This is a genomic window from Sphingobacteriaceae bacterium (assembly GCA_016715905.1).
Lineage (GTDB): Bacteria > Bacteroidota > Bacteroidia > B-17B0 > Aurantibacillaceae > Aurantibacillus.
On the sequence record JADJXI010000004.1, the window covers coordinates 115,344 to 346,029 of the forward strand.

A 230,686-nucleotide genomic window follows, 5' to 3' on the forward strand; every position below is an offset into this window, starting at 1 on the left:
TGTTCGGCCCAACAAATTTATGCTAACGTTACTATTGATGTAAAACATGGGGGACAAACACAGTGGACCATTAAGTATAATAATTTAAGACCCTTAAATAAGTTTATTTTTAAGATGGATACATCATTTCAAACTCGGAATATAATTAATAGTTTAACCAAAGAAAAATTAATTTGGTATAAAGAAGTAGGTAGTTTTAACTCATCAAAATATCAGTATTCGCTTCCGGCCTTTAATTTTGAATCGAATCAATTTGCATATAACATCACTTTAGTTTTTCAAGCCGGATTTTTAACTTTTCAAAATTTTAATTCAAAAGACAACGAAATTAGTTACGAAGACCATGTGAATTTAGAAAATTTACTGCCTCAAATTTGTGATAAAACGGGTTATCCTATTCTTCGCTCAATAAAGTACTATGTTACGATTAATTACTTGAACGAGGAGGCGGCGAACACAGAATATACAAATGACGAATTATTAACTGAAGTTAAGCACAATCGACGTAGTTTTGTTTTAAACAGGTTTTAAAATTAAATAGTGGCCAAAATATCCTTAGTTAGTGGTTTGTTAATAAACAGAATGTCTCCGGATATACTTTCTGCTTTTAATCGATCTTCAGGGTGAACCGAGGAGGTAAGAATAACTCTTCTGCATTTTTTTACTCTATCACTTTCAATCTCATTTAATGCTTCAATGAATTGAAATCCATCTATAATTGGCATATTTAAGTCAATAAAAATAATATCAGGGAAAACATTGGTATTTTCAAGATCTATAAGGTCGATATTTTTAAGAAATTCTAATGCGCTTTGACTACTGGTATTAATATATATTTTTTCCGCAAATTCTGAAGATTCAATAATTTTTTCATTAATGAAATTATCTAATTCATTATCATCAACAAGCATAACTTGTTTGTGTTTGTAATTAATTTTTTTACGTAGTTTCATGTGCTTTTAATTTGGTATTCAAAATAAATGATAATGAATTAAAAACCGAATACCTACCTGAATTTCTAGCTTCAAACAAAGTAAATTCATCTAATAACTTAGAAAGATTGTTGCTTTTTTTGTTATTAATGAACCCTGTAAATATTTTTATAAGATGGTTTACGTGAGAATAATTTACTTTTTCTGCTTTAATTTTTCTTTGTATTTGACTTATAATGTTTAGGGCCATTTCAAAATCTTCCAATTCAATTTGATAAAAAACATCTAATAGTTTTAACTCAATAATCAAGTGAGTGTGATCTTTCAAAATCTTCAAATTTAAAATATCGTGGATAATTAAATGAGCCTCTTTTGCATTTCCTAAAACAAAATTAATTAGAGACTTATAAATTTTTAGGTTAATTTCTGTAAAAGAATCGAAGGGGTCTGTTAAAAACTTTGAATTAAGCTCAATATTTAATTTATCATATTCTTTATGCAATTGAAAATATTTAAATCGATTTTCCAAATGTAGTGAAGTTAAACTAATAGCACTACTTAATAAAATTCTGTTTTTATCTATTTCTATTTTATCCAAATACTCTGTTGCTTTACTGTTTTCTTTTTTTCTGAAATAATATTCAAAACTGAAAATATCTATGATATAATCGATTTCATGTAAAAAACAATTTTTAGGAATATGATTCATTAAATCATAGCAAGAAGTAATGGTTTCCAGCAATTCTGAAGTAAGTTTATCAGTATGATTACAAAATAATTTAAATTGAACATCAATAATATTTTTAATTAATTGCATTTTTTTAGCAGGATTTAATTTTACCTGATTTTCAATTTCTTTTTGAAGGAAGATTAATTTTTCTAAATTATCCTGAGATCGGGTAAAATGGTATTCCCCTAAATATCGATTAAATTCACCCAGTATTTCTTCACATTTGGCACCGGATATTCCTAACGCAATTTGTTTATTGTGTAAACTCGAATAGTAATAGTATTTATCAGAATAAAGATGTAACTTTTTTAATGCAGAGTACACATAAATAAGCTCTACATGCATATCAAAATTGAGAAGATCCTCAGCCAGTTTAGTTAAAAAAGCAATGGCAACAGATCGTGGAGAATTGAAACATTTTTCATTTATTAAAGCAATCTGATTTAAAAGTGCATTACTATCATGTTCTGATTCGCCTGTTATGGATATTTGTATTTTATCGTGTAACCTTGATTTTAAAACATAAAATGAGTTTTTATTAATTTGTAATTTTTCCATAATTGAAGAATCGTCATGTTCACCAGTCCGATAGGATTCCAATAATAATAAGAAGTTGTTCGCCTTATTTTTATGAAGATTTTCTCTCAAATTTTGATAAAAATCCGTTTCCAAATCATTTATAATTTTTTTTAATTCAATCATAACTCTTCAGTTCTCCAAATTTAATATATTTTATGCTCATTTATTATAAACGGTATATTTTAGTTTGATGTAAGTATTTTATAGATTCCGGTAATTATTGACCGAATTTGACACCTCACAAAAAGCAAATAGAAGTTTTATCGTTTATTTATTTTAATTCGAAGTTTAAATAGAGTAATTCAGCTATTAGATTTAAAATATCTAGTAAGATTCATTTCATTCGATCATTAATCCACAAATAATCACATGTAAGATTTTTTTTAGATTCGGAACGTTTTTGGATTTTTAATCAAATAATAAAGTTAATAACTAAATAATTTTCTAATACTTCTCAAAATAATCTAATTCCATTTAAAGGATTACTTATTTTTATTAAATAGTTAAATTGACATATGATAAATCAGGTTAATGAATACTTGCCTTTTAACATGCAAATAAATTTGGATGAAGCTTATAAGAATGCTCCTTTTCTTATTGCATTAATTAATAAAGATAATTACATCATTTCTATTAATAGAGCTGTTTTTCTGAAGGGAATAAACGCTAAAGATTATATAGGTAAAATGATAAACGAAGTGGATTTGCCTTTTGAGATAGAACGGAATATTACTTTGTTGGATATAACCAAAGATTTTTTTATAAATAATAGGATACACCGACCTATTGAGGTATCATTTAAACTAAAACAGCGAACTAAATATTTTGAATTAATATTTTGTGAAGTTTTAAGCAGTACAAGAGAGAGATTGTTGCAAATTTATATAAATAACGTTACCAAATATAGATTAATACAAAAGCAAGTTTACCGAAGTAATGATTTACTTATTAAATTGTTTGATACAACACCTGTTGGCATCTCTATCAATGATTCTATTACCGGTAAATATTTAAAGTGTAATCGTAAATACCTCGATATTTTAGGCTATACTGAATTTGAGCTATTAAGCAAAAGTTTTTTGGATGTGTCTTTTCCCGATGACCTTCCAAATGACCTTCTGAATTTAGCTAAATTAAAAAATAAGGAGATAAATCAATATGAGTTAAAAAAAAGATATATAACAAAAAATGGTGAACTAATTTGGGTTAAATTGTTTGTAGCACCTTTATCATATAATACTGCCGGTGAATTGGAGTCTCATATCGCAACAATAATCGATTTTACATCCGAAGTTACTAATAATAATTTATTATCAACCATTGATGAGATTGTTTCGGTTAAAACAGGTGATGGATATTTTAGCGAACTATCTCAATTTTTATTGAATTATTTGAATGTAAAATATGTTTTTTTTGGTAATTATAATCAAGTAAGTCATTCAATGAATTTTATATCATTCCGTAATAATAAATCTGAACTAGTAGACTACAGTTATTCCTTACCTGGTACTCCTTGCGAACAAGTATTAAAAAGCAATGAATATAAGTACTATGAAAATGTTCAAAGCATTTTTCCGGAGGATAAAGATTTAACCAAGTTAAATGTATATAGTTATTTGGGTATTCGACTTATTAATGAAAAAAAAGAAGTAAAGGGTATAATTACTTTAATGGATGACAAGCCCATGCAGCAAATTGAAAACAAAGTAAAGATACTTATGCTTATTTCTGATAGAAGTGCCAATGAAATTGAAAGAAAGAACAATTTAGTGAATCTGTTAGACAGAGAAAGATTTAATTTGGGTATACTCAATTCATTGGACTCTAATATTTGTGTGTTGGATAATGAAGGTTTTATAATTATGACAAATGACTCTTGGAATAAATATTCATTGGAAAATGGCGAACCTAATTTAGCAAATACGGGTATTGGTAGAAATTATTTTGAAGTGTGTAAAACTAGTTTCAATTTGGGTGATAAAATGGCGTTAGAGATATATAATGGAATCTTATCCGTATTGAAAAAGAATATTAAAAAGTATGTCGCTGAATATCCCTGTAATTCTAAATCAACTATAAGGTGGTTTGAAATTAATGTTACTTTGCTTTCAAATAGTAATCATAAATTGGTAATTCGCCACACCGATATTACTGTAAATAAACTGGCACAATTACATCTGTTAAACTCAATTGATGATTTACTTACAATAGATAAATTAAATAATTTATCAATGAAAGGTTGTAATAAAGCAGAATTAATCAAATATTATATGAATGTTTATCATTCTGCTTTTAATTCTAAGTTAACTTGTTATTTAAATTATCAAAGGCATAAAAATGAAATTAATGTTGAAATTCAAATTTCAGAAAATGACTTGAATCAAAGTTTTAGGGAACATACCGGATTTTCACTTGCTGCCTTAAAATCAAATTTGAGAGAAAATAATCATTTAGTTAAAATTATAAATACGAATGAAGGTGTTTTTTTAAAAAGGACGGAGGATATTGCAGATTTTTATGCTGATTGTTTTGGGTTAAAACTACCTAATATCATGACCGTATTAAAATTATATAATATTAATTCAATGTACATTACTCCTGTTATTTGTAGTAATGAAATATTAGGTATTATCATATTATCATACATAGATAATATTTCAAACGATATTTATGAACGAATTAGATTGTATAATAATCATTTTATTTTGGCTTTAGAAAAGTCTGAGGTAGTGAATAATAATAAAATATTAAATGAAGACTTAAAAAACAAATACAATTCTTTATTACAGTTTAATTACATAGTATCTCATAATTTAAGAGCACCTGTGGCACATATTAAAGGTTTATGCAATTTAATTAATTCGAATAACGTAGATATGGCAACAAAGAAAAAGTCTTTAAACTTTTTAAAACTCGCAGCAAATAATATGGATGAGACATTAATTGATTTAAATAATATATTAAGCACAACAAAATCCAAAAGCCAAATAAAGGAATTACTAGATTTAGAATTATTATTTAATTCAATTAAAATATCATTACAAGGAAATTGGCCAAAAGAAAACCTTGATTTAAAATTAGAAATCGATCCAGAAATAAAAAATGTTTATTTAAATAAAAATTACCTACAAAGTATTATTTATAATTTATTAAGTAATGCAATCAAGTACAGACAAGAGCAAAGAAAGCTAATAGTAAATATAAAATTTAATATGATTGATTATAATTTATGCATTGAGATTAATGATAATGGGAGGGGGATTGATTTGGAAAAACACAAGAATTCAATTTTTGGCCTTTATAAACGTTTTGATTTGAGTACTACAGGTAAAGGATTAGGATTGTATATGACCAAGTTACAAATTGAGGCTTTAAGCGGAAAAATTGAGGTTGATAGTATCCCCGGCGTAGGAACAACATTCAAAATAAGTGTACCTTTAGATTAAAATATTACTAATGATTCTTTCAGTTATTTTGATTCTACTAAATTACTAAGGTATATTGAGTAGATAGATTGTAGGAATTTATTTTATAGATTTAACTTAGGGAATGATTCGGTATTATAACATCAAAAGTGGTGCCTTTAGTTGAATTGGCAATCGCATAAATCTTACCATTTAGTTTTTCAATAGTTTCTTTAACAATATATAAACCTATACCTGTTCCTTCTACATTTCTTTTATCATTGGCCCTAAAGAATAGTTTGAAAATATCCTTCAGAAAGGCCGGATTTATTCCTATACCATTATCTTTAACTTTAATTTCCACTTGTTTTTCATTTATAACAATATCTACGTCTACAGTTGGGTTCTTTTCATTGGGATCGCTGTATTTAATTGCATTAGAAATAAGATTGTTTAATATTACTTCAATTCTTGATTCATCACTAATAAATACGGTTTCTTGTTTTTGATTGATATTAATTTTAATATGATTGATTTCATTCTCATGTAAATGTTCAATTTTACGAATTAATTTATCCAAATTAATTTCCTCAAGTGTAACTTCCGACCTGGCATTTCGATACTAATCCAATATATTTTTAATAAAATCGTCCAAATGATGTATTCGACCTTCAATCATTTCTATAATCGGTAAAGCCCCATTACATTCAGGTTTGAGTTTGGCCACTTGTGCTAATCCAAGTATGGAAGTTAAGGGAGAACGTAAATCATGTGAAACACAATAAACAAATTTGTTCAGTTCTTCATTTGATTTGGATAACTGCGAGTTTAATAGTTTAATTTCATTTTTTGAATTATAAATATTAACGCAATTTTCTATGGCTAATGATAACTTATCCCAATCCCAGGGTTTATGTAAGTATTTGCTAATCTGCCCTTGATTAATAGCATCTATTACAATTTCAATATCTATATAACTGGTAATTAATAATCGCATGGAATCCGGATAAAGAATTTTTGTTTTTTCAAAAAACTCAATTCCGGTCATACCCGGCATTCTTTGATCGGCGATAAGAATTTCTATATGTTTTGTTTCCAGTAATTTTAAGGCATCGTATCCGTTTAAAGCTGTGTGAACTTCATACATCTTTCTAAAATAGCTATAAAAAGAAGCAAGATTTTGATGTTCGTCATCTATATATAGTATTTTAATTTTTTCGTTATTCACTTATATTAAGTTTTATATGAAATAATATTGTGATGGTTGTTCCTTTTCCTTCAAAGCTACGAATATTTATTTCAGCATCATGACTTTTTAAAATAGAATATACAATAGACATGCCTAAACCGGTTCCTTCTCCCACATCTTTAGTAGTAAAAAAGGGTTCAAAAACTTTTGAAATGGTAGAAGCTGACATCCCAATACCTGTATCTTCAATCGAAAACAGAACTTGATCGTTAGTCAAACTTGTGTTAATTGTAATAAAATTGGTTTGGTTTTTGGTATTTTTTTTCACCGCAAAAATCGAATTGGCAATTAAATTCATAAAAACTTGATTTAATTTTCCGGGAAAACATTCAATGGCCGGAATATTTCCGTAATTGGTAATAATTTTTAAGTTGTCTGGTATTGAGCTATTGAGTAAAGTAAGGGTAGATTTGATGCCCTCATTGATATTCACGGTTTTTATATCAATTTCATCAAGCCTTGAAAAATTCCTTAACCCTGACACAATTTCAGTGGTTCTCTTCGCGCCTTCCTCAATACCATTAAGCAAAGTGAAAATTTCGGATTTAACGTATTCAAAATCTATTTTTTGCTTAAATGCTTCAATGTCCTGTTTATTAACTTGCTGTAAGTCCTTTAGTATTAATTCATATTTATTAATTAATTCTAATACGTCTTTAATGTCAAGTTTCAGCGGTTTAATATTAGCGCTCACAAAATTTATAGGATTATTTATTTCATGCGCAATTCCGGCTGTTAGTTGGCCGAGTGAGGCCATTTTTTCGGCGTTTACCAATTGAGATTGGGTTTGTTTTAGATTAGCAATTGCATTATTTAACTCTTGAGTTCTTGCTGTTACTTTTTCTTCTAACAACACGTTTTGTTCACGCACCAGTTTTTCTTTTTCTTGCACGGCCTCTAAACTTTCTTTTTTATAAATATTTATTTTGGACGCTAAGGCAAAAGAAAGTAAAATTGTTTCAATACCTGAGCCAATCTGCATGGTGTATCTGGTGAAATTGTTGAAGGGTAGTACACCCACATCTTTTAAAACAAACACAATTACTCCAATTAGAAAAATACTCCAACCGAATAAGAAGTATTTAGCGGGCGGATAACCACTTTTTACAACCAAAATAGAAACAATTAACATGTAAATGGAAACAACCATGGCATTTAGCTCCATGATTTTTTGACTTAATTCATATTTATCTATGTAAGCTAGTATAAGAGATATTAGGTAGATGCTTAAAAACAGATAGGTTAAATTGAATAATGTTTTATTAAAACTTTTAATTTTTAGAAAAACATTCATAAATATTAAGGCGGCAATTCCAACAAAGCTCGGCAATGTAAATAAACTGTATTTTGCTAGTGAATGTGAATTGGGCCATAAATATTTTAAAGTATAGCCTTGTAAATTAGTTTGCGTTAGTAATACCAGAATAATATAAATGACGTAATAAATATAGTTAGAATCACGAACCGAGAAGTAAACAAATAAATTATATAAAATCATAACCAGCATGATGCCACAATAAATTCCGGAAAGAAAATTTCGATGACTAATTTTGGATTGTATAATTGAAAATTCGCCAATTTGTAATGGTACCTGAATTCCTTCTGAACCTTTAATCTTAATAAAGTAAGTTCGAGTGCTATCTTTTGGTATGTTGCATTCAAATAAATAGTTAGGGTCATCAAATTTTCTTTGGTAAAACGGAAAAGCTTCGCCATAAGTAATTACTTGATAAGGAGATTTAGCATCTGTTTTTTTGTAAAATTGTACTTCATCAAGAACCGGATTTGAAACTTCAACTAAAAATCTCTCTGATTTGGAAGTATTTTTGATAATAATTTTCAACCAAAATTGTGAACTGGAGAATCCAAAATTTGGTATTTGTTGAGTTTGTGAAGTGAAAGTAAAATTTGAAATATTTTCTATGGTTGCGGTGTCAAATTTATCCTCAAATATCCAAATTCCTGAATTGACATTAATGATTTGATCACTTTGTTTTATTGTTATTTGAGCACAGGTTACAAAATGTAATGACAAATTAAAAATAATAAAGTAAATATAATAATATATTTTATTCATATTATTTTTTACAAATTTTTTTTATTTCTTCCAGGTTGTAATTTGTGTTAGTCAAATTAGGTCCTTCGGTTATATTTGTATAACGTGTATTAAATTGAATCACTAAATTAAAATTATTGTGAGTTTCAGTTATTGTTTGCTTTAAATTATTTCTTAATAATATCATGTTATCGAAATCTTTTTTAGCAGAATTTTTTAATGAAACTGCATCTAAAATTCCGATTACATTAGCAATATGTTCTTTTGTTGGATATAAAAAATCACCGTTATTACCTAGTGATTTGTCAATTACAAAACCTATTTCACTAAAAAGTTGAAGGGTATGCCAACCACAAATGCCCAGCATTTTGGTAAATTTTAATTGATTGGCAGAAGAAACGGATGCCCACATTAAATAGCGAGCAATTCCAAAGCCTTTAACTGATTTAGCCGTCCACAATCCGCAAGACTCACTAATTCCTCCTTGTACAGCATGTTCCATTACACGCTGGTGGATGCGCTCATCCATATATCCGACAGCTGCTTCAACTGGTAATGGGATTTTGCCGTCTGCAATTTGAATTCTGACTCCACCAATATATTCATCGGTTTCTGTAAATTTGGCGAGTGTGCAATAGATAAAAGGATTGTATAACCAATCTGTATTATTTGTTGTTACATTTTGAATTCCATAGTCAGCTAATACTTTTCTATGCCCCGCTAAATATGCTTGGCATAAGTCAGGCTCATCTATAGCCCTGAACACAAAAAGTTCAATTTTACTTTTACCAAAATTATTCATATATCAATACATCCTCAATAGGTAAGCGTAAAGATTTAGCGGTAACTTTTTCCGTTTTATAAAGTCTAAAAATAAATAAGGCATGTACGTTTTCTTGTAACTGAAATATATTCCTAAGTCTGTTAGTTTCTACTTTTAAATCATTATAAATATCTTCTATTCCTTCTTTTTGATTATCATTAATTCGTAATGATAAAAATGTTGATATAGATATAGGTTGTAAGCTAATATTATATAAAGTAGCATTTAACCAAATACGCTGAAGTGTTTTTCCAGCTTCAATAAATGAATAACCTGTGGTTTCGTATGCAGTTAATACGCCAATGGCCGAACAGGAATCGATTGATTTGTGAATTAATTTAGATAATCCGTTGCCTAAATTCCACTTGTTTAAATAATTCATCACTTCCCAATCTTTTGAAACATAAAGCCCCGCCTGCTCGGTAGGAGTAAGGTCAATCGTTTTTAATTCTACGCCATCTCTAGTTAGCATGGCAGTATCTTCTGACCATCTGATTTCATTATTGAATTGTGCGTGCCCATTTTTGGTGAGTAAAAAAAGTCGATTAATTGATCCTAAAGTTTCCTTAACGGAATTTAATGCTTGTTTATCCGATATAATTTTAAACTTTATTTTGTTAAAGTTAAGTCCCATTTTTAAATTGGAAATTTCTTCAGGAACTAAATTTTGATTAAAATCTATTATTCGGTTAGTGATTCTTTTTGGTATAGCTTCAAATAAAGATTGCTCTGTTTCACTTAATTTATTACTACTTTTTGTAAGATAAGTTGACGCAATTAAATTTGATTGTTGACCAATAGGAAAAATATTACAATTTAAATGGTAACCTAATTTTAGTGAAGCTAGTAATAAATTATACAGAGCTGCTCCATAAGAAATTAAATTTGCCGAATTATTATAATTAAGTATTGTTTTACTACGTCTTGGATCATTAAAAAGCAGAATGTGTTTATTAGTATAATGCCATTTCCAAGGCTGAATATTACCGCCGGAAGGAGCCGTAATGGCTAAACTTACCAACTCCTCAATTTCCTTTTTACTTAAATCAACACAATCGTTTACCTGATTTTTGGACAGTTGAGCTTTAATTTCTTTTAAGTCGTTTTCAAATTCCTTTAATTCAGTTTTTGGAATTTGTTCTGTTTGTTTAGGTTTTATTCTTTTAGCGTATGTGATAAAATCTTCTTTCTCATTATTGATGTTATCTTCAATGTCCAAAAAATATCTTCCCGAATTTTTAAAAGTATTTAATAAAATTCTTCGACAAACATCAGCGCATATGGCTCCTCCTAATACCACGCCGCTCGCTAATTGAGGCCAGGTAGTAATGGTTTGTTCTATCTCCAGCATCGATGCTTTAAGTCGGGGAGAGGAGGTTTCAACACCCAGCATGGGCAGCAAATACGGAACCTTTTCTTCATTGGTTTTTGCATTTTTAAGTTTCTCCAAATCCAGATGATCAATTAATCCATGCAATATGGGTAACTTAGGATTTAAGTCGTATCGTTCAATATCTGTTGTACCCCGGTCGCTTGAATTCATTACCACGGCAACGCCCAATTGTTTGGCTTTTTGTCTGGCTCTGATTTTGGCAAGTAAACCGTCACAAACTTCAATGCAAATGTCCAGCTTTCCGTCTTTGCTAAAAAAATCATCGATGTTTTCTTCACTCAATCCTTCGTGATAACAAGTCACTTTTAAATAAGGATCAATCTCGGCTATTTCGCGCGCTACAACTATTGTTTTCTTTATTCCGAAATTTTGGACACCGGTTTGTATTCTGTTTAAATTGGATAATTCTATTTCATCAAAATCTGCCAATACCAATTCTCCGCAAATTCTTTCAGTGGCAATAGTCATGGCAATTGCTTTACCCACCGATAATCCTATAATACCGATTTTCTTTTTAAATAATAACTGTTCTTCATCCGGCGTTATTTTGTAATGATTTCTATTTGTTCTAACCGAAATATATTCATCACGATCAAGTATGTGAATTAATTTATTGTTCCAGGGATAATACACCCAAACTCCATATTCTGTTAAACTGGTTTTGCCAAGATGTTCTTTGACTTTTAAATCAATTTCATCTACTGTTAGTTTAACCGATGGATGTTTTAGTTTAATGTATTCCTTTAGCTGTCCGTATATAAAATCCACCACTTCTAATCCGGGTGTGTTTAATACTTCAAGCAGCTGCGATTTTTGTACCGAATCACGAATGTTAAAAAAAAGAGGACGAAACGAATCTGTTTTTAACATTCCGATTTCTTTTAATTCTTTGATTTTTTTGTCAAATTCTTCCAAAATCTTACATTTAAATGATTAATAAGTTAAAATGCACCCCATTTATCGTTAATAACGACGTATTCGGTTAAATTTAATTTATTAATAAATAAATTGCAAAAAAAAAAGTGGATAATTAATTTTTAATTGTGAGTTCTTTTTAAATAAGCATTAAATTCAATTCTAATTATGCAAGAGGAAATAAATGTTTTGTACGTTGATGATGAGGAAAATAACCTCATTGCTTTTAAAGCATCTTTCCGCCGTGATTTTAATATTTTTACGGCATTATCTGCTAAAGAGGCTGAAACTATTTTAGATAATAATTTAATTCATGTGCTCATTACGGATCAACGAATGCCCGAAGCATTGGGAACAGAATTGCTTGCTAAGTACGCAATGAAATTTCCGGATCAGGTGCGCATTTTATTAACCGGCTTTGCTGATATTGAAGCTTTAAAAGATGCTGTGAATACCGGAAGAATTTTCAGGTACGTTGAAAAACCATGGAATGAGGGGGAGTTAAAAAAAACAATCCAGGATTCCTTTCAGGTTTACCAAATTAAAAAAGCTCAGGATGATTTTAATAAAAAAGTATTGCTAACTAACGAACAGTTAGAATTTATGCTCCGTCAGAAATTATTGGATTAAATACGAATAACCGGGATTTAATAATTTACAGCTAACTTAAATAATTGCGTTCGTCCGCCGTGATGTAAATGCAAATAATAAATTCCATGCTCATAATTACTTAAATTAATATTAAGCTCTACTTTACCACTTGCACTTAATTGATTGTTTAAAATTAATCTGCCCAAACCGTCTCTTACTTCATAATTAATATCGTTCGTTCCGCTTAATTCCGCTTTTAAAATAAATGTTTTGTTTTTGTGAGATTCTAACTTCCAATTTTCAGCTATGGTGTTATTTGAATGAAGCCCTACATCAATACTTTGTATAGTAATATTTTTTATAATGGTATCAATACATCCGGTTGGACTGGTACTGATTAACTTCACAGCATAGATGCCTGTATTTGTGAAAGTATGCGTGGGTGAAAATACCGTACTTTGCGGACTATTATCTCCAAAATTCCAGGTATTATTTAAAGTATACATGGTTTGGTTGCTGAAGAAAACAGGTTCTCCGGCTTTTTTACCCTCCGGACAAATAAATTCAGATTGAATTGGAATAACACTTTGTATTACATGACTGGAATAATTATTATCACATTGACCAACTGTATTCACTTCCAATGAATAAGTACCGTAACTTATACCGCTTAAGGTATCGGCTGATTCTTTATTTAAACTGGTTTTAATAATTTGTCCCGATTGATTTTTCCAAAAATAATTCCAAGGACCGCTGTTTGTTCCAACTCCCGTAATATTTGCAACTGACAAATTATTACACTGAGGTTGTGTTACGTTTGTATTTACTTGTAAGGAATTGATGGTAATGGATAAAATAAATCTGGAAACACTGGTAGTATCGGCCAATTGAAAAACATAATCATTTTGCTTTAAATCTATATTGTTTGCTGTGAATTTATCGTACAAGTTAACACAAGCTCCGGAAGGAAATGAACTAAATCCATCAGAGCTAATGGTATAAGTGCCATTATACCCGGTTAAGGTTTTTAATTCTGTAGTGAAAGTACCTACAATTGGAGCAATACCATTTACTTGTAATAATTTGTTAGCCGCAGGTAGTGAAATAGTTGGTGCATTGTAATCTTGTCCGGGTAATTTATAAGCGTCATACATGTTTTCAAAAGCATTGCTTGCACCGTTTTGCTCATAAAGCACACATTCATCTTTAAAATTAGAAGGACCGTTTAAAAACAAGCGCACTAAAGATGTAGGTGTATTTTGCGCAGCTGCTTTTAAAAAAGTAGGATTTCCAGCTACTTTCATCGCTTCTGTTGCAGCTAAAGTAGTTGAACCGGTTAAGTGAATCATAAATCCTTGTCCGATTGGAATTGCGTCGCCAATTCCACCGGAACCAACAGCAGGCGAACTTATTCCATTAATAAAAGTGGCACTTCCGCCGGTTCCTCCATTTAAGTCAGCATTAAAAGCATATAATGCATTTTCAATATTCGGATTTGCATTTCGTAAGGCGGTCCAGCTAATCGGCGAAGGCATGGGGTTACAAATCAAATTCCATCCGTCGTCATCCTGCGAACCGTAACTATTATAAGTGATAGGGATATTCACATTAAACTTATTGAGTGATCCGGTTACATCCAGAATGAGATTATTGGTGTTTATTAAACCATCTCCTAAATACACCCAATAACCTTTTGTATTCACAATTGGATCTGTAATGCCTGAAAGCGGAATATAGGCCGCAAAATTATCATAGGTGCCGTTTACACTTTCATCATAGGAATAAACAGAAAGAAATCCCCCAGGAGGTTCACCATCCGGACAAGTAGGGCAGGAGATGACAATATCATCATCCCAATCTTGTAAAGTTAATCCACCGGAAATGGGTGTGCCCAGCAAGGCCCAGCCTGTAAATCCCCCCGGTGCAAATCGTTGTACAGTTACATTGCCAATAATATTTCCTGAGCCGGCTAAAGAAGCTAACCTTGCGCTATTATTAGCTGATGATAGAAAGGTAAATTGCTGACCGTTAGTGTTAAGTGTTCCGTTTAAAATAGTTAAGGTATTGATTAAATTTTCAGCTGACTGAAGTGTGATTCCATTTGTATTATTGCAAGTAAGATTATTAAAATTAGTGACGGCACTTCCTCCAATAATAGGGGAAGGGCCATTCATAAATACGGTACCGTTTTGCGCGTTAAATGAACCACTATTGATGAAATTGCCATTAATGGTTAGTGATTGGTTTAATACAGTTACGTCTACATTAGCACCTGTATTAATGGAAAAATTTGTATTTGCCAATATTGCCGTTGAAAATGATTTAACACCGGAGTTTGAAAATTCTAAAGTGTTAAACGTTTCGGTTACTGTTGCAAAAATAGATTGAGGTGCTGTTCCATTAAAATGAACTTTTCCGTTTCCGGTTATAAAAAATCCAAGTGTTCTATTCCAGTTTCCACCTAACGAAATATCCAAATTATTGGCGTTTAAAGTCCCGGTGAAAATATTGATATCCTGCACTACTGGCAGTGAATTGCTTACTAATTTAGCAACTACATTTGCGCTGCTAATATTTAAATTAGGCACACTGTAAGTAGAATTAATGCTAATGGTTTGATTGGATGGGGAACTGCTGTTGCCCAGCTGCAAGGTGCCGCCCGTTATACTACCCGAAGTACTTCCGGTATTGGTAAATCCCAAATCCTGAGCTCCGCTTCCTCCTTCACGGGGAATTAAAAATAATCCACCCGACATATTAAATTGAAATCCGCTGGTAGTAATATTTACTGGGGCAATGCTGGTATTTGTTGAATTTATAAAAGGTACTGTTAAAGTGCCTCCGCTTTGACTGAAAATTCCGGGAATAGAACCCGTTGATAAATGACCTGCTATATTTAATGCGCCGTTTGTAATACTCAAAGTACCCGCACTTAATTCTAAATTTTCATCCGCAGCATTACCAATATTTAAAACACCATTAGTGGAAACTAATCTGCCCTGCACGGTCATGCTGTTACCGGCTGTAATGGTTGAAGTAGCCGAATTATTCCACAAGCCGGCATTGCCCGGAATATTAGATGTACCGGAGTAAGGATTTAAACTGAAATTTCCTGCGGAAGAAAATCTGAACGTACCGCTGTTTAACTGCAGAAAATTATTGGGAACCGTAAATACCGTACAGGTTACATCTAAAATATTCGCTGCATTATTTCCCATTTCCAAAATAATTACGCTAAATTCAGTTATTGCTCCTATTCCGCTTAATGTTTGAGAACCGTTACGAATAAAACGAGCTCGCACCCAACTATTATTGTCGGCAACTAAATCCAAGCGATTATTATTAGTGATATTTCCTACTGCAACAAGTGTGTGAATTGCGTTGGAGTTATTTCTGGTTTGAAATCTTCCGGTTGAATTAATACTTATATTGCCATTAACTGTAAATGATCTGGCTGTATTTCCGGTATATCTCAAACGAGCCATTGATCCGGTAGCGCCACCAATAGTTAAATTATTACATGCGGCATTGGTGTTTATATTAATTCTTCTACCGCTGGGAATCACCACATCATTAGTTGCTGTTGGCACACCTGTAGGGCTCCATCTGCTTGGATTATTCCAATTACCATTGGCAATGGCTGTTTTAGTTTGCCCTATTAGTAAATTGGAGATAAAAATTGAAAGGAGTATAAAAAATCGCATATATTGAAAATCAAATAAATCTTACATCTGTAAGAAATACTAATTTAATTACTACAGGTGTAATTGGCGAAATAATTAGATGAATGGTAATTTATAAGGAATAAGCGGTTATAATCTATCGATGATTTAGTTTTTATAAATGTAAGATACTGAAAAAGTGAGTGTTAGGGGAAAATGTAAGAATTGAACAACTTATTATTTATGGTGATAAAATTTTAGAGACACCTGTCTCGTATTTTCTGTACTTTAAATAAATAAAATACAAATTCGATTTTATGGAACCCTTAACTTAAAACAAAAAAAGTTTTACAGTAGTTCAGAATAAGCAAAAATTTGAAACAATTTTAAATGGTTTTGTCTTGATTCAAAGGATGGTGGCAGGAGTTTAGGAAACCAAATTGAATAAATAATAAAGAATAATGATTCACTAATTTATTTTTAAAAAAACATATCATGAAAAAACTAGTTCTAATCTCATTCGCATTCTTTTTAGTAAGTCGAGTTTTTGGGCAAGCGGATATAAAACTTTACGCTAAATACGATTTTATACCCGGTGATAAAATTATTTTTGAAGATAATATTCATGATGAAACTGTTGGTGAATTTCCTTCCCGCTGGAAATTGATTTATGGATCGGCCGAAGTGATGAAAAAGGACAGCAATTATGTAATTGCTTATCTGGCGAATGCGGAAATTATGCCTAACATGAAAACGCCGGCATTTTTACCCGTGCAATTTACCATTGAGTTTGATTTATTTTTTTATAATAAGTATAACGAAGCCTTTTATGTGGTTTTTGATAAAATCGGCAAACTGGATATCAGAAGACAAAAAATAAGTATTAAATCATTTTCCGGTGAAAACAATCCGCAAAAAGCAGATGGTTGGCATCATGTAGCCATTGCTTTTAATAATAAAAAAATGAAAGTTTATTTTGATGAAAAAAAAGTATTAAACATACCGGATATGGGAGATTTGCCTACTAAATTTTCTATTTCCGCTTTAAGTTTTGGGGTGAAAGACGGAAATCCGGCCATCATAAAAAATATTCGTCTGGCCGAAGGAGGCATGCCTTTGTACAAAAGATTAATGGCCGACGGAAAAATAATTACCCGCGGCATTTTATTTGATACCGGTAAAAGTTCCATCAAACCCGAATCCATGGGTGTGATAAATGAAGTGGCCAAAATGTTGCAGGAAAATGCCACGCTAAAACTCAGCATTGAAGGACACACGGATAGTGATGGAGAAGCAAAAGCCAATCAAACCCTTTCAGAAAAAAGAAGCGCGGAAGTCAAAAGAATTTTAGTAGAATTGGGCATTGATGCAGCTCGTTTAGAAACCAAAGGATTTGGAGCATCCAAACCAATTAACCCAAACAAATCCGTCGAAGATAAAGCCAACAATCGCAGAGTAGAGTTTATTAAGTTGTAAGTTTTGAAGTCACGACCAGTACTTTAATTCGCTATAAACAATAAAAAAACAATTGTCATATGCTAAGCCTATTTAAGGTTCCTGACAAAGAAAAAAACTTTCAGAGTTTTTTTATATTTTTCTTCTCAGGATTGGAAGGTTCTGCGAAAAGAGCTGTATAATTATATTAGTTTATTGACTTGAGTTAAATTATAGTGAATATTCAATGTTATTTAACTCTGTAAAACTTCTTATATTGTTCACGCAATTGGCTTTGGAAACAGGTCAACACACCCAAATGAGAGAAAAACCCATCACTATATCGTGTCACGTGCCAATGCTCTTGTGCCTTTGGTTTGTAATTGGCTTACAGGCATGGGCTCAGGATCCTGTAATCGATTCATTGAAAAAGCAGTTAAAAAGTGCTACGCATGATACGGTTAGAGGTATAATATTAAATAGCTTAACCGAATTAGCATCAGAAGAAGAGTGGCCGTTTTACAATGATGAATTAAAAAAGTTAGCGGAAAATAATTTGCCATTGGCGAAGAGCGCCAGAGAAAGAAAAATATATTTAACTTTTCAGGCCATCGCATTGTCTAATTTAGGTTTACTGGCCTCCGGGAAAAATGAAATTGAAGCGGCAAAAAAATTTCATGAACAAAGCATTGAAATCTGTGAGCAAATCAATTATCAAAAGGGTATAGGTTTTTGTTTAGGTGAATTGGGTACATTGGAACTGAAACAATTTAATATGAAGGAGGCTCTTGATTATTATCAGCAAAGTATAGCCATTAAAAATGATTTGAAAGATTATAAAGGAACAGCACTTACCTTAAATAACATGGGTTATATTTATAAAAGTTTGGGCAATACAGCTCGTGCATTGGATTGTTATTTTCAAGCTTTGAATTTGCAGGAAAAAACAAATGATTTGATCGGTATGGCTTATGCGAATAGCAATATAGGAGGTATTCATCATAGCCAAGGAGATTTAAACACAGCGCTTGCGTATTTTTTGAAAAGTTTAAAGCTGAATGAAGAAATTAATAATGGAATAGGAGTTCGCGCTACCTATTTAAACTTAGGTACTATCTATTTACAATTAGCAGATTATGAAAAGGCCGAAGAATGTTATAAAAAGAGTTTGTTATTGGCGGAAATGTTAAACGATAAAAAAGGACAGGCCTTGTTTTATTCACACGTAGGTTCTATTTATAAAATAAAAAAAGAGCCGAATAAGGCTATTGAGTTTTATCAAAAAGGAGTGAAAATGCTGGAAGAGTTGAAAATGTACGATGATTTAAGCAGTGCATTAAATAATATGGCCGTAAGTTATATGGATTTAGGAAATTACGATAAGGCAGAGCAACTTGCGGATAAGAGTATGAAGTACGCTTTGCAAATCGGATTTCCAAAAACAATTGGGGCTGTAGCTCGCATACAAAAGCTTGTAAATGAAAAAAGTGGCAATTATAAAAAAGCCCTAGAAATGTATGAGTTGGAGATAAAGATGCGGGATAGCGTAAATAATGAAACCAGCAGAAAAGCCAATATGCGTTCAGAACTTAAATATGAATTCGAAAAAAAATCAGCCGCCGATTCAGTAGCTCATTCTAAGGAAAGTGAAATTAAAAATGCAGAATTGGCAAAACAGAAAGCGGAAATTTCTGCCAAAAATAATCAGCAGTACGCCTTGTTTGGCGGTTTAGGTCTGGTCATGATTTTTGCAGGCTTTATGTATAACCGCTTTAAAGTTACCCAAAAACAAAAGAGCATCATTGAAAGTCAAAAAACAGAAGTGGAATGTCAAAAGTATTTAGTGGAAGAGAAGCAAAAGGAGATTTTAGATTCGATTCAATATGCGCGTAGAATACAGATGGCGCAAATTCCTAGTGAAAAACAGGTAGCCAAAAGTTTGGAAAAATTAAGAATAAATTGAGATTAAAGGAGAAAAGGGGAGTTTTAGTTTAATTCGGGATTAAAGCTTTTTTAACCCGCTCGCTTATTTCTCGTGCTATGGCGGAATAATGTTTATCGATTATTTTTTTAAAACCTATAAGCACATTCCGACCTTATATCTGGTATGTTCTAATTTACATCTGGTCGCAACATAATGACCTAAGATATATACGTTTGTGTTGTGAGTTCTTTAAGCGTATATAGCAAAAAAACAACTTTACATCTTGTGTTGTTAGTTGGGGCATTGCTTATTGCATATACAAAAATATTGCAAGCTGACTTCATCAGTTGGGATGATTTAGATTACGTGTTTAATATTAGAGACTGCCAGAGAGGCCTGCATTTAAAAATGTTACCGTTGTGGTTTAGTAGACATTATCTGGGAAATTATCAGCCTTTACCTATTTTAACTTACGCGTTGGATCATGTACTTGGGGGCACGGCTCCCTTTGTATATCATTTACAAAGTTTACTGTGGCATGCGGGGACTGTTGTGCTTGTGTTTCTTTTTTTTTCTCGCATACAGGAAAATAAATGGCTTGCTTTTTTTATTGCGTTATTTTTTGCTATTCATCCGGTTCAAACGGAAAGTGTTGCATGGATTTCAGCTCGCAATAAAAGTATGAATGCTTTTTTTTGCTTTTTATCAATGCATGTTTATCTTACTTATGTATTTACCAATAAAAATTCATTGCTTATATGGGTAACTGTGTTTGGTCTAATGGCTTATCTGTGTAAAGCTACCGCCTTATCTTTGCCTTTTACACTTTTTGCGGTAGATATTTGGTTAAAACGTCCGCTTAATAAAATTAAAATTTACTTAGAGAAAATTCCTTTAATATTAGTAGGAATTCCTATTGCTCTGGTCACTTTATTAGCGCAAAAGGAAGTTCATTTTTTGCAACACCACAATAGTTTTGGATGGGATAATATTGTTTTTGCATCATTGGCTCTGGTAAAATACGTGTACCATCTTTTATTACCCCTTCAGCTTTCTGTTATATATCCTTTTCCTCCAGAACTTTCGATTATACATTGGTTATGTTTATTACCTGCCATTGCTTTTATCATGCTTATATTATTTTCATTCAAAAATGATTGGCATGTTTTGTGCGGTGGCCTATTGTTCTTTCTGGTAAACCTGTTACCTGTTTTGCAATTAGTTCAATTTGGAGAACAGTTAATGGCTGACCGTTACTTATATATTGCAGGAATAGGGATATGGTTTCCATTCTTTTATTTTTTGTTTCAAAAGTTTGAGAGAATAGGAAATCATATTGTTATTGGCATTAGTACCACTGTTGCTTTATTTTTTATTTTTCTTAGTATTCAACGTAATAATATTTGGTTAAATAATATTCAATTCTGGACCTCGGTGGTTGAGGATTATCCAAAATCAGCGATTGCGCATTACAGTTTAGGAGCCGCATACATGAATGAGAAACAATATGAGAAGGCTAATGAACATATGATTTGGGCGATATTTGTAGAACCCGGAAATTTCAAGGCATGGAGAAATAAAAGTGTTTTGCATTTGCGCCAAGGTGAAACGCGAGAAGCATTACAAGCTATTCAAAAAAGCATACAATTGCGTTCATCGGCTAAATCATATTTTACCAGAGCTCTTATTTATTATCGAATCAAAAAATTTGATTTGGCTTTAATGGATTTAAATCAAGTAATTACCAGACAAAAATGCAATGCAAGAGCCTATTGTTTAAGAGCTGAATGCGAGGAGCATTTAAAAGATACACTTACGGCATTAAACGATTTTAATTTAGCAATTCGATACGATTCTAAGGAAGCCCTTTATTTACAGAAACGGGGAATATTATTGGCAAAGCAAGGTAAAAGTGAATTGGCATTAAAGGATTTGAACGCCGCGTTAGCTAGAAATCCTAACAATGGAGAGTTATATTATTTAAAGGCTTTGTTATTATTTCAAATGGGAAAAAGTCCATGTAGCGATTTAACTATGGCCACTCAATATGGATGCGTTGAAGCCGATGTTGCCAGAAGTAAAATATGTAAATAAAATTAACCGAAATTGATGAGTGTAATTTTAAACATTGTGAATCCCTGTTATAATCCCAAACAAGGTTGGGAAAAGAATTTGTTAGAGAATTACAAAAGTTTAATTCTACAATTACCCGCTGAAGTGAAAGTACATTTATTTTTGGTTAACGATGGCTCTTGCGAAGGTATCTCTAATCAAAGTATTATATATTTGGATGAACAACTGCATCATTTTACTTATATTCATCATTCTGAAAATTCAGGTAAGGGATTTGCAATACGATCAGCTATGCAAAGAATAAAGGAGGGTTATGTGATGTATACAGATATAGACTATCCTTTTAAAACGGAAAGCATGGTGGAAATTTTTCACCTGCTACATAGCAGTAAATATGATGTGGTGCTTGGTGTAAGAACAAGAGAGTATTTTCGTAAACTCCCTTTAACACGTAAAATATTTTCTTTTTTATTAAGAACGGCTAATCATTTGTTTTTCCCCGGGTTGTTGGTGAAAGATACTCAATCCGGATTAAAAGCCTGTAATCAAAAGGGAAGAGCTGCTTTTTTGAATACCCGAATAAATGGATTTTTATTTGAGCCTGAATTTATTCGACTCTGCACACGAGAAAATTTAAGAATAAAAGGCATAGCTCTTAAAGCGAAAGATAATATTTATTTTTCTTTTTTGGATTGGAAGGTATTACGAAAAGAGTTATGCAACTACATTCGTTTGATGGTTTGAGTCCAAGTTTTTATACTTTTTTTTCAATTCAGTGTAAATTTCAAATTTGATTCAAGTAATTAACAATGAATTCCGGTTTTAATATGCAATTTGTGTTAATGATCCTGAGCGGATGAAGTAGTAGATGCTTTTGGAAGCAAAGCTTTTTTAACCCGCTCGCTTATTTCTCGCGCAATCGCTGAAAAATGTTTATCGATTATTTTTTTAGGCGTATTTAAATTAAAAGCAAACTCCGTTTCGGCAATTCCGGAATTTATTTCTTTTAGTTCGTTATTATAAACCGTGTAATGCAAAATTATTTTCCGGTTTCCATTGGGATTCACCAGTTCGCCTGGATTTTTAGCTCCTGCCGCTTTTATTTCCAATTGATTGACAAATAAAAATAAATCACAACGGTATTTGGAACCTAAAGAAGTTAACACTTTGCCCTGACTAACCTTGGCATTCATGAAACGATTTTCTACATCGGTTTCTACATTCAATTGTCCTTTTTCAATTTTTTTCTCTTGTTTTTCACGCACAGGCGCTTTGTAATTGGCTTGATCGGGAACTTTTAAATACTCGTATTGCAAATATTGATAAATGCTTTCCAAATCTTTTTTATACTTCACGGTGTCTTCCACCAAATCTACAACGGCATACTTATTATTTTTAAAAGCTTTGTACAATTGCTCATTAATTCCGTTTCTGAAAGAATTTTTAATTTGTCTGGCGCTTAATTTGGTTTCCTGGTTAATGTGATGATCAATTTCACTTAAATACATTCGGGGTTCAAAGGGAATAAGCAAAATTTTATGCGCGGCAGTGGTATTTGTTTTTTCCTTTGTATTAATTGTGGTTTGGGCAACCAAATGAATGCTGCAAAGGCAAGTTAATATGGAAGCCCAAATTCTCATCTTTTAATTTCTTAGCCAATCGGTGTTGGCATAAATCATTAATGCCAAAACAATAATCAAACCAACATTATTGGCATAATAAATAAATTTATCACTTACTTTTTTGCGGGTAATCATTTCCCATAGAATAAACATGATATATCCTCCGTCCAACATAGGAATGGGTAAAAAATTCATGAAAGCCAGAGCAAGAGAAAGAAATGCAGTGAAGGTCCAGAATGAATGCCAGTCCCACACCGGAGCCATTTGTTGTACCATGGTATAAAAACCACCCACTTGCTTATGGGCTTCTTTCACTGTAAAAATTACAACTAATTGTTTGGCCTGCATAATTATCATTTCCATGCCATCCTTCACACCTTGTACAAAAGCTCCGGCAAATGAATATTTGGTTTCTACAAATTTGGTGGGTTCGGTTTCTTCGGGTACAAAACCAATAATTCCTTTTTCAGAAACACTGCAAGAAGTTTGAATCGTATCTGTTCCTCGTAGTAAAGTTAATTTCACTTTGGTGGATTTATTTAAATTCAATTGTGTTTTTAATTCGTCATAATATTTAACCGGAATATCATTCACCGCAAGAAACAAATCACCGGGTTTCATGTTGGCATTAGAAGCAAAACTGGTGCTGTCTACTTCCTTTACTTTGGCAATAAATCTTTCGTTTACAAATAAAGATTTTTTTAAACGTTTTAAAATTAAGGCTCTGTGATCATCACTCACGGGAATAGAAAATTTAGTTCCGTCGGCATGTACGCCTTCAATTTTTTCTACTCTGTTCATGATAATTTCAACGGGAATGCGGTGAACAGATTTCACCGGGTTACCATCCAATGAAGTAATATAATCCCCGTTTCTTAATCCCATGGAAATAGCAGTACTATCTACCATTAAGCCGTGACTTAAGTTGGTAATGGGTAAAGTAGTTTTACCCCAAATGAATAACACCATCCAGAAAATTAAAATTCCTACCACAAAATTCACAATAATTCCTCCCATCATCACCAGTAATCTCTGCCAGGCCGGTTTTGATCTTAATTCCCAGGGCTGTGGTTCGCTATTGATAATACTCTTATCCATTTGCTCATCTACCATACCCGCTATTTGAACGTAACCTCCAAAAGGAAACCAACCTATACCATATTCGGTATCACCAATTTTCTTTTTGAAAAGTGGAAAGTTCATCACATTGGCAAAGGGGAATAAAAAGTCGAAGAACAGATAAAATTTATCTACGCGGCACTTGAATTTTTTGGCAAACCAAAAATGTCCGAATTCGTGAAGGGTTACCAAAATGGTTAAACTGAGAAATAATTGAGCTATTTTAATGAACATAAAGAATTTTTTACAAAGTCTGAATACCTGTGAGTTAAGAGTATAAAAATACGCTAAATAAAAGCATTATTAAAGAAAAAAAAGCTAAAATAACCTAATGAACTCAGAGCAAATTACGGGAAATTGCTCTGGCTTCTGTGTCCGTTTGCTGATATTCGCTTAAACCCGGATTTTTTATTAACGCAATTTTTTGCAAGGTTTTATCAATGAGTTCACTCATTTTTAAAAATGAAATTTTATCTTCTAAAAAGGCCTGAACGGCAATTTCATTAGCGGCATTTAATGCGCAAGGCATGTTTCCTCCTGTTTTTAAAGCCTGAAAAGCTAATTGTAAATTAGGAAAAGTTTCTAAATCGGGTTTTTCAAAAGTGAGTGAAGGATAATCGGTAAAATTAAATCGAGGGAAATCATTTTTTATTCGGAATGGATATGCCATCGCATACTGAATCGGTAATTTCATATCAGGCAAACCCATTTGTGCTTTTATACTTCCATCTTCAAATTGCACTAAACTATGAATGATGCTTTGCGGATGAATGATTACTTCTATTTGTTCGGGCTTTAAATTAAATAACCATTTGGCTTCAATTACCTCTAATCCCTTGTTCATTAAACTGGCTGAATCTATCGTCACTTTGGCTCCCATGCTCCAGTTTGGATGCTTTAAGGCTTGTTCTTTTTTGATCTGAGTTAATTCATCTCTTTTTTTGCCTCTGAACGGACCTCCGCTCGCAGTGAGTATAATTTTTTCAATTTTATTTTCCCACTCACCGGCTAAGCATTGAAAAATGGCGGAATGCTCGCTATCTACCGGATAAATATTTACTGCATTTTCCTGCGCTAGCCTAGTTACTAATTCACCGGCCACCACCAAGGTTTCCTTGTTAGCTAAAGCAATATTTTTTTTGTTTTCAATGGCTTTGATGGTACTGGCTAATCCGGCATATCCAACAATACTGGCCAGCACCACGTCAATACTTTCCATTTCCACAATTTGCTCAACGGATTTTTGTCCGGCAAAAACTTTTATATCATACGACTCGAGCGCTTTTTTTACTGTAAGATATTTTTGTTCGTCGGCAATCACCACGGCATTGGGATTTAATTCTATGGCTTGTTGAATGAGTAATTCTGCATTTCCGTTGGCTACCAATACTTCAGCTGTGAAAATATCAGGATTTGCCTTAATCACTTCTATGGCCTGCGTACCAATGCTGCCTGTTGAACCTAAGATTGCAATTTTTTTTGTTGACATGAGATATAAGGGACGAATTTAATTAAAATAAATTCAATCGTTTTAAAAATGTAAACAATTCAAATTCATTTTTTTTAAATCAAGTATAATGTATTGATTCATTAAAGGATTCAAATTAAGAATAAGCTTTAAAGCTTCATTGGCTAATAGCGTACCCATTACTCCGGGAACGGTAGCCAATACGCCATTTTCAGAACAATCCGGAACATCTTCTTTGGCAGGAGGAACCGGAAAAATAGCTCTTAAATCTTTACTTCCCCTGTAATTAAAAACAGAAAGCTGACCTTCAAATCCTAATATACTTCCATAAACCAAGGGTTTATTGAGTTTCACGCAGGCATCGTTTACGGTATAGCGGGTTTCAAAATTATCGCAACCATCAATTATTAAATCGTAATCTTTTAATAGTTCAGCCGCATTTTCATCATTAATTAAAACATCGTGAGCTATAATATTTATTTCCGGATGCATGAGGTTTAATTTTGTTTTTGCGACATCCACTTTTTTTAAGTTAACATCTTTTTGTCCGAATAATATTTGACGATGGAGATTGGTAATATGTACGGTATCAAAATCAATTATCCCTATTGTTCCAACGCCGGCTGCACACAAATACAAGAGGGTAGGGCAACCCAAACCTCCGCAACCTACTATGGCCACTTTTGCTTCCTTTATTTTTTCTTGTCCCGAAACACCAATTTCGGAGAGCATAATTTGTTTGATGTATTTTCTTTTCTCGTTGTTACTTAGCATAAGAATCAGAATAAACACGGTCCCAATCTTTTAAAACAGGTTCATAACCTTGTTTTTTTATAATTTCCTTAAATTCTGATAAGGTGCGGTTATCATCTATTGTAAATTGTTCTAAACTTTCTTTGGCTACAGCATAACCGCCCGGATTGGTTTTAGATTCTGCACTCATACTGGTTGCGCCCAAGCGAATTACGTTATTTCTGAAATGAGGTGTTTCTCTTGTAGAAATTGAAATTTCTAAATCGGGATTAAACAAACGATAAGCGCAAATCAATTGTAATAATTCCTTTTCATGAATGGGATTTTGTACTTCATGAACGCCTTCAGCCGGACGAATGCGAGGAAAGGAAATGGAGTATTTACTTTTCCAATAAACCTTCTGTAAATAATCCAAATGCAAAGCACAAAAGAAGGAATCAATTCTCCAATCATTTAATCCTAATAAAACACCTAAGCCAATTTTATGAATTTCACTCTTACAAGCCCGATCCGGTGTTTCCAATCGGTAATCAAAATTTGATTTTTTTCCTTTAGGGTGAAAAGTGCCGTAATTCTGTTTATTGTATGTTTCCTGATAAACCAATACCGAATAAACACCGGCTTTTTGTAAAGAAAGGTATTCTTCTTCATCAAGGGGTTGCACTTCTATAGAAATATTGGCAAAAAAAGGTTTAATTAATTCTATGGCGTGCAAGAAATATTTTAAATGAACTGTTGCGTTAGCTTCTCCGGTTACTAATAAAACGTGATCAAAGCCCAAGGCTTTAACGGCTTTAGCTTCCTCAATTATTTCCTGATCGTTTAATGTTTTTCTTTTTATTTTATTATCAAAACTGTAACCGCAATACGTACAAATATTATTGCATTCATTACTTAAATACAAAGGAGCATACAACTGAATAATTTTACCAAATCTCTGTTTGGTTAAGGCTTGACTCTTTACCGCCATTTGTTCGAGATAGGAGGAAGCAGCAGGAGAAATTAAAGCTTTAAAATCTTCGGTACTCAACTTATTTTTATTTAAAGCAATTTGAACTTCGGAGGAAGTTTTTTCTGAAATTTCTTTTTCGATCTGCTCGTAATTATAGGTATTGAAGATTTCTTTAAATGTCATTTTTAAAGTTCTTTTAGGAATTCGGTTAAGGGACTAGTAGCCATGCCTGCTTTTTGTATTCCTGCCGGGCTTGCTTCAAAGGCCGTTCGTCCGGCATGAACAGCATCTTTAAATGCTATAGCCATGTTTATTGTATCTTTTGCAGTTGCAATGGCCGTGTTCACCAAAACAGCATCAGCCCCAATTTCCATTGCGTGGCAGGCATGAGAAGGTAAACCAATTCCTGCATCAACAATTACAGGAACGCGACTTTGTTCAATAATAATTTCCAAAAAATCTTTGGTCATTAATCCTTTGTTACTTCCAATGGGTGAACCCAAAGGCATTACAGCAGATGTGCCTGCTTCTTCCAGTAATTTACACAATACAGGATCGGCGTGAATATAAGGCAACACAATAAATCCTTGCTTAGCTAATTCTTCAGTGGCCTTTAAAGTTTCGATTGGGTCGGGTAGTAAATATCTGGGGTCGGGATGAATTTCCAATTTGATCCAATTGGTTTCTAAGGCTTCACGTGCCAGTTGCGCAGCAAAAATGGCTTCTTTTGCATTTCGTGCTCCTGAAGTATTGGGCCAAAGGTTAACGTTTGCTTTTTTTATGGCATCTAACAAATGATCCGATGGTGCATTTATTTCCACACGTTTTAAGGCAACGGTTACCATTTCTGTACCGGATGCGAGAATAGATTGCAACATTTCTTCATCCGATGCATATTTTCCGCTTCCTAAAAATAAACGTGAATTAAACTCTTTGTTTCCTATCGTAAGCATGATCTAATAATGAATTAATTTGATTTATTATTTCTTTTTTATGGGTTGCGTTTGTAATTAAACCGGACACAGCAATACCATATACACCAGCTTGCATTAATCCTTCAATGTCTTTTAGTTCAATTCCTCCAATAGCAAATACCGGAATATTAATTTGTTCGGATTTTAATTGATTCATGATTTTGGTAAAACCTTCTATTCCTAATATCGGACTCAAATTTTCTTTAGTAGAGGTGAAACGCAAAGGACCTAAACCAACGTAATCTGCTTTATTTTGCACATGATTTTTTATTTGATGAAATTCATTAGCGGTTGCTCCAATTTTACCTTTAAATATTTTTTGCGCCTCGAGTAGTGGCATGTCTTTTAGTCCCAAATGTAAACCGTTTGCCCTAACTTGTTGAGCAATTTGTGGAGAATCGTTTAGTGTAAAAAAGGCGTTGTATTTTTCACATTTATTTTTTATTTCATGAGCACAATTTAGAATTTCCTTTTCGCTGCAATTTTTTAAACGCAACTGCACGTGTTTTACTCCGGCTTGCAATGCAGATTCAATATTCCGAAGATGTTCATTCGGATTATGGCCCTGAGATATATAAATTAATTTATGCATGATATCCTAAGGCTGTAGAATTACTATTTAAAAAATGTTCAGTATATATTTTTGCCTTTTCACAGGCTGTTTTAATGTCAATTCCCTTAGCGAGTTCTGCGGTGATGGCCGATGAAAGTACGCAGCCTGATCCGTGCTTAGCATAAATATTTTTTTCAGAAGAAAGAATTTCTATCGTTTCATTTTTGGTAAATAAGGTGTCAATTCCTTTTTTCTCGTTACGATGACCTCCTTTAAGTAATACAGTACAATCATTTAAAACAGACCAATCCAAATTATTTTTTTCCGAACCAAATAATTGTTCAAATTCAATTGCGTTTGGTGTAATCAAGGTAAGCGAAGGCATAATTTTGTACAATAATTTTTTATTACCGTAATCCGCAAAGGAAAAACCGGTAGAAGATTGAATAACCGGATCAACCACTATTTTAATCTTAGAATCGTGCGTCTTAATCATATCGCAGAGTATTTTGAGCCAATGGATATCGGGTATGATTCCGAATTTTACAGCTTTTATGGGATATGCGTTGAGTAGGATATTCAAATCCGATTGAACTTCTTCCACTGTTCTCCACTTCACTGTAATAAATTTTTTTTCAGTTTGTGTTGTAATACCGGTACAAATGCTCAAACCATACACTTTGTTTTGCTCAAAAGTTTTTAAGTCGGCACTTAATCCGGCGCCTGAACTGGGATCTAAACCCGCAATAGTTATCACAAAGGGACGTGCAGTTTGCATATTTCATTTAATGCGGTAAAATTTTCAATTATGGATCCGGGTAAAGACCAAATGGCTCCTAAAGCTGCTACACCTGAAAAACCCATCGCTATTGCGTCAGCAACATGGTGTTGAGTGATGCCGCCAAGCGCATAAATATTTTTATTCGGATTATTTATTTTAAAATTATTCCCGAATTCACTGGTGTAATCTTTTTTTGAAATGCTATTAAAAACCGGACTTAAAAAACAATGATGCCATTGCTTGGATTCTTTTTCAATAAGTTCAGCCTGATGAAATGAAGTACTGAGCTTATAATTTGAAAACTGGCGTGCTTCAAAATCTGCCCTTGCCTTTTCTTTAACGTGAATATAGGAAAGGTTAAATTCTTGGGCAGACGCATAATGTTGGTGAATTGAAATTTTATTTAAGTATTCCGGATTAATTTGACTTAAATATTTAATCTGATCTGAAGAAGACCATCCGGGTTTTCTCAAATGAAAAAATTCCATACCATGATTAAACAATTCGTTCACCAACTTTGTTTCATCATCAATGTCATTTTCATGACTAAATATAATTAAAGCAGGAAGCATTAACTGTATATTTCTGAACCTTTATTTTTAAACTCTTCACTCATTTCATGCATTCCGTTTTCAGCATAATCGCGAATTTCTTGTGTAATTTTCATAGAACAGAATTTGGGCCCACACATGGAACAGAAATGTGCAATTTTTGCTCCATCAGCCGGTAAAGTTTCATCGTGATATTCTCGCGCAGTATCCGGATCGAGTGATAAATTAAATTGATCTTCCCATCTGAATTCAAATCGTGCTTTGCTTAAGGCATTGTCTCTATATTGTGCTCCCGGATGTCCTTTAGCCAAATCAGCAGCGTGTGCCGCCAATTTGTAAGTGATTACGCCATCTTTCACGTCTTTTTTGTTGGGTAATCCCAAATGTTCTTTTGGAGTTACATAGCATAACATAGCTGTTCCGTACCATCCAATCATAGCAGCTCCAATTGCAGAAGTAATATGATCGTATCCGGGCGCAATGTCTGTGGTTAATGGTCCGAGCGTATAAAACGGAGCTTCACTACAACATTCCAATTGTTTTTCCATGTTTTCTTTGATGAGATGCATAGGTACATGTCCCGGACCTTCAATCATAGTTTGAATATCATGTTTCCAAGCAATTTTAGTTAACTCACCTAAAGTTTCTAATTCTCCGAATTGAGCTTCATCATTTGCATCTGCAATGCAACCGGGTCTTAAGCCGTCGCCAAGTGAAAATGCAACATCGTAAGCTTTCATAATTTCGCAAATTTCTTCGAAATGCGTGTACAGAAAATTTTCTTTATGATGCGCTAAACACCACTTGGCCATAATGGAACCACCTCTGGAAACGATGCCGGTGATTCTTTTAGCAGTGAGATGAATATATTTTAGGCGAACTCCGGCATGAATGGTGAAATAATCTACGCCCTGTTCAGCTTGCTCAATCAAAGTATCTTTAAATATTTCCCAGGTTAGGTCTTCCGCTTTACCGTTTACTTTTTCCAAAGCCTGATAAATGGGAACTGTTCCAATTGGTACCGGTGAATTTCTTAAAATCCATTCCCTTGTTTCATGAATATTTTTTCCGGTTGATAAATCCATTATGGTATCAGCACCCCATCGACAAGCCCATACTGCTTTTTCCACTTCCTCTTCAATACTGGAAGTAACGGCGCTATTACCGATGTTGGCATTTATTTTTACTAGAAAATTTCTTCCGATAATCATAGGCTCACTTTCCGGGTGATTGATGTTGTTGGGAATAATGGCTCTGCCTTCAGCAATTTCTTTTCGAACAAATTCAGCGGTAATTATTCCCTTAGGTGTATTCGCACCAAAAGAATTACCTGCATGTTGCTGACTCAATAATTTATATTGCCCGTTTAATTCTTTTTCCAGCAAATCATATTTTTGATTTTCGCGAATAGCAATGTATTCCATTTCCGGAGTAATGATTCCCATTTTGGCGTAATGCATTTGGCTTACATTTTTTCCCTTTTTCGCTTTTAAAGGTTTTTTTAAATGTTCAAAACGAAGATGATTTAATGAAGTATCTTTCAAACGTTCTTCTCCATAAGAAGAAGAAACTGAATTTAATTCTTCAACGTCGTTTCTGTCTAATATCCATTTTTCACGAATACGTTCAATGCCTTTTTTAATATCAATTTTAATATTTGGGTCGGTGTAGGGTCCGCTGGTATCATAAACGGTTACCGGTTTGTTTTCTTCTATTTTACCATTGGCGTGTTTTGTGGGAGAAAGTGTAATTTCACGCATAGCCACCTGAATAGGGTGGATGTTACCTTTTACAAAAACTTTTTTTGAACCGCTGATGGGTTTACAACTGATTACGTTTTGTTCCGGTGTTTTGTCTGATTTACTCATTTTATTCGATTTAAAATTTTATGTTTTAATGTGTAATTTTTATCCACCCTGCGTGGCTTTAATAAATAATACGTGATCGTTTTCTTTTAACTGAAAGGTATTCCATTCCGATTTTTTAATCACCTGTTGATTAACGGCTACCGCCATTCCATTGATTTTATCGCCCACAACCTGTTGCAATAAATAAATTAATTCGGGTTGAGTGATAAGTAGTTTTTCGTTATTTAAGCTAATTTCCATTTCGTATAAATAAACAACTTTAGAAATGGTATGCAGAGTATATTCTGTAACTTTTTCCTACGTCGGTATTACCCGTATCAGGTACTAGGGTATAATCTCAGTCTGTTCGACACCCCTAAAGTTGTAATACAAAATTAAAAAATTAGCGTTGATAAATGGATTTAATAATCTAAAGTAATAAACCATTTCAGATAACTTATTAACTAAAAAAGCCCGAATTATCGGGCTTTGAGATTAAAATTTTTGAAAATCATTAATCGATTACAATTACCAGATATTTGGAAACACTCCAAAACTCACTCGGATTTGTAATTTCAATTTTCTCCACCGGGTTTTCACCTACAATTTTAAATGAACTTTTTGGGTGATTGGTAAGTAGTTTAATTTTTTTAGAACCAATGTTTATTGTTTTTGTTTCTTCAATGTTCACTTTAGTAAAGTATTCTTTATTGAAATCTTCTTTAACCTTGGTAGTTTTTCCAATTCCTATAAAACCACCTTCTTTGGTTACTACATTTTTTTCTTTTAACTCTTTTAAAGTACCGATTGCGAAATATGCTGTATTAATTACTTCTGTTTTTTGTTCGCTTTCAGTTTCAACATTTTGATAATTGGTATTTAAATTAGCCAATTCAATGTGTAAAGCTTCCATCTGACTTTTTAAATCTGCAATTTCTCCGTCTTTTTGATCAATGGCTCTCTGCAAATTTTCAATCATCTGTTCCATACCTTCCATTTTTAAATTCGCATTTTTTAATTTTTTTGATAGGGAAGCAATGCGTGATTTGTTTTTAGACATTAAATCATAAATGGCCTGAATATCTTCTTTAATTTGATTTTGTTTGCTGGTAACATCACCTTGTTTGGCTGCAGAGTTTACAATTTTTTCTTTTTCTTTAATGGAATTTAAATTCTCTTGAATTTCATTAAACGCGCCAACAAATTCTTGTAAGGCAGCTTCCTTCTCTCCTAATTTACCGCCCAATTCATTATTCACAACCTTTAAACTGTCTGCTAAAGGATTAGGTTCTTTCTCTCCGGATCCGCATGAAGTCAGGAATATCATTCCCAAGCTCACCATCATTACTATTGCATGTGATTTTAATCTATTCATACCTCTTTTTATTTTAATACTTTTTGGAACGTAAATGTAACCCTTTCAGGCACAAAAAAAGACGCAAAAAATGCGTCTTTCATCAATTCTTTTGAACCATTTAACAAAATTCGTTATAAACTGCTTTTAAATGTTCTGCAATGGCATTGGCCGACTGACCTTCAATATGGTGTCTTTCAACAAAATGTACTAATTCACCGTTTTTAAACAAGGCAATAGCCGGACTACTTGGCGGATATGGATTAAAGTGTTTTCTGGCTTCAGCAACTGCATCAGTATCAAATCCTGCAAAAACAGTACTTAATACATTAGGCACCTTGGCATTATCAAGGCTCTTTTTAACTCCCGGTCTGCAGGCTCCGGCCGCACAACCGCAAACGGAGTTTACAACCATTAAAACAGTTCCCTGTTCCTTTAAAATATTATTAACTTCTTCCGGGCTCGATAAATCTTTAAATCCTGCCGATGTTAATTCGGCTTTCATGGGTTTTACTATGGCTTCAGGATACATGTGTGAGTTTTTTAGTTTCTACAAATTTACGTACAAAATTAATAGGACTTTTAAGGAAAGAAGTTAAATAGTGTGATATTTTCACTTATTACGGGGGATAGTCAAAGTTTTAGGTTTATCTTATATTTGTTTAATAACAATTAATTATACGTATTAAAAATTTAAGTTTATCGGTATTTGTTCTTATTGGATTTCTATCAAAAGCACAGATAAAAAATCCTGAAAAAATACCCGGAAAAAACACCACGTTTCCACTACCTGTTTTTATTGAAGAAGTAACCCAAACGGACAATGAAATTTGCATTCCTTATAAACGTTATCAATTGGATAACGGATTAAATTTAATCATACACGAAGATCATAGTGATCCGGTTGTTTATGTGGATGTTACTTATCATGTTGGATCTTCAAGAGAACAGCAGGGTAGAAGCGGATTTGCGCATTTTTTTGAGCATATGATGTTTCAGGGTTCAAAAAATGTGGGTGATGATCAACATTTTAAAATTGTGAGCGAAGCCGGCGGAAATATGAACGGAACTACCAATACCGACCGAACAAATTATTTTCAGGTAGTGCCCAGTAATTATTTGGAAACCATGCTTTGGTTAGAATCAGATCGCATGGGATTTTTATTGGATTCTGTTACGCAAAAGAAATTTGAAATTCAACGAGCAACAGTAAAAAATGAAAGAGGTCAGCGTTATGATAATGCACCTTATGGTTTAGAAAGAGAAAAAATAGGTGAAGCTTTGTATCCACAAGGTCATCCTTACAGTTGGTTAACGATTGGTTATATTGATGATTTGAATAGAGTTGATGTAAATGATTTAAAAAGATTTTATATGCGATGGTATGGTCCGAATAATGCGGCCTTAACCATTTCAGGAGATGTAAATACAGATGAGGTGTTATTGTTAGTTCAAAAATATTTTGGAAGTATTGAAAGAGGTCCCGCTGTTTCTCCCATGAAAGTAGCTCCGGTTAAATTAACGGCAAACCGATTTATTTCCTATGAAGATAATATTAAATTTCCCATGGTAACCTTAGTGTTTCCAACGGTAAAGGATGGAGAAAAGGATGATGTGGCTTTGAGTATATTGGGAGATATTTTATCCGGACATGAGAGTTCACCGTTAAGAAAAGCATTTATCAATTCTAAAAAAGCCAGTGCGGCATATGCCTTTCAAATGTCACGCGAACTTGCAGGGCAATTTCAGATTTCCGTTCGTGCTAATCCGGGCACATCTCTGTCAGCCACCTATGCTGAAATTAAAACCGCATTGGATACCTGGGAAAAAAGTGGCATAAGCGATGAGGATTTATTGAAGTTTAAAGCACAGTATAAAAGTCATTTGTATGATCGCTTGCAAACTGTACAGGGAAAAGGAGCAACCTTAGCTTCTAATTTTGTTTTAATGGGCGATGCAAACGATATTAAAAAACAGATAAAGCTATTTGAAACGGTTACAAAAGAAGATATCAAAAGAGTGTACAATACCTATATCAAAAACAAAGCTTGTGTAATAAGCAGTTTTGTTCCGAAAGGACAAAGTAACTTAAAGGCCGGACCTGATAATTGGAAAATGTATGAAAGAAAAATTGAAGCCGAAAGTGCAGAGTACAAAAATTTATCTTACCAAGCACCGGTAGAAGATTTTGACCGTTCAAAAAAACCTACAGCCGGACCCGCACATCATGCACGTATACCTTCATTTTACACCGCAACTTTGGTGAATAATATTCCTTTAATAGGTGTAGTAGAGAATGAAATTCCTAAAATTGATATTGTGGTGAGTTTTAAAGCGGGTCATGATTATGAATCTCTTGATAAAGCAGGGATAGCCGGTTTAACTGCAGCTATGTTGATGAAAAGTACACTCAAAACCAGTGTTTCAGATTTTGAAGATAAATTAGATTTATTAGGCGCTAATGTTCATATTCATGCCGGAGCAGAAGAATTTCAAATGAGTATTACCTCTCCAAAAGAAAATATTTCTGCCGTAATTAAACTAGCTGAAGAAGCCTTATTGCAACCTAAATTCGACCCGTCGGAATTTGAATTGGTAAAGAAGCAGTTGTTGGATCGTATCTCGCAATCAAAAAGTAACGCATCGCAAATTGCAAATCTTGCTTTGGATGAGTTGTTATACGGTAAAACAAATCGTAAAGGTTTGCCTGCTAATGGAACTACCGAAACCGTTCAATCCATAACCATTGATGATATTAAAAATTACTACAATCAATTAAATGCTTCTATGTTATCGGTTGCGGTAAGTGGTGATATTACAAAAGAAGAGGCGATAAAGAATTTAGAATTTATAAAAAAGGTAAAGACCGGAAATCCAATTGTATTGTCGCCTCAAAATGTGCCTGCAATTGAAAAAACTAAAATTTATTTTATTGAAAAGAAAAATGCACCTCAAAGTGAAATCCGAATGGCTTATGTAGCCTTACCTTATGATTGCTGTGGAGAATATTTTAAGGCCAATGTGATGAATTTTAGTTTTAGCGGCGCCTTTAATTCAAGAGTAAATTATTTATTGCGTGAAATAAAAGGGTGGACTTATGGCACAAGAGGAGCTTTTCATGGAGGAAGAACGGATGGTAATTATGTGATTAGTGGCGGTTTCAAAGGAAATGCCACGGATAGTACGTTAATTGAATTGTTCAGAGAAATTAAAAATTATGCCGATAATGGAATAACTGAAAGTGAATTGGAATTTACTCGTCACGCCATTGCACAATCCGATGCCTTAAGATACGAATCTTCTTTGCAAAAACTTTATTTTGTAAAAAGAATCATGGATTATGGTTTAAGCGCCGACTACGTTAAAGATCAGGTGAAAGTACTTGATGCCTTAACGGTTAATGATGTAAATCAAATAGCCAAAAAATACCTGCCTTATAATAATATGATAGTTTTAGTGGTTGGAGATAAAACGCAAAATTTGGAAAAAATAAAACAATTGGGTTATGAAGTGATTGAAATTCAGAATGAAAGTAAAAAAGACTAAAAAAAATTGCTTTTTTATGCCATAAATTGATGCTAAATTAGAAACCTGAATTAACAAGTATGAATTACGATATTATTATTATAGGAAGTGGTCCGGGTGGTTACGTAACTGCCATTCGCGCATCGCAATTGGGATATAAAGTAGCTGTGGTAGAAAAAGAAAGTTTAGGCGGCATTTGTTTAAACTGGGGCTGTATTCCAACCAAAGCATTATTAAAAAGTGCTCAGGTATATGAGTATTTAAATCATGCCAAAGATTATGGCATCAGCGCTGAAAACATTAAAGCTGATTTTAGCGGAGTGGTAAAAAGAAGTAGAGATGTGGCCGAAGGTATGAGTAAGGGAGTTCAATTTTTAATGAAAAAAAATAAAATTGAAGTGATTGTTGGAACAGCCAAAGTTAAACCCGGTAAAAAAGTGGATGTAACCGGTGATGATGGAAAAATAAATACGTATTCAGCCAATCATATCATTATTGCAACGGGTGCACGTTCACGCAAGCTTCCAAATTTACCGCAGGACGGGAAAAAGATTATTGGTTACAGAGAAGCGATGGTTCTTCCAAAACTACCTAAAACAATGATTGTTGTAGGAAGTGGTGCAATTGGAGTGGAATTTGCTTACTTCTATGCAACCATGGGAACTAAAGTAACTATTGTTGAATTTTTACCAAACATTGTTCCGGTTGAAGACGAAGATGTAAGTAAACAATTAGAAAAGTCACTTAAAAAAATCGGAATTGAAGTAATGACCGATGCGTCGGTAGAATCTGTTGATACCAAATCAGACACTTGCAAAGCTACGGTTAAAACAAAAAACGGTAATGTAACCTTGGAAGCAGAAATTGTATTATCTGCTGTGGGTATTGAAGCGAATATTCAGGGAATTGGATTGGAAGAAACCGGAATAAAAACAGATAAAGGAAAAATTGTAGTAGATAAATTTTATGCCACCAATGTTCCGGGTTATTATGCAATAGGAGATTGTGTTCCGGGTCAGGCTTTAGCACATGTGGCCAGCGCCGAAGGAATTACTTGCGTTGAAAAAATTAAAGGCCTGCATGTGGATCCAATAGATTATAATAATATTCCGGGTTGTACCTATTCTCAACCTGAAATTGCCTCCGTTGGTTTCACCGAGAAAAAAGCTAAAGAGGCAGGTTATCAAATAAAAGTTGGTAAATTTCCTTTTACTGCATCCGGTAAAGCTAAAGCAGCCGGTGCAAGCGATGGTTTTATAAAATTAATTTTTGATGCAAAATACGGGGAGTTATTGGGCGCTCATATGATTGGGGCCAATGTTACCGAAATGATTGCAGAATGTGTTGCTTTAAGAAAATTAGAGACAACAGGTCATGAATTAATTAAGACCGTGCATCCACATCCAACCATGAGCGAGGCTATTATGGAAGCGGCCGCTGCAGCATACGGTGAGGTGATTCATTTGTAGGGTAATTCGATTAGGTTAACCTAACATTCTTGTAATTAGTCTAATATTCATCAAAAATTGACTATTGTCAATTCTTTTATTTTGAGTCTGTCCAATTTGGAACTACATTTAGTGTAGAATTTTATAACAGATGAAAAAATCAAACCTTAAAAGTATCCTTCTGATATTTTTTATTTCGTTTTTTTCAATTCCACTAAATGCAATCACTGTAACAGTAAATAATACCAATGATGCCGGCGTGGGTTCATTGCGGGAAGCGATTGCCATTACAAATACAACTGTAGGTAACGATTATATTAATTTTAATTTAGGAGTTGGTGGTCCATTCACTATTACACTCTTATCCGCTTTGCCTGCCTTAACCGATAACGCAGGTGTTTTTATTAATGGTTGGGATAATGCCGGAAACCCCGGAACGCCAAATAGTATTGCAATCTTTAGTACAAGCATAGCTACACCATTGAATCCGGTTTATAAAATTATACTGGGTAACGGAAATAATATTCCCGTTGGTTTAACGATTTCAAGTTCTAATAATTTAATTCAGGGTTTGGTATTAAATGATTTTGGTGATGGAACTCCAAGTGCGAATGATATGTGTATTAGTTTGGCGGGCTCAAGTAATACCATAATTGGTTGTTATTTAGGTATGGCTGATGATGGGTCAACAATGGGGGCCAAACCATATTACGGCATCTATTGTACACGAGCTAATAATTTAATTGGTGATGGTACAAATGCAGGCGTAAACTTAATTTCGGGAATGGGAGGAAGTGGAGGTGTGAAAATTTATTTTGCCGGTGCAACTGCAACGGCCAATATTGTAAGAGGAAATATTATCGGCTTGCAATCAAACGGAACAAGTGCATTAACGGCTTCCTCAACGGGTATATACCTATTAAATCCTGCAAACTCCAACACCATTGGCGGAACAGGAGCTTTTGATGGAAATTTAATTTCAGGAAACAGAGGGACGGGAATTGTGATCAGTTCTTACTCCAATGTCATTCAAGGTAATTTTATTGGGCCATTGTCTGATGGTATTACAGGTTTGGTAGGTACGCAACAAAGTAATGGTATGAGTAATAGCGGTTGGTATAATCTTATTGGTGGTTCTGCCGCCGGGGCTCGAAATGTGATTGCCGGAAATCCGAATTTAGGGATGGATATGAGTGGTAGAAATAATATTATTCAAGGGAATTACTGGGGCACAAATAAGTTAGGTACAGGAAGATTAATTGGTGTTGGCGGTTCTGGAATGGCTGTAAATACAGGTACAGGTAATTTAATAGGGGGGCCCGGCCCCGGAGAAGGAAATCTAATTTCCGGAGCGAGTAATATGGGAATTTGGGTTTTAAATCAGGCAACTAATGTTGGCAACACTATTCAACAAAACACCATTGGATTAGCTGTGGGAGCAACTGCCTCACTTACCGGTGGAGGAAATAGTACAGGAATATTGATGTCTCCCGGTGCCAGAGGTAATATTATTGGTGGAAATTCAGCAAATACGCGTAATATAATTTCAGGGAATACAACCGGAATTTCAATGGGTGGCGCTTATGTGAACACCATTACGGGAAATTATATAGGTCCTTCCGGAGATGGTCTTACTCGTGTGATTGGTACCAATCAAACATATGGAATCAGCATGTCAAATGGTTCATTAAACGCAATCGGAAATACCGGTGCGGGAGATGGGAATGTGATTTCAGGTAACACATCTTATGGTATTTATATGTCGGCAGTATCTGCATCTTTAAACACCATTGTTCAAAATACCATTGGCCCTAATCCTGCAGCAAGCGGAACCTTAACAAATGCTACTAACCAAACCGGTGTTTACATGAGCAATGCTAAAGATAATGTTGTAGGTGGATCGGGTGGTGCATCAACAAGAAACATAATTTCTGCAAACAGTAATGGTGTAGTGATAACCGGTGCAACCGCTACTAATAACGTGGTTCGTGGAAATTACATTGGTTTGGCCGGAGATGGAATAAATAGAATTATAGGTAGTACGCAATCGTTTGGTGTGCAATTAAATCCTCCTGCATTTAGTAATACCATTGGTGGATTACAAGCCGGTGAAGGTAATGTAATGTCGGGGAATTCTGTTGGTGGTTATTATGGAATCGGAAATACAGTTGGGAATGCGTATTTAGGAAACATTATTGGCTTACAAGCTAATGGATTAAACGTAGTTACAGGAGCCACACAATCAAGAGGGATGGATATACATGGATCGGGTTTATTGATTGGCGATATTGGCGGGTATGGTAATATTATTTCCGGAAACACAAATATCGGAATTTATAATGCCTTGGCTACGGGTTCAAATAATATTATTCGTGCTAATCATATCGGACCCGGAATTAACGGTTTGCAGGTTGCCGGCGCTGTACAGGCAACAGGAATTCAATTGCAACAAAGTGTGAGTAATTATACGGTTGGCGGTTATTTGGGAGCTGTGGGTCAAAATCCCCAAGGTAACCGCATTGCTTTTAATACCGGAAATGGCGTAAATGTTACTTCAACTCCTGCAGTGGGGCACATGATTTCAAGAAATTTAATTTATTCCAACGGCGTAGGCGCAACTCAATTTCCAATCAATTTAAATTATGGAGTTAATCAAGGCAATAATGGTAAACCTGCTCCCGATATTGTTACGTATACAACCTCCATTGTTACAGGCAGTGGTGCTGTTACTGCAGGTGTTGGTGATACGGTAGAAGTGTTTGCCAATACAAGCGGAAATTGTAAAGACATGTCTATTTATAAGGGAAGTACATTAGCGGATGCGGTTGGAAACTGGACATTAACGGGTATCACTATTAATCCGGGCGAAAGTGTTTTGGCTACTGCACGCTCTCTAGCAAATAACAATACTTCTCAAACAAGTACTTGCACGGTGCCTTTGCCAGTAGAAGTGGTAGCTTTTTCCGCTTTTTGTATGGGAAATAAGGTGAATGTTTATTGGACCACCATCACTGAATTAAATAGTAAAATATTTAGAATAGAAAGATCAGTTGATGGAGTAAATTTTGAAAGAATAGGGGAGCTTGCTGCCGCCGGACACAGTACTCAAAAATTGAATTATACTTTAGTTGATGAGCATCCGCTTAAAGAAACCGTGTACTACAAATTAATTCAAGAGGATATTTCAGGTTTAATTCAGGAGTTTATTTTGGTTTATACCAATGATTGCGATGCTAAATCTTTAACAAATTTTCTTTTTCCTAATCCGGCTAACTCAAATGTGAATTTGGTTTTACCCGGGTTTTTTGGAAGAGAAGTTAAAATTGAAATAATTAGTGTGTTAGGTAAAGTTGAAAAATCAATAATATTATTTGTTGAAACTCCACTGAATGAAATTGATATTGCTGATTTGAGTAAGGGTGTTTATTTTGTTCGTCTGCTTTCTGCAGACCGAAATGAAGTTTTGCGCTTAACTATTGATTAACTACTCAACACCTCAATCAATTTTTCTAAATCCGGATTTAATTTTTCAATGTGCTTCACCGCTTTTTCAAATGGCGTAAAGGTCACCGTTTTATCGATTAATCCAACCATTACATTTTTTCGTCCGGCCTGAATGGCTAAAACAGCTTGATGTCCCACTACCGAAGCGTTTACTCTTTCCATGCAGGTAGGATTTCCCCCTCTTTGAATGTGGCCTAAAATACTCACACGCATATCAAATTCCGGAAAATTATTTTTAATGAGGTTGGCAATTTTATAAGCTCCTCCGTGATCATCCCCTTCAGCTACTATAATTATTTTACTGCTTTTTGATTTTCTCCATTCCTTCATTTTTAAAATGAGTGTTTCTAAATCTCCTTTTATTTCGGGCACAAGCAACGCGTCAGCTCCACAGGCAATCGCACTTCTTAATGCAATTAGCCCTGCATCTTTTCCCATTACTTCCACCACAAAAACCCGGTCATGACTCTCAGCTGTATCTCTCAATCTGTCCACTGCTTCCACAACGGTGTTAATTGCCGTGTCATATCCAATGGTAAAATCAGTACCTATTAAATCATTATCTATAGTTCCGGCACATCCAACAATGGGTATATTCAAATGTTTGTTCAATTCAATGGCGCCTTTAAAACTTCCGTCACCTCCTATAATTACTAATCCATCTACTTGATGTTGTTTTACCGTAGCAACAGCTTTTTGCAAGCCTTCGGTAGTCATAAATCTTGCACTGCGTGCGGTTTTTAAAATAGTTCCTCCACGGTGTATAATTCCGGATACGCTTTCCTGGTCATCACTTTAAAATCATTGTCAATTAATCCTTCGTATCCTCTTATAAAACCAACTACTTCAATTTGTTGAAATAATGCAGTTCGCACAATAGCCCTAATACAAGCATTCATTCCCGGAGAATCTCCGCCTGATGTTAAAATTCCAATCTTTTTTACCATGATACTAATTTAAGTAAAAATAATTTTGTTTGAATTGACAGGAATCATTTCCCCCTCGCTATAAATAATTTTAAAGCCATTAAGCAATTTGGCACTTTATCTTAACTTTACGGCATGGGACGAATTTTAGCCATAGATTACGGAAGTAAAAGAGTGGGTTTGGCCGTAAGTGATCCCTTGCGATTAATTGCGGGTGGTTTAACTACCATACATAGTAAAGATGTGGTGGAATACCTCAGTGCTTATTTTTTAAAGGAACAAGTGGATGTGATTGTGGTGGGTGAACCTAAAACCTTAATGAATAAAAAAAGTGATAGCGCCCGTTTTATAGATCCCTTTGTTCGCCATCTCGAAAAAAAATTCCCCGATAAAAAAATTGTGCGTTACGATGAGCGTTTTACTTCGGCTATTGCACAACAAACTATGTTAATGGGCGGGGTGAAGAAAAAAGATAGGCAAGTAAAAGAAAGTGTAGATTTAATTAGTGCAATAATTATTTTGCAGGATTATATGAGTTTCACGAAAGAGTAATGATTTTTTTTGGGCGCCTGTTCGCGCTTTCGCTGCAAGCCGGTTAAAATTTTGTAGTATTTGTTTGGCTGCGGTGGCTTCCGTTGGTCGCCTCCCTGCCTACCGCAGGCAGGCTCGCTCAATAAATACTAAACAAAATTTTGCACCGGGCTTTTCGCTCAATCGCTGGCGCAATATATTCTCACTTTTATAGTTGAGTAAATAATATAATTGCCTTAATTAGTGCAATAATTATTTTGCAGGATTATATGAGTTTCACGAAAGAGAAATGATTTTTTTTACGATTTATTGTGCCAGCCTGCGGTGGGCGGGCTTAACGCAATTTGAATAAACTTTAAAGTTACTCCACCCACAAAACCATTCCTTTTAAATATTCTCCTTCGGAGAAAAAGAGCATGCCTAAAATATTAAAAATAATAAAAACATTTAAGGTTGTTTAATAATGGTCTTATTGAAATTATTTGAACCATTGTTGGATTTTAATATATATACACCAGGAGTCAAATCAGAAAGATTAATGTAGTGATCTCCATTTTCAAATTGTTTGCTCCATATTTTATGTCCCATTAAATCAAAACACTCAAAGTTTTCAGCCTTCATGCTATTATTCAGAAGATGAATATGATCAAAAGCGGGATTTGGATAGATTAAAAATGTTTTATTAATATCATTATAGTTATTTATCGAATTACAAATCAGCACAGTCAAAGTAAAACTTTTTTCGCTACTACAACCATAAAATGAAGTTCCGGTTACCGTGTAGTTTGTAGTTAATGTTGGATTCACAACTTGAAGATTGCCTATTGTACCTGGACTCCAAGAATAATTATCAGCACCAATTGCTGATAATGTAGCTGTTTCTCCTAAACAAATTTGTGAATGACTACTCAAAATATTAATAGTGGGTAACGAGTAAACGATAATGGTAGAAACACCTGTTCCAGAACAATTATTTAAACTCGTGCCAATAACTGAATAAGTTCCGCTGACGCTAGGAGTAATAATTACGTTTTGGGAATTGCTGCCATTAAACCAAGTATAAGAATTTGCACCTAAAGCGTTTAATGTATAAGATTGAAATAAGCATAACGATCCGCTATTTACAGAAATTGTCGGAATAGGGTTAACAACAATCACAGTTGAACCTGTTGATGTACATCCTAATGAACTACTGCCAACAACAAAGAATGTAGAAGTAAATATTGGACTTACTACAGGATTGCCTCCAGGATAGGTATACGATTGAGCACCTGAAGCTGATAAAGTAAAATTTGATCCGCTGCAAATCGTTCCTGAATTAATAGAAAGAGTAGGTGAAGAGGCCACAATCACATTTACCGTTGCAATATTTGACGAAAGACAACCGGATAAGCTAGCACCGATTACTGTGTAAGTTGCATTGCTTGTTGGTGAAACCACCGCGCTTCCTCCTTCATAGGTATAGCTATTTGCTCCTGTCGGCAATATTGTAAAATTAGTTGCAGGACATATAGTCCCATTGTTAACCGAAATAGTAGGTAGTATATTTACTAGAACGGATATAGAATTGCTTGATGCCAAACACCCAACTGAATTTGAGACAATAACAAGATAATTGCCCGTCTGATTAGTTGAAATGCTTTGTGTAGTAGCTCCGTTGCTCCAAGAATAGCTGTTGGCGGGAGAACTTGATAAAGTTACACTTCCTCCCTGACAAAAAGTTGTTGTTCCGCTTGCTGTGATGGTAGGTGTATTCATTGAACAAAGTTTCATGATGAAATTTTTTCCGGGCGAAGTATATGAAAGGGTGTATGTACCTGCGCCGGGGTCAAAGTCACAGATCTTATCAAATGATCCTGTTATACAAGTATTTCCCCCTCCGTCTAAACAAAGAGAATATCCGGTGTCCACACCTATTGAACCCATTTTTCCTGAGTTGATCAGGTTCCCCGTTGGTGACAATTTATTTATGAAAATATCTGTAGATCCCATTGAAGTTAGATATAAGAATCCTGGACCAGGATCAAAATCACAAGTACCAGAAAACCTTCCGGTAGTATAGATATTACCAGAAACATCGCACTTTATCGAATATCCGGCATCACCACTGTTGCCACCTAATTGCCTTGCCATAATAAAATTGCCATTAGGATCCAGCTTACTGACAAAAGCATCTGTTTGCCCAGAACTGGTAAGCCAATATTGTGAGAAAGGGTTAGGGTCAAAGTCGCAAATGGTGCTGAAAACACCTGTTGTGAAAATGTTACCCACGTTATCAACGAAAATTGATAATGCTTCATCCCAGGAACTGCCGCCTAATTGTCGTGCAAATTGCAAAGCGCCAGAACTATTGTATTTGCAAATAAAAATGTCGGCAAGACCAGAAGCTGTTAATGATGTTACACCTAATCCAAAATCAAAATCGGTTACTCCCTGATGTGAGCCGCAAATATATACGTTACCACTGATATCGTTGGTTAAGGCATAAGCAACATCATTATTAACAGAGCCGGAAACGCCGGCCCAAACAAAATTTCCTGAAGCATCAAGCTTGTGCAGAAATAAATCGGACATCCCTCCATTACTGGATAGTGTGAAGGTACCGGGCCCTGTATCAAAGTCATAAGTACCTCCAAACTCCCCGCAAGTATAGATATTACCGCTCATGTCAGTGCTAATACCATAACCATAACCTGATCCAGCTCCTGAAAAAGTTCTAACCCAAACAAAATTGCCGGAGGGATCTAGCTTATGAATAAATACGTTAAGACTTGGGCTAAATACGCTGAATATTCCGGGTCCTGTGTCGAAATCGCAATTCCCCTGGAATGTTCCAGTAGTGAAAATATTTCCTGATGCGTCAATTGTGATGTCATATCCTTTATTCAGAACAGAGCCGCCGAACTGGCGTGCCCAGATCAAATTACCATTGACATCCAATTTGCTGATAAAAACTGCATCAATACCGTTCGCAGTTAATGTGAAAATTCCCGGACCGGGATCGAAATCTGCGGTACCACTAAATGTACCAGTAGTGTATATGTTTCCAAGAATATCAATTTTTACTGATCTACTTTCTGCGCTAAAAGTATCTGCAAAATTCTTAGCCCATTGAAAACCGATACCCTGTCCAATTAATGTTGAAACAAATAAACAAAATATAGCCAAGATCTTAATTCTGATCACAACCAAATATAACTATAAAAAGCACAATAGTCAATACTGATTGTACATGATGAATTTTTGGCAACTAAGTAAATTATATTACAAAAGCTAAATTATCAATTACAGTGATATGTATTTTTTTTGCGCAAATCATTCTCACTCCACCCACAAAACCATTCCTTTTAAATATTCTCCTTCGGGGAAAAAGGGAATTACCGGATGATCGGCCGGTTGGTTGAGGTAATGCAATATTTTTACATTTCTTCCAGACTCAATGGCTGAAGCAGTAATGGTATTGTAAAATAAAAATTTATCAACTACACCACTGCAACTAAAGGTAAATAGTAAACCGTTAGTTTTAATTAATTTTAATGCGGTTGCATTCAGGCGTTTGTAAGCCTGCACGGCGTTGTGCTTACTGTCTCGGTTTTTTGCAAATGCCGGCGGATCTAAAACTATAATATCGTACAAATCTTTTTTATCTTTTAAAAACTCAAAAGTATCAATGGCATAACTGCTGTGGTTTTTACAGTTGTTTAATTCAATATTTTTATTGCATAGGTCAATGGCCGTTTTACTAATGTCAATCGATTCAACTTGCGTGGCTCCGTTTTTGGCTGCGTAAACCGAAAAACCTCCGGTATAAGAAAAAGTATTTAATACAGTTTTTCCCTGACTGTATTTAGCGAGCAACTTTCTGTTTTCTCTTTGATCGATAAAAAATCCGGTTTTTTGCCCGTTTACAAAATCAATTTTAAAAATATGTCCGTTTTCTTTCACCAGCACTTCTTCTTGCGCGCCCACAATAAAACCATTTACGGCTTCCGGTGCAAATTGTTTGGGTAAGGTTTCGGCACTTTTATCGTAAATACTTTTTAGGGATGAGCCGAATACTTCTTGTAAGGCTTCGGCAATGGTTTGCCTTTGTAAATAAATTCCGTAGGAATGTGCTTGAATAACCAAATGACCGTTGTAATTATCAATAATTAAGCCCGGGGCGCCATCGCCTTCACCAAAAAATAAACGATACACATTGGTGTTTTCATTTTGAATAGGTAATAACGCTCTGTATAATTTGGCCTTACTTATTTTTTCAATCCAAAAAGTTTTATCAATCTCCACTTGCTTAAACGATAAAATGCGAATGGCAATGCTTCCGTTAGCAAAATAACCGGTAGCTAAATAAGCATTTTGTGCAGAATAAATTTCAACAATACTACCTTCGTTTATTTCTCCTTCTTTTTTATGCATAGCTCCTGAAAAAATCCAAGGATGCCTGCGCAAGGGTGAAGTTTCTTTGCCTTTATGTAATGTAATTTTTGGGTAAGTCATATTAATGTCATCTCAATGCTATTAAACCTATAATTATCAAATTTCGGAAGAAAATAATGAACTTAAATTTTTGAAAACAAAAAATTAGTTTTAATTTAATTCCCTAAAATCATCAATAATGTTAGAACTTAATTCAACCTTTGTACATGAATTCTCTTTTTCGCAGGAAGAGGTAAATCAATTTGCTAAAGTAACCGGTGATAATAATCCGGTGCACACGGATGCGGCATTTGCTGCAAATACTATGTTTAAACGACCAATTATGCATGGTATGTTGGGTGCAGCTTTGTTTAGTAAAGTATTTGGAACTTTATTTCCGGGTGAAGGAACAATTTATTTGAAGCAATCTTTAAGTTTTTTAAAACCCATGTATGTGGATGTAGTTTATGAAGCTGTATTTACTGTGAAGGAAGTGATAAAGGAAAGAAACCGGGCAACTGTAGAAACATTGATTAAAGATAAGTCAACAGGAATTGTTTGTACCAGCGGAGAAGCCACGGTTATGAATATGTCAAAAATAAAATAGCATGGATAAAAAATCGAATAAGCGTGTTGTTTTGGTTACCGGTGCCACCGGTGGTTTAGGAACTGCCATGTGTAAAAAATTACATAAGGATGGTTATAAAGTAATCGGTAATTATCACACTAAAACAAAAGCAGATGAGTGGTTGATAAAAATGAATAAAGAAGGGATTCACGTTGATTTGTTTTTTGGTGATGTTTCGGATTGGAATAGCACAGTAGACATGATTAAAGAAATTGAAGAAAAAGTTGGTCCGGTTGATATTTTGGTGAACAATGCCGGTATTACACGCGATAGTCGGTTAATTAATATGAAACCGGAAGATTGGAAAGCGGTAATTTCCACTAATCTGGATTCGGTTTTTAATTGCACTAAAAATGTAATTCAGGGAATGATTGATAGACAGTTCGGAAGAATTATCAATATTTCATCGGTGAATGGGCAACGCGGACAGTTTGGACAAACCAATTACAGTGCCGCAAAGGCAGGAATGCACGGATTTACCAAATCATTAGCTATGGAAGTTGCAAAATATGGTGTAACCGTAAATACCATTTCACCCGGCTATATTGGCACGGATATGGTAATGGCTGTACCCGAAAAAGTATTAAATCAAATTGTTGCACAGGTTCCTTTAGGCCGATTAGGCGGAACGCAAGAAGTAGCTCACCTGGTAAGTTTTTTAGCCAGTGATGAAACGAGTTTTATTACCGGAGCTAATTACAGCATAAACGGCGGACAGCACGTTTATTAAAAATAATTTTTAAAGTCTATTTTTCATTGACTTTTCGAAAGAATTATTTTGTAGAGATAAAAAATTTTCAATTATTAATGGAGGCTTAGCGCAAGGGATAGTAGTGTAAATCCTTTTGTGAGAAACGAACAAAAGATTGAAACGTCCGACACTCCGCCGAGGCGGAGGAAGCCCGACCCCCCAACAGGAAAATGATTACGTGAAGATGAAATGATTATTTTTCTGTTGGGGGGCACGCCCATACTATTCTACATTATTAAAAGAAAATGGAAAATTAGACGATGTTATTTAGACCAAATTGCAAATTTACCCCTTAATTAGGGGTTGTTATACTTAATTAAAAAAGCTATTTTAGCCGACATTAATTTTTATTATGGCAGACACACAAGCTCAAAAAGGTCACCCGAAAGGACTCTATGTTTTATTTGTGACAGAAATGTGGGAACGTTTCAGTTACTATGGCATGCGTGCCATTTTTGTATTATTTCTTACCAAAGCCTTATTGTACGATAAAGCCTTTGGAAGTGATATATATGGAAGTTATACCGGATTAGTTTATTTAACGCCGCTTTTGGGCGGTTATATGGCCGACCGTTATTGGGGAAATCGTAAATCAATTATTGTGGGTGGAGTAATGATGGCCATTGGCCAATTCATAATGTTTATGGCCGGCTCGTTTTATGAAAATGTAGATATGGCCAGAATTTTAATGATGGGCGGATTAACGGCGCTTATTTTAGGGAATGGATTTTTTAAACCCAATATATCTACCATGGTAGGGCAATTATATCCGCAGGGAGATAAGCGGGTAGATTCGGCCTTTACTATTTTTTATATGGGAATTAACTTAGGTGCTTTTTTTGCGCCATTAGTTTGTGGTTATTTAGGTGATACCGGAAATCCCGGAGATTTTAAGTGGGGCTTTTTAGCGGCTTGCTTTGGTATGATACTGAGTTTAATTTTATTTATTTGGTTAAAAGATAAATATATTGTTACACCCGATGGTAAACCCATTGGTTCGGGACCCAATAACAAAAGAGATACTACAGATATTGATACAGTACAAGAAGCCAAATCGGAATTTTCATCCGGGCAAATATTAACCTGGTTATTGATTGAAGCCGGTTTATTTACTTTATTTTTCTTTTTAGGACAGGGAGTAATTGGTTCATTTATATTTTCACTTTCTATTGCTGCGCCCGGATTTATAATTTCGGACAAATCATTAACCAAAGTAGAGAAACAAAGAATTTCGGTTATTTATATAGTTGCATTTTTTGTGATTTTCTTTTGGGCAGCCTTTGAACAAGCCGGTGCATCACTTACCTTTTTTGCCGAAGAGCAAACCGATAGAACATTGATGGGAACAGTTATACCGGCCAGTTACTTTCAATCCATTAACGCGGTAGCTATTGTAATTTTTGCTTCGGTGTTTGTAGCCATTTGGGGCTTTTTAGGTAAAAGAAATATGGAACCGGCTTCGCCTTACAAACAATCCATAGGTTTATTTTTATTGGCCTTGGGTTATTTGGTTATTGCTATTGGTGTAAAAGGAATTGATCCTTCAACTAAAGTGAGTATGATGTGGTTAATTAGTTTATATACCATACACACCTTTGGTGAATTGTGTTTATCGCCAATAGGCTTATCGATGGTAAATAAATTAGCGCCAATAAAATTTGCTTCCTTATTAATGGGCGTTTGGTTTTTATCAACTGCAGCTGCAAATAAATTTGCCGGCACCTTAAGTTCTTATTATCCGGAAACCATGATTTTAGCTTCTTCTATTGAAAGTCAGCAAACGGAAAAAGGAGTAAGTTTAACTACTAAATTGGATAAGGCTGAAGATATTAACGGGAAAAAATATTTGAGTATTGATTTGGTTTCTTTTGCTGAAGTGAAAGATGTTGAAGTGAAAACTGCTATTCAGAAAGAAGTATTTAAAGATTCTTTGATTAAAGAAAAATCGTTTATGGGTTATAACATAAATAGTTTATATGCATTTTTTATGTTGTTTGTGGTGATGGCCGGAATTGCTTCTGTAATTTTATTCTTCTTAAGCAAACTCTTGCTGAAGATGATGCACGGGGTCAGATAAATTTTTTAAAATAAGAATAAAAGCCCGAAAAACTATTCGGGCTTTTTTATTTTGAAGCGTATTCCAATATACAACATTCTACCATAAATGGGTCCCCAGGTCATGGCCGCATCAAAGTATTTAGAGTAGGGTGCCGCAGAAGCCACTATGGGTTGGAGTTGTTTAAAATCCAATGCATTTTCAACGCCCAAGTACGCATTAAATTCGCTGTTGTTGAATTTGTGCAAATAAGTTATTTGTCCTAATACATTATAAAATTCAGGTGAGTTGGATGCCAATTGGTATTCGGGTGGATTTTGATCGGTAAAAGGTAAACGCTTACTTCCGTTGTATTGCGCGGTGGCATCAAACATCCAATGTTCATTCTTAGTTTCGTAAGAAAAATTAATAAAGGCTCTGTCGCGGGCAACCAAATATTTCTGACGCATTTCGGTTTTATATTTTTGTTGGTTATCTACATAACGGTAAGCTGTTTTTACAAAAAGTCTTTTTCTGATTTCCCATCCAAATTCAATTTGCGCGGTGTTGGAAAAAGAATAACCGTCTAAGTTATAAATGTATAGGGCTTGTGGATTTTCATCCGCATCAATAATTACTTGTGAGGTAAATTCAGTTCTGTATAAATCAATGGTTACATAAGCTTCTTTATAATTTAATTTAAACTTTTGCGTGAAGTTGATTCCGTAGTTCCAGGCTCTTTCCGGATTTAAGCCAAAGGGTAAAGTGCTGTCTTTCATTTCCACTATCCAATTGCGTGAGGTGGCCATAAAATTTACATTGTCCGCAAAAATATTAGCGGTGCGCAAAGCTCTTCCGGCGCTGATGCGTGCAACCGAATTTTCACTGAATGCAAATCGGGCATGTACACGGGGAGTAAAAAATAAACCATAGTAATTATTATAATCCATTCGGTTTCCAACAATCACATTAAATTTCTTATTGTAATCGTACACAAATTCACCAAATACCCCGGCTGTTTTTTCTTCTCGTTTAAATTTAAGTTGACTAAACTGTTCGTCAAAAAAATCATTCACATAACTCGCACCTAATTTATATTTGTAATTGGTGTTTAAAATATAACTTTCAAAAATTAAATTGGCATAGGCTGTTTTTTGTGTGGCATCGTATTTTCTAAATCCATAATTACTGCGCACATCGTGACTGGTATAGTTTAATTGCAGGCCCATACTGGTGGCAGGTTTTCTGAATACGTATCCGCTTTTTGAATAGGCATCCCATTTATAATTCGAAATACCGAGTTTATACTTGGGAGTTGAATCGTTAATGGCTTTTACTTGTCCGCCCACGCGTTCATCATCTAAAAAGGAGCCTCCAAATTGCCATTCAAATCCTTTACTGGTATTTAGCGCATATTTATTGGTGAAATTGTATTGTCTACCGGTAGGTATATCCATAAACTTATCCTGATTTTTATCTTCCGCCAATGGATTATAACTCACATGCGATAAAAGAATGGTGCTGAAGGAGGGAACAATTTGGGAGGCTAAATTTAAATTATATTCATTTCTTGCATTTTCATTCGCATATGCGTTGAAGTGTACAATTTCTTCTTCAATGGGTTGTTTTAATTCGGTATTAATTTGTCCGGTAAAACTTTCGTATCCGTTAATTACCGAGCCTGCTCCTTTTCCCAATTGAATGGATTCTATCCAGGTGCCGGGAATAAAAGTTAATCCATAAGAATTAGATAATCCGCGCATGTAGGGTAAATTTTCTTTGGTTATCTGCGCATATTGACCGGCTAATCCTAACATTTGAATTTGTTTGGAACCCGATATGGCATCGGCAAAATTGACATCTACACTGGGATTGGTTTCAAAACTCTCGCTTAAATTGCAACAAGCTGCTTTCATTAAACTTCGTTCACCTAAAGTTTCGAGTTTGAGCGTGTTTAACATGGCAATTTCGGTTCCGCTCCCAATGTATTTCACTTCAACCTCTTTTAAATTAACCGCATTGTTTAAAATAATTTCAACCTGGGTGTCTGATGGAAATACTAAACTGGTATCATTTTTAAATGAAGTTAAATAAGTGACCAAGGTATCAAATCCTTCTTTTATCTGAATGCTAAAATAACCGTCTATATCGCTTATGGCACTTGTTTTGCTGTGCAATGATTTTACGATTGCGCTGGGAAGTCCTGTATGCTGAGCCTTACTAAATTCGGTAACTCTTCCTTTGAGCAATTTTGAATCTGTTTGACAAAACAAACTAAATTGAAAAAACAATAAAACGGTTAAAACAATGCACCGAATTATTGTTAGTCTTTTTCGCATTTTTCAGTTCTGTATTTACAGCATTTAGGTAATTTATTATAGGCTTTATCATGGCCTTTGGCATTTTCGGTATCATATCCGCTTTTAGCAATGGCTTCTTCAATTTCAATTAAACTGGTTTTATCACTGCTATAAGTAACGGTTGCTATTTTTGTTTTTTTGTCCCATATAAAATCCTTTACGCCTTTGATATCTGCCGCATTTTCAATCCGTTTTTTACAATCATCGCAATTTCCTTTAACGCTAAGGGTGGAAGTGATTACTTGAGATTTTATTTTGAGGCCTGTAAATATTAAGGCAATTAAAATTAATTTTTTCATTTTTTGATGTTATTAAATTAGTGGTAAATAAAATTTAGCCTGAACAAGCATGTCAGGTAATGCGTACTAAAATTTACTTAATCAAATAATTAACACCGATTTTTGATGCAGAATTGCGCGCCCGGGTTCGGGTAATTTTAAAGGTAAAAATTTACTTAAATGCGAATTTAAATTTGTTGTGGGTAAGATTGTTGTATGAAAAAAGGAATTATCACATAAAACTTTAAATGGACTGGCGATTTCAATATTTTCCGTTTTTGAATAGGAGTCGTTGAACTGAGCAATGATTTTTACTTCATTTTGACAACAATCTGAATCTTCTTCCTCTTCTTCATCTCCACAACATCCTTGTGCTTTTACTAATGTACTCACGCTCTCTAATTCTCCTCCGCAATAATGATAATATACCGGTATGCCCACATTCGTCAGCACATAAACTCCGACCAACAAGGCAAAGAAGTATTTGTATACATTATTCATTCATATCAAAAATAAGGAAACTTACTGCTGAATGAAAGGAATTTATATAATTTAACTAAACTTTGGCCAGAAAAAGCGGTTATAACAATCAAAAAGCAAATGTTAAAAACATTGTTACAAGCAGTAAAACGCAATTTTGAATAAGCTTAATTTTAGAAGGATGAAAAGAACTCTTTTTACGGTATTGTCTTTGTATTTATTTACCGGATTTTATAATCCCGACGGAAAAAAGATTTTAAATTTTAAAGACGAAAAGGAAAAAGGAATGCATCAATGGGTGGATTCCGTTTTCAATTCACTAAGCCCGAATCAACGCCTGGCCCAGTTGTTTATGGTAGCCGCGTATAGCAATAAGGATGCAAAGCATATTAAGTCAATCAGTGATTTGATCACTAAACAGAACATTGGTGGTTTAATTTGGATGCAGGGCGGTCCGGTTAAACAAGGTAAGCTTGCCAATTATTATCAATCTTTGGCTAAAACTCCGCTACTCTACAGTATTGATGGGGAATGGGGATTAGCCATGCGCTTGGATAGTACGCCACGTTATCCAAAACAAATGACTTTAGGTGCTATTCAAAACGATTCGTTGATTTATCAAATGGGTGCACAAATTGCAGTCGAGTGTAAGCGAATGGGTTTGCATGTGAATTTTGCGCCGGTTATTGATGTAAATAATAATCCCGATAATCCGGTAATTGGTGTGAGAAGTTTTGGCGAGAATAAATATAAGGTTGCGCAAAAAGCCTATATGTATATGGCCGGTATGCAGGATAATCAGGTGATGGCTAATGGAAAACATTTTCCCGGCCATGGAGATACCGATAGTGATTCACATAAAACCCTCCCTCTAATTAAGCAAAGTCGTGAGCGTTTAGATTCATTGGAGTTATATCCGTTTCGTTATTTATTTGAGAGAGGATTAGGAAGTATTATGGTGGCACATTTAAATATCCCAAGTTTAGATACCACTAAAAATCTGGCATCAACTTTATCCCCAAAAGTGGTAACCGATTTGCTTAAAAAGGAAATGGGTTTTAAAGGTTTAATTTTTACAGATGCTTTAAACATGAAAGGAGTGGCTAAATATTTTCCTCCGGGAATTGTAGATGTAAAAGCATTAATTGCCGGCAACGATGTTTTGTTATTCAGCGAAAATGTTCCTAAAGCTATTGCTGAAATAAATAGGGCAATTGATTCGGGATTGGTAAGTAGGGCTGAAGCAGATGAACATTGTAAAAAAATATTGCGGGCCAAATATCAACTGGGGTTGAATAAGAAACAAGAAATTGTAACCCGTAATTTAACTAAAGATTTAAACAGTAAGGAGAGTGAAATTTTAAATAAAAAATTGGCCATTGCAGCGGTAACCTTACTAAAAAATGAAAATAATTTTATTCCACTTAAAAATTTAGACAGTAGCCGCATTGTGGAAGTTTCGTTTGGTGAAACAGAAGAAAATGCTTTAGGTGCTGCCATGAAAAGACATGCTTACGTGGAGCATGTAGGGTTGAAACATAATGCTAGCCAATCTGAAATAACAGCTGCATTCGAAAAAATAAAGGAGGCAGATAAGGTAATTATACAAATAAACAAGGCCAGTTTAAGGGCAACAAATTATTATGGAGTTGGTGCTCAATCTATCCGGTTAATGGATTCAATTGCACAATTAAAACCCAGTGTTCTCGTTTTATTTACCAATCCCTATATTTTAAACAGCATTCAAAATTTAAATCATTACAAAGCCATTGTGATGGCTTATGAATATATTCCTTCTTTATTGGTTGCGGGGGCCGAAGCTTTAGTTGGAATAAATAAAGTGAATGGAAAATTGCCTGTGTCTACTAAATTTTTCCCTGCCAATTTCGGCTTGGAATTAGATGCTATAGATTCTCACATTATCACGAAAGAACAAAAAGATTTTTATAAAATGAAATTTGGTGCTGTAGATAGTATTGCGCTTTGGGGAATTCAGGAAAAAGCCTATCCGGGTTGCCAGATCATAGCGTTAAAAGACGGGGAAGTGGTGTATCAAAAAAGTTTTGGTAAGTATACCTATAATTCTGACTCTAAAGATGTGGATAATGGTACAATTTATGATTTAGCGAGTTTAACTAAAATAACGTCCTCGGCTTTGGCATTAATGAAATTAAAGGGAGAGGGTAAGTTTGATTATAGCTTAACACTGGCGGATTATTTAGAACAAGTTAAAAATACCAATAAAGAAAGTTTAAAATTAGAAGATATCCTCGCGCATCAATCGGGTTTAGAGGCTTGGATTCCATTTTACTTAAAAACATTGACTAAAAAAGATGATTATAAACCCGGCTATTATTCTTCCAAAGCCAGTGAATTATTTCCTACGCGCGTGGCTAAAAAATTATATGTGATTAAAGGATTTAACGATTCTATTTATAAAAGAATTTTAGAATCTAAATTACATAAACCCGGAAAATATTTATACAGCGATTTGGGCTATTACTTTATACAACAAATCATTGAAAAGCAAAGCGGAAAAACATTGGATGAATATGTGAAAGATATTTATTTTAAAATGGGTTTAACTTTAACCTATAATCCGTTAAAGTATTTTTCAATTCTTCAAATTGCTCCAACGGAAAATGATTCCAAGTTTAGAAAACAAATTGTGCAAGGCCATGTGCATGACCCCGGCGCAGCATTAATGGGTGGTGTTGCGGGACATGCCGGTTTGTTTGGTAATGCGCAGGATGTGGCTAAACTCATGCAATTGTATTTGAATAAAGGGGAGTGGAATGGAAAAAGAATTTTAGATAGCAATGTGGTGATTGATTTTACCGGATGCCATTTTTGTCCGGATAATCGCCGTGGCTTGTGTTTTGAAAAACCCGAAACCAATGCTAAAAAGGATAGTCCCGTTGTTTCTGATTGTAGTCCCATGAGTTTTGGGCACAGTGGATTTACCGGAACATTTGCCTGGGCTGATCCTACCAATAAACTCGTATATGTATTTTTAAGCAATCGTGTTTACCCCGATGTGGAACCCAATAAATTAGCCAAATTAGGTATACGAGGAAAAATTCATAAGGCATTTTATGATGCGCTTAAGTAAACGCTGAAATGAAATTATTAATACTTACTCAATATTTTCAGCCCGAAATTGGAGCTCCTCAAAACAGGTTGTTTGAACTGGCTCTGCGTTTAAAGGCCAAAGGGGTTGATATTACTGTTTTAACAGCCATGCCCAATTATCCGCAGATGGAAATTTATCCGGCTTACCGGGGTAAAAATTATTTTTACGAAGAAATAGGGGGATTAAAAGTGCATCGTGCTTCCATCTTTGTTTCTCAAAAAAAATCCATACTTAATCGCCTAAAAAATTATTTCAGCTTTGTTATTTCCAGTAAAAAGTGGGTAGGGAAAAATTGGGAGTTTTTGATTTTATCCTGTGCGAATCTCCGCCTTTATTTTTGGCTTATTCAGCTATGTATTTAGCACGAATTAAAAAAGCAAAATTAATTTTTAACGTGAGTGATTTGTGGCCGGAGAGCGCAGAAAAGCTTGGGGTAATTACCAATAAGTGGTTATTAAAACCGGCCTATCGACTAGAGGAGAAAGTATATCGAAAATCTATTTTGGTTACCGGACAAACACAAGGTATTTGCTCGGATATAGAAAAAAGATTTCCAAACGTAAATACGTATTGGTTACCGAATGGGGTGGATTTGGATTATTACAATCCGGATAAATACAACGAACCGGATTGGAGAATTAAAAATGGGTTTAATCAGGAAGATTGTATTTTTTTATATGCCGGTATTTTAGGCTTGGCCCAAAATTTGGAAATTATTCTTTCAGCAGCAATGTTGAATCAGCAAAATAAAAAAATAAAATTTGTTTTAATGGGTTCTGGTCCGGAAGAAAATAAGCTAAAGCAAATAAAAAAAGAAAAAAATATTGAAAATGTATTTTTTTTAAACGCAGTAAGTAAAAAGGAAATGCCTGTTATTTTAAAATCAATAAATGCGGCTATAATTCCACTTCGGAAACTAGATTTATTCAAAGGGGCTATTCCTTCTAAAATATTTGAAAATTTGGCGATGCGTGTTCCAATTATACTTGGTGTTGATGGTGAAGCCAGAAACCTATTTATAACTCAGGGAAACTGCGGATTATATTTTGAACCGGACAATATTCAGGAATTGGCAAAATGTGTACTAAAAATGTATGAAGAGGAGGAGATGAGAAAAGAATGGGGTAAAAATGGACGAACATTTGCCGAAAAAAATTTTAACCGGGATATCATTGCTAAAAACTTTTACGATAAATTGAAAGCATTGCCGTGAGCAACGAAAAAATCATACAGGAGCAGTATCAGAAACGATTAAATACGGAACAGTTGTATTCATCTGTTTATGCAAATTTAGCCGGGGAAGAACGATTTGAAAAGACAAAAAAATTATTGCAGCAGTTTTTTTCTGATTTAAGCAACAAAACCGTTCTTGAAATAGGAGCCGGGCAAGGGCATAATGTAGAGATGCTAATGAAATGCGGATTTGCAAGAAAGAATATCTCCTTAAATGAACTTTTACCGGAGCGAATCAGTGCCATTAAAGAAAATTACTCAGATTTAACGCTTTATGAAGGCGATGCTTTAAAAATTGAAACTGAAGCTAAATTTGATTGTGTATTTCAGTCTACTGTGTTTACTTCCGTATTAAAACAGGAAGATAGAGTAAAACTGGCCAAAAAAATGTGGGATTTATTAAATCCCGGCGGTATAATATTGTGGTACGATTTTATTTATAACAATCCGGCCAATAAAAATGTGCGTAAGGTAAGTGTAAGTAATCTACTAAAGTTATTTCCGAATTCTAAAGAAAAAAAAATTAGTAAGGTCACGCTTGCTCCTCCAATTGGGAGAAGAGTGGGAGAGTGGTACCCTATTTTTAATTTACCTTTCCTAAGGACCCACGCAATCGGCATTTTAAAGAAAGAATAAGCTTCACAAACTACTGTTCGTAAGTTGAGGAACTAATTGCAGTATTAAATTTCCGGTTTTTATAACTTAGTAAGGATGATGGAAAATGGAATTTTATCCTTTAAACAGCGTTTGTTTTATTTTTTTCCGGTGCTTTTTTGTTTTGCGCTCCCTTACGGTACTTTGTTTTTATCCGGATTAATTTTGGTTTGGTCACTTTCTTCGTTTTTTGTGATAAAAAAGGATTTACTGATACAGGGATTCAAAAACAAATATTTTCTGATACTTAGTTCATTTTTTTTGTTTACCGCTTTAAGTGCATTGTTTTCGGATAATAAATCGGAGGCTTTATTTAATGTAGAGAACAAGCTTAGTTTTATTGTTTTCCCTTATTTATTGTTTTGTTTTAAATGGCCAACACAAATTTTAAAAAAATGTGTGGTGGCATTTATTTCAGGATGTTTTTTTGCTTGTGTGTTATTAATCGGAAGGGCATTTGTTTATTATTTTCAGGGTGATGCCGCCTATTTTTTTTATAATGCATTTTCTTTTTTCATACACCCCTCCAGTTTTACGATGTATTTGATTTTTGCGGTTTGTCTTTCCGTAATCTATTATCCCTCCTGGTTTAAGGAAATAAAAATGTACAGGTATGTTACGTATTTATTTAATATAATTTTTATCGTTACAATTTTTCTAAATTCTTCTAAAATCGGAATTATCAGTTCGGTATTCTGTTTTATAATTTTATTTCTGCATAAAAATAAGCACCGTTTGAATTTTAAATTTGTTGGTGTTGTAGTTTTGACGATTATTGTTTTATCCTTTGTATTATTTCAAATATTTCCAACAACATTTGAAAGATTGCAAGCTATTACGGAGTTTAATCCCGAATTAATTGATAAAGCATCAACGGAAAGTACAGGCGTAAGGTATTTAATTTGGGAACAAAGTTTGCTCATTATTAAAGAAAATTTTTTATGGGGTGTTACGGTGGGAGATGCAAATGACGCCTTGTTAAATGCTTATCAGAACAACGGAATGACCGGGGCCTTTGAGCACCAACTGAATGCACACAATCAATTCCTACAAACTTTTATTGGATTAGGAATAATTGGTTTTTTGTTATTGAGTTCATTTACTTTTGGCGCTTTATTAAAAGCCATTCTGAGGAAAAATATAGTTTTGATTTTGTTTCTCATTTTCATTGTTCTTAATTTTTTAGTGGAATGTATGTTACAACGATCAGACGGGACTTTATTTTTTGTATTTTTTTATTGTTTTTTAAATCGTAGAAATATAGATGAAGAACTTGCTTAAATATTTTATTATTTTATTGTTTACAGGTAATTTATGGGGTCAAACTTCCCAATTTAATTGGCCCTTAGATTCTCCAAGAACAATTACCGGAAATTACGGTGAATTAAGACCTAATCACTTTCATGCCGGTTTGGATTTTAGTACCGGAGGACGAGTAAACAAAGCCGTGTTTGCTGCAGCAGATGGATTTGTATCTCGGGTTAAAGTAAGTGCCGGTGGATATGGAAATAATCTGTACATCACACATCCGAATGGTAAAGTGAGTGTTTATGCACATTTAAATTCTTTTTATGGAGAATTAGCTGCGTTTGTAAAGAAAATGCAGTATAAAAAAGAAAGTTTTGAGATTGACGAATATCTTTCGCCGGAGCAGTTTCCGGTTAATAAAAGAAAGTTAATCGGTTTATCCGGAAATTCAGGATCTTCCACTGCTCCTCATTTACATTTCGAAATCAGAGATGAAAAATCGGAAGTGCCTTTAAATCCTTTAAAGTATTACCTTGTTCAAGATAATCAACATCCGGTTTTAGAACGCGTAGCTTTTTATAATCTGGCAGATACCAGTTCGCCAAAATTTTTACAATCGCTCAAAATAAAAAATATTGGTAATCATCAATATCAAGTAATCAAAGATAGTGTAGTGCTTACGCAGGGAATTTTAGGATTAGCTTTTTCCGGCTACGATAAAAGTTATGTGAATGGCAATCATAATAATATTTATTCGGCTAAAGTTTATTTTGATAACATGTTAATTCATGCACATAAACTGGAAGAAATATCCTTCGATGATAGCCGCTTTGTGAATGAATTCAGTGAGCTGGCAGAGAAACATAAATTTCAAAAATGTTTTGTTCCTACATTATATCCTCCCGGTATATATGAACGCAGGCCCACCAAAGGAAGAATATTACTTTCGGATACTAATTTCCACACTTTAAAATTAGTGGTGATGGATGAATTCAATAATGAAACAAGTTTAACTTTCACCTTCAAAACCCGAAAATTAAATTACTATGCCAAACCTTCCATCAACAGTGATGTGTATGTTGATTGCACCGAAGATTTAATGATTAGTAAAAAGAAGTTACAAATATTTATTCCGGCACACACATTTTATTATTCAACCGGTTTAATCTTTGAAAATACCTTAGAAACCAGCGGTAAAATTATTATTCTGCCCAGAGAATCTAATTTAAAATCAACTTGTATTATTGGTTTTGAAGTTCCTAATAAATATAAAAAGGTAAAAGATAAATTATTGCTGAACAGTGGCTCTTATCACATTCCGCCCATTGTAAAAAGAGATTCGGTTTTTTATTCAGTTAAAAATTTAGGCAGTTTTTTAATAGAAGTAGATACAGTTAATCCAAAAATTAAAACTAAAATACCCTTAGCTAAACTTAAATCACTTAAAACTGCAAAACATCTCGATTTTTCCATTTCGGATAACTTAAGTGGCATCTATAAATATCGGTTAACCATAAATAATAAATGGGTGTTAGCAGAATACGATGCTAAATCTCATAAATTAGTTTATTTATTTGACGAACAAACGCCAAGAGGGAAATTAATAATTCATTTAGAAGTAGAAGATCGGGTAGGGAACAAAGAAGTTTTAAAATTTGAATCGGTTAGGTGATATAATAATAGAGGAAATTTAATTCTTAATTATTCTATAAATAACTGTATTAGATTCAGAACTTGCTTTTAGAAAATAAATCCCGGTACTTAAATAAGGAACCTCAATTTTATTTTCTCCTTCTTTTAGAACTCCATTTTTTACAACTACTCTACCTGTGATATCAGAAATGGAATAAAACATTTTTTGATTAGAAATAATATTGAATTGATCGGTAAAAGGATTTGGATATAAAGCGATTTGTATTGAACTGTTTTGTTCTCCAATATTAGTACAAGGACTCACATTTTGTTGCACCGTGGTGGTATTTATGCATCCATAAACATTGGAGCCGGTGATGGTATATATAGTAGTAACCGAAGGGGTGACAAAAACCGTTGCGCCAGTAGCAGCAGGATTCCAATTGTAATTTGCTGCGCCGCTGGCATACAAGGTGGCTGTTTCTCCGGCACAAATTAAAGAAGATTCAGCACTTGCAGAAAGAGTTGGAATAGGATGTACTAAAACGGTGCGGTTGATTATTGCTACACAACTATTCACAGCTGTTGCCGTTAAATTGTAAACGGTGGTTATTGTTGGTGTTATCGCAATACTGGCATTAGTAGTTCCTGTGCTCCATGAAAAACTTGGGGCTCCACTGGCAGTTAAAGTTAAACTACCACCTGCGCAAACAGAACTGGTGAATGGGGTAACCGTAACTTGTGGACCCGGAATAATGGTAACACTTAAAGTTTGTACAGGTCCGGTACCACAAGAGTTGGTCGCAGCAACCGTAATATTTCCACTTAAACCCACACCCACACAACTGATTGAATTAGTTGTACTATTTCCGAACCATCCACCGGGTAATGTCCAGGTGTAGGAAGTAGCTCCCACTACAGGAGCAACACTGTATATAAAAGGTGTTTGTGTTGAGCATTGATTGGTGGGACCGCTAATGGCACCGGGTTGAGCGGGTGTACAGGTAGTGACAGCATGTGTTTCGGAAGATTTATATATTACAAGACTATTTCCTTCATGAATAGAAGGTAAACGGCATTTCCATTGGGAAAAAAGAGAAACTGAGATAAAAAGGTATAAGAGCGAAAAGTAGATTTTTTTCATGAAATTGTGTTTTGCAGATTAAATGTAAGAAAATTTATTTGGGATGGCAAACTACATCTATATAGGATTATTAAATTTAAAACAATTGAATTAAGCATATTACTTATTTTCGCTAAGGAGAATTTGCAATCCGCTACGCAGGATTTGTAATCCTGCGATCTAATAAATTGCAAGGATTTACAATCCACTTATTTGAAGTTAAACATTATTGTATTCGTTTCAGGTATGGCTGTCCAACGCTCAAATGCTGAAACATTCTTCGCGGCAAATCAGCAGTTCCCTTTATTTAGCAAAAAAAAAAAACGCCCCATTTCTGAGACGTTCAATTCTAATTTAGTATAGAGAACAGATTCCTCCATCCTTCACTTCGTTTCGGGTGGCAGGCGCTCTCGCTTGGCATGACACTCTATTTCGCGTAACCTGTAGCTCTGGTTTCTCGAATCACTGTAACTTTAACTTGTCCGGGATAAGTCATTTCCGTTTGGATTTTTTGAGAAATATTAAAAGCCAATTCTTCGGTTTGCTTATCGTTTACTTTATCACTTGATACAATTACACGCACTTCACGTCCGGCTTGAATGGCATAAGTTTTTTCTACCCCTTCATAACCCATAGCTAAAGCTTCCAGGTCTTTCAAACGTTTCATGTATTGTTCGGCAATTTCTCTTCTGGCGCCTGGCCTTGCTCCGCTAATAGCATCGCAAACCTGAATGATAGGCGAGTAGAGTGTAGTCATTTCCACTTCATCATGATGTGCTCCAATAGCATTACAAACTTCGGGTTTCTCTTTGTATTGCTCTGCTAATTTCATGCCCAATAAAGCGTGTGGTAATTCCGGTTCGTTATCCGGCACTTTTCCAATATCATGTAATAAACCGGCACGTTTGGCCACCTTGGGATTTAAGCCCATTTCACTGGCCATGATACCGCAAAGATTTGCCACTTCGCGACTATGTTGTAATAAATTTTGTCCGTAAGAAGAACGATACTTCATTCTTCCCACCATACGAATTAATTCGGGATGTAAACCATGAATACCTAAATCAATACATGTTCTTTTACCGGTTTCAATAATTTCCTCATCCAGCATCTTTTTGGTTTTCTCCACCACTTCTTCAATACGAGCCGGGTGAATACGACCATCTGTTACTAATTGATGCAAGGCCAAACGACAAATTTCTCTTCGGATGGAATCAAAACAACTTAAAGTAATGGCGTCGGGAGTATCATCCACAATAATTTCTACACCGGTTGCAGCTTCCAAAGCGCGGATATTTCTTCCTTCTCTTCCAATAATTCTTCCTTTCGTTTCATCTCCTTCAATATGAAAAACAGAGATTGAATTTTCAATCGCAGTTTCAGTGGCTACCCGTTGTATGGTTTGAATAACAATTTTTTTAGCCTCTTTGTTTGCCGATATTTTGGCCTCCTCCATAATATCTTTGATATAAGCCATGGCATTGGTTTTGGCTTCCGCTTTGATGGATTCTACCAATTGCGCTTTAGCATCTTCTGCTTTTAATCCGCTTATTTTTTCCAACATCTCCACTTGTTTGCGATGTCCCTTTTCAACTTCTTCCTGTCTTTGTCTGTAAATTTCAATTTGTTGTTGTGCTTGTGATTTAAAATCTTCTGCCTCTTTGTTTTTGCGATTCAAATCTTCCAATTTTTTATTTAAATCGCTCTCTTTTTGTTTAATTCTATTTTCAGATTGTGCAATGTGTTGATTTTTTTCCTGAACGGTTTTATCATGTTCGGATTTTAATTGCAGAAATTTTTCTTTGGCCTGAAGGATTTTTTCTTGTTTTACGGCTTCTGCTTTTACCTGAGCCTCTTTAATAGCCGCTTCTTTTTCCTTACGGGTGGCACTGTTTAATTTACTGCCTCCTAAAATAAAGCCAAGTATTATACCTAAAATTAAGGCGCCTGCTCCGGCTATGATGGTTATTATTATTGGGTCCATTTTAATTTTGTTATACCGGTTTTAGCCGGTGGATTAATAAAAAAACGCACAAATTTTAAGAATTGGTTCTTAAAAATTGTGCGTGTACTGTACAGATAAACGATGTTTATTCTGTTATGTTGTTGATGTTTTGAATATGCTGTTGAAGCATTTCTTCTACATCGCTAAATAATTGTTTAAAATGACTAAGCTCTTTCTCCGCGGTGTCGGCTTGCTTATAATACTGAGATACAAGCTGTAACATAACCATCGCCAACAGATCTTTCTTATCCTTCACTGCATAAGCTTTTTCAAACTCATACAGTTTATTATTTATCATTTGTACGACCTCTTTAATGCTCTCTTCATCTGAAGCACTTACTTTTAGCGGAAAAATACTTCCGGCAATTTCAACTTTTATGTTTACTTCGCTCATTAAAGTAGGGCGTTACAATTAAGCACTTAACAACGCAATGCACTTATCAATTTCACGCACCAATTCGTTAATTTGTTTCTTCATGTGCGACTTTTCATCGGTTGCACCTGAATTAGATGCTAATATAACATTCTTCCTGTGATTATTCAAACCCGTAACGTTTATATCTTGACTATCAACCTGTTGAGTTAGTTCACCAATTACATCATTCATTTTAAGTAATTGTGTGGCCATTTGCTCTTTTTCGTTTAACAAGGCCATTTTTTCATCATTTAAACTATCAATTTGCTTAAATAATTTGTCTACAAAGGCATCTTGTTCTGCTGAAGTTCCGGTGTTTGCTTTTAATTCCTGTAAATCAGATTCGTAATTAGAAATTTTAGTGTTTAGGTCTTCGGTTGATTGATTTAATTCAAGAATGGTATTTTGTAAAGTGTTGATTTCACTTAATAGAGAAGTGTTTTTCTCACTTAAGCTATCAAAATTATGTTGTAAAGAAGTTAATTGCTCATTGACTAAACCGGAAGTTTCCAAATCCGACATCAATTTACTTACTTCATCTTTTAATTGTACAACTTGTTGTTCTAAAGCCGCATTATTACCCTGAAGATTGACCATTTCAAAGTTCTTAGTATTCAATACTTCATTCAATTCTTCAGCACGGGCTGCACTATGCGTTTTTAACTCTTCAATTTCAGCCTTCAAAAGATTGATTTCGGTTTCCTGGGCTTCTAATTTATCTTGCGCAGCATCAATATCTGAAATTAAACTTGTGTTTTCAGCAAGTAATTTATTGTATTCAACTTCAGTAGTGCTTAATTTTTCGTTAACAAATTGATCTTTCTCCGATAAACTGGCGTTTAATATATTTATCTGCTCATTTAAAGAACGAATGGATTCATGTGCAACTTCCAATTCGTTTGTTTTTGAATCTAACTCACTTTCTGTTTCTGAAAGTTTATTGTTGGTAGATTCCACAACAATACCCAAATTTTGCAATTCTAAATGTAAACTTTCAATTTGCGCATTTAATTCGCTTACTTGTTCAGTAACTGTTAATTCTGAACTATTCTTAAATCCTTCAAATTCTTCACTTACTTTATTAAATGAAACTTCCATTTCACTTAATTTAGAAGTAACATCGTTTAAATTGGCTGATAAAGATTCATTTTCAACTTTAAGATCACTTAATTTAGATTTAAAGGTTTCGTTTTCACTTTGCGATCTGGCCAATTCCTCATTTAATTTTGAACTTTGATTATTAGCATGAATTAATGTAGTGGAAATTTTTTCTTCATAAGATTCTTGCAACTCCTTTAACATTAAATCGTGATTGCTCTTTAATTGAGCAATTTCGGTTTCAAAGCCTGAAGTAATGGTTTCGGAACTGCTTACCGCATTTAATTTCAGTTCTGAAATAGTGTTTTCATATTCTGAAATTAATTTTTGCTCTTTGTTCGAATATTCTTGCGTAATGGCATCAACATAAGTGCTTAATTCATTCGTTAATTTATTTCTTTGCTCTTCTAATTCTAATTTTAAGGTTGAGATTTCGGTTTTGTAACCAAATTCAAGAGCTTCAATCTTTTGGGTATAAGAATCATTTAAAGTGTTGATTTCATTTTCATGTACTTGCTTTAAATAAGCTAATTCTTTGGCGTTTGAAGTTGTTAATTCAGAAACCGTACTTTCATTTTCGCTAGTTAATTTCTGAATTTGAGCATGATGTTCGTTTTTCAGAAAAGTAATTTCTTCCTGCCAGTTACTTTTTAAAGTGTTCACCTCTTCTTGATGAGATAATAAAATTGATTCTTCTTTATCAGCCCAACCTGCACTTAATTCATTTACTCGATTTTCAAACTCTTCTTTCAAACCCATCTCTTTATAATGTGCGGTGGATTTTAATTCGCTGATTTGATTTGAATAATCGCTATGTAAACTTTCTATCTTAGCTGCTGATTCACTGCTTAATGAATTTATTTTTTCCTCGTAATCGGCATTTAAAAGCATTAAATCATTTTTTAAACCTTCAATTTCCGCTAAACGATTCTCAATTTCTTCCTGCTTGGCGTGTAACTGATCTTTAATAGATCCGCGCAATTCTTTAAACGCAGCTAACTCACCTTTGTAATTGGTGTTGTCGCGTTCCATCACCGTAAGTTTGGTGTTTAACACATCGATGGTTACTTCCAGACGCTTACAATCTTCGTCGCGCATGATTAACTGATTGCGGTAATCACTCAATGATCTTTTTAATTCGTTAAACTCTTTACGAAGAGTTATATCATTATTTAATACCTGTTCAAGGTCGGATTTAAGGGTTTGGGTATTCATTTGAATGTTTGGTTTTGATTTTCATAAAAGTACTTACTCATTGGGAAGCAAATACTTGCATCATTCATGAACAGTAAACATTGCAGTGTTAATTAGAAGAGGGGTTATGAATACAGGTGTGTTAATTCAAGTAATTGTATTTAAGTAGTTGATTACTATAATGTTAATTTTACAAAATTTATCATATTCGGCTCATTTATAATAAATTGCAAGTGTTTATTTCGAACTTTTAAAGAGGTTTAATGAATTATGAAGTAAAAATAAAGCAGCAAATTTTTCCTAAAGTTTAGGTTAACTGTAAAAAGTGTTAAACTAATTCGAATTGCAAAAATACTTTGATTGAAATTGAAACTTTTTGACTTTGCATTCGTTATACCTGCAGTGTTACACTTGTTTATATTGCGTTTTTTTATATATTTGCATTCTAACACACACCACTTAACTCACACTTAACACACACCTAAAACAGCATGAGACAACTTAAAATTACCAAGTCGATTACCAATCGCGAAAGTGCCTCTTTAGATAAATATCTGCAAGAAATTGGAAGAGAGGAATTAATCACCGCTGAAGAAGAAGTAGTATTAGCCAAAAAAATTAAAGACGGTGATCAGTCGGCTTTAGAAAAATTAACCCGCGCCAACCTGCGTTTTGTGGTTTCGGTGGCTAAGCAATATCAAAACCAAGGATTAAGTTTACCCGATTTAATTAATGAAGGGAATTTAGGTTTAATAAAAGCGGCTCGTCGTTTTGATGAAACCCGTGGTTTTAAATTTATATCCTATGCCGTTTGGTGGATTCGTCAATCTATTTTACAAGCTTTGGCTGAACAAAGTCGTATTGTACGTTTACCCTTAAATCAGGTAGGTTCATTAAATAAAATTAATAAAGCCTATAGTAAGTTAGAGCAGGAATTTGAACGCGAACCTAGCGCCGAAGAATTAGCTGACCTTTTAGACTTACCTATTGATAAAGTATCTGATACCATGAAAGTGAGTGGCAGACACGTAAGTATGGATGCTCCTTTTGCCAATGGCGAAGAAAGTTCATTATTGGATGTTTTAGTGAATGCCGATTCACCTAAAGCCGACACCGGTTTAATGAATGAAAGTTTAAGTAAGGAAATTGATCGCGCTTTAAGTACTTTAACGGAAAGAGAGAGAGATGTAGTTAAATTGTTTTTTGGTATAGGTTTAAACCACGGTTTAACTTTAGAAGAGATAGGTGATAAATTTGACTTAACCCGTGAGCGTGTACGTCAAATTAAAGAAAAAGCGATACGTCGTTTAAGACACAGTAGCAGAAGTAAATTACTGCAGCAGTATTTAGGATAATAATTACAAATCCCTTGCGTTTGCAAGGGTTTTTTTTTGGTTAAAAATTCCGCAATTATCGTTTAGTGTTATCAGATTAATCCTTTAAATTTGGAATCGCATGATGAAGTGGTTAAAAATAATTTTTGCATCGATAATATCAATCGGACTCGGACTTATTTTTTTATATAGCGGTTACACTAAATTATATCCTGTTATTGAAACCTTTGAATTTACTTTTGTAGATATAGGCATTGGCAATTGGTACACGGCTCCTGTTATTGCCAGGGCGTTAATTGGTTTAGAGTTTTTTATTGGCGCCTTACTAATCATAAATTATAATCTTAAAAAGTTTACTCTACCTTTTACCGTAGGCCTATTACTCTTTTTTATTATTTATCTGGCCATACAAATCGGAATAAGTGGAAACAAGGGTAACTGTGGTTGTTTTGGCGAGCATTTAAAAATGACTCCTTTAGAAGCTATTATAAAAAATGTGGTGATGATTGCCGGAGCTGTGCTTGTTTATTTTTTATGGGATGGATGGAAGTTAAAATTCAATAAACTATTCTTGCTGTTATTTGCCTTGCCTCCATTTTTAATTCCTTTTATTATTAATCCCATTGATTATTCTTATTCCAGTAATAATTTGCAAGAAAAAGTAGGCTATAAATTAGATTTGGAATTATTGTATCAACCGGAAGACACCGTAAAAGTAAAAGTACCGAATTATGAATTAAGAAAAGGAAAACATGTTTTGGCTTTTTTGAGTTTATCTTGTCCGCATTGCCGCATTGCCGCCAAAAAATTCCGCTTAATAAAAAAGAATAATCCTCAACTTTCGATTTATTTTGTTTTGAATGGAGATAAAGAAAAATATCAACCTTTTATTGATGATACCAAAGCGGATAACATTCCTTATTCTTATTGCAATGGAAAAACCTTTGTGCAATTAGCCTCAACCAGTTTGCCGCAAATTTATTATATTGATAATAGTATAGTGGTAAAGAAAGTGGACTATTATGAGCTCAATCAATATAAAATTGAGGATTGGGTGAATAAGGGTATTTTGAAATAGCGAGTTTAAATCATTAATTCATTTAAATTCTCTTTGCATCAAGTCAAAAAGCGCCTAAATAATTTGCTTTATCAAAAAATTGTTTTAATTTCGTTATACATTGGTCATTTGCTATAAGTACTATGCATAAAATTAAATCCTTCTTTTTAAAAAGGAATAAAATGCTTTTACTTTTTTTAAGTTTGAATTGGGAATTAAAAAAAATTCTAATAACTTAAAATGAATTTAGAGATTAGTGATCTGAAGCAAAAAATTAAGAACAAAAAGGAAAAATGAAGCCTATTATATCAATATTAACTATGTTGTTAATGTTGTTTTTATCCTGTGCAAAAAGTGATGTAGAGCAACAAAGAGCAGATGATTCCATTAACCAATTGCTCGAAAATGGTGGTAAATGGCTAATCGTTAAATACAAAGTAAATGACGCTGACTGCACGCAGTATATTACAAATAAATATGCAGATAGTATCCCTCTTTCAAAGGTGTATTTTAGGGCCACACTTACAGATGAAAATCTGGAAATAAGAAATGGAACCCGGATTTTTTACTCTAAATACAAAAACCAACAAATTTCAGTAGTACATTCAGAAGAAAAATGTGATTGCATAGGCAACGGCTGCCTTCAATTAGTTTTTATGCCGGAATCAATATCAAGCAATTGGGTTGTGGAATCTTTAAATAAAACAGAGTTGAGAATTAATTGTTCATTAAAAAGAAAATACGAAATGGTTTTAAAGCCTGCATTATGAGTTGCCGCTCAATTATATCAATTGTGCTTATCCTGTTTTTAGGGTCTTCTTGCAAAAAGCAAACTAAATACGAGGAGGATCCTAAAAAATCAAGGAAGTCACCTAAGTTGAGGTTGAAAGGGACTTGGAATATTAAAGATTATACTTTTAATTGTGTTTCTATCGTACCACAGTTAAATGCATTAAGTTCAAATAGTAACTTGAGTGATATTTCTATACAATATGGTGAAAATTCGGAAAAACAATGGTATACATATATTTATGTCTCAAATAAATTATTGTATCACTCATATGATCTTTTTAATGATGATACTCAGTTTTATTTTGACCCAAATAGAGTTTACGATTCCTTATGCAATAAATGGTTTTTTACACCATTTCGTTTAGTTAAAAATGTGGGTTCTAATTGGAAAGTGTTCAAGTTGTATGAAAATGATCTTAATATAGTCTTGAACACAGATACGGGTGAATATAAAATATTTTTAAAAAACAGTAAATGATAATTCTTAAATTAAATTTTTTTGTGTCTCGTGTTCAAATAACATTACTTTTCTGTTTTTGTGTATTGAATTCTATTGGGCAAAATGAATTAAAATTGGGGATTAAAAAAAAATCTAATTACTCAAAATGAAAATTAGAATTATAATATCACTTACTTTTTTATTATTTATTTTAGGGGACTGTAAAAAATACCCTGAAGATAAGTTCATTTCATTAAGAACTCCAAAAGCAAGATTGGAATCAGGTAGATGGTACATTACCAAAATTCTATATGATGGAAATGACATAACCTATCTATACAATGATTCTATTGCACCACGCAAATGCGATGATATCACTTTCCTCTTCGATTTTTGTGTTGAAAAAGCTGAACACGACCCATATAGATTAGTTTATTTAGGATTAAAAACGCCTACTACAGGAAATAAAGCAAGTGACATCGCAATTTGGAATATTTCAATTTCAAAAGATAAAGAAAGGTTATCTTTTACTTATGGTAATGTATATAATAAGATAACAGACTCACTAACACATTATAAGTTATTTAAATTAATGCATGGAATTTGGAATATTGACAACTTATTCTCAAAATCTCTTAAAATTAGTAAGCTAGATGCACTAAACAACTCAAGAAAGCATGAAATATACTTCAAAAAATAAGTTAATAGTTCTTTTTATTTTATTTTTTAAGTTGTTAATATCTCAACAAGATATCGATTTACACAAAAAATATTGGTATTATAAAAACCGATTAAACAATGATTTTTTAAAAGTTGGATTGAAGTCTGGTGAAAGTATCCCTTTTGGACAAAGAGGATTTAATGAAACCATTTTTGACGGATATGCTTAATTTCAAACCAAAGTGTACTGATTTAATACAAAAGAATAGAGACATTTTCTTTTTACTATTTGATTAATCAATTCGCATCCGGTTTTGTTTTTTCTTTTCCTTTTATTTTTTTGAGGTATCGGGAGAAAAGTTCATTAAAAGATTCAAATTCTTCCCGGTAAAATAAGCCAATGCCTTGGGTGTACGGTCCGCCCGTTGTTGTAATTTGGGTATTATCATTACTTCGGTTAAATCCTTTCACTCGATAACGTCCGTCATCAGTCAGTTTGTATTCAATATTTACGTCTATGATACCACTGGAGTTTCGGTTTGTTTGATTGTTGTTAACCCCAAAATTACCATCAATAGAAACTTTATTATTAAATAATTGTTTACTTAAAGCTAAATCAACGGCTTCGCTGTTATTATCGGAGCCTGGTCGATAATTGAGTCCTAAATTTAAATCGTCCATGCCGGTTAAATTCCCTACATAATTATTTAAAAAGGAACTAACCTGGTTACTCAGTAATTCACTTCCGGTATTGGCCGCAGCGCCACCGGCTGATACACCGCCACCGTTAGCATTGTAAATTTGGGGAGTCACAAATGTTCGGAATAATAAAAAAGAAAATACCTGCCGGTTCAATTCCATTTCATCGCTCAATAAATTATTTATTCTTGCTTTGGCAGTAGCATCAATTGTAGGGAAATTCAACATAAATTTAATATTGGGAGAAAATAATTTTTCGCTTATTTTCAATTTGCAATCTACCGGTACTCTGCTTTTATACATCCCGCTGGTATCGTTTAACAATGCAGCCACGGAGGCGCGTTGTCGGTAACTGGTTATAATGTCTATCTCCGCGCCAAGTGGATCTCCGCTCCAGGAAATACTGCTTCCGGCATCAATATCAAATTTTTTATTAATTACATTTTCTAAAGTAAAACGGTAATCACCATCCGTCATAATATAATCTCCCAGCATTTCAAATTTACCCAAGGTGTTTATTTTTAATGTTAAATCGCCCATGCCTTGTACATTTAAAATATCACCGGTTCTTTTATCTAAAATTATTTGTGCCTGCAAATCGGGTGTAATATTTAATTGCATATCTAAATTAAACCCGGTGAGTAATTCGTCTTTTTTGGTTTTAACAGAATCTTTTCTCACAAAATGTATAAAATCACTTTCTTCCACTTCAGCGGGACCATCCAGAGGCATAAAAAATTTGGAGTTTTTATTGGTTGTATCTCTTACCTGCATGTGTAAATCGGTTAAGAATCCCCAAATACCGATATTCCCACTTCCGTACATTTTACCGTAATAAGTTTTATTTTCTTTTTCAGTGGTATTTAATACCATCATGTTTCTATATGTAACGTCATAGTCCAACTGCATTCTGTTAAAGTTTGAATGAAATATATTTCCGTTTATTGTACCTTGTGCTACTGATTTTGAACCCTTTTCTTTCATCCGGAGTTCACTAAATCTGATTTGATCGGGCATTATATCTATTTCTCCGGTGATGTTATACGTTACATTGGTGTAATCAATTTTTATTTCACTGCTATACAATTTTAATTTTCCGTCAATCATCACATTTTTCGCGCTACCATGAATTTTACCTCCACCTACTACTAAAGCATTATTAATGGTCATAATTCCTTCCAACATGGGGTTTAATAATTTTAAATTCGCCGGAGAAGCTTTAAAATCTATATCAATGGTTTCATCGCGATCATCCATGTAATAAAAACCGTTAAAGGAAATATTTTTGGTTTCGTACCCAAATATGTCCGGTATGCCCAATGAAGTGTAACCATTTAATTCAATATTTTTTTGTTGTGCGTTGTATTTAGTTTTGAGCACCATTTGACCCAAGAAATTTTTATTTACATCTAATTTTGCAAATTCAAGATCGCTACCAAATGCAAATCCATCAGCGTTGTAAAGAGAAAGGTTCCCGCTCATGTCACCTTTTAGGTTGAGTCCAATTGACTGAAGTAAGGGATTAAATTGTTCTAAGGCTACATTTTTGGAAGTCATAACCAAACTATCGGAAGTATTTTTAGCTAAAGCTCCGACCAACGAAATACTTTGCTGATTATTTATAAAGGTTAAGGGATTAACCATTAAACGAGAAACTGTATCTAAAGTAATTGGACTGGTTTGGGTTAAATTCCAGGTACTGTCTTTTGCGGTTATAAAAAACTTCTCCAAATTAAAACTGGTAAGTTCTTTTTCAAAAAACACTTTTCCGAATATTTTACCTGCATTTTTGGGTGTTAATTTATTATCCCATTCAAAATTAAATTTAGTTTCTTTATCCTGCGACACAAAATAGCTGAAATAGTTTTCGAGTTTTACGCTATCCGTTAATTCTATGTCGGTGGCTTTGATTACAATATTTATTTTATTGTTTTTCGAAAAAGATTCAATTTTACTGTTATTAAAAGCAATATTACCCACTTGTACGGAATCGGAATTTAAGTTGATGTTGAATAAGTTTTTGGTAATATCAAAATCTCCTTTAATAATTGTATTCGGACTAATCATTAAACTTTTCACTACTAATTCTTTTATGGTTTCAAATTTTTTAACCTTGATTGTGAAGGTAAATGCGTCGGTACACAGCTGTTTTGGGTTTTGTTTTTTGATAAATGCAGGATAATATGAACTTAAAAAGTGATTAAAAGCTAGTGGCAAGTTGCTCAAATTAAATTTGCCTTGCATGTCGTAGTTAAAATAATTGGAAGTTAATTTTATCTTTTTTTCGGAGAATTCCTGCTCCAGGTTGAGGTCAAAGGTGCTGAGTTTAAATTCTTTTTCCGGATTAGTAAAAATCGTGTTATCCAGGTTTATATTGCCGGTTAAGTTATCCAGGTTATCACCTTTTAAAACAATTAAAATTTGAGACGAAATTATTGCTTTTTCGGTAGAGAAGTGAAGTTCTTTTAAATTAACATGATTAAGAGTTGAAATAAAATCCATTTCAGGTATTTTATTTTTAAAATTCACGGTTCCGTCAAAAGTAAAGTCTGCATTTGGGTCCTTGCTAGTAAGCTCTCCATTAAAAACTTTTTCCTTGAATAAACCGGTAATATCAATGTTTTTATATCCGTATTTATTATAATTGATATTTGCGATATGACCGGTAATGCTTGTGTTGATGGCGTTCATAGAGAGTCCCTTGCCTTTGATGTGTCCGTTAAATGTCAATCCATTTATTCCTTTCAATTTACCCAGTGCACCCGCATCAAAATTTACTGTTTCTACAAAGCCGTCGTATTGCGTATCATCAGCTTCATCACCAACGGTAATTCGCACATCCGTTTTTATTTTACCTTGCGCAGTACTAATTATACCTTTGGCGGCAAAGTCGCTCAAAAATCCATCAAATCTACCTTGATAAGAAATGAGGCCCATAGTTTGAACAATTTCGGGTAATTCCATTTTTTTGCCTTCATTAAATGGATACATGGGAATATTTTTTAAATCTTCATAACTTGTACTTAATCTTTTGGCATTTAAACTTAAAAATCCGGTGGTTAGTTTTGGTATACCGGTTAAAACTAAATCACCATTAAATCTTGTATTACTACCATAGGCCAAATTAAAATCCTTTAAATTTAAGTCAGTGATATAACCTTTTATTTTTCCGTCCAGATAAACGCTCTCATTTAGGCCATTTAAAGCTGAAGTAAAAAAGGCAATATCTCCAAAATTGCAAATCGATTTTTCCAATTGGCAATCCATCCGGATTCTATTCATGAAATCGGAATAATCTTCCCAATCGGTGTATTTGAAAATTATTTTCCCTTTGATTAGGGAATGATTGGTTTGTAAGGTTAATCGTTTTAAACTTAAGTTTTTAAAACTGACTTGCGCATTGGTTGTTAAGTTAATTAGTTTAAATCCACTTTGTTCTTCGGTTTTTAAATTTCGAATGTCGGCTCCGAAGGACTCGTCGCCAATTTTTATATTACTAATTTTACCTGATGTATTTTTAAAGGATAGAAAATCGAAATTTAAATTGCGTGTAACGGCATTCGAATAATTTTCATTTTTTAAAATAAAAGAAACATTCTCTAAAAATAATTCTCCCGGGTTTACCTCCCATTTTTTTCCGCTACTGGTATCAATTCCGGAATCTCCGCTAAAGTAATCAGCCAAATACTGAAAGTTAAAAGTGGAATCGTTTTTGTATTGAATTATTTTTGTTACTGAATTTTTCAAGTAAATTTTATCAATAGTGAGCTCCTTATTTTTATAGTTTAATTTCTTTACATAAAGGTCAATATCCCCGCCAAAGAGGGTGTCGCTTTTTTGATCTTTTACCAAAACACCTTTAAGAATAAATTTTTTAAAAAAATCCAGTTCAATCTTATCAATTTTAAGCGTAGCATTTAGCTCTGAACTTAAGTAAGTACTCACTTTTTTACCTAACCAGGTTTGAAAGGTGTGTGATTGTATGGCAAAATATCCGATAATGGCCAATAAGATTGTGGCAGAAAAGAAAACAACAACAGTTTTAAATAATATTCTTGTAATTTTACGCAACATGCCTTAGCTATAAAGGTATGATTTATATTGAATTTGATTCTTTAAAAAAATGCAAAATAATAGGGTGTATATACTTGCGATAGAGAGTAGTTGTGACGATACATCAGTGGCGGTTTTATGCAACGATGTTGTTTTATCCAACATTGTTGCAAGCCAAAAAATTCATGAGCAATACGGGGGTGTTGTACCTGAATTAGCCAGCCGAGATCATGAGAAAAACTTAGTTCCCGTGGTAATGGAAGCTTTAAAAGTTGCTAATATTAAACTGGTTGAAATAAATGCAATTGCTGTTACTTATGGGCCCGGATTGATGGGTAGTTTGCTTGTTGGATTGAGTTTTGCCAAATCACTTGCTCTTGCTTTAAACATTCCGCTCATTGCGGTAAATCACATGCAGGCTCATGTATTAGCTCATTTCATTCGTAATCCTGCAGAGCAACAAGCAAAACTTGATTTCCCTTTTTTGTGTTTAACCGTTTCGGGCGGACACACGCAATTAATAATGGTAAAAGATTATTTTGATTTTAATTTGATAGGAGAAACGACAGATGATGCAGTAGGAGAAGCTTTTGACAAAGCTGCAAAAATTTTAGGCTTAGCTTATCCGGGAGGACCGCTGATTGATCGGTTCGCGAAGAATGGAAACGCAAATAAATATAGCTTTCCAAAAGCTAAAGTCGGGGGATATGATTTTAGTTTTAGTGGCATTAAAACATCCTTTTTGTATTTTATCAGAGATCAAGTAAAAGTTGATAATGATTTTGTAGAAAAAAATATAGAAGATATTTGCGCTTCTTATCAAAATCACTTGATCAATACTTTATTAGAGAATACCGCAAAAGCGATGGAAGAATATGGTATTCGCACTTTGGCATTGGCAGGCGGAGTTTCCGCTAACTCTTGTCTTCGATCTAAAGTGAATGAATTGTGTGAGTCAAAAAATTGGAGTGCAAAAATCCCGCCATTTGAATATTGTACGGATAATGCCGCTATGATTGGCATAGCCGCTTATTTTAAATTTCTTAAAAAAGAATTTGAAAATCTTTCTATAATACCAAATGTAAATATTCATATATAAAAAAAACCGCCCAATTCATTGAGCGGTTTTTAAATTTGAATGCTATTTCTTTCTTATTGAATAATTAATTTTTTGCGAACAATTTCGCTTCCTGCTTCAATTTGAATAGTATAAACTCCTTTTGCTAATTCTTCTAATTGTATCATGGCAAAATGAGAATTATTTTTTCTATCGTAGATTAATTGACCAATGGTATTGTAAAGTTTAACATCAAAAATATTTCCATTAAAATCAATCATTACAATATTGTTTGCCGGATTAGGGAAAATATTCAACCCTTTGAATGTATTAATATTTCCGTTTTGAAGTCCGGTATTAAAGCCAATACATAAGGTGTGAAGGTTTGCGCAACCGTTAGCGCTTGTTACATTTACTGAATAACAATCCGGCGCAAATCCGCTTACAAAACTTTGAGTTCCTCCAACCGGTAACCATTGATAAGTGTAAGGACTCACACCGGAAGTAACCGTAATTACAGCTTCACCATCCGGACATCCGCCACAAGTAGCATCTGTTGTAGTTACTACACCCATAGGTAAAGGTTTTACTGTAACGTTTACAATACTACTCGTATTACAACCTCCTGTTCCTGCACCGTATACCGTGTAGGTTGTATTAGAGCTCGGGCTAACGGTTATGGAATTGGCCACAATGGTAGGTGTAACCCAGGTAAATGAAGTATAGCTTCCGCTGGCACCTAAAGTGGCTGTATCACCTGCGCAAATAGAAGAGGAAGGTGTAATGTTTAAATTAATGCTAGGGGTTGGAATCACGGTCATTGTCATTATGGTTGTTCCAGTACATGCTCCGTTTGAACCTATAATAGAATAAGTAGTGTTTGTAGTTGGAGTTACCACAATAGCTGTTGCGTTTGATCCCGTACTCCAAGTGTAATTGACCGCGCCACTAGCTGTTAAAGTACTGGTACCGGAAGCACAAACTGTTGGCGTGCTTGGTGTAATAAACACAGATAATTGCGATCCAATAGTTACACTCACTGTAGTAGATGATGATAAACAAGACATAGAATTACCAATTACAGAATACACGGTGTTACCACCTGGCGCTACTAACAATGGATTTCCAACAAAACCGGTACTCCAAGTATAAGTTTGTGCGCCTGTTGCATTTAAGGTGGCAGTACCACCGGCACAAATAGTTTGATTATTTACAGCAACAGTCGGAATTCCATTTATACTAATTGTTTTGGTAAGTATTGTGGCTGTAGTTCCATTATAGGCTGCAAGTGTAGCATTAAATACACCTCCTGCAGAATAAGTAACTGTTGGATTAACTAAGGTGGAGGTAGCAGGAGATCCGCCCTGGAATGTCCACAAATAACTACCGGCACCCACAGAATTATTTGTATAGGTAACAGGTGTGCCTGCACAAACCGGCGGTGGAACTGCAAATGTTGTTGTTGGAGCAGGGAAAAATAAATTAATATTATCTAAATAAATCCCCTGACCATAATGTCCATGATTAACAAAGTTGAACATGACGTTGGATTGTCCGGCAACCAAACCAGTTACATTAATGCTATCTGTTCTCCATTGTGTGGAGGTTGGAATCCATAGTGGGTATGCTGTTGGTGTGAGCGGCGCTGTGGCAAGCACAGTTCCACCTTTAATATAGAGGTTAGACCAACTTGCACCACAATTGGTACTGCCATTAACTCGCAAAGTGTCTGATTCAATATTGTTTAATACTTTATAAGCCACATCAAATCTTAATTTGGCGGACACGACATTAGAGCAATTATATTTAGGCGTTCGCATTTCATCTCGATCTCCGGCTGCATCTAATCCGGCGTTATCAAAAAGCGCAGAGGCGGTACTTGTTCCGAATCCACCGGCAGCGGTTGATCTCGACCAATAAACATTATCGTTTCCAATGTTTACCGGTGTCCAGTTTGCCGGTAAAAACGGTAAAGTTTGGAAGCCTTCATTTAAAGGCAAAGAAATCGGATTACTAACTGTGATGTATGAAATTTTAGTAATTGAGTTACTTCCATTTGGTGTACTTAAAGTCATACCCACAGAGTAGGTACCCGGTGCGGCCCATTGTACTGTAGGCATAGAAGATGTTGAAGTTGCAGGAGTTCCAGCTTGAAAGGTCCAACTCCAGGTTGCCGGATTATAAATATAAAGCGAACTATCCTGAAAGGTAATTGGAGTATTTGGACAAGTATTTTTTACCAAACTGAAAAAGTTGGCTACAGGCGGAGCATTTAACCAACCGGTTGCACAATTCATAGCGGCAGTAGCATTAATCAATCCGGCTCCTAATCTCATCCCTGTTGAAAAATTTATAGGAGATATATTTCCTGATAAAGTATAAATATTTTGAGCAGTAGTATTGATGCAATTAATAACATTTTGCTGTGTCATTTGTGGCACATAAGCTAACATGAGTCCGCATAAACCGGCAACAATAGGAGTGGCCATCGATGTACCATCAGAATTTCCATAAGCCGGAGTTCCGGTATATGCAAGTGTACTGTAAATACTAACACCTGGGGCAGAAATATCTACCCACTGATTGCCAGTTTGTCCGTAATTTGAAAAACTTGCTTTTACTCCTGCGCTTCCACCTGTGGTTTGCAAAGCTGCAACACAATATGAGTTTTGATAAGCACCGGGATAATGTGGTGTTGAAGATCCGGCATTACCGGCAGCACAAACAATAATACAACCTTTATTCCAGGCATAATTAATTACATCTTGTGCAGCCTGGCTACTTCCGGTGCCTCCCCATGAACAAGAAATAACTCGGGCTTTAGCTTTTACTGCGTAAATAATTCCGCCGTAACCATTATCAATACTAGTGTTACCTGGACCATTTGCTGTACACTTAACCGGAATAATTTTAATATTCCATCCAATGGAACCAATTCCAACACCATTGTTGTTTCTTGCCCCAACCGATCCGGCGCAATGGGTACCGTGCCACATAGTGGAATAAGTAGGCACAGCATTATTATCATTATCTGCAACATCATAACCGTTAATATCATCAATATATCCATTACCATCGTCATCAACTCCGGTTGTTCCTGCAGCTTCAATAGCATTCGTATATGTATTTTGTACTAAGTCTGCGTGAGTCCACATTACAGCATTATCTACAACCGCAACCGGAACATTCGAATTTAAATTAAAAATATCCCAGGCAGTTGGGGCCAATATCTGATTCATTTCAGGTAATTGTTGGCTATATAACGGATCGTTAGGTGTAGTATAAGTGTACATGGCCGGAACTTTTTCGGCATACTCAACACCATTGATAGCATACAAATCTTCAATCAGTTGATCAACTTTTGTACTCTTATCAAAATTAATCTGTAATACATAAGGCAACTTGGCATCATCATCCGCTTGAAAAAATGGTTTTGAAACGTTGGTGATGGAAAATTTACCCACCAAATTATTTATCTCAGGTAATTTGTTCAGTGGTAAATGAAAAGGGTCATCTTTTGCCACTTTTTTTATAGCATATGGATTAAATTTAACCCAAACTTTTCCGTCTACATATTCTTTTTGTGCGGTTTGCGCCGTAGAAATTCCAAAAAAGAAAATTCCGGTTAAAGCAAGTAATAGTTTTTTCATGTTTGATTTTGATTATTAGTTACATAAATTTATGCTAAATACAGCCTTAACCCAAATAATTTCGTCGAATTTTAATGTATATTTATCAAGTGAGACTAGCTGTTATAGATTGCGGTACCAATACCTTTAATATTTTAATTGTTGAGTGTATTGAACAAAAATTTAACAAGCTTTTTAATACGAGGTCAGCCGTTAAACTAGGAGAATTTGCCATTAATCAGGGTTTTATTGCAGAGGTGCCTTTTCAAAGAGGCATACAAACATTAATTGAGTTTAATGAGATTATTAAAAGCTATAAAGTTGATCATGCATTGGTTTACGCTACCTCCGCCATTCGTGATGCCGCTAATGGAAAAGATTTTGTTAAACTTGTTAAAAAGCAAACCGGATTACAGGTTCAAACTATAGATGGTGAAAAAGAAGCCGAACTAATTTATTATGGCTGCCGGGAAGCTGCCTGTTTGGAAGATACAGTTTCATTGATTATGGATATTGGAGGAGGAAGTACGGAATTTATTCTGGCTGATAAAAAGAATATTTTTTGGAAAAAAAGTTATAATCTGGGGGCGTCTCGCCTTTTACAAAAGTTTAATCCAGGGGATCCAATCCAAAAAGAAGAGGCGAATAATATTATTAATTATTTAAATGCTGAAACTACTGAGCTTTTGGATGCCATTAAAAAACATACTCCAATAAGATTAATCGGATCTTCCGGTGCCTTTGATTCGGTTATAGAAATGATACATGGTGAATTGAATGGAGAAGAATTGCTTGAGGAAAAATGCTGTTATGATGTAGATGTAATGAATTATAAAAAAATTAGCGAGCTGGTTATATCATCAAATTTAACTGAGCGAAAAAAAATTAAAGGGCTTGTACCCATGCGATTTGATATGATTGTAATTTCATGTTTATTAATTAATTTTATTTTAATGAATATCCCATTAACTAAATTCAGAGTTTCCACATACTCTTTAAAAGAAGGTGCATTGTTTGATTATTTAAATAAATTAAAAAACAAGTAAAGTTTCATGGCAAAAATATTAGTAATTGATGACGAAAAGGCTATCAGAAGGTCTATCAAAGAAATTCTAGAGTTTGAAAATCACAAAGTAGAAGAGGCAGAGGAGGGATTAATGGGGTTGAATATGTCGCTTAAAAATGAATACGATATTATATTAAGTGATATAAAAATGCCTAAGTTGGATGGTATTGAATTGCTTCAAAAATTAATGGAAGCAAATATCCAAAGTACAGTTATTATCATGAGCGGACACGGCAATATTGATACAGCTGTTGACGCAGTTAAAAAAGGGGCCTACGATTACTTGGCTAAACCTATTGATTTAAACAGATTGTTGGTTTGCGTAAGAAATGCATTGGAGAAAGGCGAACTTGTTACAGAAACAAAAAGTTTAAAAAAGAAAATAACTAAAACGGTGGATATGATTGGGGAAGCTTCGGCAATTCAGGCTATTAAAGATATAATCGATAAGGTTGCACCTACCGATGCTAAGGTTTTAATTACCGGTTCGAATGGAAGTGGAAAAGAACTAGTTGCCAAATGGCTGCATGAAAAAAGTAACAGAGCCAACGGACCACTAATTGAGGTGAATTGTGCGGCAATACCTTCGGAGTTAATTGAAAGTGAGTTATTCGGACATGAAAAAGGTTCTTTTACAAGTGCTGTAGCACAACGTAAAGGTAAATTTGAATTGGCTGAAGGTGGTACATTGTTTTTGGATGAGATTGGTGATATGAGTTTAAGTGCACAGGCCAAGGTGTTGCGTGCATTACAGGAAAGCAAAATTACGAGGGTAGGAGGGGATAAGGAAATCAAAGTGAATGTAAGAGTTATTGCGGCAACCAATAAAGATCTGGAAAAAGAAATTGCAAAAGAAACCTTCAGGCAAGATTTGTATCACCGTTTAAATGTAATACCCATTCATGTTCCTTCTTTAGATGATCGGAAAGAGGATATTCCATTATTAGCCAATTATTTTATTGAGCAAATTTGTGAAGAGATGGGAGTAGCAAAAAAAGTAATTACTGATAATGCTATAAAAGCATTAAAAAACAAGAACTGGCCAGGTAACATAAGGGAATTTAGAAACGTAATTGAAAGATTATTAATTCTTGGTGGTAATGAAATTTCTGAACAGGACGTTAAACAGTTCGGCTAAACTTTAATTAAAAATCAATAAAATACTTGTTCTTCCTTTCTTAAAAATTTTAGTCTCTCTTTTTTTGAAAGAATCTGATGTTACCGAAAAAGTCCAATACCTTCTTAAATACATCAAAATACAAGGTTACTATTAAAGAGAAACTCATAATCCAAATTACACAGAGATTAAACCAAAATGTAGAATAATACTTTCCAAACAAGTTCTTTCTTGGTGCAAAGAAATGCGCGCGGCCAATTTTTGAATCTGTAGGGTCATGGAAAACAGGATCGGATAACTGAATAAGTCTACCGTCTTTTTCAATACATTTATTAATCATTTCACTGGCATTCTTTACTAAATTATTTAAATTTTCATTATCATAATCTGCCTGTAATTTCAAGAATTTTTGATGTTCTTCTTCATTTTTCTGTAAAGAGCGATTGAGATCTTCTTTTTTATTGTAAGCCGCATTATTTAAATTAATGTAATAATCTTTTAAGTTTTTTAAATAAATATTGCGAAGAGATGTGGCTACTGCCATGTTAAAGTCATTTACATTAATCTGCCCCAAAACTTCACACGATACTTTTTTATTTTGTTTACACTCTTGCCCAATTTCATGTTGTAGCAATTCAATATCAGAAGCCAAATCTTTATTAGTCAGATTGTCTTTATATCCTAATTCAATTTTGGTAATTTTTTGATCTAGTTTAGGCATCCAATAATCTTTTTTATACTGAGCAACGCTAATCGTTTTATCGTATTTATAAAATCTCTTTTCAAATTTATTTTCTTTGAATTGATTTACGGCTAAAGCTTCAAAAGCCCATCTGCTGGCCATCATTTCTCCAACCACCGGAACGCCTCCTTGTTTAGCAAGCGTAGGGTTTAATTTGTCAAATTTCACTACCACGCCGGCTAAAAGTAATTGTGGAATTATTAAAAAAGGAATAAGTATATAAATGGTTACAGCTGAATTAAAAGCAGAAGATATATTTAAACCTAACATATTGGCAAAGCAAGAAGTTGTAAATAATACCATCCAATAGTCTAAAAACATTCCATTAATACCTAGCACCAAATTTCCTACAGCAACAAAAGTTACGGTTTGGATAGCTGATAAAACAAACATGATGATGATTTTACTCCACAAGTAACTTCCTTTACTTAAGTTGAGAAACGATTCTCTTTTTCTTATTTTACGATCACGAATAATTTCCTCGGCACTTACGGTAAGTCCAATAAACAAGGCAACTACCACCGACATAAACATGTAAGCAGGGATGTTTTCATTTTCACTAAAAACGTATCCTTTACTCGTATCTACATCTGTATTGAAAAAACGAACCAAGTAAGCGAGTATAAAAGCAAGCAATGGAGCTTCCAGAAAGTTAATGAGTAAATATTGCGTATTGGTTAGTTTGCTTTTAACGTCACGGGTTATAAATACTTTAAATTGCTTAAGAATATTCGGGATTTTAAAAATACTTTCCGGTATTTCGGTGTGCTTCTTTTCTGAATGTATATTACTTTCAATAATTTCTTTATAATGGGCGTTCCATTCTGCCGGTGTTACCTTACGGGTATAAGTTAAATGTCCGTATTCATCCAACACCTTACTTTCAATGATATTGAAAATTTGTTCCGGATTTACATTTCCACAGTGTACGCATTCTGATTCTTCGGCATTTACGTGATTTACCAATCGTTTGAAATAACTAACGGCATCAACCGGATTTCCATAGTAAATCGGGAAACCACCAACATCGAGTATCATTAGTTTATCAAACATTTTATAAATATCACTCGAAGGTTGATGAATAACCACAAATATTAATTTCCCTTTTAAAGCCAATTCTTTTAAAAGATCCATAATATTTTCTGAGTCTCGTGAAGATAATCCGGAAGTTGGTTCATCTACAAACAACACACTGGGTTCACGAACTAATTCTAAGGCAATATTTAAACGTTTTCTTTGTCCGCCGGAAATCGTTTTTTCAAGCGGAGAGCCCACTTTTAAATTACTGGTTTCGCTTAGGCCTAATTCTGCTAATAAATGAACACAACGCTTACTTATTTCATCATCGCTTAAGTTACCAAAGCATAGTTTAGCGTTGTAAAATAAATTTTGATATACAGTTAACTCTTCAATCAACAAGTCATCCTGACTTACATGACCAATTACGCCTTCCAGATCACCGCTTTCGGTATGAATATTTTTACCATTAATTTTCACTGATCCGCCACTTGGCGTTTCCATGCTATTTAGAACATTCAATAAAGTAGATTTACCTGCACCTGATCCACCCATAATGCCAATCAACTTGCCGCTCTCTTCATTGATGTTTACATCTCTTAAACCAAGCTTGCCTCCCTTAAATTTGTACTCCAAATTTTTAACTTCAAACGTTACCTTTAATTGAGATTCATCACTTAAGAATCTGCTAATAACATCCGAATAATATATTGGTTTAATTTTGCTTGAACGAATGGAAGATCCCGGGGTGAAGATGTGAACCCTTTCTTTTGAAATACCTTGACCATTTAAAACCAATTCCAGATTTCCATAGATACGTAAGGCATACATACCCACGCTCTGGATATTAATTATACGGATATCCGTATACACTGAATCGCTATACAAATGCTTGCTTTGATTTCCATAGCCACCTTCCGTATTATTAATAACCAAAATATGTGGGTTATTCGGAATAATTTCAACTTTATCTTCAATAAATGATTTGAGTAAAGTAAACTCATCATTTGGAATATTAAATGTATCGGCCACCGTAACGACAAATTCATATTCTTGTTCTGAAATTTCATTACTAGAGTAAATAAATTCCAGCAAACGAAGTAACACAATCACTTTTTGAGTTTGCTCAAGTTCCTGATTAATTTGCGTACATATTTTTAAAACTTTTACCGAGTTTAATGAAGTACGTTTTGCTGCGCCTTCTTTTTTCTTACTGGCAACGGTGTTCGACTCAAGGTATTCATCAAATATTTTTAAATAAGTGGCAACTTGTATTGCACTCAATTGTTGTTTAAGAAAAGATTCAACAATTTGTCTGCCGGTGTTGTTAATGCCATCGACTTTCGCAATAATCGAAAACATTTGCATTAAGGCTCTTAATATTCGTTCACTCATAAATTATTTTTTTTCACTAATGCTTTCATAAAAGCATTTGGCTATTGATTTAATATGATTACAATCGGACTTAGAAAAAGAAGTATGTACCTTGCCAAATTCTATTGCAGTAATTCCATCATCCTTCAATGTGCCAATATAATTCTGAAATATTTCGAAACAATAATATCCTCTGTGCTTATCAAATTGATGATGTTTGGTATCTTTTACATAAAAACTTTTTTTACCGGAAATAACTTCCAATAAAGCGACTTTGTCAAAATACAAATTCTCAGTTACAATCATTCTCAGATAATATTTTTTGTTATCTGCTTTAACCAGTTGTACCAAACTTTTGTTTTTAAGTTCAACTTCGAGGTAATCTGATTGATAGGTTTTATTTTCCTTAGGTATAAAAACAGTATCGCTCAAAAAAGTGCAATCTTGAGCATAAGAGCAGGAAATGTATAAAAATGACAAGAATATTAGAACAATGTTCTTCACTTCAAATATTTAATAATAATAGAAAACTAATATACGAAAAAAGGATAAAGTACTACTTTATCCTTGAAATAATTTGATAATAAATTGTTGCTAATTACTTCTGTTTAAATCCAATAAGAATAACAGCACAGCCTGATCCCGGATTTCGATTAGCATCCAATTGGCCTTCTATGGTAACTTCTATGGTACTTTTCACTTTAAAATCCCAATAAGGAGCATTTTTTTGATTTTTATTACTAAATAACAAGTTACGCTCTTGGTCAAAAATATTAAAAATGAGATTGCCGTCTCCTGTGCCGCTACAAGCAGCTAAACGGTATGTAGTTTCCCCAAAAAAGGTAGAACGGAATTCAGCAGTTTCTTCAGAATTCAACAATAAAGCTCTATACAATTGACCATCAGAAATAAATTGAGATGTAATGTGCTTGTAACATACATTGGCGATTGTATCGCATTGAGCATTCATTTTGTTAATGAACGAGCCTGCTATTACAAATGAAAGTACTATAATTAATTTTTTCATATTCTGATTACTGAATGATTATGATTGAGTAGCGTTGATTATTTTATCTCTGATTGATTTTATTTTTTCGCTGATTTTTACAATTTGCTCATCGCTTACAGTAACTTCTGTTGTGCTGTTAATGTAAGTTACTTTTTTGATAGAATCGTCAACGGATGGTTCAAACTTATAGGCGAAAGAGATGCCATCATAAATAACAGATAATTCTTTCAGTTGATTTGTTAGTTCGCTAACTTCAGCAGCCGAATTAGATCCTAAAATATTGATTAAACTATTTAAGGCTAATTTTTGTTCTGCAATTCTGTATTTGATATCTTCAGTAGGTTTAGACTTATACGCACTAATTGAAAAATGCATACTTTCCAACCATCCACCGGTTAAAATTAAGCTTGATATGTCAGATCTTTGATTGGTCTTTAAATAATTATCACTTCCGCGATAAGCAATTCCAACCAAAACCATCATACTATCCTTATTGGTCACGTTTTTTTGAATTCTTTCCATCGTAGAGGCATCAAAGGCAGCCGAAATACCAAGTTTATCGGCTAACTGTTTTACTGCTGCTAGATAACCCAGGGCATCCTGAGTTTGACTATAAAGTGAAACATAGCCTAAATCAGCTCCATATATGCCCAAATTTAAGGATCTGGTAAAATCAGTTGATAAGGTGTTTACTTTATTTGAAGCCGCAAGAATGGACTTATCATAGTTAATTCCACTTTTCTGAATCAATAATGCAGTTTGAATTGGAGATGGTACGCTAAAAAGTTGACCTCCAATATTCAATACAGAAGTTTTTACTGTATCTGAAGTTTCAACAATTTCATCTTTGTTGCCATCGTCTTTTTTTCCATCACCGCATGAGTTTAGGGTAAAAAGACTTAGCATTGCAATTACTGCCGGGGTTATGAATTGATTTTTCATTAAATTTTTTTTGATATTCATCGACAAAATACTGTTTTTGAAGGATTAAATCGGTGCAAGTAAATAAAAAATACTGAAATCAACAAAAAAAGATGTTAATCAACATCAGCTTGATTTGTTAAAATCAATACAGGCAATTCACTGATTTACACGATTGAGAATTGACTAATTATTATCGCCGCCAAAGTACGTTTCTTCAATGATATCTGCATTATAAGCCACGTCGTATATCACTTCATTTAAGATGGTTTCATTGGTTAATTCTACGGGCTGAACGGCTTGTACAATTATTGTTTCGCATGGTTCACCATTTGCTCTTTTATCTGTAGTAACGGTAACTTGTGCGTAAGTTCCATACCCGCCTTCTTTTAATAGTTTGTAGTGGTTTAAGTTAGGATTATATTCTCCACATCGGCTATTCATGTAAACTACATCTTTACCGAAATGTCTGCCGGCAATGATCCATGCATAAACCATCTGATATCTCCATGAACCATCCTTCATTTTAATGGCCACATCCATCCTGAATACACCCGGACTTATTTCGTCGAGCTTGTATTTCCATTTGTTTGCAATATTTGTTATTGCAGTTTTTAAATCAAACATAATTATTGGTTTTTTTAGTAATTCAAATTTATCAAATAAATGGAAAAAGCAATAACAATTAGAAATTTATTTGTAACCTAACATTTAATTGACGATTGGTCAAATAATTAGGTACAGCGTAACGGTTTCCTGTTACATCTTGAATCCAAGTATAGGAAATAGTGTTTTGCACCTGTAACAGATTAAATACTTCCAGATAAATCCACATTTCCCGTAATTTATTAAAGGCATTTTTTGTTTTCAGTTCTCTTCCTTTTTTCAAAACGTTATACGCAAATCCTGCATCTACTCTCCGGTAGGGCGGCATACGTAATACCTGTTGCCAGCGAATGTGTGTAGGTGGACCGAAAGGAAGTCCGCTCCCGAATTGCAGATTCATGTTAAATTTAAATGCCGGTGCTTTTGGTAAATAATCCTGAAAAAATAAACCGAATGTTACTAACTGATCGGTAGGTCTTGGAATTTCACCCGGATCAATTTGAACACTGTCGGCTTTCACCTGATCAAAAGTATAACCCTTAATAATTTCTTCATTGCGGCTATTGTAATAAACATAATGAATATTGTCTTTAGAGTATTCATAGGTTCTCATCAATCCAATGCTTGCCCAACTTTCAACCCCCTTTACAAATTCACCATTAATTCTTAAATCCAATCCGGTAGCGTAACCTTTTGAGTTGTTATTTGCAAAATATCTAATCCGAACATTGTCAATTTCATAAGTATTTAGTTGACTTAAATTTTTGTAATAGATAGCGCTGATTAATTTAAACGGTCGTTCCCATAATTTAAAAATATAATCACCGCTCAGTACCAAGTGGATGGATTGTTGTGCTTTAACATTGGTATTAATTGTACCATTTAACGTTCTTAACTCGCGGTAAAATGGAGGTTGATAGTAAAGTCCGGAACTTATTTTAAATAACCAATCGGCTTTCCAATTGGGTTTATAAGCAAGAGTGATTCGTGGTGAAATTAATAATTGCTCATTTATAGTCCAGTAATTCGCTCTAATTCCTGCTGTAAAAATGATATCTGAAGAGTCTTTTAATTTTTGATTAAAGTTGTATTGGGTATAACACTGCAACCTTTGGCTTGGTAATGATATTTTCGTTTTATACACATCAATTAAATCGATAGAATTAACGCTATAAGGAACTAAATAACCGGCTGAGTCAACAGACCTCCATTCACTTAATTTATCATCTATATTTTCCAACTGATATCTAGCGCCCCAAAGTAATTGTTGTTTTTCTTTCACATTAAAAATCCCTTTGTGTTCAAAATTAATTACACTTGCTTTTAAATAATTTCTTCCGTTATTGATAAAGGTGCCCACGCCCCTGTTAAAGGCAACTTGTCCGAATGTTGTTTTGCCGAGGTCAGCCTCCAATTGATCAATATAATATTGCCCCTGTACTGTGTATATTTCTTCCTCATTGGCTTGGTAAGCAGATGAAATAAATTTCAATTTTGTTCTGCCGTTTGGTTTGTATGTTGCTGCTATACCGGCCATGCTGGTATTGTATTGCATCAATTCACGACCATCAAAATAAACGGTAAGTTTTAAAGCGTCATTTACAGTCCCGAATGTAGTTTCTCTGTTCGTGGGAATCACCAAATATTTATTACTATTTATATTTCCTAAAAATTCCACTTTAAATTTTGGGTTTACATCAAAAGTTAAAAAGCTTTGAAAATCAAGTGCGGTTGGACGATATTCTCCTCGGGTGTCTAAACTTTTCAATAAATAAACATTACTTCTATAACGCGTACCGATGTTCCAGGCCACCAATCTGTTTTTACTGATACCTTGAAGTTGCACATTTCCTCCCAGTAAACTCGCCGATGCATTACCTTCAAATTTCAACGGCTTTTTATAAGTAATATCTAAAACACTGCTCATTTTATCGCCGTATCTGGCTTCAAATCCTCCTGCTGAAAAATTAATATTTTGCACCATAAATGGGTTGGCAAAACTTAATCCTTCTTGCTGTCCGCTTCTGACTAAGAAAGGACGATACACTTCAATGTCATTCACGTAAACCAGGTTTTCATCAAAGTTACCACCTCGTACACTATACCCGCTACTTAATTCATTGTTGCTGCTAACTCCTAATTGCGTTTTGATGATGTCTTCAATATTTCCGGTTGGACTGGGTAATTGGTTAAAAATTAAAGGATCAATGCGAATTGCTTCTTCACTTCTGCTTTTTAGGTCTCGCACTTCAATTTCAGTTAAGTTATTTTTAAATTTTAATTGAGGTGAAAAAGTTATTTTTTCTCCTGGCTTAGCAATTAAGGTATGCGTAATAGTTTGGTAACTCGGACTAAAAAATAAAACAGTAATCAAAACATTTGCGTCAATTTTCAGCGTATAAAAACCATTTTCTTTACTGTAAGTGTATTGTGACTGATTTTCTTTAACTCCAATAGTAACACCTTCCAGTGCATCATCATCACCTCCTTTTACAAATCCGCTCAGTTCTGCTGTTTGAGCCGAGAGCAATGCTGAGTAAATTAGGGAGAAAAAAAATAAATATTTGCGTATCCGATTCAGAACTATTAATTAACGAAGATAAGTAGTATTTATTACTTCGGGAACCAATATAAAATTTAATTTATTCAACACTTGCACTGTTGTGAATAAGCGTTTGGTTATAGGTTTGTAAAAACGCTTTAAACTGTTGTTCGGTTATGGAATTAGGTTGATAAAAGTTAATCACATTATGGTGCAATGAACTATCTCGCTTAAAATTATAAATGGCTGTTAATTTATCACGATTGTAAACCTGAAGAATGGAATCACATACCACATACACCGAGCCGTTTTCGTAGTAATAACAATTATTTCCGTTTCGCTTAGAGAAACTTTGTCCCAGGGAGAAAAAGGGTTTTGAATACCCCATCATATGCAAAGCAGTCGGTAAAATATCTATTTGCGAAAAACTGTGCGTGTAAGTGCCTTTGAATCGATGATCAGCAGTGTAAAATGCAATAGGAATTGATTTTAATCCAACGGTGTTTTTAAAAAACGGATGTTCTGACAGGCTACAGTGGTCGGCGGTCATAATAAATAAAGTATTATTGAACCATGCACATTTTTTAGCTGCATTAAAAAACTGCTGCAAACAAAAATCAGCGTACCCAACCGACTCCAGGTTTTCCATATGGCCTTTACGAAAACGATTTTTGTATTTCTCAGGGATGTTATAAGGATGATGGGAGCTTAACGTAAAAATTGTGCTATGAAAAGGTTCTTGAAACCCGTTCATTTGTTTTATAGCGTATTGTAAAAAGGGTTCATCCCAAATTCCCCAAAAACCATCAAAATCTGAATTGTTATTGTATTCGTTTTTTCCGAAATAATGTTTATAACCTGCAATTTTTGCATACGTGTCAAAATTCATGGTTCCGTTAAATCCGCCATGAAAAAACGCAGTGGTATATCCTTCCTTATTTAATATGCTTGCAAATGAAGTTTGGCGATTATTTGCGAATGAAGAATTAATTATGGGGTTTTCCATTAAGGATGGAAAGGAGGAAAGTATGGCGGGTATTCCTTCAATGGATTTTGCGCCATTGGCAAAAGCGTTATTAAAAACAAAAGATTCTTGCATTAAAGAATCGAAAAATGGAGTATAACTTTTAATGTTACCTAAAGCTGTATATTCTTTGGCGAAGCTTTCAAGAATTAAAACCACAACATTTGTCTTTTTAAAAGTGCTGTCTCCAAACTGATGTAAAGGATTAAATAATGTTTTTAATTCATCTTCTTTATAAAACTGATAAGCTTCAGGTATATCTTCTCCTATTGATTTAATAATTGTAAAGGATGTGTTTAAAATGATTGGCGCAAATTGAGGTGCGTGATAATTGGCAGCATCCACTATGTCAATAGGGTTCCTGTTTATTCCACCTCGTATACAGAGAAAAGTTATAAAAACAACAGAAAGAGCAATAGATGTTTGACGAAGTTTGGCTTTAGTAGATTTTAAAGGAATCCAAGAATTTTTATTAAAATAATTTTTACGAATAAATAAAACCAAACTTATTATAATACCTAAAAACACTAATAAAACCCACCAAAAATCAACAAAAAACACGGGTAGTAATTTCATTAAATCTGTTTGTCCGCCTATTTGATTGAACAAATCGGATCCTGATCTTTTTCTGATAAATGAAAAGTAGGCCATATCAATACAATTGGGCAATAAAAACAGGGCATTCATAAATACGTATATGAATCGTATTGTTTTTTGAATAAATTTTTGAGCGAATAAATGAACGGGTAAAATCGAAAGAAGAATAAATAAAGAATTGGATACGGCAATGCTAAAGGAGTCAAAACGCAGGCCGTACCAACAATCAACGATTAATTCAACAAAAGTGATGTCAGGAAAGAATTTATAGTTGGCCAGATAAAATAAAATTCGGCTAAGCAAGTATAATAAGTATATAAAACTTAATCTTAAGACTAATAATTTAATTTGACTGCTATAGTTGTTCATTTCGGCATCGCAAATTTATTCATAAATTTAACAGGTGCATTATGTCTGATAAAATAAGGGAAAATATACGTGAGATTTTAAAACGGTATTGGAAACATGATTCTTTCCGGCCTCTGCAAGAAGAAATTATTTTATCTGTATTGGCTAAAAACGATACGTTGGCTTTATTACCAACGGGAGGAGGAAAATCACTTTGCTTTCAAATTCCCGGCTTAGTTTTAGGTGGTACCACATTGGTGATTTCCCCTTTAATTGCCTTAATGAATGATCAGGTAAATCAATTGAGAAAGAAAGGTATTTCAGCTATCGCGATTTCTTCTTCAATGACCTTTAAGGAGATCGATATTGCTTTAAATAATGCAGCGCTGGGACATGTTCAGTTTTTGTATATTTCTCCCGAGCGATTGCAAAATGAAGATTTTAAAGCTAAGCTTGCTTACCTTCCAATAAATTTAATAGCCGTAGATGAAGCTCATTGTATTTCGCAGTGGGGTTATGATTTTCGTCCGAGTTTCTTACACATTAAAGATTTACGTTTGATTTTTGATAAAATTCCAATTATAGCATTAACCGCTAGTGCCACTAAGGAAGTAAAGGAAGATATTCAGGTTAAACTAGAGTTTAAAAATCAGCAAATTTTTCACAGCTCATTTGAAAGAAAAAACTTGCGTTATGTGGTGCAAGTTGAAGAAAATAAATTTGAGCGCTTGGTGAAACTCATACAAAACGTAGGAGGTAGTGGAATTGTTTACGCCAGAAACAGAAGAAACTGTGAAGAAACAGCGAAATTCCTGAAACAAAATAAATTTTCGGCTGAAGCTTATCATGCCGGAATGAATTATTTGAATCGTTCTAAAATACAAGAAGATTGGGCTTCAGATAAAATTCAAATTATTTGTGCCACTAATGCATTTGGAATGGGTGTAGATAAGGCGAATGTTAGATTTGTAGTACACCTAGATTTACCGGATAGTTTGGAAGCTTATTTTCAGGAAGCAGGAAGAGCAGGGCGGGACGGATTAACGGCTTACGCAGTTATTTTTTGTACGGAAGCCGATCGGGTTAAATTAGTTGATCGTTATTTATTAAACTTTCCGGAAATTGAACAAATCAAACAAGCTTATTCAGCCATTTGCAATTATTATCAAATAGCGGTTAACTCCGGGGAAGGTGTAAGCGTTGATTTTGATATTGAAAAAATTTGTGCCAGTTACAATTTGCAGGCCTTAACAGTATATAATAGTATTAAATTTTTGGAGAAAGAAAATTATGTTTCTCTTTTCGAAGCCGGATTTGAGCCGTCTAAAGTTCATATTTTAGTTAACAAAGAAACATTGTATGAATTTGAGTTGCGATTTCCAAAGCATGAGTACTTAATCAAAACCTTACTTCGGAGTTATGGCGGATTATTTGAGAATTACGTTCATATTAGTGAAAACTTATTGGCACAACGTATAAAATCGAGTTCGCAATTAGTTTCTTCTCAATTAAAACTTTTGCACGATAATAAGTTATTGGCCTACATACCACAGGCAAAAATGCCAAAACTAATTTTTACCCGTAATAGAATTAACGCCAATCATCTTCAGTTTGACCCCAAAAATTATGAGCTTCTGAAACAACTTTATTTAAAAAGAATAGAGGATGTAATTGCCTATTCAAAAAATGATAAGATTTGCCGACAAAGTCAATTGCTGATGTATTTTAATGAGTTTGACAATCACAATTGTGGTCATTGCGATGTTTGTTTAGCTTTGAAACCAAAAGATTTGGGTAAAGCCAAGGAAAAAATTAAATCCTTACTCGCTTTAAAAAGACAAAATTTATCAGACTTAAAACAAGGAATGCTTATCTATAATCACGATACCTGGATTATGGCCTTGAATGAATTGATAGATGATAATATTGTGGGAGAAGGAGAGAACGGTTACTTTCTCAAATAATTTAATCGATATTAAATTTTCCGCTTTTTCTGTGTGGTCCGCTTGCTATCTGATAAATATAAACACCCGACTTTAAATTTTCAATACGTAAACTAGCCGAATCTGCCACTTGAAATTCTTCGCTCAATATCATTTTCCCATTTAAATCAAGAATTTGTATAGTTGATGTTTCCGCCTTGTTGAATTTGGCTGTAAGATATTGGCGATTAAATGATACTTGCATACCCTCAGAAGCATTCTGCCATTCTTTTACTCCGGCCGCATTATTATAATACACTGTAATACTCGCCCCATTAGCTACCGTTAATTGAGCGTTGGCAACACTTGAAAATAATTTGAAATTAAAACCAAATCCAGGCGAATTAATATCAGCTGGTGTTAAATACATATTCCAGGTATCGTTTGGTCCGCCAAAACTCAGGTTACCGGAGGTTCCAAAATAAGGGCTTTCAGGCGATTTGTCTTCTCCATTCATGGTCCCATTTAATAACAAAACAACCAACGAATCTTTAAGTGTGTTTGCCGGAGTGGCGAAAGTTGTATAACCGTATTCCACCTTTACCCCTGTAATACTGGCGGTAGCCGGAATATTAAAGTTGTAATTGGTATGCATTAAACGTTTAGAATTGGTGGCCATGGGAAAATAAACCCAAGGTTTATAAGGAGTGGTAAAGCTCCATAATTCGCCCGGACAACCGCAATTGGATACAACAGAAGTATTGTTTACTGCACTTTGTGCCATTATACTTTTTTGAGCAAAAAAAGCAGAAAGGAATAATATTGAAACTAAAATTTTTTGCATGATATAAAAACTTAACACACTAAATTACAAAAAAATAATCACATTAAGAATTCACCAATTTTTTAATCACTCTTAAAGTATGCGTATACTTTTTGGTATCTGAATTATGAATTCCGTAATGATCAAAACGATCAATTCTTACCTTACCACTTGCATGGATAATGTGCTCATGATCCAACAAAATCCCAACATGTATGATTTTTCCTTCTTCATTATCAAAAAAAGCTAAATCTCCGGCTTCAGATTCTTCAACGAAATTTAACGGAGCGCCCAATTCAACCTGTTGAGATGCATCACGAGGCAGTTTATATCCATTTAATTGAAAAACTAGTTGAGTAAATCCGCTGCAATCAATGCCGAACGGACTTTTACCTCCCCATAAATACGGGGCGTTAATAAATTGCTTGGCTGTTTGAATAATATTTTTTGCCGTTTTCTTTTCGTTCCCCGAAATACTTTTTCCTTCAAACAAAAAATGATGACTTTCAAAAACCGATTTTTCTTTGCTCAATAATGGAATTCGGGAACCTATTGAAATCGGAAATTCAATTTTAGTATGCAAATCTTGAACAGTTGATAATAAATCGCAACAAAAGTGCGATTCGTTTTTTTGTAATAGTTTAAAATTAGCTTCTGAAATTCGGGTATATTGTTTACGGTTAATCCAACATTCATATTGGTCGTAATCATTTAAAATTTTCACCCATTCGTCATTTTGTTCGGTTACCGTATAGGTTTCGCCAAATAATAATTGTGTAACCATTTCAGAACAATTATCAGCCTCCTTACGGCAGGGTATTAAACTTAATAGACAAATTCCGTACTGCATTACGCCTTTAAAGTTAACATAGTAAACTATATTAAAGAAACACTTTAAGTTATTTTTTGAATATCGTGTTGTTAGAAGTGGTTTTTACGCTTAAGTCAGAAGAAAGATTTGTGAAAAAATCAAATATTGAGTAATTTTAGAGGGCAATTATGGCGCACGATGTAAAAGAGGCAGTGAATGAGATACTAAAAGTGTATCTGGAACAACATAAACACAGAAAGACCTCTGAACGATTTGCTATTTTAAATGAAATTTACTCACAAGACGGGCATTTTGATATTGAGCAATTGTATTTATTAATGAAAAATAAGAAGTACAGGGTGAGCAGAGCTACCTTATATAATAATATTGAAATACTAATTGATGCCGGGTTGGTAATTCGACATCAATTCGGAAAAAACATGGCTCAGTTTGAAAAAGCATATAAATACAAACAACACGATCATTTAATTTGTACCGACTGCGAAAAAGTATTTGAGTTTTGTGATCCAAGAATCATGCAGATTCAGAAAACCACCGAAACTATGCTTAACTTTAATATAATACATCATTCACTTAACTTTTTTGCTAAGTGCAAGAATTTGAGCGAAACCGGAAACTGCGAACATAAAAAGAATTAATTATGACATTTGAACACACGATTAAAAAGGAAGAAAATCACGCTTTAATAAAATTATCAGGTAATTTAATTGAAAAGGGACAGGCGCAAAGCTTGCTGGAAACCTGCGACGAATTAGTTAAAGAAGGATGTATAAAATGGGCTATAGACCTTGAGAATCTGAAGTTTATGAACAGTAGCGGATTAAATACTTTAATACAACTTTTAACCAAATCAAGAGTTGCAGGAGGTGAAGCTGTTATCTTTAACATGAATAGTAAAATAAACGAATTGATTTTAATCACAAAACTTCATACCTTATTTAAAGTGGCCGACTCAAAAGATGCCGCTTTCAAATTGCTTGATTTGAATTAGTAAGTGAATTTTATTAATATTGTATTACAAACTTTAATTTAAACCTATGAAAAAAATCTACACTTTATGTTTATCATTATTGGTAGCAGGATTTGCTCAAGCAGCCTCGTTTACCATTTCAATTTCAGGTACTATGTACACTCCGGCTTCTTCAACTGTTAATGTGGGTGATGTTATTACCATTCAAGCTTCAACACTTCATCCTTTAGTGGAAGTTGATCAAACTACTTATAACGCAAACGGAACAACCTCACTAAATACCGGATTCGGTGTTAAAACTGCAGATTATACTTTTACCGTTTCAACTGCTGGAACCCTTTATTTTGTGTGCCAGGTTCATGCTTCCATGGGAATGAAAGGAAGTATTTTAGTGAATCCGGTAGCAGGCTTAAAATCATTTGCCATATCCAATCAAAGCTTTGATGTGTTTCCAAATCCGGCTAAAGAAAGTTTTAGTGTGAAATTAAATCACAATTTTGAACAGGATATCACGATTAAACTTTTTGATATTTTAGGTGCTCAAGTTGCTGAATTAACAAATCAGCCCTATTCAACTGCAAAGTTAGCTGATGGAGTGTACTTTGTTGTACTTCAATCCAATAATCAATCCGTAAGTAGAAAGATTGTAGTTAGTAAGTAATAAAATATAGTATTCAAAAAAAGGACTTCTATTTGGAAGTCCTTTTTTTTTATTTCGATTTTAACTCTTCTAAATGTTCATTCAATTCCTTCAAGTGCATTTTTTTCTCAACGAATATTTTTTTATTTCCATGCATAAATAATGTGCCCGGAATTGCGCCCGTCCATTCCGGAGCAATTTTATTAATAAAATCGTTTCCGTTTACTTCATCTAATAAAACACATTCGCTTTGTAAGGCTTTTTTCTTTAAAAAGGGATTTACTTTTTTCTCTAAATCTTCTCTAAAATCTAAACTCACCAAGATTACTTTAACATCCTTATTGCTTGCGTTTAAACTATCAAATGAGGGTAATTCCTGCACACAAGGTTTACACCAGGTTGCCCAAAAATTAATAACTGTAGGTTTTTCATTTTTTTGAATATAGGCAACCAGCTCATCTATTTTAAACACTTGTTTTACTTCTTGAGCCAAAATTACTTGTTGCGTGTATAAAGTGGCGGTGAAAAGAATTGCCCTTAATGTATTGGTTGAAATAAATCTTTTACTTTTTTGTATCATATTCTTGCAATAACAAATGTGTTTCCTGTATTAATCTTTCAATTTCGGCAACATCCGTACCGTCATAATAACCTCTGATATGAAAATCTTTATCAATTAAGGCAAAATTCTGCGTATGTATGAAATCTTCGGGACCTCCGTTACCTTCTTCTGCATTCAAGAGATATCCTTTTCTGGCAACATCATATAAAGCTTTTTTATCGCCGGTAACAAATTTCCACTTCTCATCATTCACTCCATGGGCATTGGCGTAATTTTTTAAAACCGGAACACTATCTGTTTCAGGGTCTACCGTATGCGATAAAATTAAAAAATCATCTCTTTTCTTAAATTCCGCATAAACTTTCTCTAAATTTTTATTCATCACCGGGCAAATACTTTGGCAGGTTGTGAAAAAATATTCAGTTATATACACCTTGTTTGCTAAAGTAGATTTGGTCACCTTTTTGTTATCTTGATCAGTAAATTCAAAATCAGGAATCAGGTGATAAACTGTGTCTTCAATATCTCCGTAATTTTTTGGTCCGTAATAAGCCAGTTTACGCAAAGGTGTTTCTTTGGTTTTCGAAAGGAAAAACCAGGCAAAAAATACAAGCGGTAATAACGCAAGTAACCAGGCTTTATTCAGTTTTTTATTCATGCTGCAAAAGTACCTTCTTATTATTAGGGAATCAAGAAAAGAGGCGTTTATTTATTATTTTACTTACGTTGCCAAAAACCTGACCCGGTGAAAATTTTCTCCAGTCAAAATCATCTAATTCTCCACCATAATTTACGTAGTAATCTAGTCCCGATTGTTTAAACTCCTTTAATACATGATCTCTGAAGTTGAGCATCACAATCCAACCGTCTTCTTCATTATCATCAAACCATTCTTCGTAATAACTATCATCGCTATTGTGAAAATTCAGCACATGTTCACCTATTAAAATATACTTGTTAATGCCCATGTAATTTAAATCATCCAAATAATCCCTTTTCAGAAGCATGATATCGTTGTTAATGGCATCGTTCCACTCGCCTATAAGCTCAATAACGCAGTATTTTTCTTCATAATCCACAAAAAGCACCTTTACGTATAATGTTTCACTCCCAATGTCGTCCCATTGTGGGTGTATGTAAAAATTGTAAATGGTTTTACTGTATTCAAACTCACTGTATTCCCTTCCGTAAAATGGCGAATTCTCATCTTCCGAAGCTATGTAAAGATGACGCCAGTTAAAGTAAGGTTCGAGCAAGTGCATATGCAAAATTACATTATAAACCTTATTTTGATTAGAATATTAATCAGGAACTATGTTATTTATTCTAATTTTTTAAGCCAAATTCTGTTTATAAAACCACATTTAAAGTAAAAATAAAATTTATTTATTGGCTATATTTGTTATTCTATACAAGTTGAACCTCATTAGGTCAATGCATAACATAAAAAATGAAAACCATCATTTACAGTAATGAAAAAATTAAGCTAAACCTAAGGCAGCTTTTTCAATACAGTGATTTGATGAAGAATTTAGCCAAACGCGATGTTACCATTCGGTATAAGCAAACCTGGCTGGGCGTTTTATGGGCTTTGGTTAGGCCCTTATTTAATATTGCGGTTTTTGGTGTTATTTCCATATTGATTACCAAAAGCACAAATCCGGTAGATAATTTTTTATATGTTGGTGCCGGCGTAATCATTTGGAATTTTATTTCTTCTTTGATTGCCGATTGCAGCAATAGCTTACTGGCTAATTCAAACCTGATAACCAAAGTTTTTTTTCCAAAATTAATTCTTCCTCTATCCAGTACGATAGTTTGTTTAATAGATTTTTTAATTGCTTTCGGATTTTACTTAATTGCTTTTATCTTATTAAAAGGGTTTCCCGGACCACAATTATTTTTGTTTCCCTTATTTATTGGCTTGGCTGCGGTTTTATGTTACGGAGCCGGGTTGTTTTTTTCTGCAATGAATGTACGTTACCGCGATGTGAATTTCGCATTACCTTTTTTGGTACAGTTTTTATATTATACTTCACCGGTTTTTTTAAGTTCAGAGTTTTATTTAAGTCATTTACCTCCGGTTCTAAAAAATATTTACTTAGCTAACCCTTTCGTGTTTATTATTGATGGATTCAGATATTGTTTATACGGAGAATGGGTAAATTTCAGTTTACTACACGCGGCACTTTCCATCTTATTTATTTTTATTTTATTAATAAGTGGAGTTCGCTATTTCCTGAAATTTGAAAAAACTTTTGCTGATTATATATGACAAAGCCCGTAATCAAAATAGAAAATATTGGCAAAAAATATAATATTTCTCATAAGCAGGAAGATGATGAGCGTTTATTAATTAAATCAATTTTTAATTATAAGAGTAAAAAAAATGCCGATGATTTTTGGGCGCTCAAAGATGTATCCTTTGAAGTGAATCAAGGTGATCGTTTTGGTATTATTGGAAGAAATGGCGCCGGTAAAAGTACATTATTGAAAATTTTAAGCAGAATTGTATCTCCAACAACAGGTAGAATTGAATACGAAGGTAGAATATCATCTTTATTGGAAGTTGGTACCGGTTTTCATCCGGAATTAACAGGCAGAGAAAATATTTACCTAAATGGTTCCATTTTAGGTATGAAGAAACAAGAAATTTCGAAAAAGTTTGATGAAATAGTTGCTTTTTCTGAAATCGAACAGTTTCTCGAAACTCCAGTTAAACGTTATTCTTCCGGGATGTATGTGCGTTTAGCTTTTGGTGTGGCCGCTCACTTGGACCCGGATATTTTAGTGGTAGATGAGGTGCTTGCAGTTGGTGATTCAACCTTCCAAAAAAAATGCATCGGAAAAATGGAGGAGGTAAGTGAAACACAGGGGAGAACCATTTTATTTGTGAGTCACAGTATGGAAACTGTTTTAAGATTGTGCAATAAAGGAATTCTGTTGGATAAAGGTCAGATAAAACTTTCGGGTGATATTCATGATGTAACTAAAGCGTATTTGGATACAAATACCGGTATTTCTACATTCCGAACATGGGACGAAAAAGACGCACCGGAAAATGCAATTTCCCGTTTAATATCAGTAAAAGTGCACGACGAAAAGGGAGAGATGAAAGAAAAGTTTGATGTTACCGGTAAGATTGCAATTACCATGGTCTACGAAGTACTTAAAGAAGGTGAAGTGTTTACTCACAGTTATAATTTTTACAACGAAAACGGAATTAATATTTTCAACACACACGATACTGTTTCTGAGGTGAGAAATGAACCACGCAAAAAAGGAATTTATACCACCACCATGTGGATTCCATCAAATTTATTATCGGAAGGAGTGGTATTGGTTGGAGTTGCTATTATCAAAATAGAACCTTTCACTATTATTTTACACGAAAAAGAATGTGTTTCGTTCACGGTGATTGATCATATGAGAGGTGATTCTGCTCGTGGAAATTATACCTTAGGATTTCCGGGTGCAGTCAGACCACTTTGTCAATGGGAAACAAAATTCGGGCAATTATGAAGCAAACTATAAAAAAACTTTTACCGAAATTATATTATTCATTATATAAATTGAAAAATATAAATAAGCCCGCTGAACCGAATGATGATTACATCATGCTCCCTAAAAAAGAATTAACGTATTCGAATGATTTACTCTATACTTTTCATAATGCCGATTTTATTAAAGACCCAAAATTTGACCACGCTTATAAATTATGCAAAGAGTTGGGAGGAAATCTTTTAAAAGATTATGATATACAATGGAGAGTGTATATTTTGTGTTGCGCTGCGCATCAGGCAACTAAACTGGAAGGTGATTTTATTGATTGCGGCGTTTACACCGGTTTTTGTACTCGGGCAATAATTGATTTTGTGAATTTCGAAAAATTGAATAAAAAGTATTATTTGATGGATACTTTTGAAGGATTGGATGCCAAATACAGTAATGAATATGAAATGAAACGGAATGATAAACTGGGTTATGGTAAAAGCGGAAATTTATATGACACGGTTAAAAATACATTTAAGGAATTTAAAAACGTGGAATTGGTTAAAGGGTCCATTCCTGAAACATTACCGCTTGTGAAGACTGAAAAAATTAGTTTCTTATCTATAGATATGAACACCGAGGTTCCGGAAATTGCGGCAATGGAATATTTTTGGGACAAAATGGTAAGTGGTGCAATTATTGTTTTGGATGATTATGGTTATCCGGGATGCGAAAATCAAAAAGCGGCACATGATAAATTTGCCGCAAGCAAAGGCTTACTGGTTTTCCCATTACCTACTTGTCAAGGATTGATAATTAAACCCTGATAGAATGATGGTTTCTATTTGTATACCTACATATAATCAAACCGTTTTTTTAACCAAATTGCTTCATTCTATCGCAGTTCAATCTTATAAAGATTATGAAGTAATAATTGCCGATGATAGTTCAACAAGCGATGTTGAAATGCTTGTTCAAAGCTTTCGTGATCGATTTACGATTCAATACTTTAAAAATAAGCCATCTTTGGGAAGTCCGCTTAATTGGAATAAAGCCATTGAAAATTCTAAAGGCGATATTATTAAAATTATGCATCACGACGACTGGTTTAAAAACTCGGATTGCCTTTTGAAGTTTGCAGAGAAAATAGAAAAAGAAAAATACGACTTTGTTTTTTGTACTTCCGAAATACTGGATGTTCAAACCAATCAAAATAGTTATAACGAACCATCAGACGACTTTATTAAGGAATTAAATGAAAATCCAAAAATTTTGTTTAACAAAAATTTAATCGGATCGCCTTCAGCTATTGCTTTTAAAAAAGAATTTTTTCAGCCTTTCGATATTAAATTAAAATATTTAGTGGATGTTGACTTTTACATCAATCTTTTATCTCGAAAAATAAAAATCGCTTTTATTAAAGAACCTCTAATTACAAATACGGCCAACAATTCTGAGCAGATTACCGCAAGCTCCATTACAAAACTGGTTCAGGTTGGAGAATACTCGTATTTGTATAATAAACATTATAAGGGTGCTAAACCTGATGAAAAAATGACTGCTTTTTTTTCCGATTTGTTTAGGTGGTACGGATTAAAAAGATTCCGGGAAATTACCAGTAAAGGTTATCCGCACCCCAAACCCATTTTATTTTTTAAGAAATTATTATTTAAAATTAATTGGAATAATTGAAGTGAATGATACTCCTTTAATATCTGTTATATTGCCGGTTTATAATGCCGAAAAATACATTGTTGATGCTATCAATAGTATACTCAATCAAACTTTTAGAAACTTTGAATTTATAATTTTGAATGATGGTTCTAAAGATAACTCTGAAAGCATTATTCAATCTTTTACCGATGAACGCATAAGATATTTTAAACACGATAATTGTGGATTAGCTGCAACACTAAATAAAGGAATAGAATACAGTAAAGGGAAGTACATTGCCAGGCAAGATCAGGATGATATTTCTTATCCCGAACGCTTTGCTAAACAAATTGAATTTTTGGAGAAAAATCCTAAAATTTGTTTAGTTGGAACCCGGGCCAGAATATTTACAGATGATTTGAAAACATACGGTTACCATAATCATCCAAGCGAATCATCGGTAATTATGTTTGATTTAATGTTCAATAATCCGTTTGTGCATAGTTCTGTAATATTTAGAAAAAATATTATTGATGAAGTTGGGTTATATAATACCACTAAGGGTATGTACGAAGATTATAATTTGTGGAGCAGAATGATGTTTAATGCTGGACTCGCTAACCTTGCCGAAGTTTTAGTGGATTACCGTCATCATGACCAGGGAATGTCAAAGGCAAGCATTTTTTCTACTAAAAACGCACTTTACGGGCAATGTGTTTTGAATATTGAAACATTGCTAAAACGTTCAGCTTTATTAATTCAGGATTTGCCGGCATTAATTCATGGCGAATTTGACAGATATAAAGGAAGCGATCTAAAAGATTTAATACATTGCTTGTCAGAAATGGAGCAGGTAATAGTTGAACGTTTTCCCAATCAAAAAGAATTAATTAAAGAAAGGAAAACCTATTATTTGAATATATTAAAATCGGCTCACCTCAGTTATAGATTGAAACTGAATGAAAAGAATGTATTAAAGTTTTATATTATAAAAATTAAAAACAAAATTGAAAATTTATTTCGTTAAAAAAAAGTAGTACTTTTCCTTATAGAAATTCCATTTACATAAAATATAAATATATCATGATATCAAAACTATTTTCAGCCGAAGAATTTACTAACCCAAATGTTACACATGCAGGGAAAGAATTTGAAGTAAATAACTGGGCTATCTCAAAATTTATTGTCAAAAAGTTGTATCCCATTTCTGATATTCATCCTTTTCCTTTGAATGAGCTTATGCTTATGACAGCCACAGTTTGTTATTTTAAACCACAGTTTATTTTTGAATGGGGAACAAATATTGGTAAATCGGCCAGGATTTTCCATGAAGCCTGCAAAGCCTTTAAAATAGAAACTGAAATCCACTCTATCGATCTGCCGGATGATGTTTATCATAATGAACATCCTCAAAGTAGAAGAGGAGTAATGGTAAAGGGTATAAAAAATGTGTTTCTGCATCAAGCCGATGGCCTCGAAAAATCTTTTGCCTTAATAAAAGAAAAAAATCCTAAAGGAAAAATATTATTTTTTGTTGATGGAGATCATAGCTATGAATCTGTAAAAAAAGAACTAACAGCCATTTTAAATACCGTACCTGATGCTGCTGTATTATTGCATGATACTTTTTTTCAAAGCGAAGAGAGTAAATATAATATTGGCCCGTTCAAAGCAATAAAAGAAGTTGTTGATTCCGCTGCTGTTAAATACAATATTATTGCCACGAATATGGGATTGCCCGGAATGACTTTATTGTATAAATAGTATTTATAATGAAAATTTACCATTGTGTAGAATCTTATTACCCTGCTGTTGGTGGAATGCAGGAAGTTGTTAAACAACTTTCTGAACGATTGGTTAAATTAGGTCATGATGTTACCGTACTAACTCGTTTTCACCAGGAAAGAAATTTTAAGGAGTTAAACGGTGTAAAGGTGCTTGCTTTTAATGTAATAGGAAATCCAAAAGCTGCAACTACCGATGAAGAAAAGAACTACGTAAAATTTCTATTAGAGTTAAAATCCGACATTATAACTTTTTTTGCAGCGCAACATTGGGCAACAGATTTAGCGCTTGTTCATCTTAAGCGTATTCAAGCCAAAAAAGTTTCAGTTCCCACCGGTTATTCTGGTTTATACTGGCCGGAGTTTAAACAGTATTTTATTGATATGAAAAAATACATTCATGATTATGATATGAATGTTTATTTGAGTGATAATTATAGGGATATTAATTTTGCAAGGGAAAATGGTGTAAAAAACACAATACTAATTGCTAATGGTGCCGCTGCGGATGAATTTTTACCGGAATCTAAAATTGATGTACGTAAACAATTAAAAATTCCTCAAGATCACTTCCTTTTGTTGCATGTGGGTTCATATACGGGTTGGAAAGGCCATAAAGAAGCGATTGAAGTTTTCTTTCGTTCGGAAATAAGAAACGCAACTTTTTTATTAATTGGCAATAATTACGAGTACTTTAAAAGGCAATTTATAAAACATCCGAAATTTGCCCTTTTGTGGTTTATGCATAAACTTAAAGGAAGTAAAAAAGTAGTTTTTAATTATTTCCCAAGAGATTTTACTGTGTCGGCTTATAAGCAAGCTGATTTATTTTTCTTTCCTTCCAATATTGAGTGTTCACCTATAGTCCTTTTTGAATGCGCTGCGGCAAAGCTTCCATTTTTAGCAACGGATGTGGGTAATTCAATCGAAATTGCCGAATGGACTAAAGGTGGAGTAATATTAAAAACCTCAAAAGATGAAGCTGGATTTAGTCATATGGATATTGAAGAAGGTATCAAGTCGTTGAATGAAATGTATAAAAATCAAAAATTACGATTGGAATTAGCACAGCAAGCTCACGCAATTTGGAAAGAAAAATACAGCTGGGAAATAATCACAAAAAATTACGAGAATTTATATTTGTCGCTTATTAAATGATAGTAACTAAACTGATAGGAGGATTGGGGAATCAAATGTTTCAATATGCTGCGGGTAAAGCCTTGGCCGATTTTCATCAAACCTCCCTTTTTTTGGATCTTTCTGCCTATAAGGCCGAACCTAATGTAGCTTATACCAATAGAAACTACGAACTTGGAATTTTTAATTTACAAGCCTTACAGGCAAGTCAAAGCGAATTAGATTATTTCTTAAAGGAAAATAATAAACTTCAAAGAATCATAGCCCGTTATTTTCCCAAAACACAAAAAAAAATGGTGCTGAATGAATATGGACATCTTTTTTACGATGAATTTTTTAATTGCCCAAAAGATACTTATCTGAATGGTTTCTGGCAGTGCGAAAAATATTTTTCTAGTATTCGTCCTTCCCTTTTAAAAGATTTCACAATAAAAGATGTTATTCCTGAAAAAATACTTGAAATACAAAATAAAATAAAATCTTCAGCAGCGGTCTCCATACATGTCCGAAGAGGCGATTATGTGAATTTAAAATCTGCCAGTGATTTTCATGGTGCTTGTTCTTTAAATTATTATGAAAAAGCGCATGCGTTTTTAAAGGATAAGTTTGAAAATTTTAATCTTTTTATTTTTTCGGATGATATAGCTTGGTGCAAGCAAAATTTTAGTTTTCAAAATATGCATTTTATTGAACAACAACATGGGCCACACTGGGATATGTTCCTGATGAGTTTTTGTAATCATAATATCATTGCAAATAGCAGTTTCAGTTGGTGGGGAGCCTGGTTAAATGAAAATGAAAATAAATCCGTAGTACTACCCGATTTTTGGTTTAGAAATGTAAAAACTGAATCATTGGGAATTAAACCGGATAATTGGATTTTAATTGAGGAAAAGGATAATTTATTTGATTAATCTTTATAAAACATAATCAATCATTGAGTAATAGTTCAAATACTAATTTCATTTCGGTTATTCTTCCGGTGTATAACGGAGAAAAGTATTTGCGTGAGGCTATAGAAAGTGTACTTAATCAAACTTACCGCAATTTTGAATTAATCATCGTAAATGATGGTTCTACCGATCAGTCTTTGTCTATTATCCATTCATTTAGCGATAATCGAATTATTTGCGTGAATAATCAACAAAACGCCGGATTGATTGAAGTATTAAATCAAGGAATTTCATTGGCAAAGGGCGAATTCATTGCACGAATGGATGCCGATGATATTTGTATGCCGGAAAGATTTAAAATGCAAATGGAAGTTTTTGAGAAAAATCCGGAAGTGGTTTTAGTTTCCAGTGATTATTTTCAAATGGAAGACGGGCATTTAGCACTTTCAAGTGGATTTATAGAATCAGATGAATTAAAAACTGTTTTACTTTTTTCTCCGGGCATGGCACATCCTACCGTAGTGTTGAGAAATTCATTTCAACAAAATCAAAAACCATACGACATTAATTTTATTCATGCCGAAGATTATAAGCTTTGGATAGATTTATCGGAGCAAGGTAAATTTTATAATATTCCACTGCCATTATTGAAATACCGTACACATACCGGACAAATAAGTCAGAATTACAGGGCTATTCAAAAAACAAATAGTGAAAAAATAAGAGCGCTTTATTTAACCAAAAAAGGTTTTCAATTTTCTGATCAAGAATTAAGGATTCATCATTTAATCGGAAATAATACATTTATTCAAAGTATGAATGAATTAATTGGAGTAGAGGATTGGTTAATAAAGTTAGTTCGTCAAAATCAAAAGTTACATAAATTTAATGCGATTGAATTCAATCGAGTTATAGCTAAATTTTGGTATGATTCCTGCGGGTTTTCTTTATTAGGAATTAATGCTTATAGGCGTTTCTACAATAGTGAATTGGCAAAGTTGAGCACTTTTAGCTTTCAATTGAAATTTAAGCTTTTGATTAAATGCTTCATCCGAAAATTCAGGAAGAAATAATTTTTTCAATTTGTTTTCTCCAGTGATCCCAATTTAATTCCTCTTCATACAATTTCCGGCTTTTTGTTCTTAACTGAACATATTTTTCAGGATGATTAATAAATTGTTCAATATTTTCGGCATATTCACTACCGGTGTCTGTGTATGAAATAGTAAACCCATTCACTCCATCTTTTAAATGACCTTCAATACCTCCGGTTCTGGCAATAAAACTAGGTAATCCAAATGCACTCGCTTCATTAATTACTATTGGCGTACAATCAAATCGGGTAGGTAATATTAAAAAATGATGTGTTTTAAATATTTCAGCCATTTTTTCCTGACCGCCTTTTGAATTTTTATCAATAAAGGGAATAATTTTTATATCCGGATCATTATATTTCTCCGGCACTTTACAACCTAATACGGAAAACTCAACAGGGTATCCTTTATCTTTTAATTCCTTAAAACAGGCGTAAGCTCGGTCACCGCCTTTGTCCTCCCAGTACACAGCAACAAATAATATTTTCCATTTATCCGGAATATCAAATTTAATTTCTAATTGAGTAGGTATGGTTTCTAAATTAGCTCCAAAAGGTAAAACGTGCACTTTATCTTCAATAGATCCATAATCTTCTAATACCGATTTTTTAGCCCATTCTGAAGAAACAATTACAAACTTGGCTTTTTGGAGCGCCAGTTTCTCAATTTGATTCCCTTCTTCTATTGATTTTTGCCTTAATCGGCTCAAACTTTTATGGTAATTTAAACAACTTGCAAAAGTACCGTCGGTAATATATAAAATCGGTGTTTTGGTTTCTATAAATGCAATTTCGCAACTGGCTGCAGGCGCTACTATTAAATCATATGTTTTAGCATTAAGCTGCTCATTAAAATACGCTGCATATCCTTTACTTATATAAATACTTTGTCGGTAACTAATTCTTTTGCCGGTAAATATTAGGCTTAACTGGTTTAATATTTTGGAAAGCCAAATCTGAAATTTGGGTTGAAATGGACCTAATATCTCCACATCACCAATTTTACAAAGCTCTTTATAAATACTATAATGCGTTCCGCTCCAAACTTTTTTATTCTTTGGGTTTTCAGATGATAAATAGGCTATTTTGAAGCTTGGCTTTAGCACATTCTAAAATTAAGACTAATTTTGTAAAAATACTGCTATTATAGGAAAGCTCAGCATAATAATTGTTAGTTACAATTGTAAAGATTTTTTGATTGAAGCGATTCAGTCAGTACAGCATTTTGTGAATGGTGAGAAAGAAATTATAGTGGTAGATAACGATTCGCAGGATGGTACTGAAAAAGAAATCCGGTTTAAATTTCCTGATGTTCAATTTATTCAATCGGGTTCAAATTTGGGTTTTTCTAAAGCAAATAATTTAGGTTTTGTGCAAAGTACCGGTTCAGAAATCTTATTGTTGAATCCGGATGCTAAATTGATAAATTCAGCTATAACTGATGCACTTAATTTCCTTAAACAAAATCCAAAAACCATACTTGGTCCTAAAATATTAAATCCTGATGGTACGCACCAGGAATCTGTTTTAAATTCTCCCGGCGTTATTTCTGTAATTACTGAATCATTGTTTTTATCCTATTTGATTAAGCCAAAACCTTATTTAGAAAATATATCGTTATTGGGAGCCTGTTTATTGATGTCAAGAAATGTGTATGAAAGTTTAAGTGGACTGGATGAAAACTTGTTTTGGATGGAAGATGTAGATCTTTGTCACCGAGCTAGGCAGGCTGGCATTAAGGTACATTATTATAAAGCATGGGAAATTGTACATGAAAGTGGTCAGTCTATTAAAAGTAATTATAAGATTTCTATTGCTAATCAATTATTAAGTAAATTAAAATTCATCAGAAAACACAATACCCGGTTTGCCTTTTACGTTTCTCTCTTGTTTATTCAATTACACATTTTATTCAGGTTGATTCTTTTTTTAATATTATCTCCTTTTAAGCAGGCTTATATTCATAAATTTTTCGCATATTGTTACTCTCAAAACATGTTGATTAAGTATATCTTTAATCCATAAATGCCTTAAAGCCTTGAAAGTTTTATTATTATCAGATACATACAGTGAGCATACTGAAAAGTGGGCGCTTGGATTGGCAGATTTGGGAATTCAAATTGGACTTTTCAGTTTCAATAAAGCCAGTTACGAATGGTATAATCACCCCAATATTACGGTGTATTTTGAACCGGATAAAGAAATAAATGCCGAAAGTACTTTAACTAAACTTTCTTATTTGAAATACGTAAAAATATTAAAGAAGATTATAAAACAGTTTAACCCTGATATTTTACATGCACACTATGCAACTAGCTATGGTTTAGTGGGAGCTTTGAGCGGATTTAAACCTTTTATTCTTTCTGTTTGGGGATCGGACGTATATGATTTCCCTAAAAAATCCAAACTGCATAAAAAAGTTTTTCAATACAATTTAAAAAAGGCGCAGGTGCTGATGTCAACCAGCGAAGTGATGAAGCTCGAATTAAGTAAATACACTTCTAAACCTGTTATTGTTACTCCTTTTGGTGTGGATACAAAAAAATTCAGCAGAAGTTCGCATGAAAGCGAAAAGGATGACATCATCAAAATCGGAACTATAAAACCTATTGAAGAAAAATACGGTATTAAATATATTATTGAAGCAGCTGAACTGGTTAAAAATAAATATTCCGATAAAAAATTCAAGTTTTATTTAATTGGCAGAAGTTTTAATGAAGAAATGTATAAAACTTTAATTCGGGATAAAAATTTAGAATCGGTATTTGAATTAACGGGCCGAATTTCATTTAACGAAATTGCGAAATGGCATAATAAATTAGATATTTTTTTAAATGTTTCTATTGATGATAGTGAGAGTTTTGGTGTTGCCACGGTGGAAGCAATGTGTTGTGAAACTCCGGTAATTGTAACCGATGTAGGTGGGTTGAAAGAGGTTGTTGGAGAAGGGAAGTTTGGAAAAGTGATTCCAAAAATGAATGCCCAAGCCTTATTTGAAGCAATCTCAGATATTGTGGAAAATCCTATTCAGTCCGATAAAATAGCTAAGGAAGCCCGATTACATGTGCTTGATAAGTACGATTGGAATAATAATTTAGCATTAATGGTTGAGCAATATAAATTGGCGATACAATGATTTTAAAAGAAATAAAAGATCCGTCGCTTTTTAGTGAAAAAGCCGAATCGGAAGTCGGAGTTTTCGCTTCTTTAAAATGGTTATCGGTATACGGTAATCAATTGCGCCTAATTGGAATTTATAAAGATGAAAATCAACTCATAGGCGGATTTTATTTTGTAAAAATTAAAAAATTCGGATTCAATTTTATCAAACTGCCACCTTATACACCACATTGCGCCTTGTTTTTTAATTCTACTGCAAAAAATAGTGCCAGTCTTCAAAATTTTTCTAAAGAAATAATGCAGGAAATTTGCAATTATTTGGATAAAGAAAAATCAGCACTTTCAATTCTTGCTTTTCCTTATAAAATTAAAGATTTGCAACACTTTATATGGAATAATTACAAGGTTATTCCAAATTATACTTATTTAATTGATCTAAAGAAACCCTTTGAGGATATTAAAGCCAACTTTGACTCTAAACACCGAAATGCTATTTCAAAAGCTATAAAAGATGGAGTAGAGGTGAAGTGTAATTCCGAAAATCCGGAATTTATTTTTTCTTTTTTAAAAAACAGTTTGCTACAAGCCGGAGCTAATGTTTATGAATCTGAATTACGGAGTATTCTTACCCAATTTTCTAACGAAAATAATTCCTTCACGTTTATTGCTTATCATAATCAATCCGTGGTAGGTATGTTACATTGCATCTACGATAAAAACGTTTGTTACTATTTATTAGGCGGAGTTGCTAAAGAGGCGGGTGTACAAGGTGTAAATCATTTGTTGGTGCAAAATGCATTAGCAAAAGCCATAGCACTAAATTGTAGCATTTTTGATTTTGAAGGAAGCATGTTAAAAGGAGTTGAGAAATTTTTCAGAGGATTCGGACCGGAACTAGTTCCCTATTACACGGTTAACAAAGCTAGTTTGTTTATTGAACTTATTTTGAAATTTAAAAAGCGAAGCATTTTTTAATGAGGAGAATATTAAAAAAAATACTTCCGCCTTTTCTTCTAAAACAAGCCAAAAAGATAGTAAGGAATCAACGCTCGCTTAAGCGCCAAAAATTAGTTCAAAGCGGCGACATTCTTAATTTAATGGCTATCGAAAAAAGTTTGCTGGCTTTTGGATTGCAAAAAGGAGATGTTGTGATGGTTCATTCTTCCTTGAGTCAATTAGGATATGTGGAAGGAGGCGCTCAAACACTAATACAGGCTTTCTTAAATGTTATTGGAGAAAAGGGTACACTGGTTATGCCGAGTTTTCCGGGTCTCGGATTTAATGCGGATTACCTGAAAACTAATCCGATTTTTGATTTACAAAAAACACCATCTTCAGTTGGAATAATCAGCGAAACTTTTCGGAAAATGCCGGACGTAGTACGAAGTTTGCACCCAACCGAACCTGTTTGTGCAAGTGGACCCTTAGCCAAAGAAATAACCAATGAGCATTTCGGACATATTAGCCCTTACTTAATAAATAGTCCATTTGGAAAATTGGTAAAATTTAAAGCTAAAATCATCATGCTGGGCGTAAATTTGGATACCTTAAGCAGTTTGCATTTGCTCGAAGATGCAGTAGATGATTTTAAGTACCCTATTTATTTGAAAGAAATTTTTACTTGTAAATTGATTGATGGACAAGGGAATTTATGTGAAATGAAAACAAAAGTGCATAATCCCGAATGGTCTAAAAAAAGAAAATGTAATGAGTTAGAACAAATGTTTATTCGGGATGGTTGTTTGGTGAAATATAAACTTGGACATGCAGAAGTTTTATTATTGGATGCTGAAAAAATGTTTGACAGTATGCTAACCAACTATAAAAATAAAGGAATAACCATGTATACACCCAAAGGTGAATGATTGAAAAAAAAGTACATATTACTTTCGATTATGAACTCTTTTTTGGTGACTCAACCGGAAGTGTTCAAAATTGTATTTTGAATCCAACGAATAAATTGATTGAATTGGCTAGAAATAAAAAAGTAAATTTTATTTTTTTTGTGGATGCAGGTTACCTCTATAAATTGAATCAATTTTCAAATTACCCTAAGGCCGAAGCCGACTTGAAGTTAATTACAGAACAATTAAGATTGTTGGTGCTTGAGGGTCATGAAATCGGATTGCACGTTCATCCACATTGGGAAGATTGTATTTACGATGGAGATAAATGGGAAATGAGTATAAAGAGATATAAGCTTTCAGATTTCAGTTTACCGGAGGCAACAGCTATAATAAACAAATACAATCAATTTTTGGAATTAGTCGCTCAAGTTAAAGTAAAAAGTTTCAGAGCGGGTGGTTGGTGTATTCAGCCATTTTCTTTTTTTAAAGAAGCTTTAATTGCAAATCAAATTTATATTGACAGCAGTGTGTTTTATAATGGATTTCATCAGTATACTGCGCATGCATATGATTTTAGAAATGCTCCAGCAATAAGCGAATGGAATTTTAATGATAATGAATGTAAGCCCGAAAAAAATGGAATTTTTACCGAAATGGCCATTACATCGGATAGAATTCATCCGTTTTTTTATATATCACTCTATTTAAAAATGAAAATGAATCCATTACGATTTAAGCCGGAAGGGGACGGGATGTGGTTGAAAGATAAGGGTAAAATTTACCGGCAGTTTTATAGCTATACCAATCATTTTGCGTGCAGTGATGGTTTCTTTGCATCGAGGTTAAAAAGCATTTTAGATCAGGTTTTGAATAAGAATTTAAATCGCATGGTTGTATTGGGACATCCAAAATCATTAGCACAGTGCAGTTATTCATATTTAGCTGATTTTATTGATTACGCGAATGAAAAAAATTATAAAATTTCCGTCTTTTAATGAGATTCGTTGAAAATAGTAAAATTGATCGTGTAAAATGGGACAAAGCCATTTTAAATTCAAAGCAGCCTCTTGTTTTTGCCATGTCTTTTTATTTGGATAGTGTATCACCAGAATGGTGTGCATTAATTGAGAATGATTACGAATCTGTTTTTCCGCTTACCATTGCAAAAAAATTTGGTATTAAATATTTAATTCAACCTCCTTTCACTCCGCAATTGGGAGCGTTTGGAAAATCAAATTTATTGTTTGAGAAATCTGCTTTAGATTACATACAGTCAAATTTTAAATTTGTGGATATAGAGTTTAATGCCAACATGCAAAAGGTAAAATTTTGTACAGATAAAAAAACATTTGTTTTAAGTGATAAAACTGAAATAAAATTGAATACAAACACCAAAAGAAATTTAAAAAAGTCAGAAAAGTTAGGTGTTGCAATTCAAGTTTTAAGTAACAAAGGTAGTATCACAAACTCTAAAAAAATAATTGATCCGTTCTTGAGAAAAAAAATAAAATTGCCTGTTAAGCATATTCAGATATTTAATTTGCTCTTAAAAAATTCTATGGATCAAAATAAACTAATTACTTTTGCAGCGGTAAAAGATGAAAATGTAATTGGCTTGGCTCATTTTATTACTAACGGAAAGCATGCTGTTTATTTAAAAGGGAATTCTTTGGAAAAAGAAAGCGGAGCCATGCATTCAATTTGTTATTATGCCATGAATTATTTTTTTAAAATTGGCGTGCAATTATTTGATTTTGGCGGCGGACAAATAGAAAGTTTAGCCCGATTTTATAGTGGCTTTGGTGCAACTCCTCTTGTTTATTACCGATTTAAAATAAATAATTTGCCTAATGCGGTTAAATGGTTTAAACGATGAACGTAATTATTTCACACGATATAGATCACATTACAGTTTCTGAACATTTTTTCAGAGATACGATTATTCCTAAATATTTAGTGCGGATGCAAATTGAATTACTTTCGGGTAAAATATCTTTTCGGGAATATATTTTAAGATGGTCTGATTTTTTTAAAAACAAATGGCAGAATATTGATGAATTAATTACTTTCAACAATATCAACGGAGTTCCTTCCTCTTTTTTTGTCGCAGTTAGTAAAGGAGTGGGTTTAAATTATTCCAATGAGCATGCCATCGCCTGGATTGAACAAATATTAAGTAGAGATTGTGAATTGGGAATACATGGTATTGCTTATGACAATATCGAAGAAATTAAAAAAGAATTTGAACTGTTTAAACAACTTTCCGGCTTGAGTTCATTTGGTATTCGGATGCATTACGTTCGTAAAACGGAGGAAACCTTTAAGTTACTTGATCAATGCGGATACATTTACGATAGCACTACGCATGAATTTAAAAACCCCTACAAAATTGGAGAGATGTGGGAGTTTCCAATTCAAATTATGGATGGTTGGGTAATCGAAAACGGTAAACGTTGGCAAAGTGTGTCATTCGAAAAGGCTCAAGAAATTACCTTAAAAATAATAGACAAGGCCCATAAACATAATTTAGAATTTTTGAGCATTGATTTTCATGATCGTTATTTTTCGCATTCTTACAATACCTGGCTCAAATGGTATATGTGGTTAATTGAATATTTAAAACAAAACGGTTTTAAATTTGTTAATCATCAACAAGCTATTCGTATTCTAGAAAAATAATCTAATTAACAATGCACATTTGTTGTTTAATGTAAATACAACTTCTGAGTAAGAATTACTCTGGCCATAAAATTATATTGTTCTTGTGTGTATCTGCATCTACAAGTGCCGCGATATTCTGACATGTAATTGTCAACTGGGGGCGTGTAGTATTTGCTCAATCCATCTACAGGTCCATAATCAAAAAAGCAAGGTGGAACTGGGGCCACATTGTCATTATAACCAACTGTATATGGGTCAGCCTCTGTATCACAAAATCCATCACCATGGGTGTAACAATTGGAACTGACTCTATCAAACCACTCGTGACTTGTTATGCCTGGTGGTGGTCCGGGAACAGCAGGAGGTACAGGTGCAATTTCCGCATAGGTATCAGGCAATCCAAAAAAATGTCCGAAAAGATGATATAACGTAGTCGTGTTTATCGCTGCTTTTCGCATGACGATAACGTCTTTATTGCCCGGTGTTCCGGGCATATAGGTATATCCACCGATATTTGGATTTCCACCTAAACTATTAACTAAATAAAAGTTTATAGTTTGAGTAGTATACCAGTTACTGGTTACTTGTGCTTCGTGAGGATTTTGTATCCAATCATTATAGGGATGTTTAGGAATATAAACCGTACTACAATTTTCAAAACTTACGCAAATTCTACTAAAGGCGGTATTTAACATATTTATTGCCGTTGTAATATTAGCAGGAAGTATACCCGGTTGATACATACTATCTTGTACAATATAAAATACTATGGAGAATTTTTTATTTAAACAGGTGTCGTGTTTTAAAGTACTCACCAAATTCTGTGTCTGAATTATTTCACTTCGCCATTTCGCAAAGTTGGCGTTCATCGCAGTGCCACAAAATTTAGTATTCACGGATTGAGCGGACTCCGAAACCACGTTAACCTGAGCATCCAGATTTAATCCGATTAAAAATAAAAAAAGAAATAAAATTTTGTTCATTACAAACTTGCAAGACATTTTAAAATCATTATCTTTGGTAATCTCAAATTTAAATTAATATTTGATATGTTCAAACAAATTCAAGTCTTTTTTACATTTCTAGTTTTTGTTTGTTTTCTTTCGAATGTAAACGCGCAAATTGTTGCAACGCCAACTTCTGGCTGTTTTCCGCAAACAATAAGTTTCACAAATCCGCCGGGATCTTCTGCAGTTTCATGGAATTTTGGCGACGGTGGTACTTCTAATGCAAATAATCCCGGCCACAATTATATTACAGCGGGTAATTTTACGGTAACTTGCAATTATACAGTTGGAGCAGTTCCTTCTGTAACTACGTTGGTTGTCCCAATATTTCCAAAACCAACCGCAGCCTTTTCATATACTGTACCTGCTATTAAGTGCGCACCGGCCACCGTAACTTTTGTAAATTCTTCTACAAGTCCAACTACCATTGTTTCATATACCTGGAATTTGGGTAATGGAACGCCTACTAATGTGGTGAGTCCTATTTATTCTTATCCGGCAGGTGGTTCTTTCACAGTGAATTTAACTGTACTAGACGCTAATAATTGTACGGGCACGGTTTCTGCAGGACCAATAAATATTTCCAATCCGCCAATTGTAATTATAAATACTAATCCGTCGCCAGCTAGCGGTTGTAATGTGCCTTTCAATGTTAATTTCAACGGTTCCAATTCTCAAAGTGGTTCGCCTTTACCCGGACCGTTATCTTTTAATTGGAATTTTTCCGGAGGTAGTCCGGCTGTATCAGGCGCTGCAACGCCCGGCAACGTAACCTATAACGCCACGGGTAGCTATATAGCTTCATTAACAGTAACTGATAATAACAATTGTTCGGGTTCAGCATTTGTTCCTGTAAATGTTTCACAAGCCACATTAAATGCAACAGGTCCTTCAACTGCTTGTGTTAATACACTTTATACAGTTAATGTTCAATCCAATTCAGGTTCTACCATTCAAGGTCCTTATGTTAATGATTCATCTCCTTTAACAAACGTTACTTATTCATTTGTGTATGGCGCACCCGGAACTTTCACGTACAATGTAACAGCAGGAGTTCCTCCTTGCACAGCCACACAAATAAAAACTGTTGTTGTTACCCAAGTTACAGCGGCAATTACAGCTACACCGCCATCTTTTAGTTGTTCAAGTCCATTTGTATGCAATTATTTTAATGCCTCTTCCCCTAATGCAGTAACGTACACATGGATTACTAGCAATTGTGGTGGCGGATTACCAATGACTAGCAATTTGGCAAATCCTTCCTTTACTTATTCGCAAGGGAGTTTAAATCCATATACTATTTATCCTTATTGTATACCTGTAGTTACTTTGTTAGCCAGTTCTGCAAACGGATGTACAAGTACAGTATCCATTCAAGCCGATACATTACGAAGACCAACAGCATGGTTTAATAAAAATAAAAAGGAAGGATGCGCACCGTTAGTTGTAACCTATAGGGATACTAGTTTTGCACATCCTACGCCAACAGTAATTACAAGTTATACATGGAATAATGGTGCAAGCCCGCCTACATTATCTACAGGTGTTGCCCCTCCAATTCCAAATGCAACGTTTACGTATAATACGCCGGGAACTTACACGCCTTATTTAATAATTCAAACCGCTCAAGGATGTATTGATACATCTTTTGTTGATACAATTACCGTGGTTAATCCTGCGCCAATTAGTTTTAGTTTCAATCCGAGTACCGTCTGTCCCGGGCAAACTGTTCAAATAGTAAACACCTCTCCGAATCAAAATCAAATACAACATTGGCATGTAGATAGTGATAACGGTTTTTTTAGCGGATGCGTCAGCGACCCTAATCCCGGTTGGGTATTTACCCATATAGGCGTTCATACCTTTACATTATCGGCCTGGAAAAACAGTTGTCAAAGCACAACCACAATACCACAAACGGTAACTGTCAGAGGGCCTATAGTCAAGAGCAGGTTCACTACAAATTGTACAAATAGATTCAGTGTGTTTTTCGATACGCATATGCAAGATGTGGCTAATGGCACCATAAATTTTGGTGATGGTAGTCCGCCCGTTAATTTTCCGGGTGTATTAAACGCGAGTTCACAACATACTATTAATCACGTTTACGCAAATACGGGTGATTATACAGTAGTAGTAACCGCTACAAACGGAATTACAGGTACATGTACACCTCAAACATTTACTATGTTGGTTCAGGTACGCAATATTCAAGCGTCTATTGCTTTATCTCCAACGGCTTGTGCAAATGTTCAAACTTTATTTAGTGCGGCCTCATCTACCGATGTTTTAGTGGGTTGTCCGAATATCGGTTACACCTGGTTTTTTGATAATGCGCCTCCGATTGTGACTTCCCTAACCGCAGTTTCTTATTCTTGGGCCACACCCGGAACTCATACGGTCACTTTATTAGTAAAGGATTTGAATAGTTGTAGCAGCGTATTAACAAATACGATTCGGGTGAGTTCAGCAGCGCCTGCGTTTAATGCAGTACCTTCAGCCACCATTTGTTTGTCTACGCAAACAGTTCAATTTAATAATACCACGCCGCAAACGCCTGATCCGATAACGAATTATTTTTGGAATTTCGGAAATGGTTCAACGTCTAATTTTACCGGTAGTCCAATCGCATCCTATACTTCAGCAGCAATTCCATTTTCTCAATTCACGGTTGCGCTAACAGCAACTAACGCTTTGGGTTGTATAGCTACTCAAACTTTATTGATGCAGGTAAATAATCCAAATGCAGCTATGTTCGCCTCACCCGGAAATTCGGTTTGTGTAGGTGATCCGGTTTCTATTGCAGCTCCTTCCGGTTATGCTTCCTATACTTTTAGTACGGGTGATGGAAACGTGTATATAACCCCAAGTTTTTCTATTAGTAATACCTTTACTGCCGCTGGTACTTATCCGGCATCTGTAACTATTATAGATCCGAATGGGTGTAAGAGTAGTAGTACACTAAATTTTTATGTACAAAGTTATCCTACTGCAAGTTTTATTGTGAATTCACCCGGAGCACAATTCCCTAACGTGGCTTGTCTTGGCGACGTAACCTTTTCTTCAACTTCAACTTCTAATCCAACCTATAATCTAACTTATACTTGGAATGCAGCAAATGGTGCGTCATTGTTACCTATTCCTATGGTGATTGTTTCATATACAAATACCGGAATTTTTCCGGTTACCTTAACAGTAAGTACACCGTTTGGTTGCAAAGCTATTGTTACTAAAACAGTAAGTATATTCGGAGCACGCGCCAATTTACAATTGGATAAATCTTCCATTTGTTTAGGTGAAACAATTAATTTTAGTTTGAAAGATACAAGTACAGTATATGCTTGGACATGGGATTTTGCCGACGGTGATACGCTCAAGGCTTATGCACCATCCATTACGCCAACTGTATCTCATACCTATACCTATTATCCGCAACCCAATGGTGATGCTACTGTGTCATTGATTTATTATAGTTCCAATCACGCTTGTAAATTTTTCGCAACGCAAACAATAAAAATTATAAAAATTGTAAGTGATTTTAAACGAAATAATGAAATTACTAAGGTTGATAGTGTGCACTGTTTAGGAATAATAGATACGTTTAGTCCTGTGATTCAAAATCCGGGCGGTTCTACGTATAATTGGAATTTCGGGAACGGAAATACTTCTTCATCTCAAATCCCAACTTACAATTTTACTTTGGCCGGAATTTATCCTGTTACTTTAACAATAACCGATCAAAATAGCGGATGTATAGGGTTTGCTATAAAAAATATTACTGTTAACCCAATTCCTGATGTTGATTTTAATGCACGTGATACATGTCAAAATGTGCAATTCCCGCTAATTGGAAATGTTAACGGAAACGGACCATTCACCTATACCTGGATGCCAACGGCAGGAATAACAAACCCTAACGCGCTAAATACTACAGCAACGGCAAGTAATTCCGTTACCTATACTCTTGTTACTACGGATATAAATGGGTGTAAAGATTCAATCAGTAAGAATATTTATATTCAATTACCCCCAAACGCCATTCAATGGGATACAACGGTTATCATTGGTCAGTTTGTTCCTATTAATGGAAATGCCGGTCAAAACATGTCGTATACCTGGACCCCCTCTTTAAATCTAAATTGTGAAAATTGTATTTCTCCAATATCTACTTCAACTGATAATATCACATATACCGTAATTGTTGCGGATAATATGGGCTGTTTCAGTAGAATGAATATTTATAAAATAGATATTGATCCACGGTCAACCGTAGATGTACCAACAGCTTTTACACCTAATGGTGATGGCGTAAATGACTTTATTTTTCCGGATGGATGGGGAATAAAAAAAGTAAATTATTTCAGGGTATATAACCGTTGGGGACAACTTCTTTTTGAAACCGACCAGGTAAAAGTAGGTTGGGATGGTAATTATAATGGGGTGCCGCAAAATATGGAGACCTATATTTATCAGGTTTCTGTCGAAACCTATTCTGATAAAGATGCGCTATTAAAAACCGGAAGCTTTAAATTGATTCGTTAGTAATAATTGATTTGAAAAAAATTAAATTTTATATTTCTATACTGTTGCTTACGTGCGTTATTTCTGTGAGCGCACAAGATGTGCATTTTAGTCAGTATTATTTTTCACCCTTATCCTTAAATCCGGCCAACACAGGTAACTATAAAGGTGATTGGCGTTTTTTTGGTAATTATAGAAGTCAGTGGAGAGATATAGACAAGGCGTACAATACCTATTCAGTAGGGGGGGACGCTAATTTTTTTCCAAAAAATTTAAATTTTAGCGGCGGTTTAATTTTCATAAGCGATAAATCCGGTGGTAATTTAAACATCAACAAAATATTACCTTCATTTGCATTTCATCATAAATTATACGGATTTCATATGAGTTACGGCGTTCAGGTTGGTTATGTAATGAAGAGTATAGACTTTTATGCACATTCATTTCCAAATCAATTAAATTGGAGCACCGGAAAATTTGATAACACATTGAATAATCAGGAAGTAAATGTAGTACAACAATCAAATTATCTGGATGTAAATTCAGGAATAAATATTTCAAAAAAATATGGAAGAATTGAACCGGAATTGGGAGTAGCGTTTTTCCACCTCAATAAACCAAAAGAATCATTTTTAAGTTCTAATAATCAATTGCCAATTCGTCAGGCTTACAATGCTTCATTAGCCTATTACTTAAGTGGAAGTATTATTTTAAAAGCATATTCCTTATATGGCATTACAACTAAAGTAAGTGATTGGGTAAGCGGTTTAAATGTTGAATATGTTTTACATAAAGGAACATTTTTTACTAATTCGGTTTTTGCAGGTTTTATGTGGAGGGATGGGATAAATAGAAACGCAGATGCAGGAATTGCCACTGTTGGAATAAACTATTCTCATTATACGTTAGGATTCAGTTATGATTTAACCTTTTCCGGATTAAAAACTGCTGTTGATTATAAAGGCGCCTTGGAAATTGCATTTATTTACCGGGCTCGTACTTCACGTTTAATAAAAAAGGCCATTCCTTGTGAAAGATACTAAAAGCATATTGATCATCCTGTTTGTTTTTGTGAATCTGTTTTGTTTTTCTCAGGTCGATTCCAGCGTGTTAAAAAAATCAAACCCAAAACAATTGAAAAGAATGGGGAAAAGTGCGGTGCAACAACACGATCCTAGTGCTGCCATTTCTTTTTTTGAAGCTTATTTAAAAACAAATAGTAAGGATGCAACCGTTCTTTATTTATTAGCACAATCATATTATGAAATTGGGGATTATGAAAATGCAGAACATTATTATCTGGCTTCATACGCTCAAATGCATGATAAAAATTCAGAAGCATTATATTATTTCGCTCAAATGCAGAAATCGAATGGAAAATACGATAGTGCAAGAATTAATTTTCAAAAATTTAAAAAGGAATATAAGGGGAAAGAAAAACAATTGAAGAAACAAGCAGGCAAGGAGATAGCCTTTTGTGATTCTGTTCAACGTTTAGCAGGAACTGAGAAAAAAGTAATAGTTACAAGATTAGATACTACTATTAATAAAGTAAATACAGAAGGTGCTCCATTTAATTTGGATGAAAATACTTTGGTTTTTTCCTCACTCCGAACAGAAAAAATAGAATACATTATGGAAGATGATACCGCACGTTCAATAAACCGCAAGTTATATTACGCAAAAAAGAATGGGAATGATTGGAAATTTTCTGGCGAATACGGTGATAATTTTAATGTGCCCAACTTTAACACAGGTAACGCTTGTTTTAGTTTAGACCGTAAGAGAATTTATTTTACCAGATGTAAAGAGAATATGAAGGGTCAGATGATTTGTGCAATATACATGTCTAAAAATGAAGGGAATACTTGGTCAGAACCGGAAAAACTCCCTAAAATTATTAATAATCCAAAGTATAGTAACACCATGCCAACCGTTACACGGGATCCAAAGAATGGTAACGATATAATTTATTTTGTAAGCAATAATAAAGAAGGTAGGGGAGGTTTAGATATTTGGTATACTATATTTGATAAGAAAAAGAATATTTACAAAACGCCAAAAAATGCAGGTAATAAAGTAAATTCTTCGCAGGATGAAATGTCGCCGTTTTTTGATAACGAAACAAGGTCTTTGTATTTTAGTTCAGAAGGATGGGGTGGATTAGGAGGATTTGATGTATATAAAGCAAGTGGCGACGGAAAAAGATGGTTGAGTATAGAAAATATTGGTCAACCTGTAAATTCCGGTTCCGACGATATTTATTATACAATTTCACCCAATCGGGAAGAAGGTTTTTTTGTAAGTAACCGTAAAGGCGGAAATACCTTAAAAAACAAAGCCTGTTGTGATGACATTTATACCTACAAACACAGCCAATACATTAAAATAATTTTAGATGGTTTTGTTTATGAGCAAGAAAGACCTAGTGTTCCTATAGCAAATTCCGAAATTGAAATTTATATCCGAGATAAAAAAACAAAAGAAAAAGCATTGGTTAAAACTTTTTTAACGGATGAAAAGGGACATTATAATACAACTTTAGAAGCCGGCCAGGAATATTTTATAGTAGTGAAGAAAAAAGAATATCTTGGAACAAGCACGGAAGTAAGTACAATAGGAATGAATACTTCGCAAGAAATTAAACGTATTTCCTACTTATCCAGAGAACCAAAAGAACCAATTCGTATTCCTAACATTCATTATGAATTTGATAAATCTGTTATTTTAGAAACCAGTAAAATCTCAATCGATACAACAGTGTTAGCCTTAATGGAAGCCAATCCCGAATTAATTGTGGAAATTCAATCTCATACAGATAGTAAAGGAAATGACAATTATAATATTAAACTTTCTCAGCGACGCGCTGAAAGTGTGGTTACCTATTTAACTCAAAAAGGTATTTCTAACAAACGATTAGTCGCGAAAGGTTATGGAGAAAGTAAGCCCATAGCTCCTAATGATTTACCAAATGGTGCTGATAATCCGGAAGGAAGAGCATTAAACCGAAGAACTGATTTTAAAATTATTGGTAAATTGGATGTGGAAGTTATAAATGAAGCAGAAGTAGATTAAAAAAAAGCCCCTGAATGGGGCTTTTAAATTTTCGCAAAGATTATTTCTTTTTATTATAACGGCTTCTGAATTTATCCACACGGCCCGCAGTATCAACCAATACCTGTTTTCCGGTGTAAAATGGATGCGATGTCATAGATATATCCAATTTAACTAAAGGATATTCGTTTCCATCTTCCCATTTTAACATTTCCTTCGTTTCAGCGCAAGAGCGGGTTAAAAATGAATAACCATTACTCATATCTTTAAAAATACACAATCTGTAGTTTTCCGGGTGAATCTCCTTTTTCATTTCTTTAATGCTTAAAAATAAGTTGGCAAATTTACGATTTTATTGCTTGTCACCAAATATTAATTAAAATTTGTTTAGAACAGGTCGTAAACAAGGCTAACTTATTAATTTTAACAAATTCAAAAAAAAAAAGCATGCCTGTTTGTTTTTTAAAATTCTTTAACTAATTTAGCACCCTAAGTGTAGTGAGTAAAACTGCACTTACATTTATTAAAACAGAAGTATGAAAAAACTTTTCTCTAAAGTGGCCATTATTATGGCTTGTTCATTTGGTGTGACATATGCACAACAAGACCCTCAATTTACACAATGGATGCACAATAAATTAGTGTATAACCCAGGCGTTGCCGGTACAAGTGGCGGATATTGTGGTGCGCTACAATTTCGTAAACAATGGTCAGGTTTTGATGGAGCTCCCACCTCTATTAATTTTACTGGTGACATGAAACTTCAGAATTTACCACTTGGAGTAGGTTTAACCTTTATAAATGATAAAATCGGGCCGATGAGTACCAACTTTGTAAGAGTTGCTGGCGCTTGGAACCATCCGATTAGTCGTGGTATTCTTGGTGTAGGCTTAGATGTAGGTATTGTTCAAAAAAGTATTAGTAATACTTGGATTGTTCCGGAGCCGGGTAAAATTGACCCAACAATTCCTGGAGCCTATGAGGCTCAACAAAATCCGGATTTAAACAAAATGACATATGATCTTGGTTTTGGTGCTTATTATACAATTCCTGGTCAGTTTTATGTTGGATTATCAAGTAGTCACTTGCCTGCTCAAACAGTAGGTAGCGGTGATATTAAATATGACTTAAGTCGTCACTTCTATTTAATGACCGGATATACTTATTCTATTGATCCGCGAAGTTCAATTACCCCTAATATTAAATATAAGTCAGATTTAGCAGCCGGAGCCTTAGATGTTAATTTAACATATGCATATTCTTTGGATAACAAGAAATTCTGGGGCGGCGCTACCTACCGTTTAGAAGACGCAGCTGCCTTAATGATTGGATACCAACAATTTATGAATGGTACCACCACTATTAAAGGTGGTTTATCTTATGATTTAGTGTTATCGAAGTTAAAAGGACATACACCGGGTAGTTTTGAAGTATTTTTAGGTGCTTGTTACACTCCAAAGCCCAAGAAAACAACAACTTACGAGACAGATCGTTTTTATTAATAAAATATATTTGAAACCTTTAAATCTAATCTACGTTTAAGCCATTTACAACTAACAATAAATGTTAATAACATCGAAAAACATCCTTGTGTAACTTTTATTTAAGTTGTGGTTATAAACTAAAACAAACGATATGAAAAAACTTCTGGTATTAGCCTCGTTCATAGCTGTAGTTACAGGATGTAACAAGCATTCAGCTGAACTTGTTGGTGTAACTGGTCGTGAACAATGGTTCCAACCTGATCCTTTCGGAACATTGTACATTCCAATGGGTAGTTATCATATGGGCCCCGATGATGAGGAGGCTCCTATGGCGCATACTACTAAATCTAAAGTCGTTTCAGTTCAGGCTTTTTACATAGATGATTCTGAAATATCAAACAACGAATACCGTCAGTTTGTATTCTGGGTGAGAGACTCCATAGCTCGTAAATTATTGGCTAATGGATCAAATCCAGATGCTGACAGATTTCAGATCTCACAAGATGAATTCTTAAGCGTTTATCCTATTTATAAAGGTGATAACAATCTTCAAGACCCATATATCAATTGGGAAGAGAAAATTAATTGGGGTAGTGGAGACGATGATTATCGTGCTGATTTACAGCCACTTTATTTACCTGAGGGTGAGCGTTTTTATAACCGAAAAGAAATAGATACCCGAAAGTTAAATTATGAGTATTATAGAATTGATCTAAAACTTGCAGCAGCAAAGGTTAACAGATTCATTCCCAATAAATCACCTGATATTCAGGATGCAGCTCACGATTACAAAAAAGCTGATTATAATAATGGTGTACATTTGAATGATGGACAAAATGGAGTACCCGGTTCTCCTTCAACTTTAGTAGGGGATCCTGCTAAGGATAGTAAAACTCTAGGTACCTATAATGTTAAAGACGAAGTTTCCGTTGGTCAAGGTAATTATGTTCCTCGTGAGCGCAAAGGAGTTGATCGTTCTGTGTTTATTATTAAAGATGTGATTAATGTTTATCCTGACACACTTGCTTGGGTACATGATTATACTTATTCATTTAATGAGCCATTAACTAATATGTATTTTTGGCACCCGGCTTATGATTCATATCCTGTAGTAGGTGTTACTTGGAAACAGGCTCGTGCCTTTTCAATTTGGAGATCTATGTTATTGAATAATTATTTAATAGGCACTGAACAATCCATTGTAAATGATTTTCGTTTACCAACTGAAAGTGAGTGGGAATATGCTGCAAGAGGTGGATTACAAAAATCTCCATATCCTTGGGGTGGCCCATATATCAGAAATGCTGCAGGTTGTTTCTTAGGTAACTTTAAACCAATGCGCGGATCTTATATCGATGATGGTGGGTTCCACACTGTTTATATTTACTCATACAATCCAAATGATTACGGATTATATTGTATGGCCGGTAATGCTTCGGAGTGGACAAGCAACTCATTTGATGAATCAGCTTATGACTTCCAACATGATTTAAATCCTGATTACGTTTACGAAGCTCAAGATAAAGATGCTAATGTATTAAAGCGTAAAGTAATTCGTGGTGGAAGTTGGAAAGATGTAGGTTACTATCTTCAAACGAGCGCTCGAACGTATGAGTATCAAGATACCGCAAAATGTTATATCGGTTTCAGAAATGTTATGACTTATTTAGGACGTGCAAAAGGAGACGAAATTTAAAATCACACAACACAAAATAAACAAACAATAAACTAACAAAAAACACAAAACAGCTATGAGTAAATTAGGTAAAGTAAAAGGGTTCAAAAGGTTCTTACACCTTGCATCATGTCTTGGAGCTTCCGTGGTAATTCTTGGAGCACTTTTTAAAATTATGCACTGGCCCGGATGTAATGAAATGTTAATCGTTGGTCTTGGTACTGAGGCCTTTTTATTCGGTTTATTCGCTTCTGATATTCCACATGAAGAAGTAGATTGGACTTTAGCTTATCCTGAATTAGCAGGTATGGCACATGAAGAAGTAAATGAGCATGATCCAAGCTTACCGGTAAGCCAACAATTAGACAATATGCTTGAGAATGCAAAAATTGGGCCTGAATTAATTGAAAGTTTAGGAACAGGCATGAAGTCATTGAGCGATACCGCTTCAAAAATCGGTGATATTTCTAATGCTACTGCTGCTACCAATGAATATGTTGAAAACGTAAAGAAAGCTTCAAATAGCGTAACTGATTTAGCTGATACTTATAAAAAAGCAGCAAATACAATGGCTGACTTAGCTAGTTCTAATGATGCTGGACATTCAATAGGTGAATCTTTAAATTCAGTTTCTAAAAATTTATCTGCTTTAAATGCAACTTATGAATTACAATTGCAAGGAAGCAAAACACATTTAGATGCCACTTCTAAATTCTACGATGGTTTACATGAATTAATGAAAAACCTTCACGACTCAGTGGATGATACTAAGAAGTATCGTGCAGAAATGAGTCAATTGTCCTCTAACTTAACTGCCTTAAATACTATTTATGGTAATATGTTAGGAGCAATGAACTTTAACAAGGGTTAATAATTGTAACCTTTTTGGAATTTAGAATTATTTTATTTAGTCACATTTAAAAAGACAAGAAAAAATGGCAGGTGGTAAAGAAACCCCAAGGCAGAAGATGATTGGTATGATGTACTTAGTACTCACAGCTCTTCTAGCCATGAATGTATCAAAAACTATCCTCAAGGGTTATGTACGCGTGAATGAAAGTATTGTTCGCGGACGTGAAAATTTAGAGGAAAATAATAAGCGGATTACTCAGGCTTTCGAAAACACAATTGCTGGTAATGCTGCAGCTTTGCCTTATTTTGAAAAAGCAAAAGTGGCACAAAAATTAATTGATGAAGCTAAAAAATACGTGGATGCTGTAAAGCTAAATGTTATTGGAGCTTCTGAAGCAACTACTCAGCCGGACACCGTGCATTTGAAATATGCACAACGTATTGATAACTATGATGATCCTTCACGCGTATTAGGTATCGCTGAACCATCAGCTATGCAAGACGGTTCTCTTACGGCAATGGAAATGAAAGGGAAGTTGAATAAAGTAAGTGCCGATTTATTGGCCTTATTGGAGAGCATGAAAAACGACCCTAAGACTAAATTATTAGATGATGATTACAATAACTTAAAGAAAAAGATCTCTGATTTAAAGCCTACCGAAAGTGGCGCTGAAGAAGATGGTTTAAAAATGACATATGAGATTGAGAATTATTATCATATGCCAATGGCTGCCGTTGTTTGTAATTTGAACAAAACTGCAGCTGATTTATCTAACTGCGAAGCAGAGATATTGAACGTTTTCTCAGCTGCGAGTGGTAAAATCTCTATCAAGTTTGATAATTTAAAAGCAAGGGTTATTGCGCCAAGTTCTTACATACAAGCCGGCCAGCAATACACTGCGGATATCTTTATTGCCGCCTCATCTAGCAAAATTTCTAAAGAAGACATGAAAGTTTATATCGGAATAGATTCTGCTGAGGCAGCTGCGGGTAAAACCGGAGACGAAGTTCCAATTGAAGCAGGTGAGGGTAAATTATTAAGACCAACAAGCGGACAAGGTGAACAAACCTATTTCGGGGTTATTAAATATAAAAACCCGAATGGTTCTTTCAAGTATTATCCATTTACGCAATCATACATGGTTGCTGCTCCTGCTGTAGCTATCTCAGCTGATCAAATGCGTGTATTTTATGCAGGTGTTGAGAATCCGGTTTCTGTTTCAGCTGCCGGTGTATCTCCTACTGATATTCAGATTTCCGCTTCAGGTGGTGGCGCAAAGTACGTATCTAAGGGTGCGGGAAAATATGTATTTACTTTTACCGGAACTGGTACTTGTAATATTTCTGTTTCTGCTAAAGGAAAGTCTCAAGGTCCGGCAATTCCGTTCCGTGTAAAACCACTTCCAAAACCGGATATAAAAATTGGTGGTACTTTTGCCCCGGGCGAAATGAAAAAAGGTGCTTTAGCTATGGTGGCCGGATTAGGTGCCGGTGCTAATGGATTTGATTTTCAAGCAAATTATATTGTTCAAAGTTGGGAAATTGTTGGTAAAGTAAGAGGTAAACCAATGGTTGCTTCCGGAAACGGGTCTAACTTAACAGGTGAAGCCAGATCAATCCTTAGTGGTTGCGATGCGAACCAAAAACTCTTTATTGATGCCAAAATTAAAGGTCCCGACGGAAAAATGCATAGTGCAACTGTTGGTATTAAGGCTATGAGATAAAGTTTTAAATAACTGATTATGAAAAAAATCAAACATATCATTTTTGCTACCTTAATCGTACTTTTCGTAAGTCCGGTTATGGCTCAGCCAAGTGTATTTACTCCCGGTGATTATCGTGACGGAGTTTACGATAAGGAGAATTCTGTTAACAGAAGACCAATTCCTTATACCCACCTTCGTCAGGCAGATGTAACCTGGCAAAAAAGAGTTTGGCGTAAAATCGATATGCGCGAAAAAATTAATCAGCAATTATATTACCCGCTTGAATTAAGCACTAGTAGAATTTCATTATTACAGGTACTTGTAAAGTATGTATTGTCTGGGGAAATAATGGCTTTTAATCCAATTAATGATGAATTCCTTATTCCTATGGAGAGATCTGAAATAAGGGATAAATTAATTGAAAGAGAAGATTCTAGTGAGGTTGAACAGTTTGATGCAGACGGTAACTCATTTTACACCAAAATGCCGGGTATTGTAGATTCCACTTGGATGTATAGAAATTTAACCGACGTTGAGATTAAAGAAGATTGGTATTTTGATAAACAAAAATCAACTTTGGAAGTGCGAATTTTAGGCATGACTTTTAACGCATCTAAAAAAGGGAAGGAAGAAATTGGTGGAATTCCACAATTTTCAGTTTATTTCCCGTCATGTCGTAAATTTTTAGCTAAACACGAGGTGTTTAATGTTAAAAATGATAGTGAGCGCCGTACATTTGATGATATTTTTTGGAAAAGACAATTTTCGAGCTTTGTTACGAAAGAATCAAACGTATACGATCGCGATATTAATTTCCACGCAAAAGGTTTAGAAGCTATTCTGGAATCAGATCGCGTAAAAGGTGATATATTCCGTTGGGAACATGATTTGTGGCATTTCTAAGCTAAATTTAAAGAATTATTAAAAGCGATGGAATCATCGCTTTTTTTATTGAATTATCAGGGCTCAAATTATAATTAAATAATATCTTTGCTTCAATAAAATTATACCAATGAAATTAAAACATTTTTCAATACCTATTGCATGTTTAATGATTCTGTTTTCGTGTAGCGAGAACAAAGAAAGTGAAACCATTCAGCCTACCGAAGAAACAGTGGTAAAGGATACAACTCCGGTTACGGTGGATGATACCACAAAATTTAAATTTGATTTTGCAATAGCAAATATCCCTTCTCCTGTAAACAGTTTACAGGACCTAGGTAAATGGGGAATTAGTTATGATAATTCTTGTTTTAATGACGTAGCCAATATTTCTAAATACACGAATGAGTTTAAAAAGGCCGTTAATTTGGGTGTGTATAATATCGACATGTCCTATGCTATGGTTTCAGATAATGGACAAGATGTACTTAAGTATATGAAAAACGTGATGTCCTTAAGTGATGGTTTAGGGTTAAAAAATGCCGTTAGTGCAATGGTGGGCAAGCGTGCCGAATCAAACTTAGGTAACAAGGACTCTCTTTTTAAAATTATTGATGAAATTTTTGTAAAAAGTGACGATTATTTAAGGACAAATGACCGAGTTTATACGGCTGCAAATGTTTTCACCGGTAGCTGGCTCGAAAGTCTGTATATTGTTTGTAAAGTAGGTGAAACCAATCAGGATGCGGCCATACTTTCAAAAGTAAAAAGACATTTATGGGAACAGCGATTCCATTTAGGAAATCTGATCAATTTATTAAATGACTATAAAGATAAAAAGGAAACCTCGGATATTATTAATGAATTAAAGCCTATTCACGAGGAAATAAGTGCAGTGAAAGATGATAAAGACATGAATGACTCAAAATTAAAAAGCATTGCTGATAAAATCATTTTATTAAGGAATAAAATGACAAATTAATATTGGCTAATGAATTAGAGCCTTACAGTGAAAATCATTGTAAGGCTTTGTTTTTTAAAAAGGTTAAATATTCTAAAACATAGTATCCTTATTTCAATCATTCTTATATTTGTTAATACCGATATTCCAAATGAAAAACGCCCTCTTATATACTTTGCTTTTGATTCCATTTCTGATTATTTCTCAGAAAAAAGAGAAGCAATTCAATAGTAAAATTATTGGCACTATTTCCAATTATAACGGGAAAACTTTGTATTTACACCATTCATGGAATGACCAAGTATTTAGTGATTCTGTTAAAATAGTGGAAGGAAAATTCACTTTTAATTTAAAAAACAGCGAACCGGATTTATATTGGTTCAATTTGAGCCCATATCCTAATGTTGCGCCCAATCTTCAATTTTTTGTAGATCCTGGAAGTTTAAAAGCAAATTTAAATGCCGATTCTTTAATTTATTCAAGTGTTGAAGGGGGGCCTACGCAAAACGACTATCTGGAATATAAAAAGCTTATCAATAGTTTTGTGGCAACCCAAATGAAAATGCAAAGTGATTACACCGAAGCCATGCAGAAAAATGATATGGTTGCTGTAGAGAAAATTAGAGGTAACTTTCAAAATCTTAATACGCTATTTATTACCGGAATGACAGATTTCGTAAAATCACATCCTAAATCAATTGTGAGCGGATATGTGGTGTTTTCTGATATGAATAATCCGGCTGTTCCATTTGAGAACGTTGTTACAGCCTTGGATGCAATTGATAAAAGTATTCAGGATACTAAATTTGTGAAGGCTGCCACAAAACGTGTTGATGGAATGAAGGGTTCTATGATTGGATTTAAAGCAACGGATTTTAGCCAGGCTGCCCCCAATGGAAAAATGATTAAACTTTCTGACTTTAAGGGTAAATATGTATTAGTTGACTTTTGGGCGAGTTGGTGCGGGCCTTGCAGAATGGAAAACCCGAATGTTGTAAATGCCTACAATAAGTACAAGGATAAAAACTTTACAGTATTAGGTGTATCGTTCGACTCTAATAAAGAGAAGTGGCTCGATGCTGTTAATAAAGATAATCTAACCTGGGACCAAGTAAGTGATTTAAAAGGGTGGGGGAATGAAGCCGGTAAATTATTTGGGATATCCAGTATTCCTCAAAACTTATTGCTTGATAAAGATGGAAAAATTATCGCAAAAAACCTAAGAGGAATAGCGCTAGAAGAAAAATTAGCTGAAGTATTAAAGTAAAATATTTGCAAAACATAAAAGAACCATGAAAAGAAAAGATCTATTTGCGTTTTTATTATCATTCACTTTCGCAGTGAATTTGATTGCACAAAATGAAAATGAACCAATTGTTATGACCATTAATTCAAAACCTGTTACTAAAGCAGAGTTTGAAGCCGTTTATAAAAAGAACAATGGCAAGGAAACAAAAAGTAATCCTAAATCAGTAAAAGAATATGTTGAATTATTTTCTTTGTTTAAAAGCAAAGTTTATGAGGCAGAATCGTTGGGTTTGGATACGCTTTCTACTTTTAAAACAGAATTAGGCGGTTATAGAAAACAATTAGCAGCTCCATATTTAACAGATAAAAATACAAATGAGAATTTATTGACAGAAGCTTATGATCGATTGCAATGGGAAGTTAGAGCAAGTCACATTTTAATACGAACGGAAGAAGCCGCATTACCGAAAGATACTTTAGAATCTTATACTAGAGCGATTGCTATTAGAAACGCAATTAATGGCAAATTGCCTTCTGCGTCTGAAATTGCGAGTTACGAAAAATTATTGCGAAACTCTTCTGAGGTTGCTAAATTACTCAAAGGTAAAGATAGTACGCTTTATAAATTAAAATTGTCTACGGTTAAAAATTTAGCCGATTATTATACTAAGGCACAGGATAAATTTGCAGGTATTGCTGTTAAAACAAGTGATGACGCTTCTGTAGTGGATAACAAAGGCGATTTAAACTATTTCTCGGCATTTGACATGGTTTATCCTTTTGAAAACGCAGCATTCAATACCAAGGTTGGAGAGCTAAGCCCAATTATTCGTTCTAAATTCGGATATCATATTTTAAAGGTGTACGACAAACGCAAAAGCCGCGGTGAAATTACTGTTGCTCACATTATGGTGAAGTTAGCAAAAGATGCTTCTGAACAGGATAAAGCAAACGCGAAAACAAAAATAAATGAATTAAAGGATAAATTAAAAACATCTTCGTTTGAAGAAATTGCACGTCAGTTCTCAGATGACAAACAAAGCAGCGACAGAGGAGGACAGTTGGCTCCATTTAAAGGCGGAAGATTACCAATGGAATTTGAAAACGCAGCTTTTAATTTAAAAAATGTAGGTGATGTTAGTGAACCGGTTCAAACACCTTATGGTTGGCATTTGATCAAAAAACTTGATTTAAAAACACTTCCTTCTTTTAACGATATGAAAAGTGAATTGAAGTCGAGAGTGAATCGTGATAGCAGATCACAAATGGGTAGAACGGCTCTTATCGCACGTGTGAAGAAAGAAAATAATTTCAAGGAAAATTTAAAAAACAGAGACGAGTTTAATAAAATCTTAGACTCAACTTATTTACAGGCCACCTGGAAAGCAAGCCGCGCTGACAAATTAGGGAATAAAGAGATATTAAATATAGGTGGCAAAAGCTTCACCCAAAATGATTTTGCAAAATATTTGGAAAGTCAAATAACATTTAGAAGTCCTACAGATGTGATTGAACTTATGCGTTCCATGTACAAATCCTGGGTAGAAGAGTGTGTGGTTAGCTATGAAAATGGTTTACTGGAGTCTAAATACCCTGAGTTTAAAAATTTATTACGCGAATATCGTGATGGTATATTGTTATTTGACTTAACCGATCAAAAAGTATGGAGTAAGGCAGTAAAAGATACAGTAGGTTTAAAAGAGTATTACGAAAAAAACAAAAATAATTATTTATGGAAAGAACGTGCTGACGTTACGATTTATAAATGCGCAGACGAAAAGGTTTCTAAAAAGGTTAGAAAATTACTGAAAGCTAAGAAAACAGAGCAGCAAATTTCTGATGAAATAAATAAAAGTTCTCAATTGAATTTGAACATCACTACTATTACTTATCTAAAAGGTGAAAATAAAGATGTGGATGCCAATTGGAAAGAAGGAATTGTTGCTACGGATATCCACGATTCAAATGAAAATAAAACATTAGTAATCATTGTGAATAAAATTACCCCGCAAACTCCTAAGTTACTGAACGAATGCAGGGGTATGGTTACAGCCGATTATCAATCGTATTTGGAAACAACTTGGATCGATTATTTAAAAAAGAAATATGTTGTTACAATCAATAACGATGTACTTGAAACTATTAAGTAATTTAAAAAGGACGCTTCGGCGTCCTTTTTTTATGAATATTTTATGGCCATTCACTTTCTTTTCTTTTTTTTCAATTAATGCAGTTGCCCAATCATTTGAAGTCGATCAAATACAACAACTTTATCGTCCCCGACTTAAACTCGAAACAAAACATGTGTTTGATTCGGGAATACAGGATACGACAGGACTTTTCAATCAAACTGATGCCAATGTTGCATTCACCTTTCCGCTAAAAACTAAAATAAGTGCCGATTTAAAACTCGACTTGAGCAGTCTTAAGGTTAAAGACATTCTCCAGAATAGTATTCGTTTAAAGGCTTCTCAAACTATGGGGTTATTAAAGGTTGGTGGACGTCAATCTTATTTTGGTTTTGATTCTATTCCTGAAAAACAATTTATGAATGTAACCGCTGGATTTTTAGGCGTTCGGTTAACCCGAAAATACAGAGTGCTGTTTTGGTCGGCCGCTGTGAATTTGTCTGAAGAAACCAGGGTTATTTCATCTACAATTCCAAGGGCTTCCGCCATAATCGGTCAAATGCATGTTAGAGGATTACGAAAGAATTTTTTTTATGGCTTAATGCTCGCTTATAGTGATGGGTTGTTTTTACCCGCACCATTTTTTGGAGGATCAGAACCTATCGGCGAAAAATTTATATTTAATTATACCTTACCGGTGCAAATGAATTTGCAATATAAAGCTAGTCAGCAAATGAGGTTAGCGATTGGAGTTTCGGCTGAAGGATATCGCACAGGCATTCAATTTCATGGCAAACGTTTAAATATGAATTATACTTCCGGCAATTTATATGGTAATATGAGATTAAAGTTCAGTAAAACTTTTTTACTAAAGGCAGAAGCGGGTTATGTAATTTATCAGGCTTTACGTTATGATCAATTTGCGCAATATAAAAATGTATACCGCCTAAGCCCTGGTCCGTACGGACAAATTGGAATTCAAGTGCTATTTGGTAAATCAATCTGGGAAAAGGTAAGTGAAGGATTTTTACAAAATATTAATTAAAGTCGATACGATTTCATAACTTTAAAAAATTGAATAATTGTAAAATACATAGCTATCTAATAATTGTAGGGTTGATTCTATTTTCTTGTGTTGAAAGCGATAAGGAACTAAAGAAAAAAGAAGCGGCAATACTTGTTGGCGATGAGTTTTTATTAGCTGATGAAATTAAATCTTTGATTATTGATACCGGAAATCCAAAAGATACAATTGGTACTGTTAAACAAAGTGTTGATGATTGGATGGCGGAGTCGTTGCTTTATCAAGAAGCTTTGTCAAAACTTAATGAAGAGGAAATACAAATTGAAAGTCAAATTGAAAATTACAGAAAGGCATTAGTTAATCATATTTATAGTACAAAACTTATCGAAGTAAATTTAGATACTAACGTGAGTTATGGAGAAATTAAGGCCTATTATGAAGAGCATAAGGATAATTTTATTCTGAAAGATAATATTGTAAAAGTTCATTACCTAAAAGTATTGCTAAAAGCGCCGCCGTTAAATAAAATTAAAAAACTGGTTTATTCTAATCAATCGAAGGATAAAGAACAGTTAGAAGATTTATGCAGTCAATATGCAGATAATTATTTTCTAAATGACAGCACCTGGATTTATTTAGAAGATATGAAAAAGGAAGTTCCTAAACTTAAAGAACAAGATGATATTTATTTATATAAAGGAAAAGTGATTGAAGTGAGTGACGACGAGTTTTATTATTTTTTAAGATTTAATGAAATTAGAATTAAAAACAGTGTTTCTCCGTTAAATTTTGAATTAAATAACATCAAAAAATTTATTATTAATAAAAGGAAAACACAGTTATTAAAGGATTATAAAGTTCAACTTCTTGAAAAAGCCAGGGAAGAGAAGAGAATAATTATAAATTCGGAAAAATTGAAATTAAATTAATTTTTTACCTTGTAGATAACGATTAATCTCCAAAAGTATTATCGGAATTAAAATTGAAATAGCCGGTAATATGTATCGGAATCCATATACCGTTATTAATTTTACATCAATAACAAATACCAATATTGAAGTATAGGACAATACAAAAGCATGCATTAATAAATGGAGTGGTTCATATATTGTTTTATTATTTATTTGCCGCAAAAGGACAATCATATAAATAACCCAAATAATGATCCAGTGCGGACGTACCGAGAAATTTTCATTAAGCACTGATAAGTATCCTAAACAGAAAAGTGATTTTTGAAAAATATGTTGCCACGTAATATCTGGGTTTGAAATATAAATTTCAAAGAATGTAAAACTATTAATTGGAAAAAAAACGAATGAACCGCTAACTAAATAATTTCTTAATCCCAAAATTGAAACACCAAAAGTAAATGACAAAAGAATAAGTATTATTGTGCTAAAGTTTAAATGTCTTTTGAAATAGAAGTAAATGAATATCACCATCAATAATAAGGCAATTGGCCATAAGTTTGGCCTAGTCATTACACATAATCCTAGTAGTAATCCGGTTGCTATGGCGTTTAATTTGCTATTGTGAGCGAAAGTCTTTTTGCAATTATAAAAGAAAAGGGGTATTAAAACAAGCACTAAATTTTCACTCAGGAAACGGAAACTATAATATTTAAATATATCTAACAATCCAAATAAAAAGGATAAAGCTAAAAATGCAATTGCAATTCTTGAATTCATTTTGTCATTAATAGTTTTATACCAAATAAAAATGGAAATGCCAATCATAACGCTTTGTAAAATATATACCGGATTGGGGTTATTGCCGAATAAAAAAAAGCAAAACGCTAAAAAATAAGAATATAGAAATCCATTGGGATAATCATAAAGTCCCTTAACGCTTGGAATGGCTAGGCCATTTTCTTTAATGTCTATTGCAGTTTTGGCATATAATTGCCAGTCATCATTTGTTCCATTAATAATTTCTTGTAATGTGGCTTCAAAAGGATAAAGCTTGAAGAACGCGAAAACAAGGAAGAGTAGTGGAATACAGAAAGCAAAGTAAATTTCTAATCGGCTTTTCAAGGAGTTGGATAATTAAAAATAGCTTTACCAAAAAGTTTGGTTAGCAGCAAGCATTTTTTTGAGTAAAGGACAAACTCTGTATCGGTCTTCTTCGTAATAATCCCTTAATTCATTCAATTGATTAACCACTTGCTGTATACCAATTTCATCTGCCCATTTAAGCAAACCTTTGGGGTAATTTACTCCTTTAGTCATGGCTAAGTCAATATCTTCTCTACTGGCAATTTTTAAGTAGAGGGTGTCGGCAGCTTCATTGATTAGCATGCATAATATGCGAATGAAAATTTTTGACGCTTCATTTTTTGATATTTTTGAAGCCGGCAATTCAAAATCGTTATTGTAATTGTAAAAACCTTTTCCGCTTTTTCTGCCAAAGAAACCGGCTTCCATCAATCGTTTTTGAGTGAGCGAGGGTTTAAATTTAGGATCAAAATAAAATTGTGACCAAACTGTTTCAGTTACGACATAATTTACATCATGACCAATCATGTCCATGAGTTCAAAAGGACCCATTTTAAATCCTCCTATTTCTTTCATGGCTCGGTCAATGTCTGCTAAGTCAGCAATGCCTTCATCGTAAATTCGTAGAGCTTCACTGTAAAAAGGACGTGCTACGCGATTAACAATAAAGCCCGGAGTATCCTTCACTTGTACACAAACTTTTTTCCAACCGGAAATAAGTTCTTTACAAATTTGAACATGTGAATCATCAGAGGCTATACCGGGTATTACTTCAACTAAGGGCATTAGAGTTGCCGGATTAAAAAAATGAATTCCGATAACCCGCTCCGGTTTTCTGCAAGATGCAGCAATGGCCGTTATGGCTAAGGAAGATGTGTTGCTGGCTAAAATACAGGTTTCTTTTGTAATCGATTCTAATTGTGAAAATATCTTTTTCTTAACCTCTAAATTTTCAACAACAGCTTCAATCACTAAAACGCAAACCGTAAGTTCATTAATTTCTTGCGTAAACGAAATATTGTTTAAGATTTCTTTAGCCTTATTCTCATTGATTTTCTGTTTAGCAACCAGTTTATCTAAACCTGCTTTTAGGTTTTGTTGAGCTTTTTGAATGGCAGACGCGTTGTTATCTAAGATGATAACCGAATGACCAAAGGTACTCGCAACCTGAGCAATACCCAAACCCATTGCGCCACAACCTATAACTCCAATAACAGAATCTTTAAGTAACATGAAATTATTTAGATACGATAATTTTTTTGCCCGCTATTTCTTTTCCTTGATGCATTAAGTTGAAAATATACATGCCATTATTTAATTCATTTAATATAACAGAACAAACTTTATTTTCTTTTAAGGTTAATTCAGCACTTTCCTTAATTAAAACTAATTTCCCGGTTACATCATAAATATTTATTTGAAGATCTTTAATGTTCGTTTCTGAAGGAATATTAAATTCTGCTGTGTTTTTTATTGGATTAGGATACACGAAAAATCTGAAATCAGAATTTTCAAATGATTCAATACCGGTAGAAACTAAAAATCCGTTTCCTTCAGTTACAAAAGTGTAAGCAGACTCATTGTAATCATTGTTATTCAAAGTTATTTGAGCTGTTCTGCTACCTGTAGCCGTTGGCGTAAACGCGATGGAGAAGCTGAGTGTACCCGTGTTAGGTGTAACAGTAAAAGGAAAAGCAGGGAGTCCGGATACACTGAATTCAGATGCGCCAATTCCGCTAATATTTACGGAAGTAACTTTTAATGTATCTAATCCTATATTCTGAATAACAAAAGTTTTATTTAAAGTATTACCGATGTTTACAGTTCCGTAATTGGTATTATTACTTGTACTGGTGATAATAGAACCTAAAGGAATGTCATTTAAATTTCCTTGTAAATTAATATCGGGATGTGAATAAAGATGAGTTCTTAACATAAATACACCATTAACCATATCTAATGCAAAAACATTACGACTTGGAAAAAAAGGAAAGCTACCCCAGTTTCCGGAATAAGCTCCGCCGGCCCAATTATTATTATTTCCGCCGCCTTGTGGGTAGGTATCAAAGTGACCTGCAACAAATGGCGCATTTGGATTAGAAATATCATAAAGTTGAGTGCCGTCTTTATAAGCTGACCCGAAACAATAGCGATTACTCACCATGAATGGATTATGTGGTGTAGTTTGTGGAAATTGATTGAATGTGCTTAATACCTGAATATTTCCCAGGTTTGTTACATCTGCAACTTTTACAGGCAATGAAGCAGGAACCTCATCCATAAATACTAATGTTTTCCCGTCTGGCGTTAAGGCAGAAGCGTGATTATAACCCGAAAAAGAATAGGTAGTTAGAGATCCAAGCTGGGTAAATGTGTTAGTCCCGGTATTAAACTTAAAAACATGTAGTCCTTGATATCCAGCCGAAGCAAATACAGTATCGTTTCTGATAAAGGCATCATGCACATAAGTGATGAAATTATAATCTTGATTTAATCTTCTTAATAATACCGGTGCGCTTGGTGTTGCCAAACTATAAACATCCATGCTGCTCGTTGCTCCGGTGCTATATGTAACGCCTGATACGTATAATTTGTTTCCGTCAACCCAAGCAGCATGACCTCTTCTGAATAAGGCCGGATTTGAACTAACAAGGGTAACGGTTGCCGGAAGTGTACTCATATCGAATATTTGAAACCCGGTTGATCCTCCATCATCACAAACTACATAGCAATAATTACCATAAGATTTCACTTCACGCCATGTGCCATTTGAAGATGTTCCTGCATGATACGCAGATACGGTTGGTGAAAACGGATTAGTTACATCAATCCAATAGGTTCCGTTTTTTGAACAGGCAATGGCGTATTCTCTATTGGTTCCGGGTTGTGTCCAACCCCAACAGGCCGAATATTTTGAACCTGCGCCCGGTTCCGGATCAATTAAACTTGCTAACGTAAAGTTGTTGGCTGAATAAATTTGTGCCTGGCTTAAACTGCTGATTAATAAAAAAGCAAAAAGTAATTTAAATTTCATGTGAAAAATATTAATGGATGATGTTTATTTTTTTAACGGATTGTTTGTGATTGTTTTGAATTTTTACAAAATAAGTTCCTTCATTCAATAGAGCAACATTGATGTAATCGTTTATTTCAGAAATATATTCTTTTGAAAAAACGGTTTGACCTATTATATTGGTGATTTCTAATTTTGTTTTATCGTTGGAATGATATACTACAGCCAGTTTATCAGAAACAGGATTTGGATATAACATCAATTCTGCATCTGATTTTGAAGTTTTTTGAATATCGGTATGAATTAAAGCTGCTGCAGGATCTAATATAAATACTCCGTTTTGCATATCAGCCGCAATGATTAATCCGCTGGGTAAATAGGGGTAAGCTCCCCAATTCCCTCTATAATCGGCGTTGAAATAATTTCCTGCATTGGCTCCACCTTGTGGATGCGTGTCAAAATAACCGGCAATAAAGGGCGCGCTTGGCGTAGCAATATTATACATGTATAAACCGTCCTGATAAGAGCTCACATAAACAAAATCATTACCAACCACATAAGGATTGTGTGGTGTTGTTGTAAGAAAAGGTTGAAAAGTTGTTACCGGTTGAACATTGGCGAGGTTTTGAACATCAACCAATTTTATAGGTAAAGCTACAGGCACCTCATCGCAAAACACCAAATACTTTTTATTTTCTGTCATTGAACTGCTGTGGTTATAGGGCGATCCTGCATAATTGGTGTAGCTGCCCAATTCAACAAAAATTTGTGTGCTGGCTATGTATTTATAAATATGTAAACCTTGATTTCCGCAAGAAGCAAATACAGTATCATTTTTAACATACATATCATGCACATGCTGGATTGACGGATAAAAATCATTTAAGCGGGCCATTAAGAGTGGAGCAGTGGGTGTATTTAAGCTATAAACATCCATAGCAGAAAATGCCGGAGTATTTCCTGCAGTATAAGTTACAGAACCTATGTACATTAACTCACCATCAATAAATATAGTATGACCTCTTTCAAAATAACTAGTGCCGTTGTGCACAACAGTAACCGTTGAAGGTAAGTTAGTCATATCAATGATCATGAACGTGTTTGGCGAACCATCATCACTAACGATATAAGCATAGTTTTGATAAGTTTGAATTTCTCTCCAGGTACAACCTGCTTTTCCGGCTACAAAGGCGCTCACACTTGGTGTAGATGGTGTACTTATGTCAATAAAATACACACCCGAACTACTTCCAACAATGGCGAATTCTTTGTTATTGCTGGGATGCTTCCATCCAAAACAACCGGCATATCTTCGTCCATCAACACCTACACCTACTGTTCCGGTATTCGGGTGGATCATACCAACCAGGTTAATATTAAAACTTGGATAAACTTGAGATAAAGCAGCTAAGTTTATTAAAATAAATAGGGAGAAAATAATTTTTTTCATGTGTTAGAAGAAGTGACTATCTAACAAATATATTCAAATTTCTACATTAAAACAAGGCAGTTAAACCCACATGAATTTTACCGCTTCTAATGTCAAAACCATTGCCAAATTGATTACCAACGGCGTAATGCAAGGATAGAATACCTGCCTTTGTATCGAAATTAATCCCGGCCCCTGCGCTTACGGGTGTATCAGTTAAATAGGTGGCTGTAGAGTTGTTCTCGTACCAGGCCCCTTCTATAAACAATAGTAAACTGGAATTTTGTGAAAACAATAGTCTGTATTCAATAGTTGGGATTACATAGGCTGATGTGAAAATGCTTTCCTCATCAAAACCTCGCAATGTTTTGAATCCTCCAATTCTGAATAATTCATTTCTGAAAAGAGAAGATGTTGCATAAATCCCTGCGCCTTGCATTCCGAAATGTATAATATTTACGCCTTTTAACGGGATGTATGCATTAAATTCAATTTCACCCTGATATTGATCTGATTTTAATTGGGTGTTTTCATAAACCAAAGGATTGATTTTTGGGTTTCTTCGAATATTTCTTGTGCCTGCCTGAGAAGTCAAATTTAGGGTTATTCCTTTTCGCGGATTAAAACGGTAATCCACTTTTTCAATTAATACACCAAACCCATATGAATTGGTTCTTATGTCTGCATATTCGGGTAGAGTGGTTATAAAACTTAACCCATTCGTTGAAATTAAATCGGAGCTTCGCTGCTTATAAAAAACTTTGAAATTATTTAAACCTTTAAAGTAGTATTGAATCCCAATATTATTGTGTATATCAATAAAGGTGGTATCTCGTCTGTAAATTTTTAAATAATAATCGGCACCAAATGGCGTGCCTAACATGTAAGGGTAAATTATTTTCCCTTTAAAATCCTGAGTTTGACTTTGTAATCTCCTCCATTCTAAATCAAATGTTTCTCCGCTTTTAAAAACTCCATTAATTATTTTTAGTTTAACATCACCTGTGATTACCGTTTTTTTGGTGTTTGCATCGGGCAGTAAACCAACTATTCCATCAAATTGAGAAGCGCTTTTTTTGTCGAGAAACAAACGCAGTTTTGCATTTTTTTCGGTTAATCGGGTTTGAGGAGCTTGTTTTTCCAATATAAAAGGTAATTGCTTGCATTTTTGTGAAATAGAAATAATGCCTGATTCGTTATAAAGCATTCCTTCTTTTAATCCCAAATATTTAAGCAGAAATTTTTTACTTACAGAAGAATTTCCTATAACTTGTATAGAATCAATTTTGTAGGATTTGCCTGGAATTACCAGCCATTTAGCATTGATGTGATTTTGGGATATGTTTACACTATCTAATGTAACAGAAACAAAAGGAAAACCGTTATTTTCATAATGGCTTATAATTTTATTTATGTATTTAACAATACTTTTATATTTGAAAGGCTTTTCAATTTGTGATTTTTCAAAAAATCCGATTTTGGATGCCAAGCCCGGATTTAAATTTCCTAAAGCTATTTTTCCGGTTTTATACTGATCTCCCTGCTTGATGTAAGCAGTAATCTTAGAGCCCTTTTCAATTATGCTATCTGTTTCGGTTAGTAAAAAACCATTTTCACGAATCTTATTCAATACTTGTTTTACTTCGGCAATGGCAAGTTCTTTGGAGTTAAATTTCCGGGTATATTTCAGATTATCTAATTCATTTCCGTTCACAGAATGAATATGGAGGTCGAAAACCTGAGCAATAAACTGACTTCCTGGGCAAAGTAATGCGATTATTGATGCTATTCTAACAAATCTCATGAATACCATTAACGGTAAATTTAATTAATAGTATATAATTTGTACTTTAGTAATTGATTTATTTATCATTAATTTAAGGTATGAAGTTAATATATTCCATTTTCATGTTATTCGTAATCAGCAATGCTGTTTCGCAAAGTCCGATTGTTTTATCTAATAGTCAGATGCCCTCGAGTGGAGATACTTTACGATATAGCCAAGCGCTTCAAAATTCAATTGGCGATTATACAACCACCGGTACAAATATGAATTGGAATTTTTCTTCTTTGGTTCCAATTTCACAAGGAGTAAGAAGTTACAAAAGTGCATTCCAAACCCCTTATTTTATCTTTTTTCTGGGATTTAATGAATATGGTGAAAAAGTAGCCGACACCTTGGGCGCGGGCCCCATTCAGTTAACCAATTATTATTTGTATTACAAAAAGCAAAACACGCCGGTGAATGCCTATATTGCGGATGGCGCCGGTATTACTTTTAGCGGAGTGCCGGTACCAAATTATTATACCGATAAAGATGAATTGTATCATTTCCCACTTACATATCCTAAATATGATAGTACCACGTTTAAATTTGCTTCAGCCGGAAATACACTTATTCCGGTACAATATTCAAAAACGGGATACAGGGTTACTAAAGTAGACGGGTGGGGCAATATTACAACGCCATTTGGAACAGAAGCTTGTTTGAGAATAGTAACTACCCAGTATTCTAAAGATTCCATCAAAAATAACTTATTGCCTTTTCCCTTAGGGTTTAATAATTATCAACGAAGTTATCAATGGTTAACCATGAATAGTAAAATTCCGTTTTTGGAAGTGAATGGAAATCTAGTGGGAAATAATTTTACAATTACACAAATCAGATACCGAGATATTCCTCGACTAATTACAGGAAACGAAGATTTGGGTATGCTTGAACAAACCGGAACTGTTTACCCGAACCCGGTTGGAAACAACTTGTTTTTAGGAGGTCTATCTAACGGCTTGTATACCGTTGAAATATTAGATTTAAGCGGAAAACTTTTGCGTAATTCAGAAATAGAAATTAACCCTAAAGGCAATCCGTTTTATTTGGAATTAAATAACCTAAAGAGTGGGGTGTACTATATTCGATTAAGTAAAGAAACTAACAGTCAAACCTTTAAAATAATTAAAGAATAAGTTTTAAAAAAGCAATAAATCTATTAATTTAGCCCAATAAAATTTAGCCTATGTCACATCACGATGATCATCATTCAGAAGAAAAAAAACCCGTAGCGTTTACGGTACCTTTTATTTTAGGTTTAGTAACTATTACAGCTATACTTTCATTGGTTAGTTTGGGAAATCCATGTCATTGTAAAGAAAGCTGCGAAACCGAATGTTGTACGCCGGGAGCTGAGAAACATGCAGATGCTCATGGTACGGAACACGGCGAAAATCACGCAACTGAAGCAGAACACGGAGGACATTAATAGATAATATTTTTTGATTAAAAATGCTGTTCGAATGGACGGCATTTTTTTTGCTTAACGCATCAGCACCATTTTCCCAAATTCTTTGGTAAAAAACTTATCAGCACCACTTTCTCTTTTTTCTATTTGCTCACCTCTTATTTTACTCACCACGCGGTATAGATAAACGCCATTGGCAAGCCGGTCGCCATAAGTATCGCGCCCATCCCAGGCGTATTCAGTAATATTTCTGCCAATGTGTAAAAAGCCTAATTCTTCTCTGGTTATTTCCTTCACGATTTTTCCGGTAATGGTCATTATTTGAATAGTGAATACTTCCGGTATTTCACTTCCGGTTAAGGTAAATACAAATTTGGTGCTGGTTGTAAATGGATTTGGGTAGTTCATCACGTGCGTGATTGTAGACTTGTTTTGCACTTCAAATTGTACCTGATAATCTTGCATACCCGATCTATTGTTGCTTCTGTCTTTTGCTGTTACCATTAAAACATATTTACCATCGGTAATTAGCGTAGGATTATAATTAATACTGCAGCTGTTTTTTGGAACATTGGCCGGTGTAAACTGCAAATCTTTGGCAAAAAATAGCTTCTGAGGAATACTCTGTGAAGGATATAAAATACTCACATTAAACGCAGAGGTATCATTCAATTCTAAAAACTTATTTTCATCTTTTAAGCTTACTAATATGTTAGGTTTGGCAGAAACAATATCACCGTTAAGAATGCGAATACCGTCAAAAGTTACGTCTAACAACGGATTGGTGATGTCTTTGGTTACTTTAAAAGGCCAACGACCTATATTATTAAATTGATGTTGCTCTGCTTGATATTTGTTATGTCCACTGGGATTTACATAAATCCATAAGGCATTGTTACCTACTAATTGATAACTATTAATCTTTACAGTATCAATTAAAATTTCACCGGGAGCAAATGGTTTAGCTTTTAATTTATGCGGTAATGGTACAGCGTTACGATTATTATCTTCTATCCAATAGGTCACAACTAAACTGTCATTAAAGCTTTTGGTTCCAACATTTTCAATGGGGAATAAAAGAGTTACCTGATCTCCTTCTTGTAAGGTGTCATTTATACCGGCAAATCCTTTTAAAGGATTTAAAGCGCATTCAGGAGCTTCGTCATATAAAACTTGCCATTTTTTTAATTGTGGTGCTGTTGTATTTATAGGGTCTTGCATAAAAGCAACCAGTTTTAAATAGGGATAAAGGTTGGCATCAGCATACGCATCCAAATGAATTACATCCATACTGTCAATCGGAAAAGTGGCCAGGGTATCTTTTGTTCCGTTCCATTTAATTCCTACTACTTTTAAAATAGTTTGATCGCCGGGTCCCACATCTACACTTTTCACTTTCCAGTGCAAACTATTCCATTTAGAAGAAGGGCCAATAATTTCAGACGCAATGTATCCGTTTTTCCATCTAGTTTGTATACTATCGTATAACCAAATATTAGATTGTTTGTTTAATCCTTTTTCTTCGTGTCCCTGACCCGCAAGCATTCCTTTTTTTCCAAATAAAATATACGGAACAGTATCCGGAGTTGTTCTGATAGTAACAGCGCCAATACTTTCAAAAGCATCGTAAAGTGAATTCGGGTAAACGCTAATTTGTGCATTACTATCCGCCAGTTGTCCTAATGTGTAAGCCAATACATAATCATTAGGAGAAATTGAATTTAAAAAATTCTGTAGGTCTTGTTTCCAGTTTGAGTTTCCGCAATAGCTCATTTTTCCAAATGAATAATAATTGAGTGGGTTATCCTGACAATGGCAGGTACCATAAGGTCCGAATTCAACGCCGGGCACAAGATTGGCATTCACCGGTTTTACTTCTCCGCTAATAGAATCAAAAATGGCAATATTCCAACCGTTAGGTGAGCATCCCCAATTAGACATAACAATGTTGTTATAGAAAAAACTTATATTGGTTGGGGCGATATATGGGTAAAATCCATTTCTGCAGGAGATGCTGTTTTTACTATTTTCAAATGCGAACGATCTTTGCTGCTTTTTATATTTTACAAATTGAAATCCATCATTTTTAAACTGATGAAAATGTGCTTGCGCCCAACCTCTTTTTGTGTTTATAGTTTGAAAAGAAGATTCTTTCCAGATAAAACTGTTAATGGGAGATGTACTATCTCTACTCACTCTCCAGAAATAAACGGTGCTATCTGCAAATGGTAAATTCACGTTCCATTCTAACACACCGCCTTTCGAAGTAATAGAGGCGCTTTGTATCGGATTTAAAAATAAATCATTGGTGTCTAATTGAAAGATGTATTTTGCCGAAGGAGCGAATGGATCGGTGGTAGAGGCCTTTAAAGTTATGGTATTAGTTTTGGGAACAACCGCATATTGATACGGATAAACAGGCAATATATCCCCACCGGGGATAAATAGATCCACTGTGCCAATAGTTGCGTTATTGATTTCTGATGTTTCTGCTATTTCATTAAAGTCATCAATCTTTACTTTAAATTTATTCAATCCGATTCCTCTGCTGAAATCAATCAACATATAAAGTTTAATGCTGTCTTTAAAAAATGGTCCGAGTTTTCTTTTATAAACCGTTAATGAATCGCCATTAGGATAATAACGATCAATTCTAACAAAAACAGAATCATGAATTGCTTTTCCTAAATTCTTGTAATTTACAATTACTCCTACCGAATCGGTATAAGTTTTTAAATCAAATTTCACATTGTTGTTGGTGAGAATATAATCAGGTTTTGTACCGTTGGTGATTTTTAAAGCCGGATCACCATGTAGTGTCATATCTAAGGCTGTATATTTTGTAAACGGATCGGGGTTTAAAGCGGTTTGTTCGGCACTCTCTTTAACGATATCTCCAATTCCACCATTATAGCTGGTAACCCCTAAGGAGCGATAAAAATTGGTAGTATAATAATTTAAAGAGTGAACAAAACCTACGGAAGTGGTTGCCAAAAAACCTATACTACCTTTTTGCGAAGCGAAAACAAATTTTTCACTAACAGATCTTCTACCGAAAATGTGTATGTTTCCGGAGTAACAAGAATTAGCAATTACAAATGGATATTTTCCGGCATTGTTATATTGATTAGGATCATCAATGGCCTGATCAAAACCATCAGAAGAACCATGACCGAAAAAATTCAATAAAGCCGCACCGTTGCTAATTGCATTTTTAATACTATCACTGATGTTTAATTGTATAGGAGCTGTTGTGTTTTTTCTGAAAGTTAAAGTATCGCCTCCAAACAAGGTATCTACAATTGTAGTACCGTAATTTTTCATGTATTGAGAAAGTGTATTGGTGAGCGGTTCATCATTACCACCTACAAAATGTAAAACTCTTTTTTTCCAATCGGCAGGGGGAGAAGACTCGTGTTGTTGAACTTTAGTTAAATAATCTACTACTTCTGCATCATTTAAAGCGGCAACGCGTCCAATGGGAATATCCGGAGCGAAGGAATTTGATAAAGAACCGGAAAGCATACTCGACAGCATGTTATCGGTGCTAGGCACACCCATAGTTGGAATTAAATTTTGTGATTGATAACCGGCAACTAAATCTTCATTTTTAATCGCTTTGCCTAATAACAATACGTATTTTGGTTTTACGGTTAAGCTATCCTTTAAATACCTTAACAAATTGCGGATAGCCATTGGATGTTTATTGTTGCCATACGCAAATTGCTCGTACAAGTGAGAAATATCTGCATTAATTACTTGGAATGCACCACCTTGTTGGCTTTCTCTGTAACTTTTATAAAACTGCGAAGAGCTTTTCGTAAATCCGTGATGAATGATAACATATGGATTATTAAATGCATTGTTTTTATAGGAAGTAAAATAACCGGTGCTGTTAACAAACTGGAGATTATTTATTTTAATGATGTTGGATTCAGTAGCAGCATAACATTTTTTCATGTCAATTCCATTAGGTATAACCACCCTTATGTCATTACCAACTTTCACTGTTCTGATTTTTTTATTATTAGTAATGTCATAAAAAGAAGCGCTATCTGAGCCATTAAAATTTAACGCAGAAAATTTATAAAATATTTTTGATCCGGCTCCATTAGGTATAAATGATGAAAACTCGCTAATATTATTAAGTGTGTTATTTTGTGGATATACGAATTGGAGGTAATAGAGATAAGTAAAGTTATCTGCACTTCCAATAGTAGGATTATTTACAGAAAGTAAAGTGAAATTGCTATTGCTGCTTAAATTTTGAGCATTAAAAGTATGTGTAGTTCTAACGGCAACGGTTCCTTTAAAAACAGTGTCTTTTAAAACTACAGGATTTAAAAACTGATCCGTATAGGAGGTACGAATGTGATGGTCGTTTGGAACTGAATAATCAATAGAGCCGCTCGCATAATTGATAAATACGGAAGCTGTAATTGGAGTTAATGTGTAATTTTCGAGACTACTAAAATTTGTGATTACCATATTTCCTTTATTGAAGAATTGGCCATATCCTTCATTATGTGTATATCGCGGGTCGGTAACCCAATAGGTATTTTCATATACACCATTGTAAGCAGTTCGACTTTTGTAAATTCTATTCGCGAAAAAATAATCCGCGTTATTATATAAAATTGAATTGGTATCAGTTTCCAAAACAAATCGTTTGTTGTTTAATTGCGTGTTTAAAGTCAGAAAGGCATAAATAGTGTCGTTGTACAAGGGTAGGTAAGGGCTGGGTACATATGTGGCATCAAAATAAACCAGCGAATCAACTTTACGGATATCATAAGCGTTTGCGTAGAACTCGATATAATCATTGAGGTTCACCTTCCCGTCGTTTTCTCCGACGATAAAAAGTGATTTCTCTTCACCACCTATAAATAACTGAAAATTGCGGGGATCAATTTGGTTCAAATCGAACTTAGAGGCTAATGTAGTTGAATCTATTCTGTAAATTCCTTCTTTGTGAATAGGAAACTTTACATATTTCTGCGTGTAATTAATCCATTCATTTCCGTATTTCTGACCGAAAACAGAAATAAATCCTAAGAAGAATATGAAACAAAATATGGCAACTTGCCTTCTCACTTGTTCATTTTTTTATTGAGATCAATTTTTAATGAAAAAATATTGGAATACAGTGCAATGGAACGATCGCCGATATCCGTTAAGGCATAATCCAAAGCGAATATCTTGTATTTAATACCTACACCGAAGTTTGGTTGAAATGTGGTGATGAATGCCGTAGCATCATCATTTAATTGTTTTTGAATATTTCCAATTCCTCCACGCAGAAAAACCACATTTTTAAAACCAATTTCGGTACCTATCGCAGGTTCCATACTCCACAAATTAGTTTTTACAACCGTATTTCTTTTCCCGTCAAAACTGTTTATGAAATTCACTTCACCTAAAACAGAAATTCTATCTTTCCAAAATAAATGTTTTGTTGAAGCTCCTAAAATTAATTTGGGGCTTGTAATTTCAAGTGAAGAACTAGGAACATCATTATTGGTTTGCTGAAATACCGCAATATCTTTATCCGATAGATTATAGCTCCAAGCATTAAATGTTCCGGTAATGTCTCTTCCCATTGCCGCAAATTTCCATTTTTTGTAAGTATACATAGCCCCGGCATCTAAACCAAAACCCCAGGCACCACCAAAATCACCTAATTTTCTTCGGATAATTTTAAAATTACCGCCTACATCTACTCCTTTTAACTGAGGAATTTTTCGGGCATAACTGATTAAAGCTGCAAAATCAACAGCATTAAAAGTGGTTATGCGATTGTAATCGATATTACCATTAGCATCCTGTAAATCCAGTGTGTTAGGAATATTATCAACGCCAAATCTTAATAAGGAAATTCCGCCAACACTGTTGGAATCAATTCGCTTGGAAACACCCAAATAATCGTATTTGGCAATCCCTGCAAAATATTCAGCATGCATAAGGGCAACCTCCATATCATTTTTTTGAGCCAGTAAACCCGAAGGGTTCCAGTATCCTGAGTATGCCCCTTCTACCGAACTGATATTTGCATTTCCCATTCCCAAAGCTCGTGCGCCAACTCCAATGTTCAGAAACTCGTTACTGTACTTCCGTACCAATTGTGCTTGAGCGGATAAAAATGCAAATGTTAAAAAAAGAAGAGATAATTTGCGCATATTCAAGTATTAAAGATAGTGAAAAATTGATTTTGTCAATAAAATAAACGGTATTAAAAGCACATTATTGTTGACAAAACACAGAAAATCCCCACCCCTTTCTTAAGATTCGAATTTGTTCCGTAAACTTATTAAGTGGCTCCCTCCCCGTATTATGAAAAATGCGCTTGTATGGCTTGTAAATGCAGGTTGAAAGTAGACCGTTGGTGGAAATTAACTTAATCCATACCGCCTTTATTTGAAATTTTCCTCCTGTTTATTTTTTTTTCGCTTATTTTCTTTTTAGACTCTGTTCTTTTCCGTTTACTGCTTTTAGTGGGCTTGCTAGATTTACGGATTTTAACGGGTTTAAGTATAAAATTGATTAAACGTATTAATTTATTTAATGCCTCTATTTTATTCTCTAATTGAGATCTGTACTTTTCACATGAAACTTTAATATTTCCGGATTTAATATTTTTATGAATGGCTGCAAGAAGAACTATTTTCTCATGCTCAGTCAAATACTCCGAATTTTGAATGTTAAATTCCAATTCAACTTTGCTTTCTACTTTATTTACGTTTTGTCCTCCTTTACCTCCGGATCTCGACGTAAAATATTGTAATTCTTTTTTAATTCCTTTAATCTGTAACTCTGTTAACATTCCGTTATGGATAACCCGAATGAAAATAAACTTTTTTTCTTCACGTAAATATTAAATTTGATAACAATGCGCAGTTTTTTATTATTCTTGATTCTGACACCATTTATTGGTTCGGCTCAGAGCGTTAAAAAATGTAAACAGCGATTTGATAGCTATTTGAATTTTAGAGGTTCGTTAAATAGCCTGGTGAAATTTGACAACAATAGTATTTGTATTTATCATAACGGCAAAAAAGAATTTTCCTTATATACGAATGAATTGGAGATGATGGCTGAATTTTTTGAGCATACTTCCTTAAAACAACAAACTGAATTATTACAACAAAAAGGGAATAAAAATTACAATAAACGTCAACGGGATAGCCTTTGGATTTATGTGGATGACCGAAAAAAATTACCTAAAAAAAGAAAGGGCTTGCCCTTAGAAGGATATCGAGTCGCCATTGATCCCGGTCACTTTTCGGTCAGTTTGGATGAAGGTGAAATAGAAGGTAAATATCTTTATTTCGCGCTGGATTCAATCAGAAACGGAAAAGATAGTGTTCGAATTTTTGAAAGTGAACTCAGTTTTTTAACAGCTCAAATACTGCGAAAAATGCTGGAAGAACAAGGAGCTAAAGTTTTTTTAACCAAAAACGAAAGTAATTTCACTTCATTCAATTGTACTTATTCATCTTGGTTTGATAAAAGGAAAAATGCCACGTTAGATAGTTTAGTTGAAGTCGGCTTTTTGACCGTTGAGAAGAAAAACAGACTTTTGGCTTTAGATAGAAAAAGATTTTTTTGGGAATTTTTTCGCGATTATGATTTATTAAACAGGGCAAAAATCATCAATACTTTTAATCCGCATGTTTCGGCGGTTATTCATTATAACGTGGATGAAAAAAATGAGCCCTGGAAAAAAACCACTAAAAAAAATGTAACGATGTCCTTTATAGGAGGCGCATTTACTGCAGATAATTTTGAGAAAACAGAAACCCGAATTAACTTTTTAAGATTGTTACTCACCAATCAATTAAATTCCAGTGAAAAAATTTCTGCCCAGGTTACCAATCAATTCAGTAAGCTTTTGCAAATTCCAATTGCTAAGCCTGAGGATGCATTATACTTGAAAAACAACAGCATGACTTTACCGTCACCGGGGGTGTATTCCAGAAATTTAGTCATGTGTAGACAAATTAATTCTCCGGTTGTATACGGAGAGGCCTTGTATCAAGACAATGAAAAGGAATGTATAGAACTTATGAAGAGAGATATTGATAAATATGGGATTAGGGTAAATAGCAGAGTTGTAAAATGCGCAAATGCTTACATGAACGGTATCGCTAAATTTTTAAAGGAGTTATAAAAATCAACGAAATTGATATATTTGTGTAAATAAACTATTAATATGAAAAAACTACTATTTACCGCTGTGGTTGCTTTAATAAGCGTTTCTTGTGCAAAAGACAGAAATTGTACTTGTACAACAACCTCAACCATTCCGGGCTCAACGCCCACCACATTAACATGGACCTTTGTTGAAGTTACGAAAGGCCAGGCAAAAGTGAATTGCGCATCCAAAGTTACTTCGGTAACAAACGGAACAACTACTGTTACTTATACCGATGATTGTAAATTAGATTAATCCAGAAAAAAATGAAAAAAGTATTTATTTTAACCATAGTTGCTGCGGCAACATTTGCATCTTGCAAAAAAGAAAGAACTTGTCATTGCAGAATTGTGCAAGACAATTACGATTTAACAGGAGCTAAAATTTCTACCAATGTATCAGACGTTGATATAAAAATGGAAAAAACAGGCTATCAAAAAGCGTTTAAAAATTGTATTCACAAGAAAACTACTATGAATTATCCGAATACCTCCACTAAAATGGCAGATTACGATGAGTATTGTGAATTAAAAAAGTAAATTCTTTAAAATCGTTTCAATTGAAACGATTTTTTTTTACCCTTTTACTCGACCTTCTATAATTATTTTATCAATTTGTTGTGACCCGAATGCGTAAGGCAAAGAGGCAATGGAATGAATTTCTTTTGTAACAATAAGATTAGCGAGTTTTCCAACGGCAATTGACCCTAAATCTTTTTGTAAATCACAGGCATAAGCGGAATTAATTGTAACCGAATTAAAAGCTTCCTCGGGCGTTAATTTGTATTGAATACAGGCCATGCTCATTATTAACTTCATGTTGCCGGTAGGGCAACTGCCCGGATTGTAATCACTCGCAAATGCAATAGGGCAGCCGGCATCAATTATTTTTCTTGCGGGAGGCAAAGGCAAGTTTAAAAAATAAGCCGCGCCGGGCAAGATAACAGGCATGGTATTGCTGTTTTTTAATAAAGCGATATCTTCATCATTACAATATTCTAAATGATCAACACTTAAAGCACCACATGCAACACCGGTTTTTATTCCATTAGAATGACTGAGTTGTTCGGCGTGTATTTTTCCTTTCAAACCATATTTTTGTCCGGCCTCTAAAATATTTTTGGTGTCTTCTGCTGAAAAATAGCCATTCTCACAAAAGATATCAATGTAATCAACCAGCTTTTCAGCATGAGCAGCGGGTAACATTTCGTGTATTACTAAATCTAAATATGTCTTTTTATTGTTTTTAAATTCTTGAGGGATAGCATGAGCGCCTAATAAAGTAGATTTAATTGGAATGATATTTAAATCTTTCAATCTTTTTATTACGCGTAGCATTTTAAGCTCACTATCTAAATCCAAACCATAGCCACTTTTAATTTCTATACCTACAGTTCCTTGTGCAATCACTTCATCGAGTCTTACTTTCGATTGTTTAAATAAATCGTTCTCTGAAGTTTGTCGCAATAATTTAGCTGAATTTAAAATGCCGCCACCTCTTTTCGCAATCTCTTCATAGCTTAAACCGTTTATCCGATCGGCAAATTCCTGCTCACGGTTTCCGGCAAAAACCAAATGAGTATGACTATCAATAAAACCGGGTAATACAAGTTTATTCGAGCAATCTATTACTTCTAAATCTTTCCAATCACTGATTCCCGGAAAACTTTCCATCAATCCAAAACCTGCAATTCTTCCGTTTTCAATTGCTAACCAGGCATTCTGAATCGAAGGAACAACTTTCATTTCTTTTCCACGTAAAATTTCAGGCGCTTCATGGTAAGTCGACACCAACGATTTAATATTTTTAAGTAATAATTTATTGCTCATGTTAATTGTTCAAAATTGAAAAGTGCAGCATCCGCAAGAAAACAAATGCTTTCTATTCCCTAAAAATATAAAAAAACATTCATTTACCTCTTTCTTATTTACTTTTTAAATAGAGCCATGTAAATTCATTGAATTTGAAAGAATGTAAGGTGTTTTATACATTGAAATTGCTTGCGTTTACTTTTTGAATTCCCTGTTAAAATATAGTACATTTGTAATGCATGGCAGGAAATAGCATTGGCATAATTTTCAAATTAACCTCATTCGGAGAAAGTCACGGCGCAGCAATCGGGGGTATTATTGATGGGTGTCCGGCCGGATTGAAAATTGATATAAGTTTTGTGCAATCTGAATTAAATAGGCGAAGGCCCGGACAAAGCGAAATAACGAGCGAAAGAAACGAGGAAGATCAAGTGGAGTTTTTATCGGGAATTGCTGATGGTATAAGTTTAGGAACTCCTATCGCATTTTTAATCCGGAATAAGGATTCTAAGAGTGAAGATTATACTCACCTTGATGGAAACTATAGACCCGGACATGCCGACTATACGTATCAAATGAAATATGGTATACGAGAGCATAGGGGAGGGGGAAGAAGTAGTGCCAGAGAAACCATTAGTAGAATTGTTGCGGGAGCTATTGCAAAACAAATATTGCATCATAAAGGGATTCAGATAAATGCTTTTGTAAAGCAGGTTCATCAAATCAAAACTGAAAAACATTACAGTGAACTGAATTTTAATGAAATTGAAAAGAGTATAGTTCGTTGTCCGGATTCTAGCGTTTCTAAAAAAATGGAGGATTTGATTTTAAAAACTAAGCAGGAGGGGGATAGTGTAGGCGGCATTATACAATGCGTAGTACAAAATGTTCCTGTTGGATTAGGAGAGCCGGTATTTAATAAATTACATGCGCAATTGGGACATGCTATGTTGGGAATAAATGCAGTAAAAGGGTTTGAGTTTGGAGAAGGATTTAATGCAGTTTATTTAAAGGGTTCAGAAATGAATGATGTTTTTGTAAAGGAAGGAGATCAAATTAAAACAAATACCAATCATAGTGGAGGAATACAAGGTGGAATAAGTAACGGCATGCCCATTTATTTTAATGTAGCTTTTAAAGCAGTTTCAACAATTATGATGGATCAAAAATCTGTAGATTCTAACGGAAATGAAATTATTTTAAAAGCAAAAGGCCGGCATGATCCCTGCGTTTTACCCCGTGCAGTGCCAATAGTTGAAAGTATGACGGCTTTAGTAATGGTAGATTTTTTATTGCAAGTGCAACTGAATAAAATTTAATTCGGAATAATAAATTCCTGAATGAGTTCCTTTTTAGAAGGATGAACGAAAAAACAATTTCTAACTCCGTTATCCTTTTCTCGACGTAACGTTTTTACAGGCACTAAACCATCGTTCACGTGATTGTAAAATTCATAGCCATAAGGTAAAAGAATGTCTTCCAATTTCCCTTCAATTTCATTAAACAAAGTTTCGCAAATAATAATGGGCTTGAACTTAGATAACAGTATGTCAGATTTTTGTAAAATGAAATGTTCTGTGCCTTCGGTATCCATTTTTACTAAATCCACCTTGTCTTCTGGATTTTGTTTTAGATAATCATCAGCAGTAACACATTTAACCGAGTTTTTCACGAACATTCTTGAATCTGTTTTAGAACCTGCATTTCCCTCTCCGGCCAAATTGTATTTTAAATACGTGTATTTGTAGGATTTCACTTCATAAAAATCAATACTGCCTACCTGATTAGATAAAGCAATAGATTCAACCTTTATGTTGTTTAAATTATTTAATTGAATATTTTCCTGTAAATAATGTAATGGTCCAAGTGCAGGTTCAAAAGATTTAATTTTAATCTTCGGGTTAATTTTAGAAGCCAGTAAACTAAAATATCCAATATTGGCCCCAATGTCATAAAAGCAATTGGAAGTAGCGGCTAACTTTTCGAATATGGGGGTATATTCAAAATTCTTGTAACCGTTCCAGTAAATAAGTGATGTACCGAAATTAGTTTGATTGGTTTTGAGATACAATATTTTTCCGTTCGATAAATTAATTTTGATTTTTCCGGAAGGAGGAATTTTAAAACTTTTGGGCAAGAATGGAAATAAGTGTTTAACTAAACCGGTAAGGATTGGGTTAATTAAATCGGAATAAATAAGCCGGTAGAGGAATTGTTTCATTTTAATTTAAGATACTGTTGAAATACAACTTTAATTTCGTTTTTGAAGATAAAATAAAATACAATGCTAAACAGTGTAAACTGACCTAAATAAAGATACAAGTTGTAATCCGGAGAGATTTGGTATTGAATAATGTTGTAAACTATGAAAATAAATGGAAGGCCAATAATTTTAAAATAATTGTATTCGTATTTAAATATATTTTTAGTGAGTAACACAGTAAGAATAACCTGAATAACTTTGGTAATAAGGGTGGCATAAATAGCGCCTAATAAAGCGAAATGCTTTATTCCAAAATAGGTTAAAGCAATTTGGAACGCAGCCGTGATAAGGTATATCTTCAACAACAAAATGGAGTTTTTTGTAAATTGAATGGTGGCTAGGTAATAATTTAAAATTCCGGTTAAGGCATAGGTGGTGGCTAACAAGCCTATGTATTGATCACTTTGGTAGAACTCAGGCTTGTTTATGAAAATTTTGTAGAGGACGGGTATAACAATGCAAAAGAAAATCAATTGCATAATATTTACAAAATTAAACACGTTAAAGTAACGGTTACTTTCTTTTGTTGTTTTATTTTCGCCTTCCTTTTTCCATATTTCATACACTTTGGGAAAAATTACGGCTGATAATCCATTTTGAACAAACATTACTCCAAAGAAGCATTTCATCACCGTATCATAGGCGTTAATTTCTATATTAGAAATAAAATGTTGAAGAAATAAACGGTCAACGTTACCTAATATCCAAAAACAAAATACAACGAGTACATAAGGACTGCAAAATACCATTAAATCTTTCAAAAAAGTTTTTTCGAATTTTAATGTTCCGTTAGAAGAATAAATATATTGCGCCAATAAAAAAATAATTGCTCCGGATAGTAAACGACCGTACATAGGGCCAATTAATGAGTCAGGAAATAACTTTAGTCCTCCAATAGAAATGACGAGTGTAGCAACGAAATTGATAAAATTAACCCCAAAATAAAGTCTTTCTTTTTTGAAATAAATTAAACAATTGGTGGCTGTTTTGAAGTAGGCATTAAAAAATCCGGTTAAAATGGAATAAAATCCCCAAGGCCAGAATTCCATTTCAAATTCAGGAACAAAGCAAGTGGAAAATAAAAAATCCCCACTTATGCTAAATAAGAGTAATAAAATTATTCCGATAAGTAATAAAAGGATGGAGATGGTTCCGGTAAATTTTTTTTGTTCCTGTGGTTCATTAGCAAGTTGTGTGTATTTAACCCCGTAATAAGTGTCGATGGAAAAGGAAAAGATGATTTGGGTTAATAAGGTGATTAGAATGTAATAGGCAAGTTGTGTGAATTGAAGGGTAGGGAGGTAATTGGTATAAAAGGGTAGAAGAATAATTCCTCCCACCATGGGCAATGCACCCGAAAGGGTAATGATGATAGATGATTTTAGAAATGATTTACTAATCATTTAATACGCTGATATACAAAAAAATCACTGATTGAGTTCTCTATACCATTTTGAGTTTCACGATATTTATTTTTTACGGTATCGATTAATTTAAATTCCGGAATGTGAGCCTGCACAAACTTACTGAAACTTCTTCTGTTCTCGTGCTGATAAATGGGTTCTTTTTCCTGATCGTAATCACTGGCATAAATAATTACGTATTTTTCGGCCGTATGAAACAAATCCAATAAATATTTCTCAAAAATTTCCTTCTCAACCAAGTGATAAAGTACATCAAGTGATAGCGTTAGTTCTGCTTTAAAAATTTTGTGGTTATCGTAAAAGGCGAGAGAATCATAGATCAAAAAACTTTTAGTTTTATCATTTTTGAAAAGATTGTGACAAATATTAATAGCGGTTCTACTAACATCCAATCCGATATAATTGGGATACTTTGCAATTTTCAATTGATTACCATCGCCACAACCAAATTCCATGATGGTATTAATAGCATTTGATTTTACGAAATTATTTAAGAATTCAGCTTTAAATTCGGCTAAATGTGTATAGGATCCGGCACCGGAATTTCCTTCTTTTTGATAACGTTCTTCCCAATACTCACCCGAGCCTTTAAATTTCTTCTTTTGCTGGTTACGCTTGTAATCTTCTATAAACTTGATTTTTAATAAACTCTCTTTTAATCCCATTGTTAAAAAGGCATATTTTAATTAACACGAAGGTAGTAAAAATTAGTTCATTGCATTAGCTTGAATTATAATACTTTTGTAAAAGTGAATGTATTGTTTTATAGTAATTGGTATCCCTCCGAAAAACATCCCTATTTGGGTATTTTTGTGAAAAAACATGCTGTATCGGTAAAGCAATGCGCAATAAATGTACATATTTTCAGTTTCATATTATTTCCATCCAAAGCTATTTTTAAAAAAAGTCAAAGTGATTTTGTTGATGAATTTGGTATGACTAATACGCAAATTATTATTGAATCCCGATTTTATAAATTGATACACATTTTACCTTTTATTCAAAAAAAAATAGTGTCAAAATCATTTGATAAAGTGATCCGTGAATTCAAGCCCGACCTATTGCATTCTAATATTATTTACCCGGCCGCTTTAGTTGCATTTGATTTGAGTAGAAAATACCATTTACCTCACGTGATAACGGAACACTGGACTAAAATCGATCGATTTATGAACTCCAGTCTTTTTGCTAAAAAAGCGAAAAAAGTGTATCAACAAGCAAGTAAAATAACCGCAGTTTCTTTGTTTTTGAAAAAGAATATTGAAGATTACAATAGTGCAGGAAATGTTATTCGAATTCCAAATGTCATAGATTTACAAGTTTTTAATTACAAAGAAAAAAAGCAAAAGAGTGGTCAACTTGTTTTTACCTGTGTGGCTCAATGGAATTACCCCAAGCGTTTAGATTTGATTATGCAAAGCTTGGAACAACTTGCTACGGAAAAAAAGCAAGCTGTTAAAATACAAGTTGTTGGGAATGGGGCCATGGCCGATCAATACAAAACTATGAAATGGAATATTGATACTGTTTTTTATAAAAATATTCCGCCTGCACAAATAGCAGACTTAATTCATGCTTCCGATTTTTTTATTCATGCTTCAGATATAGAAACCTTTTCAGTAGTCATTGCCGAAGCTTTAAGCACAGGTACACCGGTAATCGCATCGAATAATACGGCTATCGTTGAATTAATTAACGATGGAAACGGAGTGTTGTGTGAAAATGATTTAGCCAGTTGGAACAAAGGATTAAAACAATTGATTTCAAAAAATTACAATCATAAAGAAATCGCTAAGCAATGCGATCGTTTTTCTTCTGATAAAATCGGAAAACAATTTGAAGAAATATATCATCAAATTTTAAAATCTTAATCTGTACCCTGAGAGGCCAATCTGGAAATGTGCAGCGTTTTCCAATCTACATCCGGACCTTCTAATGATAATCCAACAAAACTTATTCCGTTTTTCAAAAAAGTATAACCGGTACTTTTAAAGATTTCAATTTCTTTTTTAGACTCTTCGTTATGTGAAAACCCCCAATAGCGAATGGTAAAACAATTTTTTAAATGCTTGTATTTCATTAAAGCTCTAATTAACTGAGCGCATTGCTCTTCGTTCGTATAAAACATATGTAAAATGTAACACAAACCGCGGTTTACTGTAAATATTAAAGAAGCATTGATGATGTTCTGTTCAATAATATTGAGCTGGTAATAATTTTTTGAATATGGATTGTTACGTATTCGGTAATTAAAAAAATCCATATCTAATTTCAATCCAATCGCGTTGTTTTTTCCTAAATAATTTAAGTTTGCTGAGTTGAGTGGTATAAACTCTTCTCGAGTATTTAAGACCTTATTTATTTTAAAGGATTGAATAATTTGATCCACTTTAGATTTTAAGCACAATAAAAGTATTTTCAATTTTCGGTTGAACGAATTGTTTTTAGCAAGTTTGCTGTAATAAGCATAAGCTTTAAAGGGTTTTAATACTAAAAGCCCCATGGATGTTTGAAAGGGAATTTCAAAACCCAAATTTAAAAATGGTTTTTTAGCATACGTAAATCCCCATAATATATGTATACCCATTCTGCGACATTCCATGAACAGTAAAAAATACATTTTATCGAAAATGGATAATCCTCGGTATTCAGGATCTACTAGGGTATCTTCTGATTTTGCGCTTAAAATAGTTTCATTTTTCTCATTTACAAAATAATAGGGGATGGCGCATTGTGTGCCAACTATTTTTGTGCCATGTTCGGCAATGATGTATAGCGCTTTACCGGCAGGAGATGAATTAAATTCCCAAACAAATTGTTCCTTGGTTCTGTTTTTTGAATAAATGCGGTTATAAAAGGCATTTATATTATCAATGTCGGAATCATTGGCTAAACGAACTTCTATTTCATCTTCCAGCGAAACTCTTGTTTTATTTGATCCAGGCTTTGACAATTCCATTTGTTTTGGTAAAGATAGTCAAGAACTTTTTTATATTCATTTAAATATCCTTTGTATTTATAATTAGTAAAGAAAGTGTTGTGCCATAAAATAGAGAGTAAAGCATTTTCGCTATTCTTTTCTAAAAAATCAATAATTGTGTTTCCGGTTTCTGTTACCGGAATTTTCAGGTAGCGTTGAAAAGTACCATCCATAATATGTAATGGAATTTCCAGGAAATCATAGGGTTTACCGTTTTCAATATCATAGGGATGAAATGGATAACCATAATTATTTCGGAAGCCATAATGTTCGGCGTAACCCAACGAGGCGTCACTTTCTAATTTAGCCTGCTGAATGGCCTTATAGGCATGCGGGAGTTGAAATTTCAGGTAATGATATCGGTTATCGTTTACTTTTATTGGCATTTTTTTAAGTTCCGTCTCAAAACTATCAGTGGAAATGCTTTTATGTATTCCGTTATGAAACGCGGATTGGTCAATTTGTTGAATTATTTTTTCAACCTTAAGGTCATTAATGTCGTAATCGGAATTGGTTTGTCGCTGGTCTACTTTTCCGCGATTCACCAACCAATAAAAAGTAGAAACATATCCGTACGCACCTTCTGTTTTCATAATAAAATCCATATTAAACCAATGCGGTTTTTGCATAAATGCATGGAATATTAATTTAATCAGTACATCAATCCTGCCGTGTTTGATAGCCCAAACACCATCCTGATAAAAGGAACCGTGGATAGAATCAATATCATGGCTTAAATAAAACGAACTTTTGATGTTTTGAAAACTAAAGTGCTTTTGAAACGATTCATGGTTTTGGTGAATCTGTTTCATTTTTTCAAACACCCGATTTTGAATGGGTTTATATTTTTTTTGTAAGGAATCAGAAAACTTAAATCTTCCCAATTCATCATAAGCGTTTTTGTCGCAATTATATTCCTGAAAGGAATTAATAGCATAAAAAATTTCTAAAAACGGAAAATCTAATAGTGCGTTTTGTATTTTGGATTTATCGGCCTGCGTTAAAAAATGAACGGTCTCATTATCAGAATTGATCTGATGAGTGGTTTTAAATTTCGATAATTCGTTATTAATAATTTGTAAAACGCCGGAGTTATCAGGGGAGTTAATGCTAAAATTAGGCGTATTTAAAAATACCTGATATAAGTAAGGAGCAATCAAATGTTATTGGTATAGATTAAAAATGAATTAATCTTCATCTTGCTCATGAAAATCGCCGCCCTCAAAATCCACATCTTCATCCTTCTCTAGATCGTCATCTTCAGTTAAATCTTCTTCCCCTTCTTCTCCTTCTAAGGCACCTAAATCTTCTTCATCCACAGCATGATCTTCTGAGGCTATAGCTTTATAAACTTCTTCATCCGGAATTTCTATGCTCTTCAGTAAATTGGCAAATCCGTTTTCAGGATTTAGTTCTTCTTCACTTATTTTCGGAACTTGTTTGTATTGTTTAGGTGCAGTGCCCACAGATCGGCTGCAAACGGGATAATTTAATTTAGGATTGTCTTCCGCAATTTTCACCATCTCTATCAAAAAACTCCATTGTGCTTTTGAGTCAAAAATATAAACAAAACGTTGATGGGGTTGCTCAATGTATTTGGCTATTTTCACATCTGCCATCAACTTTTTAGGACTAATACCTTTTCTGATTTCTTCTTCATCAAGTGGTAAATCTTCTTTTTTCAGAGTTACTTCCTGGTTTTTTCTCCAATAATCATCACTCACAAAAAAGGAAGCTGAATGTTTATCATCAAATTTAAAAGCCTGTTGTATGGCCGTATGAAACTCAGCGAATGATTGAGCAGCTTTAATGTCAATGTCTCTGTAAACATCTTCATTGTCCTCCCAATATACTCTAAATCGATAAACGGCCATATTTATTTGGTTTTATAAATTTTAGAATTCATTATGCCTAATTTATTAAAGAAGTGCGTAAAGGATACGCCAAGCACTCCTAATCCATACTTCATACTTCTTCTAAAATTGATGGAGCTGGCTTCAGGAAAATACTTAGTTGGACAAGTTACTTCAGCAATTTCAAATCCTGCATAAAAAATCTGAGAAATCATTTGATTATCGAATACAAAATCATCAGAATTGGCATGGTAATTTATTTTTTCAAGTACCTGTTTAGAAAATGCTCGATAGCCGGTATGGTATTCCGACAATTTTTGATTAATTAGAATATTCTGGCTTAAAGTTAAACAACGGTTAAAGATGTATTTGTACATAGGCATACCACCCTTTAAGGCGCCTTTGCCTAAAATTCGAGAGCCAAAAGCAACGGGAAATAAATCATTGGCAATTAAATAACTTAAACTATGAATTAACTTTGGGGTATATTGATAATCCGGGTGTAACATGATTACGATATCTCCGCCTAAGCTAAGGGCTTTATCATAACAGGTTTTTTGGTTTCCACCGTATCCTTTGTTTTTTTCGTGTCGGATCACATGTGTAATACCAACTTGTTTGGCCACTTCAACCGTGTTATCTGTGCTATGGTCATCAACCAAAACTACATCGTCTACAATATCAAAGGGAATTTCATCGTAGGTTTTTTTAAGCGTTAAGGCTGCGTTGTAAGCAGGTAATACGGCAATTATTTTTTTTCCGTTAATCATAGGTGAGCAAAAATAACAAAGTTTAATGAATTTTCAGCCTTAAATATAATCAAATAAACGTATTTTTAATGCAAAATAGTGTTACTAAAAAAACTACATAAACTAACCTTAAAATCGTTTTTGCCGCCTTTTTTTGTTACACTTTTTGTGAGTGTTTTTCTCTTTTTTTTGGTAACCGTTGTTATCACGTATCTGGATGATTTTATGGGAAAGGGATTAAAGACGAGTGATTTGTTGATCTTGTTTTTTTATGCTTACGTAGCCTGGATTCCGCAATGTATTCCCTTAGCCGTTTTATTGGGTTCTATTATGAGTTTTGGTAATTTGGCCGAGAATTATGAACTGGCCGCCATGAAGTCGTCGGGCCTGTCTCTTTTTAAAATAATTAAACCGGTATTTATTTTTATTTTGTTCTTGGCTTTGGGAACTTTTTTATTCAACAACTTTGTAATGCCCGTAGTGCAGTTAAAGTTTCAGTCTTTGCTTTGGGATATCCGTCAAACTAAGCCAACCGTAAGCATTAAAGAAGGTATTTTTTATAATAAAATTGATGACTACAGCATTAGAGTAGGTAAAAAATCAAAAAATAAAGATACCCTGAAGGAAATTTATATCTATGATCACAGTGCACATCAAGGCAATATTATTCAAATGTACGCCAGGGAAGGGAAAATGTCAACCTTGCCCGACAGTAGTGCCATTGTATTAACCTTAAGAGATGGAAACCGTTATGAAGAAGTACAAAATCATCAGGTGAATCAAACCAAAAAAACACTTTCGCAATTAAGTTTTAAGCAATTACAGGTGAATATTGAATTGGTGGATTTTAAACTTAAACGCAGTGCTGAGGAACAATGGAAGGGAAATGAAAATATGCTTAATATCTGGCAAATAGATTCCGTGGCTGATTCCACCAAACGAAAAATCAGCAACAAATTGTTAGGTGTATACCGTCATGTCGATGATCAGTTTTATTTCAGAACTACAGGTACCATTCGAGTGCAGGAGAAATCGGAAAAACAATTTGCCAAATTAAATCAGTTTTACGATAGTTTAAATGCGATGCAATATGCTCAATGCTTAGATTACGCCCTAAACATTACACGAACGAATACCGGTTATTTAGAGGGAACTATGGTGAGTTTACGAGGGGACGAACAAGATATTCTTCGTTTTTTAACCGAATGGCACAAACGTATTGTGATTTCATTTGCTTGTGTGATTTTATTTTTTATTGGCGCGCCATTAGGAGCAATCATCAAAAAAGGTGGTTTAGGATTGCCGGTAGTAATAGCGGTGTTTTTCTTTCTGGCTTATTTTATTTTATCGGAAGCTTTTACCAGTTTGGCTTATGATGGAACTTTACCTCCCTATGTGGCCATATGGACTCCCTTATTTATTTTTATGCCCATTAGTATATTCTTGACCTATAAAGCTGCTAAAGATTCCGCTCTGTTCGACCTTGGTTATTATTTTGCTCAGATTAATCAATTTTTTAAAAAGAAAAAAACTGCTTAAAATATTACAAATATCCAATAAAGCACCGTATCCGCCCAATGATGGCAGTAGCATTGCTATTTACAATATGGCAAAGGGATTTATTGCTAATGGAGTGGATTTAAAGCTGCTATGCATAAATACAGCAAAACATTTTAAACCGGATGATCAAGTGCCAAGCGATTTTAAATCGAATTGCAAATACCAATCTGTTTTTAAAAATACCAACACAAGTTTCTTTGGCGCACTTAGTAATTTATTTTCAACAGATTCCTATTTTGTGAGTCGCTTTTATTTTCCTGAGTTCGATAAGCAATTGAAAAAAGATTTAACATCGAATCAGTATGAGATAGTGCAATTAGAAGGTTTGTTTATGGCCGTTTATTTGCCGGTAATTCGGAAGTATTCTAAAGCCAAAGTGATTTTACGCGCACATAACGTGGAATATTTAATATGGGATAGGCATATTCGAAATGAAAAAAATATTTTAAAAAAATTTTATCTCAGTATTCAAAACAAACGATTGAAAAAATTTGAAATTAGCACCTGTAATCAAGTTGATGGTATTGTAAGCATTACAGATGTAGATAAAAATATCTTTTCCCAATTGGCCCCGAAGTCAAAAGGTTTTACCTGTATAACCGGCGTTGATTTAAAGGAATATCAAATGAAGGAAAATGAGGTAAATACTAAAATGTTTATTTTCTCGTCAATGGACTGGATGCCTAACATTGAAGCGGTGGATTGGTTTTTAAAAAATTGTTTTCCAAAGATCACTAAGGCTGTTCCTGATTGTAGATTAGTTATTGCCGGAAGAAACATGCCGTCACATATTCGTCAACTAAAAGATAAAAATATTGAAATAATGGAGGATGTTAAAAGTTCATCTTCCTTCTATCAAAACCATCAGCTGATGTTGGTTCCTTTATTGTCGGGTAGTGGATTGAGAATTAAAATAATTGAAGGAATGGCCTATGGCAAAGCAATTGTTTCCACTTCAGTTGGAGCGGAAGGAATAAAAGCAGTAAATGGCAAACATTTTGTTTTAGAAGATGAGACCAATAAATTTTCGGATGCTGTTATTTATTTATTGCAAAACAAGGAGGAGTTGAACAAATTAAGTTTGAATGCCCGGAAGTTTGCCGAAGAAAATTTTGAAAATAAAAAAGTGGTGCAAGGATTGTTAAATTTTTATCCCGAATTAAATGCTTAAACTATTTCTTGTTATATTTTGTTTAAGTGTGTTTGCCATTTTGCATACCTATGTTTTTTATCCATTACTGATTATTTTCTTCGCTTCGTTTAAAAAAAGAGTTCCTTCAATAAATAAAAATTCAGATTTGCCCGAAGTGTGTGTTTTAATTGCTGCATATAATGAAGAAAAAGTAATTGGACAAAAGATTCAATCTATTGTAGAAGGGGATTATCCATTGGAGAAGATTCGAGTGCTTATTGGTTCTGATGCTTCAACAGACGATACCAATCAAATTATTCAAAATTGGAAAAGTAAATACTCTTGCGTCGAGTTAATTGAATTTGGGGGAAGAACCGGAAAAGCAGGAATTATTAATAAACTGGCTGAGCTGGCGGGTAAAAAGATTTTAATATTAACGGATGCGAATGTGATTTTTGCAAAAGATACTTTAGGGCATTTGCTTATGCATTTTAATAACGAACAAGTGGCTCAGGTTTGCGCCAACATTATTAAAGTAGCGGATTCGAAAGTTGGAATAGCCGGGGCAGAGAAGTCATATCTTGCTTTGGAGAATAAAATAAAATACAGTGAAAGTCTTTTATTTGGAATTGTGATGGGAGCGGAAGGTGCCTGTTATGCCATACGTAGCGAATTTTACAATCCGGTGCCTCCTAAGTTTTTCATGGATGATTTTTATATGACTATGAATGTAATAGAGCAAGGTGGTAAAATTGTTTTTGCTAAAGAAGCAATATGTTTTGAAGATGTGCCGGATAAATCTTCCGAGGAGTTTAAACGCAAGATTAGAATTTCAATCGGAAATTTTCAAAATTTATTTCGGTTTAAAAAATTATTATGGCCTCCCTGGTCGGGCGTTTCATTTGCATTTTTATCGCACAAATTATTGCGCTGGAAAACTCCTTTTTTAATTCTGACTGCGCTAAAAGTTTCTATACTTCTTTCGTTTTATTTCCCCTTATTTCAGATATTATTAATACTACAGTGTATTGGAATTTTATCTCCGCTTTTGGATAAACTTACTTTATCTAAAATATTTTTCATTCGCTACCTCTCTCATTTTTATATGATGAATGCGGCCTTACTCATTGGCTTTTTTAAATTTTTAAAAGGAGTGGATACTAATATTTGGACGCCTACCGAAAGAAATGTTTAAAGCAAAATTTTATATAGTATTTGTGATGGTATTTCTGTTTAAAGGGAATGCTCAAAATACTGTTAACCCAAAAACCGTAAAAAAAGAGGGTAAAGTTATTGAAGTGAAACATGCCGCCAGTTTAACTTACGATCGTTCTAAAAGTGATGCGCGTTTTTTAACCGGCAATGTAATATTTGAACACGATGGAGCTTTATTAAATTGCGACACCGCTTTATTATATGAAGGCGAAAACAAATTAGAAGCCAGCGGACATATTTTAATTACTAAAGGGGATAGCATTCGCGTAACCGGTGAAAAATTATTTTATAGCGGGGCAACTAAAATGGCCACATTAGAAAGAAACGTGCGATGTGTGGAAAAGGATATGATCTTAACCACCAACTTACTCACTTTTGATGTGGGAAATTCAATTGCCAATTATTATGAGGGAGGTACCATAGTAAATAAGGATAATACCTTAACCAGTAAAAACGGACACTATTATTCAGCCACAAAGGAATTAGCCTTTCATTATGATGTGGAGTTGGTAAATCCGGATTATAAAATGAAATCAGATACTTTACGTTATAATACGGTAAGTAAAACGGCGTATTTTTTAGGTCCAAGTATCATCATCAGTAAAGACGATTATATCTACTGTGAAAACGGTTGGTACGATACGGAAAATGAAAAATCACAATTTAGTAGAAATGCAGTATTAGTTACTAAAAATCAAAAATTAAGAGGAGATAGTTTACTGTATGATCGGAATTTAAAAATGGGTCGTGCTTTTAATAATATTCAATTAATTGATACCTCCCAAAAATCCATCATTTATGGAAATTATGCAATTTATTATCAGGAGAAATCGGAAGCTACAATAACCGATAAACCTATTTATGCCAGAATGATAGAGAAGGATACCTTGTTTATTGCAGCAGATACTTTGTATCATAGGGACCTTGATTCGGTAGATAATTTTTTAAATGCCTATCATCATGTTCGTTTATATAAAAAGGATATTCAAGCCTTGTGTGATTCCGCCGTTTTAAACACCAAAGATTCTTTATTGCAATTGATTCGTGAGCCTTTATTATGGGCAGAAAAATCGCAAGCTAAAGCAAAATTCATGCACATTTTTATCGGAAAAAATTCTGTGAAAGGATTTAAGATGGACGGCAATAGTTTTTTGATACAGCAGTCGGATTCGCTGGGAAAATACAATCAACTATTAGGAAAAAGCATAGAGGGTTTTATTGCTGATGATACCATCAGAAAAATAATCGTTAAAGGAAATGCCGAGATTTTATATTACCCTTTAAACGATAAAAAGAAACCGATAGGATTGAATAAAACAAGCAGTTCTGAAATTACCCTTTGGTTTCAAAAGGGAGAAATAGAAAGGGCTTCATTTAAACCTAAGTCAGAAGGTAAAATAGATCCCATTAAGGATGTGGACGTGCAGAATGCCCAATTAAAAGGTTTCACTTGGTTATATGAAAAAAGGCCGAAAGGAAGATTTGATTTGCATTTACAAAAATCAATTCCTGAAAAGGAAATTAAACTTGATGAAAAGAAACCGGAAGTGATGCCGGTTAAAAAAAAGAAGAAAAAATGAGTTTAGTTAATTAAATCCATCCACCCATATTGGTTTTGGCGGTTTTCTTTCTTCCCTTGCAATCGCGTTTTTTAGTTTTACAAGCTTGTGTCAAAGTGCCAATCACCAAAAAAATTAAAAGTATTTGAATTATTTTTTTCATTGTAATTTACATTTCAACTAAAGTGCCTACTTGGTCACCTTGAACTAAATTAAATAAATTTCCTTTTTTATTCATATCAAAAACAATGATAGGTAGGTTGTTTTCTTTGCAAAGGGTAAAGGCAGTTAAATCCATCACTTCTAAACCTTTTGAATATACTTCTTCAAACTTAATGTGGTCAAATTTTACCGCATTTTTATCTTTTTCCGGATCTGCGGAATAAATTCCGTCAACTCTGGTTCCTTTTAAAATCACATTGGCTTCAATTTCAATTGCTCGTAAAGTAGCTGCAGTATCGGTAGTGAAATAGGGATTTCCGGTTCCGGCACCAAAAATAACTACGCGTCCTTTTTCCAAATGCCTTACTGCAATTCTTCGGATATAAGGTTCGCATATTTGTTCCATTTTTATGGCGCTTTGTAAGCGGGTAGGTACATTCATTCCTTCCAGGGCAGCTTGTATAGCCATACTATTAATTACTGTGGCTAGCATGCCCATATAATCGCCATGTACGCGGTCCATGCCTCCTTTTTCTGCTTGTATACCTCTGAAAATATTTCCTCCTCCTATTACAATGGCCACTTCGCAACCTGCATCGTGAATTTTTTTAATTTCATCGGCGTATTCTTTTAATCTTTGCTGATCAATTCCAAAACCTTTTGCGCCCATGAGTGCTTCGCCGCTTAATTTGAGGAGGATTCTTTTGTATTTCATTTTTTAGTTCTTTGGTTTTTTTAAAAATAGATATTCTATTTTTTAATGTTCTTTTACTTTTTCAACAATTCATACCAATTAATGGGCAAAAAAAATCCCCAAACTAAAAGTCGGGGATTCCTGAATTACGATAATGCGTATCGCTTGTACGACGAAACGGTCAGGTCTTTTTCAACCCCCTGTAAATATTGTCGAACAGTTAATTTATTATCAATAAAATATTCCTGATTCAATAAAGTTGATTCTTTATAGAATTTGTTGATTTTACCTTGAGCAATTTTCTCTACCATATCTTCCGGCTTGCCTTCCGCGCGAGTAGTTTCTCTGGCAATATCCAATTCTCTTTGAATGGTGTTCTCATCAACGTCATCTTTATCTATAGCTACCGGAGCCATAGCGGCAGCCTGCATAGCAATATTTTTTGCAGTTTCGTCAGTTACTTTTTTATTGAAACCTAAAGCAACAGCCAATCTATTTCCCGGATGAATATAACCAACAACTTGTTCAGCTGTGATCATAGAATAATATCCGATATCGATTTTCTCCCCAATTTTTCCTACTTGTTCCATGAATTTATCGCCAACTGTAATACTACCGTCGTAAGATAAAGCTTTCAAAGCTTCCGCTGTTTCAGGTTTGTTTTTTAAGGCAACATCAGCAACGGATTCAGCAAACTTAATAAAGTCGGCATTTTTAGCCACAAAGTCTGTTTCACAGTTTACGCTAATCACAATTGCACTTTTCTTATCGTCTGATGTTTTAGAAAGTACTACACCTTCTTTAGCATCTCTATCTGCGCGGTTTGCGGCCACCTTGGCGCCTTTTTTTCTTAAATAATCTACTGCGGCTTCAAAATCGCCGTTGCTTTCTTCTAAAGCCTTTTTACAATCCATCATGCCTGCACCTGTTTGCTGGCGTAATTTGTTCACTTCTGCTGCTGTAATTGCCATGTTTTTATTTTTATTAATGATTGGTTACAAAAAACGGTCAGTCTGAACACAGAATGACCGCTCTTTTTTAATTATTAAATTTTATTTTTTAGCTCCAACTCTTTTGCGAGTGCCTTTTTTAGCCGGTGCTTTTTCTTCTGAGCTGTCTTTTTCTGCGCCTTTAATTTTTAGTCCCTGTGCCAATTCTTCTGCCTCTGTTGCGCTTTCTTCTTTAGTATCTAATTCTTCTGAGCTCGCTTCTTTATCTAATTTACGATCTGATAAACCTTCACGGATAGCTGCTGTCATTAATTCAATAATGTATGCAATAGATGTTGATGCGTCATCGTTTGCGGGAATTGCAAAATCAACAACATTTGGATTTGAATTGGTATCTACAATTGCAAAAGTAGGAATGTTTAACCTTTTTGCTTCTGCAACGGCAATATGTTCTTTCGTTATATCCACAATAAATAAAGCAGCAGGTAAACGAGATAAATCAGCAATTGAACCGAATTGAATTTCTAATTTTTCACGCTCACGTGAAATTTGTAAACGTTCACGCTTAGAAATATTTACAAAGGTTCCGTCTGTAGCCATTTTATCAATTTGGGACATACGACGAACTGATTTACGAATAGTAGCAAAGTTAGTTAACATACCGCCTGGCCAACGCTCGGTTACATAAGGCATATTTACATTTTTCACTTTTTCGGCTACAATATCTTTAGCTTGTTTTTTTGTAGCAACAAATAAAACTTTTCTTCCAGATCTGGCGATTTGTTTTAATGCTTCTGCTGCTTCATCAATTTTAGCAACTGTTTTGTTTAAGTCAATAATATGAATTCCGTTTTTTTCCGCATATATATATGGGGCCATTGCCGGATTCCATTTGCTCTTAAGGTGTCCGAAGTGTGCACCGGTTTCAAGTAATTCGTTGAATGAAGTTCTTGCTGACATGTTTTATACTTTCTCTTTAATAATGGATTAACGTTTACTGAATTGGAATCTAGCACGAGCCTTCTTCTGACCAAACTTTTTACGTTCAACCATTCTTGGATCGCGGGTAACTAAACCTGCTGCACGTAAGTCTTTTTTAAGCTCTGCATTCTCTTCAATAATTGCTTTAGCAATTGCTAAACGAATGGCCTGAGCCTGACCTGTGATTCCGCCACCTTTTACATTTACTTTAATGTCATATGCATCTCTTACATTGGAGATGTTTAATGACTGAGTAACCATATAATGTAGAGTAGGGGTTTTGAAATATTCTTTATAATCTCTTCCGTTTACTTCGATGTTGCCACTACCTTTTTTTACGTATGCACGAGCAACTGAGGTTTTTCTGCGTCCTGATGTGTTAATTATTTCCATTTAGCGTAATTACTTATTTAATTTTTGATAGGTCCACTTTTTTAGGTTGCTGAGCATCCATTCCGTGCTCTGTACCAGTGAAAATACGCACATTGGTATTCAATTTACGTCCCAAAATCCCTTTGGGTAACATACCATGAATAGCATGAGTTAAAATTTCAGTTGGTTTTGTTTTTAACAACATCTTTGGAGTTGCAAAACGCTGCCCTCCCGGATAACCAGTGTATCTAATGTATTCTTTATCCGTTAATTTTTTTCCTGTAAAACGAACCTTATCGGCATTGATGATAATTACATTACTGCCTGAGTCTGAATTAGGCGTATAACTCGTTTTATGTTTGCCTCTTAATAAATAAGCAACTTTCGACGCAAGGCGTCCAACTACTTGATTTTCAGCATCAACAAGGAGCCATTCTTTATCAGCAGCTTGTTTGTTGATGAACTTTGTTTTATAACTTAATGCGTCCACTTTCTTGTAATTTTATCTTTTTCCTAATTTAAGGGGTGCAAATGTAGGTAGATTTTTTGAAGCTAACAAACTTTTTTTAAGAGAAATAAGTTGCTTTTGAAAAATTAATTTAAACCAGCTTTTGAATTTTGAAACACTAGCTTCAAAATAAAACGCTCTAATCTTTTTTAACCTAACTACTTGTTTTTATTAAAATCAATTATTTCCAATTTTAACAAAAAAACACGAAATATTAGCGAAAATGCTCAATTTTGTTGAAATAATTGCTGAATTCTACCTCTTTTTTGTCTAAAATTAAAAAGATGCCTCTGTGTTTTAAAACCAATTTTATGGAATTAACTGTTGAATTTTAAGAACTATTTTAAACTGAAGGTATTACAACTTGCAATTGAACAAATTATTTTTACCTTTACTAAGCAAATTTTACCGCATACATAAATATGAAGAAAATTTTACCTTTTCTTTTTTTATTGTTTTCGTTCTCTTCTTACTATGCACAACCGGGCGTTGGACCGGCTCCTTATTGCATGCCCACTTATTGGAATGTTCCTTGTAATCAGCCAAACGTTTCTAATGATATTAATAATTATGTGAATGATTTTATCGATCATTTTTTTACAAGTGGAGGCGTAACTAATATTAATAATATGAATTCTCTTTGTCAAACTCAATTACTGGGTGGAGTTCAGCAAAATTTTATCAATTACGCTTGTCCAACTCATTTGCGTGCCAATGCGGGAGCTGTAATTACCTGTAATTTTCAATCTGGAATTATTTTTGGTCAGGGATTTGCAGTTTTTGTTGACTGGAATAAAGATTGTGTTTATTCTATGTCGGAAATGGTTTGTGGTACGCCTAACGTGCCTAGTCCTGCCACACCGGCATCCGCTAATTTTGTAATTCCGGCGGCCACAGCTAGTGGAGCCTATAAAATGCGGGTTCGTTGTGCTTTTGCAACCGTAGGCACATCCATTGATCCTTGCTTACAATATAGTTATGGTGAAACGCATGAATACACTTTGTATGTTGGCGTGGCTTGTAATGGTGCTTTACCCGTTTGTACCGTTTTACCTGTACAGATGAGTTTCTTTAATGCTGTTGCTTTAACTAATTCAGCTGAAATTATTTGGGGTACAGCGTCGGAAAGTAATAATAATTATTTTACGATTGAACGGTCGTTTGATATGGAAAATTTTGAATTGGTTCAACAGGTGAAAGGGGAAGGCGATACGTACACCGGCAAAGATTATCATGTTATAGATCCACAAGTAAATAAAAATGGTATAACGTATTACCGAATTAAACAATATGATTATGATGGGAAATTGGGTCACTCTGAAGTAATTAGTTTAATAATGAAAAGAGATGCAACTAAATTGGAAGTTGTTCCTAATCCTTTTAGTGATGAATTAAAAATAAAATTGCCTGTAACATTCAACTCAAATATTTCCAAATTCGAGATGCGTGATGTGAATGGTGTAGAAGTTAATACTTCAACTAATCCCATTGATAAATCTAAAAAAAGCATTCAACTGAACCTTGAAAAACTTTCACCCGGAATGTATTTCATTACGGTTTACGGTGAAGATGGAAGCTTGTTTAATGAACGTGTGATAAAAAACTAATCACCTGTTGTTTTAATAATAAATTCAACTCTTCTATTATTAAATCTACCTTCTTCGGTTTGATTATCATCAATAGGATTTGAACTACCGAACCCTTTAAACCTTACATTTTTTTCGAGAACGCCCTTGGCTATCATGTAATCTGCAACCGCCTTTGCGCGATTAAATGAAAGTTCTAAATTCTTTTTTTCTTCGCCTAAATTATCGGTATGTCCAAAAATTTCAATGCTAAGTTTAGGTTTAACCTTTAAATAAGCCGCAATTTCGTTTAGTTCTTTATAAGCTGAAATGTTTAGAAGCGATTCTCCAGTTTTAAAAAGCATATTTTTAAAAACGGTTATTTTATCTGCAATTACTTGTTCGACAGTATCCGGAGCTACAATAACAATTTCGGGTGTTTCGGAAAAAGTATTAGAAGCGTAATCAATAATTTCTGTGGTATCTTCTTTCTCCGGCTTGTATTCATACAAACTTACATCATCAATATAATAATAGGCATCGCGTTGATACTTTTTGTAAATCGGTGAACTTACCTGTTCGGGTGGATAATTTCCTGTTTTCCAAATTCTATTTACGGCAAAGCTTCCAATGAGTAAAGTATTTTCTCCGCCTGTAGCTTTGAAACGAATTTCCAGTTCGTGCCACTCATCAATTTCCATACCCACTTCTTCTTCTAATGGAATGTAAATAGGTTTGAGATTAGTGATGATGTCTGAATGTTCGTATCTCACTTTATCTTTTAAAAAGCATACGCCAATTTTATTTACAGCCAGTGGAGAATAATCTGATAAACTAATGTACATGCGTAACACATATTCCTGATTTGCATTTAACGCGCCATTGAGTGTAGTTTGTAAGTATTCACGATAGTAGCCGTGTGAGCAGGCAAAAAATCCTGCATAACACTTGCCGGAATGTGCGTTTTGAATCCCCATCCCATTATTCGGTACATCTACGCGTGATAATTTTTTTTCTTTTTTACCGCAGGTGCAAAATAAATCAGTAGTGGCACGACTGGGCGAATTCCATGATGCATTGGTGTTCAAAGCAGAGTAATCCATAGGAATAGCTTTATTGTTTTCAAAGCTGGAATCGGGAACAAGATTATACTGTGAAAATGCGAATGTGTACAGAAAAAGAAAAGAAATATGTATTAAAATTCTGTTCAATATTATTTTTGCAGGTTGAATTTAGAACTAATTATTTATTTCAGAATATTCATTATTGTTTTTTTACATACTTGGTAAGAATTACGATCGATTGTTCATTGATCTTACCTTCTATATGTTCTGCGTTTTCACTAACCAGCTTTATTCTTTTTACCACAGTTCCCTTTGAAGCCGTAAAGTTTGTACCTTTTACGTCCAATGCTTGAGTTAATACAACATTATCTCCGTTTTCCAGAATATTCCCAAATGCATCTTTATGCACCGCTGCAATTTCAAAAGCACTCATGGCCCAATTCACAATTTCTTCCTCCACATCAACCGAAGAAAGCGTATTATTTGCCCAATCTTCATTTTTAAAATTTTGCAATAATCGATAGCTAAGTGCTTTTACCGCCGGCGTTTCACTCCAAATACTTCCTTCGAGGCATCTCCAATAATGACTTTCATTTTCATGGTTTAATTTGGAGTGACAAGTATCACAAAGTGAAACCTGATGATTGATGTCTTCATCGGACTTCGGACTAACCGTAAAAGCAATGGTAGGTTCATTTAAATTGCAAAGTTCGCAAAGGTTGTTATTTCGTGCTTTTAATTTTTCCATAATCATTTTAGTTTAATGTAAATTTTATTCCATTCTTCCTCATTTACATTTATTAGTAAGGTTTTAAACGGACTGGAATTTCCTTTCGATAATATTATAGAACTTTTTGGAATTTTAAATGAATTTGACAAATAGTTTATTAAATATTTATTGGCTTCGCCATCAATTGCTTTGGCCTTAATTTTAATAATCCATCCTTCGTTTGTCATCTGAATCTCATCTTTGAACGAAGAAGGTTTAACTTTTATTTTTAAAATTATCATTCAATAATTAGAATTGGTATTATTTTCATTTTAATCGGTTGGCGTTTTTGGTAAATAAAGCTACGATTTTAGAAATAAAAAAGATAGTTTGAGTTTTAAAAAGAATGAGACACTGTTGATCTCTTTCTTGTTAAATGAAGTTGCCGGGAAATTAATTTGCTTTAATAAAGTCTTGGATAGAATTATATTTCTTTTTTACTTACCAAATGTTTTCAGTAGTCTCATGTGCGAGTTAAAGGCCTTTAAAAAACTATCGTTTTCTAAATACCGAATGCCAAATTCCTCTGCAGTATTTTTCACAATAGGAGCAATAGCCGGGTAATGAATATGACAAATATTAGGAAAAAGATGATGCTCTACCTGATAATTTAAACCGCCCAGGTACCAGGTAAGTATTTTACTTTTTCTGGAAAAATTAGAGGTGGTGTTTAATTGGTGAATCGCCCATGTATTAATAATTGTACCTTCTTTATCCGGTAATGGGTGTGTTGTGTTTTCTACAGTATGGGCCAACTGAAATATGACAGACAGAATAATTCCGGCCATAAAATGCATGAGTAAAAATCCTAAAATATAATTCAACGCCGGCAATTGTAGTATGAAAATGGGCAGAATAATGAAAACGAAAAAATATAAAATTTTAGCAATAATCAATTTGGTAAAATTTTTCTGATTGGTTGAATCAGAATCTTTATTTATACCGGATTTGATATATTTTCTAAATTGAACAAAGTCTTTAATAAGGGCCCAATATAAGGTAAGTATTGCATAAAAGAAAAAAACGTAAATAAATTGAAATCGGTGAAACCATTTAGGTTTGCTGTGAGGAGAAAAGCGAAAAAAAAGTTTATCTTCAATATCTTCATCCATGTCAACTATATTCGTATACGTATGATGTAAAATATTGTGTTGTAATTTCCAGTTAAAGATAGAACCTCCAACTAAATTAATACTTACGCCAATCCAATAATTAGTTTTACTATTTCCTGAATAGGCGCCGTGATTAGCATCGTGCATAACCGACATGCCAATGCCGGCTTTTGAAAAACCCATAATAAACCACAAGGTGTAGTTTATTATAGGTGGATAATTCAGAAATAGAATAAGAGTGAAAGGTAAAATATAAGCCGTTAATAAAAGAACAGTTTTCACAACCATTTTTGAATTAAAATTTTTGGAAATATTATTGCTTCTGAAATGTTGATCAACACGATTTCTGAGTGTTGCAAAAAATTCGCTTCTGTTTTTGTCTTTATCAATAAATTTTATCTGCTGCATTTCTATTTTTTTTCACATAAATAAATAGTTATTTAAATTCAATTTATTTGAAGCGTTATGAATAAGGATGAGCAGCTACCACGGGAATATTTGACTTCACTAGTTTGCGAATATCCTTTAGATAATCCATTTCATCTTGTGAGCAAAAAGAAAAAGCAATACCGGTAGATCCGGCACGGCCAGTACGTCCAATGCGATGCACATAGGTTTCTGCTTGTTCCGGTATTTCAAAATTAATTACGTGAGATAGTTTATCTATATCAATTCCACGCGAAGCGATATCCGTGGCTACTAATATTCTAATTTTTCTACTTTTAAATCCCGTTAATGCTCTTTCTCTCGCACCTTGTGATTTATCGCCATGTATGGCTTCAGAACTAATTCCGTTTTTGTTTAGTTCTTTTGCAACTCGGTCAGCGCCTCTTTTCGTACGAGTAAACACTAAGGCATGCTCTACATTGTTGGTGTTTATTACATGTTTTAATAAAGACCTTTTGTTTTCTTTAGCCACATAATATATACTCTGTTCAACTAAAGGAGTAGAGGAGGATACCGGTGTTACCGAAATATGAACAGGATTAATTAGTAATGTATTCGCAAGTTTCATAATTTCCGGAGTTGCAGTGGCAGAGAAAAACAAGGTTTGTCTTTGCTTGGGAAGTTTGCTTATTATTTTATTAATGTCGCGAATGAATCCCATATCCAACATTCTGTCGGCTTCATCTAAAACAAAGTATTCTATTTTACTCAGATTAATAATTCCCTGGTTCATAAGGTCTAATAATCTCCCGGGAGTTGCAATAATTATATCTACTCCTTTTTGAAGTTCTCTTTCTTGATTTTTTTGAGAAACTCCTCCAAAAATAGTAACGTGTGATAATTTGAGGTTGATGCTGTATTGACGGATGTTCTCGCTGATTTGCAAGGCAAGTTCACGGGTAGGCGCAAGAATAAGTGCTTTAATTGCTTTTGTTTGTATTCCGCTGTGTAATTTTTGCAAAATTGGTAAGGTAAATGCTCCGGTTTTACCTGTTCCGGTTTGAGCGCAGCCAAAAAGATCTTTTCCGTTTAAAATAGGTGTAATTGCTTTTTCTTGGATTGGTGTTGGATTTTTGTATCCAATAGTTTCTAGCGCCCTTAATAAGGGCTCTGATAAATTTAATTCTTTAAATGTCATTAAGTTAATTGTATTAATAATCGCGCGTAGTTATATGAGGGTAACAACACCGCTTTAACCTTATAAATTGTAATAAAAAAATTGAATGGTTGCCGATTATAGCATTCAGAGATTGTGATACAATCCTCAAAAGGATGTACAAATATAAACAAAATTTTGATAATCAACTACAGACCGTTACGTCCTTAGTCATAAATAATTGTAATAGGCTGATATAATAATAAGCGCATTTTTCTTAAATTTGTGGAAATCTGAGCGGGTTTAGTTTCACAAATCTACTTTAAACAGATTTATGAAATGCATGGCTAAATCAAAACAAACTTTCCAAAAAGTAGAAAAAGAGAAAAAGAAAAAGCTTAAACAAAAAGAAAAAGATGAAAAACGCGCTTTAAGAAAAGAGAATTCCGGTAAAGGAAAGGGGCTTGAAGATATGATGGCGTATGTGGATCACAATGGAAATATTTCTAATACACCTCCTGATCCTAAACTTAAGGTTGAAATAAAAGCAGAAGACATTCAATTAGGTGCTCAGTCTTTTTCAAAAGATAGCATGGATAAAGTTAATATTGGACGAGTTGCTATTTATTATCAAGAGAAAAATTTCGGATTTATTAAAAGTAATGAAACACAAGAGAAGATCTTTTTCCATATATCTGGAGCTAATTATGATGTTAAGGCCGGGGATATGGTTACGTATGAACTGGTGAAAGGACTTAGAGGATTAAATGCGGTGAATATCACCAAATCCGAATCGGCACAATAATTTTTCGGACAAGTATTATTAGGAGAAAATTCAACCTAATATTTTCAGAGCCTAATATAAAATAACCTAATGATTTACTAACGAATTATTCGTGAATTGCTTGATTTGCGTTAATTGTAAAATAATTTCAGCCCTATTATTTATTTAAAACCAACTTCGCAAAACCGTTACCGGATTTCACCAGGTATACACCATTGGGATATATACTCATATCTAGTTCTTTATTATCAGAACTAAAGAGTAGCTCTCCATACATATTGTAAACGTGTACGTCTTCTCGAGTGCCGACACTGAATTTTCCATTTGTAGGATTAGGTACAATGCTCAATTGAACGCTTCGTGATCTAGAATCTACAGATATTATACCTGAGTATTCGCTTATTCCGTTTGACTCTACTGATCTCAGCCTGTAATAATTGGTGCCATTACGAGGAGAATTGTCAATGAATGAGTAGGAATTATTTAAATGGCTATTTCCTTTAACATTAACTTTTCCAAGTTCTTCATATGCATTGGCATTTGCGCTTCTTTCCACAACAAAATGATCCATATTTGTTTCTTCGGTGCTTGTCCAATTGAGTTGATTCGCAGTACCCACAGATTCCCCGGCAAAATTTAATATACTTATAGGAAGAATTGTAGTACAGGGAACGCCAAAAATCTGATGCGTAATGAAGCCATTGCCACAAGCCAAAATTTCATTGTTGGTGTAATGCGTTACATCGTAAACCGGACCGCTAGTAGCCTGGAAAGAAAGAAAATTTAACAGAGAGTCGTATTGATATACACCAGTTCCTGATCCAACATAAACGTTACCGCAAGGATCTACATCCAAACCACTGTTAGCATCATTAGCTCCACCCGGAATTGTTAATGAGTTAATCAGAGCACCGGTAAGTATGTTCCTTCTGAAAAGAGTAGAGCCATTATTGGTGTAAACATATGAGTTGCTTGCTGCAATACCATTATACCCGCAAATAGTAGGTAGCGGACCGTTACAGTATAGTGGAGTGCCATTGTAAGGCGGATTATGCAATGCGGGTTGATTGAATATTAGTCCGAAAGCCGGAGTAACCCCAACAACCCTTTCATCAGCTGATCCATCACAGGTAATTCCAAAATAATTTCCGGCTTGGTTGCGATATTGTGCACGAAAATCTTTACTGGCAGGTAAAATGTTGGTGGTGCCAAGCCTGTTTCCGTTAGTTAAATCGATGTTCGAAAAACGACCTCCGGGAAATGAGTCGCCGGCAACTACAGCACCGGCAGGTGAGGCTGTGAGACACCAAAACTCTATGGTTGTAGCTCCTGTATTATTCCAAACCACAGCGCCGGCTGATGTTAGGCGTGAGATATAAGGAACAGCACCACTCATATTGTGACCAGAAGTAACATATACATTACCGGCTCCATCAACAGCAAGGTCGCCAGGGCGTTGTCCGTTATTAAGTGTATTAGTTACCCAAAGTAAATTTCCGGCATTGTCGAATTTTCTTACTTGGTAAGGATTGAGCCCCCCATAAACATAAATATCCAATGCATTATCTTTCTCAATGTCAAAAGCGATATTTTGACTTAATAATGCCGGACTAACACTCCATGGATCAACAACAACCTCACGATTATTATCATAATTGCCAAGTTGAATAGTTACTTGGTTTCCGGAAACAGAAAAGGATGAGCTGATTGGCGATTTGTCGTCTTTATAAAAAGTTATAGGCGCGTGGTCAATAATATCACCTTCTGAAGTATGAATGTATAGATTTCCGTTGCTTAACGTGATCCCTTGATTGTCGGAATATTCCATTGTTACTACAGAAATATCCGCACCCGGCTTCATCATAAATTCATACTTTATACCGGTTTCCGGATGAAAGCTGAAATGAACATCAATACCCGGATAGAGTTCCTTATATAATAAATGACGATAACCATGCACATGGTTAATGTCAAGAATAGGACTGTTACCCATAGAGAAATTGTAATAGTGAGGAACTTCTTCCCAGCTTAGAATTTGTGCTGTAGGGTTGGCATTAAGCCATTTCATTTGTATAGTTTTTATACTTCGTTCAGCATTCCAAGATTCTTCTTCCTCTTCTTGAGGACTATCAAATGGAGCAAGACCTATTGCTTTATTTTCGGCCCAACTTCCGGGTACCTGTTTCCAAGTATCAAAACGCCAAGTTAAACCTTTTGGTGAGAAAAATATTTTAACAGCACCTTGATCTACCGCATATTTAATATTTTCATTTGCTAATAGAGATTGACCATTGTACTGCCCTTCATTTTTTACAAAAGTCTTGTCATTAAACGCATCTTTTTGCCAATTAGTGGAGCTACGAGCCTTTGAAAGAATAGGAAAGGTCATTGATGTAACAACGAAAAGAACAGGTATAAAAGCCTTCATTTTAATTTTAAATTATTTATTATTAAATAAGGACAAACAATTAGTCTATGTAAAGTTAGAATAAAAAACAAATTCATCAAATCTTTAAACAATAACTTTCACAAAAAAGTAGTTGATAATGAATTATGGTTTATTGATTTGAATCGTTTTAAGTTTCAGATTTATTATAAAATAAGTCCAATAACGATTTATGCTGATTAAACTATTAAACAGATTTGATTTATTGAAGTATTGAATAAAATTGCAAAAAAATGAATAAAAAGCAGACTATTAAAAAATAGTCTGCTTTTGTACCTAGGAGGAGACTCGTCCTGATAGTTATCGGGATCTCACGCCTTGCGGCATACTCACCTCAAGCGTACTTGTATACCCCCCCGATCCGCCGCGACGGACTATCGGGACCAATATTAATAATTAAATGAATTAAAAAAGCCCCGCCAAAGCGGGGCTGAACCGTATCCGGGAAGAGACTCGAACTCTCACGCCTTGCGGCATACGCACCTCAAGCGTACTTGTATACCATTCCAACACCCGGACTTAATATACTTCCTGATAACAACCAGGACTAAACACTAGAGTAGTTCCATGCAAAGATGCAATTTTTAAAAGAAAATTGGTCGTAATTTATATAGGAACTTTAGAAAATTTAATGATTAACTTTTTTATCATTTCAGGATGTTTACATAAATTTTCAATGTATTTTTTAGACTTCATAGCTTTTATATGTTTTTCTATTTTTCTCGCTACAGTCTCGTCTAAGTCATTTATAGAAAAATATAAAACCCAATCTTCGGCAACGGACGTAAATGACTTGATATATGTTTTATTTTTATGCTCCAATATTCGTTCTTTTACGTTAAGACAACTGCCAGTATAATATTTATTGATTTTAGCAGAAAATAATATGTAAACAGCAGCCATTTTAATTCACAAATTACGCAGCTCAAGCGTTCTTTTATACCTCCCGATAGCTATCGGGACCAACACCCGGACTTAATATACTTCCTAATAACAATCAGGACTAAACACTAGAGTAGTTCCATGCAAAGATGCAATTTTTAAAAGAAAATTGGTCGTAATTTATATAGGAACTTTAGAAAATTTAATGATTAACTTTTCTATCATTTCAGGATGTTTACATAAATTTTCAATGTATTTTTTAGACTTCATAGCTTTTATATGTTTTTCTATTTTTCTCGCTACAGTCTCGTCTAAGTCATTTATAGAAAAATATAAAACCCAATCTTCGGCAACAGACGTAAATGACTTGATATATGTTTTATTTTTATGCTCCAATATTCGTTCTTTTACGTTAAGACAACTGCCAGTATAATATTTATTGATTTTAGCAGAAAATAATATGTAAACAGCAGCCATTTTAATTCACAAATTACGCAGCTCAAGCGTTCTTTTATACCTCCCGATAGCTATCGGGACCAACACCCGGACTTAATATACTTCCTAATAACAATCAGGACTAAATGACGAGGCGCCCGAAGGCACTCGTCATCGCGAATTTTAACTCGCGACACTAGAGTATTCTCGTGCAAAGATGCAATTTTTTTAATAAATGAAAATGAAAGAAGTACTTCTATACCTCCCGATCCGCCGCTGCCGACCCATCAGAACCAACCCGTGGACTTGTATTCCAATTGAAAACCGGCAGAAGAAATTGCGAGTTATCCGCAACATTTGAGCCAAGCCTCATTTTATTGATGGTTTTTAGCTAAAATCACATCATTTTTTGCCAAAACATAATTATTACCTATATTTGTCGCCCGTTTCAAAGCCGCTGTTTACACAGGGTAAAGAATGCTTTAAACGATAATTTAAAACAAATAAACATGAGCCTTTTATTAGACTATGTAAAAAGTCAGCTGACGCACAAAGTAGAGCATCCTGATTTTAAAGCCGGAGACACGGTAACCGTGCATTATAAAATTAAAGAGGGTGACAAAGAACGTATCCAACAATTTTCAGGTGTTGTAATTCAAAGAAAAAATGAAAACGCAACGGCTTCTTTTACTGTACGTAAAATAAGTAATGGAATTGGCGTTGAACGTATTTTCCCAACAGCTTCTCCTTTTATTGATAAAATTGTTGTGAACAAATCCGGAGTAGTTAGAAGAGCAAAACTTTTCTATATTAGAAAATTAACCGGTAAGGCTGCCCGTATCCGCGAGAAGGTAGGGAATATTGATAATTCATAATGAATAAATTTAATAAGTTAAAACCCGATGATTTCATCGGGTTTTTTTATGTAAAAATATTAGGCAAAAAAAAAGTCCCATTTTTCAATGAGACTTTTTTATATTTCTTAGAAAGAATTATTTCATTAAGTCAACCGGAGTATCCACTCCTTTAATAGTTACTTTAACTGCATTATCGCAATCCATCATTCCTTCATTACTGAAATCAACTTTACGAGGCTCTAATGTTCCTGTAGTAAAGTTAGCAATACCACCAATAAACGGATGCCATTCTGAATAAACAATTACTGTATTATTTGTTACTCCTAATACTTTATCGGGAGCACATGCATAATTACGAACTAATGGAGTTTCACTAATTGAGAAAGTAAATGCAGTTCCGGCTTTAGTTTCTCCTTTAGAATCTCCTGAATATTCCAAGTTTGCATTGTCAGCAACCACTGTGCTTGACCAAGCTATAGGTAATAATTTAGTTGAGGGGAATATCTTAACATTGTTTGTATTCACTAATGTTTTAGTCATCTTTCCTTCCCAAACCATATTTTTAGCTACATCAGCTACATTTTCAATAGATAACTTTCCTTCATAAGTCCAAGTTAATTTATCAGCTGAAGTACTAAAAGCAGCTAATGGACCTTTACTAACATTGGTTACTATAAATGGATTTACAGTTTTGATATTCCATCCATCAACCCAATAGTTATTTAAATCAACAGTGGCAACAAATCCCGGATCATGGTAAATTGAGGCACTATAAGATGCGGGGCTTGACGATTTCGTAATCTGTATGGTTCCATCGCGTTTTTTTCCATCGCTACAAGTTACAGATCCGGAGAAAACAACAGTTAAAACATTTCCGCTAGTATTATTGGTAATTGTTCCAGTTGAACCCGGCGCAATAGCCATATATTTTGTTGCAGTTTGTCCTTCAGCAATATATGCAACTACTTGCTCTAATTCAGCAGCAACCGTATTCGCGTAAATCACATCTTTTGTGCTTTGAAACTCAGTATCTTGTACGGGTTCAGCAACAGTTTTATCTTTATTGCAACTTGCGAAAAATAAAGCAGTAGCTAGAACGGAACAACCTAAAATAACTTTTTTCATTTTCATAAACGTTTTGAAATAATTTTGATGCAATTTAGCACAATTAATTTAAAGTACAAAATCTGTTAAAAGTGATTTTATTTCCAAATAGCAAAATTAATCTGGGACTGTCGGTAACCGAAAAAAGAAAAGACGGTTTTCATAATATTGAAACTGTTTTTTACCCCGTAAATTGGTTAGATGTTTTAGAAATCACACTACTTACTAAGTCTAACCATTTAGAAATCAACACCTCAGGGATTTCCATTAAAGGTAATGTTGAACAAAATCTAATTTACAAAGCCTGGGAACTGGTAAAAAAGGATGTTAATTTGCCGGGCATGCGTGTTGATTTATTTAAAAATATTCCCATGGGTGCTGGTTTAGGCGGGGGGAGTTCTGACGCTGCTTTTTTCCTGAAAGCACTGAATACCAAGTGCGAATTAAATTTAAATGAAAGTCAATTGCTTACTTATGCCAATCAATTAGGGAGTGATTGTGCTTTTTTCTTAAAAAATAATGCCCTATTTGCCCATGGAAAAGGGAATGAATTCGAAGGAATAAATATTAATCTCTCTGCCTACTGTATATTAATTGTTTATCCTAATATTCATAGTAATACTGCTGAAGCTTATGGTGGATTGAGCTTAAAAGATTTACCCACTCAAAACGTTAAGGAAATTGTTGAACAAATACCGGTTGAACAATGGAAAAATACACTGTACAATCATTTCGAGGTATCTATTTTGATGAAATACCCAAAATTAACTGAGATTAAACAATATCTTTATTCGAAAAATGCCCTATATGTTTCACTAAGCGGCAGTGGAAGTGCAATTTATGCCATTTTTAAAAACGCACCGGAATTATTAGAATGGCCTCACGGGTTTCATTACTTTTTACAAAAACCCAATTCAAACGCTTTGTAATTGGGATAAATATTTTTTCTTTGCAATTCCAAATTAAGACCCCGTTTTAGAAAAGAAAACTGGAAAAATTTTAATTTTTGTATCATGTTAGTGATGAAATTTGGCGGAACAAGTGTTGGAAGTCCGCAACGTATTAAAGAGCTGGTAAAGCTAACGGTTGATGAACGTCCGAAAATTGTGGTTTTGAGTGCCATGAGTGGGACCACCAATGCTTTGGTTGAAATAAATACTTCCTTATACAGTCGAAATATTGATGAAGCTAAAAATCAAATAAACAATTTAAAAACAAAATACGAGACGGTTATTGATGAGTTGTTTAGTAAAAACGAAATTAAATTAAAAGCAGAACAACTTATTCATACGCATTTTAAATATCTTAATTCCTTCACCCTGGATATGTTTACGGCTAATGAAGAAAAGGCAATATTGGCACAAGGTGAATTATTAAGTACGGCACTATTTCATTATTACTTAGAAGAGCAGGGAATACCCTCTGTACTTTTGCCGGCTTTAAATTTTATGCGGATTGATAAAAATGAAGAACCTGATTTAAAATATATTGAAAAATATTTACTGGAAGAATTGAGTAAATTTTCAGGAGAAAAATTATTTATTACTCAAGGATATATATGTAGAAATGAATTCGGAGAAATCGATAATTTGAAAAGAGGAGGGAGTGATTATACAGCATCACTTATTGGTGCCGCCATAAAAAGCGAAGAAGTGCAAATTTGGACCGATATTGATGGTATGCATAATAATGATCCGCGTATGGTAAACAAAACGCATCCTATTCATGAATTGAGTTTTGATGAAGCTGCCGAGTTGGCGTACTTTGGTGCAAAAATTTTACACCCCACTTGTATTTTACCTGCCCAAAAAAGAAACGTGCCTGTTCGTTTAAAAAACACCATGCAACCGGATGCCCAAGGAACTATTATTTCTAATAAAACCGGAAATGAAGGAATAAAAGCAGTTGCAGCTAAAGATGGAATTTTAGCTTTAAATATTAAAAGCGAGCGAATGCTATTGGCACATGGTTTTTTAAGGGCCGTATTTGAAATATTTGAACGGCATAAAACTTCCATTGATATGATTACAACTAGTGAAGTAGCAGTTTCGCTCACTATTGATAATGATAAGTATTTGAATGAAATTTTGAGTGAATTGAAAGAGATAGCTCATGTGGAGGTAGAAAGAGATCAAACCATCATTTGTGTGGTAGGTCAGCTTAGCAAAAGCTCGATAGGAAACGGTGTAAAAGTTTTGGATGCATTAAAAGAAATTCCGCTCCGAATGGTTTCTTATGGCGGAAGTCCAAATAATATTTCAGTTTTGGTGCATAGCGATCATAAAAAACAAGCGCTACAGGCCTTAAATAAAGGATTGTTTAATTATAACTGATTCGCATTTATGTTTCCTACAAAACATTTAGAAAAATTTAGTCAGACAGACACGCCGTTTTATTATTACGATAAACAATTGTTGATTCAAACGTTAGAAAGTTTAAATAAAAGTAAGCCCAAAAATTATACGGTACATTACGCTTTAAAAGCGAATTCCAATATTGAAATATTAAAATTAATACGAGAGCATAATATTGGCGCCGACTGTGTAAGCGGAAATGAAGTAAAAAGAGCAGTGGAATGCGGATTTCATAATAACGAAATTGTTTTTGCAGGAGTTGGTAAAAGTGATGTCGAAATTAACTATGCGCTTGATCACGACATATTTTGTTTTAATGTAGAAAGTATTCCGGAGTTAAGTGTCATTAACCAATTGGCTTCTCAAAAAAATAAAGTGGCTAGAATTGCTTTGCGTATAAATCCAAATGTGGATGCGTATACACACAAATATATTACAACCGGATTGGAAGAAAATAAATTTGGTATAAATCCCTATGAATTTGATGAAGTATTAGGTGTACTTAAGAATTTAAAAAACCTGCAGTTTATTGGCTTGCATTTTCACATTGGTTCTCAAATTAATGATTTGAAGCCTTACAAAAATTTATGTACACGGGTAAACGAAATAAATAAATGGTTTATTTCCAAAGGTTTTTTACTGGAAGTGATTAATGTGGGTGGAGGTTTAGGAATTGATTATCAAGAGCCTGATAAAAATGCAATTGTTGATTTCGATAGTTTTTTTAAGGTGTTTGTTCAGTTTTTAGAATTAGAGCCATCACAAAAGGTACATTTTGAATTAGGCAGAGCGCTTGTGGGGCAATGTGGCAGCTTAATTTCACGAGTGCTTTACGTTAAAAAAGGCATTAACACCAATTTTGCTATATTAGATGCAGGCATGACCGAATTAATTCGTCCGGCTTTGTATCAAGCCTATCATAAAATTGAAAATATAAGTTCCGGTTTTTTAAAAAGAACAAATGAAAAAATTGAAAAATACGATGTTGTTGGGCCGATATGTGAAAGCAGCGATTGCTTTGGTAAAGCTGTAGAATTAAAATCCTGTAATCGTGGTGATCTTATTGCTATACGAAGTGCCGGTGCATATGGTGAGGTAATGAGTAGTCAATATAATTTACGAGATCAGGTGAAAAGCTATTTTTTTTAGTGTCACCTTGTCACTTCTTTTCTGAATTTTTTACGCAAAAACCTGAATATATCTGAAAAAATGACCTTTTTATTTAATAAGGGGTCTTTGGTACGATTTATGCTCGTACATTAGCGAAAATTTTTAAAATCTAATAATTAATTATATGGCAAAAGTAAATTTTAAACCTCTGGCCGACAGAGTACTTGTTGAACCTGCAAAAGCAGAAACGAAAACCGCTGGTGGAATTATCATTCCAGATACAGCAAAAGAAAAACCCATGAAAGGAAAAGTAATTGCTGTAGGTAGCGGTAAACCCGATGAGCCTATGACCGTAAAAGCCGGTGATGAAGTATTGTACGGTAAGTATGCCGGAACCGAAATTTTAGTGGATGGTAAAGAGCTTTTAATTATGAGAGAAAGCGATATTTATGCAATCATTTAATTTTAAAAATCATAAAATAATTATTTAAAAAAGTAAAAAGAGAAAGTATATGGCAAAAGATATCACATTTAATATAGAAGCTCGTGATGCGTTAAAGCGTGGAGTTGATGCATTGGCAAATGCAGTAAAAGTAACATTAGGCCCTAAAGGCAGAAACGTTATTATCGATAAAAAATTTGGTTCACCGCAAATTACTAAAGATGGTGTAACTGTTGCAAAGGAAATTGAATTAAGCAATCCGGTTGAAAATATGGGTGCGCAGTTATTGAAAGAAGTGGCTTCAAAAACGGCTGATGTTGCTGGTGATGGAACCACAACTGCAACTGTTTTAGGACAGGCTATTGTAACTGCGGGTTTAAAAAACGTGGCTGCAGGTGCAAACCCAATGGATTTAAAAAGAGGGATTGATAAGGCGGTTACTGCAGTGGTTGAAAATTTAAAAAAGCAGTCACAGAATATTGGAAATGAAAATAAAAAAATTGAGCAAGTGGCAACCATATCTGCTAATAACGATAGTGCTATTGGAAAATTAATAGCAGAAGCTATGAATAAAGTGAAGAAAGAAGGAGTTATTACTGTTGAAGAAGCAAAAGGAACAGAAACTACAGTTGAAGTAGTGGAAGGTATGCAATTTGACAGAGGCTATATTTCTCCTTACTTCGTTACTAATGTGGATAAAATGGAAACAGTTCTAGAAAATCCATATGTGTTGATTTATGAAAAGAAAATCAGCGGCATGAAAGAATTACTTCCCATTTTAGAAAAAGCTGTTCAATCCGGTAAACCTTTATTAATTATAGCAGAAGATTTAGATGGGGAAGCTTTACAAACTTTAGTAGTAAACAGATTGCGTGCAAATTTAAAAATAGCTGCAGTTAAAGCTCCCGGATTTGGTGACAGAAGAAAAGCCATGTTGGAAGATATTGCTATTTTAACCGGAGGAACATTTATTAGCGATGAGCAAGGCAGAAGATTGGAAGATGCAGATTTAGTTGATTTAGGAAGAGCTGAAAAAATTACCATTGATAAAGATAACACCACCATTGTAAATGGAGCAGGTAAGAAAGCTGACATTGCACTACGTGTTAATCAAATTAAATCTCAAATTGAAGCCACAACTTCTGATTACGACAGAGAAAAATTACAAGAGCGTTTAGCGAAATTAGCCGGAGGTGTTGCTGTGCTTTATATTGGAGCAGCAAGTGAAGTGGAGATGAAAGAGAAGAAAGACAGAGTTGATGATGCTTTAGCGGCTACACGTGCTGCAGTTGAAGAAGGTATTGTTCCGGGTGGAGGTACTGCTTATATCAGAGCAATTTCTTCATTAGAAAAGTTAAAAGGAGCTAATGAAGATGAAACTACCGGAATCCAAATTGTGAAACGTGCAATAGAAGAACCTTTACGTCAAATTTGCACCAATTGTGGAATTGAAGGTTCAATTGTTGTACAACGTGTAAAAGAAGGAAAAGATGATTTTGGTTTTAATGCACGTACGGAGACTTACGAAAATTTATTAAAAGCAGGTGTAATCGATCCAACTAAAGTAAGTCGTGTTGCATTAGAAAATGCTGCATCAGTTGCGGCCATGCTTTTAACAACCGATTGTGTTTTAGCTGAGAAAAAAGAAGATAAACCTGCTCCTCATGGTCACGGTCCGGATATGGGCGGCATGGGCGGCATGATGTGATGAAACACTTAGCTTTTACGTAGCGAAGCAAGTAAAAGGTTAGTGTTTCACATCCCGAGCGAAGAGAAGCGTAGCCTCGGGATGATGAAAAGATTAAGAGGGCGTTCTTAATGAACGCTCTTTTTTTATTACACTTAGCTTTTACGTAGCGAAGCAAGTAAAAGGTTAGTGTTTCACATCCCGAGCGAAGAGAAGCGTAGCCTCGGGATGATGAAAAGATAAAGAGGGCGTTCTGATTGAACGCTCTTTTTTATTACACTTAGCTTTTACGTAGCGAAGCAAGTAAAAGGTTAGTGTTTCACATCCCGAGCGAAGAGAAGCGTAGCCTCGGGATGATGAAAAGATTAAGAGGGCGTTCTTAATGAACGCTCTTTTTTTATTACACTTAGCTTTTACGTAGCGAAGCAAGTAAAAGGTTAGTGTTTCACATCCCGAGCGAAGAGAAGCGTAGCCTCGGGATGATGAAAAGATAAAGAGGGCGTTCTGATTGAACGCTCTTTTTTATTACACTTAGCTTTTACGCAGCGAAGCATTAAAAGGTTAGTGTTTCACATCCCGAGCGAAGAGAAAGGTAGCCTCGGGATGATGAAAAGATAAAGAGGGCGTTCTGATTGAACGCTCTTTTTTATTACACTTAGCTTTTACGCAGCGGAGCAAGTAAAAGTTTAGTGTTTCACATCCCGAGCGAAGAGAAAGGTAGCCTCGGGATGATGAAAAGATTAAGAGGGTGTTCTTTATGAACGCTCTTTTTTTTTGTTTATGGTGCAAATCAAATTGTGATACTACTCATAACATTTTTTATACCCATTGGCTATGAATAGGAATTTAATAATTAAGAAGTTTGACGTTCATTTAAATTATATTTAACAATTAAAATCAATCATGAAATGGACAAAAATAAGTACGTCACAATAATTTAATTGAAATGAAACATAAAGTTTACTAACCTAACATTCTGATTATCAATAAATAAGACTATAACTATTCTTTTTAATGGATTTAAACCTTAGCCTGTTTAAAATCAGCTTATTAAATCCGTTTATATTGCCACAGATTCAATAAATCATCTTATATTTGCTAAAATCTTTAACCAAAAAAAACTATGAAAAAAATTACATTGTTAGCAGTTGTTGCCCTTGCTGTAACATTTACTGCTTGTAAAAAAGAAAGAACTTGTAAGTGTACATCTACTCCTGTTTCTTCTACAACTAATGGAGTTGCTGCAACTACATTAGGAAATCCTTCGACTACTGAAACGAAGTATTCAAAAACTTCAAAAAATGGTGCTGGTTGCGCTAGTGGTGAAACTACTTCAACTTCTACAAGCACTTGGGGTGGTACAACTTATACTACAATTAATGTAGATAAAATGGATTGCTCATTATCTTAATAATTAAATCAAATAAAAAAATATGAAAAAAGTAATTTTTATGGCCGCTATAGCGGTTTTAGGCATGACTTCTTGTAAAAAAGACAGAACTTGCAAATGCACAACAACTGTAACTTCTCAAACTTTTAATGGAGTTGCTAATCCAACTTTACCAGCTGCTTCAACAGAAGAAACCAAATACACAAAAGCTTCTAAAAAAGCTGTTGATTGCAATAGCGGAGAAGAGACTTGGACACAGGTTTCAGGTGCTAATACCACAATTCAAGTTCAAAAAGTTGATTGTTCACTTAGTTAATTAATAAAAAATTAGAAATATGAAAAAAATATTATTGATAGCAGCTGTTGCCGGTTTAACGATGGTTTCCTGCAAAAAAGAAAGAACATGTACTTGCTCTGCAACTTATGTGTCTTCTACAACAAATGGAGTAGCAAATACTTTACCTACCGGTACTATGACTTATGTTAAGAAAAACGACAAAGTGTCAAAAGGTGGAGCTCATTGCAATAGCGGTGAAGAAACAAGTACTACATCATGGACATCTGGTGGTACAACTTACACCAATGTTGATGTAATGAAGTTTGATTGTTCATTAGACTAATTTAAAGTTTAATTTATTTCTTAATAATCTAAAGGATAAAAGAAATTAAAACACCCCAACAAATAGTTGGGGTGTTTTTTTTGTGAATTAATGAAAAGTATTACTTTAATTAACAAATCTTCTTTTAATAAATTCTAAATTTGTTTAATAATTAAAAATTAAAAAAAGAATGAAAATTAAATTAACCATGATTGCGGTAGCTTGCATAATGCTTGCTTCCTGCAAAAAAGAAAGAACATGTACTTGTACTTCTACGTACACCAGTACAGGTGGTATAGTGTCTGTTGGGCAACCTTATACTACTACTTATAAAAAAATAAAGAAAAGAGATGCGAAAAAATTATGTGTTTCCAGTAAGTATGAAGATATAGATCTTACACCAAACCCGGGCACTTCAATAACAGATACTAAATGTGAATTAAAATAATAAGATCGGATATGAAAAAAATATTTTTATTGGCTGTAATAGCTGTAGCAGTTATTACAACATCTTGTAAAAAGGAAAGAGTTTGTTCTTGCGATTGGACAAGCACAACCACATCTAGTAGTCCGGGAGGCACGGTAACTACAGCATCTAGCGGTACTGAAAAATGGACTGCAACCGATAAGGTGAAAAAAGGATGGGCCAAAGAAAACGCTGAGTGTTATGACAGAACAGAATCATATACGAATATTTGGGGAACTACCACTCAAACTACGGTTAGAGAATATACCTGTGAATTAGACTAATCTCATGAAATTCTCCTTGTCAGGTATATTACTTTTGTTGTTTATTTCTTCTTGTAAGAAAGAATATACGTGCACATGTACTTCGGTTGTAAATGGAAATACAGCTACTTCAGTTACAAAAGCAACCATGAGAAAGAAGGATTCAAAAACTTGGTGTAACTCTTCCACTTCATTTGTCAGTGCAGGCACTTCGGCAAGTTGTGAATTAAGTTAGTTTTTACGTATAAAACAAAAAATCCATCAGAAACTTTCTGATGGATTTTTTTTATGCATTAATTCTAACTTCTAACTTCTAACTTCTCACTTCTTAATTCTCTCCACGTAAGCTCCGGTTCTGGTATCTACTTTTACCCAATCTCCTTCGTTCATAAATAAAGGCACATTTATTTCGGTACCGGTATCTATGGTTTGCTTTCTTTAATGTATTGGTGGCTGTATCACCTTTAACCCCAGGTTCGGTATACGTGATTTGGGCTTCAATAAAAGTTGGCGCTTCAGCAATGATGGGTTCGTCTCCCTCAAAGCTTACTTTCACTTCCATGCCTTCTTTTAAAAATTTTGCCTGATCACCAAGCATCAATTTAGGTAAATGAATTTGTTCGTAGTTTTCTGTATCCATCAATACTACAAAGTCTCCTTCAACGTAAATGAATTGCATCATCTTATAGTCAACGCGTACAATGTCTACTAACTCACCGCTTCTGAAACGATTCTCTGTTTGTTTACCGTTCTTCAAATTTTTCATTTTGGCTTGGTAAAAAGCACGCAAATTTCCCGGAGTTCTGTGTTGGTACTCCATTATCTGCATTAATTCTCCGTTAAAACGGATCACTGATCCTACGCCTATATCTCCTGTGTCTGCCATGTTATTTTATTTTTATTATGCTTGGTTAATTATTTCTTCGGTTATATCATGTACTACACCCATAGCAGAGAATTTTTCTATTCTTTGCTCAATTCTTTTTTCAGGGCTAAGTGAATTTAGTTCTTTCAAATATTTTAGAATGGCTTGCTTTACCGTTTCAAATGTTTCCTCATGATTTCTATGCGCACCTCCAACGGGTTCACGAATAGTACCGTCTATTAATCCATTCTTACTCATATCTTCGGCCGTCAGTTTTAAAGCTTCTGCTGCTTTTTCTTTAAAATTCCAACTTCTCCATAATATGGATGAACAACTTTCGGGAGAAATTACCGAATACCAGGTGTTTTCCAACATCAATACTCTGTCACCAATGCCAATTCCTAATGCACCACCACTTGCTCCTTCGCCAATAATGATACAAATTACCGGCACTTTTAATTGGGCCATTTCTAATAAATTTCTGGCAATGGCTTCTCCTTGTCCTCTTTCTTCAGCTTCCAGGCCGGGATAAGCTCCAGGCGTATCAATTAATGTTACAATGGGCTTATTGAATTTTTCTGCCAATTTCATTAAGCGTAAAGCTTTACGATATCCTTCCGGATTGGCCATTCCAAATCTTCGGATCTGACGCATTTTGGTATTGACACCTTTTTGCTGACCAATAAACATAACGGTTTGCCCGTCTATTTCTCCAAAACCACCCACCATGGCCTTATCATCAGCAACGGTTCTATCACCATGTAATTCAATAAATGAATTATTGGTAATTTTTTCGATGTAGGCTAAGGTATACGGCCGCTCGGGATGTCTGCTTACTTGCACACGTTGCCAAGGACTTAAATTCGAATATATTTCTTTCGTTTTTTCAAGAATATGCCTTTCCAATTCTGCAATCTTATCCTTAAAATCAACTTTGCTTTTAGCAGAAACTTCCTTCAGTTTGGTTAACTCTGTTTCCAAATCCTGAATGGGTTTTTCAAAATCCAAATAGGTCATTAAAATTGAATTAGTTAGGGGGCAAAAGTACTATTTTTTGTGTCTGAAAATTCGACCGTTAAGCTAATCTATTACAATTCAATAAGTTATTTTATAACGATTCGGCCCAATTCTTTATTAATAGCCTTTTTAAGGATGGTAAGTCTGTTCAATTCTTCCAAGTAACTAACATTTTCTTCTTCCGACAAATTCTTTAATTTTTCCAATACTTCCTGAATGTGTTTCATCAATCTTTTTTCTTTAAAACTTAAAAGTAAATGCATAACACTTTTAGAAAGTAAATGAATTTCTCTAGGTATTAAAATGCCATGGGTTAACCATTTATCGCTTAGTTTTTCTTCATTCAATACATGATTAATAGTGAAACTACTAATCAACGGGTCGGGATGATTGGCAAAGAACGACACTTTTGGAAAATAATCTTTTATCATTTCGGCAATATAAACATCTAACACGGTTTGATGAATGGGATTATCGAATCCAACTTCACTTAAAGATAAATCAAAAATGATATATTCTGCCAGCGCCACTTCCATTTCAGAAATTTCTCCGGCTTCATTTTCGGCCTTAGCTTTAATTAAAACATTACCGTTTAATATCATCAAGCGTAATAATTCTCTTTCTTCAATATCAAAATTCAGTTCAGCCGTTTTTAAATTCGTAGCCTCTTGAATGATTTCTTCGGGACTTAATTGCGTTTCCTTTTCATTGGAGCTTTCTTTATAATTTTCTTTACCCGCATTTTTTCTCCGAATTTTATTTACTTCGAGTTGTAAAATAGACTCTTCAATTTCCATGATAACTGAGCAGTCTTTTACATATATGCTCCTAATAATATTATCCGGAATTAACGCAATACTTGAAACCAGATCTTTAATAACACCGGCTTTTTTGATTGGGTCATTTTTTGTTTCTGTAGATAATTTTCTGGCTTTAAAAATTAAAAAATCCTGAGTTTGGGTTTGTAAATAATTTTTAAACTCTTCATTACTTACTTTTCTGCTGAATGAATCGGGGTCATCATTATCCGGAAACATCAGCAATTTTACGTTCATGCCTTCTTCCAATAATAAAGGAATGGCTCTGTTACTTGCTTTTTGTCCGGCCTCATCGCCATCATATAATACAACTATGTTTTTTGTAAAACGGTGTATGGATTTTATTTGCTCTACAGTAAGTGAAGTTCCACTTGAAGCCACTACATTTTCAATTCCTGCCAAATGCATGGCAATAACATCCATGTAACCTTCAACTAAATAACAAGAATCGTTTTGTTGAATTGATTTTTTACCAAACCATAAGCCGTATAAAATTTTACTTTTATTGTAAATGGGCGTTTCCGGACTATTAATATATTTTGCAACTTTTTTCTCGCTGCTTAATGTTCTTCCTCCGAAAGCTACAACTCTTCCACCATCATCATGAATAGGAAACATGACTCTGCCGGAATACCGGTCAAAAATATCTTTTTCCGTAATTTCATTTCCTTCTACATAACTATTACTTAAAATACTCATGCCGGTTGCTGCCAAGTATTTGGGTAAATATCCGGCTTTAACTGCGGCTCCGGAAAAAGCATGTTTTTCATCGGGGCTATAACCCAACTGAAATTTATCAATTATTTTTTCGCTTAATCCCCGTTCTAAAAAATATCCTAAGCCAATTGATTTTCCCTCATCCGTTTCATTCATCATTTCGGTGAAATAACGCTGGGCGTAATTCATTACAATGAGTAAACTTTCTCTTTCCGTTTGTTTTTCTTTTTCTTCGGGTGTAAATTCTTTTTCAACAACCGGAATACCATATTTATTCGCTAACCATTTTAAAGCCTCGGGATAAGATAACTGCAAATGATCCATTACAAAATTCACTGTGTTTCCAGCTTTTGAACAACCAAAACACTTGTAAATTCCTTTAACAGGTGAAACCGTAAACGAAGGCGTTTTTTCACCATGAAATGGACAAAGTCCCAGTAAATTTGCACCTCTTTTTTTAAGTGTTACAAACTCGCCAATTACTTCTTCCACCCGGCAGGCTTCATTTATTTTATCTATTGTATCTTTAGGAATCAAAATTTTTAAAATATGGAGAGCATTAAAGATAAAGATAAAATTGCATTCAGAATAAAGAACTTATTCCTCAATTTCTTTCTGATTTTGTGTGTGTTAACCCAGGCTCAAGAAGAAAGTAAGGAAATGCACCCCTATGTATTATTAACCAAACGGTATATTGGTGCAATAAAAAGGAATATTCCAAACCGCAATGCGCCCTATTTTGATACCACTTTTTTTAGCCGAATGATTGAAGCACAAGCCGAAAAAACTTTGGCTGAATTTTTAAAAGAAAAGGGTGAAATAAAAACGATTGAAAAAACAGTGGTTGATACCCAAGGATGTAAAATGGCCACTTCAACTATTATTAAAACCAATGGCGGAAAATTTTTATGGTACCATCATTATGATCAAGCGCAACAAATTCAAAAATTTTATATTGATACTTTTGATAAACAACCTTTTTATGTGGCAGAAAAAATTGAGAAAGTCAATTTTATTAGAAAAGATGTAAATATTGTAACCAATGCATTTATACAATTACCCGGCTATTTGTATTTACCAAGCGGAGCTAAAAAAAGTCCTTTGGTTATTTTGGTACATGGCAGCGGTCCACATGATAGAAACGGAACCATGGGCAAAAATAAAGTGTATTTGGAAATTGCTTTGCAGCTGGCACAAAAAGGAATAGCCTGTTTGATTTATGACAAGCGTACGTATGTGTATCAATTCAGAGATCCCTTTCCAATGGACAGCATGGATTATTATACCGAAACCATTGAAGATGCCGCTGCAGCATTTGAATTAATGAAAAAAACAGAAGGGGTGGATAGCACCAGTATTTATGTTGCGGGACATAGTTTGGGTGGTATGTGCGCTCCATTAATTGTAAAAGAATGCAAAGGAATAAAAGGGATGATCTTATTATCGGCGCCTGCAAGAGGATTATTGGAAGTTTTGCCTGAGCAAATAGAGTACATAACCGGTTTAAATCAAAAAAATAAAGAGCAAAACGAAACAGTGGCTAATGCCATAAAATGGCAGGTTAAAAATGCTTTGAGTCCGGATTTGAATCTGAAAAGTAAAACCATGTTGCCCTTTGGAGCCCGACCTAAATATTGGTTGTTGGATAGAAAGTATAAGGTGTTGGATGAAGCCAAGGGATTGACTTTACCCATTTTATTAATACAAGGCGGGCGAGATTATAATGTAACTAAAAAAGATTTTGATTTGTGGGTGAATGCTATGAGCGAGAAGAAAAATTTTAAATCGGTTTGGCTGGAGAATTTAGATCATTTATATTTTGATGGAGTAGGTATGGCCAAGCCGGATGATGCAATAAGACCGCAGCATGTTTCTAAATTAGTGGGAAATACGATTGAGGGTTTTATTAAGGCTAAATAATTTCTTGTATCGAATACTGATTCCCGTTTAAGTCAAATTCATTTTTATTTCCCATGAATTTTTGAGCGAGTGGAGAGGAAGGAGAAATGATTTTCACTTCTTTGTTTTCAAACTGAATTGAACCAATACCTGTTGCCAGATAAAAAAATCCCTTATTGGTAGCAAGTAGTGAGCCTGCTTTTATATTTTCTGTATCAGATTCTGTTTGAATTTTAAAAAGGTTTTGCAATTGATTCTCGGCACTTATCATTTGTTGAGCCACTTTTTCTTCTTCCAGATGTAACATGGCTCTTCCGGTTTCGTGTTTATCACCGGCTGAACTTTTATTTTCTTGTTGGGCAGCATCCTTTAATTGATTGAGCTGATCGCTTAATGCGTTTATATTTTGCTGTACAAGCTGAATGCAATATTCTTTTAATCTTGGTTTTGGATTAGAATTGAAAACTGAAAATGCGGAATCACCCATTTTCCATTTAATTACTTTGTCGACCGGCTAATAAAAACATCACTGCCATTCGTACAGCTACTCCGTTTTCAACCTGATCGAGTATGATGGACTGACTACTATCGGCCACATCGCTTGAAATTTCAACACCTCTGTTTATTGGGCCGGGATGCATCACCACAATCTTATTATCTAAACTTTCCAATCTTTCTTTGTTAAGACCATACATCATGGTGTATTCTCTTAGCGATGGAAAGTATTTGATATCTTGTCTTTCGTGTTGAATACGCAGCATGTTGGCCACATCGCACCAATTTAAGGCTTTCATTAAATCGGTTTCTACTTCAACACCCAGCGATGTAATGTATTTTGGAATAAGCGTTGCAGGACCGCATACTTTTACGCTAGCCCCCAATTTTTGTAGGCAGAAAATGTTAGATAAGGCTACTCTCGAGTGTAAAATATCTCCTACAATTACAATTTTTTTACCTTTTAGGCTTCCTAATTTTTCCTGAATAGAGAAAGCATCTAATAAAGCTTGTGTAGGATGCTCATGTGCACCGTCGCCGGCATTGATAATTTTTGATTTTACTTTTTTGGAAAGATAGATAGCGGCTCCTGCACTGGCATGACGCATCACAATCATATCCACTTTCATAGCTAAAATGTTATTTACTGTATCCACCAGCGTTTCTCCTTTTTTAACAGAGGATCCGGAGGCGGAAAAATTTATCACATCTGCACTTAATCTTTTTTGTGCAAGCTCAAATGATAATTTGGTGCGTGTAGAGTTTTCGAAGAAGAGGTTGGCAACAGTGATGTCGCGAAGTGAGGGCACTTTCTTAATGGGACGATTAATAACTTCTTTGAAATTGGAGGCTGTACTTAAAATAAGTTCGATATCACTTTTGGTAAGGTATTTTATTCCTAGGAGATGCTGAACGCTGAGACTACTCATTATTTTTTGAAATGTATAATTTCAAAAGCTAAAGGTATGTAAAAAATCCGGAACTGAAAATTATTTTTTCAAATATCGTTCACGAATCACATGCAAGTGGTGTTTTGCATGTCCGCAAATGGTATATCCTATAGCCAAAACACTGCATTTACCACCGGCTGTATTGCCAATACGAAGTAATTCAGTTTCGGTAAAACTTTCGAATAAAGTAATACTAGCAGCCCGCACCGAACGGAACTCATTAATAAGATTGTTCAAATCACGGTGACTCAAATCAACATGTTTGATATATTCATTTTCATCATAGGGTAAAGGTTGTTGCGCGTCGTTTCTGGCAAAGCGCAATGCCCTGTATGCGAAAATGCGTTCTGTATCTATAATGTGATTTAAAACCTCTTTGATGGTCCATTTTTGATCAGCGTATGCGTAATTTTCCAGATTAGGAGTTACATCAGCTAAAAGTGCTAAAGTTTCTTTTTCGTTTTCAATGAAAGCACTTTTGACATCAGGCTGCGTTACAAGTGGTATGTAATTTTCGTAATACTCGGGGTAAGTGTTTTTTTCGGGACGCATGTTTATTTGTTCAGTAAAGTAATTCTGTCTTTTCCTTCAGTTTCTTTCCATTCCACTTTCACATTTTGCGTATCGATAGAATCTATGGTCATGCCGGCGTATTTAGCCTGTATTGGTAAATGTCTACAAAATCTTCTATCTACTAATACTAAAAGCTCAACATCAACCGGACGTCCAAACGCTAACATGGCATCTAAGCCGGCACGTATTGTTCTACCGGTGTAAAGTACATCGTCAACTAAAATGAGGTTTTTATCTTCAATGGTGAAATTTACATTGGTTTGATTGGGAATAAGTTCTTTTTTCCTGAAATCATCTCTGTAAAAGGTAATATCTAATTCACCACAAAGGATATTTTTATTTTTTAATATAAGGCCTAATTCTTTTTGAATCCTGCGCGCTAAGAATATACCTCTGGGTTGTAAACCAATGATTGCTGAATTACTGAAATCATTATGAACTTCAATTAACTGGTGGCATAATCTTTTAATGGTTACGTCAAACTTTTTATTTTCAAGCAATACCTTTGGTTTCATTTTGCAAATACAAATTTATGAAATTAACACAACAATTACTTGCGTTTGGCTTCTTTAAAAAATTTAAACTCCGTTCTTCGGTTCATCTGGTACTCTTCTTCCAGACATTTTACACCATCTAAACAATTGTTCACCGGGTTTGATTCTCCCATTCCAAAAGGTTTTAACCTTATTTTGTCAATTTTCTTTGCTGATAGATAGGAGGCTACTGACTCACTTCTTTTTTGGGATAATTTTTGGTTTTCGCTATCGGAACCTCTGGAGTCGGTATGTGAAACAATTTCTAAGTTATACTCCTTATGGTCCAACATTAATGTAGCAATTTTATCCAAAGCCGGTTTTGATTGCTCAGATATAACAAAGGAGCCAGTTTCAAAATAAATTAACTCGCGGATAACTATTTGATTAGTTTTATTTTTAGTTTGGCCATTAAACTCCATGGTAATATCGGCTTCGTTCATATAACGTAATCTGCTGATATCGGCAGGAAGAATTTTAAACTCAAACACATTATTATTGCTTTTAAATTCGGTAATGAAATCTCCACTGGAGTTTGACATGTATACTTTTTCGTCTTTATCAGAAGGAACATAGCCGGGCAAATCAAATGAAAAGGCACTGTAAGGATTAACGTTTTTAAATTCAAAATTTCCTTCCGTGTCTGTTTTTTGAGATTGAAGCACTTTATTGTTTTTATCTTTCAATTCAATGGTTTGTTCAGAAATTGGAAATATCTTTTCTTTAATTTTCACCATTTTTCCTTTGATGCTTTGAATGAAATCCATTTCCGGATCGGCTTCTTCCAGATTTGCCAAGCGCTGAATGTCGGCCGGTAATAATTTATATTCAAATCCTATATCCGTAATGTTGAATTCAGAAATAACTACATCACTATTGGTCATCACAAATAAAGTTTTTTCGGTACAGGTATTATCAATAAATAAATTATAATTCATTCCTTCCGTAATTTTTTCAAACGTAAATTTCCCCTCCGTTCCGGTATTGGAGGTAGCAATTACATTTTTTGAGGCATCGCGCAGATAAACATTGAGGTTTTGCATCACTTTTCGTTCTGAGTTCACAATTTTACCCTCAATAGTTAATTTTTTGGCCCTTAAATTTTCTTTAGGAATAACAAAATAAAATTTAATGTATTCATTGCCGCTTTTCATTTTGAAAACCGACTTTTCTATTTTTTCATTTAATTTGCAGCGGCTTCGGTCAATACCCACATTAAAAATAATCCATTTAGAAGAATAGGTTTTTGAAGTTATTTTATTGGAAAAATCATCGTATTTATTTCCATCGCCAATCAATTCTAATTTTTCCTCACATTCCGGATTAAGAATATCTGTAACAAAACAAGCATTTAACTTACTGTATACAATTTGATAATTCATTTTTTTGGGTTCGCCAAAAAATGTAGCAAAAGCTTTATCTGCAAAGGCGTGTTCGTCTAAAATTTCAAAAAAGTCGGTTGCATCTTTCGTTTCTTTAATATACACCCTTGAATCCCCAATTACTACCACGTTTAACGTGAAAGTAGATTGTTTGCTTATCATTGGAGCAATTCCGTCGTTATAAGATGAATTAGCCTTATTTAGTGTTATTCTAAAATTAACGCTTATGTTTTCTTTTGCTCCCAGAATCATTTTATTGAAAGCAACTCTATTTGCATCATCTGCTTTACTGTCGTTATACTGGAACTCGGTGATATTTTGACCCCAGCAATCAATTTGTTTAATGTCGAATTTGTATGGATTTTGCTTTACGGGACTGCCAAAAGCATTTTTTATGGCAGCTGGAATTATTCTATTCGTCTTTTCAAGCCCTTCATATTCTGCTTTAGTTAATAAAAGTATTTTGCTTGGTTCCTGCGAAAGTGAAATTTGCGATAAGCAAAACAATAATAGAAAATATCTGAATACTAAGTTCATGTTTTGTGTATCCCACTAAAATAAATAAAATTTATTAGAGATACCAAAATATACTCATATTGTTCTTACTCTTTGTTCTTGCTATCGATGAATATGGTTACCGGACCGTTATTTATTAAATTTATTTCCATGAAAGCTCCAAATTGCCCGGTTTTCACTTGATTTTTGCAACGGTTTTGCATTTGTAAAATAAAGTATTCATAAAGTGGCTTAGCTATATCCGGTTTCGCTGCTTTTATGAATGAAGGACGATTTCCTTTTTTGGTGGAGGCATGTAATGTAAATTGACTAACAATCATTAAATGTCCGTTAATTTCATTCAAATCTTTATTCATTTTCCCATCTTCATCCTCAAATATTCGCAATGCAGTAATTTTCTGAGCAAGCCATTCAGCATCATCCTTCGTATCATTTTCTTCTATACCAACTAAAACTACCAAACCTTGCGAAATAGAAGAGAAAACATTTTCATTGATAAACAATTCTGCCTTTTTTACACGCTGAATAATAACTCTCATAATTTTTATATATTTGATAAAAATAGATAAAAATGAAAAAATTAGTTATTTATACTGCAATAACTTTATTAGCATTCACATCTTGCAAAAAGAAAGAGACAAGTCCTGAGCCGGAACCTGAACCGGTAGTGAATCCGGGGCCAGCATGTCCTACTTGTGATTTTCCTCCAACTAAATGGGTTTCAACGGGGAGTGGACCTAAATTAATTTTCAAGTTTAAGTTCGACAGCATGCAAGTGCGTTTAAATAATTTGGCACAACCTACTGTGGTTGCTGCAGGTAATGCCGGGCAAAGTCCGGTTTTCAATGGAATGTCAGCGCATTACATAGAATTAGCGCAAACGGACATGACGCAAGTTGGTGGTGGCACGATTTTATATAAAGCCAATGAAACTGAATGTGGAGGCAGCAAGGCCATTACCTTTTGTGAATCGGTTGTTTGTGCCGAAGGAGATACTTGTTTTTCAATACCTTTTAGCTCAATTACTCCAGGAACTTACAAATGGCTACGTGTTTCATTGGCCTATCAGAATTATGATATTAAAGTAAGAGCGAATGGGCAAAATTTGGTTGGTACCATTGGGTCATTTGTTGGATTTAATACCTATGTGACTAAATATAAAATGAAAACTGCAGTGATGACGCCAACTGCCGGTGGTGGAGCAGGTAATCATTTACAAGGATATTGGGGGTTTTACACCTCAGTTTCAGGTGTTGAATACAAAAGCGATGGCCAAGCGCCGGCAACTACGGTTGTTAATCCTAATTTTGCGAATTCACCCATTCCTCCAGGTAGTTGTTTAGTAACCGGAGAATTTTACAATACGATTACTTCTTCCAATGCACCCTTGGTGATAACAGGAACCGAAACACAAGATAAAGTGATTACCATTTCCTTGTCAACCAACAAAAGTTTTGAATGGAAAGAAATGACATTTGACGGAATATTTGAACCGGGCATTGGCGAAACCGTTGTTGATATGGGCTTAAGGGGAATGATTCCTAAGTATTAAAAATTTAAAAGCCGATGTTTTATCGGCTTTTTATTTGTCTTTGTGTTTCACAAAGATATTTATCCAAACCAATCTGCTGGTTCTATACATTACCGGAATAAGTAATAATAAAAGTATAGTAAAACTGATTAAATAATTTTTTGGATCAAACCCAATTAAATAATAATGGATGCCAAAAATAATCAACCCAATTAATACCGATAAACCGTAGTTAATATACATGGCGCCATAATAGAAACCGGGTTCTTTCTCAAAATTTAGTCCGCATTGCTCACACGACTTATTCATTTTATCAAACAATTTTAACTTATAAGGATTATTATCAATAAAAAACATTCCTTTTCCGCACTGCGGACATTTATTCTTAAAAATGCTGGATAGTTTATGAATCATAGCAAAATATTGCAGCACAAATTTATAAAATAGAGAGAATCAATGCAGATTACATGATTAGAATCATTAACACGTTGTTATCAATAAATAGTAAAGAAGGGGGTGGGAATTACCATACTTACTTTTAAATTTAACCTATGAATCATCTGCCGGTTTTTGTAGAACAATTATCCACACGGATGAAATATATTTTTGATGTATTGGTACAAAACGAATATGGTCTTTCCGTTTTGTTTATTACAGATGAGGACGAATTCAAAAAAGTGCCGGGCGCCAAGATTAATTTTTCAAAACGAGAAATAAAAGATGCCATTCAGATTATACCGCATTCTATTTTATCTGATTTTTCAATAAAAGACTATCCTGTTGAAGTGTATTCCCATCAGTCATTTCAGAAAATTTTCTTTAAAACCGGTAAAAATGAAATTCCCTTTGATTTATTCGGAGCCTCATTTTGGTTATTGAGCAGGTATGAAGAGTATTTACCACATAAAACCGATTCTTTTAACCGGTTTCATTTTAAATCGTCGTTAGCTTACCAACATAATTTCTTGCATCTACCTTTAATTAATATATGGATGGATAAATTGAATAATTTGATTTGCGAAAAATACCCGGATTTCAAAATAACACCTAGAACTTTTAATTTCATTTCGAGCTTTGATGTGGATAACGCTTTCCGATATAAAAACAAGGGTTTTATCCGTACATGCGCAGGTTATTTATTAGATGTGTTTCATTTTAATTGGAAGAGTATAGTGGATAGATCCAAAGTATTGTTGAATAAAATACCTGACCCTTTTAATAATTTCGATTTTATTATACAGGCTAACAAACAAAGAAATATTCAAAGTATTTTTTTCTTTCTACTAGGAGATTATGGTATTAATGATAAAAATATTTCAGCAACCAAAAAAAAATTTCAGGTTTTAATCAAGCACATTGGCGATTATTCAGCTATTGGAATCCATCCTTCTTATGCTTCGGGTAAAAACTTAAAGCAATTGAAAATTGAAGTGAGTCGCTTGGCCAATATTACGCATCGTCAGGTTTTTAATAGTCGCCAGCATTTTGCTGTTCTTAAGTTTCCTTATACCTACAATGCCTTGTTGCAGGCCGGTATAACCGATGATTATTCCATGGGGTATACCAACATGAATGGATTCAGAGCATCGTATTGTTATCCTTATAAATGGTACAATATTGAAGAGGAATCGGTTAGTTCTTTACTGATTCATTCATTTGTATTTTCCGCTAATACCGTTGATTATTTAAAAAATATTCATCAGCATACTTTTATTGAAGAGATAAAAGGAATGGTGGAAGAAACTAAAAAATTTGGAGGCGAATTAATTTCTGTTTTTCATAATGACGCGTTGACTCCGGAGATGAAATTGAATTACGAAGCGTTTTTGAAATTAATCGATTAGATTTAATGTATCGTTAATTAAATCCACAATAGTTGGATAAGTATCCGGTAAAACGAATTGTTTGATTTTCTTTTTATCCATCCATTCTACCGCCTCAATATTTTCTTCCGTTTGTGGCACTAATTTACCCGTATAATTAGTAACCATATGAAACCAATATGTTCTTTTAAGTGCGTATGAGTTTTTGTATTTGTAAATATGAAATGTAGAGGGAAGACGAGCTATTATTTTCAGATTTTTCACGTTGCACTCTTCTTCACATTCTCTAAGGGCGCAGGCTTCTATGCTTTCGCCTTTATCTAATTTCCCTTTAGGTAAATCCCATTTACCTAATCTTCGGATAAAAAGATATTCTTTTTCTTTTTGAATTAATCCGCCTCCTGCTTCTATATAATGGAATTTTTTAAAAAAGTTTAGGGTATTTTCAAATGCTGAATCCGGAATGCTATAAATTTTTTGGATAGTGCTATCTGAAACTTTTTCGTTTAAAAAATTTTGTAGAAAATGGTCAAGCGATTGGTGATGGGTTTGATTGTAAATGTTGGTTTTGGGACTCAACGCACTCAGTTCGTTAGGGTGCTGTATTACAATTATTTTATTATTAAAGTATATTTTTTTGTTCATAAAATTACCATTTTAGGTAGGCAACTAATTTTAACTTTGTTGTATGACTTCATTTGATGAGCCCGCATATAAAATTGCTGAATTTTTATTACAAATAAAAGCGATAAAATTACAACCGGATAACCCATTTACCTGGGCCAGTGGTTGGAAATCGCCAATTTATTGCGATAACCGAAAAACTTTATCTTATCCTGCAATTCGTACGTATATACGCCAGCAATTTGTTAATTCTATCAATAGCAATTTCGCAAAACCCGATGTAATAGCAGGGGTTGCCACAGGTGGTATAGCCTTAGGGGCCTTAGTTGCTCAGGAGATGAATTTACCATTTGTTTATGTAAGAAGTGAAGCTAAAAAGCATGGATTAACCAATATGATTGAAGGAGAAATTAACAGCAGTCAGAGTGTTGTTGTTATAGAAGATTTGATTAGTACCGGAGGAAGTAGTTTAAAGGCAGTTGAAGCCTTGCGTGAAAAAGGATGTGATGTTAAAGGAATGGTGGCGATTTTTACTTATGGATTTGAGAATGCAACAGAGAATTTCAATAAAGCAAAATGTAACTTAAAAACATTAACTAACTATGACGTTTTAATTAAAACAGCTTTGAGTAAGAATTATGTTTCTGAAAAAGACATAGATAGTTTAACAAACTGGCGCATAGATCCTGCAAACTGGAATAGTAAATTAATTAAATAAATTATGAAAAAAACAATTTTAGTATTTCTTTTCGTCGGGTTATGTAATTCCTTTTTTTCGCAAAATGAAAAACTTTCATTTATTGAAGTTACCGGTACCAGCGAAACGGAAGTAACCCCGGATGAAATTTACATTTCGATTACCCTAAAAGAAAAAGGAGATTCAAAAGAAAAATCCATTGAAAAGCAGGAAGATGATTTGAAGTCAGGGTTAAAAGGTGTTGGTATTGATATGGCTAATTTACAATTATCAACCGCCAATGCCGATTTTAGAAAGATAAAAACTTTTAAAAAAGATGTGGTTACCAGTAAGTCTTATATTTTGAAAGTGAACAATGTTGATTTAGTGGATAAGGTATATAAACTAATGGATGAGTTGAATGTTTTTGATGCATACATTTCAAAATTGAATCATTCCAAAATTACAGAACTCACTGCAGAAAACAGGGAAAAGGCGGTTGTTGCAGCAAAAAATAAAGCAAAAGCACTGGCCATGGCTGTAGGGAATAATATTGGCATTCCTATTTCAATTATTGAGACAGCCAATAGCGTAGATACCAGTCCGTATAACAATAGATATTACAGAGGTTCGTATGCGAGTAATGTAGCGCAAAGTTTGAGTAGTCCGGAGTCATTAGATAGTGATGGAGATGAAATTTCGTTTAAGAAAATTAAAATCAGATCAAGTTTTCTGGTTAAATATGAATTAAAATAAAGTGGCTGAGTTTTATTTACAAAGCGAAGCAAAAAAAACAAAAGCTTCCTTAGAAAATTTGTTTGAATTCCTAAGCGATTTTAAAAATTTCGAATCCATTCTGCCATCCGATAAAGTGGAAGGTTTTACCTATACGGAAATTGAATGTTCTTTTGTGATAAAGGGAATAACGCCCATGAAAGTGAATATAGATGAAAAGGTACCGCATAAGTATATTAAATTTAAAAGCGAAGGTTTAGGTAAATTTAATTTCCGATTAAAAACTGTTTTTATTGGTGAATCATCACAATCAGGCGAATGTTTAATTGAAATGCACGGAGATTTAAACCCTATTATTCTGAATATGGCAAAAGCTTCTTTGGAGCAATTAATAAATACTATGGCTCACAAATTGGGTGAACTGAATGAACATGAGCTAAAGCCTAATAATTAAACGTGCATGAATAAGCTTATTTCGGTTTTATTAATCATTCATATTATTGCCGGAGCAACCGCTTTGTTGTGCGGATTATTAGCCATATTATTCAGAAAAAAAGTACTTATTCATAAAAGGGTAGGTAAGGTTTATTTTTATAGCATGACTGTAGTTTTCATCACGGCAATTTCTATTTCAGTGATGAAAGGAAATGTCTTTTTATTTTGTGTGGCTGTTTTCACTTATTATGCTTGTTTAACCGCTTATCGTTCTTTACGATTGAAGAAGTTGCATTTGGATCAAAACCCGGCCTGGTACGATTGGTTAATAGAAGCAGTTTTTGGAACTATACATTTAGGTTTTGTGATTTTTGCCTTATTAGTAATTAATAAAAATCCAACTTTTGGCACTATAAGTTTGGTATTTGGACTTATTGGTGTGCGTTTAAATATCAGCACCATTTTCCGATTGAAAAGAAAGAAGTTGGTATATAAAAATTATTGGCTTTTAGCCCATATTGGAGGGATGTTAGGTTCTTATATTGGTACAATAACTGCTTTTGTAGTTAACAATTCACGCCTTATTCCACTACCTCCAATCGTATTATGGCTAGGGCCTACTGTAATAATTGTGCCATTGATCGCTTATGAAATTAAACAGCATCAGAAAAAAGGCGGAAAACTGGTTCAAAAGCCGCTATAAATTCTTTTAAACAAGCTATAGCTATTAATTCATGGATAAATTTCAGTTAGGAATGCTTGCATTGGTTAGATTTACGATCAATTAAAGAATATTAGTTTTTGAACACTGAAAAAATACTCGATCAGCACTTTATATTGTTCTATAAAGGGAATTTTGAAGAGAGTCCCGCCTCGGATTTGTGTTCCATTGTTGCCAAACACATGGACCAGAAATTCCCCAAAGGATTTGTCAAAAAATTTGTTTATGTTTTGTTGGAACTGGTGCAAAATATTGAACGATATAGTTTGCGTACCGAAGAATCCAATGATCATACGCTCATATACTCTGATGGAAATTTTTTTCATGTGATCACCGAAAATTTTATAGCTAATGACAGAATTGACAAGTTAAAGGATAGGTTGCATGCAATCAATTCAAGGCAGTCGGACGAATTAAATAAATTATACTTGGAAAGTTTAAATTCGGAGGACTTTACCGAAAAAGGAGCGGGTTTGGGTTTGATTGATATTGCCCGAAAGAGTGAAAATAGCCTTGGTTTTAATTTTGAAACCATCAATGATAAATTTTCCTTGTATACTCTCCATGTGCAGATTCCGGTTCGCGAGAAGTTGAATACAACTGAAGTTTTAAGTGTTTATGAATTAAACTCATTTTTTAAAGATAAGTTCAAATTGATAGAAAGCGCTTTTTATTATAGCGGAGATTTTTCAAATAAATTTTTAATTTCTTTATTGGCTATGTTTAAGAGTTCAAAGCGGAACGAAAAGTTAGCCTTGAGTTCGGTTTTTCATCATATTGTTATTGAATTGATACAGAACGTGCAAAGACATGGAAATAAAACAGAAGGTAAAGTGCCTGGATGGTTCAGTATTGAATGGTTAAAAGGTCAAACTAAAATAACAACCTGCAACGCTATTCCGGAAGAAAAAATAGGCCCCTTAGAGCGTAAAATGAAGATGATAAATGCTTCATCCGATGCTGATTTAAAAGCTTTACAACTAAAAGTGTTACAAGAAGAGGATAGCGTTGGGGGGGTAGGACTTGTTGATTCTTCGTTGTTAATTAGGCCAAATAAAATGTCTTATTTTATTGAAAAATCACCTAAATTTAGCTATTGTTTAACTTTAGAAGCAATAATCAATAATGAGTAATGATCATTTGAATATAGGCGCAACAGAAGACACCCCTGAAGTCTTCTTATCTGCTGATGGTAGTAAAATGCTGGTGAGTGGTATGTCTATGCCAGAAAACGCTTTTGAATTTTATGATCCTATTGAGAAAAAATCCACCGAAGTTTTATCTAAATTACAAAACACAACCACACTTGAAATTCAGTTGAGTTATATGAATTCAACTTCCAATAAACAAATTTTAAAACTGATTAATCAAATTTTTAAAATCCATTCAGCTCTTAAGGTAATTTGGAAATACGAAAGTTCAGATACATTAATAAAACTAAAAGGCGAAGAAATTAAAAGCATTTGTAATTCAATTCAAATAGAATTACAGGAAATAAATTAAATCTTTATTCCCATTACCAACATATCATCAATCTGTTCCTGTCCGTTCTTCCAGTTTTCCATTTCCTGATTAAGTTTTTTATCAGCAGCATTAAATTCGTTTTTGCCGGCTATTTCATTCAGGATTTTCTCAAAGCGTTCTACATTAAACTTAGTGAATTTTTTTCCTTCTTTACGGAATTGATCCTGGTAACCATCAGAAAATAAGAATAAGCTGTCAGATTTATTTAAAGGAAGTTTAACTTCTTCAATCAGTTCAGGTTTTAGTTCTTTCCCAAAGGAGTAACTGCTTACAGGAATGTAATTTAATTTACCGGAAGTGTGTAAATAAAGCCCATTTGCTAATCCGGCAACTGTTACTTCTGAATTTTTCGGATTGATGTGTAAAACGGCGATATCCATTCCAAATTCTATATTTTCAGTTGTTTTTGTAAAAGTCTCAATAATGACCTTATTCAATTCGATAAGAATTTTTGAAGGGGAGGTAATTCCTCTCACGTTCACAATATTATTGAGCGCGTTATGACCCAATACCGTGAGCATTGCTCCGGGTACACCGTGCCCGGTACAGTCTGCGGCTATTATTATTTTTGAATCATTTACCGAATTAAACCAATAAAAATCTCCGGACAAAACGTCTTTGGGTTTATTGAATATGAAAGATTGCGGAAAAAGTGTTTGAAGGGCTTCCTTATGCTGTAAAAACCCGGTTTGAATTAATGAGGCATACCGAATACTGCTCATTAATTTATTATTGAGTCTGGATATTTTTTTATTTGTTGTACTTAATGCCGCGGCATGTTTACGCTTTTGAATAAACAGATATACCAGAGCTAAAGCTATGAGTAGTATTGCGGAAATAAATAAAGAAAGGTAAACGAGAATTTTCTTTTGAGAACCAATTTCTTTTTCTTTTAAATCAATTAGTAATTGTTTATCACTGAGCATTTGCTCCATGGCTGATATTTTGGTTTTTAGTAATTGATAATTTTCATCGGTACTATCGAGTTTACTTAATTCTTCTTTGGCTAAGGATAGTTTAGTTTCGTAATCAGCAATGTCTTCTGAAGGAATATCGATATTTTTTATTGTTGAACTCAGCTTTTTAATTAAAGATGATTTGGACACAATGGTGTCATTTGGGCCTACTTGAGACACGTTATTAATATTTTTACTTTCATAAACTGCATCTGCGGCATATTGATTTGAATTATTGATAACGCAAACCTTTTCCAATAAATTGGCATTGGAAAGAAACACATCGCTTCCTCCGCCTTGTGGATTTGAATTAAATTGTAATTTGCCTTGTTCTTTAATAATTAATTCACCTAAATTTAATTCACTTGTTTCACCTTCTTTAATAATTAAATAAAGAGATTCCAATCTTTTTTTGGAACTAGCTTCTCTGTAATCCACAGTGAGACTAAGGTGGGTATATGAGCTCTTTTGAATTAGAATTTTATAAATGCCCGGTTTATCCAGCGGAAAAGAAAAACTTCCGGTAGCGTTTGTATTTAAATTTAAGTTGGATTCCGTTCCGATGATTTTAATACTTACATCAGAAACAGGACCTTCAAAATTGACATTTTTTTGTGCTTTTTTTAATAAGGCAAGTCTATCACCTTTAAATCCAAAAATATTTCCTTTCACTTGTATCTTTTGAGCAAGGCAAAAGAAATTCCCAAAAAAAATAATCAAAATAAAAAAGAAGTATTTAGTACCATTCATACCTTGTAAATTTATTCTTTATTTCCAATTAAAATTAAATTCTAATCAAATTAATTGGTCGAATACAGGCGGTGTTTCTTCTTGATATAAGTAGGTGTTCGACGAAGAAATTAAACGTTTTAAAACAGTATCTAAAAATAAAAAATAATATTTAGTACAATAAAGCGCTTTTAATTCCATTAACTCCTATTATTAAACAAACCATCCTTTTGGTTTTTGTTTTTAAATTCAATCGATTCAACTTGCGATTTGGTAATCGTCCTTAAGTTTTCTTCCGCAATGTTTTTTAATTGTTCGTTAAATTTTGGCCATTCCTCATCACTTGCCAAATTTGCTAAATGTGATAATGTATTGCAACGAGAAGTATCATGTTTTGCATTTTTAAGTGCAAGTTTTAATGAGTCAATTAAATCTGATTGTGAATAAGAAAGATTAAAGAGAAATTGCAGACTACAGATTAAAATTATGAAAACAATATTTTTTGAAACCTTCATCTCACAATTTTATTTTAATCATCAATATATCATCTAATTGAGGTACTTCTTGTTTCCAATTGTTAAATGTTTGCTCCGCCGTTTTTAAGTTTACTAAATTATCATCAGAGTTTAATCGGAGTATTAATTCTTTAAATCTTTGAAGGCCAAATTTCTCATCGGATGGATTAAGTTGATCGTAAATTCCATCTGTAGATAATATCAATATACTATCTTTATTTAACTGATAAGTCTCTCCTTTAAATTTCCTATTTGGTTCAATTTCACCCAATATATTTAAACCTCCAATAGATTTTGGACTAGCTTTTAAAGTACGTATTTCTCCATTATCAATTAAAAAGCCATGATTGTGAGCACCTGAAAAATGAAGCAAATGAGATTTATGATCAATTACAGCTAACGAAATGTCTAAGCCATCCTGAGAGTATTCATCGCCTTTCTGCTGTTGTAAACCTTTAAAAATTGTTGAGTGCAGGCTGCTTAGTATAATTTCTGGTTGAATACTATTTTGTTCAATGATAACTTCATTTAATCCGGCTGAGGCTATCATAGTCATAAAGGCTCCGGGCACTCCATGTCCTGTACAATCTGCCACAGCTATAAAAGATAAATGATCTCGATGATAAAACCAATAAAAATCACCACTCACAATATCTTTTGGTTTAAAGAAGATGAAGTGTTTGGGGAAAATAGCAGAAATTTCATCACCGGAAGGTAAAATAGAGTTTTGAATTTTTTTTGCATAGTTAATGCTGTCCACTATTTTTTTCTGGCTCTGGTCAACTAATATTTTTTGATGTTCAATTCGTTTTTTCTGTTTTTGTGAATGGCGGAATCGAATGAATGTGTAAATTAAAAATATTAGCACCAATGTTAAGCCGGTGATCAGTGCAAATCGTTGCGTTTTTTCTTGTTTAAGTTTGGCAGTACTTTCTGCCAATTGTGCCTTGCTTAGTTTTTTTGTTTCGGCTAATTGTAAACTATCTGCCAATGCTTTTTTATCATATTCATATTTTAGCTGATTTTTAATACTCGCTTTTTTATTTGCAATGTTATTGATGCTGTCACGCATTGTGATAAAAAGTTTATAGTTGAGTAATGCATTTTTATGATCGCCCATTGCCGAATATATTTGATTTAGTTTTTCAGCGGCATTCCGAATTGTTGCTGGAAACCCTAATTCCTTGCTAATTTTCATGCTTTTACTGCAATATTCAATTGCTTTAGGGTAATTTTTTCTTTCGAAATAAATAAAGCCGATATGGTTCAATGCGTAAGTCATTCCATCTTTATCCCCAATTTCTTCTTTTATATTCAGACTCTTATGATAAAACTCCAGTGCTTTCTGAATATCACCTTGACTATTATAAATGAACCCTAAATTATTTAAACATTCAGAGATGCCTCTTTTATCGTTTCTTTCTAGTCTAATTTGAAGACATTTGTTCAAACACTCTAAACTTTTTGGAATGTTTTTTTGATGAAAGTAATAAATTCCAATTCCGCTTAATGCAAAAGCAATTCCTGATTTGCTACCTGATTCCTCAAATAATTTAAGCGCCTTAGTGTAATATTCTATCTCCTTTGATTCATCACCTTGATCTCCGTAAATATGCCCTAAATTATAAACTGCTTCTCCTATACCAATTTTGTTCCCTATCAACTCTTGTGTTTTTAGACTTTTGTTATAATATTCTAGGGCCTTTTGCTCGTTGCCCAGATTATTATATATAATCCCCAATACATTTGTAGAATTCGCGATTCCCTCCTTATTATCTATCTCTTCATAAATTTTGAGGCTTTCTAGTTGATAATCTAAAGCATTATTTATATTACCTTGATCAAAATAAATACTAGCCATTTTTTTTAAAAAATAAGCACTACCATTTTTATCGTCTATTTCAGAACAAATTTTAAGACCTTTTTTATAAAATAGCAAAGCGTTAATAAAGTCATCGTCGGACTCATAGTAACTTGCAAAAAGGTTATACGCGTTACCTAGATGTGTTTTGAAGAACTTAATTCTAGGTGAATTAATGCTGTTGTTGCTTTTAAATTCTACAGATCCATTTTTATTGGTTGATAAAGCCTTTAAGTTTGTCTCAGCCAACTTTTCTAATTGTTTAATATATTTTATTGTCTCTGAGTTTGAAACTTTTCTGCACAAGTCATTTAAAATATTGCAACGAGTTGTATCATGCTTTGCGACATTGAGTTCAGCTAATAGTGAATCTGTTTTTGAATTTTGAGAATATATATAATTAATTTGTAGGAAAGAAAAAAGTAATAAATTGAATTTGTAAAAATTAAATCTAAAGACCCGCATCTGTTTAAAATTGAATCACAGAGAAGTTAACATCCAATAAATCTTTCAACTCTTCACCCTTTTCAATCATTAACTCGTCGCTGCTTTTGCAATGCCAATTTATTTGAAATTCTTTTCCTGCGTCAACTACAGTTTTTAACTCCTTAATTATTTTAATCATTATTTTAGAAGTTGCTGTGTTGTAGTATGACCAGGCAAACTCAAGTGTAGTTTTTTCAGCAGGATTCTTAATATAATCTTGTATATAATTTAAAGTACTCCCATAAAATTCGTTTACATTTTCAGGGTAAGACTTTCCGGTAAAGTTAAATTGCCCTTCACTTGCGTTTAAATGAACAGCAGGTGTTTCGTTTGTTGCTTCAATAGTGAGAATTTCCATATCTTAAATATTAATTTGAATCGAATAATAATAGTCTTTATTGTCTTGTTGTGTAAATGTATAATTAAAATTGCCGCCTGAGTTTTTAGAAATTTCAAGCAAACCCAAGCCGCAATTTCCTTCTTCAGAAATTTCCGGATCCATGAGTTGCTTTTTATATAAATTGTTTAATTCGTTTTTATCCATTTCTTTAATTGATCGAAGCATCGATTCAAACTTCGGGTATTTTTCGTAATCAATTGTGTTGCTCACCTCTATGGTATAATTGTTATCTGATTTTATCATTGTTAATAGACCTTCTTTTGAACCATTAACAATTTTACCATGTTTTGAAACGTTTTGTAAAGATTCTATTAGCGTAATAATGCTCCGTTTTTCTGTACTTGTAATATCTTCTTTATTAGAAAAATTTGATTGTACCATTTCTACTAATGGAACTACTATATCTTTGGATAAATCTCCTTTATATAGCATCATGATTTTTTGCGCAGAAAGTTCATTGTAGAGGTTTTCTATTTCTAATATATCAGCCTTTTCTTCTGTAATATCTTTTTTGCTTATTATTTCTAATGCTAAAAAGAAACGGTACTGATTGTTTTCGATTTCTCTGAATAAAAATTTCAGGGGCAAACCCGACTTTCTTGCCATTTCAATCAATCCTAAGCCCGCGCCTCCTTTTTCGGAAAGTCCGCCATTTTGCAAAACATCTGTATATAATTTTTTCAGACCTTCTGCATCGAGCTGATTCACTTGATTAAGTTTGCTTTCAATAGATTTTGCGACATCATGTGTAACCAAATTGCACGAAGTTAAAATTGCCCGATCATCTAAAACACTTAATTGAAAGTACCCTTCTATTTTTACGGTTTCTTTTTTTGTTTCTCCATGTCTGACTATATTTTGGAAACATTCAGCAATCAAAAAGGAAACTTTATTTTTAAGTTTGCTCAAATCAGTTTTGTTATCCAAGTAATATTCGCTTATTCCGATTATTTTATCCGTGATGTCATCTTCAAATAATCCTAAATAGGAAAGACAGATTTTGTGTGTATTTAATTTATTAAGAATATTACTCATGCTATATTATTTTTACCAAAATACGAATTATTTAAAATTCAACAATTTTATTTTTTATTGATTTACAAGCATGCTTGGCTTACTGAAAGTTAATTTAATCTTAAGGGTAACCTCTTATTTTTGTAGTATGGGCGTGAAATATATTCCTTATAAGATGCTTTGATTTAGCTGCGGAGACTGAGGGATTATTAACATGATCCCTTAGTCACCAAGCAGTGGATCAATGAAGACCCTTCGGGTATTTTTCCTTTTCGTTACGTGAATTCAAGCGAGCATGATTCACTTCACTCCAAGTAAAAACCCCGCTAATCGCGGGGTCTTCATTGATCATCTTGCGGAGACTGAGGGATTATTAACATGATCCCTTGGGGAAGGTTAGCACCAAAGTGAAGCAACCTTACAGGTATTTGTATTTTTGTTATTCATTTCAGAAAACTTGTTTTCTTCATTCTTTCCAAAAAAACAAAACCCCGCTAATCGCGGGGTTGCTTCTACTTTGGTGCGGAGACTGAGGGATTAACTGCGTTTTTCCCAATGCCTCCCATTGTCAAAATCAAACCATCCTTTTGGTTTTTGTTTTTTCATTCATAACCTCAAGCAAGCTTGGTTTATTTCATTTCAAAAACAAAACCCCGCTAATCGCGGGGATGGTTTGATTTATCTGCGGAGACTGAGGGATTATTAACATGATCCCTTTGTCACCAAGCAGTGGATCAATGAAGACCCTTCGGGTATTTTTCCTTTTCGTTACGTGAATTCAAGCGAGCATGATTCACTTCACTCCAAGTAAAAACCCCGCTAATCACGGGGTCTTCATTGATCATCTTGCGGAGACTGAGGGATTCGAACCCTCGATACGGTTGCCCGTATACAAACTTTCCAGGCTTGCTCGTTCGACCACTCTGACAAGTCTCCTATAATTGGAACGGCAAAAATAAGCTTATTTTTTCGATGAATAATAGCCATTGCAGTAGAATTGCAATTCTTTGGTGTTATTTTTTGGCTATATTTATTGGAGCTTTATTAAGTAACCTCTAACTATTACGAGTAAGAAAAGAAGTTACAGATAAGCCTCAAAATCAACCTTTAAGTATTATACTATGAAAACTATTAATTTATTTTTTTTATTTAGTCTGTGTTCTACTTTTTTTATGGCTCAAAATTTTAATTTGAGAGTTAAATCAGGTGATGCCGAATTAGATGCTTCTTTAGATCATATCAATGTAAAAGCCAAAGCGGATTTACCCGGTTTTAAGTCAGAAATAGCGCTCGAATTTGGCGTTAGTGAGCAAAAGATTGATAAAATGATTAATGATAATATTTCACCGGCTGATGTATTTATGACTTTTCAAGTTGCTGAACTATCCAAAAAAGAACCGGAAACAGTTTTAGCTACATTCACCAAAAACACAGATAAAGGATGGGGCGCTCTGGCAAAAGAATTAGGTATTAAGCCGGGCTCTGCAGAATTTCACGCCTTAAAAGGAAAAGCTAAAAATAAAAAGGACAAAGGTGAGAAAGGGAAAGGTAATGGAAAAGGGAATGGTGAAGGAAAAGGAAAAAACAAATAATTACCGATTAATAATAATTTTTGTTTGTTTGTTTTTTTGATTTACCTCTTTTATTTCTATTAAGTAAATACCTGTTTCAATTTCTGATACATTAAATTGAAAGTATTCTTCCTCTATATAAAGCGTTTCTAAAATCCTTCCCGATAAATCTTTTATTGAAAATTGTTTCCCCTTAGCATGTGTGATGTTTATAAAATCACTTGTTGGATTTGGGTAAATAATTATTTCAGTCTCCATGTTTAAATCCGGAACGCCAGTAACCGTTGGAGCATTACAAGTTAAGGTAGGGAAATTGATTGCACTACAATTAACCGGAGTTGGCGTAATAACTCCTGATATATTCGCTTGTATTGTTTTATATACATAGTGATCGCCTATTCCGCCTAAATTTACAAGGGTAGAGGTGGAGTCCATGTACACGTAATGAAAAAAAGCATTTTTTAAATAAAGTGTTGTTCCTTCTTGTAAATAGTATCTTCGATTGGATGTGCCTAATGTATCGTAAACCACAGCATTGTTACATACCTGATAGGGTCCTGCAAAACCATTGGGTGGATTTACATAAGTACCGGGACCACCAAATTGAGCAATAGGAACTATAGTCATGGTGCATTGAGAAAAATAAAAGTGAACAGAAAATAGTAATACTATGGCAAACAATATTTTTTTCATCATTATAATCCTAACCTTTCTTTTACTTTTTCAATTATTTCTTTTTCGGTTGAAATGGCTTTTTCTTGCATTTCATTTCCTTTGGCAATTAAATTTTCTATGTATTTTTTATCATTAAATCCGGTGGCATTTACCCGAACATTCATAAATGATCCTATTACGGCACTTCTGGCACACAAGGCGCCCACACCGGCATCGGTAATGGAGCTTGGATTTCCGTTTTCTACCATCGCTTTAATCACGGATAAGCTTTCAAAGCTTAACTCCATTACTCTATACGGAACATCAATGGCAATTTTAGTCGCATCTTGTACTGCTTGTGTTCGAATTGCTTTTTCTTCATCATTGCTTTTTGGTAAAGCAAATGCAGCAATTATTTTATTAAATGCGGCTGTATCGGCATCTACCAATTTTATTAATTCATCTTTTATTTGCTGCGCTTTTTCTGCATAGACACTAAATTCCTCCCATCTATCGTCCCATCCTTTTTTGTGTGAACTTAAATTGGCTACCATAGCTGCAAGTGAAATACCTAATGTACCCATGTAGGCGGAAATAGATCCACCTCCGGGAGCCATACTTTCACTGGCTGTTTCATCCGCAAAATCATTCAAGCGCATGTTTATCAATTTCGAATCGGTTGGCTTTCTTAATTTGTATTCAATAATTCTTTCTTCCGGAATAAAAGGAGATAATTCATCAAGTCCCAAAGATTTTACTGCAATTTTAATAAGCTCCTTTTCACTTACGCCAAGCGAGCGTTTTTGTTTTCTTAAAAAGAATTTACCGGCATCCAGTAAGGATTTAAGCGGAATTAATCCAACCAATTCTGAACCGGTTACCCGAATTCCTCTTTCGCTTGCTTTTGCACAAACTTCATCAAAGGCTTGATGAACAGAAGTTATATTAATATTGGTGAGATTCATTGAAATCTGACAAATACCATATTCTTCTATATACCATCCTATTGCTTTAACAGCCTTTAATGTTCCGGGAATTGATTTTGGACTTCCATCTGCATCAGTTATAACTTTACCGGTAATTGGATTTCCTTCTCGCATTACGCGCCCGGCTTCTCTTACATCAAAGGCAATGGAATTAGCTCTGCGGGTTGAAGTGGTATTTAAATTAATATTATAGGCTACTAAAAAGTCGCGTGCTCCAATAACGGTGGCTCCGCGTTTGGCATCAAATTCAGCGGGACCAAAATCCGGTTTCCACTCCGCTAATTTAATTTTTTTGAAAAATCCCTCGTATTCGCCGGCACGTATTACAGAAAGGTTTGATCTTTCTTTATTTTTTTGTGCGGCTTCATATAAATAAATAGGCAACTTTATCTCTTTACCGCAACGCTCAGCTAATTGTTGAGCATATACCGCGGTTTCTTCCATAGTAATACCTGCTATGGGAATAAGCGGACAAACATCAGTGGCGCCCATGCGTGGATGTTCGCCTTTATGTTTACTCATATCAATTAACTCACCCGCTTTTTTAATGGCTAAGAACGCTGCATCAATAACGGCTTTTGGATTTCCGACAAAAGTAACTACAGTTCTGTTTGTTGCTTTACCCGGATCTACGTTTAAAAGCTGTACGCCTTCAACACTTTCAATCTCATCCGTTATTTGTTTGATGATATCCGGGTTTCTTCCTTCGCTAAAGTTGGGTACACACTCTATAATTTGTTCCATAATTAAAATTTAACAAGCAAAATTCGATTTTAAAGCTACTAAAATCTGCAATACGCTCAAAACCTTGTTTTAAAGAAAGTTTCGATTAAAATGAATTCAAAATATCGATAAACAACAATTTATTTAGTATAAATATTTTTGCGCGAATTTACATATGAGAACATTCGCAATTCTTATCAATTTCCCTCTTAATTTTGCGCTAATATTGTAGTTAATTTCAGTCCTTTCCCCACAATTTACTATCTTTAAAAACGTTATTTCTTAATGTATTTAAAGAGGTTCATTCAAATTGCTTGCCTTTGTTTAGTTACCTTTAAAGTACTGGCACAACCCCTCAATTCTTCTCGCTATAAAAAATTCACAGTTATTTCCGATACACTTATTTTAGATACCTTAAGCTTAGTTCCCGGTACTATTCAATATACATTCTTTCCTCAATTGGATTCATCTCAATTACCTGAAATTAACTATAAAAGTCATGCTTTAGTATTTCATAAGGGTAAACCGGATAGTTTTTTTGTTTCATACAAAGCTTTTCCACTCAATTTGGAAAAAAAATATTTCCACCGCGATGCGGCTTCTTTGTACACCGATTTAAGTCGACCAAATAACCCATTCATCATTTCTTATACCGGAACAACTAAACAAGATCAACTTTTTTTAAACGACGGACTTAATAAAAACGGGAATATCAGCAGGGGTTTATCTTTTGGAAATACGCAAGATGTAGTTGTGAACTCCAATTTAAATTTACAAGTGAGTGGTAAACTTACTCCTGAAATTGATTTGGTGATGGCTGCCACAGATAACAATATTCCTTTTCAGGCCGACGGAACCACCGCGCAATTGCAAGAGTTTGATAAGGTTTTTATCCAATTAAGCACTAAAGATTCTAAAATGATTGTGGGCGACTATCAATTGGCAAAGCCTCAAAATTCTCATTTCATGAAATTTTATAAAAGAGCACAAGGAATCTATTTTGAAAATGTTTATGCCGATAGCAGCGATAAAAATCCGGTTCAATTTAACACACGATTGGCCGGCGCCGTTTCAAGAGGTAAATTTTCCCGACAAGTATTTTTTGGTACAGAAAATAATCAAGGACCCTATCGTTTACGCGGAGCAGATAATGAACCTTTTATTATTGTATTAAGCGGAACCGAAAAAATATTTATTGATGGAAAACTTTTGCAACGCGGACAAGAAAACGATTACATCATTGATTATAACACCGGTGAAATTACGTTTACGGCAAAACAATTCATTACCAAGGATAAAAGAATAGTGGCCGAATTTCAATATGCCGAAAGAAATTATGCGCGTTCGCTTTTTCATTTCGGTGAAGAAGTGTCAGTAAAAAAAACAAAAGTATATTTCAATTTTTTCAGCGAACAGGATAATAAAAGTCGTCCGCTGCAACAAACCTTAGAACAGGATCAGAAAAATACTTTAATACGCATAGGTGATAGTTTGGAAAAAGCAGTTTATACCGGTGTTCAGGAAGCAGAATTTAACACCAGCGATGTTTTTTACCGAAAGCTCGATTCTACTGTAAATTTAATTTTGTATCCGGATGTTTATGTGTACAGTACAATTGCCGATTCGGCTAAATACAGATTGAAGTTTTCGAATGTGGGACAAGGGAATGGAAATTATATCCAAATCACATCTTCTGCTAATGGTAAAGTGTATAAATGGATAGCGCCTATAAATGGATTATTGCAGGGTGCATATGAGCCGGTTATTCCATTAATCACGCCCAAACAACATCAAATGGTTACCGGAGGAATTACCCATTCGATTACCCAAAATAATGTTTTAAATGTTGAAGGTGTTTACACACGCAATGATATTAATACCTTTAGTAAAGCCAACAAAGAAAATGATGAGGGAAGTGGTGTGAAAATTGGAAGTAAAAATGAAATAGTATTGAAAAAGGATACACTCCATAACAACACTAAATTTGTATATAATTTGAACTATGAATTTTTGCAAAAACAATTTACACAGGTTGAACGTTTTCGATCGGTAGAATTTGAAAGGGATTGGAACAGACCCTTAGGTGTACTTTTAGTAAATGATCAGCATATCGGAAATGTGGAAATGGGACTGGTTAAATCCTCCGGTAGTGCTTTGCTCTATAACTACAATTTGTTTTCTGAAGGAACAAATTACTTGGGCGAAAAGCATCAGGTAACCGGCAAATATTATTTGAAAAAATTCGCCTCAGCTTATTCAGGCTCTTTACTAAATAGCAAAGATCAACTCATTAAACAGGGAACAGAATTTTACCGACACAAGTCTAATGTTTCCCAAATTTTTGGTAAAGTAAAGTTAGCTTACACAGATGAATTTGAGCGGAACTTATTCAGTAATATTAATAAAGATACTTTACAGGCGAGAGCCTATCAGTTTTGGGAGTGGGAAAGTTCAATTTCTAATGCAGATAGCAGTAAAAACAGAATTAAATTATTTTATAAGGAAAGACAGGATAAATTAAATTACGGAAACGAATTAAAAGATAGCACCTTGGCCAAAAATTATGGTTTGTCATCTTCTATATATTCTATAAAAAATAACCCGATTAGTTTAATTATCACTTACCGTACTTTGGAATTAAAAAATGTAGTGGGAACTTTTCTAAAGCCGGATAATACCTTATTAAGTCGCTTAGAATATAATCCGAGGTATTTCAAGGGATTTATAACGGCCGGAATTTTTTATGAATCGGGGTATGGTTTAGAAAATAAAAAAGAGTTTTATTATTTGGAAGTTGCACCCGGACAAGGTCAATACGCCTGGATTGATTATAATAAGAATGATATTAAAGAATTGAATGAGTTTGAAATTGCTCAATATAATGATCAGGCACGCTTTATACGAATTTTTACACCAACCAATGAGTACGTAAAAGTTTTACAAAATCTGTTGAGCGTATCTTTTAATATCAGACCATCCACCATAATTCGCAACCCAAAAACGACCTTAGCAAAATTTGCACGTATATGGATGTTTCAAACCGCCGTACGTTTGGATAATAAAACAGCAGATAATAAAGATTTAAATAATTACAATCCTTTATTTGATGTGCACGATACCGTTTTAATTGCAAACACACGTAATTTACGACAAAGCGTTTTTTTGAATCAAAGTTCTGCGGTTTTTGGAATGGATTATACGTACACGGATAATAATTCACGTCAATTACTTTTAAACGGATTTGAGGATAGAAGTTTGTTTTCGCACGAAATACGAGATCGGATAAATATATTAAAATCCTGGGCCATCAATAACTTAAACACGTATTCCAGAAAAGGCAATCGTTCTCAGTTTTTCTCCAATCGAAATTATATGATAGAAACATTTGAAACAGAATCAAAATTAATTTTTCAAAACAGCACTAACTACCGTATTGCCGGAATTTATAAATATTCAGAAAAAAGAAATATTTACGAAAGTGCTAATGAAAAAGCCATTATCAATAATGTGGGTTTAGAAATACGTTTTAATCAAACCGAAAAAGGCAGTTTAAATGCCAGGGCCGATTATATATTAATCAATTACAATTCCGATGCTAATTCACCGGTATCTTTTGAAATGCTTAATTCTTTAAACAAAGGGGAAAATTATACTTGGGAACTAGTTTATAGTCGCAATTTAAGTACTAATATTCAGATGAGTATCAATTATAACGGAAGGAAAAGTCCGGGAACCAGTATTGTTCACATTGGTGGAGCACAAATACGTGCTTTTTTCTAAGTATATTATATTCAATTAGGCTTTATTATTAACTTCACGCTTAATTTATGCCTCGTTTATATTCTAAAGTTATTCTCTTTTTTTTGGTGCTGGCATTATATCCTCAATTGGGTAAATCAGATAATTACATTGATAGTTTAAAAAAGATCATTACCGGTAAATCTCATGATTCATTGAAGATGGATGCTTTAGATGATTTGGTGCAAGCATTATGGAAAACCGATACAAAACAAGCTTTGAATTATTCTAAACTATATTTAGCAACTACCATTAAATCAAAGGAAGAAGATCGCATTGCCGGAAGTTTGAATCTGTTAGCCGGTACTTATTATTTTTTAGGCGATTATAAAAATAGTTTATTGTATAATATAAAAACATTGCAACAAAGAAAAAAAATCCGGGCGGATGGAAAAACAGTAGGATCAAAAAAATCCATTGCCAGTTCGCATATTAATATAGCCGGTTTATATTTAAATCAAGGGAATTACAGTTTAGCGATAGAACATAATTTAGAAGCCTTAAAATTAAAGCGTGAAACAAAGGATAGTGTAGGGGAGGCGCGTGTGCTTTCTAATTTAGGAAATGCCTATGAAAGTATGGGGAATGACGAAAAAGCTATTTCATTTCACGAAAGCGCTTTACAACTGGCTAATCAAATTGGCGAAGAATATATTGCCGGATCGTGTTATAATAATTTGGGGAATATTTACACTAATTTGAATAAATACGATAAGGCCTTTCGTTCTTATGAAAAGGCAATTGAGTTCAGAAAGAAAATTAATGATGAAGAAGGATTGTATGGGACTTATAATAATGTAGGCAATTTATATTTTGAATTAAAAAAGTATGATGAAGCAAAAAAGTATTTTGAATTAGTTTGGGAATATTATCACAACAGCAGCGATCCCTTAATTAAAACAAGCGTATTAGTGAATATGGGCGTGGTGTATAAACATTTTAAGGAAATGGATAAGGCGGAAAAATATTTAAATCAGGCCATTATTATCGCTAAAGAAAATAAATTATTGCAGATAGAAAAGAATGCGTATGAATCGCTGGCCCAAATGTTTTCCGGTAAAAAAGATTTTGCCAAAGCCTATCAATATATGAAGTTGTATGCACATATTAATGATACCATTTTTAAAGTGGAAAATTCAAGGAAAATTGCCGAATTGCAAGCCAAGTACGACGATGCATTTAAAACTAATCAACTCGAAAATATGCAAAAAGCAAATATGAAAGCCGAGTTGGAGAATTCACGCAAAGAACTTGAGTTGCAACGCCAAACCGGAATACGAAATATTAGTTTTATGGCTATTGGTTTGCTTTTAATTATTGGAATATTATTTTTGAATCGATACTCAATTAAAAATAAATTAAACGAACAGCTGGCCATTCAAAATAAACAAATTGCCGAAAAGAATCTGGATATAACGAATAGCATTACTTATGCCAAACGTATTCAAAACGCTATTGTCCCTTCTGAAAAAAGTGTATCTGCCATTTTTCCCGATAATTTTATTATGTACCGTCCAAAAGATATTGTGGCGGGAGATTTTTATTGGTGTGAAGTGTACGAAAATAAAAAATACATTGCAGTAGCCGATTGTACCGGACACGGTGTACCGGGCGCTATGATGAGTGTGGTTTGCAGTAACGCACTCAACAGATCATTGTTTGAGTTTAAAATTACCGAGCCCGGAAATTTATTAGACAAAACCAGAGATCTTATATTAGAAACTTTCAGTAAAAATGAAGAGCAGATGAATGATGGTATGGATATTTCATTGTTATGTGTTGATGGTAACGAAGTAAAGT

The 230,686-nt window shown here is 34.0% G+C and carries 194 protein-coding genes, 1 tRNA gene, 2 pseudogenes and 1 riboswitch (2 of these 198 only partly in view); of the genes and pseudogenes, 99 read left to right on the forward strand and 98 right to left on the reverse strand.

Translation table 11 applies throughout. The annotated features are described in order from the left end of the window. Positions 1-531 carry the 3' portion of a hypothetical protein gene (locus tag IPM51_04760; GenBank protein ID MBK9283613.1) on the forward strand. Its footprint begins 72 nt before the window's first position, so the window shows 531 of its 603 coding nt (coding positions 73-603); its start codon lies off the left edge, out of view; its stop codon occupies positions 529-531. 2 nt (positions 532-533) lie between these two features. On the opposite strand, the gene IPM51_04765 is transcribed toward IPM51_04760, so the two are convergent. Both IPM51_04765 and IPM51_04770 read right to left on the reverse strand, forming a co-directional pair. Next, positions 534-953 (reverse strand): response regulator, encoded by a 420-nt coding sequence (locus IPM51_04765; GenBank protein ID MBK9283614.1) that lies wholly within the window; start codon positions 951-953, stop codon positions 534-536. Next, positions 940-2,364, reverse strand: coding sequence for a hypothetical protein (locus IPM51_04770; protein ID MBK9283615.1), 1,425 nt, complete (start codon positions 2,362-2,364; stop codon positions 940-942). The genes IPM51_04765 and IPM51_04770 overlap by 14 nt, the downstream gene beginning before the upstream one ends. 392 nt (positions 2,365-2,756) lie before the next feature. Between IPM51_04770 and IPM51_04775 the strand changes: the two genes are divergently transcribed. Then, positions 2,757-5,687: a PAS domain S-box protein gene (locus IPM51_04775; GenBank protein ID MBK9283616.1), complete on the forward strand. Its 2,931-nt coding sequence runs from the start codon at positions 2,757-2,759 to the stop codon at positions 5,685-5,687. Positions 5,688-5,778: 91 nt separating this feature from the next. Here the strand turns inward: IPM51_04775 and IPM51_04780 are convergent, their stop codons facing one another. Genes IPM51_04780 through IPM51_04800 form a run of 5 tightly spaced genes read right to left on the reverse strand, consistent with a single transcriptional unit; the run spans position 5,779 to position 12,081 of the window. Next, positions 5,779-6,225, reverse strand: a complete 447-nt coding sequence (locus IPM51_04780; GenBank protein MBK9283617.1) for a sensor histidine kinase — start codon at positions 6,223-6,225, stop codon at positions 5,779-5,781. A 42-nt stretch (positions 6,226-6,267) separates the two neighbouring features. Next, entirely contained in the window at positions 6,268-6,873 is a 606-nt protein-coding gene (locus IPM51_04785) for a response regulator (protein ID MBK9283618.1), read from the reverse strand. Then, positions 6,866-8,971 (reverse strand): sensor histidine kinase, encoded by a 2,106-nt coding sequence (locus IPM51_04790; GenBank protein ID MBK9283619.1) that lies wholly within the window; start codon positions 8,969-8,971, stop codon positions 6,866-6,868. The genes IPM51_04785 and IPM51_04790 overlap by 8 nt, the downstream gene beginning before the upstream one ends. A 1-nt stretch (position 8,972) precedes the next feature. After that, entirely contained in the window at positions 8,973-9,752 is a 780-nt protein-coding gene (locus IPM51_04795; protein ID MBK9283620.1) for a hypothetical protein, read from the reverse strand. Then, the gene (locus IPM51_04800) at positions 9,745-12,081 is read right to left on the reverse strand and encodes an Rv1355c family protein (protein ID MBK9283621.1); all 2,337 of its coding nucleotides are present in this window, start codon (positions 12,079-12,081) and stop codon (positions 9,745-9,747) included. Before IPM51_04800 ends, IPM51_04795 begins: the two co-directional genes overlap by 8 nt. 168 nt (positions 12,082-12,249) lie before the next feature. Here IPM51_04800 and IPM51_04805 point away from each other — a divergent pair, with 168 nt between their 5' ends. Next, a complete protein-coding gene (locus IPM51_04805) occupies positions 12,250-12,711 on the forward strand; it encodes a response regulator (GenBank protein ID MBK9283622.1) in 462 nt (153 codons plus the stop codon). Positions 12,712-12,728: 17 nt separating this feature from the next. Here IPM51_04805 and IPM51_04810 read toward each other — a convergent pair whose 3' ends face one another. Continuing rightward, positions 12,729-16,376, reverse strand: a complete 3,648-nt coding sequence (locus IPM51_04810) for a hypothetical protein (protein ID MBK9283623.1) — start codon at positions 16,374-16,376, stop codon at positions 12,729-12,731. Positions 16,377-16,829: 453 nt separating this feature from the next. Here IPM51_04810 and IPM51_04815 point away from each other — a divergent pair, with 453 nt between their 5' ends. The 4 genes from IPM51_04815 to IPM51_04830 all read left to right on the forward strand — a co-directional run bounded on the left by IPM51_04815 (position 16,830) and on the right by IPM51_04830 (position 22,509). Beyond that, complete coding sequence (locus tag IPM51_04815; GenBank protein MBK9283624.1) at positions 16,830-17,810, forward strand: OmpA family protein; 981 nt, start codon at positions 16,830-16,832, stop codon at positions 17,808-17,810. Positions 17,811-18,087: 277 nt separating this feature from the next. Next, the gene (locus IPM51_04820; GenBank protein ID MBK9283625.1) at positions 18,088-19,731 is read left to right on the forward strand and encodes a tetratricopeptide repeat protein; all 1,644 of its coding nucleotides are present in this window, start codon (positions 18,088-18,090) and stop codon (positions 19,729-19,731) included. 201 nt (positions 19,732-19,932) lie between these two features. Further along, positions 19,933-21,786 carry a tetratricopeptide repeat protein gene (locus tag IPM51_04825; GenBank protein ID MBK9283626.1) on the forward strand — a complete coding sequence of 618 codons (1,854 nt, stop codon included), beginning with the start codon at positions 19,933-19,935 and terminating at the stop codon, positions 21,784-21,786. 15 nt (positions 21,787-21,801) lie between these two features. Next, positions 21,802-22,509 (forward strand): glycosyltransferase family 2 protein, encoded by a 708-nt coding sequence (locus IPM51_04830; GenBank protein MBK9283627.1) that lies wholly within the window; start codon positions 21,802-21,804, stop codon positions 22,507-22,509. A gap of 95 nt (positions 22,510-22,604) precedes the next feature. Here the strand turns inward: IPM51_04830 and IPM51_04835 are convergent, their stop codons facing one another. From IPM51_04835 to IPM51_04900, 14 genes are all read right to left on the reverse strand, one after another. After that, positions 22,605-23,405: a hypothetical protein gene (locus tag IPM51_04835; protein ID MBK9283628.1), complete on the reverse strand. Its 801-nt coding sequence runs from the start codon at positions 23,403-23,405 to the stop codon at positions 22,605-22,607. 3 nt (positions 23,406-23,408) lie between these two features. Next, entirely contained in the window at positions 23,409-24,740 is a 1,332-nt protein-coding gene (rseP, locus tag IPM51_04840) for an RIP metalloprotease RseP (GenBank protein ID MBK9283629.1), read from the reverse strand. A 103-nt stretch (positions 24,741-24,843) separates the two neighbouring features. Then, positions 24,844-25,995, reverse strand: a complete 1,152-nt coding sequence (locus IPM51_04845) for a 1-deoxy-D-xylulose-5-phosphate reductoisomerase (protein ID MBK9283630.1) — start codon at positions 25,993-25,995, stop codon at positions 24,844-24,846. 42 nt (positions 25,996-26,037) lie between these two features. Continuing rightward, entirely contained in the window at positions 26,038-26,748 is a 711-nt protein-coding gene (locus IPM51_04850) for a HesA/MoeB/ThiF family protein (GenBank protein ID MBK9283631.1), read from the reverse strand. Continuing rightward, a complete protein-coding gene (gene thiH, locus IPM51_04855; protein MBK9283632.1) occupies positions 26,738-27,862 on the reverse strand; it encodes a 2-iminoacetate synthase ThiH in 1,125 nt (374 codons plus the stop codon). The genes IPM51_04850 and thiH overlap by 11 nt, the downstream gene beginning before the upstream one ends. A 2-nt stretch (positions 27,863-27,864) precedes the next feature. After that, positions 27,865-28,632 (reverse strand): thiazole synthase, encoded by a 768-nt coding sequence (locus IPM51_04860; protein ID MBK9283633.1) that lies wholly within the window; start codon positions 28,630-28,632, stop codon positions 27,865-27,867. Then, a complete protein-coding gene (thiE, locus tag IPM51_04865; GenBank protein MBK9283634.1) occupies positions 28,604-29,248 on the reverse strand; it encodes a thiamine phosphate synthase in 645 nt (214 codons plus the stop codon). Before thiE ends, IPM51_04860 begins: the two co-directional genes overlap by 29 nt. Beyond that, positions 29,238-29,984, reverse strand: a complete 747-nt coding sequence (locus IPM51_04870; protein ID MBK9283635.1) for a hydroxymethylpyrimidine/phosphomethylpyrimidine kinase — start codon at positions 29,982-29,984, stop codon at positions 29,238-29,240. Before IPM51_04870 ends, thiE begins: the two co-directional genes overlap by 11 nt. Further along, entirely contained in the window at positions 29,960-30,559 is a 600-nt protein-coding gene (locus tag IPM51_04875) for a thiamine phosphate synthase (GenBank protein MBK9283636.1), read from the reverse strand. Before IPM51_04875 ends, IPM51_04870 begins: the two co-directional genes overlap by 25 nt. Beyond that, entirely contained in the window at positions 30,559-32,406 is a 1,848-nt protein-coding gene (thiC, locus tag IPM51_04880; protein ID MBK9283637.1) for a phosphomethylpyrimidine synthase ThiC, read from the reverse strand. Before thiC ends, IPM51_04875 begins: the two co-directional genes overlap by 1 nt. Before the next feature lie 39 nt (positions 32,407-32,445). After that, positions 32,446-32,646, reverse strand: a complete 201-nt coding sequence (gene thiS, locus IPM51_04885; protein MBK9283638.1) for a sulfur carrier protein ThiS — start codon at positions 32,644-32,646, stop codon at positions 32,446-32,448. A 37-nt stretch (positions 32,647-32,683) separates the two neighbouring features. Further along, positions 32,684-32,773, reverse strand: a riboswitch (TPP riboswitch). 126 nt (positions 32,774-32,899) lie between these two features. Continuing rightward, on the reverse strand, positions 32,900-33,760 hold the full coding sequence (locus IPM51_04890) for a hypothetical protein (GenBank protein MBK9283639.1): 861 nt from the start codon (positions 33,758-33,760) through the stop codon (positions 32,900-32,902). A 100-nt stretch (positions 33,761-33,860) separates the two neighbouring features. Beyond that, entirely contained in the window at positions 33,861-34,271 is a 411-nt protein-coding gene (locus tag IPM51_04895) for a BrxA/BrxB family bacilliredoxin (GenBank protein ID MBK9283640.1), read from the reverse strand. Between the two features lie 130 nt (positions 34,272-34,401). After that, on the reverse strand, positions 34,402-34,575 hold the full coding sequence (locus IPM51_04900) for a hypothetical protein (GenBank protein ID MBK9283641.1): 174 nt from the start codon (positions 34,573-34,575) through the stop codon (positions 34,402-34,404). Between the two features lie 19 nt (positions 34,576-34,594). Between IPM51_04900 and IPM51_04905 the strand changes: the two genes are divergently transcribed. From IPM51_04905 to IPM51_04915, 3 genes are all read left to right on the forward strand, one after another. Further along, positions 34,595-37,285 (forward strand): insulinase family protein, encoded by a 2,691-nt coding sequence (locus IPM51_04905; protein MBK9283642.1) that lies wholly within the window; start codon positions 34,595-34,597, stop codon positions 37,283-37,285. Between the two features lie 59 nt (positions 37,286-37,344). Then, positions 37,345-38,733, forward strand: a complete 1,389-nt coding sequence (lpdA, locus tag IPM51_04910) for a dihydrolipoyl dehydrogenase (protein MBK9283643.1) — start codon at positions 37,345-37,347, stop codon at positions 38,731-38,733. A gap of 130 nt (positions 38,734-38,863) precedes the next feature. Further along, complete coding sequence (locus tag IPM51_04915) at positions 38,864-42,196, forward strand: T9SS type A sorting domain-containing protein (GenBank protein ID MBK9283644.1); 3,333 nt, start codon at positions 38,864-38,866, stop codon at positions 42,194-42,196. Here IPM51_04915 and pfkA read toward each other — a convergent pair. Then, a pseudogene (gene pfkA / locus IPM51_04920) lies at positions 42,193-43,163 on the reverse strand (6-phosphofructokinase). The gene IPM51_04915 and the pseudogene pfkA overlap by 4 nt on opposite strands. 114 nt (positions 43,164-43,277) lie before the next feature. On the opposite strand from pfkA, the gene ruvX reads away from it, so the two are divergent. Further along, positions 43,278-43,694, forward strand: coding sequence for a Holliday junction resolvase RuvX (ruvX, locus tag IPM51_04925; GenBank protein ID MBK9283645.1), 417 nt, complete (start codon positions 43,278-43,280; stop codon positions 43,692-43,694). A gap of 426 nt (positions 43,695-44,120) precedes the next feature. On the opposite strand, the gene IPM51_04930 is transcribed toward ruvX, so the two are convergent. Together IPM51_04930 and IPM51_04935 are read right to left on the reverse strand one after the other, a co-directional pair. Next, on the reverse strand, positions 44,121-46,841 hold the full coding sequence (locus IPM51_04930) for a T9SS type A sorting domain-containing protein (GenBank protein ID MBK9283646.1): 2,721 nt from the start codon (positions 46,839-46,841) through the stop codon (positions 44,121-44,123). A gap of 153 nt (positions 46,842-46,994) precedes the next feature. Further along, the gene (locus tag IPM51_04935; GenBank protein MBK9283647.1) at positions 46,995-48,170 is read right to left on the reverse strand and encodes a class I SAM-dependent rRNA methyltransferase; all 1,176 of its coding nucleotides are present in this window, start codon (positions 48,168-48,170) and stop codon (positions 46,995-46,997) included. 118 nt (positions 48,171-48,288) lie between these two features. On the opposite strand from IPM51_04935, the gene IPM51_04940 reads away from it, so the two are divergent. The 3 genes from IPM51_04940 to IPM51_04950 all read left to right on the forward strand — a co-directional run bounded on the left by IPM51_04940 (position 48,289) and on the right by IPM51_04950 (position 51,545). After that, complete coding sequence (locus IPM51_04940) at positions 48,289-48,696, forward strand: MaoC family dehydratase (GenBank protein MBK9283648.1); 408 nt, start codon at positions 48,289-48,291, stop codon at positions 48,694-48,696. A gap of 1 nt (position 48,697) precedes the next feature. Further along, on the forward strand, positions 48,698-49,447 hold the full coding sequence (gene phbB, locus IPM51_04945; protein MBK9283649.1) for an acetoacetyl-CoA reductase: 750 nt from the start codon (positions 48,698-48,700) through the stop codon (positions 49,445-49,447). Positions 49,448-49,820: 373 nt separating this feature from the next. After that, positions 49,821-51,545: a peptide MFS transporter gene (locus tag IPM51_04950; protein MBK9283650.1), complete on the forward strand. Its 1,725-nt coding sequence runs from the start codon at positions 49,821-49,823 to the stop codon at positions 51,543-51,545. 32 nt (positions 51,546-51,577) lie between these two features. Here IPM51_04950 and IPM51_04955 read toward each other — a convergent pair whose 3' ends face one another. The 3 genes from IPM51_04955 to IPM51_04965 all read right to left on the reverse strand — a co-directional run bounded on the left by IPM51_04955 (position 51,578) and on the right by IPM51_04965 (position 54,642). Further along, positions 51,578-53,842, reverse strand: coding sequence for a TonB-dependent receptor plug domain-containing protein (locus tag IPM51_04955; protein ID MBK9283651.1), 2,265 nt, complete (start codon positions 53,840-53,842; stop codon positions 51,578-51,580). Beyond that, positions 53,827-54,162, reverse strand: a complete 336-nt coding sequence (locus tag IPM51_04960; protein ID MBK9283652.1) for a heavy-metal-associated domain-containing protein — start codon at positions 54,160-54,162, stop codon at positions 53,827-53,829. Before IPM51_04960 ends, IPM51_04955 begins: the two co-directional genes overlap by 16 nt. A gap of 81 nt (positions 54,163-54,243) precedes the next feature. Continuing rightward, entirely contained in the window at positions 54,244-54,642 is a 399-nt protein-coding gene (locus IPM51_04965) for a hypothetical protein (GenBank protein ID MBK9283653.1), read from the reverse strand. A gap of 160 nt (positions 54,643-54,802) precedes the next feature. On the opposite strand from IPM51_04965, the gene IPM51_04970 reads away from it, so the two are divergent. From IPM51_04970 to IPM51_04995, 6 genes are all read left to right on the forward strand, one after another. Next, positions 54,803-57,733: a serine hydrolase gene (locus tag IPM51_04970; protein MBK9283654.1), complete on the forward strand. Its 2,931-nt coding sequence runs from the start codon at positions 54,803-54,805 to the stop codon at positions 57,731-57,733. 8 nt (positions 57,734-57,741) lie between these two features. Beyond that, the gene (locus IPM51_04975; GenBank protein ID MBK9283655.1) at positions 57,742-58,116 is read left to right on the forward strand and encodes a hypothetical protein; all 375 of its coding nucleotides are present in this window, start codon (positions 57,742-57,744) and stop codon (positions 58,114-58,116) included. A 32-nt stretch (positions 58,117-58,148) separates the two neighbouring features. Beyond that, complete coding sequence (locus tag IPM51_04980; GenBank protein MBK9283656.1) at positions 58,149-58,967, forward strand: glycosyltransferase family 4 protein; 819 nt, start codon at positions 58,149-58,151, stop codon at positions 58,965-58,967. After that, positions 58,964-59,623 carry a class I SAM-dependent methyltransferase gene (locus IPM51_04985; GenBank protein ID MBK9283657.1) on the forward strand — a complete coding sequence of 220 codons (660 nt, stop codon included), beginning with the start codon at positions 58,964-58,966 and terminating at the stop codon, positions 59,621-59,623. The genes IPM51_04980 and IPM51_04985 overlap by 4 nt, the downstream gene beginning before the upstream one ends. Positions 59,624-59,701: 78 nt before the next feature. Next, positions 59,702-60,922 carry an O-antigen ligase family protein gene (locus IPM51_04990; GenBank protein MBK9283658.1) on the forward strand — a complete coding sequence of 407 codons (1,221 nt, stop codon included), beginning with the start codon at positions 59,702-59,704 and terminating at the stop codon, positions 60,920-60,922. After that, the gene (locus IPM51_04995; protein ID MBK9283659.1) at positions 60,906-62,561 is read left to right on the forward strand and encodes a peptidoglycan DD-metalloendopeptidase family protein; all 1,656 of its coding nucleotides are present in this window, start codon (positions 60,906-60,908) and stop codon (positions 62,559-62,561) included. Before IPM51_04990 ends, IPM51_04995 begins: the two co-directional genes overlap by 17 nt. Before the next feature lie 18 nt (positions 62,562-62,579). Here the strand turns inward: IPM51_04995 and IPM51_05000 are convergent, their stop codons facing one another. From IPM51_05000 to IPM51_05015, 4 genes are all read right to left on the reverse strand, one after another. Beyond that, on the reverse strand, positions 62,580-63,665 hold the full coding sequence (locus IPM51_05000; protein ID MBK9283660.1) for a T9SS type A sorting domain-containing protein: 1,086 nt from the start codon (positions 63,663-63,665) through the stop codon (positions 62,580-62,582). Between the two features lie 406 nt (positions 63,666-64,071). Next, positions 64,072-65,619, reverse strand: a complete 1,548-nt coding sequence (gene rny / locus IPM51_05005) for a ribonuclease Y (GenBank protein MBK9283661.1) — start codon at positions 65,617-65,619, stop codon at positions 64,072-64,074. Between the two features lie 115 nt (positions 65,620-65,734). Continuing rightward, positions 65,735-66,043 carry a cell division protein ZapA gene (locus IPM51_05010; GenBank protein MBK9283662.1) on the reverse strand — a complete coding sequence of 103 codons (309 nt, stop codon included), beginning with the start codon at positions 66,041-66,043 and terminating at the stop codon, positions 65,735-65,737. 18 nt (positions 66,044-66,061) lie between these two features. Further along, complete coding sequence (locus tag IPM51_05015) at positions 66,062-68,377, reverse strand: hypothetical protein (protein MBK9283663.1); 2,316 nt, start codon at positions 68,375-68,377, stop codon at positions 66,062-66,064. 470 nt (positions 68,378-68,847) lie between these two features. Here IPM51_05015 and IPM51_05020 point away from each other — a divergent pair, with 470 nt between their 5' ends. From IPM51_05020 to IPM51_05045, 6 genes are all read left to right on the forward strand, one after another. Then, positions 68,848-69,711 carry a sigma-70 family RNA polymerase sigma factor gene (locus tag IPM51_05020; GenBank protein ID MBK9283664.1) on the forward strand — a complete coding sequence of 288 codons (864 nt, stop codon included), beginning with the start codon at positions 68,848-68,850 and terminating at the stop codon, positions 69,709-69,711. A 100-nt stretch (positions 69,712-69,811) separates the two neighbouring features. Then, positions 69,812-70,768 carry a DoxX family protein gene (locus IPM51_05025; GenBank protein ID MBK9283665.1) on the forward strand — a complete coding sequence of 319 codons (957 nt, stop codon included), beginning with the start codon at positions 69,812-69,814 and terminating at the stop codon, positions 70,766-70,768. A 272-nt stretch (positions 70,769-71,040) separates the two neighbouring features. Further along, positions 71,041-71,517: a hypothetical protein gene (locus IPM51_05030; GenBank protein MBK9283666.1), complete on the forward strand. Its 477-nt coding sequence runs from the start codon at positions 71,041-71,043 to the stop codon at positions 71,515-71,517. Between the two features lie 107 nt (positions 71,518-71,624). Continuing rightward, positions 71,625-72,017 carry a hypothetical protein gene (locus tag IPM51_05035; GenBank protein MBK9283667.1) on the forward strand — a complete coding sequence of 131 codons (393 nt, stop codon included), beginning with the start codon at positions 71,625-71,627 and terminating at the stop codon, positions 72,015-72,017. Between the two features lie 127 nt (positions 72,018-72,144). Then, the gene (locus IPM51_05040; protein ID MBK9283668.1) at positions 72,145-72,678 is read left to right on the forward strand and encodes a hypothetical protein; all 534 of its coding nucleotides are present in this window, start codon (positions 72,145-72,147) and stop codon (positions 72,676-72,678) included. Further along, on the forward strand, positions 72,656-72,868 hold the full coding sequence (locus IPM51_05045; protein MBK9283669.1) for a hypothetical protein: 213 nt from the start codon (positions 72,656-72,658) through the stop codon (positions 72,866-72,868). Before IPM51_05040 ends, IPM51_05045 begins: the two co-directional genes overlap by 23 nt. 67 nt (positions 72,869-72,935) lie before the next feature. Here IPM51_05045 and IPM51_05050 read toward each other — a convergent pair whose 3' ends face one another. Continuing rightward, positions 72,936-77,411, reverse strand: a complete 4,476-nt coding sequence (locus tag IPM51_05050; protein MBK9283670.1) for a translocation/assembly module TamB — start codon at positions 77,409-77,411, stop codon at positions 72,936-72,938. 49 nt (positions 77,412-77,460) lie between these two features. Here IPM51_05050 and tsaD point away from each other — a divergent pair, with 49 nt between their 5' ends. Further along, the gene (gene tsaD / locus IPM51_05055) at positions 77,461-78,489 is read left to right on the forward strand and encodes a tRNA (adenosine(37)-N6)-threonylcarbamoyltransferase complex transferase subunit TsaD (protein ID MBK9283671.1); all 1,029 of its coding nucleotides are present in this window, start codon (positions 77,461-77,463) and stop codon (positions 78,487-78,489) included. 53 nt (positions 78,490-78,542) lie between these two features. On the opposite strand, the gene IPM51_05060 is transcribed toward tsaD, so the two are convergent. Continuing rightward, positions 78,543-82,097, reverse strand: a complete 3,555-nt coding sequence (locus IPM51_05060; protein MBK9283672.1) for a S8 family serine peptidase — start codon at positions 82,095-82,097, stop codon at positions 78,543-78,545. 89 nt (positions 82,098-82,186) lie between these two features. Here IPM51_05060 and IPM51_05065 point away from each other — a divergent pair, with 89 nt between their 5' ends. After that, positions 82,187-83,122, forward strand: a complete 936-nt coding sequence (locus IPM51_05065; protein ID MBK9283673.1) for an exopolyphosphatase — start codon at positions 82,187-82,189, stop codon at positions 83,120-83,122. A 6-nt stretch (positions 83,123-83,128) separates the two neighbouring features. Next, positions 83,129-84,280, forward strand: a complete 1,152-nt coding sequence (locus IPM51_05070) for a sigma-54-dependent Fis family transcriptional regulator (GenBank protein ID MBK9283674.1) — start codon at positions 83,129-83,131, stop codon at positions 84,278-84,280. 49 nt (positions 84,281-84,329) lie between these two features. Here IPM51_05070 and IPM51_05075 read toward each other — a convergent pair whose 3' ends face one another. The 7 genes from IPM51_05075 to IPM51_05105 all read right to left on the reverse strand — a co-directional run bounded on the left by IPM51_05075 (position 84,330) and on the right by IPM51_05105 (position 94,394). Further along, positions 84,330-87,413, reverse strand: a complete 3,084-nt coding sequence (locus IPM51_05075; GenBank protein ID MBK9283675.1) for an ATP-binding cassette domain-containing protein — start codon at positions 87,411-87,413, stop codon at positions 84,330-84,332. 3 nt (positions 87,414-87,416) lie between these two features. Then, positions 87,417-87,824 (reverse strand): hypothetical protein, encoded by a 408-nt coding sequence (locus tag IPM51_05080; protein MBK9283676.1) that lies wholly within the window; start codon positions 87,822-87,824, stop codon positions 87,417-87,419. A 166-nt stretch (positions 87,825-87,990) separates the two neighbouring features. Then, on the reverse strand, positions 87,991-88,419 hold the full coding sequence (locus IPM51_05085; protein ID MBK9283677.1) for a hypothetical protein: 429 nt from the start codon (positions 88,417-88,419) through the stop codon (positions 87,991-87,993). A gap of 18 nt (positions 88,420-88,437) precedes the next feature. Next, positions 88,438-89,343: a hypothetical protein gene (locus IPM51_05090; protein MBK9283678.1), complete on the reverse strand. Its 906-nt coding sequence runs from the start codon at positions 89,341-89,343 to the stop codon at positions 88,438-88,440. Positions 89,344-89,508: 165 nt separating this feature from the next. Further along, positions 89,509-89,949, reverse strand: a complete 441-nt coding sequence (locus IPM51_05095; GenBank protein ID MBK9283679.1) for a hypothetical protein — start codon at positions 89,947-89,949, stop codon at positions 89,509-89,511. 58 nt (positions 89,950-90,007) lie between these two features. Continuing rightward, a complete protein-coding gene (locus IPM51_05100) occupies positions 90,008-92,458 on the reverse strand; it encodes a TonB-dependent receptor plug domain-containing protein (protein MBK9283680.1) in 2,451 nt (816 codons plus the stop codon). A 112-nt stretch (positions 92,459-92,570) separates the two neighbouring features. Then, entirely contained in the window at positions 92,571-94,394 is a 1,824-nt protein-coding gene (locus IPM51_05105) for a sulfatase-like hydrolase/transferase (GenBank protein ID MBK9283681.1), read from the reverse strand. Between the two features lie 107 nt (positions 94,395-94,501). Here IPM51_05105 and IPM51_05110 point away from each other — a divergent pair, with 107 nt between their 5' ends. Beyond that, positions 94,502-96,403, forward strand: coding sequence for a RecQ family ATP-dependent DNA helicase (locus IPM51_05110; GenBank protein ID MBK9283682.1), 1,902 nt, complete (start codon positions 94,502-94,504; stop codon positions 96,401-96,403). 1 nt (position 96,404) lies between these two features. On the opposite strand, the gene IPM51_05115 is transcribed toward IPM51_05110, so the two are convergent. Together IPM51_05115 and IPM51_05120 are read right to left on the reverse strand one after the other, a co-directional pair. Then, positions 96,405-97,205 carry a T9SS type A sorting domain-containing protein gene (locus IPM51_05115; GenBank protein ID MBK9283683.1) on the reverse strand — a complete coding sequence of 267 codons (801 nt, stop codon included), beginning with the start codon at positions 97,203-97,205 and terminating at the stop codon, positions 96,405-96,407. 43 nt (positions 97,206-97,248) lie between these two features. Next, positions 97,249-98,034, reverse strand: coding sequence for a C40 family peptidase (locus tag IPM51_05120; protein ID MBK9283684.1), 786 nt, complete (start codon positions 98,032-98,034; stop codon positions 97,249-97,251). Between the two features lie 149 nt (positions 98,035-98,183). On the opposite strand from IPM51_05120, the gene IPM51_05125 reads away from it, so the two are divergent. Genes IPM51_05125 through IPM51_05135 form a run of 3 tightly spaced genes read left to right on the forward strand, consistent with a single transcriptional unit; the run spans position 98,184 to position 99,647 of the window. Next, positions 98,184-98,654: a transcriptional repressor gene (locus IPM51_05125; protein MBK9283685.1), complete on the forward strand. Its 471-nt coding sequence runs from the start codon at positions 98,184-98,186 to the stop codon at positions 98,652-98,654. Between the two features lie 2 nt (positions 98,655-98,656). Further along, positions 98,657-99,007, forward strand: a complete 351-nt coding sequence (locus IPM51_05130) for an STAS domain-containing protein (GenBank protein MBK9283686.1) — start codon at positions 98,657-98,659, stop codon at positions 99,005-99,007. A 46-nt stretch (positions 99,008-99,053) separates the two neighbouring features. Then, on the forward strand, positions 99,054-99,647 hold the full coding sequence (locus IPM51_05135; GenBank protein MBK9283687.1) for a T9SS type A sorting domain-containing protein: 594 nt from the start codon (positions 99,054-99,056) through the stop codon (positions 99,645-99,647). Between the two features lie 49 nt (positions 99,648-99,696). On the opposite strand, the gene IPM51_05140 is transcribed toward IPM51_05135, so the two are convergent. The 3 genes from IPM51_05140 to IPM51_05150 are packed head-to-tail and all read right to left on the reverse strand — an operon-like array spanning position 99,697 to position 101,450. After that, the gene (locus IPM51_05140; protein ID MBK9283688.1) at positions 99,697-100,206 is read right to left on the reverse strand and encodes a redoxin domain-containing protein; all 510 of its coding nucleotides are present in this window, start codon (positions 100,204-100,206) and stop codon (positions 99,697-99,699) included. Next, positions 100,190-100,846 (reverse strand): SCO family protein, encoded by a 657-nt coding sequence (locus IPM51_05145; protein MBK9283689.1) that lies wholly within the window; start codon positions 100,844-100,846, stop codon positions 100,190-100,192. The genes IPM51_05140 and IPM51_05145 overlap by 17 nt, the downstream gene beginning before the upstream one ends. A gap of 31 nt (positions 100,847-100,877) precedes the next feature. Continuing rightward, positions 100,878-101,450, reverse strand: coding sequence for a hypothetical protein (locus IPM51_05150; protein MBK9283690.1), 573 nt, complete (start codon positions 101,448-101,450; stop codon positions 100,878-100,880). A 188-nt stretch (positions 101,451-101,638) separates the two neighbouring features. Between IPM51_05150 and IPM51_05155 the strand changes: the two genes are divergently transcribed. From IPM51_05155 to IPM51_05195, 9 genes are read left to right on the forward strand one after another with little or no spacing between them, the layout of a single operon-like run. Beyond that, positions 101,639-102,463, forward strand: a complete 825-nt coding sequence (locus tag IPM51_05155) for an ABC transporter permease (protein MBK9283691.1) — start codon at positions 101,639-101,641, stop codon at positions 102,461-102,463. Beyond that, positions 102,460-103,710 carry an ABC transporter ATP-binding protein gene (locus IPM51_05160; protein ID MBK9283692.1) on the forward strand — a complete coding sequence of 417 codons (1,251 nt, stop codon included), beginning with the start codon at positions 102,460-102,462 and terminating at the stop codon, positions 103,708-103,710. Before IPM51_05155 ends, IPM51_05160 begins: the two co-directional genes overlap by 4 nt. Beyond that, positions 103,707-104,507, forward strand: a complete 801-nt coding sequence (locus IPM51_05165; protein ID MBK9283693.1) for a class I SAM-dependent methyltransferase — start codon at positions 103,707-103,709, stop codon at positions 104,505-104,507. Before IPM51_05160 ends, IPM51_05165 begins: the two co-directional genes overlap by 4 nt. Positions 104,508-104,511: 4 nt before the next feature. After that, complete coding sequence (locus IPM51_05170; protein MBK9283694.1) at positions 104,512-105,372, forward strand: glycosyltransferase family 2 protein; 861 nt, start codon at positions 104,512-104,514, stop codon at positions 105,370-105,372. Between the two features lies 1 nt (position 105,373). Beyond that, entirely contained in the window at positions 105,374-106,360 is a 987-nt protein-coding gene (locus IPM51_05175) for a glycosyltransferase (protein ID MBK9283695.1), read from the forward strand. Positions 106,361-106,416: 56 nt separating this feature from the next. Next, the gene (locus IPM51_05180) at positions 106,417-107,097 is read left to right on the forward strand and encodes a class I SAM-dependent methyltransferase (GenBank protein ID MBK9283696.1); all 681 of its coding nucleotides are present in this window, start codon (positions 106,417-106,419) and stop codon (positions 107,095-107,097) included. A gap of 8 nt (positions 107,098-107,105) precedes the next feature. Then, the gene (locus tag IPM51_05185; protein ID MBK9283697.1) at positions 107,106-108,275 is read left to right on the forward strand and encodes a glycosyltransferase family 4 protein; all 1,170 of its coding nucleotides are present in this window, start codon (positions 107,106-107,108) and stop codon (positions 108,273-108,275) included. Then, the gene (locus IPM51_05190) at positions 108,272-109,168 is read left to right on the forward strand and encodes an alpha-1,2-fucosyltransferase (protein MBK9283698.1); all 897 of its coding nucleotides are present in this window, start codon (positions 108,272-108,274) and stop codon (positions 109,166-109,168) included. Before IPM51_05185 ends, IPM51_05190 begins: the two co-directional genes overlap by 4 nt. 23 nt (positions 109,169-109,191) lie before the next feature. Continuing rightward, complete coding sequence (locus tag IPM51_05195) at positions 109,192-110,220, forward strand: glycosyltransferase (GenBank protein ID MBK9283699.1); 1,029 nt, start codon at positions 109,192-109,194, stop codon at positions 110,218-110,220. Here IPM51_05195 and IPM51_05200 read toward each other — a convergent pair. Continuing rightward, positions 110,207-111,346, reverse strand: coding sequence for a glycosyltransferase family 4 protein (locus tag IPM51_05200; protein MBK9283700.1), 1,140 nt, complete (start codon positions 111,344-111,346; stop codon positions 110,207-110,209). The two genes, IPM51_05195 and IPM51_05200, sit on opposite strands and share 14 nt — an antisense overlap. Before the next feature lie 88 nt (positions 111,347-111,434). Here IPM51_05200 and IPM51_05205 point away from each other — a divergent pair, with 88 nt between their 5' ends. The 7 genes from IPM51_05205 to IPM51_05235 are packed head-to-tail and all read left to right on the forward strand — an operon-like array spanning position 111,435 to position 117,886. After that, complete coding sequence (locus IPM51_05205; protein ID MBK9283701.1) at positions 111,435-112,265, forward strand: glycosyltransferase family 2 protein; 831 nt, start codon at positions 111,435-111,437, stop codon at positions 112,263-112,265. A gap of 13 nt (positions 112,266-112,278) precedes the next feature. Then, the gene (locus tag IPM51_05210) at positions 112,279-113,376 is read left to right on the forward strand and encodes a glycosyltransferase (GenBank protein MBK9283702.1); all 1,098 of its coding nucleotides are present in this window, start codon (positions 112,279-112,281) and stop codon (positions 113,374-113,376) included. After that, entirely contained in the window at positions 113,373-114,335 is a 963-nt protein-coding gene (locus IPM51_05215) for a GNAT family N-acetyltransferase (protein MBK9283703.1), read from the forward strand. The genes IPM51_05210 and IPM51_05215 overlap by 4 nt, the downstream gene beginning before the upstream one ends. After that, positions 114,335-115,225 (forward strand): AAC(3) family N-acetyltransferase, encoded by an 891-nt coding sequence (locus IPM51_05220; GenBank protein MBK9283704.1) that lies wholly within the window; start codon positions 114,335-114,337, stop codon positions 115,223-115,225. Before IPM51_05215 ends, IPM51_05220 begins: the two co-directional genes overlap by 1 nt. Further along, a complete protein-coding gene (locus IPM51_05225; protein ID MBK9283705.1) occupies positions 115,222-116,202 on the forward strand; it encodes a hypothetical protein in 981 nt (326 codons plus the stop codon). The genes IPM51_05220 and IPM51_05225 overlap by 4 nt, the downstream gene beginning before the upstream one ends. Beyond that, on the forward strand, positions 116,202-117,083 hold the full coding sequence (locus IPM51_05230; protein MBK9283706.1) for a hypothetical protein: 882 nt from the start codon (positions 116,202-116,204) through the stop codon (positions 117,081-117,083). Before IPM51_05225 ends, IPM51_05230 begins: the two co-directional genes overlap by 1 nt. After that, on the forward strand, positions 117,080-117,886 hold the full coding sequence (locus IPM51_05235) for a hypothetical protein (GenBank protein ID MBK9283707.1): 807 nt from the start codon (positions 117,080-117,082) through the stop codon (positions 117,884-117,886). The genes IPM51_05230 and IPM51_05235 overlap by 4 nt, the downstream gene beginning before the upstream one ends. Before the next feature lie 26 nt (positions 117,887-117,912). Here IPM51_05235 and IPM51_05240 read toward each other — a convergent pair whose 3' ends face one another. Beyond that, the gene (locus tag IPM51_05240) at positions 117,913-118,851 is read right to left on the reverse strand and encodes a hypothetical protein (GenBank protein ID MBK9283708.1); all 939 of its coding nucleotides are present in this window, start codon (positions 118,849-118,851) and stop codon (positions 117,913-117,915) included. Between the two features lie 66 nt (positions 118,852-118,917). Between IPM51_05240 and IPM51_05245 the strand changes: the two genes are divergently transcribed. From IPM51_05245 to IPM51_05255, 3 genes are read left to right on the forward strand one after another with little or no spacing between them, the layout of a single operon-like run. Beyond that, positions 118,918-123,417, forward strand: coding sequence for a PKD domain-containing protein (locus tag IPM51_05245; GenBank protein MBK9283709.1), 4,500 nt, complete (start codon positions 118,918-118,920; stop codon positions 123,415-123,417). Positions 123,418-123,428: 11 nt separating this feature from the next. After that, positions 123,429-124,439: a PorP/SprF family type IX secretion system membrane protein gene (locus IPM51_05250; protein ID MBK9283710.1), complete on the forward strand. Its 1,011-nt coding sequence runs from the start codon at positions 123,429-123,431 to the stop codon at positions 124,437-124,439. After that, the gene (locus IPM51_05255; protein ID MBK9283711.1) at positions 124,426-126,471 is read left to right on the forward strand and encodes an OmpA family protein; all 2,046 of its coding nucleotides are present in this window, start codon (positions 124,426-124,428) and stop codon (positions 126,469-126,471) included. The genes IPM51_05250 and IPM51_05255 overlap by 14 nt, the downstream gene beginning before the upstream one ends. Before the next feature lie 40 nt (positions 126,472-126,511). On the opposite strand, the gene IPM51_05260 is transcribed toward IPM51_05255, so the two are convergent. Continuing rightward, positions 126,512-126,763, reverse strand: a complete 252-nt coding sequence (locus tag IPM51_05260; protein ID MBK9283712.1) for a type B 50S ribosomal protein L31 — start codon at positions 126,761-126,763, stop codon at positions 126,512-126,514. A gap of 223 nt (positions 126,764-126,986) precedes the next feature. Here IPM51_05260 and IPM51_05265 point away from each other — a divergent pair, with 223 nt between their 5' ends. The 10 genes from IPM51_05265 (at position 126,987) to IPM51_05310 (ending at position 139,340) form a co-directional block, all read left to right on the forward strand. Then, complete coding sequence (locus IPM51_05265; protein MBK9283713.1) at positions 126,987-127,952, forward strand: type IX secretion system membrane protein PorP/SprF; 966 nt, start codon at positions 126,987-126,989, stop codon at positions 127,950-127,952. A 310-nt stretch (positions 127,953-128,262) separates the two neighbouring features. Next, entirely contained in the window at positions 128,263-129,630 is a 1,368-nt protein-coding gene (locus tag IPM51_05270) for an SUMF1/EgtB/PvdO family nonheme iron enzyme (protein MBK9283714.1), read from the forward strand. 55 nt (positions 129,631-129,685) lie between these two features. Continuing rightward, a complete protein-coding gene (gene gldL / locus IPM51_05275; GenBank protein MBK9283715.1) occupies positions 129,686-130,480 on the forward strand; it encodes a gliding motility protein GldL in 795 nt (264 codons plus the stop codon). Between the two features lie 64 nt (positions 130,481-130,544). Next, on the forward strand, positions 130,545-132,185 hold the full coding sequence (locus tag IPM51_05280) for a hypothetical protein (GenBank protein ID MBK9283716.1): 1,641 nt from the start codon (positions 130,545-130,547) through the stop codon (positions 132,183-132,185). Positions 132,186-132,203: 18 nt separating this feature from the next. Next, the gene (gene gldN / locus IPM51_05285; GenBank protein ID MBK9283717.1) at positions 132,204-133,070 is read left to right on the forward strand and encodes a gliding motility protein GldN; all 867 of its coding nucleotides are present in this window, start codon (positions 132,204-132,206) and stop codon (positions 133,068-133,070) included. A gap of 109 nt (positions 133,071-133,179) precedes the next feature. Then, the gene (locus tag IPM51_05290) at positions 133,180-134,031 is read left to right on the forward strand and encodes a hypothetical protein (protein MBK9283718.1); all 852 of its coding nucleotides are present in this window, start codon (positions 133,180-133,182) and stop codon (positions 134,029-134,031) included. Positions 134,032-134,161: 130 nt separating this feature from the next. Further along, positions 134,162-135,277 carry an AhpC/TSA family protein gene (locus IPM51_05295; GenBank protein MBK9283719.1) on the forward strand — a complete coding sequence of 372 codons (1,116 nt, stop codon included), beginning with the start codon at positions 134,162-134,164 and terminating at the stop codon, positions 135,275-135,277. Positions 135,278-135,302: 25 nt separating this feature from the next. After that, complete coding sequence (locus IPM51_05300; GenBank protein ID MBK9283720.1) at positions 135,303-137,408, forward strand: peptidylprolyl isomerase; 2,106 nt, start codon at positions 135,303-135,305, stop codon at positions 137,406-137,408. A gap of 31 nt (positions 137,409-137,439) precedes the next feature. Continuing rightward, complete coding sequence (locus tag IPM51_05305; GenBank protein ID MBK9283721.1) at positions 137,440-138,432, forward strand: hypothetical protein; 993 nt, start codon at positions 137,440-137,442, stop codon at positions 138,430-138,432. A gap of 71 nt (positions 138,433-138,503) precedes the next feature. Further along, positions 138,504-139,340, forward strand: coding sequence for a hypothetical protein (locus tag IPM51_05310; protein MBK9283722.1), 837 nt, complete (start codon positions 138,504-138,506; stop codon positions 139,338-139,340). Here IPM51_05310 and IPM51_05315 read toward each other — a convergent pair. Genes IPM51_05315 through IPM51_05335 form a run of 5 tightly spaced genes read right to left on the reverse strand, consistent with a single transcriptional unit; the run spans position 139,332 to position 146,651 of the window. Continuing rightward, positions 139,332-140,444, reverse strand: coding sequence for a glycosyltransferase family 39 protein (locus IPM51_05315; protein ID MBK9283723.1), 1,113 nt, complete (start codon positions 140,442-140,444; stop codon positions 139,332-139,334). The two genes, IPM51_05310 and IPM51_05315, sit on opposite strands and share 9 nt — an antisense overlap. 24 nt (positions 140,445-140,468) lie before the next feature. Then, positions 140,469-141,638: a 3-hydroxybutyryl-CoA dehydrogenase gene (locus tag IPM51_05320; protein MBK9283724.1), complete on the reverse strand. Its 1,170-nt coding sequence runs from the start codon at positions 141,636-141,638 to the stop codon at positions 140,469-140,471. A 4-nt stretch (positions 141,639-141,642) separates the two neighbouring features. Next, positions 141,643-143,439: a choice-of-anchor B family protein gene (locus IPM51_05325; protein MBK9283725.1), complete on the reverse strand. Its 1,797-nt coding sequence runs from the start codon at positions 143,437-143,439 to the stop codon at positions 141,643-141,645. Between the two features lie 10 nt (positions 143,440-143,449). Beyond that, a complete protein-coding gene (locus IPM51_05330) occupies positions 143,450-144,868 on the reverse strand; it encodes a choice-of-anchor B family protein (GenBank protein MBK9283726.1) in 1,419 nt (472 codons plus the stop codon). Between the two features lie 46 nt (positions 144,869-144,914). After that, the gene (locus tag IPM51_05335; protein ID MBK9283727.1) at positions 144,915-146,651 is read right to left on the reverse strand and encodes a hypothetical protein; all 1,737 of its coding nucleotides are present in this window, start codon (positions 146,649-146,651) and stop codon (positions 144,915-144,917) included. An 80-nt stretch (positions 146,652-146,731) separates the two neighbouring features. Here IPM51_05335 and IPM51_05340 point away from each other — a divergent pair, with 80 nt between their 5' ends. Next, complete coding sequence (locus IPM51_05340; GenBank protein MBK9283728.1) at positions 146,732-147,811, forward strand: T9SS type A sorting domain-containing protein; 1,080 nt, start codon at positions 146,732-146,734, stop codon at positions 147,809-147,811. A 50-nt stretch (positions 147,812-147,861) separates the two neighbouring features. Then, positions 147,862-148,104, forward strand: coding sequence for a hypothetical protein (locus IPM51_05345; GenBank protein ID MBK9283729.1), 243 nt, complete (start codon positions 147,862-147,864; stop codon positions 148,102-148,104). Positions 148,105-148,158: 54 nt separating this feature from the next. On the opposite strand, the gene IPM51_05350 is transcribed toward IPM51_05345, so the two are convergent. From IPM51_05350 to arfB, 3 genes are all read right to left on the reverse strand, one after another. Continuing rightward, complete coding sequence (locus IPM51_05350; protein ID MBK9283730.1) at positions 148,159-153,177, reverse strand: hypothetical protein; 5,019 nt, start codon at positions 153,175-153,177, stop codon at positions 148,159-148,161. Beyond that, entirely contained in the window at positions 153,174-154,259 is a 1,086-nt protein-coding gene (locus IPM51_05355; GenBank protein MBK9283731.1) for a PorV/PorQ family protein, read from the reverse strand. The genes IPM51_05350 and IPM51_05355 overlap by 4 nt, the downstream gene beginning before the upstream one ends. A gap of 218 nt (positions 154,260-154,477) precedes the next feature. After that, positions 154,478-154,903, reverse strand: a complete 426-nt coding sequence (arfB, locus tag IPM51_05360) for an aminoacyl-tRNA hydrolase (protein ID MBK9283732.1) — start codon at positions 154,901-154,903, stop codon at positions 154,478-154,480. A 66-nt stretch (positions 154,904-154,969) separates the two neighbouring features. Between arfB and IPM51_05365 the strand changes: the two genes are divergently transcribed. The 3 genes from IPM51_05365 to IPM51_05375 are packed head-to-tail and all read left to right on the forward strand — an operon-like array spanning position 154,970 to position 156,813. Continuing rightward, positions 154,970-156,250 carry an N-acetylmuramoyl-L-alanine amidase gene (locus IPM51_05365; GenBank protein ID MBK9283733.1) on the forward strand — a complete coding sequence of 427 codons (1,281 nt, stop codon included), beginning with the start codon at positions 154,970-154,972 and terminating at the stop codon, positions 156,248-156,250. A 42-nt stretch (positions 156,251-156,292) separates the two neighbouring features. Further along, entirely contained in the window at positions 156,293-156,529 is a 237-nt protein-coding gene (locus tag IPM51_05370) for a hypothetical protein (protein MBK9283734.1), read from the forward strand. Positions 156,530-156,540: 11 nt separating this feature from the next. Continuing rightward, positions 156,541-156,813, forward strand: coding sequence for a hypothetical protein (locus tag IPM51_05375; protein MBK9283735.1), 273 nt, complete (start codon positions 156,541-156,543; stop codon positions 156,811-156,813). 36 nt (positions 156,814-156,849) lie between these two features. Here IPM51_05375 and IPM51_05380 read toward each other — a convergent pair whose 3' ends face one another. Then, positions 156,850-158,103 carry an imidazolonepropionase gene (locus tag IPM51_05380; protein MBK9283736.1) on the reverse strand — a complete coding sequence of 418 codons (1,254 nt, stop codon included), beginning with the start codon at positions 158,101-158,103 and terminating at the stop codon, positions 156,850-156,852. A 221-nt stretch (positions 158,104-158,324) separates the two neighbouring features. On the opposite strand from IPM51_05380, the gene aroC reads away from it, so the two are divergent. After that, complete coding sequence (gene aroC / locus IPM51_05385; protein ID MBK9283737.1) at positions 158,325-159,404, forward strand: chorismate synthase; 1,080 nt, start codon at positions 158,325-158,327, stop codon at positions 159,402-159,404. On the opposite strand, the gene IPM51_05390 is transcribed toward aroC, so the two are convergent. Genes IPM51_05390 through IPM51_05400 form a run of 3 tightly spaced genes read right to left on the reverse strand, consistent with a single transcriptional unit; the run spans position 159,401 to position 162,401 of the window. Then, positions 159,401-160,306: an FkbM family methyltransferase gene (locus IPM51_05390; protein MBK9283738.1), complete on the reverse strand. Its 906-nt coding sequence runs from the start codon at positions 160,304-160,306 to the stop codon at positions 159,401-159,403. The genes aroC and IPM51_05390 overlap by 4 nt on opposite strands. Then, a complete protein-coding gene (locus tag IPM51_05395) occupies positions 160,303-161,751 on the reverse strand; it encodes a hypothetical protein (protein ID MBK9283739.1) in 1,449 nt (482 codons plus the stop codon). Before IPM51_05395 ends, IPM51_05390 begins: the two co-directional genes overlap by 4 nt. Next, the gene (locus IPM51_05400; GenBank protein MBK9283740.1) at positions 161,748-162,401 is read right to left on the reverse strand and encodes a hypothetical protein; all 654 of its coding nucleotides are present in this window, start codon (positions 162,399-162,401) and stop codon (positions 161,748-161,750) included. Before IPM51_05400 ends, IPM51_05395 begins: the two co-directional genes overlap by 4 nt. Positions 162,402-162,497: 96 nt before the next feature. On the opposite strand from IPM51_05400, the gene IPM51_05405 reads away from it, so the two are divergent. Next, a complete protein-coding gene (locus IPM51_05405; GenBank protein ID MBK9283741.1) occupies positions 162,498-163,643 on the forward strand; it encodes a glycosyltransferase in 1,146 nt (381 codons plus the stop codon). Here the strand turns inward: IPM51_05405 and IPM51_05410 are convergent. Genes IPM51_05410 through IPM51_05425 form a run of 4 tightly spaced genes read right to left on the reverse strand, consistent with a single transcriptional unit; the run spans position 163,640 to position 167,375 of the window. Beyond that, positions 163,640-164,725, reverse strand: a complete 1,086-nt coding sequence (locus IPM51_05410; GenBank protein ID MBK9283742.1) for a GNAT family N-acetyltransferase — start codon at positions 164,723-164,725, stop codon at positions 163,640-163,642. The two genes, IPM51_05405 and IPM51_05410, sit on opposite strands and share 4 nt — an antisense overlap. Beyond that, entirely contained in the window at positions 164,674-165,912 is a 1,239-nt protein-coding gene (locus IPM51_05415; GenBank protein MBK9283743.1) for a hypothetical protein, read from the reverse strand. The genes IPM51_05410 and IPM51_05415 overlap by 52 nt, the downstream gene beginning before the upstream one ends. Positions 165,913-165,939: 27 nt before the next feature. Beyond that, positions 165,940-166,626, reverse strand: a complete 687-nt coding sequence (locus IPM51_05420; protein ID MBK9283744.1) for a hypothetical protein — start codon at positions 166,624-166,626, stop codon at positions 165,940-165,942. Positions 166,627-166,628: 2 nt separating this feature from the next. Further along, entirely contained in the window at positions 166,629-167,375 is a 747-nt protein-coding gene (locus IPM51_05425) for a glycosyltransferase family 2 protein (protein MBK9283745.1), read from the reverse strand. A gap of 120 nt (positions 167,376-167,495) precedes the next feature. On the opposite strand from IPM51_05425, the gene IPM51_05430 reads away from it, so the two are divergent. From IPM51_05430 to IPM51_05445, 4 genes are all read left to right on the forward strand, one after another. Further along, entirely contained in the window at positions 167,496-168,893 is a 1,398-nt protein-coding gene (locus IPM51_05430; protein ID MBK9283746.1) for an LptF/LptG family permease, read from the forward strand. 67 nt (positions 168,894-168,960) lie between these two features. Further along, complete coding sequence (locus IPM51_05435) at positions 168,961-170,085, forward strand: glycosyltransferase family 4 protein (GenBank protein ID MBK9283747.1); 1,125 nt, start codon at positions 168,961-168,963, stop codon at positions 170,083-170,085. Beyond that, positions 170,078-171,241, forward strand: a complete 1,164-nt coding sequence (locus IPM51_05440) for a glycosyltransferase (protein ID MBK9283748.1) — start codon at positions 170,078-170,080, stop codon at positions 171,239-171,241. Before IPM51_05435 ends, IPM51_05440 begins: the two co-directional genes overlap by 8 nt. Next, positions 171,234-172,841 carry a hypothetical protein gene (locus IPM51_05445; GenBank protein ID MBK9283749.1) on the forward strand — a complete coding sequence of 536 codons (1,608 nt, stop codon included), beginning with the start codon at positions 171,234-171,236 and terminating at the stop codon, positions 172,839-172,841. The genes IPM51_05440 and IPM51_05445 overlap by 8 nt, the downstream gene beginning before the upstream one ends. A 148-nt stretch (positions 172,842-172,989) precedes the next feature. On the opposite strand, the gene IPM51_05450 is transcribed toward IPM51_05445, so the two are convergent. From IPM51_05450 to rplM, 5 genes are all read right to left on the reverse strand, one after another. Beyond that, entirely contained in the window at positions 172,990-173,697 is a 708-nt protein-coding gene (locus IPM51_05450) for a UMP kinase (protein MBK9283750.1), read from the reverse strand. 125 nt (positions 173,698-173,822) lie between these two features. After that, positions 173,823-174,647 carry an elongation factor Ts gene (locus tag IPM51_05455; protein MBK9283751.1) on the reverse strand — a complete coding sequence of 275 codons (825 nt, stop codon included), beginning with the start codon at positions 174,645-174,647 and terminating at the stop codon, positions 173,823-173,825. A gap of 81 nt (positions 174,648-174,728) precedes the next feature. Beyond that, entirely contained in the window at positions 174,729-175,586 is an 858-nt protein-coding gene (rpsB, locus tag IPM51_05460) for a 30S ribosomal protein S2 (GenBank protein ID MBK9283752.1), read from the reverse strand. A 27-nt stretch (positions 175,587-175,613) separates the two neighbouring features. Beyond that, on the reverse strand, positions 175,614-176,000 hold the full coding sequence (gene rpsI / locus IPM51_05465; protein ID MBK9283753.1) for a 30S ribosomal protein S9: 387 nt from the start codon (positions 175,998-176,000) through the stop codon (positions 175,614-175,616). 13 nt (positions 176,001-176,013) lie between these two features. Next, positions 176,014-176,469 carry a 50S ribosomal protein L13 gene (rplM, locus tag IPM51_05470; GenBank protein ID MBK9283754.1) on the reverse strand — a complete coding sequence of 152 codons (456 nt, stop codon included), beginning with the start codon at positions 176,467-176,469 and terminating at the stop codon, positions 176,014-176,016. 440 nt (positions 176,470-176,909) lie between these two features. Between rplM and IPM51_05475 the strand changes: the two genes are divergently transcribed. Continuing rightward, positions 176,910-178,094, forward strand: coding sequence for a T9SS type A sorting domain-containing protein (locus tag IPM51_05475; protein ID MBK9283755.1), 1,185 nt, complete (start codon positions 176,910-176,912; stop codon positions 178,092-178,094). On the opposite strand, the gene IPM51_05480 is transcribed toward IPM51_05475, so the two are convergent. From IPM51_05480 to IPM51_05500, 5 genes are all read right to left on the reverse strand, one after another. Continuing rightward, positions 178,091-179,263, reverse strand: a complete 1,173-nt coding sequence (locus IPM51_05480; protein ID MBK9283756.1) for an OmpA family protein — start codon at positions 179,261-179,263, stop codon at positions 178,091-178,093. The genes IPM51_05475 and IPM51_05480 overlap by 4 nt on opposite strands. Before the next feature lie 52 nt (positions 179,264-179,315). Further along, the gene (locus IPM51_05485) at positions 179,316-179,864 is read right to left on the reverse strand and encodes a PhnA domain-containing protein (protein ID MBK9283757.1); all 549 of its coding nucleotides are present in this window, start codon (positions 179,862-179,864) and stop codon (positions 179,316-179,318) included. Between the two features lie 2 nt (positions 179,865-179,866). Next, the gene (locus tag IPM51_05490) at positions 179,867-180,127 is read right to left on the reverse strand and encodes a DUF167 domain-containing protein (GenBank protein ID MBK9283758.1); all 261 of its coding nucleotides are present in this window, start codon (positions 180,125-180,127) and stop codon (positions 179,867-179,869) included. Between the two features lie 195 nt (positions 180,128-180,322). Next, entirely contained in the window at positions 180,323-181,405 is a 1,083-nt protein-coding gene (locus IPM51_05495; protein MBK9283759.1) for an acyl-CoA desaturase, read from the reverse strand. Between the two features lie 55 nt (positions 181,406-181,460). Then, on the reverse strand, positions 181,461-182,582 hold the full coding sequence (locus IPM51_05500; GenBank protein MBK9283760.1) for a DEAD/DEAH box helicase: 1,122 nt from the start codon (positions 182,580-182,582) through the stop codon (positions 181,461-181,463). Positions 182,583-182,883: 301 nt separating this feature from the next. On the opposite strand from IPM51_05500, the gene IPM51_05505 reads away from it, so the two are divergent. Then, entirely contained in the window at positions 182,884-183,345 is a 462-nt protein-coding gene (locus IPM51_05505) for a cold shock domain-containing protein (GenBank protein ID MBK9283761.1), read from the forward strand. A gap of 136 nt (positions 183,346-183,481) precedes the next feature. On the opposite strand, the gene IPM51_05510 is transcribed toward IPM51_05505, so the two are convergent. From IPM51_05510 to IPM51_05520, 3 genes are all read right to left on the reverse strand, one after another. Further along, positions 183,482-185,752 carry a hypothetical protein gene (locus IPM51_05510; protein ID MBK9283762.1) on the reverse strand — a complete coding sequence of 757 codons (2,271 nt, stop codon included), beginning with the start codon at positions 185,750-185,752 and terminating at the stop codon, positions 183,482-183,484. A gap of 624 nt (positions 185,753-186,376) precedes the next feature. Beyond that, positions 186,377-186,673 carry a GIY-YIG nuclease family protein gene (locus tag IPM51_05515; protein ID MBK9283763.1) on the reverse strand — a complete coding sequence of 99 codons (297 nt, stop codon included), beginning with the start codon at positions 186,671-186,673 and terminating at the stop codon, positions 186,377-186,379. Positions 186,674-186,832: 159 nt separating this feature from the next. Beyond that, complete coding sequence (locus IPM51_05520; GenBank protein ID MBK9283764.1) at positions 186,833-187,129, reverse strand: GIY-YIG nuclease family protein; 297 nt, start codon at positions 187,127-187,129, stop codon at positions 186,833-186,835. Between the two features lie 467 nt (positions 187,130-187,596). On the opposite strand from IPM51_05520, the gene rplS reads away from it, so the two are divergent. Further along, entirely contained in the window at positions 187,597-187,962 is a 366-nt protein-coding gene (gene rplS / locus IPM51_05525; protein MBK9283765.1) for a 50S ribosomal protein L19, read from the forward strand. 117 nt (positions 187,963-188,079) lie between these two features. Here the strand turns inward: rplS and IPM51_05530 are convergent, their stop codons facing one another. Then, entirely contained in the window at positions 188,080-189,069 is a 990-nt protein-coding gene (locus IPM51_05530) for a hypothetical protein (GenBank protein MBK9283766.1), read from the reverse strand. A gap of 71 nt (positions 189,070-189,140) precedes the next feature. Here IPM51_05530 and IPM51_05535 point away from each other — a divergent pair, with 71 nt between their 5' ends. From IPM51_05535 to IPM51_05585, 11 genes are all read left to right on the forward strand, one after another. Then, on the forward strand, positions 189,141-189,977 hold the full coding sequence (locus tag IPM51_05535) for a 4-(cytidine 5'-diphospho)-2-C-methyl-D-erythritol kinase (protein ID MBK9283767.1): 837 nt from the start codon (positions 189,141-189,143) through the stop codon (positions 189,975-189,977). Positions 189,978-190,061: 84 nt separating this feature from the next. Further along, positions 190,062-191,381 (forward strand): aspartate kinase, encoded by a 1,320-nt coding sequence (locus tag IPM51_05540; GenBank protein ID MBK9283768.1) that lies wholly within the window; start codon positions 190,062-190,064, stop codon positions 191,379-191,381. Positions 191,382-191,390: 9 nt separating this feature from the next. After that, positions 191,391-192,551 (forward strand): diaminopimelate decarboxylase, encoded by a 1,161-nt coding sequence (lysA, locus tag IPM51_05545; protein MBK9283769.1) that lies wholly within the window; start codon positions 191,391-191,393, stop codon positions 192,549-192,551. Positions 192,552-192,696: 145 nt separating this feature from the next. Then, positions 192,697-192,975: a co-chaperone GroES gene (locus IPM51_05550; GenBank protein MBK9283770.1), complete on the forward strand. Its 279-nt coding sequence runs from the start codon at positions 192,697-192,699 to the stop codon at positions 192,973-192,975. A 49-nt stretch (positions 192,976-193,024) separates the two neighbouring features. Continuing rightward, positions 193,025-194,662, forward strand: a complete 1,638-nt coding sequence (gene groL, locus IPM51_05555; protein ID MBK9283771.1) for a chaperonin GroEL — start codon at positions 193,025-193,027, stop codon at positions 194,660-194,662. A 1,102-nt stretch (positions 194,663-195,764) separates the two neighbouring features. Next, positions 195,765-196,052 carry a hypothetical protein gene (locus IPM51_05560; protein MBK9283772.1) on the forward strand — a complete coding sequence of 96 codons (288 nt, stop codon included), beginning with the start codon at positions 195,765-195,767 and terminating at the stop codon, positions 196,050-196,052. A 22-nt stretch (positions 196,053-196,074) separates the two neighbouring features. Continuing rightward, on the forward strand, positions 196,075-196,347 hold the full coding sequence (locus IPM51_05565; GenBank protein ID MBK9283773.1) for a hypothetical protein: 273 nt from the start codon (positions 196,075-196,077) through the stop codon (positions 196,345-196,347). 19 nt (positions 196,348-196,366) lie between these two features. Further along, entirely contained in the window at positions 196,367-196,651 is a 285-nt protein-coding gene (locus IPM51_05570) for a hypothetical protein (GenBank protein ID MBK9283774.1), read from the forward strand. Between the two features lie 169 nt (positions 196,652-196,820). Beyond that, positions 196,821-197,078 carry a hypothetical protein gene (locus tag IPM51_05575; protein MBK9283775.1) on the forward strand — a complete coding sequence of 86 codons (258 nt, stop codon included), beginning with the start codon at positions 196,821-196,823 and terminating at the stop codon, positions 197,076-197,078. An 11-nt stretch (positions 197,079-197,089) separates the two neighbouring features. Further along, on the forward strand, positions 197,090-197,380 hold the full coding sequence (locus IPM51_05580) for a hypothetical protein (protein MBK9283776.1): 291 nt from the start codon (positions 197,090-197,092) through the stop codon (positions 197,378-197,380). 4 nt (positions 197,381-197,384) lie between these two features. Beyond that, positions 197,385-197,594, forward strand: coding sequence for a hypothetical protein (locus tag IPM51_05585; GenBank protein ID MBK9283777.1), 210 nt, complete (start codon positions 197,385-197,387; stop codon positions 197,592-197,594). 86 nt (positions 197,595-197,680) lie between these two features. Here IPM51_05585 and efp read toward each other — a convergent pair. The 3 genes and pseudogenes from efp to dnaG form a co-directional block, all read right to left on the reverse strand. Further along, positions 197,681-198,245: pseudogene (efp, locus tag IPM51_05590) on the reverse strand (elongation factor P). Positions 198,246-198,260: 15 nt separating this feature from the next. Next, a complete protein-coding gene (locus IPM51_05595) occupies positions 198,261-199,241 on the reverse strand; it encodes an acetyl-CoA carboxylase carboxyltransferase subunit alpha (protein MBK9283778.1) in 981 nt (326 codons plus the stop codon). A gap of 86 nt (positions 199,242-199,327) precedes the next feature. Then, a complete protein-coding gene (dnaG, locus tag IPM51_05600) occupies positions 199,328-201,313 on the reverse strand; it encodes a DNA primase (GenBank protein MBK9283779.1) in 1,986 nt (661 codons plus the stop codon). 12 nt (positions 201,314-201,325) lie between these two features. Between dnaG and IPM51_05605 the strand changes: the two genes are divergently transcribed. After that, entirely contained in the window at positions 201,326-202,696 is a 1,371-nt protein-coding gene (locus IPM51_05605) for an alpha/beta fold hydrolase (protein ID MBK9283780.1), read from the forward strand. On the opposite strand, the gene IPM51_05610 is transcribed toward IPM51_05605, so the two are convergent. From IPM51_05610 to IPM51_05635, 6 genes are all read right to left on the reverse strand, one after another. Beyond that, on the reverse strand, positions 202,689-203,162 hold the full coding sequence (locus IPM51_05610; GenBank protein MBK9283781.1) for a hypothetical protein: 474 nt from the start codon (positions 203,160-203,162) through the stop codon (positions 202,689-202,691). The two genes, IPM51_05605 and IPM51_05610, sit on opposite strands and share 8 nt — an antisense overlap. A gap of 7 nt (positions 203,163-203,169) precedes the next feature. Continuing rightward, positions 203,170-204,099, reverse strand: a complete 930-nt coding sequence (locus IPM51_05615) for an aspartate carbamoyltransferase catalytic subunit (GenBank protein MBK9283782.1) — start codon at positions 204,097-204,099, stop codon at positions 203,170-203,172. A gap of 60 nt (positions 204,100-204,159) precedes the next feature. Then, positions 204,160-204,672, reverse strand: coding sequence for a DinB family protein (locus tag IPM51_05620; GenBank protein MBK9283783.1), 513 nt, complete (start codon positions 204,670-204,672; stop codon positions 204,160-204,162). Between the two features lie 2 nt (positions 204,673-204,674). Further along, on the reverse strand, positions 204,675-205,208 hold the full coding sequence (gene pyrR / locus IPM51_05625) for a bifunctional pyr operon transcriptional regulator/uracil phosphoribosyltransferase PyrR (protein MBK9283784.1): 534 nt from the start codon (positions 205,206-205,208) through the stop codon (positions 204,675-204,677). A gap of 35 nt (positions 205,209-205,243) precedes the next feature. Beyond that, positions 205,244-207,145, reverse strand: coding sequence for an OmpA family protein (locus IPM51_05630; GenBank protein ID MBK9283785.1), 1,902 nt, complete (start codon positions 207,143-207,145; stop codon positions 205,244-205,246). Positions 207,146-207,210: 65 nt separating this feature from the next. Beyond that, positions 207,211-207,663, reverse strand: coding sequence for a D-tyrosyl-tRNA(Tyr) deacylase (locus IPM51_05635; GenBank protein MBK9283786.1), 453 nt, complete (start codon positions 207,661-207,663; stop codon positions 207,211-207,213). A 32-nt stretch (positions 207,664-207,695) separates the two neighbouring features. Here IPM51_05635 and IPM51_05640 point away from each other — a divergent pair, with 32 nt between their 5' ends. After that, positions 207,696-208,676, forward strand: a complete 981-nt coding sequence (locus tag IPM51_05640) for a hypothetical protein (protein MBK9283787.1) — start codon at positions 207,696-207,698, stop codon at positions 208,674-208,676. Between the two features lie 30 nt (positions 208,677-208,706). On the opposite strand, the gene IPM51_05645 is transcribed toward IPM51_05640, so the two are convergent. After that, positions 208,707-209,069, reverse strand: coding sequence for a DUF983 domain-containing protein (locus IPM51_05645; GenBank protein ID MBK9283788.1), 363 nt, complete (start codon positions 209,067-209,069; stop codon positions 208,707-208,709). A gap of 137 nt (positions 209,070-209,206) precedes the next feature. On the opposite strand from IPM51_05645, the gene IPM51_05650 reads away from it, so the two are divergent. Further along, positions 209,207-210,499 (forward strand): polysaccharide deacetylase family protein, encoded by a 1,293-nt coding sequence (locus IPM51_05650; GenBank protein MBK9283789.1) that lies wholly within the window; start codon positions 209,207-209,209, stop codon positions 210,497-210,499. On the opposite strand, the gene IPM51_05655 is transcribed toward IPM51_05650, so the two are convergent. Continuing rightward, entirely contained in the window at positions 210,488-211,123 is a 636-nt protein-coding gene (locus IPM51_05655; GenBank protein ID MBK9283790.1) for an NUDIX domain-containing protein, read from the reverse strand. The genes IPM51_05650 and IPM51_05655 overlap by 12 nt on opposite strands. Positions 211,124-211,166: 43 nt before the next feature. On the opposite strand from IPM51_05655, the gene IPM51_05660 reads away from it, so the two are divergent. From IPM51_05660 to IPM51_05685, 6 genes are all read left to right on the forward strand, one after another. Further along, complete coding sequence (locus IPM51_05660) at positions 211,167-211,820, forward strand: orotate phosphoribosyltransferase (GenBank protein ID MBK9283791.1); 654 nt, start codon at positions 211,167-211,169, stop codon at positions 211,818-211,820. A 3-nt stretch (positions 211,821-211,823) separates the two neighbouring features. Then, positions 211,824-212,534, forward strand: coding sequence for an SIMPL domain-containing protein (locus IPM51_05665; protein MBK9283792.1), 711 nt, complete (start codon positions 211,824-211,826; stop codon positions 212,532-212,534). Between the two features lies 1 nt (position 212,535). After that, the gene (locus IPM51_05670) at positions 212,536-212,967 is read left to right on the forward strand and encodes a hypothetical protein (GenBank protein ID MBK9283793.1); all 432 of its coding nucleotides are present in this window, start codon (positions 212,536-212,538) and stop codon (positions 212,965-212,967) included. 6 nt (positions 212,968-212,973) lie between these two features. Then, complete coding sequence (locus tag IPM51_05675) at positions 212,974-213,651, forward strand: hypothetical protein (GenBank protein MBK9283794.1); 678 nt, start codon at positions 212,974-212,976, stop codon at positions 213,649-213,651. A 200-nt stretch (positions 213,652-213,851) separates the two neighbouring features. Further along, complete coding sequence (locus IPM51_05680; GenBank protein MBK9283795.1) at positions 213,852-214,802, forward strand: hypothetical protein; 951 nt, start codon at positions 213,852-213,854, stop codon at positions 214,800-214,802. After that, entirely contained in the window at positions 214,795-215,172 is a 378-nt protein-coding gene (locus IPM51_05685) for a DUF1987 family protein (protein MBK9283796.1), read from the forward strand. The genes IPM51_05680 and IPM51_05685 overlap by 8 nt, the downstream gene beginning before the upstream one ends. Here the strand turns inward: IPM51_05685 and IPM51_05690 are convergent. The 6 genes from IPM51_05690 to IPM51_05715 all read right to left on the reverse strand — a co-directional run bounded on the left by IPM51_05690 (position 215,169) and on the right by IPM51_05715 (position 222,090). After that, positions 215,169-216,899 (reverse strand): SpoIIE family protein phosphatase, encoded by a 1,731-nt coding sequence (locus IPM51_05690; protein MBK9283797.1) that lies wholly within the window; start codon positions 216,897-216,899, stop codon positions 215,169-215,171. The genes IPM51_05685 and IPM51_05690 overlap by 4 nt on opposite strands. Before the next feature lie 179 nt (positions 216,900-217,078). Then, entirely contained in the window at positions 217,079-217,393 is a 315-nt protein-coding gene (locus tag IPM51_05695) for a hypothetical protein (GenBank protein MBK9283798.1), read from the reverse strand. Between the two features lies 1 nt (position 217,394). After that, the gene (locus IPM51_05700; protein MBK9283799.1) at positions 217,395-219,503 is read right to left on the reverse strand and encodes a tetratricopeptide repeat protein; all 2,109 of its coding nucleotides are present in this window, start codon (positions 219,501-219,503) and stop codon (positions 217,395-217,397) included. 220 nt (positions 219,504-219,723) lie between these two features. Further along, the gene (locus IPM51_05705; GenBank protein ID MBK9283800.1) at positions 219,724-220,098 is read right to left on the reverse strand and encodes a DUF1987 domain-containing protein; all 375 of its coding nucleotides are present in this window, start codon (positions 220,096-220,098) and stop codon (positions 219,724-219,726) included. Between the two features lie 3 nt (positions 220,099-220,101). Continuing rightward, entirely contained in the window at positions 220,102-221,175 is a 1,074-nt protein-coding gene (locus IPM51_05710) for a hypothetical protein (protein MBK9283801.1), read from the reverse strand. 828 nt (positions 221,176-222,003) lie between these two features. Continuing rightward, positions 222,004-222,090, reverse strand: a tRNA-Ser gene (locus IPM51_05715). 185 nt (positions 222,091-222,275) lie between these two features. On the opposite strand from IPM51_05715, the gene IPM51_05720 reads away from it, so the two are divergent. Further along, complete coding sequence (locus tag IPM51_05720) at positions 222,276-222,746, forward strand: hypothetical protein (protein ID MBK9283802.1); 471 nt, start codon at positions 222,276-222,278, stop codon at positions 222,744-222,746. Here IPM51_05720 and IPM51_05725 read toward each other — a convergent pair whose 3' ends face one another. After that, a complete protein-coding gene (locus IPM51_05725; GenBank protein MBK9283803.1) occupies positions 222,747-223,418 on the reverse strand; it encodes a T9SS type A sorting domain-containing protein in 672 nt (223 codons plus the stop codon). It lies immediately after the preceding gene. A 2-nt stretch (positions 223,419-223,420) separates the two neighbouring features. Then, positions 223,421-225,109 (reverse strand): glutamate formimidoyltransferase, encoded by a 1,689-nt coding sequence (ftcD, locus tag IPM51_05730; protein ID MBK9283804.1) that lies wholly within the window; start codon positions 225,107-225,109, stop codon positions 223,421-223,423. A 264-nt stretch (positions 225,110-225,373) separates the two neighbouring features. Here ftcD and IPM51_05735 point away from each other — a divergent pair, with 264 nt between their 5' ends. Continuing rightward, positions 225,374-228,868, forward strand: a complete 3,495-nt coding sequence (locus IPM51_05735; GenBank protein MBK9283805.1) for a hypothetical protein — start codon at positions 225,374-225,376, stop codon at positions 228,866-228,868. A gap of 47 nt (positions 228,869-228,915) precedes the next feature. After that, a protein-coding gene (locus IPM51_05740; GenBank protein ID MBK9283806.1) for a tetratricopeptide repeat protein crosses the window boundary here: on the forward strand, positions 228,916-230,686 show its 5' portion. 347 nt of this gene lie beyond the right edge of the window; 1,771 of the gene's 2,118 nt are visible here — the first part of the coding sequence; its start codon is at positions 228,916-228,918; its stop codon lies beyond the right edge, outside the window.

Bases quoted from the DNA above. Each gene is read 5' to 3' on its own strand.
- IPM51_05085 (MBK9283677.1), bottom strand. From the start codon at position 88,419: ATGAAAAAATTAATTATAGTACTTTCATTTGTAATAGCAGGCTCGTTC.
- IPM51_04890 (MBK9283639.1), bottom strand. From the start codon at position 33,760: ATGAATAGATTAAAATCACATGCAATAGTAATGATGGTGAGCTTGGGA.
- IPM51_05435 (MBK9283747.1), top strand. From the start codon at position 168,961: ATGGCAAAGGGATTTATTGCTAATGGAGTGGATTTAAAGCTGCTATGC.
- IPM51_04990 (MBK9283658.1), top strand. From the start codon at position 59,702: ATGGAAAATGGAATTTTATCCTTTAAACAGCGTTTGTTTTATTTTTTT.
- IPM51_05230 (MBK9283706.1), top strand. From the start codon at position 116,202: ATGAGATTCGTTGAAAATAGTAAAATTGATCGTGTAAAATGGGACAAA.
- IPM51_04975 (MBK9283655.1), top strand. From the start codon at position 57,742: ATGAAATTATTAATACTTACTCAATATTTTCAGCCCGAAATTGGAGCT.
- IPM51_05220 (MBK9283704.1), top strand. From the start codon at position 114,335: ATGAGGAGAATATTAAAAAAAATACTTCCGCCTTTTCTTCTAAAACAA.
- IPM51_05345 (MBK9283729.1), top strand. From the start codon at position 147,862: ATGTCACATCACGATGATCATCATTCAGAAGAAAAAAAACCCGTAGCG.
- IPM51_05490 (MBK9283758.1), bottom strand. From the start codon at position 180,127: ATGATAATTTTAAAAATAAAAGTTAAACCTTCTTCGTTCAAAGATGAG.
- IPM51_05330 (MBK9283726.1), bottom strand. From the start codon at position 144,868: ATGAAAAAAATTATTTTCTCCCTATTTATTTTAATAAACTTAGCTGCT.
- pyrR (MBK9283784.1), bottom strand. From the start codon at position 205,208: ATGAAACCAAAGGTATTGCTTGAAAATAAAAAGTTTGACGTAACCATT.
- IPM51_05170 (MBK9283694.1), top strand. From the start codon at position 104,512: ATGATGGTTTCTATTTGTATACCTACATATAATCAAACCGTTTTTTTA.
- tsaD (MBK9283671.1), top strand. From the start codon at position 77,461: ATGCAAAATAATAGGGTGTATATACTTGCGATAGAGAGTAGTTGTGAC.
- IPM51_05475 (MBK9283755.1), top strand. From the start codon at position 176,910: ATGAAGAAAATTTTACCTTTTCTTTTTTTATTGTTTTCGTTCTCTTCT.
- phbB (MBK9283649.1), top strand. From the start codon at position 48,698: ATGGATAAAAAATCGAATAAGCGTGTTGTTTTGGTTACCGGTGCCACC.
- IPM51_05110 (MBK9283682.1), top strand. From the start codon at position 94,502: ATGTCTGATAAAATAAGGGAAAATATACGTGAGATTTTAAAACGGTAT.
- rpsB (MBK9283752.1), bottom strand. From the start codon at position 175,586: ATGTCAGCAAGAACTTCATTCAACGAATTACTTGAAACCGGTGCACAC.
- IPM51_05060 (MBK9283672.1), bottom strand. From the start codon at position 82,097: ATGAAAAAACTATTACTTGCTTTAACCGGAATTTTCTTTTTTGGAATT.
- IPM51_05450 (MBK9283750.1), bottom strand. From the start codon at position 173,697: ATGAAATACAAAAGAATCCTCCTCAAATTAAGCGGCGAAGCACTCATG.
- IPM51_04955 (MBK9283651.1), bottom strand. From the start codon at position 53,842: ATGCGAAAAAGACTAACAATAATTCGGTGCATTGTTTTAACCGTTTTA.
- IPM51_05120 (MBK9283684.1), bottom strand. From the start codon at position 98,034: ATGCAGTACGGAATTTGTCTATTAAGTTTAATACCCTGCCGTAAGGAG.
- IPM51_05150 (MBK9283690.1), bottom strand. From the start codon at position 101,450: ATGCACTTGCTCGAACCTTACTTTAACTGGCGTCATCTTTACATAGCT.
- IPM51_04860 (MBK9283633.1), bottom strand. From the start codon at position 28,632: ATGCTTACGATAGGAAACAAAGAGTTTAATTCACGTTTATTTTTAGGA.
- IPM51_04770 (MBK9283615.1), bottom strand. From the start codon at position 2,364: ATGATTGAATTAAAAAAAATTATAAATGATTTGGAAACGGATTTTTAT.
- thiH (MBK9283632.1), bottom strand. From the start codon at position 27,862: ATGACATTTAAAGAAATCTTCAATACCTATAATTACGAGCAGATCGAA.
- IPM51_04805 (MBK9283622.1), top strand. From the start codon at position 12,250: ATGCAAGAGGAAATAAATGTTTTGTACGTTGATGATGAGGAAAATAAC.
- IPM51_05135 (MBK9283687.1), top strand. From the start codon at position 99,054: ATGAAAAAAATCTACACTTTATGTTTATCATTATTGGTAGCAGGATTT.
- lpdA (MBK9283643.1), top strand. From the start codon at position 37,345: ATGAATTACGATATTATTATTATAGGAAGTGGTCCGGGTGGTTACGTA.
- aroC (MBK9283737.1), top strand. From the start codon at position 158,325: ATGGCAGGAAATAGCATTGGCATAATTTTCAAATTAACCTCATTCGGA.
- IPM51_05240 (MBK9283708.1), bottom strand. From the start codon at position 118,851: ATGAACAAAATTTTATTTCTTTTTTTATTTTTAATCGGATTAAATCTG.
- lysA (MBK9283769.1), top strand. From the start codon at position 191,391: ATGTTTCCTACAAAACATTTAGAAAAATTTAGTCAGACAGACACGCCG.
- IPM51_05615 (MBK9283782.1), bottom strand. From the start codon at position 204,099: ATGAGTAGTCTCAGCGTTCAGCATCTCCTAGGAATAAAATACCTTACC.
- IPM51_05640 (MBK9283787.1), top strand. From the start codon at position 207,696: ATGAAAAAATTAGTTATTTATACTGCAATAACTTTATTAGCATTCACA.
- IPM51_05165 (MBK9283693.1), top strand. From the start codon at position 103,707: ATGAAGCAAACTATAAAAAAACTTTTACCGAAATTATATTATTCATTA.
- IPM51_05585 (MBK9283777.1), top strand. From the start codon at position 197,385: ATGAAATTCTCCTTGTCAGGTATATTACTTTTGTTGTTTATTTCTTCT.
- IPM51_05125 (MBK9283685.1), top strand. From the start codon at position 98,184: ATGGCGCACGATGTAAAAGAGGCAGTGAATGAGATACTAAAAGTGTAT.
- IPM51_05575 (MBK9283775.1), top strand. From the start codon at position 196,821: ATGAAAATTAAATTAACCATGATTGCGGTAGCTTGCATAATGCTTGCT.
- ftcD (MBK9283804.1), bottom strand. From the start codon at position 225,109: ATGGAACAAATTATAGAGTGTGTACCCAACTTTAGCGAAGGAAGAAAC.
- IPM51_05580 (MBK9283776.1), top strand. From the start codon at position 197,090: ATGAAAAAAATATTTTTATTGGCTGTAATAGCTGTAGCAGTTATTACA.
- IPM51_05620 (MBK9283783.1), bottom strand. From the start codon at position 204,672: ATGCGTCCCGAAAAAAACACTTACCCCGAGTATTACGAAAATTACATA.
- IPM51_05270 (MBK9283714.1), top strand. From the start codon at position 128,263: ATGGCGCATACTACTAAATCTAAAGTCGTTTCAGTTCAGGCTTTTTAC.
- IPM51_05725 (MBK9283803.1), bottom strand. From the start codon at position 223,418: ATGAAAAAAATATTGTTTGCCATAGTATTACTATTTTCTGTTCACTTT.
- IPM51_05365 (MBK9283733.1), top strand. From the start codon at position 154,970: ATGCGCAGTTTTTTATTATTCTTGATTCTGACACCATTTATTGGTTCG.
- IPM51_05050 (MBK9283670.1), bottom strand. From the start codon at position 77,411: ATGTTGCGTAAAATTACAAGAATATTATTTAAAACTGTTGTTGTTTTC.
- IPM51_05260 (MBK9283712.1), bottom strand. From the start codon at position 126,763: ATGAAAAAGGAGATTCACCCGGAAAACTACAGATTGTGTATTTTTAAA.
- IPM51_05565 (MBK9283773.1), top strand. From the start codon at position 196,075: ATGAAAAAAGTAATTTTTATGGCCGCTATAGCGGTTTTAGGCATGACT.
- IPM51_05340 (MBK9283728.1), top strand. From the start codon at position 146,732: ATGAAGTTAATATATTCCATTTTCATGTTATTCGTAATCAGCAATGCT.
- IPM51_05020 (MBK9283664.1), top strand. From the start codon at position 68,848: ATGAGACAACTTAAAATTACCAAGTCGATTACCAATCGCGAAAGTGCC.
- IPM51_05355 (MBK9283731.1), bottom strand. From the start codon at position 154,259: ATGCGCAAATTATCTCTTCTTTTTTTAACATTTGCATTTTTATCCGCT.
- rpsI (MBK9283753.1), bottom strand. From the start codon at position 176,000: ATGGAAATAATTAACACATCAGGACGCAGAAAAACCTCAGTTGCTCGT.
- IPM51_05225 (MBK9283705.1), top strand. From the start codon at position 115,222: ATGATTGAAAAAAAAGTACATATTACTTTCGATTATGAACTCTTTTTT.
- IPM51_05160 (MBK9283692.1), top strand. From the start codon at position 102,460: ATGACAAAGCCCGTAATCAAAATAGAAAATATTGGCAAAAAATATAAT.
- IPM51_05500 (MBK9283760.1), bottom strand. From the start codon at position 182,582: ATGACATTTAAAGAATTAAATTTATCAGAGCCCTTATTAAGGGCGCTA.
- IPM51_05070 (MBK9283674.1), top strand. From the start codon at position 83,129: ATGGCAAAAATATTAGTAATTGATGACGAAAAGGCTATCAGAAGGTCT.
- IPM51_05675 (MBK9283794.1), top strand. From the start codon at position 212,974: ATGAATAAGCTTATTTCGGTTTTATTAATCATTCATATTATTGCCGGA.
- IPM51_05420 (MBK9283744.1), bottom strand. From the start codon at position 166,626: ATGGCCGTTTATCGATTTAGAGTATATTGGGAGGACAATGAAGATGTT.
- IPM51_05300 (MBK9283720.1), top strand. From the start codon at position 135,303: ATGAAAAGAAAAGATCTATTTGCGTTTTTATTATCATTCACTTTCGCA.
- IPM51_05505 (MBK9283761.1), top strand. From the start codon at position 182,884: ATGGCTAAATCAAAACAAACTTTCCAAAAAGTAGAAAAAGAGAAAAAG.
- IPM51_05690 (MBK9283797.1), bottom strand. From the start codon at position 216,899: ATGAATGGTACTAAATACTTCTTTTTTATTTTGATTATTTTTTTTGGG.
- IPM51_05095 (MBK9283679.1), bottom strand. From the start codon at position 89,949: ATGTTTGATTTAAAAACTGCAATAACAAATATTGCAAACAAATGGAAA.
- IPM51_05215 (MBK9283703.1), top strand. From the start codon at position 113,373: ATGATTTTAAAAGAAATAAAAGATCCGTCGCTTTTTAGTGAAAAAGCC.
- IPM51_04895 (MBK9283640.1), bottom strand. From the start codon at position 34,271: ATGTATCCTGAAGCCATAGTAAAACCCATGAAAGCCGAATTAACATCG.
- IPM51_05335 (MBK9283727.1), bottom strand. From the start codon at position 146,651: ATGAGATTTGTTAGAATAGCATCAATAATCGCATTACTTTGCCCAGGA.
- IPM51_05015 (MBK9283663.1), bottom strand. From the start codon at position 68,377: ATGAATACCCAAACCCTTAAATCCGACCTTGAACAGGTATTAAATAAT.
- IPM51_05320 (MBK9283724.1), bottom strand. From the start codon at position 141,638: ATGTTACTTAAAGATTCTGTTATTGGAGTTATAGGTTGTGGCGCAATG.
- IPM51_05645 (MBK9283788.1), bottom strand. From the start codon at position 209,069: ATGATTCATAAACTATCCAGCATTTTTAAGAATAAATGTCCGCAGTGC.
- IPM51_05510 (MBK9283762.1), bottom strand. From the start codon at position 185,752: ATGAAGGCTTTTATACCTGTTCTTTTCGTTGTTACATCAATGACCTTT.
- IPM51_05140 (MBK9283688.1), bottom strand. From the start codon at position 100,206: ATGATACAAAAAAGTAAAAGATTTATTTCAACCAATACATTAAGGGCA.
- IPM51_05115 (MBK9283683.1), bottom strand. From the start codon at position 97,205: ATGCAAAAAATTTTAGTTTCAATATTATTCCTTTCTGCTTTTTTTGCT.
- IPM51_05445 (MBK9283749.1), top strand. From the start codon at position 171,234: ATGTTTAAAGCAAAATTTTATATAGTATTTGTGATGGTATTTCTGTTT.
- thiS (MBK9283638.1), bottom strand. From the start codon at position 32,646: ATGGAAATTAGCTTAAATAACGAAAAACTACTTATCACTCAACCCGAA.
- rseP (MBK9283629.1), bottom strand. From the start codon at position 24,740: ATGTTCATTAAAATAGCTCAATTATTTCTCAGTTTAACCATTTTGGTA.
- IPM51_05380 (MBK9283736.1), bottom strand. From the start codon at position 158,103: ATGAGCAATAAATTATTACTTAAAAATATTAAATCGTTGGTGTCGACT.
- IPM51_05680 (MBK9283795.1), top strand. From the start codon at position 213,852: ATGGACCAGAAATTCCCCAAAGGATTTGTCAAAAAATTTGTTTATGTT.
- thiC (MBK9283637.1), bottom strand. From the start codon at position 32,406: ATGAGTAAATCAGACAAAACACCGGAACAAAACGTAATCAGTTGTAAA.
- IPM51_05695 (MBK9283798.1), bottom strand. From the start codon at position 217,393: ATGAAGGTTTCAAAAAATATTGTTTTCATAATTTTAATCTGTAGTCTG.
- IPM51_05130 (MBK9283686.1), top strand. From the start codon at position 98,657: ATGACATTTGAACACACGATTAAAAAGGAAGAAAATCACGCTTTAATA.
- IPM51_05665 (MBK9283792.1), top strand. From the start codon at position 211,824: ATGAAAAAAACAATTTTAGTATTTCTTTTCGTCGGGTTATGTAATTCC.
- IPM51_05305 (MBK9283721.1), top strand. From the start codon at position 137,440: ATGAATATTTTATGGCCATTCACTTTCTTTTCTTTTTTTTCAATTAAT.
- IPM51_05235 (MBK9283707.1), top strand. From the start codon at position 117,080: ATGAACGTAATTATTTCACACGATATAGATCACATTACAGTTTCTGAA.
- IPM51_04915 (MBK9283644.1), top strand. From the start codon at position 38,864: ATGAAAAAATCAAACCTTAAAAGTATCCTTCTGATATTTTTTATTTCG.
- IPM51_04765 (MBK9283614.1), bottom strand. From the start codon at position 953: ATGAAACTACGTAAAAAAATTAATTACAAACACAAACAAGTTATGCTT.
- IPM51_05605 (MBK9283780.1), top strand. From the start codon at position 201,326: ATGGAGAGCATTAAAGATAAAGATAAAATTGCATTCAGAATAAAGAAC.
- IPM51_05455 (MBK9283751.1), bottom strand. From the start codon at position 174,647: ATGGCAATTACAGCAGCAGAAGTGAACAAATTACGCCAGCAAACAGGT.
- IPM51_05635 (MBK9283786.1), bottom strand. From the start codon at position 207,663: ATGAGAGTTATTATTCAGCGTGTAAAAAAGGCAGAATTGTTTATCAAT.
- IPM51_05630 (MBK9283785.1), bottom strand. From the start codon at position 207,145: ATGAACTTAGTATTCAGATATTTTCTATTATTGTTTTGCTTATCGCAA.
- IPM51_04995 (MBK9283659.1), top strand. From the start codon at position 60,906: ATGAAGAACTTGCTTAAATATTTTATTATTTTATTGTTTACAGGTAAT.
- IPM51_05550 (MBK9283770.1), top strand. From the start codon at position 192,697: ATGGCAAAAGTAAATTTTAAACCTCTGGCCGACAGAGTACTTGTTGAA.
- ruvX (MBK9283645.1), top strand. From the start codon at position 43,278: ATGGGACGAATTTTAGCCATAGATTACGGAAGTAAAAGAGTGGGTTTG.
- IPM51_05000 (MBK9283660.1), bottom strand. From the start codon at position 63,665: ATGAAAAAAATCTACTTTTCGCTCTTATACCTTTTTATCTCAGTTTCT.
- IPM51_05520 (MBK9283764.1), bottom strand. From the start codon at position 187,129: ATGGCTGCTGTTTACATATTATTTTCTGCTAAAATCAATAAATATTAT.
- IPM51_04970 (MBK9283654.1), top strand. From the start codon at position 54,803: ATGAAAAGAACTCTTTTTACGGTATTGTCTTTGTATTTATTTACCGGA.
- IPM51_05660 (MBK9283791.1), top strand. From the start codon at position 211,167: ATGACTTCATTTGATGAGCCCGCATATAAAATTGCTGAATTTTTATTA.
- IPM51_04835 (MBK9283628.1), bottom strand. From the start codon at position 23,405: ATGAGAATTTGGGCTTCCATATTAACTTGCCTTTGCAGCATTCATTTG.
- IPM51_05280 (MBK9283716.1), top strand. From the start codon at position 130,545: ATGGCAGGTGGTAAAGAAACCCCAAGGCAGAAGATGATTGGTATGATG.
- IPM51_05735 (MBK9283805.1), top strand. From the start codon at position 225,374: ATGTATTTAAAGAGGTTCATTCAAATTGCTTGCCTTTGTTTAGTTACC.
- IPM51_05560 (MBK9283772.1), top strand. From the start codon at position 195,765: ATGAAAAAAATTACATTGTTAGCAGTTGTTGCCCTTGCTGTAACATTT.
- IPM51_05390 (MBK9283738.1), bottom strand. From the start codon at position 160,306: ATGAAACAATTCCTCTACCGGCTTATTTATTCCGATTTAATTAACCCA.
- IPM51_05090 (MBK9283678.1), bottom strand. From the start codon at position 89,343: ATGAAAAATCAATTCATAACCCCGGCAGTAATTGCAATGCTAAGTCTT.
- IPM51_05710 (MBK9283801.1), bottom strand. From the start codon at position 221,175: ATGAGTAATATTCTTAATAAATTAAATACACACAAAATCTGTCTTTCC.
- IPM51_05570 (MBK9283774.1), top strand. From the start codon at position 196,367: ATGAAAAAAATATTATTGATAGCAGCTGTTGCCGGTTTAACGATGGTT.
- IPM51_04790 (MBK9283619.1), bottom strand. From the start codon at position 8,971: ATGAATAAAATATATTATTATATTTACTTTATTATTTTTAATTTGTCA.
- IPM51_04900 (MBK9283641.1), bottom strand. From the start codon at position 34,575: ATGCAAATTTCATTGTCCGTTTGGGTTACTTCTTCAATAAAAACAGGT.
- IPM51_04870 (MBK9283635.1), bottom strand. From the start codon at position 29,984: ATGCAAACTGCACGTCCCTTTGTGATAACTATTGCGGGTTTAGATCCC.
- IPM51_05540 (MBK9283768.1), top strand. From the start codon at position 190,062: ATGTTAGTGATGAAATTTGGCGGAACAAGTGTTGGAAGTCCGCAACGT.
- IPM51_05075 (MBK9283675.1), bottom strand. From the start codon at position 87,413: ATGAGTGAACGAATATTAAGAGCCTTAATGCAAATGTTTTCGATTATT.
- IPM51_05155 (MBK9283691.1), top strand. From the start codon at position 101,639: ATGAAAACCATCATTTACAGTAATGAAAAAATTAAGCTAAACCTAAGG.
- IPM51_05610 (MBK9283781.1), bottom strand. From the start codon at position 203,162: ATGGGTGATTCCGCATTTTCAGTTTTCAATTCTAATCCAAAACCAAGA.
- IPM51_05595 (MBK9283778.1), bottom strand. From the start codon at position 199,241: ATGACCTATTTGGATTTTGAAAAACCCATTCAGGATTTGGAAACAGAG.
- IPM51_04830 (MBK9283627.1), top strand. From the start codon at position 21,802: ATGAGTGTAATTTTAAACATTGTGAATCCCTGTTATAATCCCAAACAA.
- IPM51_05705 (MBK9283800.1), bottom strand. From the start codon at position 220,098: ATGGAAATTCTCACTATTGAAGCAACAAACGAAACACCTGCTGTTCAT.
- IPM51_05375 (MBK9283735.1), top strand. From the start codon at position 156,541: ATGAAAAAAGTATTTATTTTAACCATAGTTGCTGCGGCAACATTTGCA.
- IPM51_05395 (MBK9283739.1), bottom strand. From the start codon at position 161,751: ATGATTAGTAAATCATTTCTAAAATCATCTATCATCATTACCCTTTCG.
- IPM51_04845 (MBK9283630.1), bottom strand. From the start codon at position 25,995: ATGTCAACAAAAAAAATTGCAATCTTAGGTTCAACAGGCAGCATTGGT.
- IPM51_04940 (MBK9283648.1), top strand. From the start codon at position 48,289: ATGTTAGAACTTAATTCAACCTTTGTACATGAATTCTCTTTTTCGCAG.
- gldL (MBK9283715.1), top strand. From the start codon at position 129,686: ATGAGTAAATTAGGTAAAGTAAAAGGGTTCAAAAGGTTCTTACACCTT.
- IPM51_04775 (MBK9283616.1), top strand. From the start codon at position 2,757: ATGATAAATCAGGTTAATGAATACTTGCCTTTTAACATGCAAATAAAT.
- IPM51_04850 (MBK9283631.1), bottom strand. From the start codon at position 26,748: ATGCTAAGTAACAACGAGAAAAGAAAATACATCAAACAAATTATGCTC.
- IPM51_04965 (MBK9283653.1), bottom strand. From the start codon at position 54,642: ATGAATAATGTATACAAATACTTCTTTGCCTTGTTGGTCGGAGTTTAT.
- IPM51_04810 (MBK9283623.1), bottom strand. From the start codon at position 16,376: ATGCGATTTTTTATACTCCTTTCAATTTTTATCTCCAATTTACTAATA.
- arfB (MBK9283732.1), bottom strand. From the start codon at position 154,903: ATGTTAACAGAGTTACAGATTAAAGGAATTAAAAAAGAATTACAATAT.
- IPM51_05440 (MBK9283748.1), top strand. From the start codon at position 170,078: ATGCTTAAACTATTTCTTGTTATATTTTGTTTAAGTGTGTTTGCCATT.
- IPM51_04820 (MBK9283625.1), top strand. From the start codon at position 18,088: ATGAGAGAAAAACCCATCACTATATCGTGTCACGTGCCAATGCTCTTG.
- IPM51_05185 (MBK9283697.1), top strand. From the start codon at position 107,106: ATGAAAATTTACCATTGTGTAGAATCTTATTACCCTGCTGTTGGTGGA.
- IPM51_05515 (MBK9283763.1), bottom strand. From the start codon at position 186,673: ATGGCTGCTGTTTACATATTATTTTCTGCTAAAATCAATAAATATTAT.
- rplS (MBK9283765.1), top strand. From the start codon at position 187,597: ATGAGCCTTTTATTAGACTATGTAAAAAGTCAGCTGACGCACAAAGTA.
- IPM51_05425 (MBK9283745.1), bottom strand. From the start codon at position 167,375: ATGATTAACGGAAAAAAAATAATTGCCGTATTACCTGCTTACAACGCA.
- IPM51_05030 (MBK9283666.1), top strand. From the start codon at position 71,041: ATGAAGCCTATTATATCAATATTAACTATGTTGTTAATGTTGTTTTTA.
- IPM51_05180 (MBK9283696.1), top strand. From the start codon at position 106,417: ATGATATCAAAACTATTTTCAGCCGAAGAATTTACTAACCCAAATGTT.
- IPM51_05655 (MBK9283790.1), bottom strand. From the start codon at position 211,123: ATGAACAAAAAAATATACTTTAATAATAAAATAATTGTAATACAGCAC.
- IPM51_05265 (MBK9283713.1), top strand. From the start codon at position 126,987: ATGAAAAAACTTTTCTCTAAAGTGGCCATTATTATGGCTTGTTCATTT.
- IPM51_05485 (MBK9283757.1), bottom strand. From the start codon at position 179,864: ATGGAAAAATTAAAAGCACGAAATAACAACCTTTGCGAACTTTGCAAT.
- IPM51_05295 (MBK9283719.1), top strand. From the start codon at position 134,162: ATGAAAAACGCCCTCTTATATACTTTGCTTTTGATTCCATTTCTGATT.
- gldN (MBK9283717.1), top strand. From the start codon at position 132,204: ATGAAAAAAATCAAACATATCATTTTTGCTACCTTAATCGTACTTTTC.
- IPM51_05685 (MBK9283796.1), top strand. From the start codon at position 214,795: ATGAGTAATGATCATTTGAATATAGGCGCAACAGAAGACACCCCTGAA.
- IPM51_04960 (MBK9283652.1), bottom strand. From the start codon at position 54,162: ATGAAAAAATTAATTTTAATTGCCTTAATATTTACAGGCCTCAAAATA.
- IPM51_05025 (MBK9283665.1), top strand. From the start codon at position 69,812: ATGATGAAGTGGTTAAAAATAATTTTTGCATCGATAATATCAATCGGA.
- IPM51_05045 (MBK9283669.1), top strand. From the start codon at position 72,656: ATGAAATATACTTCAAAAAATAAGTTAATAGTTCTTTTTATTTTATTT.
- IPM51_05040 (MBK9283668.1), top strand. From the start codon at position 72,145: ATGAAAATTAGAATTATAATATCACTTACTTTTTTATTATTTATTTTA.
- IPM51_05190 (MBK9283698.1), top strand. From the start codon at position 108,272: ATGATAGTAACTAAACTGATAGGAGGATTGGGGAATCAAATGTTTCAA.
- IPM51_05010 (MBK9283662.1), bottom strand. From the start codon at position 66,043: ATGAGCGAAGTAAACATAAAAGTTGAAATTGCCGGAAGTATTTTTCCG.
- IPM51_04815 (MBK9283624.1), top strand. From the start codon at position 16,830: ATGAAAAAACTAGTTCTAATCTCATTCGCATTCTTTTTAGTAAGTCGA.
- IPM51_05370 (MBK9283734.1), top strand. From the start codon at position 156,293: ATGAAAAAACTACTATTTACCGCTGTGGTTGCTTTAATAAGCGTTTCT.
- IPM51_05325 (MBK9283725.1), bottom strand. From the start codon at position 143,439: ATGAAATTTAAATTACTTTTTGCTTTTTTATTAATCAGCAGTTTAAGC.
- IPM51_04875 (MBK9283636.1), bottom strand. From the start codon at position 30,559: ATGCTTCCTGCTTTAATTATATTTAGTCATGAAAATGACATTGATGAT.
- IPM51_05245 (MBK9283709.1), top strand. From the start codon at position 118,918: ATGTTCAAACAAATTCAAGTCTTTTTTACATTTCTAGTTTTTGTTTGT.
- groL (MBK9283771.1), top strand. From the start codon at position 193,025: ATGGCAAAAGATATCACATTTAATATAGAAGCTCGTGATGCGTTAAAG.
- IPM51_05720 (MBK9283802.1), top strand. From the start codon at position 222,276: ATGAAAACTATTAATTTATTTTTTTTATTTAGTCTGTGTTCTACTTTT.
- IPM51_05495 (MBK9283759.1), bottom strand. From the start codon at position 181,405: ATGCAGCAGATAAAATTTATTGATAAAGACAAAAACAGAAGCGAATTT.
- IPM51_04795 (MBK9283620.1), bottom strand. From the start codon at position 9,752: ATGAATAATTTTGGTAAAAGTAAAATTGAACTTTTTGTGTTCAGGGCT.
- IPM51_05650 (MBK9283789.1), top strand. From the start codon at position 209,207: ATGAATCATCTGCCGGTTTTTGTAGAACAATTATCCACACGGATGAAA.
- IPM51_04950 (MBK9283650.1), top strand. From the start codon at position 49,821: ATGGCAGACACACAAGCTCAAAAAGGTCACCCGAAAGGACTCTATGTT.
- IPM51_05290 (MBK9283718.1), top strand. From the start codon at position 133,180: ATGAAATTAAAACATTTTTCAATACCTATTGCATGTTTAATGATTCTG.
- IPM51_05530 (MBK9283766.1), bottom strand. From the start codon at position 189,069: ATGAAAAAAGTTATTTTAGGTTGTTCCGTTCTAGCTACTGCTTTATTT.
- IPM51_04935 (MBK9283647.1), bottom strand. From the start codon at position 48,170: ATGACTTACCCAAAAATTACATTACATAAAGGCAAAGAAACTTCACCC.
- IPM51_05145 (MBK9283689.1), bottom strand. From the start codon at position 100,846: ATGAATAAAAAACTGAATAAAGCCTGGTTACTTGCGTTATTACCGCTT.